Origin of the sequence: Devosia sp. (genome assembly GCF_025809055.1) — a bacterium.
Taxonomy (GTDB): domain Bacteria; phylum Pseudomonadota; class Alphaproteobacteria; order Rhizobiales; family Devosiaceae; genus Devosia.
On the sequence record NZ_CP075529.1, the window covers coordinates 735,784 to 964,815 of the forward strand.

The window sequence follows — 229,032 nt, forward strand, 5'->3', positions numbered from 1 at the left end:
CCACGGTCGGCTTCGTGCTCGGCCTGATCGTCGCCTCCAACGCCGAAGCAATCCGCGCCTTCATTTCCAATCTTCTGGGCGTGGCGCTGTTCCCGCCCGAGGTTTTCTTCCTCTCCTCGCTCCCCAGTCGCGTCGACCCGGTCGAGGTCACGGTTGTGGTCGGCATGGCGCTGCTCCTGAGCTTCCTTGCCACCATCTATCCCGCCTGGCGCGCGGCCCAATATGATCCGGTGGAGGCGCTCCGCTATGAGTAAGCCCCATCTCGTCCTCAGCGGTGTGCATCGGCATTATGGCGAAGGCGAGCGCACCGTTCGCGTCCTCGAATCGGCCGACCTCGTCGTCAACAGCGGCGAACTCGTGGCCCTGGTCGCCCCGTCCGGTGCCGGCAAATCGACCCTGCTGCATCTATGCGGCCTGCTCGAATCCCCGCAATCGGGCGAAATCGAAATCGTCGGCCACCTGACCAGCAAGTTGGGAGATCGCGCGCGCACCCAGCTCCGCCGGTCCACCGTCGGCTATGTCTATCAGTTCCACCACCTGCTGCCCGAGTTCACCGCTCTCGAAAACGTCGTCATGCCGCAACTCATCGCCGGCAAGGCGCAGGCTGACGCAGAGCAGCGCGCCATGGAGCTCCTTGACCTGCTCGGCGTCGCACCCCGCGCCACCCACCGGCCGGCCGAACTGTCGGGCGGCGAGCAGCAGCGCATTGCCATTGCCCGCGCAGCCGCCAATCATCCGCGCGTCATCCTGGCCGATGAGCCCACCGGCAATCTCGATCCGGAAACCAGCGATCTCGTGTTCGAGGCCCTCAAGAGCCTCATCCGCAACGAAGGCGCCGCCGCCCTGATCGCAACCCACAATTACGACCTGGCCCGCCGCGCCGACCGTATCGTGACCATCAAGGGCGGCCTGGTCGTTCCGCACACGCTTTAGCGCGCTGCATCTGTGAACTGACCTTTCGTCTCCATCGCCCCCTCGCCCCTCCGGGGAGAGGGCCGGGGTGAGGGGTTAACGGCGTCGACCTGACCGGCCCTTCGTTGATGTCTAGCCTACCGGCCTGCCACAGTGTCATCCCGGCGCAGGCCGGGATCCAAGTCCGGATCTCAGGACGAGCCCCGGCATCGCGCCAAATTGCCCACTCGCCCAACTATCGTATGGCACCCATCTGAACCCCTCACACGGCGCCCCAGGGGCCACATCGCGCCAGCAAATCAAAGCAGGCGTGGATCGATCTCCCGATCCACGTCCACAAACTTATCCCCACCCCCGAAATTGCCCTCATACTCGCCTCATCTCTCCCGCGATGGGCGGACTGCAGCGAACAGTTGCGGGAGGGACCGCCGGCACCAGGTCGCTCTGGGGCCGCGTTCGGGGTCGGCCCAATCCGCGACGAGCGTTCAACGAACGGGATTCCGATCTGTCCGAAAAATGCGGAATCCCGAGGCGGCGACGTCTCCGTTTCCCTCCCATGCCGAGACGCACGTACCTCGGGATACGTCCATCAGCCACAACCGGAAGCTCCGCTGTCCGGCGCTTCGTCGTGCTCGAATCTTAACGCCCGCAAACCTCTCCTAACGCTTTCCTAACCAGTTTTGCCCTGTCCCCGGTTTCACCGCTGTTCCCATCTGGACGAGAACAAAGCATGTACGTATAAGAACAATACAGAAACACAGGAGACAAAGATGCTGGATTTCATCAAGGACCTCGCCGCTTTCGTAACCCTGGGCGCCTTCACCATCGGCTCGCTGACCTGGATGGACATCGTCACCCATTTCGTCTGATCGCCTGTGGATAGGCGGTTGTGTGGTTTGACCCGCCGAACCGCCTGACACAAGGTTGGATCAGGAGAACACCATGCCCGGCCCCGGTTTCATTCATCTGCACGCCCACTCCGCCTTCTCGCTGCTGGAAGGCGCATTGCAACTTGAAACCATCCTGAAACTGGCCGCCGAAGACAGCCAGCCGGCCATCAACATCGCCGATACCAACAACCTGTTCGGCGCGCTGGAATTCTCGGAGAAAGCCACCAAGAAGGGCATTCAGCCCCTTATCGGCGTGGAACTGGCCGTCGACTTTGCCGCCGCCGAGGAGCGGGTCAGTGAACGCGGGCACACAAGCTGGAATGGCAAGTCCTCGATCGTCCTGATTGCCCAGTCCGAACTGGGCTTCTCAAATCTCTCGCGCCTCGTGTCACAATCCTATCTGGAAAGCGAAAATGGCTATGTCCGCGCCAGTCTCGATTGGATGACGCGCGACAGTCTCGAGGGCCTTGTTTGCCTCTCCGGCGGTCCGGAAGGCGCCATCGATGTGCCATTCGCTCACGGCCAGGATGCCAATGCGCTCCGCCGTCTCGATCGCTTGGCCGACCTGTTCGGTGACCGTTTCTATATCGAATTGCAGCGCCATGGCCGCCACAGCGAAATGACTGTGGAGCCGCGCCTGATCGACTACGCCTACCGCAAGGGCCTGCCGCTGGTTGCCACCAACGAACCCTTCTTCAAGACCGCCAGGGAATTTGAGGCGCATGACGCGCTTCTGGCCATTGCCGGCGGTTCGGTTCTGGCCCAGACCGAGCGGCGCAAGCTCAACGATCAGTACTATTTCAAGACCCGCGCGGAAATGGTCGAGCTCTTTGCCGACCTGCCCGAGGCGCTCGACTCGACCGTCGAGATCGCCCGGCGCGTGGCATTTCGCCCGCGGACCCGCGGTCCCATCCTGCCCAAATTCGCTGCCGGTTCGCACGCCACCGAAGATGAAGTCGTGGCCGCCGAGGCTGCCGAATTGCGCCGCATCGCGGTGGACGGTCTCGACAAGCGCCTCGCCACGGTCGGCATCGCACCCGGCAAGGCCGAGCAGGAATATCGCGAACGGCTCGAATTTGAGCTCTCGATCATCGAAAAGATGAAGTTTCCCGGCTATTTCCTGATCGTGGCCGACTTCATCCAATGGGCTAAGAGCCACGACATTCCGGTGGGCCCAGGGCGTGGTTCGGGCGCCGGCTCGTTGGTGGCCTATGCCACCACGATCACCGACCTCGATCCCCTGCGCTACAATCTGCTGTTCGAGCGCTTCCTCAATCCCGAGCGCGTGTCGATGCCGGACTTCGACATCGACTTCTGCCAGGACCGCCGCGAGGAGGTCATCGACTACGTGCAGGACAAGTACGGGTCGAGCCAGGTCGCGCAGATCATCACCTTTGGTACCCTGCAGGCCCGCGCCGTGCTGCGCGATGTCGGCCGCGTGCTGCAGATGCCCTATGGCCAGGTCGATCGCATCTGCAAGCTGGTGCCGGCCAATCCGGCGGACCCTTGGTCGATCGAGCGGACCATGAAGGAGGTGCCGCAGTTCAAGCAGATGACCGAGGACGACGAGACCGTCGCCCAACTGGTCGAGATTGCCCAGGCCCTTGAGGGCCTGTTCCGCCATGCCTCGACCCACGCCGCCGGCATCGTGATTGGCGACCGGCCGCTGCAGGAACTGTTGCCGCTCTATCGCGACCCGCGCTCCGACATGCCGGTCACCCAGTACAATCTGAAATGGGTGGAGCCGGCCGGCCTCGTAAAATTCGACTTCCTTGGTCTCAAGACGCTGACGACCATCCGCTACGCCGTGGACATGGTCAAAAAGCGCGGCGTCGAGATCGATATCGACGCCATCCCCATCGACGACGCTTCGACCTACAAGCTTTACGCCCGCGGCGACACCTACGGCATCTTCCAGTTTGAATCGGCGGGCATGCGCCGGGCCTTGATGGAGCTCAAGCCCGACCGCATTGAAGATCTGATCGCCATGAACGCGCTCTATCGGCCGGGCCCGATGGACAATATTCCCAGCTTCATCAACCGCAAGCACGGCACCGAAGACGTCAGCTATCCGCATCCGGCGCTCTCGACCGTGCTCGATGAAACCTATGGCATCATCGTCTATCAGGAACAGGTGATGCAGATCGCCCAGCTTCTGTCCGGCTATTCGCTGGGCGAGGCCGACATGCTGCGCCGCGCCATGGGCAAGAAGATCAAGGCGGAGATGGACAATCAGCGCATCCGCTTCCGCGAGGGTTCAGGCCCGAACGGGGTGGATGAGGGACTGGCGGACGAGATTTTCGACCTGCTCGCCAAGTTCGCCAATTACGGCTTCAACAAGAGCCACGCCGCCGCCTATGCCTGGGTCAGCTATCAGACCGCTTATCTCAAGGAACACTTCCCGCACGAGTTCTACGCCGCCTCGATGACGCTGGACATGGCCCAGACTGACAAGCTCTCGGACTTCCGGCGCGAAGCGGGCAAGAAGGGCATCGAAGTCGTCCCGCCCTGCGTCAACAAATCCGAGGTGGTTTTCTCGGTGAAGGACGATCGCGTCCATTACGGCCTCTCAGCCGTCAAGGGCGTCGGGCGGGCCATGGCCGAACATATCGTCGAGGTGCGCGGCAGCACCCCGTTCAAGGACCTGGGCGATTTTGCCCGCCGCGTCGATCCGCGCGTCCTCAACAAGCGCACGCTCGAAACCCTGGTCAATGCCGGTGCCTTCGATGATCTCGCACCGCGCCGGGAAGTGGCGTTTGCCGCCGTCGAGTCCGTGATCGCCACAGCCCAGTCGCTTACTGCGGACCGCAGTTCCGGACAGGTCTCGATGTTCGACAGTGTCGAGGAAGAGCCGTTCCGTTTGCCCACCGGGGTGGCGGTGTGGAACTCCAGCGAGCGCGCCGATCGCGAACTGGCCGCCATCGGCTTTCATTTGTCCGCGCATCCGCTCGATGCCTATTCCGATCTGTTCGAGAAACTGCGCGTACAGCGCTGGAGCGATTTTGAGCGTGCTGTAAAGGACGGGGCCGGGGCAGGGCGTCTTGCGGGCACCATCTCGTCCCGTAACGACAGGCGAACGCGTAAGGGCACGCCGATGATGATCCTGACGCTGTCGGATCAGAGCGGCACGTTCGAGGTCATCTCGTTTTCCGAGCAGATCAACGAGTTCGGTGCCATCCTGCAGCCCGGCAATTCCGTGATCCTGCAGGTGGGTGCCGACGAGCGCGCCGAGGGCATCAGCCTGCGTTTGATGTCGGCCGAGCCAATCGAGGGCCTTGCCGAGCGCGTCGACCGCCGGCTCACCGTGTTCACCGCCGATGCCAAGGCCCTGGGATCGATCAGCGCGCAATTGCGCAAAGGTGGCAATGGCACGGTGAATTTCGTGGTTATTCGTGATGGCGGTGCCCGCGAATACGAGATCGAATTGCCCGGCCGCTACAATCTGACAGCGGAAGTCGCCGGCGGGATCAAGGCGCTCGACGGGGTGACGGACGTTCGCTTTGCCTGAAACAACGCGGGAGAGGCGAGCGCCATGCCCGTCCTCTCCCACTGAGGGGTTTTCACCCTTGTCCCCGCGAGCCAGCGCGGGTCTATGATAGATCAACGCCCGGCCGCGATCTTGGTTGCCGTCCGGGTGTCCGCAGATGCCCTTGCCATCGGCGCGCACTTCCACTATAGCACCCACGCGTTCGGCTGCGGCCGGACGTGATCACACACACGAGGCAGGCATTCCCTTGGGAATTCCATCCGGTGGCGGGTTTCCGTCGCAAGGCTTCGTGGAGGCATCAACCGGTAAAGGAGCAGCCCATCATGGCACTGCCTGAATTCTCCATGCGTCAGCTTCTGGAAGCTGGCGTCCACTTCGGCCACCAGAAGCACCGCTGGAACCCGAAGATGGAACGCTTCATCTTTGGCGTTCGCAACGACATCCACATTCTCGATCTGTCGCAGACCGTTCCGGCCCTGCAGCGCGCCCTTCAGCTCGTCAGCGACACTGTCGCCGATGGCGGTCGCGTGCTGTTCGTCGGCACCAAGCGCCAGGCCGCACCGCTGGTGGCCGATGCCGCCAAGCAGTCCGCCCAGTACTTCGTCAACTCCCGCTGGCTCGGCGGCACGCTGACCAACTGGCAGACCATTTCCAACTCGATCGCCCGTCTGCGTGAGCTGGAATCGATGAGCGAAGCCGATCTGGCCCTTCGCACCAAGAAGGAACGCCTGATGATGTCCCGCGAACAGGAGCGTCTTGAGCGCGACCTGGGCGGCATCAAGGACATGGGCAACCTGCCCAACCTGCTGTTCGTGATCGACACCAACAAGGAAGAAAACGCCATCAAGGAAGCCCGTCGTCTGGGCATCCCGGTCGTTGCCATTGTTGATACCAATTGCGATCCCGACATCGTCGACTACGCGATCCCCGGCAATGACGACGCCAGCCGCGCTCTCGAGCTCTATGTCTCGCTGGTTTCGCGCGCCGCGATCGACGGCATCGGCCGCTCGTCCAGCGCTCTCGGCGCTGACCTGGGCGCCGCTTCGGAGTCCCCGGCTGAAGACCTGCCGGCCGCCGAAGGCGAAGAAGCCGTCAACTGATCGTCGCATCGGTGTGCCTTGTCCTTGCAAGGCACACCTGGTCCCCACGGACCCAACCCTGACACACAAGGCGGCCTCGACAGGGGCCGCAAAGAGGTGAACCCATGGAAATCACTGCTGCAATGGTCAAGCAGCTCCGCGACTCGACCGGCGTCGGGATGATGGACTGCAAGAAGGCCCTGGCCGAAACCAATGGCGACATGGAAGCCGCAGTCGACTGGCTGCGCACCCGTGGCCTTGCCAAGGCCGCTAAGAAGGCCGACCGCGTTGCTGCCGAAGGTCTGGTTGGCGTCGTCACCGCCGGCACCAAGGCCGCTGTCGTTGAAGTCAATTCGGAAACCGACTTCGTTGCCCGCAACGAGCAGTTTCAGAACATTGTCGGCAACATTGCCAAGCTGGCGCTCGACGCCGATGGCGACGCCGTCAAGCTTGGCGAGATGCCGTTCCCCGGCACCGGCCACTCGGTTTCCGCCGAACTGACCGAAGCCATCGCCAAGATCGGCGAAAACATGAACCTGCGCCGCACCCAGACCGTCGAAGTGACCGACGGCGTGGTGGAAAGCTACGTGCACAATGCCGTCAAGCCGGGTCTCGGCAAGATCGGCATCCTGGTCGCGCTGGAATCGACCGGTGACAAGGCCGCTCTGTCCACTCTCGGCAAGCAGCTGGCCATGCACATTGCAGCCGCCCAGCCACAGGCGATTTCGCCTGAAGAGCTCGATCAGGACGTGGTCGCCCGCGAACGTGCCATCATTCTCGAGCAGGTCAAGGAATCGGGCAAGCCCGCCGACATCGCCGAGAAGATGGTCGATGGCCGCATGCGCAAGTACTTCGAGGAAGTGACCCTGCTCAGCCAGGTCTTCGTGATCGACGGCGAAACCAAGGTCGCCGATGCCATCAAGAACGCCGAAAAGGATGCCGGCGCACCGGTGAAGCTCACCAAGTTCGTGCGCTACGCTCTCGGCGAAGGCATTGAAAAGGCCGAGACCGATTTCGCTGCCGAAGTCGCCGCGACTGCCGGCGTAAAGTAAGAGTTCAAGTCTTTGAGGCGGGCGGATCTTCGGGTCCGCCCGCTTCTTGTTGTCTGCCGGTCGCTGCCCGCGCCCCCGTCAATCCCGCAAAGTCTTTCGCAACTTCGCCTTCATTCGCGGGCGAAATTGTCCTAGGGTCCGGCCGGTCCGTTGGATTCGGCGGGCCGACGCCTGCACATGATCAAGAGGTTCGTCGATGTCACCTGCCTATAAACGCATCCTGCTCAAAGTGTCAGGCGAGGCGTTGGCAGGCGATCATTCGTTCGGTATCGAACCACCATTTCTGCAGGCAGTGGCCAGCCAGATCGCCGATGTGGCGCGCAGCGGCACGCAGGTCGCCATCGTGGTCGGCGGCGGCAACATCTTTCGCGGCATGGCTGGCGCCGCCGATGGCACCGATCGGGTCACCGCTGACCTCATGGGAATGCTGGGCACCATGATCAACGCTCTGGCGCTGTCAAACGCCATTTCCCGGCAGGGCGTAAAGTCCAAGCCGTTCAGCGCTGCAACCATGCCCTCGGTGGCTGATACCTTTACCGCGCGCGACGCCAAGCTGGCCCTCGAAGAGGGTTTTGTTGTCGTCCTTGGAGGTGGCACCGGAAATCCCTTCTTCACCACCGATACAGCGGCCACGCTGCGCGCTATCGAACTTGAATGCGACGTTGTCCTCAAGGGCACCAAGGTGGACGGTGTCTACTCCGCCGACCCCAAGAAGGACCCCACGGCCACCCGCTATACCCAGATCAGCTATGACGAGGTCATCAGCAAGAACCTCAAGGTCATGGATACTGCGGCTTTCGCACTTGCCCGCGACAATTCAATGCCCATAATTGTCTACGCCCTCGACGATGAGGCTAAACTGTCCGGCGTGCTCGATGGCAGGGGCCTGTCGACCAGGGTCGGTGAGGCTCGCTGAACCGGCGTGCCAAGCCTCGCTGCGCGAACTGCGCGAACTGCGCGAGTACCGCGTCTCGGTACCGAAATATCACGAACGGATCACCTAGGGTCCGCACGAAGACTGGAAGGAACCGGCCATGGCCACGAGCTATGATCTCAGTGATCTCAAGAACCGGATGCAAAAGTCCATTTCTGCGTTGAAGGACGAATTGGGCGGTCTGCGGACCGGACGCGCGAGCGCCAGCCTGCTCGAGCCAGTCAATGTCGAGGCCTATGGCTCCCGCATGCCCCTCAATCAGGTGGCAACGGTAACCGTTCCGGAGCCGCGGATGCTGTCCGTCCAGGTTTGGGATCGCGGCATGGCAAGCGCCGTCGAAAAGGCCATTCGGGACAGCGGCCTGGGGCTCAACCCGATGAGTGAAGGTCAGATCATTCGCGTGCCGCTTCCGGAGCTCAACGAGCAGCGCCGCAAGGAACTGGCCAAGGTCGCGCACAACTATGCCGAACAGGCCCGCGTCGCCGTTCGTCATATTCGTCGCGATGGCATGGACGCGCTCAAAAAAGCCGAAAAAGACAGCGACATGAGCCAGGATGACGCCAAGAAGCAGTCCGACCTGGTTCAAAAGGCCACGGATGCGGCTGTGGCCGAGATCGACGGTATCGTGGCTCAGAAGGAGCAGGAGATCATGCAGGTCTGACCTGCAGTCTCGCGTCAGGGGAACAACAATGTCAGGGGAGACGGCGGCCAGCCTGAAGCCAGTTACGGGAGCAGGACTTCATGTTCCCGTACACCTTGGCGTCATCATGGATGGCAATGGTCGCTGGGCCAAGGCACGTGGCAAGCGCCGCACGGAAGGTCATATCGAGGGCGTCAAGGCGCTGCGAAACTTGGTCGAACTATCGATCAACTACGGCATTTCCTATCTCACCGTGTTCAGCTTCTCGTCCGAAAACTGGTCGAGGCCGCCTGATGAAATCGCTTTTATCTTCAATCTTCTAAGGCGTTTTGTTGCATCTGACCTTCAGCGCCTGATCCGCAACAATGTCAAGGTGCGGATCATCGGGCAACGCCGCGGGCTCGAAGAGTCTCTGGTGCGGCTCATTGACGATGTCGAAGCCAAGACAGCCATGAATACCGGGCTCACCCTCGTGGTGGCGTTCAATTATGGCGGCAAGGCTGAAATCGTCGACGCGGCTCGCTCCCTTGCCGAAGAGGTTGCCGCCGGGCGCCTCAGGCCCGAGGACATCACCGAACAGCGGCTGGCAAACACCTTGTCGACCGTGGGTATCCCAGATCCCGATCTCATCATCCGCACCAGCGGTGAGCAGCGGCTGTCCAATTTCCTGCTTTGGCAGGCGGCCTATTCGGAATTTGTCTTTATCGACGAGTACTGGCCCGATTTCAACGAAGCGACGTTCCTGTCGGTCATCGAAGCCTATTCGGCCCGGGACCGGCGTTTTGGCGGGCTGGGAGCGGCGGTGAGTTGAGCGATCCCGGCGACCCCATTGCGAACAATTCTGCTGGGGCACGCCGGACCTGGGCCGATGTCGGGCCCCGATTTGCCTCGGCAATGGTCCTGATCGTCATAACGGCGTCTGCGCTCTACATTGGCAGCTACTTCTTTGCCGGCGTCGTTGGTGCGGTCTATGCCGGGGTCTATCGCGAGTGGGAGATCATGGTTTCCCGCGCACCCATGACCATGACCGGTTGGGCGCTTGCCGGTTCGGTCGCCTTGTCCGCACTGGCCTATCCGATTGCGGGCGCCATCGGCACCGCAGTGATGGTCATCATCGGATGCATTCTGGCCATCGCCCGCGGGCGGGATGGGCTTGAGTGGCGCATCGGCGGCATCGTCCTGTTCGGCCTCCTCGTTGTCGCCATTCTCTCCATGCGCGGCGACACACCGGCCGGCATCTGGGCCGGGGTTTATCTGGGCACGGTGATCTGGATGACGGACACCGCCGCCTTTTTCAGCGGCCGCCAGATCGGGGGCGAAAAGCTGGCGCCGGGCATATCACCCTCAAAGACCTGGTCTGGCGCCCTGGGCGGGCTGGCCCTCGGAACCGGGGCAGGGACCCTGGTCTGGACCCTCGCCACCGATTCCCCTCTGTGGATCGGCGTGCTGCTCTCGATCGTGCTCAGTATTCTCGGCCAAGCCGGCGACCTCTCTGAAAGTGCCATCAAGCGCTATTTCCGCATCAAGGACAGCGGCGACATCATTCCCGGTCACGGCGGGCTGATGGATCGCCTCGACAGCCTCACATTCGGCGTGATTCTGGTTTTGGTCGTCGGCGGCCTTCACGCTGGTTTCGGAGCCGTGGCAGAGGGCCTGCTTTACTGGTAGGTGTGGCCCAACGGCCCGGCTGCGGGTGAGTCTGGAGCATAAATGATCGAATTCGCCTTCTGGCTGCTGTCCTACGTCATTCCCTTTCTGGCCGTGCTCACCGTCATCGTCTTCGTCCACGAGATGGGGCACTATCTTGTGGCGCGCTGGAATGGCGTGGCCATCCAGACCTTTTCGGTGGGGTTCGGACGCGAACTGTTCGGCTGGAATGACCGCCACGGCACCCGCTGGCGGCTATCGGCCATTCCTCTGGGCGGCTATGTGCGTTTTGTCGGTGACATGAATGCGGCAAGCCTGCCTGATCCCGACGCGCCGGAAAATAGCGATCCAGCGCTGGCGCCGCGGCTGTTCGTCAACAAGAATGTCTGGCAGCGCATTGCCATCGTGGCTGCCGGCCCGATTGCCAATGTCCTGCTGACCTTCTTCATCCTCTATGCCCTGTTGCTGGGCTACGGCCGCTACACCATCACCCCGGTCATCGGCGAGGTCTTGCCTGGGTCGGTCGCAGAAGCGGCCGGGCTGATGCAGGGCGATGAAGTGCTGGCAGTCGACGGCTATGTCGTTCGTGGCTTTGAGGATTTTCAGCGCTACGTGGCAACCAGCCCCGAGCGTGAAGTCGTGGTCGAGATCGACCGCAACGGCACCCTCCGCAGCCTGACCATGGTGCCCGAGGCGGTCACCGTCGAAGACCGTTTCGGCAATAACCAGCGCATCGGCCGGATCGGTGTGACCCGGAATGTGGAAGACACCGACGTGACGCTCTACCGGCCCGGACCGGTCGAAGCCGTGGGCATGACGGTGGAGGAAATCCGCTTCATCATACAGCGCACCGGCGAATTCCTCGGTGACTTCTTTGTCGGGCGAGGGGATGTGGAACAGCTCGGCGGCCCGGTAAAGGTGGCCAAAGTCTCGGGCGAAGTTGCAACTCTCGGTGTCATCGCCCTCATCAACCTGATGGCGCTACTCTCGCTCAATATCGGCATTTTCAATCTATTGCCGGTGCCGATGCTGGATGGCGGCCATCTGCTCTACTACCTCTTCGAAGCAGTGCGCGGACGCCCGCTCAGCATGCGCACACAGGAAATGGGCTTCCGCTTCGGATTTGCTCTTGTGCTGGCGCTGATGGTGTTTACGTTGTTCAACGACACGATCTTCGCGCATTTCGGCATCCTGCGCTAACACCCTGTTAACCTTGGTTGGCAAGGTGTTGCACGAATACAAGGCTGCCAATGAATTGCTAACCGCGTGGGAACACGCGCCTTGTCCCTGGTTAAAAAAACAGTAAAACACTTCAATGGAGTTAGCTTGGGGGAGCGCTGTGCATGGCGATTCCCTGGGCCGGTCGCAGAAGGCAATAACAATATGATCAACCCCACCAAGCTAATGCGTGGCGCGGTCTCGGCCCTGGCAATCATGGGCGCTGCCCCGATGGTTTCCGGTCTGCCGATCGTCGGCGCAACCGTTGCGCTGGCGCAGGAGCAGCTGGTCGGCTCAGTTCTCTTCGAGGGCAACCGGCGTTTTTCCGACGCACAGCTACTAGCCATGGTGGACGTTTCCGCCTCTGGCATCTTCACCCAGCAGCGTCTTGCAGCCGATATCGAAAGCATTCGCCAGGCCTATGATCGCGATGGCTTCATGGGCGTGACGGTGACGGCGCGCACCGAGCCGACCGCGGACGGTCGTGTTCGTGTGGTCTTCCAGGTCAATGAAGGTGAGCGCGCTGGTATTGCCGCGATCAACTTCACCGGCAACAACGCCATCGGCGCTGGCAATCTCAAGGGCACGATGCTCACCAAGGAAACCGGCATTCTCAGCTGGCTTCTGCGTGATGACGGCTATGACGAGCAGAAGATGGCCGTCGACCGTGAGCGCATCCGTCTCTACTACGCCAATCGCGGCTACCCCGATGCGCAGGTCAATTCCGTCGCGGAATACGATGCTGCCCGCAATGCCTATTTCGTGAACGTCACGATCAATGAAGGCCAGCCCTACGAATTCAGCGCTGTCGGCATCGAGACCAGCATCAACGGGCTGAACACCGACGTGCTGCGCGGCACGGTGCGGACCCCGGAGGGCGGCCGCTACTCGGCCTCCGAGCTGCAGGAAACCATCGAAGACATGGCCTATGAGGCAACCGCCCAGGGCTATTCTTTCGCCGACGTGCGGGCTCGCCTCGATCGCGATGTCGCCACCGGCACCTTCAAGGTCACCTACCTCGTCGACGAGGGCGCCCGCATTTATGTCGAGCGCATCAACATCACCGGCAATACCAAGACGCGTGACTTCGTCATCCGTCGTGAGCTGGAATTTGGTGAAGGCGACCCGTTCAACCGCTCCATGGTCATTCGCGGCCGCAACAATATCCAGAATCTCGGGTTCTTTTCGGCCGTGAACATCACGACTGGCCCGGGTTCGGGTCCGGACAAGATCGTCCTCAATATCGATGTGACCGAGTCGTCCTCGGGTGAATACGGCGCAACCGCCGGCTATTCGACCGCCGACGGCATTCTGGGTGAAATCTCGCTGACCGAGCGCAATTTCCTCGGTCGCGGCCAGTACCTGCGCGCCGCCATCGGCGCCAGCCAGGCCGGCCGTACCTTCGACTTCTCGTTCACCGAGCCCCGTTTCATGGGCCTCAAGGTGTCCGCTGGCGTCGACGCCTATCACCGCATCTACGACGAAACCGCGACCTCCTTCTACGGTTCGCAGGTTACCGGCGGCCAGCTGCGTATCGGCGTGCCGCTGACCAGCACCCTGTCGGCGTCCTTCTTCGGTGGCGGCGAACGCAAGATCATCAAGGACGATGATCCGACCGATTCCTCGCTGGTCACCGATGGTCAGGAAATCCTCAAGGGCTTTGGCGGCTACAGCCTTACCTGGAACAGCCTGGACGACCAGAAGAAGCCCACCGAGGGTCTGATCGCCAGCATCAACCAGCAGTACACCTATCTCGACTATGGCACTGGCACGAGCCAGATCCTCAAGTCGGAGGCGCGCGCCCGCTTCTTCATGCCGCTCATCCCCGATAGCGGTATCGTCGGTAGCGTTCGTGGCCAGGCCGGTATCATCAACAGCCTGGACGGCAACCCCATCCATGCAACCGAAGCCTTCACCCCGGGCGCCCAGCTCATTCGCGGTTTCGAAGGTCGTGGCCTCGGCCCGCGCCTGACCACTGGCGAATATCTTGGTGCGACGCTCTATGCGGGCGTCTCGGCCGAGATCCAGTTCCCGATCCCGGTTCTCCCCGAGAGCTATGGCTTGAGCGGCGCGGTCTGGGCCGATGCTGCCTGGATTGACGACGGCACCCTGCCGGGCACCGGTACTGGTACCTACGCTGCGGCCAGCAACGACGAGCCCTGGCGTGCCTCGGTCGGTGCGTCCCTGATCTGGGATTCGCCGTTCGGTCCTCTGCGTGGCGACGTTTCGCATGTCCTCAACAAGTCGACCGACGACCGGACACAGATGTTCCAGTTCACGATCTCCACCTTGTTCTAGACAGAACTGTGTGAGAGTCTTTTGAGCCGCGGGGCGGATTGCGCCGCGGCTCATTTTTTTAAGTGGCAGTATGGTCGACACCCGTTTTCACCGCTTCGCCGGCCCCATGACTCTCGGTGCATTGCTTGCGGCCATTGGCCAGCAGCAATTGCTCGGCGATGCCGATCCGGAAATCCAGATTTCGGGCGCCACGGAGCTTGATCTGGCCGGGCCCGGCGACGTCGTCCTGGCGGCCCATACCAGCTATGTCGACGAGTTGCGCAGGAGCGGTGCCGGCATTGCTGTCGTCCTGCCGGGTTTGCAGGAAGCCGTTCCGGACGGCTGCGTCGCACTGGTGGCGGCCAAGCCGCACAATCTCTTCGCCGACATGCTCGACACGCTTTATCCCGCGGACACACGGACCATCATTTCGTCCGAGCGCGACGATCTCGGTGCGCCAGTCTTCGAACGCGATGTCGTAATCGGATCAAACGTTGTCGTCGGTGCCGGCGTGGAAATTGGACGCGGCACCATTATTGGCGCCAATACGGTGATCGGGGCAGGGGTCACGATCGGCAGAAACTGCGTGATCGCGGCGAACTGCACCATCGATTGCGCGCATCTGGGAAATGACGTGGTTCTCCATTCGGGCGTCCGACTGGGAACCGAGGGTTTCGGCTGGCTGGATTTCGGCCTCTCCAACCGCAAGGTGCCGCAATTGGGCCGCGTCATCATTCAGGATCGCGTGGAAATTGGCGCCAACAGCACCGTCGATCGCGGCGCCTTGGGCGACACGGTCATCGGTGATGGCACCAAGATCGATAACCTCGTTCAGATCGGCCACAATTGCCGCATCGGCCGCAATTGCCTGATTGCGGCGATGAGCGGGCTGTCCGGGTCGACCATCCTGGAAGACGGGGTTTTGTTGGGAGGCGGTGTCGGCACGTCCGGGCACCTGACCATCGGTGCCGGCTCAATGGTGCATGGCCGCGCCGCGGTGACCAAGAACTGGCCGGCCGGCTCCAAGCTTGCCGGAGCTCCGGCGCAGGATATAAGAGATTTCTGGCGCGAGATCGCCACCATGCGGAAACTGACCAAGGGGGACAAGCAGGGATGACCGAAACTTCTACGGACGTCACTGAACTGAGCGCGATGAGCATTGCCGAGATCCTCGAGGCGCTCCCGCATCGCTATCCCTTCCTGATGATCGACCGTATCGTCGAGATCAACGGCGACGAATCTGCAATCGGCGTGAAAAACGTCACCTACAACGAGCCGATTTTTCTCGGCCACTTTCCTGGCAATCCAATCTTTCCGGGTGTGCTGATCATCGAAGGCATGGCCCAGACGGCCGGTGCCATTGTCATCAAACATGACTCGACCGGCGGCCGGAAGAATATCGTCCTGATGCTCGGCGTCGACAATGCCCGGTTCCGCAAGCCGGCGGGTCCCGGCGACACCATCGAATTCCACATCCAGAAGATGCATCGCCGCCGCAATGTGGGGCGCTACGAGGCCAAGGCCAAGGTCAACGGCACCGTCATTGCCGAAGCGGAAATCACGGCCATGATTGTTGGTGCCGATCAGTGATCGCAGCTGTCGTTCACCCGACGGCCATTGTCGCCGAAGGGGCCACGCTCGGGTCCGGCGTGCGCATCGGTCCCTATTGCATTGTCGGTGCCAACGTTGTCCTGGCCGATGACGTCGAACTGGTCTCTCATGCCGTCATCGAGGGACACACGAGCATAGGCAAAGGCACGCGCGTCTTTCCGTTCGCGTCTATCGGGCATCAACCCCAGGACTTGAAATATCACGGCGAAGATTCGCGGGTTGAGATCGGCGAGCGCTGCACCATCCGGGAATCGGTGACGATCAATCCCGGAACGGAAGCGGGCGGCATGGTCACCCGCATCGGCAATGATTGCCTGATCATGGCCTGTGCCCACGTGGCCCATGATGCGGTCCTGGGCAATAATGTCATCATGGCCAATTATGTCGGCGTCGCAGGTCACGTCCATGTCGGTGACAATGTCATCTTCGGCGGGACCTGCGTCATCCACCAGCGGACCCGAATTGGTGCATATGCCTTTATCGGCGCGCAATCCATGGTTGATGGCGATGTCATTCCCTTCGGCATGGCCGTCGGAAACCGCGCCAACCTGACCGGGTTGAATCTGATCGGTCTCAAGCGCCATAATTTTGATCGGGCCGCCATTCACAAGCTCCGCGCTGCCTACAAGGCCATTTTCTTTGGCGACGGTACGCTGGCAGACCGCACTGAGCAGGTTTCACAGGACTATGCCGGAGAAGAGCTTGTTCAGGACGTCGTTCGGTTCATCTCCGAAAAGACCGACCGGCCGATCATGCTCCCGTTGACCGGCCAGGACGACGACTGACGTCTTGCGTCGGGAGGTGGTTGAGCCATGCGTCTCTTCATCCTTGCCGGTGAACCTTCGGGCGATCGCATTGCCGCAGATCTGGTCGCCCGGCTCAAGAGCAAGATCGCGCTGACCCTGGACGGGGTCGGCGGCGCCGAAACGGCCGGGCAGGGGCTTCGGTCCCTGTTCCCGATGTCAGATCTTGCCGTCATGGGCGTGACTGATGTCATCATGCGGCTCCCCAAGCTGCTGTGGCGGCTTGAGCAAACGGCCCGCCACATCCTGCGCACGGCACCCGACATGGTCGTTCTGGTGGACGCGCAGGATTTTTCCCGGCTTCTGGCGGCCCGCCTCAGGCGGTTGGGATATCGCGGGAAGATCGTCCTGTGCGTGGCGCCTTCCGTGTGGGCGCGCCATCCGGAGCGCGCGGCCCGCATCCGGCCGCTCTTCGACGCCGTTCTTGCAGTTCTGCCGTTCGAGCCGGCGGTGATGGCCAGGCTGGGCGGTCCACCAACCACCTATATCGGGCACCCGGCCCTGGGCGACGCCAATCCCGCACCACAAGTGCGCGATGCCGGACCGCTTGTGCTGTTACCCGGTAGCAGGGACGGCGAACTGAGGCGGCACATGACCCTATTAGGCCAGATCGCAGCGGCGGTTGTCGACAGACCCGAAGTTTCCGGCATAGTCCTGCCAACGCTGCCCCACCTGCGTGCGCGATTGGAACGAGCGGTGGCCGACTGGGATGCGCCGGTGACCATCCTGGATCGGCGGCAGGATCGCACCGAACTCTACCGTCAGGCCATCGGCGCCGTCTGCGTCTCAGGCACCGTCACGCTCGAACTGGCCCTGGCCGGTGTGCCCATGGTCGTTCTCTATGCGCTCGATGGCCCTCAGTCGCGCATCTATGAAAAGCTCGGCCGGCCGCAGGTTTCCCTGCCGAACATCATTCTCGACCGTCCGGTCGTCCCTGAGCTGGTCGAGGACGATCCGGCTTCTTCGCACCTGCTCCCGTTGGTTACCGAGCTCGTCGGCAACAAAAAAGCCCGCCAGGACCAGATCACGGCCTTTGGCGAGCTTCTTGAACGCATGCAGAGCGGCGAAGCGCCTTATCTGCGGGAGGACCCGGCGGACCGGATCCTCGCAGTCTTGCGCAATTAGCGCGCGTCGATCGGCGTGTAGTCACGCGCGTCGGCGCCGTTGTACAGCTGGCGCGGACGACCGATCTTCTTCTGCGGGTCGCCGATCATTTCCTTCCACTGGCTGATCCAGCCCACGGTCCGGGCCACGGCGAACAGCACCGTGAACATCGAGGTGGGGAAGCCCATGGCCTCGAGGATAATGCCCGAATAGAAGTCGACGTTCGGATAGAGCTTGCGGTCGATGAAGTACTGATCTTCGAGCGCGATCCGTTCCAGTTCCTGGGCTACCTGCAGGGTCGGGTTGTTCTCGACACCCAAAATGGCCAGGACTTCCTTGGCCGTGGCCTGCATGACCTTGGCGCGCGGATCAAAGTTCTTGTAGACGCGGTGACCGAAGCCCATCAGGCGGAACGGGTCGTTCTTGTCCTTGGCGCGCGCGATGAACTCGGGAATGCGGTCAACCGAACCGATTTCGCGCAACATGCTGAGGCACGCCTCGTTGGCCCCGCCATGGGCTGGGCCCCACAGGCAGGCCACACCAGCGGCGATACAGGCAAACGGGTTGGCGTCGGACGAGCCCGAGAGGCGAACGGTCGAGGTCGAAGCGTTCTGTTCGTGATCGGCATGCAGGGTGAAGATCAGGTCCATGGCGCGCGCCAGGCGCGGATCGACCTTGTATTCTTCGGCCGGGACCGAGAAGCACATGTAGAGGAAGTTGGCCGCGTAATCGAGATCGTTGCGCGGGTAAACGAAGGGCTGCCCGACCGAATACTTGTAGGCCATGGCGGCAATGGTCGGCATCTTGGCGATCATGCGGATCGAGGCAATTTCGCGCTGCTGCGGATCATTGATGTCGGTGGAGTCGTGGTAGAACGCAGCCATTGCGCCCACCACGCCGGTCATGATGGCCATCGGGTGCGCATCACGGCGGAAGCCCCGATAGAAATAGTGCATCTGCTCGTGCACCATCGTGTGGCGCGTCACCAGCTTCTCGAATTCCTTGTACTGGGTCTTGGTCGGCAATTCGCCGTAGAGCAGAAGGTAGCAGACTTCGAGATAGTTGGACTTGTCGGCCAATTGCTCGATCGGATAGCCCCGGTAGAGCAGTTCGCCCTTGTCGCCGTCGATATAGGTGATGGCGCTGTCACAGGCCGCGGTGGAGGTGAATCCCGGATCGTATGTGAACAGGCCGGTCTTTGCATAAAGCGAACGGATATCCATCACGTCCGGACCAACGCTTCCGCTCAGGATGGGGAATTCGTGGGTCTGGTCTCCGATGACGAGTTTGGCGACTTTATCGGTCATTGAGGTCTCCTCGCTATGCCTCGTGCACCCGCAGAATACATATGTTTTCCGGGGACGAGGCGGCGTCCTGAGGACGCGAAATAATCCCGAGCACAGGTATCAGGTCTTGTGCGGTGCAAGCAACCGATAGGTAAGTATGACTTATCTATCGGACAGCTTGGCGACAGTTTCGGATTTGCGCCGAAATCAGCCGATCTGGTCACCGAGTCGGGCCAGGCTTTCCTCGCGCCCGATCAGCACCATCACCTCGAAAATCCCCGGAGAAACAGTGCGTCCGGTCAGCGCGGCGCGTAGCGGCTGCGCCAGCTTTCCGAGCTTGAGACCCTTTTCCTCGGCCAGCTTGCGCATGGCAGCATCGATGGCGGGCACTGACCAATCGGCAAGACCCCCTAACGTATCGGCAATGCCTGTCAGCACCACCCTGGACTCGTCTGTCAAAAGGGCCGCAGCAGCGGCATCCGGCTGAATGGGGCGCAGGGCATAGATGAACTGCGCAAGGTCGATCAGTTCCAGCACGGTCTTGGCGCGTGGCTGCAACTCGGGCAGGGCGGCCAGCACCACATTGTGATTGGCCTTCAGCCCCTCGGCATCCGCATCGCGGCCGACTTCCCGCGCGGTATCGACCATCACCTGGTATAGGTAGGTCGGATCGGCCTCGCGGATATAGTGGCCGTTGATATTCTCGAGTTTGACAAAATCGAAGCGCGCGGCGCCCTTGTTGAGGGCCTCGAGCGAGAACCACTCGACCATCTGATCGGTCGAGAAGAACTCGTCATCGCCGTGGCTCCAGCCAAGCCGGGCGAGGTAGTTGCGGACGGCGGCCGGCAGATAGCCCATCTGGCGGTAGGCCTCCACGCCGAGGGCCCCATGGCGCTTGGACAGCTTGGCGCCGTCCGGCCCGTGGATCAGCGGGATATGGGCCATCTCCGGCACGGTCCAGCCCATGGCGTTGTAGATGACGATCTGGCGCGCCGCATTGGTCAGGTGGTCGTCGCCGCGAATGATGTGGGTCACGCCCATATCGTGATCGTCGACCACCACGGCGTGCATATAGGTCGGGGTGCCATCGGAGCGCAGGATGATGAAATCATCCAGGTTCTCGGTCTTGAACACCACATCGCCCTGCACGTGATCGCGAACGACGATTTCGCCACTCAACGGCGCCTTGATGCGAATGACCGGCTTGATGCCCTCGGGTGCTTCCGAGGCGTCGCGATCCCGCCAATAGCCGTTATAGCGCGGAGGCTTGCCGGCCGCACGGGCCTCCTCACGCATCTGGTCCAGTTCCTCGGGTGAACAATAGCAATAGTAAGCATGGCCCATCGCCACCAGTTCACGGGCGACATCGGCGTGGCGTGCCGCACGCCCGAACTGGCTGATCGGCTCGCCGTCCCAGTCGAGACCAAGCCACTTGAGACCATCGATGAGGGCCGTAACCGCTGCCTCGGTGGAGCGCTCACGGTCGGTATCCTCGATGCGCAGCAGCATCTTGCCACCCTGGTTTTTCGCAAACGCCCAGGAGAACAGAGCCGTGCGCGCTCCACCAATGTGGAGATAGCCGGTGGGCGAGGGGGCGAAGCGGGTAACAACCTGAGACATGGCAACCGAGGGATTTGAGGAATTGCGGGCCGTGTGTAGCATAGGCGGGCTTGAGCGCAAGGGCGGGGCGTCGTGGGGCTTGAAACGGCGGGCAGGGGAGCAGGAGCAAATGCCGGGCGCCAATGGCCGCCGGCGGCATCTTCCATTGCGCCCTATGCACGCTGGCTGGCGTCATTCTCCAATGCCCTCGACAGCGCAACGAGTAACCGGCGCCTCTTTGTCCTGTTGCCCTTCGGGCTGATCCTGGGCCTGTGTCTCTATGCCGTCCTGCTGGATGAGCCAGCCGGCCACATGCTGGTTGCCGGCTCACTTCTCGCCCTGGCCTGCACGCTGGCGGCCTGGTGGATGCGGTCGCTGTTCTGGGTGCGAACATGCGTACAGATTGCGGCGGTCTGGCTCGGCTTCTGCCTGCTACCCATTCACGCCGTCCTGTTCGGTACGCCCATGCTGGCATGGCCGGCCTATGGGACCTACTCGGCTGTCGTTGACGAGGTGATTTCCGCGGACGCGGAGGCCACAGGGACTGTCAGTAATTTCGTGTGTGGCGGGCGATTGCACTATTACGCCGCCATGGCGCGAATGAAGCGCTCGCCGAAGATGACGGCGAACTGCGCCTTGGCCATGGACCACTCACGTGGCGGCATTTTCCACTCTTTCTCTGACCGGTTCAAGATCAGATACAGCAGCTTGGTGGCGGCATCGTCGCTGGGGAAGTGGCCCCTGGCCCTGACCGCCCGCCGCAGCTTTGAGTTCAGCGCCTCGATGGCGTTTGTGGTGTAGACGATCCTGCGGACCTCATCAGGGAAGGCAAAGAACGGGATAACCTCGCTCCAGGCGCGCCGCCAGCTCTGGCCGATGGCGGGATAGCGCTGGCCCCAGAAGCCGGCGTCGAAGTCCGTCAGGGCCTTTTCGGCGGCGTCGGCATCGGTGGCGCGGTAAATCTGCTTGAGCGCACTCGCCAACCCCTTGCGGTCCTTCCAGGAGACGAAGTCCATCGAGTTGCGCAGCAGATGGACGATGCAGGTCTGAACCACCGTCTCGGGGAATACGGCAGTAATCGCTTCAGGGAAGCCTTTGAGGCCATCGACGACTGCCAGCAGGATATCCTCGGTGCCGCGGTTCTTGAGCTCGTTCATCACCCGCAGCCAGAACTTGGCGCCTTCATTCTGCTCGAGCCACAGGCCCAGCACTTCCTTGGCGCCATCGGCGCGCACCCCCAGGGCGATATGGATCGCCTTGTTGCGCACCATGCCCTCGTCGCGGATCTTGACCCGGATGGCATCGAAAAAGACCAGAGGGTAAATCGGATCGAGCGGCCGCTGCTGCCAGGTGGCAACCTCATCGAGGACAGCGTCGGTCACCGTACTGATCAGGGCCGGCGACACATCGATACCATACAGGTCGCGCAGGTGGCCCGCGATCTCCCTGGTGCTCATGCCGCGGGCATACATCGACACGATCTTGTCGTCGAAGCCTGGAAAGCGGCGTTGGTACTTGGCAATCAGCTGCGGATCAAAGCTGGACTGCCGATCACGCGGCACATCAATCTCAAGCTTGCCGGTCTCGGTCGTCACCGTCTTGCGGCCATAACCGTTGCGCGTGTTGCCGGCGCCATCTTCGCCGGACAGATGGTGGTCCATCTCTGCGTTCAAAGCGCGTTCGGTCAACGCCTTCTTCAGCGAATCCAGCAAACCGCCTTGCTCAAAGGCCGCACTGGCAGCGCCACCAGCCAGAAGCTGATCGAGAAGTTCATTTGGGATGGCAGGCTCTTTGCGTCGAGACATATGGGACTCCTTGTTTACCCATTATGCCCGACCACACACGAAAATCCTGACACTCCCGAGGCCACACGGCTGATCGTTTCGAGCCTGACACCGATCGATGGGGCACGGGCACTCGACATTAGCCGGGCGCGCCTCTTCCTGCCGCCTGAACCGAAACTCCTGCCGGGCGACAGCTTCATCGCCCCTCTCCGGCTTGCACCTGTACCCGGTCCCGTCCTGCCCGGCGCGCATGATGGTCAGTTTCACGCCTATTTCATCGGCGTCGGGGCCTATGGCTCTGCGACAGGTACGATCGAAAGGATTGGACAGGGCTCGAACATTGATCTCGCCCGGCAGGCGCAGGCGATCCGCAGCCATATCGCGGGTCGGATCGACCTGGCGCTTGACGGGCGCAGCGCGGCCATTGGCAAGGCCATGGTCGTCGGGGACCAGAGCGATATCACCGATGACACAAGGGACGTGATGGCCGCTTCCGGTCTTGCCCATATCTATTCGATCTCGGGCCTGCATCTGTCCATCGTGGCCGGCGGCATCTACTGGCTGGTGCGGCTGGCACTCGCCTCCATCCCGGCCCTTATGGCTCTGCCGATCAAGAAAATTGCCGCGGCCACCGGGATTGTTGCCGCCTTTCTCTACCTGCTGCTGGCCGGCGGCATGAGCAATGTTCCGGCTTTCCGCTCAACGCTGATGCTGGCCCTGATCTTCGGTGCCGTGCTCGCCGGACGGCGGGCGCTCACCATGCGCAATGTCGGACTGGCTGCGATCCTCATCATCCTGATTGATCCGGCCAGCGTCTTCCGCCCCAGCTTCCAGTTGTCGTTTGCTGCGGTGGTCGGCCTCATCGGCATCTACGAGCTGCCGCGCTCCCAGTTTGGCGCCAGCAACGCGGTCGAACGCCTTTGGTCCCTCGCGACTGCCACGGCCTGGACGAGCTTCATCGCGGGGGCCGCGACGCTGCTGTTTTCGGCATACCACTTCCAGCAGACCGCGCCACTCAGCGTACTCGGCAACGTCATGGCGCTGCCCTTTGTTGGTCTCATCATGTGGGCCGGCGTTGTCGCCATGCTCCTCATGCCCCTTGGACTGGATACGATTGGTTTCGTGGCCATGGGCTGGGGCATCGACGGCATGCTGCTCGTCGCCGAAACCGTCGCCGCCTGGAGCCAGGGCCTCACCGGCAATCCCTTGCTTTCGGGCTGGACCCTGATGGCGGCCCTGGCCGCGCTCGCCTGGTTCGCCTTCATCGAAGATCACTGGCGCCTCGCCGCACTTGCACTTCTCGTGCCCCTGGTGCTGGTGTTTGGCCTCGAACCGCGTCCCGATATTCTCATCGCCGATACGACACAGGCCGTTGCGGTGCGCGACGGAGATGGCATGGCCCTGGCCAGCGGTCGCGCCGGCAGCTTTGCCGTCGATGTCTGGAGCCGCCACTACCAGACCGAGATTGCCGCCGCGCATAGTGGCACCCGATGCGATGGATTGGCCTGCGTCGTGGAGGCAGGTGTCTTCTCGCTATCCATCGTTCGCAATCCGTCGGCCTTTGCCGAAGACTGCGGCATGCACGACCTGATCATCGCCCGGATCGCCATACCGGCGTGGTGCGCCAGTCAGCAGCCAGCGATCGGCCCCGACGATCTGGCGCGCGGCGGCGTTCAATGGCTGCGCTGGGACGCGGGAGATCAGGATTTCGAGATACGTCCTGCCATTCCGAACCCGAACCGGCCCTGGCGCATCCCCGCCCGTTGACCTGCAAGTTCAGAGAACGATACGCGCCTCAGGCAGGCCGGCAACGTCGAGATCAATGTAGAACACGCCGCCCGCCACCTTTTCGGCGGCCAAGGCCTCTGCCGACATCGTCTTGTTGGCAGTGGTAAGGAACAGCCTCTTGAGGTCCTTTCCGCCGAATGCGGGGCAGGTCACCTGGCTTACCGGGACATCGACCACGCGATCAATCGTGCCGTCTGGCGCGTAGCGAATGACGCAGTTTCCGCCCCACCGGGCGTTCCAGACATATCCCTCGCTATCGACAACCGCCCCATCGGGATGACCGGGGTGGTCAGCCACGTCCGCAAACAGCACCCACTCACCAGACGGCAGGCCTGTATCCGGGTCGGTCGCGCATTTCAGGATCTTCTGCGTCGGCGTATCCGTCCAATAGGCCGTGCGGCCATCGGGCGAAAAGCAGGTCGCATTGGGAATTGCCGCGTTCTCGATGATGCGGGTCAACGAGCCGGCGCGGTAGTGATAGACCGAACCATCCTTTGGTCCTTCGTCCTTGACCATGGTGCCGATCCAGAACGCGCCCGAGGGATGGACACGGCTGTCATTGGTGCGGTTGGCCGGAATATCGGCCTCAATAGCCGCAATCGACTCGATGGCGCCGCTGCTCAGATTGAACCGCTTGAGGCCAGTTTCCGTGGCCAGGGCAAGATTCTCGTCGTCGATGATGGCCGCCGCCGCGACGACTTCGCCAAAGTGCCACTCGCCGGACGGGGTGCCATCTTCGGTCACGGCAAACAGCACGCGATTGTTGATGTCGAACCAGAACAGTTTCTGCAGGCCATCGTGCCAGAACGGGCCTTCGCCCAGGGCACACTGACTATCGACGAGCAGCTTGGCTACTGGATTCAACGCGAAACTCCTGTGTCATAGGCGGCGACAGCAATCGCTGCGCGCTCGGCCACGTCCGCCACGGTCATGCCCGGCTTGAAGATATAGGTCCCGAGACCGAACCCGGTGCAACCGACCGCGAAGAACTCGTGGAAGTTGTCGGGATTGGCGCCGCCGACGGCATAGACCGGCAAGTCCGGCGGAAGAACCGCCTTCATGGCCTTGATGCCCTTGGCGCCAAGGACCTCGGCCGGAAAGAATTTCAGGCCGGTCGCGCCGGCACGGATCGCCGAGAAGGCATCGGTCGGCGAAAAGACGCCGGGATAGGATTTGAGGCCCAGTTCGATGGTTTCCACGATCACAGCGGGGTTGGTGTCCGGCGAGACGATGAACGAACCACCGGCGCCGGCCACGGCGCGCACATCTTCCGGCGTTAGCACCGTTCCGGCGCCGATCTCTGCCCGGTCGGAGAGGGCCGCTGCGGCGCGGCCGATGCTGTCCACGGCATTGGGCGAATTGAGCGGCACTTCGATCAGGGTAATTCCAGCCTCGACCAGGGCCGTGCAGACCGGCACGGCCTCGTCCGGCGTGATGCCGCGCAGGATGGCAATGATGTGACGATGCGCCATGGGATTATCCTTGTAACTGGGCCGCATGGGCCATTCTGAGGCCAGACAGCGTGACCTCGGTTGCGTCATGCGGTTGCCCCGACAGCCCGGCCATTTCGAGGACCTGCTGATAGAGGGCACACAGGGCCGGTGAGCCGATCAGAGGGACGGCGACCGGACCAATCATCGACCGCTTCGCGGCCACTTCGCTGCCAATCAACAGACCGGACAGGTAGCCGCTGCACCACCCTGACGATCGAGCGGATAGCAGAGCCCCGGCGCGAACCCGGAACAGCCGGCCGAGAAGTTGGTCGGGTGCATCGAGACCATCGGCAGCGCCTGCAGCAAACCCAGCCTGCCGGTCCGCCTCCTCGATGGACCCGCCCAGCGAATGCCGCAGGACGGAGTGGACACGCAGCAACTCATACATTTCACCGGTCATGACCGTCGAGAAGGACTCAAGTCGCGTTCCCGAAAGCATGGCCCATTTCGAATGTGTCCCGGGCATGCAGACAAGGCCTGAATATCCCGGCACCACGCCCGCGAGGCCCAGCAACTGCGTTTCCTCGCCGCGCATGACGTCATCGCCATTCTGGCGCTGGCAGACGCCGGGCAGGATCGAGACGTTCACATCCGTGCCGCTTGATTCCGGCCGAACCGCGTGAGCGGCCAGATCCCGCAAGTCGGCTGGCGCCTCGAGATAAGGCGCCTCCTTCCATCCCTGACGGGCACCGGCCATGCCGCAAATCAGCACGGGCAGGGCAGGGGTGGCAGGCGCCAGGTTGCCCACGATCTCGGCCAGGACACCCGGATAGTCGGGGGGCGACAGCTTGCCCATCCCCTTGTCCGAACTGGTCGAGGCCAGAACGTCACCATTGCCGGCAATGCCCCACGCCCTCAGGTTGGAGGTTCCCCAGTCGACAGCAATCCAGGCAACAGTCTCGGTCACGCGGCAATTCCCCTCAATTTGATGCGGACGACACTACAGGCCCGGCAGGTCCCCGTCAGTCGATTCCGCACTCACGCTGCCATACCCCAACTCGACGGCAACTGCGCACACAAAAGTAAGATTTTTTGACCAGACGAGCTTTTTTGCTTTGCCGACCCGGGCGTATGAATTGTATGATTTTTGCACCAAAGGCGATGGCATCGTGATAGACCATGCCTTGAACAAGCCCCCGAGTCCCGCGCGGGACACACAAGGAACTGACATCATGACGGCAGACATTGGCGGCAACGGCAGCCGCAAGCTTCGATCGCGCGCGTGGTTCGACAATCCCGACAATCCAGACATGACCGCGCTCTATCTCGAGCGCTACATGAATTACGGCGTGTCGCGTGAGGAACTCCAGTCCGGCAAGCCGATCATCGGCATTGCCCAGACCGGATCGGATCTCAGCCCTTGCAACCGCCACCATATGGTTCTGGCCGAACGGGTGCGTGAAGGCATTCGCGAAGCCGGGGGCATCGCCATCGAGTTTCCGGTGCATCCTATCCAGGAGACCGGCAAGCGCCCGACGGCCGGGCTTGACCGCAATCTGGCCTATCTCGGCCTGGTTGAAGTGCTTTACGGCTACCCGCTGGACGGCGTCGTGCTGACCATCGGCTGTGACAAGACCACGCCGGCCATGCTCATGGGTGCGGCTACGGTCAACATTCCCGCCATCGCGCTGTCCGTCGGCCCCATGCTGAACGGCTGGCACAAGGGCGAACGGACCGGCTCGGGCACCATCGTCTGGAAGGCGCGGCAAATGCTGGCCGCCGGCGAGATCGACTATCCGAAGTTCATTGAACTCGTCGCGTCCTCAGCCCCGTCCACCGGCTATTGCAACACCATGGGCACGGCCACCACGATGAACTCGCTGGCCGAGGCGCTCGGCATGCAACTGCCAGGATCGGCTGCTATTCCGGCGCCCTATCGCGACCGCCAGGAAATGGCCTGGCGCACCGGCAAGCGGATCGTCGATATGGTCAAGGAGGATCTCAAGCCCTCCGATATTCTGACCAAGGAGAACTTCCTCAACGCCATCGTGGTCAATTCGGCCATCGGCGGCTCGACCAATGCACCAATCCACATCAATGCCATTGCACGCCACATCGGCGTCGATCTCAGCATCGAGGAATGGCAGCAGCACGGCCACAAGGTTCCCCTCCTGGTGAACCTGCAGCCCGCCGGCGAATATCTGGGCGAAGACTACTACCATGCCGGCGGTGTCCCGGCGGTCGTCAACGAACTGATGAAGCAGGGGCTCATCCATGAGAACGCCCCGACGGTCAATGGCAAGACCATCGGCGAGAACTGCGCCAGCACGGTGATCGAGGACGACAAGGTCATCCGGCCATTCGACAATCCGATGAAGAAGGAAGCAGGCTTCCTTGTGCTGCGCGGCAACCTGTTCGACAGCGCCATCATGAAGACCAGCGTGATCAGCGAGGAATTCCGTACCCGCTATCTCAGCGATCCGGCCCATCCCGGCATGTTCGAAGGCAAGGCGGTGGTCTTCGATGGCCCCGAGGACTATCACCATCGCATCGACGATCCGACGCTCGACATCGACGAGCACACGCTGCTCTTCATGCGCGGCGCCGGTCCGGTCGGCTATCCCGGCGCGGCGGAAGTGGTCAACATGCGGCCGCCCGACTACCTCATCAAGAAGGGTGTCTCCTCGCTGGCCTGTATCGGTGATGGCCGCCAGTCCGGCACATCCGGTTCGCCCTCAATTCTCAACGCCTCGCCGGAGGCGGCGGCCGGGGGGAACCTGGCCATCCTGCGCACCGGCGACCGGGTCCGCATCGATCTCAACAAGGGCGAGGCCGATATCCTGATTTCGGACGACGAGATTGCGACGCGGCGTGCGGCGCTGGAGGCGGAGGGTGGCTACAAGTTCCCCAGGCACCAGACGCCCTGGCAGGAAATTCAGCGCGGCATTGTCGACCAGCTCGGCGACGGCGCGGTTCTGCGCCCGGCCGTCAAATATCAGCGCATCGCCCAGACCGAAGGCGTGCCGCGCGACAATCACTGATCACTTTCTTTCACCCCTCACCCCATCCCTCTCCCCTGAGGGGAGGGGCGATGACAGCGATGGTTCAGTTCACAAGTCAGACGCTCAAGGAAACCGGCCCGTTCTGCAGGGCCGGTTTGCCGTTGGGCGGACGTGCCGAAACGCCGGACGGCCAATGGCCTCCGGGTTCGTGATACCACCGCCTCTGCCATTCGAGATTAGCTCTCATGGCCTTCTCGACTAAAATCCTTCCACCGGAAGGATTTTGCGTGCCGCCGCCTCGAAGCTGCGGCATGGGGCGAGATTCGCCTCGGTGCCGGTCGTCCGGCAAAAGTATAGGTGAGGAAAACCTCGCCCCATGCACCGGAGACTCGTTCATCGCATTGGTTTCGGCGGCGTTGCGTCCGGTGCCGTCCATGAGGGACTGCTTCGTCTTCGCCCTGCTGGCGACGTGGCAGCTGCCAATCCGGTGCAGCCGGAAGGGCCCGACATGATCCCCGGGGAGGTTCCGGGGGTCCGTCCATATGCGCGAACGGAAGATGGGCGACCCCGTTTCTCCATCCGGTCCCCCGCACCGATTGTTCGTCGCGACCGCGCAGCCCGTGCAGGGGTGAGCACAATATGCCTGTGGTCTTGGGGGAGGGGGATAACTTCAGGCTACTCACACGCGGCGCGGTCAACACTTCGCCCGTGACCCGGCGCATGCAGGCCGGGTGCATGCAAGCTGGTCGCATCGAGATTTTCAGGGAAATCTCCCCGAACGCAGGGATTTCCGATCAACCAAAGGTTCCCGCTTTCGCGGGAATGACACCGGGAGTGAACGGGAACGCGGTGTGTCAATCCATCGATGAGCACCAGCTTAGCTCACCAAGCCTCTGGACCGAGCGGGGCCCTGAAACACCGATGCGTCAGGAGCTCGTGGGGGTCCTTGCTGAGATCTCATCCAAGGCCAAGACGAAAAATGGGTGCCATTCGGGTCCCGGCGACGCAGTCAAATTCCACCAGAAGAAATCAAAGCGGTGACCACCATCGTCCAGCGTGTGGAAAGAAAAGCGATCAGGCACATCACCCACGGTGACAGGTACGAAATGCCACACTTGCCCCGCGGCGATGTGCTCACTTGTCCAGACTGTACCCGCTCCGGCTTGCCCCACAATACCGGACTCTTCAGCCAGTTCGCGCAACGCGCCCTCGGCTATGGACTCCCCCGGCTCCCGCGTGCCTTTCACCAATTGCCAGCCGGCCAGGGGGTGGGCGAAGGCCAATATTTCCAGTCCCGCAGCATGGCCGCGCACTACGACAGGGCAGACCTTTTCGACCGGCATCACGTCGGCTCCGCACTCAAATGCTCGTGCACGATAAGCCAGCCCTCGGCACGGCGCCGCAAGACACTCGTGCCGCGCCCGCCGCCCTCGATGCGTGAGCCATCAACCTCCGCTCGCCAGCGGAACGAATAAGTGCAGGCAGCCGCCCCATCATCTGAGGCAATCCAGGCTAGCTCTTCGAGCCAATAGGTCTCGTTCTGAAGCCGGGTCCAGGTCGCCTCGAAGGCAGCTCGAATTGCGGGCAAGCCACGATAGGATCCGGAGCTGAACCAGAAGACCGCGTCGGCATCGATCAGGTCTTCGAGCAGGTCAAAGTCATGGGCATTTATGCCTTCGGCATAGGCGTCCATGACGGCCTTGGCTGTGGGATAACCCACCTTAATATTTCCGCAGCAGCCCCACGAGACGGCCCTGGACCTTTACCCGGTCGGGCGGGAAGATGCGGGTTTCATAGGCCGGATTGGCGGCTTCCAGCGCCACGGTATTGCCCTTGCGCCGCAGGCGCTTGAGCGTGGCTTCCTCATCATCGACCAAGGCCACGATGATCTCGCCGGTCGAGGCAATGTCCTGCTTCTTGATGAGAACCGTGTCGCCATCGAAAATCCCGGCCTCGATCATCGAGTCCCCGCGCACTTCGAGCGCATAATGCTCGCCAGGCCCGAGCATTTCAGGCGGTACGGCGATGGTGTGCGAGTGCGATTGAATGGCTTCGATCGGCGTACCGGCCGCAATGCGTCCCATGACCGGTATGGACACCGGCCGCGCATAATCGTCCGACCCCGACGATGCACGGGCAGGGGGTGCTGATACCTTTCCGAGACTGCCCTCGATTACGGCGGGCTCGAAGCGTGCCTTGCGACCGCCCAAGGATGGATTCATCGAGTCCGGAAGCTTGACCACTTCCAGCGCCCGCGCCCGGTTGGGCAGCCGCCGGATGAAACCACGCTCTTCCAGAGCCGTGATCAATCGGTGAATGCCCGACTTGGATGCGAGATCGAGCGCATCCTTCATCTCGTCGAACGAGGGCGGGATCCCGCTTTCCTTCATCCGTTCATGGATGAACATCAGCAGTTCGTGTTGTTTGCGTGTCAGCATCGGCCCCACAACCCTAGAATCGGAACATAGACGGAACGACTATACGTGTTCCAGTTATGTTCTGCAACTCCTCACGCGCCGGGAGGAGCAAAGGTTGCGCTGATGGCCCAATGTCGCGACGGCAATAAGGCCGGACGGCGCCAAGGGCTTGGTCAAAAAACCTCGAGATTGGACAGGCTCACCATGAAGTCTTCGAACTCTCGGTGACGCCCAGCAAGCCACCATGCGGACTAGCGGAACCATCACGGCTTATGACAGAATCGTCGTAGGCACGGACATGGTAGACGCGAGGTCCGGCAGGCTCTCCGGGAGGTTCAGCCAAGTACGCGCTTGGGGAACCGTAGCGACAGCTGGCCGGACTTGGGAAGGCTTGCACCTTTGGCCGGCACGAAATCGTCTTAGTTCATAACCCGGCCTTGCCGTATTCGTGAGCCTGGCTACGGTAAAACCGTCCGAAATCCAGGCCGCGGTCACATCAAATAGTTCCATAATATATATTATGCGAATTACGGAGATGCGTTGATGGCCGCTGACGGTGCCACTCCACTCCCGGGCTGATACGCTGGCGCCACCGATTCCTCAGGACCCGACCATGCAGCCCTCTCGCGATCTCAGCCGCCTTATCGAAATCATGGCCGCCCTGCGTGATCCCGATGGTGGATGTCCATGGGATCTCGAGCAGGATTTCAGGACGATCAGGCACTACACGATCGAAGAGGCCTATGAGGTTGCGGACGCAATCGAGCGCGAGGATTTTGCCGACTTGCGCGAGGAACTAGGCGATCTGCTGCTGCAGCCCATCTATCATGCGCAGATGGCCAAGGAAGCCGGTCACTTTGACATTGGCGATGTCATCCATGCGATCACGGAAAAGCTTATCCGCCGCCATCCGCATGTTTTTGGGGCGGTGTCCGCTTCCGGAGCCTCGGATGCGCAGGACCGCTGGGAGGCCATAAAGGTTGCCGAGCGCGCGGCAAAGGCGGGCAGCAAGGGGCAGGCTGAGCCGTCCGTACTCGACGATGTTCCACAGGTGCTGCCCGCCCTCGCCCGCGCCGCAAAGCTGACAAAGCGCGCGGCAAAGGTGGGTTTTGACTGGCCCGACCTTCAGCAGGTGCGCCACAAGGTCGAGGAGGAACTGGACGAGGTTTTTGGAGCCCATGCAGCTCATGATGCCGGGGCCGTCCACGAGGAAATCGGGGACCTGTTGTTTGCGGTCGCCAATCTCGCCCGCAAGGCCGGCATTGACCCGGAAGCGGCATTGCGGGATGCCAATTCAAAATTCACGCGGCGCTTTCACCATGTCGAGGCGCGATGCCGCGAAGATGGAATTGCGCCCGAGCAGGCCGGTCTGGACCGGTTGGACGGCTATTGGAACGAGGTTCGCGCCCGCGACAAACTCTAGCTGCCGTCGGCCTCGATCCGGCCATTGAACCGCTCGAGGAACATGGCCCGGTGGCGCGGATCGACACGCACGACAAAACTGGTGCCGCGCTCGTCGGGCTCACCGCGCAAGACGACCTCGGCATGGCTGTGTAGCCAGCCGATATCGGCCCCGGCGCTGTGCGGCACATGGACCTGATAGGTCCGGCTTTGCTCCCCCAGGGTTTTCTCGATGACCTCGAGCAGGTGATCCACCCCCTGCCCGGTCTGCGCCGACAGCGGCACGCTGGTGACGACGGCCCCTGCGGGCTTTGCTGAGGCCAGGGCCAGCACGGGGTCTTCCAGAAGGTCGACCTTGTTCCAGACTTCGACAATGGCAGTGTTTTCGGCGGACACGCCCAATTCATCGAGCACAGTCAGCACATCCTGCGCCTGCGCCGCGTGATCGGCATTGGCGATGTCGCGGACATGCAGGATGATATCGGCCTCGGTGACCTCTTCGAGGGTCGCGCGAAATGCCGCCACAAGATCGTGAGGCAGATCGGCGACGAAGCCCACGGTGTCGCTCAGCATGACTTCGCGGCCATGCGGCAGGGTGATCTTGCGCACGGTGGTGTCCAGGGTCGCAAAGAGCAGATCCTTGGCGAACACCCCTGCCCCGGTCAACCGATTGAACAGGCTCGATTTTCCGGCATTGGTATAGCCGACCAGCGCGACAATCGGGATCTGCGCCCTTGTGCGCTGGCGGCGCTGCTGTTCGCGGGTGCGCTTGACCTTTTCCAGGCGATCTTCGAGCAAAGCGATGCGCTCGCCGATCTGGCGGCGGTCGCTTTCGATCTGGGTTTCGCCCGGCCCGCCCATGAACCCCATGCCACCGCTGCCCCGCTGGCGTTCAAGGTGGGTCCAGGATCGCACCAGGCGGCCCTTCTGGTAGTTGAGATGCGCGAGTTCGACCTGCAGCACGCCTTCGCGCGTCGCCGCCCGCTCCCCGAAAATCTCGAGGATCAGCGCAGTCCGGTCCAAAACCTTGGTGCCGGTTTCGCGCTCGAGATTGCGTTGCTGAATGGGGCTCAGGGCCGCATCGACGAGGAGCAGTTCAATCTCCTCGGACTTGGCCTTGTCGGCAAGCGTGGCGACCTGACCGGCCCCCAGATAAGTGGCCGGCCTGATCTCGCGCAGTTTCAGCACATCCGAGAACACGACATTGAGCCCGATTGCGCCGGCAAGTCCGACGAATTCGGCCTCGCGCGCTTCTATGCCATGAAAGGAAGAGTTGCCCCGAAGATCGGGGCAGACAAGCGCGGCGCGCGTCGGCTGCGCCTGACGGTCAATAAAAGGCTTGGGGCCGCCCGAAGCGACGCCCCCATGCTCATCAAATTCGCCCATTTTTATCCGTTAGTCGTGGTCTTGGTTCTGCTCGGGATCGAACAGCTGGATCGGTGCGCCAGGCATGATCGTGGAGATCGCGTGCTTATAAACCAGCTGCGACTGGGCATCGCGACGAAGCAACAGACAGAAGTTGTCGAACCACGTGATGACGCCCTGCAATTTCACGCCGTTCACCAGAAATATGGTGACCGGCACCTTCTGCTTCCGGACGTGATTAAGGAAGGAGTCCTGCAAGTTCTGCTGTTTCTCGCTGGGCATTGTATTGGCCTCTTCTCCGCGGCATTGAATGTCGCTGTTTTTGCTGCAATTGCTTGCTTTCCCGACATTCAGAGACTGCCGCCCAGTCCCTGAAGCAGGTCTTAGTCCTAGTACTATGGCACAGATGCAAAGGGCTGCCTACCGCCCAAGTTGCATAGCCAGACGCCGCTCGCGCGACGTCCCCTTAGAGCCCAAGAGACTTTATCTTGCGGTGCAAGGCGCTGCGCTCCATGCCGACAAACTCGGCGGTCTTGGAAATATTGCCGCCAAACCGCTCGATCTGCGCCAAGAGATATTGCCGCTCGAACACCTCGCGGGCATCCCGCAGCGGCAGGCTCATCAGGTGCGCGGAGGCATCGGTATCGCCAACCGTCGGGAGGACCTCGCCGATATCGGACGGCAGCATGGCGGCGGTGATGACGCCACCCTCGGGCTGTTGGTCTTTCATGAGAATGAGCAGCCGCTCGATGGAATTGCGCAATTGCCGCGCGTTTCCGGGCCATTCCTGGGCCTGGAGCACGGCCATGGCGTCGTCGCCGATAATCAGCCGCTGGAGGTTATGCATCCGGCAGATCTGCTCAATGAAGACGGAAACCAGAGGCGGAACGTCCTCACGGCGCTCCCTGAGGGGGGTGAGCGGCAGCGGCACGATCGAGAGCCGGTGGAAAAGATCGGACCGAAACTCCCCGGCCTCGATCTGCGCGGCGACATTCTGCGAGCTGGACGAAATGATGCGCACGTCGATCGGCACGGCCTGCACACCGCCGACGCGGTTGAACCGGTTTTCGACCAATGTGCGCAACAGGGACGCCTGCACAGCCGCCGGCAGCGTCGTCACTTCCGAGAGATAAAGCGTGCCGCCATGCGCCCGCTCGAGCGCACCGACCTCGACCTTGAGCAGGCCATTCTTTTCACGCGCCTCGCGGCCAAACAGCACCACCTGCACCTCTTCGGGTGCATAGAGCGAGGCGTTGATCTCGACGAACGGCGCATTGGCCCTGGGGCTGCGCTGGTGCACGAGGCGCGCCACCAGTCCCTTGCCGCTGCCGGACGAGCCGGAAATGAAGATACGCGAATTCGTTGGCGCCGATTTGTCGATCGTGGACCGCACCTGCTGCAGCGACGGCGACAGGCCGACGAGTTCGGCGCTCTTGGAGACGGCGCGCTCCTTGAGCTCGGCCACCTCATTGCGCAGCCGTGTCGCCTCCATGGCGCGCTGGGTGATGTGCAGCAGCCGGTCGATCTTGAAGGGTTTCTCGATATAGTCGTAAGCACCGCGCCGGATCGCCGACACGGCCGTTTCCACATTGCCGTGGCCGGAAATCATGACCACCGGCATGTCGGGATGCTGGCTCTGGAATACGTCGAGCAATTGCAGCCCGTCGAGCCGCGACCCCTGCATCCAGATATCCAGGAAGACCAGGCTCGGCCGGCGACGGGCAATTTCATTGAGACCGCTGTCCGCGTCGTGCGCCTGGCGGGTCTCAAAGCCTTCATCCTCAAGGATGCCCGCGATCAGATCGCGGATATCGTCCTCGTCATCGATAATCAGAATGTCTAGTGCCATCTACTTGTGAACAACCGCGTTCAGCAGCGGCTCCTCCTTTTGGTCCCGGTTTTCAGCGTCCGGGGCTATTTCGTCTTCGGTGGTATTCTTGGCCGGCGGGCGCAGCAGCAGCGTGAAGGTCACGCATGCGCCCACCCTGCCCTGCGCATCGGGTTCGGCATCGATCAGTTCGACAATGCCGCCATGCTGCTCGATAATTCTGGCAACGATGGCGAGCCCAAGTCCGGTTCCCTTCTCGCGGGTGGTCATATAGGGCTCAAGCAGCCGCTGGCGATTGTCCTTCGGCCACCCCTTGCCATTGTCGGACACGGCGATGCGGGCGTGGGATCCCTCGACATGGGCCTCCACGGTTATGGTGGGCTGCCAATCGGATGAAAGCTGAATATCTTCAAATGCTTCCACGGCGTTTTTGATCAGGTTCGTAAGCGTCTGCGACACCAGACGCGTATCGAACCAGGCGGCGATCGGCTCTTCCGGCAACAGCGTAACAATGGTTACTTCCGGCAGCCGTACGCTCTCGAGGAACACCGCCTGTCGAACCGTGTCGCTGAGATCCGCCATTTCGGGCGCTGACTCGGGCATCCGCGCAAAGGCGGAGAACTCGTCGACCATTCGTCCGATATCGCCGACCTGGCGCACGATGGTGTTGATGCACTTCTCGAAAACCTCGCGATCGTCTTCGAGCTTGTTGCCGTACCGTCGCCGCAACCGCTCGGCCGACAGCTGGATGGGCGTGAGCGGGTTCTTGATCTCGTGGGCAATGCGCCGCGCCACGTCGGCCCAGGCGCTTGTCCGCTGTGCCGATTCGAGGTCGGTGATGTCGTCGAAGGTCAGGACATAGCCCTTCGACTCGGTGATCGAGCCTTCCCGGGTGAGCTGCGCCTGGTAGATCCTGCGGTTGGTCTCGTTGCCGAGCTGGATCTGGTCGCGCACCTGGCCACGGCGCGCCGACCGGGCTTTTTCCATGGTCGGGGCGATTTCGGGGAGCACCTCTTCCATGCGCTCGCCCATGAGCTCGATTTCGGTCTTGCCGAGCATTTCGCAGGCGCGCGCATTGACCAGGGTAATCGCCCCGAACGGATCGAGGCCGATGATCCCTGCCGACACGCCTTCCACCACGGCTTCGGTAAACTGCCGTCGCTTTTCGATCACTTCATTGGCCTGCAACAGCGCCTCGCGCTGGTGTCTGAGCTGTTCCGTCATCCTGTTGAAGCCGTTGGACAGGTCGCGCAGGTCGCCCCTGCCCTCCTGCACCGGTACCTGAACATCAAGGTCCCCGGCACTCACGCGGCGCGAGGCGACCATGAGATTTCGGATGGGGTCGACAAACCGGTTCGCCAAGGCAATGCCGATCCAGAGTGCGGCCAGCAGCAACACCACGGCCAACCCGACATACATGATGGTGAAGGTGATCTGGAAAACCAGCCGGTTGGAGGCGTATTCCCGGTATTCAGTGATGTTCTCGTCAGTGAGCCGCATATAAGCGAGCACTTCGGCATCAACGGGCCGCGCGACGAAGAGATAGACGTCGTCATATCCGCGCAGCTTCACAACCGAGCCGACGAGGTTGGTCGTGCCCGGCGCGATCGCCGTCGGAATGCCCTCCACCACGCCCTGCGTGATCCCGGTGGGCAATTTGGGATAAGCGCCGGCGACGTTGATCTGGGCCCGGATCAGCGTTTCGCCATTTTCGTCGATGAGCGAGGTGAAGGGCAGCGAGCGCGTCACCGCCAGGGCCGTCAGGATGCGCTCGAAGCGTTCCCCGCCTTCTTCGAAAATGGCGTGTGCCTGCTCCAATTCGGTTGCCACCCAGATGATGTCGTCACGCAGCACCTGGGCGTGCTCGAGCATGTAGGACCGCGCCACCAGCCGCGAGCTCTCCACCATCGCCCTTGTGCGCTCGGAGAACCACTGATCCAACCCCTGATTGAGGGCAATGGTGGCCACGACTGCAACGAGAGCTGCCGGCACACCGGCCACGAAGGCAAACATAGCAACCATGCGCACCTGCAGCCCCGCGCCGGGCTGGCGCCGCATACGCGCCTGAACCAGCAGCACGGCCTCAGTGACCACGAGGGCGATCACCAGCAGCACCAGCACGCCGGTGACGATCCAGATCACCGTCCAGACCGTTGCCGACGGCTCGATATTGGTTGTGCCGGACAGAATCAGGAACGACAGTGATGACATCAGCACCGAGGCAAAGACCACGATGAAGCCGAGAATGCGCAGCGGGCCATTCTGCATGGCGCCCAGCCGCACCCGTCCGGCCGGCTTGCTATTATCGGCCGGACGCGGGCTCTCAGGCTGCGTATCGTTGGCCGAAGCCGCTTCCGTCATTGGCCGAAATAACCCTCTGCCTCGTCTCTGCGTTGAGCGGCGACAGGCGAAAAGTCGACTGCGCACCGGTCATGCCGACAAAGCCTGACCCAATTCGCCCGACCCTTCAAGACAATTGTTGCTAAAATGTGACACTTGGCTGCGACGAGAAAACGCTCCAGTGGAGCGTTTTCCGCAGCCAAGGCCATGAGAGCTACGCTCGAATGGCACGAAAACTCCGGCCGGCTGTGCCGACGAAATTGCGCCAGCAGAGCGGATTTTGGGAGACGACGCCATGGGAGAACTACGCGCGCAGGGCCCAGACGCGGGCCTCATGCGATACCACCGGCATCGCGACAATATCCCGCTCAACCGCCCCGGCGGCTATGCTTCACGATCTCGATACTGTGTGTGCGGATCTTCTTGCGCAGGGTATTGCGATTGAGCCCGAGCAGGTCGGCTGCCTTGATCTGGTTGCCGCCGCAGGCATTGAGCGCCATGGCGATCAGAGGGGCCTCCACCTTGTCGATGACGCGCTGATAGAGCCCCGCAGGCGGCAGGTTGGGCTCGTATTCGCGCAGGAGCTGGCCAACATGCGTTTCCACCGCTGTGGACACGTCCACCGGCCCGCCCGCGGCAGAGCTGGCCGGGCGATCGGCAATGTTCAGCTCGTTCTGAACGATTTCGACCGAAATCTGCTCGTCGGCATAGAGCGCCGAAAGCCGCCGGACGAGGTTTTCCAACTCGCGAATATTGCCCGGCCAGGAATAGTTCTGCATCAGCCGGATCGCTTCCGGCGACACCGATTTCATCGGCTCGCCTTCACGCAAGGCATCGCGTAGGAAGTGCTGCACCAGGTCCGCGATATCATCGATGCGTTCGCGCAGGGGTGGCAGCCGGATGGGAACGACGTTGAGCCGATAGTAAAGATCCTCGCGGAACAGGCCCTGCCGGATCATCTGGCTGAGGTCGCGATGGGTCGCCGCCACGATACGCACATTGGTCTTGATGGCGCTGCGCCCGCCGACCATCGTGTATTCGCCTTCCTGCAGCACGCGCAGCAGGCGCGTCTGGGCATCCATCGGCATATCGCCGATTTCGTCCAGGAACAGTGTGCCACCCTCGGCCTGCTCGAAGCGGCCGGAGGATCGGGTATTGGCGCCGGTAAAGGCGCCCTTTTCGTGCCCGAAGAGCTCGGCCTCGATGAGATCGCGCGGGATGGCGGCCATGTTGATCGCCACGAACGGACCATTGCGCCGCTTGCCGAAGTCATGCAGCGCGCGGGCCACAAGTTCCTTGCCGGTGCCGCTCTCGCCAGTGATCATCACAGTGAGATCGGTCTGCATCAGCCGTGCAAGGGCCCGGTAGATATCCTGCATGGCGGTCGACCGGCCCACCAGGGGCATGGTCTCTCCCGCCTCCTCGCTCTTGCGGTCTGCGGTGGTCGGCTTCTTCGCATCGGCCAGCGCCCGAGCCACGACCGATAGCACCTCGGTGATGTCGAACGGCTTGGGCAGGTATTCATAGGCGCCGACCTCGGAGGCCCGGATCGCCGTCATGAAGGTGTTCTGCGCGCTCATCACGATCATGGGCAGATCGGGTCGCAGCTTCTTGATCTTGGGCATCACCTCGAACGCATTGCCGTCCGGCATGGCCACGTCGGTGATGAGAATGTCCCCCTCGCCGCGGCTTACCCAGTTCCACATGGTCGAGATATTGCCCGTTGGCCTGACTTCATATCCGGCGCGCGTCAGCGCCTGGTTGAGCACCATGCGGATCGCGGCATCATCATCGGCGAGCAAAACGACGTGGCTCATTCAGGCGAACCCTTTTCGGCTTCGGCGGGAGACTGGAGTGCGCCACTGGCGACCGGCAGCAGGATGCGGAACTTGGTTCGGCCCGGACGGCTGTCGCAATCGATGACGCCGCCGTGGTCGCCCACGATCTTGGCGACAAGGGCAAGGCCAAGGCCCGAGCCATTGGTTTTGGTGGTCACGAAGGGATCGAACAGAAACGGCAGGATGTCCGGTGGCACGCCGGGGCCGTTGTCCTCGATGACGATTTCGAGCGGCAGCGAAATACGCTCCGACACACCGGCAACGCTGATACGGATACCCGGCCGAAAGGCAGTGGTCAGCTTGATTTCAGGTTTCTGAGTGCGTTCAAGGGCTTCCGAGGCATTCTTTATCAGATTGAGAAAGACCTGGATCAGCTGGTCGCGATTGCCGAGCACCGGCGGCAGGGACGGATCATATTCCTCGGCAAAGGCGATTCCGCGGGCGACGCCGTTGCGGGCCAGGAGCTTCACCCGGTCCAGGACCACGTGAATATTGATCGGCTCGCGCTCGAGCGGCCGCTCGTCGCCGAACACCTCCACGCGGTCGAGGAGGCCCACGATGCGATCGGTTTCATCGCGTATGAGCCGGGCCAGCGGGATTTCGTCCGCCGGTACGGATTGTTCAAGCAGCTGCGCCGCGCCCCGGATGCCGGAAAGCGGATTCTTGATTTCGTGCGCCAGCATTGATGCAAGGCCGGTGACCGACCGCGCGGCGCCGCGCGACACCATCTGCCGGTCAATCTTGTCGGCCATGGTGCGTTCCTGGATCAGCACTGCGACGCGCCCGTCGGTTTCTGACAGGGGGCTGGCAAAGACATCCGCGATCCGCTCGTCGCCAAAACGGGACGAACCCACGCGCACCCGATATTCCGTCATCGGCGCGCGCCGCGACAATACGGTCTCGACCAGGGTGATGATCGGCGAGCCGAAGGCAATGAGGTCGTCCAGCGTCTGGCGCGTGAGCACGCTCAGCGAGGCGCCAAAGAAGGCTTCGGCCGCATAATTGGCAAAGGTCACGCGCCGCGTATCGTCCAGCACCATCACCGGCTGCGGCAAGGCCTGCAGCACCGCACGCGCCGGGAGGTCATCTCCGGCCTGAGACTTTGCCCCACTCATGCCGCTGCCCTCCATTCGCCGGAAAACAGCCGCCCGATCATGTCGATCACGTCGCTGGGCTGGTCATTGTCGAGAAATTGGCGCCGCGTGGCTTTGTCGAGATCGAGGCCGGCGGCCTCCGCATACCAATCGAGGTGCTTGCGGGCTGCGCGCAACCCGACTTCTGTGCCGTATTCGATCAACATCTCTTCGTAATGGGTGCGAATGAGGGTCACGAGAGCATTCCCTTGCGGCGTCTCCGGACCGGATGCGCCCTGGAGTCCCGCACCGATCTGCCCCACGCGCCAGGGCTGCCCCTGCGCACCACGCCCAAGCATGACGGCCGAGGCTCCCGACTGCTCCAGGGCCTCGCGTGCCGTGGCGAGATCGGTAATGTCCCCATTGACCACTACCGGCACAGGCACCGCCTCGACGACTTCCCGCACCAGGGTCCAGCGCGCCTGCCCCTTGTAAAACTGCTGCCGGGTGCGGCCATGGACCGTGATCATCTGCGCGCCGGCATCCACGGCCAGCCGCGCGATCAGTGGCGCATTGAGGCTTTCGTCGTCCCAACCCAGCCGCATCTTGACCGTCACCGGCCGCGACGTCGCGCCAACGACAGCTTCGACGATGGCCAGAGCCTGATCTGGAACGCGCATCAGCGCGGAGCCGGCATAGCCGGTGGTCACGCGCTTTGCCGGGCAGCCGAAATTGATGTCGATGATGTCGGCGCCGCTCGCTTCGGCAATGCGCGCGCCTTCGGCCATCCAGCGGGGCTCGCAACCAGCCAGTTGGACGACATGCGGCAATGACCCGGCGCGCCCAAGCTTGCGGACCATGTCGTGGTGACCGGTGCTGAGGGCGGCGCTGGCAACCATCTCGGAAACCACCAGACCAGCACCAAAGCGTTCGGCGATTTCCCGGAATGAGCGATCAGTAATCCCGGCCATGGGAGCCAGGAAGGCGCGATTGCGAACCGTATGACCACCAATGCTCAATGAGAAGGCATTCGCCGACAATCAATTGCCCCAGAAATGTTCACTTACAAATGGATGCCCGCACAATAGTCAATTGCGCGGGTCACGCAACCACTCCAGTGGTGTTCGGGCATGTAAATCAGCCCTGCTCTTGCCGCATGACGGCGGCTTGGCTAGACGATAGTCAGACTGCCACTTGTTCAGAGCGTTTCCAGACTATGCGTGCCAGATCCGTCGCCGTCATCCTCGTCGCAGCCGGCAAGGGTGTGCGCGCGGCCCAGGCAGCGCAGAGCCGCCCCAAACAATATCGTGACCTGGCGGGCCGGCCCGTCATCGCCCACACGCTGGACGCGATCCTGGCGATCGAGGCAATTGGCCAGGTTATCCCGGTCATACACCGTGATCATGCCGATCTCTGGAGCGGCCTGGGCATTGGCGGCCCACGGATATCAGAACCGGTACACGGCGGGGCAAGCCGGCAGGAATCCGTTCTTGAGGGACTGAAAGCACTGGCGCCACTGCGGCCGGACCGCGTTCTGATTCACGACGCCGCCCGCCCCTTCCCTCCGCCGGAGCTTTTCGCGGCTATTCTGGCCGGGCTGGATGCCCACGATGGCGCAATCCCCGCCCTGCCCGTCACGGACACCATAAAGCGGTCTCTGGATGGCGAAATGATCACATCCACCGAAGACCGGCGACAGCTCTTCGCTGCCCAAACCCCACAGGGCTTCCGCTTCGGCCAGATTTTCTCAGCCCATATGCGGGCGGCGACGGTCCGGCGGGAGTTCACCGATGATGCCGAGATCGCCGAATGGGCCGGCCTTGGCGTTGCCATCGTTCCGGGAAGCCGGGACAATATCAAGATCACCCACCCCGACGACTTTGCGCGGGCCGAGAACATTCTGGGGGCACGCAGCGCCATGGAAACGCGGATTGGTACCGGCTACGACGTGCACCCCTTCGACACGGGCGATGCCGTCTGGCTCTGCGGCGTGCGCATTCCCCATACAGCCCGCCTCAAGGGCCATTCGGATGCCGACGTGGCGCTCCACGCCCTCACCGACGCCATTCTCGGCGCCATCGGCGAAGGTGACATCGGTGTCCACTTTCCGCCCAGCGACCCCCAGTGGAAGGGGGCGGCCTCCACGATCTTCCTCAAGCATGCAGGCGAACTGGTGCGCCGGAGAAACGGCCGCATCGTCAATCTCGACGTGACAATCGTCGCGGAAGCTCCGAGGATTGCTACACACGCGCCAGCCATGTGCGCCGCGATTGCTGATACCCTCGGCATTGCGGCAAACCGGGTGGCGGTGAAAGCGACGACCAATGAAAAGCTCGGGTTCATCGGGCGGGAGGAAGGGATCGTGGCCATGGCCAGCGCAAGCATTGAACTACCGCGGGAGGACTGAATGGCAAGCAAGGTGAAATCCCAACCTGTCGGCAAGCAGATCATCGATATCCTGTCGGAGCGGAAACAGACCATCGTGACCGCCGAGAGTTGTACCGGTGGCCTGATCGCCGCGTCCTTGTCGGATGTTCCGGGGGCGTCCGCCGCCCTCTATGGCGGCTATGTGACCTATGCCAATGCGGCCAAGTCGAAGATGATCCGCGTGCAATCGCGCCTGATCCGCGACTATGGAGCCGTCAGCAACCAGGTGGCCCGCGCCATGGCCGATGGTGCCCGCAACACAGCCAATGTCGACATCGCGGTTTCAGCCACCGGCATTGCCGGCCCGGATGGCGGCAGTGACAAGAAACCGGTCGGACTGGTCTATGTTGCCGTGTCCTCGGACTTGGCAACCGTGGTCATCGAGCACCGCTTTGGCGACATCGGCCGCGACGCCATTCGCCAGGCCACGGTACAGGCGGCGCTCGACCTCGTCCTTCAGGTGCTTACGAGCGATCCACCGAACTGACCGCATAGTCCCGCCGGATGGCCTTTGTCTGCCGGGCCCATTCGGATGCACCGGTCCTCGCCTGGTGTGCCTCGAAGGCGGCCTGGTCGACGAAGACCTCCTCGACCCGCCAGATCAGGGGGTCATCGGTCGGGCTCACCTCGAAGGAAAGGCACCCGGTCTCGGCGCGCGTCAGCGCAATATGCTCGGGCAGATATCGCCTGACCAGTCCGGCCTCGGCTTCCGAAACACAGATCAACCGGCCAGAGAGGCGGACATTGCCGGCCATGGCTATTCTCCGTAGCGGCGATCCGCTTCCTCGCCAAAGGCGCGCATGATCTCTTCCTGCTTGGCGGCAAAGGCGGGTTCCGCCACGGCCGCGATCAGCGGGTTGGAAATCTTGAAATCGATCTCGAACCGCACCCGTGTACCCTCCCCTTCGCCGACGAAGCGCCAGACGCTGTCAAGATAGGCAAAGGGGCCGTCCACGGCCTTGGCGGTGATGGTCAGCGCCTGCCGGTCCAGCGTGACCCGGCTGGTATAGGCCTGCGTGACCGGTCCGAACGAAATGGTCATGCGCGCCAGACGGCTGTCGACACCGGCCTGCGCCTTTGGATCGGGCTTCACATCCATGCTTTTGCAATTGGGAATGAAGCGCGGATAGTCTTCGAGATCCGCGACGATATCGAACATGCGTTCGGGCAGGTGCGGAACGTGCCGGTCGAAAAAGCGCTTCATTCAGTGACCCAGCCTGGCCATCCGGTTGGCCCGGAGCCGTGCGAAATCCTCGCCCGCATGGTGCGACGAGCGGGTGAGTGGGCTGGACGAAACCAGCAGAAACCCCTTGGCGTTGGCCACCGTCGCAAAGGACTTGAACTCCTCCGGCGTCACGAACCGCTGCAGCGGATAATGCTTCTTGGTCGGCTGCAGATACTGGCCGATGGTCAGGAAATCCACATCGGCCGAGCGCAGGTCGTCCATCAGCTGCAGCACCTCGTTCCGCTCTTCGCCGAGCCCGACCATGATGCCGGATTTGGTGAAAATGGTCGGATCGATCTCCTTGACCCGCTGCAGCAGTCGGATCGAGTGGAAATAGCGCGCGCCCGGCCGGACCTTGAGATATTTGGACGGCACGGTTTCGAGATTATGGTTGAACACGTCCGGCTTGGCCGCCACGACAATTTCAAGAGCCCCATCCTTGCGCAGGAAGTCGGGCGTCAGGATTTCGATCGTCGTCCTGGGGTTGCGGGCGCGGATGGCCAGGATGACGTCGGCAAAGTGCTGGGCACCGCCATCGGCCAGGTCGTCGCGGTCGACCGAGGTGATCACCACATGCTCGAGGCCGAGCTTTTCGACCGCCTTGGCGACGTTTTCCGGTTCATGGGGATCGAGGGCGGTCGGCAGGCCGGTCCGCACGTTGCAGAAGGCGCAGGCGCGGGTGCAGATCTCGCCCATGATCATCATGGTGGCGTGCTTCTTGCTCCAGCATTCCCCAATGTTCGGGCAGCCGGCTTCCTCACAAACCGTGACGAGATTGTTCTCGCGCACGATCTGCTGGGTTTCCTTGTAGATCGGCGACCCTGGCGCCTTGACCCGAATCCAGTCCGGCTTGCGCAGCACGGTGCTTTCGGGCCGGTTGGCCTTTTCCGGATGGCGCGGACGCGCCGCATTGTCGATCAGCGTAACCATTGTGGTCCTGACTGGCTTGCGCCGCCTTTCGGCGGCCTTGCCGATTGAACTCGCCCGCTATATCGGCGCTCAGGGCGCCCGGATCAAGCGAGCCTTAGGTATTGGCCCCATGCGTGAGCGGCAGCGCTCGACACCCGGGTCTATTGCATGACCTCTTCGATCTCTACCCAGTCGCCATTGCGCGATGCGGAAAGTATGGTCGCCCGCACCAGGGCCAGCGACTTGAGATTGTCCTCGCCCGAGCTGAAGCGTGGCGGGATGACACCAGTGTCGACGGCCGCCGCGATGGTGGAAAGCGTGCCGGTGCGGTCCGGAAAGGCCACCGTAGCCAGTTGCACCGGCTGCAATTCGCCATCGAGGGGCCGCACCGCCAGCCGATCCGGCCCGGCCTTGTCGCGGAAATGGTCGCGTGAACTCCACACGATCTGGCCCTCGGCCGCATCCATGACCCACTCGCCCGCCCAGGGCGTTACCGGGCCCGTATTCATCCAGCTCGCCCGATAAGACAGCATGGTGCCACGCTCGAACTCGATGAGAGCCGCCCCGGACGGGTCGAAATGGAACGGACTGCCCATGGGATTCCAGGTGCGGCAGGTCAGGCGCTTGGGCTCGTCGCCCAGCACCATGCGCATCAGGTCGAAATGGTGGATCGACATATCGGCCAGAAGCGGGTCCGGCATATCCCAATAGCGATAGCCCTGGCTCGGCCCATGGCGCCGGAAGTCGAGCGACACCATATTGAGGGCGCCGAATTTTCCGGCCTCAATCAGGTCGGCCGCAGCGATGGGCGCCGGCTGATGACGATAGTTCTGGCTGACCATCAGCAGCTTGTTCTGCGCCTTGGCCAGCGCGACCAGTTCCTTGCCCTGGGCAATGGTGGTGGTGAAGGGTTTTTCCACGAGCACATTGAAGCCGAGTTCAAGGCAGCGCTTGACCACCGGATAGTGTGCCTCGGTCCGCAGGGTGCAGAGGGCCAGCGTCGCGTCGGTATGCTTTGCCGCGTCTTCAAGGCTGGTGAAGCAGAGCTTTGCGTCCACACCCAATTCGTCCTGGATGCGCGCAGTGGCCTCCGGATTGGTATCCACATAGCCCACCATTTCAACAGTGGGAACTTTGGGGATAACGTCCTTGGACCAGCTGAAACCCCAGTGTCCCAGACCGATCTGGATTGCCTTGACCATGTGGATAACTCCTCTGGTTTTTGGGTCCCGCCACCCAACACCGGGTCATTCCCGCGAAAGCGGGAACCTCCGTTAGTGCAAACAGGGGTTCCCGCTTTCGCGGGAATGACGCCGTGGGTGGGACATGACCCTATATATTCAATGCACGCCCATAGGCGTCGAGCACGCTTTCCTTCATCGTCTCCGACAGCGTCGGGTGTGGGAAGATGGTGTGGATGAGCTCTTCCTCGGTGGTTTCGAGGTTCATGGCCACCACAAAACCCTGGATCAGTTCGGTGACTTCGGAGCCCACCATGTGCGCGCCCAGCAGTTCGCCCGTCTTGGCGTCGAAAATGGTCTTCACCAGGCCATCCGGCTCGCCGAGAGCGATCGCCTTGCCGTTGCCGATGAACGGAAAGCGGCCGACCTTGATTTCACGCCCGGTTTCCTTGGCCTTGGCTTCGGTGAGGCCCACGGAGGCGACCTGCGGTTCGCAATAGGTGCAGCCCGGCACTTTCGACTTATCGAGCCCATGAACCTTGAGGCCGGCGATCTTTTCGACCGTGATGACGGCTTCGTGCTCGGCCTTGTGGGCCAGCATCGGGGGGCCGGCAACGTCGCCGATGGCCCAGATGCCATCGATATTGGTCTTGCCATAGCCATCGATGACAATAGCGCCGCGTTCGGTCTTCACACCGACGGTTTCGAGGCCGAGGCCTTCGATATTGCACTGCACGCCAACCGCCGAAATCAGCTTGTCGCCCGCGATCTGCTGGGTCTTGCCGTCCTTGGTCTCGACATGGGCGACGACGCCATCCTTGGTCTTCTCGACCTTGGCGACCTTGGCTTCGGTGAGGAACTTGATGCCGCGCTTTTCAAGCCGCTTGCGGGCGAGAGCGGAAATTTCGGCATCCTCCACCGGCAGGATCTGCGGCAGCAATTCGATGACGGTCACTTCGGCGCCGAGCGAGCGATAGAACGAGGCAAACTCGATGCCGATGGCGCCCGATCCCATGACCACGAGCGACTTCGGCATTTCGGCAGGCTTGAGCGCCTCGAAATAGGTCCAGATCTTGTCGCCGTCCGGCTCGATGCCCGGCAGAACGCGCGGGCGGGCGCCGGTGGCGATGATGATGTTCTTGGCTTTATAGGTGCCCTCGCCGAGTGCGTTCTTGGGAATGGGCCCCTGCGGCTCGACGATCTTCTTCTTGGTGGGGGCGACCTTGATCTCGCCCGGCTTGGTGATGACCGCCTCGCCCCAGATGATGTCGATCTTGTTCTTCTTCATCAGGAACTGCGCGCCATTGTTCATCTGCGCCGCAATGGCCCGCGACCGCTTGACGATGCCGTCGAGGTCGAAGCCGAATTTCTCGGCGGTGAGCCCGTAATCCTTGGCATGACCCATATGGCCGTAGATTTCAGCCGAGCGCAGCAGGGCCTTGGTCGGGATACAGCCCCAGTTGGAGCAGATGCCGGCCATGTGCTCGCGCTCGACAATGGCCACCTTCATGCCCAGTTGTGCACCACGGATGGCGGCGATGTACCCGCCGGGACCGGCGCCGATGACAAGAAGATCGTATTGGTCAGCCATGAGGGCCTCCAGAAATATTCGGGCTAAATGCCCAGAACCTGTTTGACGAGCGGCACCAGCCCTTCGCCTATGGCGCGGGTATTGGCCGGGTCGAGGTGAACGCCGTCGCGCGGATCGGCCTTGGCGACCGTGGCGGCGTCGAAAAAGGACACGCCGGTTTCCTCGGCGTGGCGGCGGTAGTGCCGGGCAAAGTCCTGCGACTCGCGCAGAAGGTGCGAAAGACCGCCGAAATTGCTCAGCATGGCCTCATTGGTGGTTTCGACCACCTGCGGCGGGGAAACCAGGATGATCTTCGGCGCCGCTTCGCCCGTCGCCGCGAAATGCCCACGGGTCATTTCGATCAGGCGCCGCGCGCCCCGGGCCGCATAGGCCGCCGTGCCGGCGACGAACGGCTTGAGGTCATTGGTGCCGAGCATGATGATGATCAGGTCAAGGGGCTTATGGCTGTCGAGTAGCGTCGGCAGGATGCGGGCGCCATTGCGATCAGCAGCGGCCGTCCAGTCATCATAGGCAGTTGCTCGGCCGCCCAGACCCTCGGCAATCACCCGCGCCTGCCCGCCAAGCCCTTTTTCGAGCGTGGTTGGCCAGCGGTCCTCAAAGGCGTGCCGCGGCCCACCACCGGGGTCCGCGCCATAAGTCAGGCTGTCGCCATAGGCGAGGATGGTTTTCATGCGCCGCCTTCTCCGTTGGAGAGGTGGCTGGCAGAAAGCAAACCACCCACCGGGTCATTCCCGCGAAAGCGGAAACCTCTGTTTTCGTTCTCCTGCATCGTCAAACGGCGGTTCCCGCTTTCGCGGGAATGACTCCGTGGAAAAACGAGCGAGGCCACGTCGAACATCCTCACGCCAGCATCATCACCGGGTTTTCGATCAGGCTCTTGAAGACGCCCAGCACTTCCGCACCCAGGGCGCCATCGACGGCGCGGTGGTCGCAGGAGAGCGTGGCGGTCATGAACTGGCCGATCTTGATCTGGCCGTTCTCCGGATAAACGCGTTCTTCGCCGGCGCCGACAGCCAGGATGGTGCCATGCGGCGGATTGATCACGGCGGCAAAGTGCTTGATGCCGAACATGCCCAGATTGGACACCGAGGACGAGCCACCCTGATATTCATGCGGAGCGAGCTTCTTGGACTTGGCACGGGTCGCCAGGTCCTTCACTTCGTCAGAGATTTCGCGCAGGGTCTTGGTATCACACGACTTTACCACCGGGGTGAACAGGCCGCCGGGCACGGACACGGCAACCGCGACGTCCGAGCGCTTGTGATAGAGGATGGAATCCCCGGCCCAGGTCGCATTGGCCGCCGGCACACGCTGCAGCGCGACCGCCCAGGCCTTCATCACGAAATCATTGACCGACAGCTTGAAGCCCGGCTTGCCGTCCTTGCCCTTGGGCGCGGTGGAATTGATCTGTTCGCGCGCCGCCATCAGGGCGTCGATCTTGCAGTCGAGCGTCAGGTAGAAATGCGGAACGGTCTGTTTGCTTTCGGTGAGACGTGCCGCCACGACCTTGCGCATGCCATCGTTCGGAACGGCCTCATAGGTGCCCTCCTCGAACATGGCCATGACCTGGTTCTTGCTGAGGCCCGCCGACAGGGTTGCACCAGCCGGTGCAGCGGCCGACGCAGCCGCCTTGAGCGGCGCCTTGCCGGATTTGGCAGCTTCCACGTCCGATTTCACCACGCGGCCCTTGGGCCCGGTGCCGGAAATGGCGGCCACGTCGATCCCGGCCTCCTTGGCGAGACGCTTGGCCAGCGGCGAAGCGAAAACGCGGCCACCCTCTGCCTTTGCAGGCGCAGCAGCCGCCTTGGCAGCGGGAGCGCTTGAACCAGAATTGGCATTGTTCGCTGCCGGAGCGGCCGCAGGCGCGGCCTCTTTCGACGCCTCGGCTTTCGGAGCCTCTGCCTTGGGCGCCTCGGCCTTCGGCGCATCGGCAGCCTTGCCGCCCCCTGCCCCGATGGCGCTGGCATCCTCGCCGTCCTGCAACAGCACGGCGATGACGGCATTGACCTTCACATTGTCTGTGCCTTCGGCAACGAGGATCTTGCCGATCTTGCCTTCGTCGACGGCCTCGACTTCCATCGTGGCCTTGTCGGTTTCGATTTCGGCTATCACGTCACCCGAGGAGACGCTGTCACCTTCCTTGACGTGCCACTTGGCGAGCTTGCCCTCTTCCATCGTCGGAGAGAGCGCCGGCATGGTGATATCGATTGGCATCCCTTGGTCTCCTTACGAGCGATAGGTCACGGCGTTGACGGCCGCGATCACTTCATCAACGTTGGGCAGCGCCAGCTTTTCGAGGTTGGCGGCGTAGGGCATGGGCACATCCTTGCCGGTGACGCGCATGACCGGCGCATCGAGATAATCGAAAGCCTGTTCCATGACGCGCGCCGACAGCTCCGAACCGATGCCGCCCTGCGGCCAGCCCTCTTCCACGGTGACCAGGCGACCGGTCTTCTTGACCGATTCGATGACCGTATCGCTGTCCATCGGCCGCAGGGTGCGCAGGTCGATGAGTTCGACATCGACACCGGCCGCGACCAGCTTTTCGGTGGCCTGGGTGGCGTAACGCATCCCCATCGAGAACGAGACGATGGTGACATCCGCGCCCTTGCGGGCAATGCGGGCCTTGCCGATGGGCAGCACGAAATCGTCGACCTTGGGCACAAGGCCGGTCGAGCCGTAGAGAATTTCGTTCTCGAGGAACACCACCGGGTTCGGCGAGCGAATGGCGGCCTTGAGCAGCCCCTTGGCGTCGGCAGCACTATAGGGCGCGATCACGGTGAGGCCGGGAACATGGCTGTACCAGGCCGAATAATCCTGGCTGTGCTGGGCGGCGACGCGGGCGGCCGCACCATTGGGACCACGGAACACCATGGGCGCGGTCACCTGTCCACCGGACATATAGAGCTGTTTGGCGGCGGAATTGATGATCTGGTCGATCGCCTGCATGGCGAAATTCCAGGTCATGAACTCGACGACCGGCTTGAGGCCGGCAAAGGCGGCGCCGACGGCGAGACCGGCAAAGCCATGTTCGGTGATGGGCGTGTCGATGACGCGCTCCTTGCCAAACTCCTGCAGCAAGCCCTGGGTGATCTTGTAGGCGCCCTGATATTCGGCGACCTCCTCACCCATGATGAAGACGTCCTTGTCGCGGCGCAGCTCCTCGGCCATGGCCTCGTTCAGCGCCTGGCGCACGGTCATCTCGACCATTTCGACATCGGCCGGCAGATCGGGATCGTTCTGGGCGACGAACTTGGGGGCTTCGGCGGCAGCAGGCACGCTGGCCGGGGCTTCTGCCGGAGCTTCGGCCTGGACCATGCTGGGCGCCGGCTCTTCGGCCGCAGCGGGCGCTGCCGGCGGCGCTTCACCGGCCTCTTCGCCATCGGCCAGCACCAGCGCGATCGGCGTATTCACCTTCACGCCCTCTGTGCCTTCCTCGACCAGGATTTCCTTGACCACGCCTTCATCGACCGACTCGACTTCCATCGTCGCCTTGTCGGTTTCGATCTCGGCCAGCACATCGCCGGATTTGACTGTATCACCGACCTTGACCAGCCACTTGGCGAGCTTTCCCTCTTCCATGGTCGGCGACAGGGCGGGCATGAGGATTTGGGGCATATCAGCTCTCCACGAAGGTCGCGCCGGGCGTCGGGGCCACAGGGCGGAAAATAGCGTTGTTGGTCACGGCGGCGATGTCATTCTGCCCGCCATCGAATGTGTACTGCCCGATATGGGCCGCGCCCTGGGGGCGCTGTTGCAGGGTCCAGCCGCTCAGAACCAGGCCGAACACGACGAAAATGACAGTGGCGATCACGGCCCGCTTGTAGATCGCGGCGTTTTCTTCGCCGCCGAGACCGGCGCGTTGCGCAATCTCGTCAAAGCGCCACCAGCCGAGTACCCAGCCACGCCACTCTCCTGCCGGCGCCAGTCGATTGATCGCAATGGCCTGCATCCCGGCCAGGGTGGCCGACAGGATCGCGAACAGGACGATGACACCGAGCAGGATGGACATGGCAGCGGGATCAGGCGTCGATGGTGATGTCGGTCCAGAGCTCGGAGGGATCCGGCTCGGCGCCATTGGTCGCGAAATCGGCGGCTTCCGTCACGATGGCGCGGATTTCCGTCTCGATCTTCTTGAGGTCTTCCTCGTCGACCTTGCCGCCTTCCAAAAGCCGCGCCCGCACCTGCTCGATGGCGTCGCGCTCCTGGCGGTACTTGGTGACCTCATCCTTGCTGCGATATTTGGCCGGGTCGGACATGGAGTGCCCGCGATAGCGATAGGTCAGCATTTCGAGGATGTAGGGGCCCTTGCCGGACCGGGCGTGCTCGATGGCGCGCTTGGCAGCGTCATAGACCATGCGCACATCCATGCCGTCGACCTGTTCGCCGGGAATGTTGAACGACAGGCCGCGCTGCGACATGTCGGTGGTCGCGGCCGCGCGCTCGATGGACGTGCCCATGGCGTATTTGTTGTTCTCGATGATGTAAACGACCGGCAGGTTCCAGAGCTTGGCCATGTTGAAGCTCTCATAGACCTGGCCCTGGTTGGCGGCACCATCACCGAAATAGGTGATCGATACCGAACCGTCTCCGGTATATTTGCTGGCAAAGGCCAGGCCCGTTCCGAGCGAAGCCTGCGCGCCCACGATGCCATTGCCGCCGTAGAAGCGGTGCTCGTTGGAGAACATATGCATGGAGCCGCCCTTGCCTTTCGACAGGCCACCCTGCCGTCCGGTCAATTCGGCCATGACACCCTTGGGATCGAGGCCCATGACCAGCATGTGGCCATGGTCGCGATAACCGGTGATCTGCGCGTCCTTGCCTTTTTCGGAGGCCATGGTGATCCCGGTCACCACTGCTTCCTGCCCGATATAGAGGTGGCAGAAACCGCCAATCAGGCCCATGCCATAGAGCTGGCCGGCCTTTTCCTCGAAACGCCGGATCAACAGCATTTCGCGGAAGGCCTCGAGGTCCTGTTCCTGCGTAAACTGGGGGACATTGGGCTGCGTCTTGGCCTTGGTGGCCGTCGCCTTGCGCGCCATGCTACTCTCCGCTTGGGTCGGGATTTGCCGCTTGGCCGATCAGGCCACGACGGGCACTATAGCGCAAGCGTTCGCGCAATAACATTGCCGGTCAGGAGAAAAGCGCGCGACTTAGAGCGTTGAATCTGCTTGAATAATCGAGATTAACTCATCATCGATTAATTCTTCAAATTTACCGGAAATTGGTTTACCGTTCTGCGGATTGACCATGACGAGAATGTCGTCTGCATGGGCCATGTTCAGCAGCGCCCGCGCCCGTTCGACCACGAGGTCAGGGTCGAGGTGCCGTGGATTCATCAGCGAAATCCGGTGCGTGAACGTGTCGATCTCAACCTGCAGCGCAGCGCTGCGATCTTCCAGCACCTTGATATCTGCGACGATGGTTTCGTGGCTTTCAATGCCGAACTGGCCCGATATCGCCGAATAGCCCAGATAGCCCTGAAAGGCGAGCAAGGTCACGGTCAGAGCCAGAGGACGCCAGAACGCAGGTCGCTTGAGTCGGGTGGGCATGGTCAATCCGGTTGTGGACGACCCACCCTACAGGACCAGGGATTAATGCCCCGTTTCCTATTCGGCGGCCAACGGTCCGACCTGCGCCCCTTCGGCAAACAAGGCGCTGACCGATTCTCCGGTATTGATGCGGCGCATGGCCTCGGCCAGTGCCGGCGCGACCGAGAGCACGGTCAACTTGTCATTGGGGTAGTTCTGGGCATTGGGAAGTGTGTTCGTACAGACAATTTCGACAACGCCCGCTTCATCCGCCAGGCGCTGGACGGCGTCTCCGGCCAGGATGCCGTGCGTGCAGGCGATGCGCACCGACCGCACACCCCCTGCCCGCAGATGCTTGAGCAATTCCAGTATCGAGCCGCCGCTGGCGATCTCGTCATCGAGGACAATCACGTCGCGGTCGCGGATTTCCCCGATGATCGCCGAAATATGGACCTGCGTGTCGGAAATGCGCTCCTTGGCGCCGGCCGCCACGGGCCTGCCAAGCTTGCGCGCAAAAGCGGCCGCGGTTTTCGCATAGCCGAGGTCCGGCGACACCACCACGGTATTGCTCAGGTCGCGGCTGTGGAAATGCTGCGCCAGCTCGTTCAGCGCATGAAGGTGATCGACCGGCACGCTGAAAAAGCCATGCACCTGCGGCGAATGCAGCGTCATGGTCAGCACCCTGTCGGCGCCGGCGGTCTTGAGGAGATCGGCAACCAGCCGCCCACCGATCGAAATGCGGGCCGCATCCTTCTTGTCGGAGCGGGCATAGGCATAGTGCGGAATGACCGCAGTGATGCGCGCCGCCGATGCACCCCGCGCCGCATCAAGCATCAGCAGCAATTCGGTCAGGTGATCCTGAACCGGAGCACTGAAGGTCTGGACGATGAAAACGTCCTGCTCGCGGCAATTGGCCTGCAATTGCACTTCGATACAGTCATTGGAAAACCGGCTCAGCCGCGTCGGATGCAGCGGAACGCCCAGGGCCGAGCATATTTCTTCCGCCAGACCGGGATGCGCACTCCCACTGAACACAGCGATCTGGTTCATCATGGTCCTCGGCTGGCTATGACTACGACCTGCGGGCACTTAGCACTGCTGGGCGTCAAAGTGCAACGTAGTCGATCTCCTGGAACCGCAGGACTTCGGGCACCCATCGGTCGCGCACAAAGGCCACATGATCAGGATGATCATTGTAGGACCGGTATGCCGCCTGATCGGCAAACTCCATGGAGAAACCGAAGTCGAAATCGGCCTTCGGGCTCACCTGCCGCAGCCGCTCGAACTTTTCGACGCCCGGAATGCGCTCGAGAATGAGCGCATCGCCGAGAAAAGCCTGCTCCTCGGGCGAGCCCGCAGCGTGCTTGAGCGTAAAGACCACCGTGTGCCGGATCATTCCCCGATCCCCACGGCCTCATTGGCCGCGATTGCGGCCATGTTGACGATGCCGCGGCTGGTGACCGATGGCGCTAGAATATGCGCTGGGGCATTGGTCCCCATCAGGATGGGTCCAACGGCCAGGGCGCTGGTCATTTCCTTGAGCAGGGTCATGGACAGGTTGGCGGCGTCGAGATCGGGGAAGACCAGCAGGTTGGCTTCGCCGCGCAGTACCGAGTCCGGCACGTAACGGTCGCGCAGACCGGCATTGAGCGCCAGGTCGCCCTGCATTTCGCCTTCGACGATGAGGTCGGGCGCCACGACTTTGAGCTTCTGATAGACCTCCCGCATCTTGAAGGCGCTGTCGCCGTCACGCGAACCAAAGTTCGAGTAGCTGAGCAGCGCGGCACGCGCCTCGATGTTGAAGCGCTTGAGGTGATCGCGCGCCTGCAGGGTGATGGCGACGATTTCGTCGACGCCGGGGTTCTGGTTCACATAGGTATCGGTGAGGAAGAATGCGCCTTTTGGCATGATCAGCATGGACAGGCCCGCAGCGTCGCTGACGCCCGGCTGCAGCCCGATGATCGAGCGGATGTCGCGGACATGCTTGATATAGCGCCCCTGCAACCCGCACAGCATGCCGTCCGCCTCGCCGCGTTTGACCGCCAGGGCCCCGATCACCGTTGTGTTGGTGCGCACGATGGTCCTGGCCGTGTCGGGCGTGACCCCGTTGCGGCCGACGAGGGAATGAAACAGGCCGACGTAATCGCGGTAGCGTGGATCGTCTTCAGGGTTGATCACCTCGAAATCGACGCCGGGCCGGATGGAAAGCCCGAACCGCTCGATACGGGCCTCGAGCACGGCCGGGCGCCCGATCAGGATCGGCCGGGCGATACGCTCTTCCAGCAGCACCTGCGCAGCGCGCAGCACGCGCTCGTCCTCGCCATCGGCGAAGGCCACGCGCTTGCCCTTGCCCTGGGCGCGGTCGATGATCGGCTTCATGACCAGGCCGGAGCGGAACACGAAGCGGTTCAGCCCATCCTGATAAGCGTCCCAATCCTCGATGGGCCGCTTGGCCACGCCCGATTCCATCGCGGCCCGCGCCACGGCCGGGGCGATGCGCAGGATGAGCCGCTGGTCGAAGGGATTGGGGATGATGTGCTCGGGTCCATAGACGGCCGGTGCCCCGGAAGGCGATACCTCGAGGCCCGGCTCATGCGCCAGCTTGGCAATGGCCCGCACGGCCGCAAGCTTCATCTCTTCGTTGATGGTCGTCGCGTGGACGTCGAGCGCGCCCCTGAAGATGAAGGGGAAGCAGAGAACGTTGTTGACCTGGTTCGGGTAATCCGAGCGCCCTGTGCACACCATGGCATCGGGCCGCGTCTCCTTGGCCAGTTCCGGCATGATTTCGGGGTTCGGGTTGGCGAGCGCCAGAATCAGCGGCTTTGGCGCCATCTTCGCCAGCATCTCGGGTTTTAGGGCGCCGGCGGCCGACAGGCCAAGGAATACGTCCGCGCCATCGATCACCTCCGCCAGGCTCGTGGCATCGCTGGTGCGGCGGAATTGCCCGCGCCACTTGTCGTTGACGTCGTTGCGCTTGTGCGTGACGAGACCGTCCTTGTCGGCCACCCAGATGTTCTCATGCCTGGCGCCGAGCGCCACCAGCACATTGAGGCAGGCAATGGCCGCTGCCCCTGCCCCGGAGGTGCAGATCTTCACCTCCTCGATTTTCTTGCCCGCCAGTTCGAGCCCGTTGAGCACCGCAGCACCAACGATGATCGCTGTGCCATGCTGGTCATCGTGGAAAACCGGGATAGGCATCCGCTCGCGCAGCGTTTCCTCGATCTCGAAACAATCCGGTGCGCGGATATCCTCGAGGTTGATGCCGCCAAAGGTCGGCCAGAGCGGCGCCACGGCGTCGATGAACTTTTGCGGCGCGATCTCATCGATTTCCAGATCGAACACGTCGATGCCGGCGAACTTCTTGAACAGGACCGCCTTGCCTTCCATGACGGGCTTGGAGGCCAGCGCACCGATATTGCCCAGGCCCAGCACCGCCGTGCCGTTGGAAATCACCGCGACCAGGTTTTGCCGCGAGGTATAGCGCGCCACGGATTCGGGCGTCTGGGCGATTTCCTCGCAGGGTGCCGCCACGCCGGGCGAATAGGCCAGAGCCAGGTCGCGCTGGTTTCCGAGCGCCTTCAGCGGCTGGATTTCAAGCTTGCCGGGCTTGGGAAACTCATGGAAATGCAGCGCTGCTTCCCGCAGCGCTTTGCGCTGTTCATTGTGGTCTGTGGACAAAAAATCCTCCCGCCTGGCTATTGCAGGCGTAGGTGCCACCAATCGCCGTCAATGAAAAGGGGCAACCGCCACGCGGACGCACCCTGCAATCGATGCCATGGATTTAGGCTGCGCTGGCCACCTTGGCCGAACTGCCGCCATCGGCCTGCGGATCGACGCCTTTAAGCGCCATTGCCAGTTCGCGGAAGGCGCCGACACGTAGGGCGGGGGCAAAAATATAACCCTGCGCCTGCACGACGCCGCGAGCCCGCAGGTAGTGCGCCTGGGCTTCGGTTTCGACGCCTTCGGCCACGATTTCGCAATCGAGGTCCTTGGCCATGGAAATGAGCCCGTCCAGAACTGGCACCTGGCTGGTCTCCGGCTTGATCATGTCGACGAAGATCCGGTCGATCTTGATGACATCGACCCCAAGGGTCGCCAGATAAGCCAGATTGGAGTGTCCCGTTCCCGCGTCGTCCATTGCCAGCCGTGCTCCAAGCGCGTGCAGGCCCGAAATCACGCTTGTGGTGACGACATTGTTGGCCAGCGGACGCCGCTCGGTAATCTCGAACACCAATTGGCGGTAACTGATATTGGAGCCGCCAAAGATGGCCTGCACGTCCTCGACCACGCCCCCATCGCGGAAATGGCCCTCGAAGAGATTGATCGAGACCTTGAGATCGGGCATCGCCAGGCACAGGTCGCCCAGATCGTGCCGCACCTGCTGCATCAGCGAGAGCGTCATCGGAATGGCGAGGCCCGTGGCTTCGGCATATTCGATGAAGGCCCCCGGAGGCACGACCTCACCATTGGGTTTTTCCCACCGGCACAAGACTTCACAGCCCATGAGCGCGCCGGTGCGCAGGTTGATGACTGGCTGGTAATAGGGCTTGATCTCGCTGCGGCCGATGGCGCGTTCCAGGTTGAAGGCCGGCACGCGCGTCTTGCGTACGAATTGCAGGATAACCAGCAACATCAGCGCACTGCCCAGGCACGCCAAGATTGTGAACGTGACGTCCAGGTCGGCATAGCCGCCCCGCAGCAAGGCGAAGGGCGCTGCATATTCCACCTTGATCGGGAATTGCCCCGCATAACCCTGCGCAGCCACCAGTTCTGCGGCGTCGCTGCGCTGATCCAGCCGCGACGTGTCCCCGATCGCCACGATCGGCACGCCACTGGTCAGTGACACGCGCAGCACGGCCGCTTCGGGCAAAACCGAAGCCATTGCGTCCTGGGATTGCCCCAGCACCGGCACAAACACCGATACCCTACGGGTTTGACCGAATGTCTGGGTGACCTTGAGGGCGGGGCCTTCCATCTCGCCAAGGCGAACGACCGAGATGGTTTCTGTCAGGCTCGGCACCGGGAGTGGATCGGACAGCGGCGAATAATCCACGTCGCGTCCATAGGCATCGCAATATTGAACCCCATCCAGGTTCTCCACCAGCACCTGCTTCAGATTGACCGAGCGCTCGATGGCGCCCTGCGCATTGGCCACGAAGGTGGGCGTGCACAGCGATGGACTAGCCGAAATGACGCCCCGAAGCGCCGTTACCGCATCACCCGTTCTTGCATTGATGTATGATGAAAGCTCGTCAACATATTGCTGGGAAACATTTTCTTCGCGATAGCGAACATAGGCGTCCAGCACAAAATCCACGGCGACAATCGGCGCGAATGCCAGGATCGCGCCGAGCAGCATCAGGATGTGGGACAGTCTGGATCTCACGCGCGAATCCAACCCCAGAAAGCGACCTCTAGGGCATAGCAATCAAGGCTTTACGCATCATTAACGCTGATTAACGAGCACTGAAGTGGGCCCTGCCCCGCGGCATGAAGAAGGGGCCGGCAATCAACTTGCCGGCCCCTTGCGCAGATACGTTTTTGGGCAATCAGCTCTGGATGTTGAGCCGCAGGCTGAGTTCGCGCAATTGCTTGGCATTGGCCTGGCTCGGCGCGCCCATGAGCAGGTCTTCGGCCTGCTGGTTCATCGGGAAAGCAGTGATCTCGCGCAGGTTCTGCACGCCGCACAGCAGCATCACGATGCGATCGATACCGAACGCCGCACCACCATGGGGCGGAGCCCCATACTGGAACGCGCGGTAAAGCCCACCGAACTGCTCTTCGACTTCCTGGCGCGACTTGCCGGTCAATTCGAACGCCTTGACCATGGTCTCAGGTTCCTGGTTACGGATCGACCCGGACGCGATTTCGTAGCCATTGCACACCGCATCGTACTGGTAGGCCTTGAGCGACAGCGGGTCGCGGTTTTCCAGGGCATCCAGGCCACCCTGTGGCATGGAGAACGGGTTATGCGCGAAGTCAACGCGCTTTTCTTCCTCGTCCCACTCGTAGAACGGGAAGTCCACGATCCAGCACAGGGCAAACCGCTCGGTGTCCACCAGGTTGAGATCGAAACCAGCCTTGTTCCGGGCCTCGCCGGCAAATTTGTAGAACTTTTCCGGGCGGCCGCAGACGAAGAACACCGCATCGCCATCGGCCAGGCCAAGCTGGGTCCGGACCGCCTCTGTCCGCTCCTCGCCGATATTCTTGGCGATCGGGCCAGACCCGGCGCCGTCCTTGAAGAAAATATAGCCGAGACCCGGCTGGCCCTCACCCTGGGCCCAGGCGTTCATGCGGTCGCAGAATGCGCGGCTGCCGCCGGTCGGGGCGGGAATGGCCCAGACTTCGACCTTGTCGTCGGCTTCGATCTGCCCGGCAAAAACCTTGAAGCCGGACCCGCGGAAATGTTCGGTCACTTCCTGCATCTCGATCGGATTGCGCAGGTCGGGCTTGTCCGAGCCGTATTTGCGCACCGCGGTCTCATAAGGAATGCGCGGCCATCCCTGGGTCACCGGCTTGCCGTCGGCGAATTTCTCGAACACGTCGGTGATCACAGGCTCGACCGTGTTCCACACGTCTTCCTGGGTCACGAAGCTCATTTCCAGGTCGAGCTGGTAGAACTCACCCGGCAGGCGGTCAGCGCGCGGGTCTTCGTCACGGAAGCACGGCGCCACCTGGAAATAGCGGTCGAACCCGGCCACCATCAGCAATTGCTTGTACTGCTGGGGCGCCTGGGGCAGCGCAAAGAACTTGCCGGCATGGATGCGGCTGGGCACGAGGAAATCGCGCGCGCCTTCCGGCGACGAGGCCGTCAGGATCGGCGTCGAAAACTCGGTAAAACCGGCCTCGCCCATACCATTGCGCATAGCCGAGATGATCTTGGTGCGCTTGAGGATGTTGGTATGCAGCTTCTCCCGGCGCAGATCGAGGAAGCGGTATTTGAGCCGGACATCCTCGGGATAGTCCTGGTCGCCAAAGACCGGCAGCGGCAGTTCCTTGGCGGCCGAAAGCACTTCGATCTCGCGAATGAAGACCTCGATGGCGCCGGTTGGAATGTTGGCATTGACCGCCGCCGCATCGCGCAGCTTCACCTCGCCATCGATGCGCAGCACCCATTCCGAACGCACCTTTTCGGCCATCGAGAACGCCGCGGAATCGGGATCGATCACGCATTGGGTGATGCCGTAGTTGTCGCGCAGGTCGATAAACAGGAGCCCACCATGGTCACGAACGCGATGCACCCATCCGCTCAGGCGGACGGAATTGCCGGCATCGCTCGCCGTCAGGGCGCCACAGGTATGCGTGCGGTAGCGATGTATCGTCATGGTCAGGCTCGGATTTGCTAAGGAAAGGCAGGATTCTCGGGCGGGAAAAGCGCATGGCGCATCCCCAATGTCAAGGAAAGGGGCATACCGGCTTCTTCGCGGAAACCCAAGGAAAATCGAAGGTGGAGCAACGCGCGCGCACCTGCTAGGAAGAATATTGACTTTTTTTGGACAGAAGACGGCATGGACCCGATTGTTTCCACAGATGCGCTTGCGGCATTTTGCGAGCGCGCTGCAAAATTTGAATATGTTACCGTCGATACCGAGTTTTTGCGCGAGACGACCTATTGGCCGCGCCTTTGCCTGATCCAGGTGGCGACCGATGAAGAAGCGGTGCTGATCGACCCATTGGCGCCCGATATCCGCCTCGCGCCCTTCTTTGCCCTTCTAGCCAATCCCGACGTCACCAAGGTTTTCCATGCCGCGCGGCAGGATATCGAGATCTTCGTCAAGCTGACGGGAGCGGTGCCTGCCAATATCTACGACACCCAGGTCGCAGCCAGCGTCTGCGGCTTTGGCGATAGCGCTTCCTATGACAGCCTGGTGCGGGCGATCTGCAATGTCGAGATCGACAAGTCGTCCCGCTTCACCGATTGGTCGGCACGTCCGCTGACCGAAAAGCAGAGCACCTATGCCCTGGCCGACGTCACCTGGCTCCGTGACATCTACCGCGAGCTGCGCCAGCAGGTCGAATCGACCAAGCGCGGCGATTGGGTCGAGGACGAGCTCACGGTTCTGCGCAGCATCGACACCTATGTCGTGCAGCCCGAGCAGGCCTGGCAACGGCTGAAGATGAAATTCAACCGTCCCCGCGATCTGGCCGCGCTGAAGGTGCTGGCACGCTGGCGCGAGCAGAAGGCGCAGGATACCGATCAACCGCGCAGCCGCGTCCTCAAGGACGATGTGTTGCAGGAGCTGGCCACCCAGCGTCCCCTCACCCCGGATGCCTTCGAGAAATTGCGGGCCGTGCCGCGCGGCTACGGCCGCAGCAGCGCCGCCGGCGAGATCATTGCGCTGCTCAAGGAGGTCGATGCCCTGCCCAAGTCGGCACTGCCGGCCATGCCGGAGCGCTATCGCGGGCCATCGCCCAAGGGCGCGGTCGGCGATCTCCTGCGCGTTCTGCTCAAGGCCGTGGCCGAACAGCATGGCGTGGCCGCGAGAATCATCGCCACGTCAGACGAAATCGACGCCCTGGTGCTCGACGACGAGGCCGATGTTCCCGCGCTCAAGGGCTGGCGGCGCAAGCTGTTCGGCGAAAAGGCGCTGTCCCTCAAGCATGGCAAGATCGGCCTGGTCGCCACCCGCAAGGGCATTCTCGAAATTGCGGTGAACCCGGCCCAGGCGGCCGAGTAGCAGGATCAGGCGATTTCGATCGCCGTGGCCTTGTAGCCCGCAAGATCGCCGAACTGCCTCAATCGATTACGCAGGTGGTCGCCATTGAGAAATGCCAGGTCAACCGGCACTCTCAGCACCAGCGTGTCCTCGCGCACCGAAAAAGCAATGCGCGGCAGAATGCCCGGCATGGCCGCCGTCATCGGATAGGCAACCCTGAACAATGCCCCGATCGTCTTGGCCCGGGTGATCATCTCCGGGTCCCCCAGCACTGCAAGGGGCGAGGCCCCCTTGGCCTTGAGCCCGTCATAGCGGACTGCCATGACCTGAGCCAGGAAGGCCCTGGCAGGATGGTCGACCCCTGTCAGCGAGCCATAGGCGATGGAGTCGATGCTCTGCGAACCCCGGTAATCGGGGTGCGACCGCCAGGCAATGTCGGCGAGCAGGCACGCAACCCGGCGGAGCCGGGTCTGCTCGGCAGTCTCCCTGCTTCCGGCGACGCTGAGATAGTTGCCAGTGAACTCGATCAGATCATCCGCATGAGCCGGTGACCGTGACCGCAGAATCGACAGCTCTTCGGCACCCTGGATGAGCGGATCGGTCGCGCGCTCGCGCTCGTCCAGCATCCCGAACAAATAGCCTTCGCGGACCCCCAGCGCCGAAAACACCACGCTTTCGAACGTGCCCGCCTTGAGCACCTCGGCCAGCACTGCCGCACCGAAGGGGACCAGCTCCCGCCGGGAATTGCTGACATCGGACGAGCCCGGATAGGACTTGAGCGAGTCGGCTTTGACGATATGCTCGCAGAACGCGATCATGTCGGTGGCCGGCACCACATAGTCCTGCACCATATAGAGCGGGTACTTGGTTTCGGCCTGATGCAGCTTGGCCAGTGAACGCCAGGTGCCACCAATGGCGGCAAACCGGCCGCCTTTCTCACACCCGGATAGAATGGACTTCGCCAGCCGCCCGCGAACAATCTCGGCGGCCTGCACGGGCGATCCCTGAGCATCGTCCTGGAGGCGAATAACGCCCAGTTCGAACGATTGCCCGTCCGTATCGGCACCATTGGAAATATGCGACAGCTCGAGGCTCCCGCCCCCAAGGTCGCCGACAATTCCCCGGAAACCGGGAATGCCCGCCACGACGCCCAGGGCAGCGTAATGGGCCTCTTCCTCGCCATCGAGAACGCGGACAGGCGTCTTGAGAATGGCTTCGACTGCCGCGACAAACTCCTGCCGGTTCGCCGCATCGCGAACGGCGGACGTCGCCAGCACATAGATCTTGCCGACCCGCATCATGCGCGACACCAGCTCGAACCGCTTCATGGCCTCGAGAGCCTTGGCCATGTTGTCGTCGGCCAGCCGTCCCGTCTTGGCAATGCCGCGGCCCAGCGCACATGAGGCCTTTTCATTGTACAGCGGCGTCAGCGCGCGGGCATGCCGCTCATAGACCACCAAGCGCACCGAATTCGACCCGATATCCAGCACCGCCACCGGCCGGGCACCCTTGAGGCGCCCCTGCGCGGTGGGGTCTGCGTCAACGCCCCAGAATTGCGTCAAGCTCAGCCCTCGTCGCGATCGACCATGCCGGCGCTGCCACGGCCGGACAGCGAGGGATTGGTCATGAAGTACTTGTGGGCGTTGAAGGGCTCTTCCCCTTCCGCCTGCCGGACCCGATGCGAACTTCCATCGGGCAGCACTTCCCAACTCTGCTGGTTGTCCTTGAGATAGGCAACCATGATCTGATCCAGAATCTGCTTGTGCACGGTCTTGTTGAGTATGGGCACCATGATCTCGACCCGCCCGTCGAGATTGCGGCCCATGATATCGGCCGAGGAAATATACACCTTGGCCCGCGTCGAGGGCATGGCCTCGCCATTGCCGAAACAATAGATGCGGCTGTGCTCGAGGAACCGGCCGACTACGGACTTGACCCGGATATTGTCCGAGAAGCCGGGAATACCGGGCCGGAGGCAACAGATGCCGCGCACGATCAGGTCGACCTTCACACCGGCCTGGCTGGCGTCGTAGAGGGCATCGATGACCAGCGGGTCCACCAGCGAGTTCATCTTGAGCAGGATCGAGGCCGGCTGTCCGCTGCGGGCCAGTTCGATTTCCCTTCCGATGCTGTCGATCAGGGTCTGCCTGAGATTGACCGGCGACACGGCAATGGTTTCGAGCTCGGTCGGTCGCGCATAGCCGGTGATGAAGTTGAAGACCCGCGCCACGTCGCGCGTCACCGCCGGGTCGATGGTGAAATAGCTCAGGTCCGTATAAATCTTGGCGGTGATCGGGTGGTAGTTGCCGGTGCCGATATGGCAATAGCTGACCAGCTTGCCCTTCTCGCGACGGATCACCTGGCTCATCTTGGCATGAGTCTTGAGCTCGATAAACCCGAACACCACCTGCGCCCCGGCGCGTTCCAGGTCGCGGGCCCAGCGGATATTGGCCTCCTCGTCGAACCGCGCCTTGAGTTCGACCAGGCACGTGACGGACTTGCCCGCCTCCGCAGCCATGATCAGCGCCTTGACGATCGGGCTGTCCGAGGACGTGCGATAGAGCGTCTGCTTGATCGCCACCACTTCCGGATCGCGCGCCGCCTGCATGAGAAACTGGGCCACCACGTCGAAGCTCTCGAACGGGTGATGAACCAGAATGTCCTTGGCCCGGATGGCCGCAAAGCTGTCGCCATTGTAATCGCGGATGCGTTCGGGAAAGCGCGCCAGGTAGGGCGGAAACTTGAGGTCGGCCCGCGGCACGTCGCAGATCTTGCGCGCATCGGCGAGGCCGAGAAACCCGTGCACCTCGAACACGTCCGCTTCCTTGACCCCCAGCTGCTCGCCGATCTGGCGCTTGAGGGCCCTGGGCATGGTGCGTTCGATTTCGAGCCGGATCACCTGCCCGCGCCGGCGCTGGCGCAGGGCAGACTCAAATTCCACCACGAGATCGGCCGCCTCGTCGTCGATTTCGATTTCGCTGTCGCGGATGATGCGGAACGCCCCCGAACCCACCACTTCATGGCCCGGAAACATCTTGTGGAAGAACAGCTTGACCAGCGTGTCGATGGTCACGACCTCGGTGCGCCCCTCGGACACCAGCCCGGTCGGCAGGTTGATGAAGCGATCGAGATTGCCGGGAATGCGGACGAGGGCGGTCAGCGGCTGGTCGCTGTCAGGCCGCTTGAGCTCGAAGGCCAGGGCCAGACCCAGATTGGGAATGAAGGGGAAAGGATGCGCCGGGTCAACCGCAATTGGGGTGAGCACCGGGAAGATTTCTTCGCGGAACAGTTTTTGGAGGTAGGAGACCTGCTCTTCGGTCAGGTCATTGGACTCGTGGATGACCACGTTCTGCTCGAACAGCGCTTCTCGCAGGCTCTGCCAATGATCCTGCTGCTCCAGCTGCAGATGCTGGGCCAGGGTCGCGATTTCCTCGAGCTGTTCGCCCGGCGTCAGCCCGTCCGCGCTCTGCTTGGCCAGCCCCGCCCGGATCTGGCCTTTGAGGCCGGCGACCCGCACCATGTAGAATTCGTCGAGATTGTTCGCCGAGATGGACACGAACCGCAGCCGTTCGAGCAGCGGATGGGCCTCATTTCCCGCCTCTTCGAGCACCCGCATGTTGAATTGCAGCCAGCTCACCTCGCGGTTGACGAAACGCGCCGGGCTGTTGCGCAGGGCATCAGCATCGGGCACCGCGCCCTCGGTCTCGGGAAACTCGCTCATTTCATTCATCGTCGTTCCAGTCTTCCTGCCGGTCTGCGTCCGCCGCATCGTGGCGGAGCGCAAGGGCCTCGGCTGCTATTGTCCGGGTGATGGCGGAACCCCGCGCCAGCGCGAGTCGGTCCATTGTGTCGACCAGGGCCGTGGCCGCCTCCTGGCTGCGCTCCATACGGGCCACGAGATAGCCGATCACCCTGGGTTCGACCTTGATTTGCCGATCACCGAACAGTTTCACCAACATATGTGACAACTCAATGTCGTCGCTGCTCTCCAGCCGGAACAGCGGTGCCCGGCGCAACCGCGATCTGGCGTCGTCGGTCTTGAGTGGCCATTGGGCGATGTCACCGCGCGCCGTCAGCAATAGCGATCGCTCGCCGCGCAGTGACTGATTGAGCAGGTGAAACAGCGCCACTTCGTCATATTGGCCACGATCCACATCCTCGATCACCAGGGCCCGCCGGTCCGGATCGGCGACAAGCTCCGCCAACTCGTCCGGCCCCGCCATATGGGCATGGCTGATATCGGCAAATATGCGCGCCAGGTGAGACTTGCCGGAGGCCGGCGGCCCCACCAGCACCGTCAGGTGTTCGGGCCAGTGCGGCCAGGCAGCGATTCGCGCATGGGCCACGCTATTGCCCGTGCCCACCAGAAAATCGTCGGCCGCCAGCGAGGGTTCGTGGCCGAGGTCGAGTGCGAGCTGGCGGGGTCCGCCTTCAGGCCATGCCATCGTTGCCGTCGCCACCGCCATTGGGTCCGAGATAGAGGTAGCTTTCCTTGTATTTGCGCACGCCGAACCGCACCAGCACCGAGGCAATCGCCGCCATCGGCACCGCCAGCAGCAGTCCCACGAAGCCGAAGACCGCGCCCAGGGCGAGCAGGGCAAACATCATCCAGACCGGGTTGATATTGATCGAGGACCCCACAAGCTTGGGGTAGAGCACATTGCCTTCGATGAACTGCCAGAACAGGAAAATCCCGGCGATGAGCCCCACCATCCACCAGTTCGGGGCGAACTGCACGAAGGCGATACCCACCGACAGGCCCAGGCCGATCGTGAACCCGGCATAGGGAATAAAGCTCATGAGCCCGGCAATAAGACCCACGGCCAGGCCATAGTTGAGCCCGGCCAGGCTGAGAGCCGTGGCATAGAATGCGGCATCGATCAGCAGCACACCGCCCTGCCCGCGAATAACGCCGGCCATGGACTTGTCGATCTCCTGCAGGATGCCCTTGATCTCGCTCTTGTGCTCCTTGGGCAGCAGGCCATCGATGCCGCGCACCATGCCTTCCCAGTCGAGCAGCAGGTAGAAGGCCACCACTGGCGTCAGCACCATCAGCCCGACCACGACCGCGCCGGTAATCCCGATATTGACCAGTTCCCCCGGAATCGTGGCGATGAACCCGAGCGCCTGGCGCGTCAGGTCATTGATGCTGGCCTGCACCTGCGCCGCCCGCTCTGCACCCAGCCATTCGTTGATGGTCGGCGAATAGTCGATGGCCAATTGCTGCAGATCGCTGACATAGGCCGGCAGGCGCTGAATCAGGCCCACGATCTGCTGGCCGATAAGCGGCACGAACATCACGAACAGCGCGATGATGATGGTCAGCATCAGGAGCAGCACCACCACGGTCGCCCAGGTGCGGCTGAACCGCCACTTCTGCAACTGGTTCACCAGCGGGTTCAGCAGGTAGGCCAGAGCCGCCCCGACCACGAAGGGCAGAAGGATGCCGCGGAACACCCAGATCGCCAGGATCAGGACCACGAGGAATCCGATCCAGATCATCACCTGATTTCTAAGTGCCATGGCGTCGTGCAGCCCTTGCCTACGGGTAATCTAGAAGTTATCAGGCCATGTAACGGCCACCATCGAAAACTTCAACCAACCCGGATCGCGCGCGCTCACTTGCGCCCGAAATCCCCAGCATTGGCAAAGGCTCATGTCCGACACGCAAAACCTGCCACCAAACGGACTGTCTTACAAGCAAGCCGGGGTCGACATCGACGCCGGAAATGCTCTGGTCGAGGCCATCAAGCCGGCCGTGCGGTCCACCCGCCGCCCTGGCGCCGATGGCGAGATCGGCGGCTTCGGCGGCCTGTTCGACCTGAAAGCCGCAGGTTTCAAGGACCCGGTGCTGGTGGCGGCCAATGATGGCGTCGGCACCAAGCTCAAGATCGCCATCGATACCGGCATTCACGGCACCATCGGTCAGGACCTCGTCGCCATGTGCGTCAATGACCTTGTCGTGCAAGGCGCCGAGCCGCTGTTCTTTCTCGACTATTTTGCCACCGGCAAGCTGGACGTTGCCCAGGGCACGGCCATTGTCGAGGGCATCGCCCATGGCTGCCGTCTGGCCGGCTGCGCGCTGATTGGCGGCGAAACCGCCGAAATGCCCGGCATGTATCACGGCAATGACTACGACCTCGCCGGTTTTGCAGTCGGCGCCGCCGAGCGCGATGCGCTGCTGCCCCGCAAGGATATCGCCGCGGGCGACACGCTGGTCGCCATTGCCTCGTCCGGCGTCCATTCCAACGGCTATTCGCTCGTGCGCAAGATCGTTGAGCTGTCGGGCTTGGCCTGGGACGCCCCGGCCCCCTTTGCTCCGGCCAAATCGCTGGCCGAAGCCCTGCTCGAACCCACCCGCATCTATGTGAAGCCGCTCCTCGCCGCGCTTGCGGATGGCATTGGCATCAAGGCCCTCGCCCACATCACCGGCGGTGGCTTCATCGACAATATTCCGCGTGTGCTGCCTGATCACCTGGCCGCCGGTATTGATCTTGGCGCGGTCTCCGTGCCGCCCGTCTTCGGCTGGCTGGCCAAGGTCGGCGGTATGAGCGAACGCGAAATGCTGCGCACCTTCAATTGCGGCGTCGGCATGCTGGTCGCGGTTTCACCCGAGGATGCGGAAAAGCTCGTCGTCCATCTCACCCAGGCCGGCGAAACCGCTGCTGTCGTCGGCAGTCTGACCGAGCGCACCGGCGAGCCCGTGACCTTCAGGGGATCACTCTCGCTGTGACCCGCAAGCGCGTCGCCGTTCTGATCTCCGGGCGCGGCTCCAACATGTCCGCATTGATCGACGCCGCCCGGGACCCAGCCTATCCGGCCGAGATCGTCGGCGTTTTGTCCAACAAGGCCGCCGCACCCGGCCTCGCGATCGCGGCAAATGACGGCATCGCCACGGCCTCGCTTGCCCAGAGCAAGTTTCCAAGCCGCGACATGTTCGAAGACACGATGACCCAGATCATGGAGAGCTGGGAAGTCGACTATGTCTGTCTTGCCGGTTTCATGCGCATCCTGGGCGAGGATTTCGTGATCCGCTGGCAGGGGCGGATGATCAACATCCACCCGTCCCTCCTTCCGCTTTACAAGGGGCTGCATACCCACGAGCGCGCCCTGGCCGACGGGGCGAGCGTGCATGGCTGCACCGTGCATTTCGTAACGCCCGGCCTCGATGAAGGCCCCGCAATTGTTCAGGCCAAAGTGCCGGTGCTTGCCGGGGACACGCCGCAATCTCTGGCCGACCGCGTGCTCATCGAAGAACACCGCATTTATCCCGAAGCCCTCAAAATGCTCGCCGAGGGCCGGGTCACGTTCTGATCTTGTCGAACGGCTGGGCAGATGCCCGTCGTGGACCAGAGGAGAATATCATGACCCATACCGACGACGATCTGACTCACCTTGCCGAACATGGAATGCCCGACCTCCCCAGCCCGGATCAGTCCGGCATGGTGGAGAACGAGGGCGCCAAAATCTGGTACTGGACCAGGGGGACCGGCAGCCCGGTCATCCTGCTCCACGGCGGCCTTGGCCATGCCGGAAACTGGGCCTACCAGGTCGAAGACCTGATCGGCGCCGGATACCAGGTTGTCGCCATAGACAGCCGCGGCCAGGGCCACTCGAGCCGGACGGATGACCCCTATACCTACGACCAGATGGGCCGGGACACGCTGGCTGTCATGGATAAATTGGGGATCGGGCAGGCTGCCATTGTCGGCTGGAGCGATGGCGCCGACACCGGGCTGGTGATGGCCCGGCAACACCCCGAGCGCATAAAAGGGCTCTACTTCTTCGCCTGCAATGTCGACGCCACCGGTGCCCTGCCCTTCCAGCCGACGCCAGTGATCGATCGCATCTACGCGCATCACGTCGGCGAATATGCCAAGCTCTCCCCGACACCCGAAGCATTCGAGCGGATGCGCGACGATCTTGGGGTGATGCAATCCAGCCAGCCCAATTACACCGCTGCCGATCTCGCGGACATCGGCGTCCCGGTATGGAGTGTGATCGGCACGGGTGACGAGTTCATCCGCCGCGATCATGCCGAATACATCGCAGCATCCCTGCCCAACGGGTCATTCCACCTGCTGCCCGATGTCAGCCATTTCGCGCCCCTGCAACGGCCCGGTGTGTTCAACGCGTCGGTCAGTGCTTTCCTTGCTGCCGTTTGGAATTGACCCATCACAGCAATTGATGACCCTCATCGTCAAAATCGGTTCGACCTTTGTTCCACCTCGGCGTAGCGTCGCGCCCTGTCTGAGAGGTGCCCCATGAGTCTGCGCGATTGGTCGCTAATTGTCCTGCTGGGCGCCATCTGGGGCTGCTCATTCGTCTTCAATGCCCTGCTGATCCGCGAGCTCGGGCCCCTCTGGGTCACCGCGCTCAGGGTCGGCATCGGCGCTCTGGGATGCTGGGCCGTGATGTTCGCCCTGCGAAAAAAGGTGCCGCGCGACCCGCGCCTGTGGCTGCAACTGGCGGCTTTGGGCGTTCTCGCCTATGCCATCCCCTTTGCGCTCTTTCCCCTCGCCCAGGCGCATCTTGCGAGCGGTATCGCCGCCATCATCAATGCCCTGACCCCCATGGTCACGGCCGTCATTTCCCATTTCTGGATCGGCGGCGAGAAGGCCACCCCGACCAAGTTCACCGGCGTAGCCATCGGCTTTGCCGGCGCCGCTATCCTGGTCTCGCCAGCCCTGACGTCAGGCGGGTCCTCCCAGCTCTGGGCTGTGGCCGCCTGCCTCTGTGCCACCCTTTGCTACGCGCTCACCCTCAACATCACCCGCAGCTTCAAACACGTCGAGCCAACGGCCTTTGCCGCGATCGCCCTGACAGGCGCTGCCGTGATCGCAACCCCCGTCGCCTTCTTCACCGAAGGCGCTCCGGTCATGACCCGGCCCGAAACCTGGGGCGCAGCACTGGCCATTGGTCTGCTATCGACCGCCTTCACCTTCCAGATCATGTACCGCATTCTCCCCCGCGTCGGCGCCACCAACTTCGCCACGACCACCTTCATTGCACCAATCTCGGCCCTGCTGATCGGCGTCACCGTGCTCGGCGAAACCATCCTGCCGGTCCAGATTCTGGGGATGTTCGTGATCTTCTTCGGCCTGCTCTTCATCGACGGCCGCATTCGCAACCTATTTCCCGGTCGAAGCGCGACCCAGTAGGATCGGTCCTCGCGTGGTCTCCGCAGGTGCGGGCAACACGGGCGGCTCTGCTGGCGGCGGCAACGGGACGAGCGAAGCGCGAATGGCGCTGTCGTCTTCCATCAGGTCGTCGATGAACAGCGACAGCAATTGGGTGCGGCCGGTCACGCCAGCCTTGCGATAAATCGCGTTGGTCTGAGCTTTTACAGTGCCTTCGGACGTACCGCGAAGGCCGGCGATCTCCGAGATCGAGAGCCCCTTGAGCGCGAAAAGCGCGACGTCGGCCTCGGCCGGAGTCAGCCGCCATTCCAGAAAGCGTTCGTTCAACAGCTCCATGAAGGCACCGGAAGCGCGCCGCAGTCGCTCTTCCGCGAGACGCCGGTTCCGGTCCGCTTGCCAAAGTGAGACGGCACCAAAACCAACCCCGACAACCAGCCCCAGCGCCGCTCCGATCTCCAGCAGTTCCCGGGCCTCCCAGGAGAGCGGACCAGCCCACAATCCAATATAGGACGACAAAATGTCAGACACGAAAAAGAACGCGCTGACGACCTGAACCAAGAGAATGACGACGATAGCCCAGACCCGGCTCATCTGATCGCGGGCTCAGTCGTCATCCCGGTCATCATCGTCGTCATCGCCGTCATCATCATCGCCGTCGTCATTGTCGCTGTCGTCATCACCATCGTCCTCATCGTCATCCGAATCCGACCTTTCGCCTTCCGTACCACTGGTCGTCGACGGGATCGTGGCGGAGGGAACGGTGCGACCGCCGGCGGTGGTCCAGACATCGCGAAGGAGTTCCCCGGTCCGCGGGTTTATCACCAACTCACGGACACCCTGCGCATGCGTCGCCAAGACCCGGACTCGGCCAAGCAATGTCCGGGTTATCTCGATATCCCGGTAGCCTTGCGCTTCGAGTTGGGCAACGACGCTATCGACATAGTCCGCATGAGCCATCTGCGGAAATGCAAATGTAAGGCCGGTCAGGGCGATCAAAAACTGTCGACGGCGCATGTCATCCTACTCCTGCCATCAGGCTACAGCGTTCGTGCGGGGACCGGCAAGGCCGGCCCCCATACGCAAAGTTGACGATTAGTCTTCATCGTCCTCGTCGTCATCGCGATCGTCCTGATCGTCGTCCTGATCGTCGTCCTGATCATCGTCCTGATCATCGTCCTGGTCGTCGTCCTGGTCGTCGTCCCGGTCGTCGTCACGGTCGTCGTCCCGATCGTTATCCCGATCGTCGTCACGGTCGTCATCCCGATCGCCATCCCGGTCATCGTCCCGGTCGTCGTCCCGATCATCATCACGATCGTCATCCCGGTCGTCATCCCGGTCATCATCCCCGTCGTCGTCCCGGTCATCGTCCCAATTTTCATCGTCGAAGGCGTCTTCGTCGGTGAACCCATCATCATCGAATTCGTCGAAATAGATGCCGGGAGTCGTGTCGTCGTCCGCGTCGATGGATTCGGTTTCCATCCTCAGCACGTCGCCAGTGTCGAGATCATAGATCACCTCGACCTTCATTTCCTGGTTGTAGGCTTCCACTTTGGCCTGCGTACGCGAAAGCTCGACCTCGACGCGGGTGAACCCTTTCTCCTGGTATTGCCGAGCTATCTCCTCGCCGGTCCAGGCTGCCTGGGTCATCGAGGTGGTCATCAGCAGAACGGCTGCCGCACCCAAGATTCGAAGTTTCATGGTTCAGTCTCCTCATGGTGTGTATCGAGCCGGTGGGAATCGCCCTGCCGGCAAGCACCATGAAGGCGGCGTGAACCCGATAGTCCCATTACCCCCGGGTTTAGGCGGCAGCCAATATGGCCAGGGTTTAGGGCCGTAAACTCGAGTTTATGAACGAAGAATTGAGGCGCGTGCAGCGTGCGCGCGACGAAAAAAGGGCCGGACACAAGGGTCCGGCCCGCCAAAATCGAAGCCTCTGGTCTCTACTCGATCCCGAGCTTTTTCTTCATCAATTCGTTCAGCGCCTGCGGATTGGCCTTACCACCGGAGGCCTTCATGGCCTGGCCGACGAACCAGCCGATCATGGTCGGCTTGGCCTTCACCTTTTCCACCTGGTCGGGATTGGCGGCGATGATGTCGTCGACGATCTTTTCAATGGCGCCAAGGTCCGTCACCTGCTTGAGCCCGCGACGCTCGACGATCTCGGCCGGTTCTCCCTCGGGTTCTTCGGCGATGAGGATCTGCAACACGTCCTTGCCGCCCTTTGACGAGATCGTGCCGCCGGCGATGAGGTCGACCAGCCCGGCAATCTGCGCCGGCTTGAGATGGGTTTCCCACACCGCCAGCCCCTGGCTGTTGGCGAAGGCCGCCACATCGCCATTGAGGATATTGGCGACCGCCTTGCCGTCCCGCTTGGTTGCGCCAAAGCTCACGCAGGCTTCGTAATAGTCGGCGGTCTCACGATCGAGCGTCAGCACCATGGCGTCATAAGGGGTGACGCCATAGTCCTTGATGAAGCGCCCCTGCTTTTCATCCGGCAGTTCCGGCAGGTTTTCGGCAAGGCCAGCGATGAAGGCATCGTCGAATTCGAGCGGCAGCAGGTCCGGATCGGGGAAGTAGCGATAGTCATGCGCTTCTTCCTTGGAGCGCATGGAGCGGGTTTCCCCGTTCTTGGGATCAAACAGGCGCGTTTCCTGGTCGATGCTGCCACCATCTTCCAGAATGTCGATCTGCCGGCGCGCCTCATATTCGATGGCCTGGCCGGCGAAACGGATCGAATTGACGTTCTTGATCTCACAGCGCGTCCCGAATTCCCCGCCCGGCTTGCGCACGGACACGTTGACGTCGGCACGCATGGAGCCCTGCTCCATATTGCCGTCGCATGTGCCAAGATAGCGCAGGATCGTGCGCAGCTTGGAGAGATACGCCTTGGCTTCCTCGGACGAGCGCAGGTCGGGCTTACTGACGATTTCCATCAGCGCCACCCCGGACCGGTTGAGGTCGACAAAGCTCATGTTCGGGTGCTGGTCATGGATCGATTTGCCGGCGTCCTGCTCCAGATGCAGCCGTTCGATCCCGATCTCGATCTGCTCGCCATCGACATCCAGCAACACCTTGCCTTCGCCGACGATCGGGTCCTTGAACTGGGAAATCTGGTAGCCCTGCGGCAGGTCCGGATAAAAATAGTTCTTGCGATCGAACACGCTGCGCTTGTTGATCTGGGCCTTGAGGCCCAGCCCGGTCCGCACGGCCTGGCGCACGCATTCCTCGTTGATGGTCGGCAACATGCCGGGCATGGCCGCGTCCACGAAGCTGACATTGGCATTGGGCGGATTGCCGAAGGCTGTCGAGGAACCGGAGAACAGCTTGCTCTCGCTGGTGACCTGGGCATGCACCTCCATGCCGATGATCACTTCCCAGTCGCCGGTCGAACCGGAGATCAGGCGTTTCTTGTCGGGGGTGCGGGTGTCGACGAGTGTCACTTTGCGGTCCTGAAACACGGTAATTCCGGTGTCGTGCTTACCGGGCTTGCCCGCTCTATGCAACCGCCGCGAACCGGCTAGTCGAGGTCCTCGATCTCCCCGTCATAGGGATGCAGCCATTTTTCCAGATGCACGCTGCCGAACGGGTCCTGGCTGCGCCGCCCATCTGTCTTGAGGGCCAGAATGCGATAGCCCTGCCGTTCGTAGAATTGCACGGCCCGCACATGGTCGGCGGGCGTTTCCAGCCGGATGCGCTGCGCACCCTCGAGTTCCAGCATGGCCTCCATGCGCGACAGCAACATCCGGCCCAGTCCGTTGCTCTGCAGGTCCGGCATCACGAAGAGGTAGGGAATGTAATTGCGGCCCTTGACCCGCGCGCACCAGCCGACAACGACGCCGTCCAGTTCCACGACGATGGTGTGGGGCCAGTATTGGCCAACGGCATGCGACAGCCGCCGGCGCTCTTCATCGCGGATACCCGGTCGCTCGCCCACCACAGGCAGGATGCCGTCTTCCCACGCGCGATAGGCGATGTCGGCCAGTCGTGGGGCATCCGAGATCTCCGCCTTGCGTATCCGAATGCCCGACATTCTGGCCTCCTATTTCGCGCGTCGCCTGGCTGCGATGATGCCCTTCTCGTAATTGATGTTCCAGTCGATCAGGGTCCGCCAGATAAGTTCGGCCTGATCCTCGTCGAGATCAAGGTCCAAACTGCGGCTTCTGACCTTTGATACGATCGTCTCGATACGGGCGGGATCATAAGCTTCGTGTGGATCGGTCTTGATCTCGGCCATGCGGGTGACATAGCCGTGGCGCTCCGCAAACAGGGCCAGCAGGGCCTGGTCGATCCGGTCGATTTCGAAACGGACATCGTCCTTGGTCTGGCATTCGGCAGGCTGTTTAGGATTGTTCAAGGTAGCTGGCACTTTTCGTCTAACGCCTTCCATCAGATGGTCAGGTGATACTCCGAATTTGGAAGCATATCGCTTTGCTGTTTCCCAAGTTAGGCCCCTAGTTCCATTCTCGTGATGTCGATACGTCTCAGGCAAAATCCCAAGAGCCTGGGCAGCACTTTCTTTTGTGGGGTAGCCCGCCTTCTCTCTGGCAAGCACGAGGTGGTCATTGGGCGTAGGCATGTATTCATCCAAAGTGGATTTGATCTGTTGCTGGTTTGCACCGGCTGCCGCACGATTTCAACCCGCCGGCCATGATCCCTATGGCCAATCCGGCCGGCACGACCTAATCATGAGCCATGTCTAGCCAGTCTGAGATTGTCTGATAGCCCGTCCACGACGCGACGGGCATGAATGAACCAAGCCGCTGCCGGGCGTGACGCGGGCGTGGCTCCGTTTGTTTGCGGCCACATGCCGCCATTCAGGCTTCAGACTTTTCCATGGATATTTCCCGAAACGAACAGCGGGTGCTGCACGCGCTCGCGCAGGGCGGACGCATCGCCGCCATCAAGGACGAGCGCGGCAAGATCGCTGCTTTCGAGTTTTTCAGCCGCGACGGCTGGCTGATCAACGGGCTCACCCCGCTCATCTTCAGCAAGCTCAAGGCAAAGAAAGCGATCAAATCCCAGGGTGGTGGACCCTATAGGATCACCAAGCGCGGGCTCGAACTGGTCCGCAGCCAGGTGGACAATCGCTAAAGGCGGCCTACAGCACCACAAAACACGGCGCTGCCCTCGGGCTCGACCCGAGGGCCATTCAGACCTCACACCGAGTTGAGACTGGCCTTCGGGTCAAGCCCGAAGGCGGCGCCCTGCGTAGGCTAATGCCGCGTCACGTCGCTGAGGGCCGCAGCGATGTGTTCCCATTCGGCCGAAACGCTGGCGGTGGCGCGGCGCTTGCCGGCGCGGCGATACCAGTAGTCGGCATTGCCCATATCGGCTTCGATCCAGTGCATCAGGGCATGAACCCAGTCGAAGGCCTGCACGCCTTCCATGGCCTGCACGATCGTGTGCGCCTTTTCCCATTCGGGCCCGACGCGCATCTCACCCTTTTTCAGCCACCACAGGGCCTGCAGCGGCTTGCTCATGTCCTTGGGAGGCTCGGACCAGTCGAGCGTCGTAAAGATATCAGTGGCCATCGGCGAAATTCCTGTTGGCCCGGACGCGACCAGCGGGTGCGTCACAACCAGTTTCAACTTGTGCATTGGCCGCAAATAGTGCGGTTTTGCGCCGCAATCAAGCGGCGCGACCTCCAGATGCTTACCACCAGGGTTTCGGGGAGAAGTCGCCGCCGGCACTCTTTTCGATCACGCGCGCGGCTGCGAACAGGGTTTCCTCGTCAAAAGGCTTGCCGATCAATTGCAGGCCGAGCGGCAGTCCCTGCCCGTCCTTTCCGGCCGGAACCGCGATGCCCGGCAGGCCCGCCATGTTGACGGTCACGGTGAAAACGTCCTGCATATACATCGCCACCGGATCGGCCGCGAGCGTCTCGTCGCCGATGCCGAAAGCCGCCGAAGGCGTCGCTGGCGTCAGGATGGCGTCGACCCCGCCGTGGAAGGCGTCCTCGAAATCCTTCTTGATCAGCGTCCGCACCTTCTGCGCCTTGACGTAATAGGCATCGAAATAGCCGGCGCTGAGCACATAGGTGCCGATCATGATGCGGCGCTTTACCTCCCGGCCGAAACCGGCGGCGCGAGTCAATTCATACATGTCGGTGATGTCCTTGCCGCTGACGCGCAGGCCATACTTGACGCCGTCATAGCGGGCGAGGTTGGACGAGGCTTCGGCCGGGGCCACGATATAATAGGCCGGCAGCGCATACTTTGTGTGCGGCAGAGAGATGTCCTTGACCGTAGCGCCCTCGGCCTTCAGCCATTCCAGTCCCTCGGTCCAGAGCTTTTCGATTTCTCCCGGCATCCCGTCCATCCGGTATTCCTTCGGAACACCGATGGTCAGGCCCTTCACGCCACGCTCGACGGCGGCGGCAAAATCTGGAACCGGAATATCGACACTGGTCGAATCCTTGGGATCGAACCCCGACATCGAGGTCATCAGGATTGCCGCATCCTCAACCGTGCGGGCAATCGGGCCGGCCTGATCGAGCGAGGATGCGAAAGCGACTGTGCCCCAGCGCGATGCACGCCCATAGGTCGGCTTGATCCCCACCGTGCCGGTAAGGGCCGCCGGCTGGCGGATCGAGCCGCCGGTATCGGTTGCCGTCGCGCCGGCGCAGAGCCAGGCCGCCACGGCCGCGGCCGACCCACCCGACGATCCGCCCGGCACCAGGCTGGCATTGCTGCCATCGGCCCGGAACGGGCTGGTCACCGGGCCGTAATAGGACGTCTCGTTGGACGAGCCCATGGCAAACTCATCCATGTTAAGCTTGCCCAGCATTACCGCGCCATCGCGCCAGAGATTGGCCGTCACGGTGGATTCGTATTCCGGCTTGAAGCCATCGAGAATATGGCTGGCGGCCTGGGTGTGCACGCCCTTGGTCGCGAACAGGTCCTTGACCCCCAGCGGGATGCCCTCGAGCGTACCGCCCTGCCCCTTGCCCAGTTTTTCGTCGCTGGCCCTGGCCATGTCCCGCGCCTGTTCGGGCGTCGTCGCCACATAGGCGTTGAGGCTCGGATTGGCCTTCTCGATGGCCCCGATATAGGCGTCGGTCAATTCGAGCGCTGTAAAGCTCTTGTCCTTGAGACCCTTGCGGGCATCGGCGAGGCTGAGTTTGGTCAGGTCAGTCACGGAAATATCTCTCATTCGTCACGGCGGGCGGCGATCAGGCCACCCCAGCCGGAGCCGATAGCGGCAGTTCAAAGAAGGCCGACCATTCGCTGTCGGGATAATCGAGGAAGGGGCCGCGCTGGACAAAGCCGTAGCGCGTATAGAGCCGGTGCGCCTCGGCCATGCCGTCGCCCGTGCCGGTCTCAAGCATCACCACCGGCAAGCCCTTTTGGCGCGCCAGCTCGATGATGCGCTCCAGCAGTTGCCGCCCGACGCGCTGGCCCCGCACTTCGGGCAGGGTGAACATGCGCTTGACCTCGCCCAGCTCCGGGCCGTGCAGTTTCAACGCACCCATGCCCACGGCCTTGCCGCTATCATCACGGGCCACGAACAGGGTCGTGGCGCTGTCGGCCATCTGCTCGACGGTCATCTTGAACTGGAATTCGAGCGGCGACAGCGGCAAGAGGTGCGCATTGAGCTGCTCGACCAGGGCGCGCACGTCGTCCTGCAGCGGCGTTTCGATGGCGATGCTGATCGCCATTTATTCCACCACCTTGGGGACCATGAAGAAGTTGTCTTCGGTCAGCGGTGCATTGCCCACGATCTTTTCGGGATAGCCGCCGTCACTGATCACGTCGTCGCGGCGGCGCAGTGTCATTGGCGTCACCGAGGTCATCGGCTCGACACCATCGACATTCACCTCACCAAGCTGCTCGACAAAGCCCAGGATGGCATTGAGCTCCTGCTGATAGCCGGCCACTTCCGTTTCCTCGATGCGGATACGGGCCAGGCGACCGATGCGCTTTACGGTGGCGGCGTCGACGGACATGAATTTCTCCAGCGGAATGCGTGTTCGCGGCGTTATTAGCAATCCGCCACGGCAAAAGACAATGAAAATGCCTTATCCGTCACATCAGACTTCCACGGCGAGGCCGGGCTCCAGGGCGATGAGCCCGGCGCCGTCGAGCAGCGGGGGCAGCATCGAAAAAGCCTGATCCCGCGCCGCGTCGCTGCCGCCAAACGCGATCAGGTGCGGCCTGCGGCTTTCGAGGAGTGCCGCACCCCGCCGCGCCAGGTCATCCCCCGCCATCACCACCACGGCCTTTTCCACCCAACGGCCGAGAGCCGGTGGTTCGCCGGCCAGCAACAGCAGCGGACGATCCTCATCCGCATCAACCAGCAGCGCCCCCTCTCCCAGCGTCCAGATCTGCGCGGGGCGCAGCGATTCGTCGGCGTCGAGCAGTCTCTGGATGGGCCGGGCAGTCCAATTGGTCCCATCAGCAGGCTTATGTGGCGCGTCCATGGCAGTGACGATATCCGCGCCGCTTACCAGTTCGCCGGAATCGACGCCGATCGCCTGCTCCGCATCGACCACGATGATCTGGCCGCCGATGTGAATGCGAAAGGCGGTTCCGCCAAACCAGGTGAGTTTCATCCATCGATTCCTGTCGCCAAGGTCGCCAACAGCCTATAGGAGGTCGATCAACTGGCAAGGACCAGTAGCCCTCATGGTGAGCCTGTCGAACCACGAGGTCGCGGCAGGCCAGCCTCCACTCGCTCGACCTCGTCCTTCGACAAGCTCAGGATGAGGTCTTTGGGAATCCTGACGTGACCGAAGACCTGACCAATCCCCTTGCCGCCATTCCGCCCTCAGGAAAAATCCTGGGGCTGGACCTGGGCACCAAGACCATCGGTGTCGCCGTTTCGGACGCCATGCGCTATTCGGCCACCCCGCTCGAAACCATCAAGCGCACGAAGTTTACCCAGGACGCCGAGCGGCTCATCGAACTCATCTCCGAAAATCAGGCGGTGGCGATCATTCTCGGCCTGCCTCTCAACATGGATGGCAGCGAGGGCCCGCGCGTCCAGTCGACCCGCGCCTTCGCCCGCAACCTGGCGCAAAAGATCACGCTGCCCATCGCCTTCTGGGACGAGCGCCTATCGACCTCGGCCGTCACCCGCATGATGATCGAGGCCGACCTGCGCCGCGACCGCCGCGCGGAAGTCGTCGACAAACTGGCCGCCAGCTACATCCTGCAGGGCGCCCTTGACCGGTTGCGCAACTGGTAATCCACTTTCGAGTCCGTAAGCGCTACAATATCAATGGCTTAAAGCCATTTTCTGATCCAATTCAGAAAATGATCTCGAGGTGCCGCGCCTGAGACTTCCCGGCGATTCACCGAAAACCTGCTTGAACGCCCGCCCGAAGGCCGCATCCGACTGATAGCCTGCATGGCGGGCAATGCGCGACAGTGTCTCCCGCCCTTCTACCACGGCCAGGCGCGCCCGCTGCAGGCGCCAATCGGTCAGGTAACGCATGGCCGGCACGCCCAGAGTTTCGGCAAACCGTGCCGCAAATCCCGAGCGGGACATGCCGGCAATCCGCGCCAGCTGTTCCAGCGTCCAGTTTTCACCCGGACGATTGTGCATGGCCGCCAGCGCCCGCCCCAATTGTGCATCACGCAGCCCGGCGAGCCAGCCCGTCTGGCTCTCCGGCGCGGTATCGAGCCAGGTGCGGATCGCCTGGATGATCAGGATATCGGCCAGCCGGGTGATGACCGCCTCGCCCCCCGGCCTCAAGTCCGCCGCCTCATGGGAGATAAGGTCGAGCGTACTGCGCACCCAGCCACCGGCCGCATCGTGCCAGCGATCGACGATCAATACGTCCGGCAGCAGCTCGACCAGCCGGCGGGCCGCGACATCGTCAAACGCCACCACCCCGGTCATGGCGCGCGTCACTGGCCCCGGCCCGGCAATGGACATGAGTTCATAGCGCTCACTGACACGGGTCGCCGGCAGGTCGAACAGGGGCGTGGTCTTCATATCCGGCGAGCTGGCCAGTTCAACCGGCGTGCCCAGTGGCAGCACCACCATGCTGCCCTCGCGCACGAGCACAGCATCACGATTGGGGAGGCGCATCCAGCCCTCGCCCGCCGTTATGATGACGAACAGCATCGCATTTTCCATCTGCGGCAGCGCCACGCCCCAGGGCGCACCCAATTCGGCCCGGCAATAGAGCGTGCCATTGAGCCGCAGCATGTGCAGGACATCGCCGAGCGGGTCCGAGGCGGCGGGGGGCTGGAAGTGCGAAACGGCCATGCGACACCAATCCTAACAAACTTGCTGGACGATCTGCATAGATAACTGGCCATTCGGCGATGGAAAGTCCAGCCCACGTCGCCAATCTCCCGGTCGTAAGCAAAACGGGAGATCCCTATGAGCCATTCACCCATCCTCGTCATTGGCGCCAGCGGCAAGGTAGGCCGCCGAGTCGTCGCCAAGCTGACCGACATGAACCGCCCCACCCGTCCGGCGGGCCGCCGCACCGCATTGCCGTTTGATTGGCAGGACCGCTCGAACTGGGCCGATCATTTCTCCGGCGTGGACACGGCCTATGTCGCCTACTATCCAGACCTGGCTTCACCCCAAAGCGCCGATGATATCGCGGCCCTTGTCGCCGCCGCCAGGTCTGCGGGTCTCAGGCGCATGGCCCTGCTTTCCGGTCGCGGCGAAAGCGGCGCGATCAGGGCCGAAAACGTGCTGCGCGACAGCGGCCTCGGCTACACCATCCTGCGCTCGGCCTTCTTCAACCAGAACTTTTCCGAGGGCCTTATGCACCAGGGCGTCATGGACGGCCTGCTCGCCTTGCCGGCTGGCACGCGCGCGGAACCCTTCGTCGACCTCGACGACATCGCTGAAGTGGCCGCAGCCGCCCTGGTCGACGACCGGCACCACAACAAGGTGTATGAAATGACCGGCCCGCGCCTGCTCACCTTTGCCGATGCCATGTTCGAGATCGATGCCGCCACGGGGCGCGAACTGGCCTACGCTCCCATATCCCTCGATCAATTCCAGGCGGCGATGGAAGCCGCGATCGGGCCCGATGACGCCCATCTCTACACAGAACTGTTCCGGGAACTGTTCGATGGCCGCAATGAGTCGATCACCAACGGCGTCCAGGAAGCCCTTGGCCGTCCGCCGCGAGACTTTGCTGACTATTGCGTCGGGGCCGCAAAAGCCGGCGCCTGGCGGCTGGCCGCCTAGCCGTGGCCATTTTCACGCGGCTGCTGCTGGCCATCGGCGCTTTGACGGCAGCTGCCCTGGCCCTGTCGATCCTGTTCCTGCCCGTTCCGTTCTATTCCGGTTACGGAATTGCGGTCGGCGCGGAGGTGAGCCTGCTCAATGAGCTCAAGGCCCCGGCCCTGCTCATCCTTGCCCTAGGCCTGATCCAGGCCGTTGGCCTCGTGCAGGCCAGGTACCAGCAGGTCGGTGTCGCGGCGGGCCTGCTGCTCTATCTGAGCTTTGGCCTGTCGCGGCTGGTCGCCATCCTCACCGACGGGCCGCCATCGCCAGCCTTGATCTGGGTTGCTGTTGTCGAACTGACTCTGGGCGGTGCTTTTGCCCTGGCGCTTTGGCGGTTGCGGCGGGGATAATTTCGCGAAACGGCCAGGGTGGGCTTGCCCCACCCTGCCCCCTCGGCTAGACCGCAGCAAATCGCAAGGGATGCGACATGCCGCAGCAGAGCTCACGCACCGGCCATTCCGGTGACTTCCCCCCGTTCCAGCAACGACACCTCATTTCCATCGCCGATCTCCAGCCGCACGAAATCATCGACCTGCTGGACCGCGCCGAGGGCATGATCGAAGTGTCCCGGCAGGAGCGCAAGTCTCTGCCGACGCTGTCCGGCAAGACCCAGATCAATCTCTTCTTCGAACCCTCGACCAGGACGCAGTCCTCCTTCGAGATCGCCGGCAAGCGCCTGGGTGCGCTGGTGGTGAACATGTCGGTCAAGACCAGTTCGGTGTCCAAGGGCGAAACCCTGGTCGATACCGCCGCGACCCTCAACGCCATGCGCCCGGACGTCCTGGTCGTCCGCCATTCCGCCGCTGGTGCGGTGGAACTGCTCTCCCAGAAGGTCGGCTGCGCCGTGATCAATGCCGGCGATGGCGCCCACGAACATCCGACCCAAGCGCTCCTCGATGCGCTGACCATCCGTAACCACAAGGGTACGCTTGCCGGGCTGACCGTTGCCATCTGTGGCGACATCGCCAATTCCCGGGTCGCCCGATCCAACCTTTTGCTCCTGGGCGCGCTCAACGTCCGCACCCGGGTCATCGCGCCCCGCACCCTGCTTCCCGCCGGCATCGAAAACCTGGCGACCGAAGTTTTCACCGACATGGAAGAAGGCCTCAAGGGTGCCGATGTGGTGATGATGCTGCGCCTGCAGCACGAACGCGCCAATGGCCGCATGATCCCTTCGGTGCGCGAATACTACCGCTTCTATGGTCTGGACGAGGCCAAGCTGGCCCATGCCAAGCCTGACGCCATCGTCATGCATCCGGGCCCCATGAACCGCGGCGTCGAAATCGACCCCGCCATTGCCGATGGTGATCGCAGCGTCATCACCGACCAGGTCGAAATGGGGGTCGCCGTGCGCATGGCCGTGCTCGATGCCCTGCTCCCGGCGAGGAACGAGCCATGATCCGCCCCCTCATCATCGACAATGCCCGCATCCTCGATCCGGCCTCCAATACCGATCAGACCGGAGCGGTTCTCATTGAAGACGGCCGCATTTCCGATCTGGCCATCGGCGGTCCGGCCGGGGTGCCGGACGGCGCCGAAGTCATCAACGCCCAGGGCATGGTGCTGGCGCCGGGCCTCATCGATATGCGGGTTTTTGTTGGCGAGCCCGGCAAGGAATATCGCGAGACGCTGGCCTCGGCCGGCGCGGCTGCCGTTGCAGGCGGCGTCACCAGTTTCGTGATGATGCCCGATACGACCCCGGCGGTGGACGATGGCGCGCTGGTGGATTTCCTGATCCGCCGGGCCGAGGCGCAGTCTCCGGCCCGCATCCTTCCCGCCGCTGCCATCACCAGGGGGCTGGCCGGCAAGGAAATCACCGAGTTCGGGCTGCTCAAGGAAGCGGGCGCCGCCTGCCTCTCCGACGGTTCCGCATCGATCCAGTCAAGTGCCCTGCTGCGCAGCGCCATGACCTATGCCGCCAATTTCGACATGCCTCTCGTCCACCAATTGACCGATGCCAGCCTGGCGGGCGACGGCGTCATGAACGAGGGCCTGTTCGCCACGGTTCTGGGCCTCAAGGGCATTCCGCGCGAGGCCGAGACCATCCCCCTCGCCCGTGACCTGCAACTGGCGGCCCTGACCCGGGTGAACTATCACGCCGCCCAGGTGTCGACCAAAGGCTCCGTGGACCTGCTCGCCACCGCCAAGAGCAACAATAGCCGCGTCTCGGCCGGCATCTCGATCAACAATCTCTGCCTCAACGAAAATGACATCGGGCGCTACCGCAGCTTCTTCAAGCTCAATCCGCCCCTGCGCAGCGAGGACGACCGGCGCGCGGTGATCGATGGCCTGCGCTCGGGCGCCATCGACACCATCCATTCCGATCACGATCCGCAGGACAGCGAGGTCAAGCGCCAGCCCTTCGCCGAAGCTTCCTATGGCGCCATCGGCCTCGAAACTCTGCTCGCGGCCGCCCTGCGGCTGGTGCATTCCGGCGATGTCGAGCTGATGACCATCCTGCGGGCCATGACCAGCCGCCCCGCCGAAATCCTCGGTCTTGAAACCGGACGTATTGCGCGCGGGGCACCGGCCGATCTCATCCTGTTCGATCTCGAATATCCCTGGCAGGTCACCGAAAAGACCTTCCGTTCGCGCTCGCGCAACACCAGCTTCGAGGGCGCCCGCATGCAGGGCAAGGTCATGCGGACCCTGGTCAATGGCCGCACGGTCTTCGTGCATGAGGAAGACGCGTGACCATTCCCTTCTTCGACGGCCACAACGACACCCTGCTTCGCCTCCTGGAAAAGCCGAAGGCCGAGCGCCTGTCCGGCTTCATCGACGGCAGCAAGGAGGGTCACATCGACCTGCCGCGGGCCCGCGCGGCAGGCATGGCGGGCGGGTTCTTCGCCATGTTCCCGCCCCCAGTCAAATCGAGCCTCGCCAGCGTCGCGGCCCCCGACTACGCCAAGGGCGACCTGCCGCCGCTGCTGGAACTGTCCGAAGCAGCCAAATCCACCAATGGCATGGCTTCGCTCCTGCTGCAGCTCGAACGCGCCGGAGCGCTGTCTATCTGCCGGACGGCGGGCGAGATCAGGTCGGCCATCGAGGCCGAAAAGCTGGCAGCGATTTTCCATATCGAGGGCGCCGAGGCGATCGATCCGGATTTCGACTCGTTTGAAGTTCTCTACGCCGCCGGCCTGCGCTCCATCGGTATCACCTGGAGTCGGGCCAATGCCTTCGGCACCGGCGTGCCGTTCCGCTTTCCGGCCGATCCGGATATCGGCCCGGGCTTGACTGATGCCGGCAAGGACCTGGTGCGGCTCTGCGACCAGCGCGGCGTGACGATCGATCTCAGCCACCTCAATGCCGCTGGTTTCCGCGATGTGGCGGCGATTTCGACCAGGCCACTGGTCGCAACCCATTCCAATGTCCACGCCATCTGCGCCTCGACCCGCAATCTGACCGACTGGCAGCTTGCGGCCATCCGCGAAAGCGGTGGCCTCGTCGGGCTCAACTTTGCGACCGGCTTCCTGCGCCAGGATGGACGCTTCGTCGCCGACACCCCGCTCACCACCATGCTCGAACACCTCGATGCCCTCATCGAGGCTCTGGGCGAAGACGGCGTGGCGCTGGGCAGCGACTTCGACGGCGCCATGATGCCCACCGAAATCGGCGACGTCACCGGCGTCCCCCACCTCTTCGACGCCATGCTGGCGCACGGCTATGGCGAAACCCTGGTCCGAAAAATCGCGCTGGACAACTGGCTCGGCCTGATCGAACGCACGATAGGGTAAGCTTGCCGTTACGGCCGTGTATTCGTCGCCACGATTAACCTGATTTTGTGACAAGCGCCCGTCCCTTCTCCCCTGAAGGGAGAAGGTGGCGCGAAGCGCCGGATGAGGGGTTCAGACACGCGTCACCCGAGGGGATTTCACCCCTCACCCCGGCCCTCTCCCCTGAGGGGCGAGGGGGCGATAGAGCCGATGGATCAGTTCATCGGAAAAGATATCCGGCATACCCTGAGCCCGCCGAAAGGCAAGGTCGCAGGCACCACACTGCTAAAACGGCACGTCCTCTGAATCCGCCGTCTTCTTTGCAGCAGCTTTTTTTGGCGCCGCTTTCTTGGCTGGTGCCTTCTTGGCAGCCGGTTTCTTGGCTGCGGCTTTCTTGGCCGGTGCCTTTTTCTTGCCGCCGCCCGCTCCGGCCTTGGCCGCCAACAGGGCAATGGCCTGATCCAGCGTCACCGTTTCGGGCTTCATGTCCTTGGGCAGCGTGGCGTTGATCTTGCCCTGGTTGACATAGGGTCCATAGCGTCCGGCCCGCACCGTGATCGGGCCATCGTCGCGCTCAAAAGTCTGGATCGCCGCCGGGGCAGCGCCGCGTCCGCCACGGCCACCGCCCGCCGCCTTCTGGGCGATCAGGTCGACGGCGCGATTGAGCCCGACGGTGAACACCTCTTCGACATCGGGCAGGTTGGCATATTTGCCATCATGCAGAACGAACGGCCCATATCGCCCCAGACCCGCGCTGATCGGCAGGCCGGTTTCGGGATGCAGGCCCACCTCGCGCGGCAGCGACAGCAATTGCAGCGCCTTTTCCAACGTCAGCGATCCCGGCTCCCAGCCCTTGGGCAGGGACGAGCGCTTCGGCTCCTTGCCATCTCCGAGCTGCACATAGGGCCCGAAACGGCCCGACTTGAGAAACACCTCTTCGCCGCTCGCCGGGTCTGCGCCCAGCACGCCATCGCCCGCCGCCGCCTCCGAGGACTGCCCCGAGGCCGCGTCCGACAGTTGCATCGTGTGCTTGCATTCGGGATAGTTCGAGCAGCCGATAAAGGCGCCGAACTTTCCGAGCTTTAGCGACAGGGTGCCGGTTCCGCAGGTGGGGCAACGGCGCGGGTCCGAGCCGTCCGCCTTGGCCGGGAAGATATGGTCGGCGAGCAGGTCATTGAGTGCGTCCAGCACCTCGGAAACCCGCAGATCCTTGATTTCCTCGGTAGCCGCGGTGAAATCGCGCCAGAAGTCGCGCAGCAGCACCTTGTAGTCGAGATCACCGGCCGACACCTGGTCGAGCCGTTCTTCGAGCCCCGCGGTGAAACCGTATTCGACATAGCGGGTAAAGAAGCTTTCGAGGAAGGCGGTGACGATCCGCCCGCGATCCTCGGGATGCAACGCCTTGCCGTCGAGCCGCACATAGTTGCGGTCTTTGAGGGTCGACAGCGTCGCCGCATAGGTCGAGGGGCGCCCGATGCCCAGCTCTTCCATCTTCTTGATCAGGCTCGCCTCGGAATAGCGCGCCGGCGGCTGGGTGAAATGCTGCTCGATCTCGACCTTGTTGAGGCTCGGCTTGTCACCCACGGCCAGCGGCGGCAATTCGCGGCCGTCATCGTCGTCTTCGTCGCCATCGGTCTTGGCCTCGACACCGTAAAGCGTCAGGAATCCGGGGAAGGTCACGACCGATCCGGTGGCCCTCAGCGTCACGGCCCGTCCGGGCACGTTGACCGCCACGTCCACCGTGGTCCGGTCGATGGCCGCCGACGCCATCTGGCTGGCCAGCGTCCGCTTCCAGATCAGGCCATAGAGCTTGGCCTGGTCGGCATCGAGGTTGAGGCTTTCCGGACGCTTGAACATGTCCGTGGGGCGAATGGCCTCGTGCGCTTCCTGCGCATTCTTGGCCTTGGTCTGGTAGATGCGGGCCTTTTCGGGAAGATACTCTTCGCCGAAATATTTCCCGATCACCGAGCGCGCCATGGCAATGCCTTCCGGCGCCATCTGCACGGCGTCGGTTCGCATATAGGTGATCAGCCCATCCTCATAGAGGCGCTGGGCAATCTGCATCGTCCGCGATGGCGAAAGGCCCAGCCGCGATGAGGCATCCTGCTGCAGGCTCGAGGTTGTGAACGGTGCGTAGGGATTGCGCTTGGTCGGCTTCTTCTCGACATTGGCGACATTGAACTGCCCGCCTTCGATGAGCTTCTTGAGCGCTGCTGCGTCCTCGCCGGTCTTGATATCGAGCTTGTCGGTCTTCTTGCCGTCGACGGCAAACAGCCGCGCCAGAAAATTCTTGCCGCCCTGCGCCAGTTGCGCCTCGACCGACCAGTACTCGTCGGCCCGGAAGCGCTCGATCTCGGACTCCCGGTCCGAAACCAGTCGCAGTGCCACCGACTGCACCCGGCCCGCCGATCGCGACCCCGGCAATTTGCGCCACAGGATGGGCGAGAGGGTAAAACCGACAAGATAGTCGAGCGCCCGGCGCGCCAGATAGGCGTCGACCAGCGGCATATCGATATCGCGCGGCTTGGCCATTGCCGCGGTCACGGCGTCCTTGGTGATCGCGTTGAACACCACGCGCTGAACCGGCACGTCCTTCTTCAGCGCCTTCTTGGCCCGCAGCACATCCAGGATATGCCAGGAGATCGCTTCGCCTTCGCGATCCGGGTCGGTGGCGAGGATCAGGCCGTCGGCGCCCTTGAGCGCACCGGCAATATCGGCAATGCGCTTCCGGGCGGCCGTATCGACCTCCCAGGACATGGCGAAATCCTCGTCCGGACGAACCGAACCATCCTTGGCCGGCAGATCGCGAACATGACCGAAGCTGGCGAGAACCTCGTAGTCCTTGCCCAGATATTTGTTGATTGTCTTGGCCTTGGCCGGACTTTCAACGACGACGACCTTCATGTTCCGCTTATCCGCAACTGCTCAATCAAAGAGCGCGCAACATGGTGAAGGCAAATGCCGGTGTCAACGGGGACACGGTTGCGTCAGACTATCGGCGCCTGCCGATGGAAGGCTTGCGGCGCGGCTTCCATACATGTCACACTAACCAACGCACATCCCCGTTTGCACATCCCTTTTGCCGTGTCTGACCTGCAGCGAGCCCATGGACTGGCCCGGTGCCGCACGGCCTTCATCGGTCTGAGGAGAACCCGAAATGGAATATCGCAAGCTCGGCAATTCCGGAGCCGTCGTCACCAATCTGTGCCTCGGCACCATGACATTCGGCGCCGAAAGTGACGAAGCCACCGCCTTTGCCATCATGGACGACTATGTCGAGGCCGGCGGCAATTTTCTCGACACGGCCGATGTCTATTCCGCCGGTATTTCCGAGGAAATCATCGGCCGCTGGCTCAGGGGCAAGAACCAGCGCGATCTGGTCATCGCCACAAAAGCGCGCTTTCCCATGGGCACTGGCGCCAACCATCACGGCACCTCGCGCAAACACCTTGCCGAGGCCTTGGAGGCTTCCCTCACGCGCCTCGGCGTCGAGCAGATCGACCTCTATCAGATGCACGCCTGGGACGCCCTGACCCCGCTTGAGGAAACCCTGCGCTTCCTCGACGACGCGGTCCGCGCCGGCAAGATCGCCTATTATGGCTTTTCCAACTATCTGGGCTGGCACATCACCAAGGCGGTCTGGCTGGCGAAAATGCAGGGCTTTGCAGCGCCCGTAACGCTGCAGCCGCAATACAACCTGCTGGTGCGCGACATCGAACATGAAGTGATTCCGGCCTGCCTTGATGCCGGCATGGGTCTGTTGCCGTGGTCGCCGCTGGGTGGCGGCTGGCTCTCCGGAAAATATCGGCGCGACCAGATGCCGAGCGGCGCCACACGTCTAGGCGAAAATCCCAAGCGCGGCATGGAAGCCTATGAAAAACGAAATGCGGAGGAGCGCACCTGGGCCGTCATCGGCGCGGTGGAAGACATTGCCAAGGCGCGCGGCGTTTCGATGGCGGAAGTCGCACTCGCCTGGCTTGCTGACCGCCCGGCCGTCACCTCGGTCATCCTCGGGGCCCGAACCCGCGATCAACTGAAGGCCAATCTCGGCGCCGGTGACCTGCATCTCACCGCCGAGGAGACCGAGGGGCTGGACACCGTCAGCAAGCCGCCCGTCGCCGACTACCCCTATGGCGCCGGCGGCATCCAGCAACGCAACCGCAAGATCGAAGGCGGCCGCTGACCGTCCCTTCGGGATAGGCCATGCCCGCCAGCGACCCCTTTCTTGGATTTTGACGGGCCAGAACAGGCCCCCGCCACGATGTCATCCCGGCGCAGGCCGGGATCCATCTCCGCATCTCTCCACAGACTAGGTGGACCCAACCAAACCGCGAGTGCGCCCCTCCTCACCCATGCCGTCGAGCGACCAATTGGCCGCTCGACCACTCAACCTGTCCCGCCAGATCCAGTTCGAGCAACACGATCTGCATGGCATGGGGCCCGATTCCCGTCTGCGCGATCAGTTCATCCACCTCCACCGGCGTCGTCGACAGGGCCTCCAACACCCGGTCGCGGTCAGATTCCGCCAGCTGCAGATCATCGGGCACCAAGGCGCCATCCGGCCGCCATTCCGGCTCGAACAGGCTTTTTCGCGACGGGTCGGCGCCACTCAGCGCCTCGATGATATCGCTCGCCGAGGTGACCAGCCGCGCCCCGTGCTGGATGAGATGATTGGCCCCTTCCGAGCGCGGGTCGAGCGGCGAACCGGGCACGGCAAACACCTCCCGGTCCTGTTCCAGCGCCAGCCGCGCCGTGATCAGCGAGCCCGACCGCTTGGCTGCCTCGACCACCACCACGCCCAGCGACAGACCCGAAACCAGCCGGTTACGCCTCGGAAAGTCGCGCGCCCTCGGCTCCCAACCCAGCGGCATTTCCGTGATCAGCGCCCCGCCATTGTCGAGAATGTCGTGCGCCAGGGGAATATTCTCGTCCGGATAGATGCGGTCGAAGCCACCAGCCAGCACGGCAACTGTGCCGGTCGCAAGGCTTGCCCGATGGGCCGCCGTATCGATACCGCGCGCCAGCCCGGAAACCACCACATACCCGGCAGCTCCAAGGTCCCCGGCCAGCATCCGCGTCATCTTCACCCCGGCGGAGGATGCGTTTCGCGCCCCCACGATCCCCACGCTGCGCCGCCAGTCGAGCCTTTCGCCCCCGGCCATGGTCACAAGTGGCGGCGCGCCGGAAATGTGATTGAGATGGGCCGGATAATCGGCCTCGCATTGCGCCACGAGCCGGGCGCCATACCGTTGGAGACCAGCAATCTCATCCTCGGCACGGGCCCTGGAGATGACGCTGAGCGGGCGACCCGCCCCCTTGCTCAGTCCCGGCAGCGCCTCGATTGCCGCATCTGCCGATCCAAAGCGATTGAGCAACTGCCGAAAGGTCACCGGCCCGATATTGTCGGTCCGCACCAGCCGTAGCCAGGAAATGCGTTGGTCCGGCGTCAGCGTGATCGACACCGGCCCCATGGGCTCAACTGGCCTTCTTGCCGTTGATTGTCGGTTCCGTGCCCTTGAGCAGGCGCGCAATGTTCTCGCGGTGCTGGAAGAACAGCAGCAGCGCCAGTCCCAGCACCACCAGGGCCAGCCGCTCGTTATTGAGCACATAGGCAAAGATGGGCGCCGTCGCCGCCGCTGTGAGCGCCGCCAGCGACGACATCTTGCGGGCAAAGGCAATCAACAGCCACACGGCGCAGAAGATGAGCCCCACCGGCCAGGCAAGCGCCAGCAACGACCCGATCATCACCGCCACGCCCTTGCCGCCCTTGAATCCGAGCCAGACGGGAAAGCAATGGCCGAGAAAGGCACCCAGTGCCGCCAGGCGCGCTGCATCCTCGCCCCAGAAATACCGGGCAAGAAGAATGGGCACCACGGCCTTGAGCGCGTCGAGCACCAGTGTCGCGGCGGCGATCTGGCGATTGCCGGTGCGCAGCACATTGGTCGCGCCGATATTGCCGGAGCCGATATTGCGGATATCGCCCAGTCCGGCCGCGCGCGTCAGCAGCAGGCCAAACGGGATGGAGCCGGACAGGTAGCCGAGCACGGCGGCCAGCACGAGCGAAAGAATGTCGGTGGGCATGATATCGCCTCCCCTTTTCACCCAGAGTTATCCCCTTGCCCGGCGGGCTCACAAGGAAAAAGCGGGGCAAGCCCACAATCAAAGTGGCCCGCCTGGCCGCCTGCACATTTGGCAAAGCCGGCCCGATCCCCTACATAGAGGCCAAATTCCAAGGCACGATCCGATGGCCAAATCCCCCAAAACCAAGAACACGTCCGGTCCCAAACGCCCGCGCAAGGTCGCCGCCTATGAGCTGCCCACCCGCGAGCAGCTTCTTGAGGCTCTGGCGCAGCAGGACGACATCAAGGGCAAGCGCGATCTGGCCAAGGTCTTCGGCATTCGCGGCGATCTGCGCAAGCCGTTCAAGGCCATGCTGAACGAGCTTGAGGGCGAGGGCGTCATCACCCGCACCCGCAAGACCCTGCGCCGCACCGCCGCCCTGCCCCACGTCACCGTGCTCGATATTCCCACCGATGCCGACCCGGACGATCTGCATGCCTTCCCGGCCCAGTGGAACGACGAGGAAGGTGAAAGGCCCCGCGTCCGCGTTCTGGTCGATGGCCGCTCCCGCGTGGTGCCCGCGCCCGGCGACCGCATCCTGGCGCGCATCGACGCCGGCGAAGACCTGGTCCCGGACTACACCGCCAAGCCGATGAAGGTCCTCGACAAGCCGCGCCGCGCCCATATCGGCATCGTGCGCATGGACAACGAGGGCGCCCGCCTCATTCCGATCGATCGCAAGCAGAAGGAAATGCGCATTCCCCTGGGCGATCTCGGCGAGGCCAGCGACGGTGACCTGGTCGAGGTCGACGTCAAGATGTCGGGGCGCCTGATGATTCCCCGCGCGCGGGTCTCCACTGTCATCGGCAATCCCCGCTCGGAAGGCGCAGTTTCCCTCATCGCCATCCACAATCTCGAAATTCCGCACGTCTTCCCGGCCAGTGTCGTGCGCGAGGCCGGGGAGGCCAGGGAAGCCACGCTCAAGGGCCGCGAGGATTGGCGCGACCTGCCCCTCATTACCATCGACCCCGCCGACGCCAAGGACCATGACGACGCCGTCCACGCCGCGGCCGACGAGGACGCGGCCAATCCCGGCGGCTTCGTCGTCACCGTCGCCATTGCCGACGTGGCCGCCTATGTGCGCCCCGGCACGCCGCTCGACCGGGAAGCCTATCTCCGCGGCAACTCGGTCTATTTCCCCGACCGCGTCGTGCCCATGCTGCCCGAGCGCATTTCAAACGAGTTGTGCTCGCTCAAGGAAGGCGTGCCGCGCGCCGCGCTTGCCGTCCGCATGGTCATGGGTGCCGACGGCCGCAAGAAGAGCCATTCCTTCCATCGCATCCTCATGCGTTCGGCCGCAAAACTCTCCTATCAGCAGGCCCAGGCCGCCATCGACGGCACGCCCGACGACCAGACCGGCCCCCTGCTCGAACCCATCCTGAAACCGCTCTGGGCCGCCTATGCCGCCATGGCCAGGGCCCGCGATCAGCGCGGCCCTCTCGATCTCGACCTGCCGGAGCGGAAGATCCTGCTCGACGACAAGGGTTTCGTCCGCGACATCCGTATTCCAGAGCGGCTCGATGCCCATCGGCTCATCGAGGAAATGATGATCGCCGCCAATGTGGCCGCGGCCGAAACGCTGGAGCAGAAGCGCAGCGAACTGCTCTATCGCGTCCATGACGAACCGAGCTCGGAAAAACTGCAGGCCCTGCGCGAGTTTCTGGGCAGCCTCGATATCTCGGTCAAGAAGTCGGACAGCGTCCGTGCCGCCGATTTCAACGGCATTCTCGGCCAGGCCCGCAAGGCCGGCAATATCGAGCAGGTCAGTGAAATGGTGCTGCGCAGCCAGGCCCAGGCCGAATATGCGGCCGAGAATTATGGCCATTTTGGCCTCAATCTCGACCGCTACGCCCACTTCACCTCCCCAATCCGCCGCTATGCCGACCTCATCGTCCACCGGGCGCTGATCCGAGCGTTGGGGCTGGGCGATGATGGCCTCACCGAGCAGGAAGCGACCAAGCTTGCCGGCATTGCCCAACACATCTCGGCCACCGAGCGCCGCGCCATGCTGGCTGAACGGGAAACTTCCGACCGCCTCCTGGCGCAATATCTCGCCGACCGCATCGGCGCCCAGTTCGACGGCCGCATTTCGGGCGTCACCCGTTCCGGGCTGTTCATCCGCCTCCTCGAAACCGGCGCCGACGGCTTTATCCCGGCCTCCACTCTCGGTCAGGATTTCTACCGCTATGTGGAAGAGCGCCAGGCCATGATCGGCGAACGGTCGGGCGAAACCTTCACCCTTGGCGACCGGGTGCTGGTCCGCCTCTTGGAAGCAGCGCCTGTCGCAGGCGCCCTCAGATTCGAGCTTTTGTCGGAAGGCAAGCGCGGCAATCCGCCATCTGGAAGGCGGCCACGAAAAGGTCCATCTAAGAGCTACGGCCCCAAGGGACGGAGAAAACGATGAACCCCGGACAGATCGAAACCCTCGAACAGCGCAGCGTTGCCCAGGCCATGTGGCGCGGCACCTTGTGCAAGTGCCCCCATTGCGGCCAGGGGCGGGTCTTCACCGGCTATCTCAAGGTCGCCAGCGCGTGCAACGCCTGCGGCGAGGAACTCCTCCATCATCGCGCCGACGACTTTCCGCCCTATATCGCCATCATGATCGTCGGCCACCTCTTGGTCGGCATCATGCTGCACATGGAAATGGTCTGGCACGTCAATCCGCTGACCTATCTCTACACCATGGTCCCGCTGGCCATCGTCCTCCCGCTCCTCATGCTGCCCTCCATCAAGGGCGCCATTGTCGGCCTCCAATGGGCAAACAGGATGTATGGCTTCGCCGGCGGTCTGCGCAGCAGATGAAAGGCTCCAGTGGAGCCTTTCAAGCCAAGAAGGCCAGGACAGCTACGCTGGACTGGCGGGGCGGCCCGTCGCGCAGCGCGAATTGATCCAGTGGATCAATTCGAGGTCCGAAGGCCAGGAGACTTCGATCCGTGCCAAAGGCAAAATCGTCCCGGTGGGACGATTTTAGGTGAGAAGGCCACGAGAGCTAAGCTCGAGTGGCGGGCTCGAGTGGCGGGCAAAATTGCCACCCCAACTCCACCCCCTCACGCAAACCGGCTCCCCTCCCTCGCCTTGACCATCTCGCGCGGCCGAAACCGCAGGGCGGACCATTCGTCATCGACGGCGATCTGGCGCACCGGCCGCCACCCGGCGGCTTCGAGCGGTTCCCAACCGGCATCGCGATTGAGCCCGGCGGCCTTGGCAGCGGGCCCCTTGCGATAGGCAACCCAGAGCAGTCCGTCCGCGGGCAGGTTTGACAACAGCCGGGGCACCAAGTCCTTCACTTCGCTGGCGCCGGTGAAGAAGCACAGGATCGCATCGGGAGCCTCCGGGTCATCGACAATTTCGAGACCGGCACTGGCCGAAAGTTGACCGGCAATGCCCGAGGGTGCATTGACCAGCCAGACCCGGCTGCCCGGCTTGATCTGCAGCTTGGCCGCCAATTCTGCTTGTGCGCTCATATGCTTCTCCTGCACACACGCTATTACCTTGACAACAGGCCGTAAATCCGTAGGTTGCGCGCAAATTCCGGCGCTGCCCCGTGTGCGGCGCCTTTCGCTTTGTGAAGGACCACGAAAATGGCCAAGGCCGCCACCATCAAGATCAAGCTCGTTTCGTCGGCCGACACCGGCTATTTCTACGTTGCCAAGAAGAACGCCCGTACCCAGACCGAGAAGCTCTCGTTCAAGAAGTACGACCCGGTCGTTCGCAAGCACGTCGAATTCAAGGAAGCCAAGATCAAGTAATCTGGTCCTTCCATACCGAATCAACAAAGCCCCGCAAGCAATTGCGGGGCTTTTGTTTTAGGTCGATTCCGGCGGTCACTCTACACCGCCGGGATGTCTCCTTACGCCACAGGGATCTCACCCACACCACCGAGTCACTCCCGCGAAAGCGGGAGCCTCTGGTTCCGGCCTAACCGTCTCGGGCAGCGCTGCTTTGGAAAAGAGTGGCTGGTCCGGAGCGGCATGTCGAAGAGGCCACTCTGTCCGCATCCGGACCAACCGCCCTACGGGACTCAGGAGTTGCGGCGGACCTGAGATGGGCCGTAGGGAATCTGCGGTAGGCGCGGCAATCGCCAAGTCCACCGTTAGAAAAACCCTATGCCCGATGCGGAAAAATACCAACTAAATCTGATGGTTAACGCAGATCAACTCCGCATTAATCATAATGCATAACCCTAATGCATCAACTTGCTGCTGTTTCATGCCGCATCGAAGATGACGCGGTTCCGCCCTTCATGCTTGGCGCGATAGAGTGCCACGTCGGCGCGCTTGATCAGCATTTCAGCCGTATCCGCGGGCGTCTCGATGCGGGAGGCGCCGATCGATACGGTCACCGATAGCGGCCGGCCGCCGCTCACCTCGAACGCGCGCTCGGCGATGGATTGACGGACGCGCTCGGCCACGGCCTCTGCCTGGGCACTGTCCGTATCGGGCATGAGCACCACGAATTCCTCGCCACCCATGCGGCACGCCAGGTCGACACCGCGGATATTGCGTTTGACGCGCGCCGCGAACTCTCTGAGCACGGCGTCGCCGGCATCATGGCCATGGCCGTCATTGACCGCCTTGAAGTGGTCGATATCGAGGATCATGACGGCCAGGTCGCGCCCCTGCTCATGGGCCTTGCCCAGCATGACATGCAGGTGCCGTTCGAAATAGCGGCGGTTGTAGAGCCCGGTCAGCTCGTCCGTCACCGCCAGGGCCATGGTGTTGTTGACGCTTTCGCGCAGTTCCAGCGCATAGCGGTGGCGCCGGATCTGCGTGCGCACCCGCGCCGCCAGCTCATTGCGCTCGACTGGCCGGCTGATGAAGTCGTTGACCCCGAGATCGAGTGCCCGCACCACGCGCGGCTTGTCGGCTTCCTCGGAGATCAGGATAATCGGCAGGTTGCGCGCATGTTCGACATTGCGGATCTGCGAGCAGACCCGCAGCGGGTCAAAACCCTCCAGCCCCATGCTGACCAGCGCCAGTTCATATCGCGCCCCAGACACCTGGAACACCGCATCCGCGGGCTCAGTAAGAAGGTCCACCTTGTGGTCGGGCTCCAGATAGGCCTTGATCCGCTCGCCCTGGCGCCTGTCGGTATCCACGATCAGCATTGAGCCGCCCGAGGCCGAAATGGTGTCCATGGCCCGCAGCGCGTCCTCGATGGCGATCTGCTGACCCGTGAGCGCACGGGCCCGCAGTTCATCGGTCAGCGATTTCAGGCGCACAAGGCTCTTCACCCGCGCCATGAGTTGCATGTCGTCGACCGGCTTGGTGAGAAAGTCGTCGGCGCCAACTTCCAGCCCCAGGACCCGGTCGGATGGCTGGTCGAGCGCCGTGACCATGAGCACGGGCACGTGATGCGTTCTGGTGCTCGCCTTCAAACGGCGGCATACCTCGAACCCATCCATGTCCGGCATCATCACGTCGAGCAGCACGATGTCGACATCCTGCGTCTGGCAGATTTCGAGTGCCTCCGGCCCCGAAGTCGCCGTCAGCACCTCGTAATATTCGGCCGTCAGCCGCGCTTCGAGCAGCCGCACATTGGTGGGAATATCGTCGACAATCAGAACGCGCGCAGTCACGCCACTACCCCGGAAACCATCAGCCCGCCACCCGCGTCCACGAGCAGCGTCGAGCCCCGCCAGAGATCGGACCGGATACGCGTGTCCGCTCAGGCCTGTCCAATGTAGTGGGCAATGGTTTCCAGAAAGTGAGACACCGAGATGGGCTTGGAAATATAGCCCTCACAACCGCCCTGCAAAATGCGCTCTTCATCGCCCTTCATGGCGAATGCGGTGACCGCGATCACCGGGATATGCGCCAGCTGGTCATCATCCTTGAGCCATTTGGTCACGACGAGGCCGGAGACTTCGGGCAGCTGGATGTCCATCAGAATCAGATCCGGCATATGCGCCCGCGCCAGATCGAGTGCTTCCATCCCGTTGCGGGTCTGGATGACACTATAGCCGCGCGACTCGAGCAGATCGTTGAAGAGCTTCATGTTGAGCTCGTTGTCTTCCACGATCATCACAGATTTGGGCATTTTCCCTCGCTTGGGCACCATCGGCACCCAGGGTATCCAGAATGGTCGGGTCTCATCGACCCAGTCGCGCAATGCTTCGATTTTCCCGCCATTTCGGCTAGCATCGAATCCGTTACAAAACACCAAATGAGGCGACGCAGTGCCCCGTTCCGACCATGCGGCCCCCGACCGCGCCGCTTTTGCCGACGCCTGCCTTGCCTATCTGGCCGAAAACCCCGACGAACTGCTCTCCTTCTTGCAGCAGGCCGGGCTGACCCCGCAGGCCCTGCGCGACGCCATGGGCACCGAGCGGCTTCAACAGGGTCTGCTGGACCATTTTGCCGCAAACGAAGCGATTCTGCTCGCCCTATGCGCGAATGCCGGCATTGCCCCCGAATCCTTCATGCGCGTGTGGCACAAGCACAATCAGGTCGAGTGACATGGCCCCGACCTGGCTTTGCCGCGATTGCCTCAGCACCGGCCCGGGAGACACCCATCAGCGCTGTCCGTGCTGCGGGTCGCCACGCCTGCGCAGCCATGTCGAATTGTCAGAACTCTCCATCGCCCATGTCGATTGCGACGCCTTCTATGCCTCGGTCGAAAAACGCGACGACCCATCGCTCAGGGACAAGCCGCTGATCATCGGCGGCGGCGTGCGCGGCGTCGTCTCCACCTGTTGTTACATTGCCCGCCAGTCCGGCGTGCGCTCGGCCATGCCCATGTTCAAGGCCCGCGAGCTCTGCCCCGACGCCGTCGTCATCAAGCCGGACATGAGCAAATATGTCGAGGTTTCCCGGCAGATCAGGCGTCACATGGAGGCACTGACACCGCTGGTCGAGCCCATCTCCATCGACGAGGCCTTTCTGGACCTCACCGGCACCGAGCGCACCCACAGGGCCCCGCCTGCTCTCAGCCTCGCCCGCTTTGCCAAGACTATCGAGGAGGACATCGGCGTCACCATTTCCGTCGGCCTTAGTCACAACAAATTCCTGGCCAAGATCGCCTCCGATCTCGACAAGCCGCGCGGCTTTGCCGTTATTGGCAAGGCCGAAACCATAGATTTTCTCGCCCCCAAGCCCATCAGCATCATCTTCGGTGTCGGCAAGGTGTTTTCCGAAACCCTAAAGCGCGATGGATACCACACCATCGGCCAGTTGCAGCAGGAAGACCCCCACCGGCTCATGCGCCTTTATGGAGAAACCGGCGCCCGCCTGGCGCGCCTCGCCCAGGGCCAGGACAGCCGCGTCGTCGCCACCGATGGCGAAATGAAATCGGTCTCCTCGGAAACCACGTTCAATACCGACATTGCGGGGCTCGAAGCGCTCTCCACCGAGCTGCTCAAATGCAGCGAACGCCTCTCCGAACGCCTCAAGACCAAGAACCTGGTCGGCGATACGGTGACGCTCAAGCTCAAGACCGCCGGATTTAAGTTGCGCACGCGCGCCCGACACCTGATGATGCCCACACAGCTTGCCAACGTTCTCTACGAAGCCGGCCTCGGCCTGTTGCAGCGTGAGGCGGATGGCACCGCGTTTCGACTGATCGGCATCGGCATTTCCGGATTGGAACAGGCCGATGGCACCGATCCGGCCGATCTTCTGGAGCCGCAAGTGGCCCGGAAAGCAGCGGCCGAACGCGCCATGGACCGTGTTCGCAGCCGATTCGGCCGCGAGGCGGTGGTGCGGGGCAAGTTGTACCAGACCCGGACCGATGCTGCCGCGCCGGTATCGGAAGAAGAAGCAGACGACCTCGAAGGCAGGACCAGATGACCGATCCGATCGAAAAGCTCCGTGAATATGGCTATGAGCTCCCCGCCCCCAAGGCGCCGGTGGCCAGCTATGTCCCCGTCACCCGCACCGGAAACCTCATTTACGTGTCCGGACAGATTTCCAGCAATGAAGCCGGCGTCGTCCAGGGCCGGCTGGGCGACAACATGAATGTCGTCCAGGGCGGCAATGCCGCCGAGCTCTGCGCCGTCAACATCATGGCGCAGGTGGTCCACATGGCCGGCGTGCCCCTCAATGAGATCAAGCAGATCGTCAAGCTCACCGTGCTCGTCGCCTCCGCGCCCGAATTTTTCGAGCAGCACCTGGTGGCCAATGGCGCCTCCAACCTCTTCGTCGGCGTCCTGGGCGACAAGGGCAAGCACGCCCGCGCCGCCTTCGGCGTCGCCTCCCTGCCCCTGGGCGCCGCCGTCGAAATCGACGCCGTCATCGAAGTCTGAGCCCGCTTCGAGGATTCAGCAGGCACCCGCCTCCTCCTTAGGTGGAGTGTACCAGGCGCGATTCCCTCGAATTCGCACGGTGTCATCCCCGCGAAAGCGGGGACCTCCGTTTCCCGCAACAGGGGTTCCCGCTTTCGCGGGAATGACCTTGTGGTTCAGACCTGCCCCCACCTCCTCTGATGGGAGAGGTAGCGCCGCTAGGCCCAAAGGGCCGTAGCAAAGCTGGGTGGGGGTGATCCTGAGGGGGTGACGACACAGTCGCAATCAGCAATGATCCAAATCGCAATAATGCTGTCACGCAGACATGCGATCTCGCCCGCCCGGACAACAGGCATATTTCAATGACCCAGCCCCTTTTCCCTCGCCCCATCGCCCATCGCGGCCTGCACGATCGTGCCGCCGGTGTCATCGAAAACACCAGGACCGCCTTCGATGCGGCAATCGAGGGCAATTTCGCCATCGAGTGCGATCTGCAACTGACCAGCGATGGCATTCCCATCGTTTTCCATGACCGCAAGCTCACCCGCCTGACGGGCGCCGAAGGCGTGGTCTATGAGCGCACCGCCGCCGAAATGCAGCGCCTGACGCTGCTCGACAGCGCAGCCGCCGACACGCCGCAGACATTCAAGGAATTTCTAGCCCAGGTCGATGGCCGCACCCAGCTTCAGATCGAGCTCAAGCCCCAGATCGATGACGCATCGCGCCAGCAACTGGCGAAGGCGGCAGCCGATGCCCTCAAGACCTATCAGGGCCCGGCCACCGTCGAATCCTTCGACCCGCGCCTCATCTCCCTGGTCCGCGACGCCGGTTTTTCCGGGCCGCGCGGCATCATCCTCCACAATTTCGAGCTTGAGGCGAACCATGGCGACCGCTCGCCGGAGGAGCGCTACATCCTCACGCACCTGCTGCATTGGCTGGAGACGCGCTTCGATTTCATCTCCTGCGACCATGAGGCCCTGGATCTGCCGGCCATCGCCTTCTGGCGCGCCCTTGGCAAGCCAGTAACCGCCTGGACACTCAAGTCCATGGTTGAATTCAAGGCGGTCCCTCCCCATTTCGACCAGATCGTCTTTGAAGGCTTCAATCCAGACAGTGCCAGCGCCTAGCTACACGGCCACGATCCATCCCAGCACGGCCTCCATAGGGGCCGCGGCCTGGAACAGCCTTGTCCCGCAGACCGATGGCGTCGTCGACAATCCCTTTCTCGACCACGCCTTTTTCCTCGCCCTCGAGGAATCGGGCTGCGCCACCGGCAAGACCGGCTGGCAGCCGCAACACATCCTGTTGAGCGACGAGGCCGGCACCCCAGTCGGCCTCATGCCGCTATTTCTCAAGTCCCACTCCATGGGCGAATATGTCTTCGACCATGGCTGGGCCAACGCTTTGGAGCGGGCCGGGGGGCGCTACTATCCGAAACTCCAGGGCTCGGTGCCGTTCACGCCCGCAACCGCGCCCAAATTGCTGATTCCCTCAGCCAGCCTCGATGCGCAATCGGCCCTGCTCTCGACCGCACAGCAATTGGCTGCCCGCACCGAGGCGTCCTCCGTGCATCTCACCTTCGTCCCCGAAGCCGAGGCCAGCCTGGCCGAAACCGTCGGCTGGCTGCATCGCACCGATACCCAGTTCCACTGGCACAATCGCGGCTACACTGATTTCGAGCAGTTCCTCGACACCCTCGCGTCCCGCAAGCGCAAAACCATCCGCCGCGAGCGCCGCGACGCCCTCGTGGATGGCATCACCGTCAAATGGCTGACCGGGGCCGAAATCACCGAGGCGCATTGGGATGCCTTCTTCGATTTCTACGAGGATACCGGCGCCCGCAAATGGGGCCGGCCCTATCTCAACCGGGCGTTCTTCTCCCTGCTCGGCCAGTACATGGCCGACGGCGTCGTGCTGATGCTGGCCTACGACGGCCCAAATCCCATTGCCGGGGCTATCAACTTTCGCGGCCGCGACCGCCTCTTTGGGCGCAATTGGGGCGCCATCCGCGACGTGCCGTTTCTCCATTTCGAGGTCTGCTACTATCAGGCCATCGATTACGCCATTGCCCACAAACTCGCTGTCGTCGAAGCCGGCGCCCAGGGCGAGCACAAGCTTGCCCGTGGCTATGAGCCCGTCCTCACCCATTCGGCCCATTGGATCGGCCATCCCGGCCTGCGCCGCGCCGTCGCCGACTACCTCGCCGAAGAACGCCCCGCCGTCGAGCACCAGCAGGAAGTCCTAGAAACCTTCACCCCCTTCCGCAAGGGCGACCGGCAATAGCGACGGGCCCAGTCGGATGAACACACACCGGCTCACTCCTCCCCCTACTTCAGGGGGAGGTCGGGTGGGGGTGGCCCGAAGCGCCTAACAGGTCGGGATGACAGGCCTCACGCGAACCAATAGAGATACGTCAGCACCAAAGGACGCACCGCCATGACCTATGACCCCGCCAATATCTTCGCAAAAATCCTTGCCGGTGATCTGCCCTGCCACAAGGTCCATGAAGACGAAACGGCCCTGGTGATGATGGACATCTTTCCCCAGTCAAAGGGCCACACCCTGGTCATCCCCAAGGCCGCTTCGCGCAACCTGCTCGATGCCGATCCAAAGGCCCTCGCTGCCGTGATGCCGCTGGTCCAACGCGTCGCCAGGGCGGTCAAGGCCGCCACCAATGCAGACGGCATCCGCCTCGCCCAATTCAACGAAGCCCCCGCCGGCCAGACGGTCTTTCACCTGCATTTCCATATCATTCCCGCCTATGAGGGCGTTGCCCTGGGAACCCATGGCGGCGGCAAGGCCGACGACGCCGAACTCGCGGCCCTGGCCCGCGACATCGCAGCCAAGCTCTAGACCACTTCACGACAGGACTGAATCGTCGGAGCCTTTCCCTTCTCCCCTGAGGGGAGAAGAGCCTGCCCCGGACTTGATCCGGGGTGGCGCGAAGCGCCGGATGAGGGGTTCACTCTCGCGTTCTTGTCGAGGGGCCTTCACCCCTCACCCCATCCCTCTCCCCTGAGGGGAGAGGGGGCGATGAAGGCGATGGTTCAGTTTAAGGGCGAAACGCTCTTGAAGGGAAAGCCCGGCATGGAGCCGGGCCTTTATCTTTCAGTGGCCGACCAGCAGGTCGCCATTGGCCTTCTGGTGTACGCCCAGATTGTCGACGATCGTCGCGCTCGCCTTGTTGAGGCCTGACAGGGTCACCTCGCGCCCCAGCTTGCGGAACTTGATCACCGCTTTGTCGATGCTGGCGACGCTGGAAATATCCCAGATATGGGCATGGGTGAGGTCGATGACCACGCGCTCCACCGGCTCCTCGAAGTCGAACGCCGCCGAAAACTGTTCGGCCGAGGCGAAAAACAGCTGCCCCTGCACGTGATAGATTCGCGTCTTGCCGTCGGTGCTCAATTCTTTGCGCACCTCAAAGATCTGCGAAATCTTCCAGGCGAAGAAGACGCCCGAGAGCAGCACGCCCACCAGAACCCCGATCGCCAGGTTGTGCGTATAGACCACGAAGGCGACCGTCGCCAGCATGACCACCGAGGATGATCGCGGGTGGTCCCGCAGATTGGCGATCGAGCGCCAGTCGAAGGTTCCGATGGACACCATGATCATGATGGCCACCAGGGCAGGCATGGGGATATTGCGCAGGAGGTCCCCCAGGATCACCAGCAGTACCAGCAGGTACGCTCCGGCCAGGAAGGTCGATAGGCGACCACGGCCGCCCGAGCGCACATTGATGCCCGATTGCCCGATCATCGCGCACCCCGCCATGCCGCCGAAGAAGCCTGAAGCGATGTTGGCGATGCCCTGCCCCACGCTTTCCATGCGCTTGTCGCTGGGCGTATCGGTGAAGTCGTCGATGATCTGCGCGGTCATCAGCGATTCCAGCAGGCCCACGGCCGCGACCCCGACCGAATAGGGCAGGATGATCCACACCATGTCGAGCGACAGCGGCACATTGGGGATCAGCAGGAATGGCAGGCTTGTGGGCAAAGCACCCATGTCACCGACCAGATGCACGTCGAGCCCGCCGAAAAACACGATCAACCCGACAACCACAATGGCCACCAGCGGCGACGGAATGGCCGTCGTCACCCGCGGAAACAGGTAGATGATGGCCAGCGACAAGGCGATCATCGGATAGGTCATCCACGGCACGCCGATCAATTCGGGCAGTTGCGCCATGAAGATCAGGATCGCCAGCGCATTGACGAAGCCGGTCATCACCGATTTCGACACGAAGCGCATCACCTGATGCAGCTTGAGATAGCCCGCACCGATCTGCAACAGGCCCGCCAGGATGGTGGCCGCCAGCAGATAATCGAGCCCGTGCTCGCGCACCAACGACCCCATCAGCACCGCCGTCGCGGCTGTTGCTGCCGAGATCATGGCCGGCCGGCCGCCGAAGATGGAAATGACAATGGCGATGACCACCGATGCATAGAGGCCCACTTTTGGGTCGACGCCGGCAATGATCGAAAAGGCAATGGCCTCGGGCACCAGCGCCAGAGCCACGACGAGGCCGGAGAGCAGGTCTCCCCGCACATTCCGCAGCCATTCGGCGCGGTAGTTTTCAGACATGAACATGAACAAGACCCAGAGCAACGGGCGGCAAGGCGCAGCGCGCGATCCGCGGCCCATTGCGTCAGAAGTTTGGCCCGCACCTGAAGGGTGGCGATCGAACCCAACTTTTCTTGTGACCGGGGGATAGGCGCCCGGAGAAGCCACCCGGGCAGGCGCCCGAGTCCGACGAACCCGCTGGTTCTGGCCCAAATGCGCCCCGATCGCAAGCCGTGGCCGCCAGATCCGCGACCATCCCGGCCCCGTTCACACCGGGATTGGGCTCAGTAATTCGCCCCGCCGGCGATTTCGCGCAGCTCCAGCACGATATTGGACAGGCCATTGTCGATGTGCATCTGCAGGAATTCCCGCGCCAAAGCCGTGGCCCCGTCGAGATCGGACGCCTCGAACACGGCATAGCCGCCGACCACTTCCTTGGCCTCGGCAAAGGGTCCGTCGGTCACCGCAACCGCCCCACCCTGCCCGCCAAGCCGCCGGCCCTCTTCGGCAGGCTTCAACCCGCCGGTCGACACCAGCGCCCCTGAAGCCAGGTTCTTTTCCATCCACGGCCCCATGGCATCCATGAGCCCCTGCGACACGTCTTCGGGCTTGAGATCGGCCGGCGGAATGATCGCCATGAAATAACGCATGAATTGTCTCCTGTTCACCCCGGATGTGGGCGCTATGTCGAAACGACGGATGGCGCGGGCAGATTTCGACAACTTGCCGCCGATAAGCTGATCGACAATCCCGGACATTAGAATTATCTATAATCTATGACGAAAGCAAAACCAGATACCATCGCCGCGCAGATCAGCCGCATCCTTGCCAACCGCATCATCGGGGGCGAGATCGAGGCCGGTGCCAAGCTGCGCCAGGACCATATTGCCGAGGAGTTTGGTGCCAGCCACGTGCCGGTGCGCGAGGCGTTCCGGCGGCTCGAGGCGCAGGGGCTGGTGGTGAGCGAGCCACGCCGTGGCGTGCGGGTTGCCAGCTTCAGTCTCGGAGACGTCCGCGAAGTCGCCGAAATGCGGGCCGCGCTGGAAGTCCTGGCGCTCCGTAACGCCGCGCCGCACCTGACAAAAGCCCGCCTCGACCAGGCCGAAGCGGTCAATCGCACCTGCGATCAGGCCCGGGACGTGCAGAGCTGGGAGGCAGCGAACCGCGCCTTTCACCGGCTCATCATGGAGCCCTGCGGCATGCCACGCCTGCTCAAGGCGATTGACGACCTGCACACGGCCAGCGCCCGCTTCCTGTTCTCCGGCTGGCGGGCGGAATGGGACACGCCTACCGATCGCGACCACAAGGCGATTCTCGCCGCCTTGCGCGTCGGCGACGTCGAAACAGCCGCAGCGGTGCTGGCGCGCCACGTCCAGTGGACCGGCCAGAAAGTCCCGAAATCAGGTTGATTCCAGCCCCGCCATGTCCTCCATTCAGGTTTGCGCTTGCCAGCGCCTGAATTCTGTGGAGTCCTTTAGCGATAGATATCTATTTTATCTATAATTCACAACACTGGAGAGACTATCCATGACCAAGCTGGCCACCCCGACCCTGAAACCGGCCCAAATGCCCTTTGATCTCGCCAGCCGGCCCCTGCTCTGGCAGGCCGGTGCAGTCGTGATCGGCTCGCTGTTCCTGGCCCTGTGCTCGTGGATCGAGGTGCCGATGGTCCCGGTGCCGGTCACCATGCAGACGTTTGGCGTCGCGATGGTCGGGGCGCTCTATGGCTGGCGCCTGGGCGCCATTACCATCGTCGCATGGCTCCTCGAAGCCGCCCTGGGCCTGCCGGTCCTGTCCGGCGGCAGCGCCGGTGCGCATCACTTCGTCGGCCCGACAGCGGGCTATCTCTTCGCCTTCCCCCTCGTTGGCGCCCTCGTCGGCTGGCTGGCCGAGCGTGGCTGGAACGGCGCCCGGCCCCTCCTCGCCTTTGTGAGCATGCTGCTGGGCAATGCACTCTGCCTCGTCATCGGCGCCGCCTGGCTCGCCACCCTGATCGGCCTCGATCAGGCGATCGTGCATGGCGTAACGCCCTTCCTCATCGGCGCAGTTCTCAAATCCGCCCTTGGCGCGGCCGTATTGGCCCTGCTGGTGCGCGGCAAGACGCGCCCGGCCGCATGACGATCAGGCTGCGTCCGCACCATCTGCTTTGCCTGCTCACCTATGCCGGCAAGGGCTACAGCCCCGCGTTCACCGCCAATTATGACGGGATCGCGGGGCGGATTGCCGATGGCGAGGACATCGTGATCGTGGAGGGGCCCGACGACATTTGCGCGCCCCTCCTGTCCGAGGCCGATCCGCATTGCAGGCGGGACAGTGTCAGGGAACGGGACCGGCTCGCCGCCTCCGCCCTGACCCCGCTCCTGCCCGGCCCCGTACAAAGCGGCGCCAGACTGGCGCTTGATCCCCCACGCCTCACCCAAATGCGCCAGGCCTTCGCCGCCAACACCATCCGCGCCGCCTGCTCAGGCTGCGAATGGCACACCCTTTGCAGCACCATCTCCGCCAATGGCTACGCGGGAACGCGGGTGTAGCGCGGAGAGAAGACCTGGTGCCGTGTTTTGATGAAGGGCCGGACTTCGTCACATCTGGAGCAATAAGCGGACCAACTGTCGACGCGCTTACTGCCGAAAAAGCAGGCGTTGCGAGTTTCCATCCAGCATGAGTCCTTGCGCCGTCACCTGCAGGAAGAGCCAAAAAGATGGGTTATCCGCTCTCCGGGCGCCGCCAGACCACGTGGCCTTGCTGTACAACCATAGGCAGTTGCAGGCTTCAGGTTCCGGACATCCCAAATAGCAGTCATTGACTTGGCGATGGCGGCAATGTTGTGCTCGCTTGGCCTGCCAGCGGGGACACCATGACATTTGAAGCTGCACTCGCCAGTCACGACCGCGAAGCTGTCGTTGCGTGTCCCAAGAGTGAGCTTCATACGCACGCAACCCTTGGCGGAAGCCGAAGCTTTGTCCGTGAGAAGACTGGTATCGACATTGCTCCGCTCGATCGCGTTTTGTCGTCCATGGACGAGATGCACGAATGGGTAGGTGCAAATCGGATTGGCGAGGCCTTCCCTGGCGCGAGCGGACGAATGCTGGCACTCGAGGCAACATTCGTTCAGGCCAAGGAAGACGGCGTTACGCGCCTTGAAGCCGGAGAAGATGTTTGGGCGCTAACCCTTTGGAATGGTGACGCCTTGGCGCTCACTCAGGCCATGCGGGAAATCCACGAACGAGTGGCACCTGAGATCGAATGGATCGCTCAATTGGGACTGTCGCGACACTGCCCGGTCGACGCCCTCATGAGTTGGACTATGCCGTTACTGGAGACAGGTTCCTACCGAAGTATCGACCTATACGCAGACGAACTTGCTCAGCCCATCGGCGTATTCAAGCCCATCTATAGAGCCGCCCAGGCAAAGGGCCTGCAACTCAAGGCTCATGTGGGAGAATGGGGAACAGCAGACGACGTCTGGCAGGCGGTCGAAGAACTCGGGCTCGATGAAGTCCAGCATGGAATTGCAGCAGCGAAATCGCCCGCCGTCATGCGCTTCCTTGCGGACCACAATATTCGGCTCAACATCTGTCCGACATCCAACGTCATGCTTGGCCGGGTCGATAGCATCGCGAACCATCCAATTAGAACACTTTACGACGCGGGCGTAATCGTCACGATCAGCACCGACGACGTCCTCGTGTTTGGCGCCAGCGTTTCCGAGGAATATTTCCGGCTTCATGACGCAGGCGTCTTCTCCGCCGCCGAGTTGAACCAGATCAGGTTGAACGGCTTAACGGATCCAGTCGTGGTGCGATGATCATGTTTGGAAAATGGAGGTGCCGCAGATATTCGCCTACCTTCCCCCACCCACCGGGCGTCACCCTCGGGCTTGACCCGAGGGCTCTGTACTTCAAATTTTGCCCTGCCCAGTAGGCTCAAAGGCCCGCGCTTGGGTAACCAGGCCAACCGCAACGCGCCCCCCTCCAGCCACCAGAATGCCAGCACCCCCGAAAAAAGGCCGGGATCACTCCCGGCCTCTACCATTTAAGTTCGTTGATGCAGCTCAGCTCTTGTCGGCCGTTGCCTTGGGCTTCTTGGGCTTGGGCAGGGCCTTGGGCTTGGCCGGACGGGGTGGCGTCGCCACCAGTTCCAGCTTGGCCTCAGCGCCCTCGCCCACAACGGCAACGGTGACATTGCCGCCATTGACCAGTTCGCCGAACAGCACCTGGTCGGCCAGCGGCTTCTTGACGTGTTCCTGGATCACGCGGCCCAGCGGCCGGGCGCCCATGCGTTCGTCATAGCCGTGCTCGGCCAGCCAGTCGGCGGCTTCGGGCGTGAGGTTGATCGTGACGCCGCGTTCGGCCAACTGGCCTTCGAGCTGCAGCACGAATTTCTCCACCACGCGGCGCACCACTTCGCGCGGCAGTGGCGCGAAGGAGATGATGGCGTCGAGCCGGTTGCGGAACTCGGGCGTGAAGGTGCGGTTGATCGCCTCTTCATCATCCCCCTGCTCGCGCTTGCGGCCGAAGCCGATGGGCGCGCGCGCCAGTTCCGAAGCCCCGACATTGGAGGTCATGATCAGGATCACGTTGCGGAAGTCGACCGACTTGCCGTTGTGGTCCGTCAGCTTGCCGTGGTCCATCACCTGCAACAGGATGTTGTAGAGATCGGGATGGGCCTTTTCGATTTCGTCCAGCAGCACCACGCAATGCGGATGCTGGTCGACGCCGTCCGTGAGAAGCCCGCCCTGATCGAAGCCGACATAGCCCGGAGGCGCGCCGATCAGGCGCGACACGGTGTGCCGCTCCATATATTCGGACATGTCGAAGCGCAGCAGTTCCACACCCAGCGTATCGGCCAGTTGCTTGGCCACTTCGGTTTTGCCGACGCCGGTCGGACCGGTAAACAGATACGAACCGATCGGCTTTTCCGGCTCGCGCAGCCCGGCCCGCGCCAGCTTGATGGCACTGGTCAGGGCGACGATGGCCTGATCCTGCCCGAACACCACCGTCTTGAGGCTCTGTTCCAGTCCCGACAGCAATTCGGCGTCGGACTTGGAGACCGATTTGGGCGGAATGCGCGCAATGGTGGCGATAGTCGCCTCGATGTCCTCGACATCGATGACCTTCTTGCGCTTGTCCTCGGTTACCAGCATCTGGCTGGCGCCGGTCTCGTCGAGCACGTCGATGGCCTTGTCCGGCAGCTTGCGGTCGGTGATGTAGCGCGCCGACAGTTCGACCGCCGCCTTGAGGGCGTCGTCGGTGAACTTGACCTTGTGGAACTCCTCGAAATAGGGCCGGAGGCCCTTCACGATCTCGATGGCGTCCGGCACGGTCGGCTCGTTGACGTCGATCTTCTGGAAGCGGCGGACCAGGGCCCGGTCCTTCTCGAAGAACTGGCGGTATTCCTTATAGGTCGTCGAGCCGATGCAGCGGATCGCGCCGCTCGCCAAAGCTGGCTTGAGCAGGTTCGAGGCATCGAGCGCCCCGCCCGAGGTGGCCCCGGCACCGATCATGGTGTGGATTTCGTCGATGAAGAGTACCGCATTGGGCATCTTCTCGAGTTCCTTCATCACCGCCTTGAGCCGTTCCTCGAAATCGCCGCGATAGCGCGTTCCGGCCAGGAGGGCGCCCATGTCGAGCGCATAGATCACCGCGTCCTTGAGCACTTCGGGCACGTCGCCTTCGGTGATCTTGCGGGCCAGGCCCTCGGCAATGGCCGTCTTGCCCACGCCGGCATCGCCGACATAGATCGGGTTGTTCTTGGAGCGCCGGCACAAAACCTGGATGGTGCGGCGCAGTTCGGCATCGCGGCCGATCAGCGGATCGATCTTGCCGGCCTTGGCCTTGTCATTGAGATTGACGCAGAAATCGGCCAGGGCTGAGCTCTTCTTGCCCTCCCCGCTGCCTTCGGCCCCAGCCTCGCCATCCTCGGCCCCGCGCACCTTGCGCTCTTCGGCCGGGCCGGATTTGGTGATGCCGTGGCTGATGAAGTTGACCGCGTCGAGCCGGGTCATGTCCTGTTGTTCAAGGAAATAGGCCGCGTGGCTTTCCCGTTCGGCAAAGATCGCCACCAGCACATTGGCGCCGGTCACTTCTTCCCGTCCGGAGGATTGCACATGGATCACCGCGCGCTGGATCACGCGCTGGAAGGCGGCGGTCGGCCGCGCATCCTGGCCGTTGGGCACGACCAGGCTGTCCAGTTCCTCGTTGATGAAGTCTTCCAAGTCGCTCTTGAGCGCGTCGATATCGACATCGCAGCCGTTGAGCACCGCAATGGTCTCGCGGTCATCCGTCAGGGCCAGGAGCAGGTGCTCGAGCGTGGCGAACTCGTGGTTGCGCTCACGCGCCAGGTTCATCGCCTGATGCAGGGCCTTTTCGAGTCCGCGCGAAAATGAGGGCATATGATGTTCCTACTGTTTTTCCATCACGCATTGCAGCGGATGCTGGTTCTTGCGTGCCGTATCCATGACGCGGGTGACCTTGGTCTCGGCCACCTCGTATGGATATACGCCGCACTCACCCACCCCCTTCTGGTGTACGTGCAGCATGATGCGCATGGCGTCTTCGCGTGACTTGTTGAAGACGTCCTGAAGCACCAGAACGACGAATTCCATCGGCGTGTAGTCGTCGTTGAGCAGCAGAACCCGATAGAGGTTCGGCCGCTTGGTTTTGGGACGCGTCTTGGTCACCGTCCCGGATTCGAATCCTGCATCGTCTCCGCCGCGGTTTCCGCCCTCACCGTCCTTGGCGGCGCGAAGCACGCCCGGGGGCGGCTCGGGCACGATCCGGAGCGGCAGATTTGGCAGGGGCAGAGTGGCAGTCTTTGTCATGGCGGTCGCGATATCGCGGAAAACGAAGCAGTGAGGTTGGACCCATTATGTAGGCAAAATCTGCGCGGTGTTAAGGCCCCCTCATTCGCGATGACGTGAGGCGCCCAAATGCGCCCCGGCGCGGCCGGAAACGGGCACAGTCTGCTGGCGATTGTGACCCATCGGCGACTCAAACGCGAAAAAGCATCGCATTTTACGGATTCGTAACGGCGGGCGGATAGCCTTCTTGAAGCTGGCCTTTCGGGCAAGGGGACAACCTGGGCGGACAGCGCGTCAAACGAGTTGCGTACGGGCTATTTGCCCGAGTAAGTAATTGGAGTACCGGGTGATTTTCCTGGCGAAGACCCCTTGGCACATCGCGTTTCTGCGTGCCGTTACCGCCCTGTTCGTCGTGCTCGGCCTCAGCCTTGCCGCCGCGGCGCCCACGCAGGCCATCGAAAACCTCCGCAGATATGCCGGCATCGTCGTCGACGCCAAATCCGGCAAGATCCTGTACGAAGAGCAAGCCGATTCAAAGCGTTACCCGGCCTCCGTGGCCAAGGTGATGACGCTCTACGTGCTCTTCCAGGAACTCCAGGCCGGCAATCTCAGCCTTTCCACCAAGATGACCGTCTCGCGTCACGCCGCATCGGCCGTCCCGACCAAGCTCGGCCTGCGCGCCGGCTCCACCATTTCGGTCGAAGATGCCATCAAGTCACTGGTCACCCTGTCGGCCAATGACATGGCCCGCGTGATCGCCGAGCACATTTCCGGCAGCGAAAGCAAGTTTGCCGAGCGCATGACCGCGACCGCCCGCGCCATGGGCATGACCAGCACCACATATCGCAACGCCTCCGGCCTGCCCGACGGCGGCCAGGTGACCACGGTGCGCGACCAGGCCATCCTGGGCATCGCCATCTACCAGCACTTCTCCCAGTACTACGACTATTTCCAGACCACGGCCTTCCGCTATGGCGGCAAGACCTATGGCAACCACAACCGGGTTCTGGGCTATATGGGCGCCGTCGACGGCATCAAGACCGGCTATATCAATGCCGCCGGCTCCAACCTTCTTACTGCCGCCCGCAAGGACAATCGCCACATCGTCATCGTCGCCTTCGGCTTCAACTCGGCCGCAGCACGCGACGAGAAAGTACGCCAGCTCGTTTCGACCTACCTGACCAAGGGCCGCCAGGGCAATTACCTGCAGACCGCCATGGTCCCGGTGCCCGGCCGCCAGGGCAGCACCCAGTTCGCGCTGGCTGCCCCCCGCAAGCCGACCCTTGCCATGCCCGTGCCGATGCCGGAATTCCGCCTCGCATCGCTGGTGGCAGGCAATGGCGCCCAGCCACAGGCTCAGGTTGCCGTCGCCTCCGCCGCCCCTGTGGCCGTGACCATGCCGGCGCCGCCCCCAACCGATCTGGGCCTCGCGCCGGCCGTGCAGGCCGCCACCGTGCTCGCCGCGCCCACCCAGGCTCAGCCGCAATATCCGACCCAGGACGTCATCGGCGCCTGGTTGAGCGAAACCTATAATCTCGGCGCACCCCCGGCCGCGCTTGGCCAGACCGCGCCCTCCACCCCCCTCCTGCCCCCGGGTCAGGTCGGCACCGAAGGTCAGGCCGTCGATCTCATGAATTCCGGTTCGGTGCAGGATGCCGTGGCGCCCGCAGGCAACTGGATCGTCCAGGTTGGCGCCGGCAATACCGAGGATAGCGCCCGCGCTCTCCTGTCCAGTGCGGCCAGCAAGGTCGGCGGACTGGGCGACTTCCGCTCCTATGTCGAGCGCTTCGAGAACAACGGCCAGATTTTCTACCGTGCCCGCTTCATCGGCTTTGGTGACCGCGACGGCGCGACCGCCATGTGCAACCGGCTCAAGGAGCAGGACATGGCCTGCCTTGCCATGCAGGGCTGACATCGACTTCCGGCGGCGCGTAATGCCGCCGGCCTGACAACCAGCCGGAACGAGCTGGATCGAACACACGGGGACGCGCCTTGGTGCTTGTGTATGGAGTAGCCCAATGAGTGAACGCAGTGCTCTGGTCGAACTGGCCAATTTCATCGGCCGGTCGCCGCTGGCCTCACCGGATATGACGGCCCGCAACAAGGCCCTGCGCGGCATGACCGAACGGATGCTGCCGCGGCAGCGCCGCTCCGTCGGTGATCTGCTCAGCGTCGTCATGACCCTGTCAGCCCGCACGCGGCGCATGGCCCAGGAGCCAGCCCATGTCGAAATCGACGTCTTCTCGCCGGGCGGCAAGCGCGCCATTCGCATGACTTTGGGCGAATGAGAGTGGCGCTCAGATGAGCGCCACGATTGCCTTTCGCTTCCAGACGAACTGATACCAGGCCGCCTGCAGCACCATCATCATGGTAAAGCTTGCCGCATAGGCCACCCAGATGCCCGCCAGGCCCAATTCGGTCTGGCTGAGCCAGATGGCCCCCGGCAGCTCGATCAGCAGGATACAGGCCAAAGACAGCATCATTGGCGCATAGACCGTTCCGCTCGCCCGCATGATGCCCGAAAACACCACGCTCCACCCGAAGCACAGGATGCTCCACAGCACCACGTGCAGCAGCGTCTCGGTCAGCTCCACCACAGCCGGATCGGTGATGAACAGCGCCACGACGTGCTGGCTGAAGAGATAGGCCAGCGCAATGAGGCTGCCGGTGATCACCAGGTTGAGACCGAGCGCCGTACGGGTGATGGCCCCGATCTGATCGACATTGCGGGCGCCGATGGCCTGTGCGGCAAAAATCGAGGCCGCGATGCCGATGGACATGGCCGGAAACTGCACATAGCTCATCACCTGCCCCAGCGCACCGTAGGCCGCCGTCGCATCCGAGCCGAACCGGTTCACCAGCCCGACGACCACGATTCCGGCGATGGAGGAAATCACCATCTGCAGGCCGGCCGGGATGCCGAGTTTCAGGATCAGTCCCAGGAGCTTGATATCGGGTCGCACAACCGCCGCCAGCAGCGTCGCATCCGGCGCCAAGGGCATCTTGCGGGCCCGCATATAGATGAAGAGGAAGATGAGGACCGTCAGGAAGCCCGCGATCATGGCGAACGCGGCGGAATCCACGCCCAGTTGCGGCAGGCCGAACCAGCCCTGGATGAGCGCCGGCGTCACGATCAGGCTGACCACCATGGACATGATCAGCGAAAACAGCGGCGTGATGGTGTCCCCGACCCCGCGCAGCACAGAGGTCACCACCAGGAACAGGAAAAAGCCGGGCATGCCGATCAAGACGATGCGGGCATAGCCGACGGCCAGGTCGCGGATATTGTCGGGGGCGCCCAGCACGCCGAGAATATTCTCCGCCCAGATGCCACCGATAACGGCCACCACTACGCCCAGAACCAGGGCTGCGAAAAGGGTCGTGCCGGCCACCTGCTTGACCTTGTCGACATTGCGTGCGCCCCAGGCCTGGCCGACAAGGACCGTCGACCCAGCCGAAAGGCCGATTATGAAACTCATCAGGAAAAACATGATTGGGAAAAACGTCGCGGTGGCCGCCAGGGCCTCCACGCCGATCATCTGCCCCACATAGATCGAATTGATCGTGCCAGACAGCGCCTGCAGGATATTGGATGCCATCAGCGGCACGAGGAAAATGGCAAACCGCTGCCAGAGGGGGCGGATCGGAACGGACGTCATGAAAGTGCTCCAGTAGAAATCGCGTGGTGCATCACCGCGCGGGCCCCATGGACGGCAGGGTCTTCTGATGAAGGTGCCGGAGGGACCTGTTCACACCGATAACGGTGCCGGCTGGACGGGCGCTGGAGGCTGAGCGTGATGCAAGCGCCTGCCTACGCCCGACGCCGAAAGTCGTCAATGGCCCCATGTTCCACCGGCGCAAACTTGTGCTGCCCATACCGGCCCGGTCCATGCTACAGCGCCTTGAACAAACGCACCCAGCCGGTTCGGCTTGAAATTGCGCCCCTTCTGATCAAGTCCGATGCACAAAGACGCCAGCCCTGCCCCATCGCTCACGACCCAGTTCCTTGCCGGGGCTCGCGCCTGCCTGCCCGTGGCCGTGTCGGTGGCCGCCTATGGCCTGGTCTGGGGCGTGCTGGCGCGCGGCGCCGGTCTGTCGCTGATCGAGGTCGCGATGATGAGCGGCCTGGTCTTTGCCGGATCAGCCCAGTTTGTCGCCCTCGACCTGTGGACGCAGACACCGGAGAGCCTGCCCATTGGCCCGCTGGTCCTTGCGGCCCTGATCGTCAACCTGCGCTATCTGCTGCTGACCGCCACCCTGCGCCCGCTCTATCCGCCCGGACGTCTCGGCGCGCGTGCCCTCGGCATGTATCTCGTGACCGACGAAAACTGGGCCATGACCGTGGCCGCCATGGCGCGCGGCGGTGGCAGCGTGGCCTTTCTCATGGGCGGCGGCGTGCTCGCCTGGATATCCTGGATGTCCACCAACCTGATCGGCTACGGGCTTGGCTCGGCCATTGACGACCCGGCCCGCTGGGGGCTGGACTTCGCCTTCACCGCGACCTTCCTGGCCCTGCTGCTCGGCATGTGGCGCGGCCGCGGCGACATCCTGCCCTGGCTTGTCGCCGCCGCGGTCGCAGTGGTGACCGCCCGGCATGTCGAAGGCAGCTGGCACATTCTGCTCGGCGGCCTTGCAGGCAGTTTCGCCGGCGCCCTGATGGAGGTCCGCCGCCGTGCACAGCTCACCTGAGGCCATCATTGCCATTCTGGGCATGGCCATTGCCACGATCGCCATCAAGGCCGGTGGCCTGCTTCTGGCCGACCGGCTCCCGCGCGAGGGTTTCGCCGCGGCTTGGCTCCGGCACATACCCGGTGCCGTGCTCGCTGCCTTGGTTGCCCCGGCGATTCTCACCGGTGGCCCCGCCGAGGCGCTCGCCGCTCTGGCGACCGCCGCCATGTTCCTCGTCACCCGCAATCTCTTTGCGGCCATGGCCAGCGGCGTGCTCGTGGTCTATCTGGTCCGCCAATGGCTTGGCGCCTGATCACTATCGCAATATGAGGAATATGGTGCCCCCCGCCGGACTCGAACCGGCACGCCTCGCGGCGGAGGATTTTGAGTCCTCTGCGTCTACCATTCCGCCAGAGGGGCACGGGCTCGGTTCCTATCGCACTCGCAATGGACGCGCAACTGGGCTTGGCCGCGATTTCGCAGTTCAGAACTGATTGAACGATGGGGTCAGGAAGGTGCCGTTTCCACTCGGCCGCGTATTGGTGAAACCGCCGCCATATTGCTGCTGCATCATCTGTTCGCGCTGGATGGCATCATAGGCATTGACGTCGATGCCGATGACCGAGGTCATCAGGTTCGGCCCCGTACCCGGCTTGAAGGCCTCGAGCACGGCAGCTTCCCCCTCATAGGCCTTGGCGCCGCTGCTGGCGCTGATCCAGGCGGTGGACATGCCCTGCGGCACGTTGAACGGCGTGGGCGGGCGGCCCTGCATGGCCTTGGCCATGAAATTGGTGAAAATGGGCACCGCCATGCCGCCGCCGGTCGAGGATGACCCCATCGAGCGCGGCTGGTCGTAGCCGATATAGACGCCAACGGCCAATTCCGGCGTGAAGCCAACGAACCAGGCATCCTTGTAGTCATTGGTGGTGCCGGTCTTGCCGGCCACCGGGCGGTTCAGGGCCCGTGCGGCAGTGCCGGTGCCGCGCTGCACGACGCCTTCCATCATCGAGGTGATCTGATAGGCCGTCATCGGATCGAGCACCTGTTGCCGGTTGTCGATGATGCGCGGCTCGCCCTGCCCATGCCAGTCGGCAGCAGCGCAGCCATCACAGGCCCGCTCGTCATGGCGATAGACGGTGGTGCCGTAGCGATCCTGAATACGGTCGATCATGGTCGGCACGATCTTGCGGCCGCCATTGGCGATGGTGGCATAAGCCGCCGTCATGCGCATGGCCGTGGTCTCGCCGGCGCCGAGGGCCATGGCCAGCACCGGCTGCATATTGTCGTAGATGCCGAACAGCTTGGCATAATCGGCGATCAGCGGCATGCCGATATCGCGTGCCAGCCGTACCGTCATGACGTTTCGGCTGCGCTCGATGCCGCGACGCAGCGTCTGCGGGCCATAAAATTCCTGCGAATAGTTTTCCGGCCGCCAGACTGAACCGTCGCTCATCCGCACCTCGACCGGCGCATCCAGCACGACCGAGGCCGGCGTATAGCCATTGTCGAGCGCGGCCGCATAGACGATCGGCTTGAACGATGAACCCGGCTGCCGCAGCGCCTGGGTGGCGCGGTTGAACTCGCTCTCGGCAAAGGAAAAGCCACCAACCATGGCCAGCACGCGCCCGGTGCGCGGGTCCATGGCCACCAGTGCACCCTCGATCTCGGGCACCTGCTCGAGGGTATAGATGCCGTCCTTGCCGGATACCGGCGAGACATAGACCACATCTCCCACATCCAGAATATCCTGCAAAGGCTTGGAAACCCATCGGATTTCTGGCCCCGACAGAGTGCCCTCGACACGCTCCGGGGACACCCCGCCACCCGCATCGGATTCAGGACGCAGGCCGATCCGCGCTTCGTTGGCGCCCATTTCCAGCACCACGGCAAGCTGCCACTCCGGCACGTCGCTGAGCGGGCGGACGCTGGCGACATCAACGCCCCAGTCCTCGCCAATGGCCACGGTCGCCACCGGCGCGCGGAAACCTTTGGTGTGATCGAATTCGATCAACCCATCCATCAGCGCGCGCCGCGCATATTCCTGCAGGCGAGGCTCAAGCGTGGTGCGCACGGAAAGGCCGCCGCCATAGAGCTGGTCCTCGCCATAGAGCTTGGCCAGCTCGCGCCGCACTTCCTCGGTGAAATACTCGGCCGAATAAACCTGGCTGCCGCCGGTCCGCGGCACGACGTTCAAAGGCTCCGCCTTGGCGATCTCGGCTTCCGCGCTGGTCACATAGCCATTCTCGACCATGAGATCGATGACCCAGTTGCGCCGCTCGATTGCCGCCTCGGGGAAGCGGAAGGGATGATAATTGTTCGCGCCCTTGGGCAGGGCCGCAAGGTACGCCGCCTCGCCCAGCGTCAGTTGATAGAGCGCCTTGTCGAAATAGTTGAGCGCTGCAGCCGCCACGCCATAGGTCTGGCCACCGACCGAACCCATGAAAATCTCGTTGAGATAGAGCTCGAGGATCTTGTCCTTGGTAAAGGTGCTCTCGATACGCAGCGCCAGTAGCGCTTCCTGGATTTTGCGATCCCAGGTCTGCTCGAAGCTGAGCAGGAAATTCTTGGCCACCTGCTGGGTGATCGAGGAACCGCCACCCTGGATGGATCGGTTGCCGTTGAGATAGGCCATGAGATTGTCGCGCACCGCGCGCATCACGCCATCAACAGCGATACCGTTGTGATTGTAGAAATCCTTGTCTTCGGCCGAAAGAAAGGCCTGAACCACCAGCGGCGGCACCGTTTCAATAGGCTGGAACAGCCGCCTCTGGCGGGCATATTCGGCCAGCAGCGTGCCATCGGCGGCATGGACGCGCGTCGTGACCGGCGGCTGATAGTCCTGCAGGACCGTATAGTCGGGCAGTTCGGCAATCACCGTATTGAGGTAAACGGCGGCCACGGCAACGCCGGCCAGGCCCGCAAACACCCCAAAACCGAAGAGCCAACCAAGTAGTCTGAGCATTTCCGCCTATCGCTCCCGGACGACGCATTGTGGCGTCCAGCACCCGATCATATCAGGTTTGGCGGCCGAAGTTGATCCCGCGGACGTGTCCAGGCACATCACTCTTCATCCTCGAGATCATCGAAATAAGTCGAAATCCCGCGCGCCAGCGCGTCGGCGGTGCGATCCCGCCAGTCCGACTGCATCAGGTTTGCCATGTCGCTGGCATTGGAGAGGAAGCCGAGTTCCACCAGCACCGAAGGAACATCGGGCGATTGCAGCACGAAAAAATCTGCCTGGCGCACCGGAAACCGGCGCAGGGCCACGCTGGGCTCGAGCTGATGCACGATGGCCTGAGCAGCACGGAAAGACTGCACCCGCATCTCGCGGCGCATCAGGTCGACAAGGATATCGACCACCTCCGGCGTCAGTTGCGGCATCGAGAAGCCGGCAATGACGTCGGACTTGTTTTCATTGTCGGCGAGAACCTTGTCCAGCACGTCCGTGGCGTTTTCATCGCGCGTATAGACGCTTGCGCCACGGATTTCGGGTTGCTGGAAACTGTCGGCATGGATGGAAATGAACAGGTCCGCCTTGTTCCCCCGCGCCAGCGCGACCCTCTCTTCAAGGCGCAGATAGGTGTCGTCTTCCCGCGTCAGCGCCACGTCGAACCGGCCCGATTCCATCAGCAATTCCTGCAGGCGCAGCGAAAAGGCGAGGACAATGTCCTTTTCCTTGATGCCGCCCGAGGCCTCCGCGCCGCTGTCGATACCCCCATGTCCGGGGTCGATGACCACCAGGGGCTTGGTGGCAATCGCCAGCTCCGATCCACCGGCCGGCGTGGATTGTGCTGGCTGGCTGAGGCTGGCCGAAGTGCTGAGGTCACGCTCGACATTGGCGGCAAATTCCTCGGCCGTAGCCGGGATCAGGTCAACGACCAGTCGCGCCGGCTGATCCTCGAACGGATCGAGCACATAGGCCTGTTGCACCTGGGCCGGCGCCGCAAGGGTCAGCGTCGTGCGGATGCGGTCCGGACCAGCCTGCTCGACCACATAGCCCGAGACCAGTCCCGCATCGCCCGCAGGTACCCCCTCAGGTTCCGGCACCGAAAACGTGCCTGCCCGCACATCGATGGCGAGCCGGTCGGGACCGGTCAGCGACACAAAGGCAAATTCGGTGCGCGCGGCGAGGTCGATGACCAGACGCGCCCGGTCCTCGGCTGATGTCACTCGGGCATCGATGACATTGGGCAGCGCCACTTCGGCTGGCGTTTCGGCGGCTGGATCGGCCGCGCTCTCCTCCTGCGCATGGCCCGGCACGGCCAGGCCGATGAACAGCACGAGAAGGGTCAGCAGGCGTATGAGATTTGTCGTGGTCAAACTCGACCGGGCTCCCGTCGGCGTGTCGCGTGCAATACCTGGTGCAATGCGGCGAATCTTCGGCAAACACGGCCTTATGCGATGATTTGCGCGGATGGCCAAGAAAGCCGTCATCACAAAGCACGCCGCAGCGGCAATTTTGACTTTCTTGTTGCCATTCAACCGCAACACCCCTACACGCTAAAGATGCAGGCGCGTGTGCTTCGCGACCCGCCAGGATGAACAAAACTTTTGTTCACGGCGCTGCGAAGCAGGCCAGATCCATCCCTTAGTTCGGATGCGAGTCTGGAGGAAAGCGGCAATTTCAGCGCCTCACAGAAGAATTTCGGCCGCAAGGCCGGACGGTGCTGATCCCCATCGGCGCCCAATAGGAAGAGGTCAGATGGCCCGCAGGCGGACAAAGCGTGACGCGATCGCAGCAGTCGATTGCCGTTTTGCTTCGCACCTTCTCGGGGCCACGACCGGAATTATCAAGGCGCAGAACGTGAGAGGTTCGCGCCATTCAACTCTCAACCCATTCGCCCCGCAATGCGCCAGAATGAGCAGTCCGGTCTTACCGCGCTCGCTTGTCGGCGCGCGGGTGCGCGGAGTGCATTATGGCGACCAAGAGAATGCTGGTGGATGCCATCCACCCGGAAGAAACACGGATTGTAGTTACAGCCGGTAACCGGCTTGAGGAATTCGACTTTGAATCGGCGACCCGCCGCCAGTTGCGGGGGAACATTTACCTCGCAAAGGTCACGCGCGTTGAGCCAAGCCTGCAGGCGGCTTTCGTCGAATATGGCGGCAATCGCCACGGTTTCCTCGCTTTCAGCGAAATCCATCCGGACTATTACCAGATCCCCGTAGCCGATCGCGAAGCCCTGCTGCGCGACGAACAGCACGAGGATGACCACCACGAAGAGACCGAAGACACCGTCTCGGTCCCCGAAGGCGTGGTTGAAGCCGAGGCCGAGGCCGATCCGCAGGAACACGGCGAAGACAGCCATATCGAGCAGGCTCCGGCCAGCAGCGAACCGGTCGAATCGATCGGTGGCGCCGATGCGCTCGAGGAAGTGCCGGAACGCCGCCGTTCAGGCCAGCAGCGCCGGCACCAGTACAAGATCCAGGAAGTCGTCAAGCGCCGGCAGGTCATGCTGGTGCAGGTCGTCAAGGAAGAGCGCGGCAACAAGGGCGCGGCCCTGACCACCTACCTTTCCCTTGCCGGTCGCTATTCGGTGCTGATGCCCAATACCGCTCGTGGCGGTGGCATTTCCCGCAAGATCACCAACGCCGCCGACCGCAAGCGCCTCAAGGAAATCACAGCAGATCTCGAAGTGCCGCAGGGCATGGGCGTGATCCTGCGCACGGCCGGTGCCTCGCGCACCAAGGCCGAGGTCAAGCGCGACTTCGAATATCTCATGCGCCTGTGGGAAAGCGTCCGCACGCTGACCCTGCAGAGCCAGGCCCCCTGCCTCGTCTATGAAGAGGGCAGCCTGATCAAGCGGACCATCCGCGACCTCTACAACAAGGACATCGATGAAGTTCTCGTGGCAGGCGATGGCGCCTATCGCGAGGCCAAGGACTTCATGAAGATGATCATGCCGTCCCACGCCAAGAACGTGAAACCCTATGGCGAAGAGCAGCCGCTCTTTTCCAAGTACGGCGTCGAGAACCAGCTCGATCAGATGTTCTCGCCCACGGTCACCCTGCCCTCGGGCGGCTATATCGTCATCAACCCGACCGAAGCCCTCGTCTCCATCGACGTGAACTCGGGCCGCTCCACCAAGGAGCACAATATCGAGGACACCGCCCTCCAGACCAATCTGGAAGCCGCCGAAGAAGTCTCCCGCCAATTGCGCCTGCGCGATCTGGCCGGCCTCATCGTCATCGACTTCATCGACATGATGGAGAACCGGTCCAACCGGGCCGTCGAGCGCAAGCTCAAGGATTGCCTCAAGGACGATCGAGCCCGCATCCAGGTGGGCCGCATCAGCCACTTTGGCCTCATGGAAATGAGCCGCCAGCGCATCCGCTTCGGCGTGGTGGAATCGTCGACCCACAAGTGCCCGATCTGCGATGGCACCGGCCTCGTGCGGTCCACCGAAAGCCTGGCGCTGATGATCATGCGCCACATCGAGGACCACGTCCTGCGCAAGCAGGGTCAGTCGATCAATGTCCGCGTGCCGGTAGAGGTCGCCCTCTACATCCTCAACTACAAGCGCGAGACCCTTTCGCAGCTTGAAATGCGCAACAACCTCTCCATCACCATCACCGCCGATGGCAAGATGACGGGTCACCAGTTCGCCATCGAAAAGGGCGAGGCCCGCGCCTCTGCCTATGCCGATCAGCGCGCCGCTGCCCATGTGCGCGTCGATAGCGCCGTCATCGAGGACGCCGAAGAGGAAGAGGTCGAAGAGGCCGAATCCGAAGCCGCCGAGGAACGCACCGAAGCCGGTGAAGGCGAAGGCTCCGGCCGCCGGCGCCGCCGCCGACGCCGCCGTGGTGGCCGCAATGGCGACCAGCCCCAGCAGCAGTCCGACGACGCGGCCGAAACGCCCGAATCCGGCGATGACGAGGGCGAGGACACCGAGACCGCTCGCGAAACCGCCGAGGGCGAGACCGATGCCGATGGCGAACCCCGCCGCCGCCGTCGCCGTGGCCGCCGTGGCGGACGCCGCAATCGTCGCGATGGTCAGGATCAACAGACCGAGGGCGCCGCAGCCGCTGTCGGGGCGCCGAGCGAAGCCATTGTCGATCACGTCGAGCTTGACGAGCCGGCCGAGACAGAGGCTTCCGAAGCTACCGCCGAGGAAAAGCCCGCCGAGAAGCCCAAGCGGTCGCGCCGCAAGAAGGTCGTCGAGACCGAGGACAGCGCTCCTGCCGAAACCACGCCGGTGGAGGCCGAGGCAGAGCCCGCTGCGGCCGAGAAGCCGAAGCGCAAGCCGCGCACCCGCAAGAAGGCCGAACCGGCCGAGGCTGCCCCCGCTGCCGCCGTCGCCGAGGCCGCCCCTGCCGCGGAACCCGTGGCCGAGGAAGCCGAGCCCGCCAAGAAGCCGGCCCGCAGCCGTCGCGTGAAGAAGGAACTCCCGCCCGAGGGTGTTGTCGTGACCTCCAGTGCCGCGCCGGAGGCACCGGCCCCGGTTGCCGAGGAGAGCGACACCGCCGAGCCTGAAAAGAAGAAAAAAGTCGGCTGGTGGCAGCGCCGCCTGGGTCTGGGCTAGAAAATGCAGAGGGCGGCCCCAGGGCCGCCCTTTTTCTTAGCGCCGGTCGTCGCCGCGATTGTATCGGAACACGACATCGCCCTCGTCCTGCGTGCGCGCCTCCGGGTCGCGCACCCCGCCAAGCCTGGCCGAAACCGCCATGGACCTGCTGTTGCTGGCGTCGAAATAGCTCACAAGCGTTTCAAGACCCAGCGTCGTGAATGCCCAGTCGCGCATGGCAGCGCCGGCTTCGGTCGCATAGCCCTTGCCCTCGTGACCGGCATAGAGCAACCAGCCGAGTTCCTTTTCCGGAAACATCGGCCCGTGATTGATGCCCACCTGCCCGACGCAGACCCCGGTGTCACGACGATCGATCATCAGCGCGCCATGCCCATAGAGCGACCACATGGCCACATCGCTGCTGAACATGCCCCATGCGGCCCACCCGGCGAAGGGACCACCCATGAACCGCGACCGCTCCGACGCCAGAAAGGCGGCATAGTCCGGCCAGTCGGTCATCTCGGGAGCCCGCAGCACCAGCCGCTCGGTGGTCAGCCTGGGTATGATCATGGTCTCACGATCCGGCCCGGACGAAAGCCCGAAGGCGCTCGAGCGCCATCTCTATGCTCGGCCGCGTCCCGGCAAAACTGAACCGCACAAAGCCATTGCCCTCCGAACGGTCGAAGTCGACACCCGGCGTCGCCGCCACGCCGGCCTGCTGCAGCATGTCGAGGCAAAAGCGCATGGAATCATTGGCAAAATCCCGAATGCCCGCATAGGCATAGAAGGCGCCATCGCCGGCGGACGCCAGGTCGAACCCGATTTCGCGCAGGCCATCGGCCAGCAATGTCCGGTTCTGCGCATAGGCGGCCTTCTGCTCTTCTGCATAGTCACGCTCACCCAGCGCGACACGGGCAGCGATCTGGCTCAGCGTCGGCGCCGATATGAAGAGGTTCTGCTGCAGGATCTCGCCCCGCCTGATCAGGTCTTCGGGCAGCACCATCCAGCCGATCCGCCAGCCGGTCATGCAGTAATATTTCGAGAAACTGTTGATGACGATGGCGTCGCGGGTCAATTCGAGCGCACTGACCGACGCCCCCCGATAGTCGAGACCATGATAGATTTCGTCCGAAATCAGCCGCACGCCCAGGCGCGCGCAGGTGTCTACAATGTCCGCCAGTTGCTTGCGGTCCACCGCCGCTCCGGTTGGATTGGCAGGGCTGGCAAACAGCAGGCCCTCGAAAGGCTGAAGCGCATGGGCAGCCGCAATGTCCGCGCCGGTCAGGTGCCAGCCATTGGCCGCCGAAACCGGGATTTCGGCCACGCCAAATCCCAGCCCCAGCAATGTGTTCACATAGGCCGGATAGCCCGGCCGCGTGATGGCAATGCGCGCCCCGGGCCGGAAGGCGGTGTGAAATGCCAGCACGAAGCCCGACGACGATCCCATCGTCGCCAGCATCAGTTCGGGATCGACGGCCACGCCATGCTGGCTGGAATAATACGCGGCCAACCCTTGCCGCAGCGCGAGCAGCCCCTTGGCATTGGTATAGCCCTGCGGGTCGGGCAGGGCCTTGGCTACGGCCTCCAGCACGCGCGGCGCTGGCGGCTGGCCCGGCTCGCCCAGCTCCAGGTGGCAGATGCTCCGCCCCTCGGCCTCGAGCGCGCGCGCCCGATTGAGGATTTCCATCGCATAAAAGGGCATCAGCCCGTCGGCACTTGTCGTCGTCATGCTGTCTCCGAAACCCGTGCCCCCGGACTAACCGCAGATGCTCCCGGCCTCAACAACAATTGATGCCGGGCGAAAGGATGCGTGCATCATCGGCTGCTAGTTTGGCCGTGTTCTGCTAGAACCGAGCCGACTCGCACGGAGCTTTCCGCAATGAACCGCCTTTCCCTCGTCCTCGTCGCCCTGGTGGGCATCCTTGCTGGCGCCCTGGGATATTCCCAGCTCAACCGGCCGGAGCCACAGACCGACGAGGCCGCCGTGCGGGCCATTGTCGAGGGCATCCTGACCGAGCGCGAAGCCGCCGAACCGGACGTCACCGAGACGGCCGAAATCGACCCCGCCGTGCTCAATCCGATGATCGAAACCTACCTGATGAGCGACCCCAAGCTCCTCCAGCGCATGTCGGTAGCCCTGGACGACACGCTCCGCACCGAGGAACAGGAGCGGGCCCAGTCGGCCATCGCCGAGTTCCGCTCCGCCATCTATGACGCCGATGACCACGTCATCCTCGGCAATCCGGAGGGTGATGTCACGCTGGTCGAGTTCTTCGACTACAATTGCGGTTACTGCCGCAGCGCCCTGCCCGATCTGGCAACCCTTCTGGCGGAAGACCCGAACCTCAAGGTCATCCTCAAGGAATTTCCCATTCTCTCCGCCGAGTCGGTGGATGCCGCCCGCGTTGCCGTCCTGGTGGGCGAAGAAGAAGGCATCGACTACTGGGCTTTCCACGAGGCCCTGTTCACCAGCCGCGCGCAGGTCGACAAGGAAGTTGCACTCGCCGCCGCCGCCGATCTCGGCCTCTCCCGCGTCAGTCTCGAATTGCGGATGCAGGAGCCCGAGGTCAGCGAAACCATCCAGAATTCCTACAAGATCGCCCAGGCGCTCGGCATCACCGGCACCCCGACCTACATCATCGGTAACGAGATCATTCCCGGCGCCATCGGCGCCGACGACCTGCGGGCACGGATCGCCAATATGCGCGAATGCGGAAAATCGGACTGCGGCTGAGCGCAGGCCTTTCAAACCCTAGCGTTTTCAGTGCATTTCGTGTAACCGCCCTTGCGCCGGTCGATAGCGCCGGTGCACAAGGCTTGGATCATGGCAAAACGCGTTCTCGTCCTCAACGGCCCGAACCTCAACCTGCTCGGCACACGCGAGCCAGGCACATATGGCTCGGAAACCCTCCGGGACGTGGAAGCGCTGTGCAAGGCCACCGGCGATGAACTCGGCCTGTCGGTCGATTTCCGTCAGTCCAACCACGAAGGCGAGCTGGTGACCTGGATACAGGACGCCCGCAAAACCGCCGATGCCATCCTCATCAATCCGGCCGCCTATTCCCACACCTCCGTCGCCATTCACGACGCGTTGCGGGCCGTGGCCTTGCCGGCTGCGGAAGTCCACCTGACCAACATCCACCAGCGGGAGCCATTCCGGCACCATTCTTATGTCTCAAGTGTCGCCTATGGCGTCATTTGCGGCTTTGGTTCGCTGGGGTATAAACTGGCCCTGCAAGCTTTGGCCGAAAAACTCAAATAACGACTCGACGCGAAGAGCCGGGAGAATGAAAAAATGACCAAGTCATCGCAGGTGGATCAGGATCTGATCCGCGCTATCGCCGAACTGCTGAACAAGGAAAATCTCGCCGAGATCGAGATTGAGCAGGAAGACCTGCGCGTCCGCGTGACCCGGTCCTATCCCAATGAGGCCCCTGCCTATGCCCCGGCCCCGGTGCAATACATGGCCGCCCCCCAGGGCGCCGCACCGGCCGCCGCACCGAGCGCACCCAGTGGCTCCGTGCCTGCCGCTGCTCCCGCCAAGGCCGAGGATCTGGCGTCCAATCCCGGCACCCTGACCTCGCCGATGGTCGGCACCGCCTATCGTTCGCCCGAGCCGGGCAAGCCGTCCTTCGTGGAAGTCGGTGGCAAGGTGAGCGAGGGCCAGACGGTTCTCATCATCGAAGCGATGAAGACCATGAACCAGATTCCGGCCCACCGTTCGGGCACCGTCACCCGCATTCTGGTGGATGACGCCCAGCCGGTTGAATATGGCGAGCCGCTCGTCGTCATCGAGTAAAGGGGGCTTTTCATGTTCCAGAAGGTCCTGATCGCCAATCGCGGCGAAATCGCCCTGCGCATTCTGCGCGCCTGCAAGGAAATGGGCATCCAGACCGTCGCCGTCCACTCGACTGCCGACGCCAATGCCATGCATGTGCGCCTGGCCGATGAGAGCGTCTGCATTGGCCCCAACTCGGCCAAGGACAGCTATCTCAACATCCCCTCACTGCTCGCCGCCTGCGAAATCACCGGCGCCGACGCCGTGCATCCCGGCTACGGCTTCCTGTCCGAAAACGCCCGCTTCGCCAAGATCCTCGAAGAGCACAAGGTGACCTTCATCGGTCCCTCCGCGCATCACATCGAGATCATGGGCGACAAGATCACCGCCAAGAAGACCGCCGTGGAACTGGGTATTCCAGTGGTCCCGGGTTCGGCCGGTGCCGTCGAAACCGAGCAGCAGGCCCTCAAGACCGCCAAGGACATCGGCTATCCGGTGCTGATCAAGGCGACAGCCGGTGGCGGCGGGCGCGGCATGAAGGTGGCCCAGTCCGAAAAGGAACTGCTGGTTGCCTGGTCGACCGCGCGTTCCGAAGCCAAGGCAGCCTTCGGCAACGACTCTGTCTATATGGAAAAATATCTCGGCAAGCCGCGCCACATCGAGGTCCAGGTGCTGGGCGATGGCCAGGGCAATGCCGTCCACCTCGGCGTCCGCGATTGCTCGCTGCAGCGCCGCCACCAGAAGGTCTGGGAGGAAGCGGGCGGCCCCACCATTTCGCCCAAGGAACGCGACGAAATCGGCGAAATCTGCGCTGCCGCCATGCGCAAGCTCAAATATTCCGGCGCCGGCACCATCGAGTTCCTCTACGAGAACGGCGAGTTCTATTTCATCGAAATGAACACGCGCCTGCAGGTGGAGCACCCGGTCACCGAGCGCATCACCGGCATCGACATCGTCTATGAGCAGATCAAGGTCGCATCGGGCGAAAAGCTGTCGATGACCCAGGACAAGGTGCAATTCTATGGCCATGCCATCGAAGTGCGCATCAATGCCGAGGACCCGCAGACCTTTGCGCCCTCGCCTGGCACGATCACCTTCTACCACCCCGCCGGTGGCGTCGGCGTCCGCGTCGATTCCGCCGTCTATCAGGGCTATAAAATTCCGCCCTATTACGACTCGCTGATCGGCAAGCTGATCGTCTATGGCCGCACGCGCGAAGAATGCCTCAAGCGCCTGAGCCGTGCCGTCGACGAATTCGTCGTCGATGGGGTCAAGACCACCCTGCCCCTGTTCCAGCGTCTCATCAAGGAACCCGACATCCTGGCCGGAAATTACGACATTCACTGGCTGGAAAAATTCCTGGCCGCAAACAAGGCCTGAGCCCTTTCATCCCTCTCCCCTTGTGGGAGAGGGACAGGTTTTCTGCGTCCAGCAGAAAACCAGGGTGAGGGGTTCTCGCCGTGCCGAAGGCAAATTCGCTCCAGTGGAGCGAATTTAGGCGGGGCCATGAGAGCCATGCTCGAATGGTACACTCGGTGGCCGTGGCTTATTGCGCTGCCTTAGCGTTTCGCAGCGGACGAAGAGGGACGCAAGCATGGCCCACCGCCCCGATCCGTTTCACATCGACATCACCCCCGAGCTGATCATCCGCGCCTATCGCGCCGGCATTTTTCCAATGGCGGAGGACGCGGCCGACCAGAACATATTCTGGGTGAGCCCGGAGCTGCGAGGGATCATCCCGCTCGACGGCTTTCACATGAGCCGCAGCCTGCGCAAGACCATGCGAAAGGCCGGCTGGCAGGTCCGCGTCGATTATGATTGGGACGGCGTCATCGAGGCCTGCGCCACCGTGGGCGCAGATCGCGACACCACCTGGATCAACGGCACCATCCGCCAGGTCTATGGCGAGCTTTTCCGCCGCGGAATTGCCCATACGGTCGAAGTCTGGGACGGCGAAGACCTCGTCGGCGGCCTCTATGGATTGGCGATCGGCTCAGCCTTTTTCGGCGAATCCATGTTTCACCGCCGCACCGACGCCTCCAAGCTGGCCATGGCGCATCTGGTCGACCGGCTCAATGCCGGCGGCTACAGGCTGCTCGACACACAATTTCTCACAGACCACCTCGCCTCGCTGGGCGGCGTGGAAATCACCCGCGCCGACTATGAGGACAGGCTTGCCGAAGCGCTGACCACCGAGGCGGACTGGTCGGCCATGGACGAACCCAGATGATCGACCCAACTGAACTCCCCGAAAGCCTGAGCCCGCTTGCGGCCCTGCCCTGGTCCGAAGTGACCATCGGCGAATCGTCCGCATCTGTCTGGCGCATAAGCCTTGGCGATGGCAGCGCCGTTTTCCTCAAGAGCGAGCCTCTGCACGCCCTTGCCGAACTGCCGGGTGAAATCGAGCGGCTGAACTGGCTGACCCGCATGGGTTTCAAGTCCCCGCGTGTGGTCGACACCGAGCAGTCCAGGGACCGGCTCTGGCTCCTGATGAGCGCCGTTCCGGGAGAAGACCTGACCCACCTGGCCGATCGCCCCGAGACATTCGTCCGCGTCTATGCCCAGGGCCTCAAGCGCATCCACGCGCTCGATCCCGCCCAATGCCCCTTTGATCACGGGATCGAAGCGCGCCTCGCCGAAGCGGAACAGCGGCTGGCGGCCGGCCTCGTCGACGCAACCGATTTCGATACCGACCGCGAGGGCTGGACCGGGCGTCAGGTTTTGGACTGGCTCCACGCCAATCGACCGGGCACGGAAACCCCCATCGTCACCCATGGCGATGCCTCCACCCCAAACATCCTGGCGCTGGACGAGCGCTTCTCCGGCCTCGTCGATTGCGGCCGCCTGGGCCGCGCCGACGCCTGGCAGGACCTAGCCCTGGCCTGCCGAAGCATTGCGTTCAATATCGGCCGGGAGCACGTCCCGGCCTTCCTTGCGGCCTATGGCGCCGAATGGGACGAAACCCGCTACCGCTACTACTGCGCCCTGGACGAGATGTTTTAGGCCTGCTGGCCCAAGGTTCTCCTCCACACGATGTCATCCCGGCGCAGGCCGGGATCCATGTCCGGCAGCCAGCCCGGGCTCAACTGGGTGTGCAGGCACACAGAAAAAGGCTTGGCCCGAATACGAAGGCCCTAATCCCTGAGTTTGAACGCCAGGGTCGTCACCCACTCATTCATGTCAGGCACCTCCGCGGGATCGGATTCATAAAGCTCGAGCCGGCAGGCAAAATGGTCGCCATCGGCTTTTTCGGCCACGTCGAGCGCCGTATCACTTTCCTTGAGCCAGCCGATCAGCATCCCCGTCACGGTCATCAGCTTGTCCGGGTGCCCGGTCCAGGTCAGCGACACGAACCGCCCTTCCGGCAGCGTCCCATTGCGGACATTGCCCTCCTCCGGACCGGCTGCCGCCACGGCAATACCGGCCTCGACATCGAGCGTGTCGGACATGTCGATGCGCCGGTAATTGTAGAAAGCCGGTCCCACCGGCGTCAGCCCATGCTTGGCGATATGCGCGAAAATCTGCGGAAAGCCCTCACCGGCCGGCTGCTGCATCTGGTTCATGCGCACCGTGAAGGGCACATAGACATAGGCCTGCGCGGCGCGCGTCGCGATTTCCGGTAGGGTCAGCATATCGATCTCCTCGTTGGTCTGGTTCTAGCCAAACAACGAGCGAACCCGCCCCGCCTCGACATACCGCCCGAATTTTTACCGGTCAGCCGGCGGCGGCACATTGGTCGAGGTCTTGCACTCGATCAGCCAGACGTCATAGACGGCATGGTCCACTGCATTGAGCGCCGGGCTGTCGGCAAACATCCAGCCGGTGAAAATCCGCTCGCTGGACCCATCAAGGCTCAGTTGGTCAACCTCGAGAAAGGCCGATGTGCGCTGCAAGGTATCGCTCGATGGCCGATTATAGCAGGCGCGCGGCGTGATCTCGAGCGCACCGAACAGCACCGTCTCATCGACATAGACATCAAATCGGGTAATGCGGCCGGTAATCTTGTCCAGCCCGGCAAAGGTCGCCACCGGATTGGCCAGCGGCTGGCCCAGCGCCGGCACGGCAAGCAGACCGCAAAAGGCGATCGCTGCCGCCAGCGGCCGATACAAAGCCAAAAGAAATTGCCGCAACGCGCCCGCGCCTTATTCGGGCGACCAGGCCTGATAGTCGCCGGTCACGCGTGGCCGCTCGCCCTTGTTGAGCAGGCTGCCATCCGGCCGGTAGGCCGCCGCGGTGCCGGTCATGTTCGGCAGGTGCGGCTTTTCCCAGGCGCGCGGCTCATATTTGGCATCGGCCGGCGGAACATCGGTCCGGTGATGCATCCACCCATGCCAGCCCGGCGGAATGGCCGACGCATCCGCAAAGCCACCGGCATAGGTCACGTAGCGCCGGTTGTGCTTCTTGTCGAAATAGTAGCGGTTGCCGAATTCATCCGAGCCGACATAGCTGCCGAACCGGCGAATCCACAGCCGCGTTCCCCAGCTATTGCCGCCCCACCAGGAGAAGATTTCGGTCAAAAACTGCTTGATACCGGACTGGGCCACGAAACGATTCCGAAATTGGCGTCGAGATGCCTGCGGTTTAGCATGGCCCGCCGCACGAGCCTAGACCTTCCCCGCCCCTTCCGGCAGGAAAGTGCGCACCTTGCGTCGCGGTGGCCACGGTCGGATTGCGCGGTTCGCCGATTAAATGGCACACCCACGCTCCAAACCTCTTCACCTCCCCCTGGAAGGGGCTTTGAAGCGGCCGAAGGCAAGATCGCTCCAGTGGAGCGATCTTAGCGGAAAAGGCCATGAGAGCTGCGCTCGAATGGCAGGTAGCGCCGCTCGGCCCGCAGGGCCGTAGCAGAGCTAGGTGGGGGTGGTTTCTGGCCCCGGCCCAGCGACAACGCCACCCCAAGATCAGTCATGCACCGGACTGGTCTAGCGCGCACCCTTGCCCAGCACCAGTGTCAGCAGCGTGCGGAAAATGATCTGCAGATCAAGGTCGAAGGACTGGTGCTTGATGTAATAGAGATCGAAGGACAGCTTGCGCATTTCCTCCTCGGTGGTTGTCGCATATCCCGAGTTGACCTGCGCCCACCCCGTAATGCCCGGCTGCACCAGATAGCGAAGCCCATATTTCGGTTCGGTCGCTTCGCATTGCGTGGCCACGAAATCCGATACCGGCCGCGGCCCGATCAGGCTCATTTCGCCGATCAGCACGTTATAGAGCTGTGGCAGCTCGTCCAGCCTCAGCCGCCTCAGGAAGCGCCCGCCCGCAAAGACCCGCTTGTCGCCGACGCCAGCCGAATGGCCCTCCGAGCCCTCATGCATGGTGCGGAATTTCATCATCGAGAAGTGCTGCCCGCCATAGCCGAAGCGCTTCTGGATGAAGAGCACGGGGCGACCGTGCCGCAACAGGATAAATCCGGCGACCAGCAGGGATAGCGGCACGGTGATCGGCAGCGTCACCAGCACGGCGAGGATGTCCAGCAGGCGCTTGGCGCGGGTATAGAGCAGCTGGGTGGGCGACAGCCGGATATGGGATATGTCGAAGCTGGCCACATCGACCCGGCCCTGCCGCGTTTCCAGAAACAGCATCCAGGGCACGATTTCGACGCCACGCATGTAGTAGCGGTTTAATTGCCCCGGCTCGGTCGGCTCGCCCGGATCGATCAGCAACTGGTCGATTTCGTCGCTTTCCTTGGCGATCGGCACCCCCAGCGACACGGCAAGCGCCTGCGCGCCGGGAAATTCCAGCAAGGCCACATTGTCCGAAATGGCCTTGTGAAACCGCATATTGGCATAGGCCAGGCAACCGATGGCAATCGGCGCCGCAAGCGTCAGGCCAAAATAACTCACGCGGATACGCAGGGCCGAAAGGACCGTCACTGCCACGCAATACATCGCGGCAGTGAGCAAGGCAGACGATGTCAGCGGGTATTGGTGCCGCCTGAACGCAGTCAGCATCAGCGCCGACAGGATCGTCGCGCCGGCAATCACCGCCACCGGAACTAGCCAGTCGCTCCGCCCCGCCTGCCGCAACAGCGTCGCATAGAGCGCCCCCTGCAGCACGATGGCAACCACCGTGGGCACGATGAACAAGCGCACATCCCGCATGAAACGGTGATCGCGCAACGTGCCGCCCTGGTTCAGGATATGTGAGGTATTCGGGGTCACGCTATATCCATGGCCTCCAGCAGCCCGGCATTGATCCTAGCCGCATCGAAGCGCTCGAGCACCATCCTGCGACTTTCCGCCCCCATTCGTTCGGCCAGGACCGGATCATCGATAAACCGACGCATTGCCGCCTCCAGTGCCCTATCATCCCGAACGGGAATGAGGAACCCGTTCCGTTCGTCCACGACTGTCTCCCGGCAACCCGGCCAGTCCGTCGTGACAACCGGTCGCCCAAGCGCCATGGCCTCTTGTGTGCTGCGGGGAACACCCTCGCGATAATAACTGGGCAGCACGAAAACGGTGCAACGGGCCAGCCATTCCCGCACATTGCTCACGTGCCCGGCCCATTCAATATGGCTCCAGCCCTCGATAGTCTCGCGTGCTAGCGCGTTGGGGTTGCTGTCCAGCCCGCCAAGCAGCACGAACCTGGCTTCCGGGTAATCCGCCTTGATCCGCCTTGCCGCCTCGGCAAACTCGACAATGCCCTTCTCGCGCACAAGCCTCGCCGCCAGCAGGAATACCGCTTCCCCCTCTGGGAATGGGGCTACCGGCCACTCGGCGAGATGGACACCCGTTGCGCCCACGACAAGGCCCTTCTCACGGCGGATCACGTTCCATCTCACGAGGTCGTCAAGGTCATCCCGGTTCTGAAAGAACACCCGCTGCGCGCCGTTCATGGCAATGCGCGCGAGCCCTGAGGTCAACCAGCGCACCGCCTTTTGCCTCGGCCCGCCTTTGTCGGAAAAGGCATATCCGAGACCGGCGACCAGCCCATAAGCGTGAACATTGCCGGCCAATCGCGCGGCCATCAGTCCGTAGATCACCGGCTTGATCGCGAACGAAAATACTCTATCCGCCTTCAGCCGCCGCAGAATTCGGGCAAGGGCAAGCACGGTACCGATATCGGCAATGGGGTTCATGCCGGTCCGATTGAGCGGATAGTCCTCCGCCGCGACATCCATATCCGTCAGGATCCGCCGCTGGTCGTCTGAAAAATTGGGGGCAAGGGCGGTCACACGCCAGCCGCGTGCGAGCACGGCCCTGATCAGGGGCGCGCGAAAGTTCAGAAGCGAAAACGCGTCATTGGCAATGATCACAAAATGCCGGACAGTCGAACTCACGATCCTGCGGCCTCCCGCAGCGCCCGGCCCTGATCTCGCGCATATCCGCCATCGTCCCGCCAGCTGACCCAGTTCGCGCGCGGCACCTGCCAGTCAGAGCCGTACCGATAGGCCAGATAGGCTTCCGGATCGGCAGGCATCGCGCAGTGGGAAAAACCCTCAAGCAGTGCCGCCTGATCGAAATAGGCAGCAGGCACGACCCAGGCATCTGTCCGTGACACCATATTCATGGGAAATCGTGCGGCGTCCCCGTGGCGGAGTGCGAGCCGCCAGAGCGGTCTCAACAGGCGCCGCGCTCCACCCCTGCCGCCTTCGGACGTCGTAGCAGCGCCAACCGCGGGACTGATCCAGCCTTGACCGCTTCGTCTGAACAGCTTCACATCGAGCGTGTGCCCCACGCCGGGCAGGGGCAGTTCGAGCTTGTATGGCTGCCCGGCAAACCGCCAGACCCTACCCGCATCGCTCTTGCGCACGAGGGCCTTGAAGGCTGCCACGTCCACGACCGACACGTCCACGTCGAGGTCACCGGCAATCAGCTGGCCGCCGCGCACAAGGCCAAGCAGGGTGCCGCTGTCGAGGATAAAAGTCAGGCCGTGTTCGCGTCCGAGTGCCTCGATGCCTGCAAGCACCTTCAATGCCGAGCCATCGAATGCACGCTCGTGGGTCACGCCGCACCATCCTGCCCGAGTTGCGCGATCGCGTCTTCGGGGATCATGGGGCGGATGCAGCCATCATCAACCCAGTAGCACCAGTCTTTCTGCGGCTTTCGCCAGTCGCCATATCTCAGTGCCAGATAGGTTTCCACATCAGAGGGAATCGGAACGTCGATCCCATCCACATGAATATGCTCCAGGCGCTCGAAGTGTCGGGCCGGGACCACCCAGGTGAACATCGAGTACAGCGCCGAGATCGGCGGCACGGTTGCCCAGTGCTGGCGCTCCAGCCGATCGCGCGCAACCACGAACGCGCCCCAGATAGGGAAGGCGACGAGATTTCGGAGGACCTTCTGCCACAGCGGGCCGGTGCGCCGGAGCCTCGCCTGCTTGCGAACATTGTGCAGGAAATCGCGTGTTCGAGGCAGGTCCGCGAAGCCAGCCAGCAGATTTTCCCGTTCAGCCGGATAATAGGTGACGGTTTGGGGAGACCACGCCATGCTGCCATGGCGAAAGAAGACATGGACGTGAACCTCGCGCACGCTCCGATCGCGGCGTCGCTTGATGGTCACCCCATAAATGCGGCCGCGGTAACTCCGGGTGTGAACGCGCCACCCCTGCTCCCGCAATGTCGGCACGGCTTTTACAATACCGGCAACATCTTCTTCCCAGATGCCCAGATCGATATCGCTGTCCCAGGACATGAGGGCGCCACTGCGCACGGCGCCAAGCAACCCGCCACTATCAAGCCAGTAGTTTCCCAGATAGGGCCGTAGCGGCACAAGCGCCGCCGCCAGGGAAGGAGTCTCTCGCTGAGTGGTCACGCAACCTCGGAGGGCAAAATATCAGGCGGCCTCGGTCCTACAGGAAACTGGCGCATGCTCGCAAGCCTGCGATAGGGGCCAGAGCGTTTTCAGGAAGGCGGGCCCACTTTCTTGCCCGGGCTCCGGCCTGAAGATCGAAAACGTGACAGGTCAAAGGCATAGGGCCCCGGCCCTGATCCAATCACAACGGGCAATACGCTAGGAGGAGTACGATTGCTCCAGGATCGCGCCAACCGCATTTGGCGCCAGCGGCACGATGTAGTTGTCGGCACGCCCGGGCGTAACCATTTCACCGGTGAGCGCCACAAGGCTTGCCGAATCCGGCACGGCGCGCCGCACTATTCCCGACACGTCGAACTGCTTGACGATGTCGGCAATGGCCGACAGAAGCGCTCCGCGACCGGAATATCCAGCGACACGGGCCAGATCGTCAAAGCGCGCGCTATCGTGCGCCATGGCTCGTTCCGCAACGGCGGACATGGTGAAGGCACAAGCATAGCCGTGCGAGACCCCAAAGTGAGCCGTAATCGGGTACGACATCGAATGGCAAAGCGCTGTCCGGGTTTGGCTGATACAAAGACCGGCCAAGAGGCTGGCTTCAGCCAATTCCGCCCGTGCAGCTTCGTTCCCCAGGTCCGATTGCAGAACCGACAGGGCTCTCAGCGCAAGACCGATCGCGCGGCCAGCCATCGCCAGCGTTACCGGCGAGGCATTCCTGTTCCACGCAGACTCGCAGGCCTGGTTGAGCGCATCAAGCCCGGTTGATGCCGTGGCATCCATCGGCAGGCCATGGGTCAATTCCGGGTCGACGATGGCCGTGTGCGGTGACACGGCAGGTCCGGCAAGTGAAAGTTTGCGCCGGTTCTCGTGATCCCATACCGTCGCAAAGGACGTCACCTCGCTCCCCGTGCCCGATGTCGTCGGTAGAGCGATAAGCGGAATCGCGTTGAGTTGAGACCAGTCCGACGGCCGCTCGATCAGCGTCTGCAGGGTCCGCGTTGGAGCTTCCCCCGCCAGCGCAACGCTATAGGCCTTGGCCGCGTCGAGCGCACTGCCCCCGCCAAATCCTACGACGCAATCAAGGCGCCGGTCGGACAGCGCGTCGATCCCAGCCTGCAGATCCGCCAGACCGGGATTGGGTAGCACCGTGTCCACAAAGACCACGCCGGTCGGCAGGGATGCCCCGAGCAGTCGGTCCTTGGTCAGCTGCGCCCTGCCCCGACGCGTCGTGACCACGAGAACTGACTTGCCCGCCAGCATCGGACCAAGTTTCTCACGCGCGCCGGCCCCGAAATGCACCCGCGTTGGATTGTGGAACGCCCAGCCGGAGCCGCTCATGCACTCGCCTTAAGCCGGCCCACGAACAAAGCCTTGTTTTCCGCAGGCGTTTCCTTGGGGCGCCCGAGGTCAGCGCGCGATCCGGGCCGGACGTGAATTTCGATCAGGGACGGGCCTTCGGCGGAAGAAAGGCGCGCGACCGCCTCGCTGATTGCCTCGGCACCGGTCAACGGTCCCTCGACATTCTTGTATCCGCAGGCCTTGGCAATTCCGCAGAGATTGATGTCGAAACCAACGGTCGGCTGCCCGCCCACGGAGTCGTGCACGCCGTTGTTGAGAACGATGTGCACAAAATTCTTCGGTGCACGCACCCCGATGGACGCCATGCCGCCAAGGTGCATCAACGCGGCACCATCCCCGTCGATGCATACCACCGGAACATCCGGACGGGTCAGCGCAATACCCAGCGCAATCTGCGAGGCATGTCCCATCGACCCGACGGTCAGAAAATCCGAAGCCCTGTCCTGGCCGAGGCGTACGCGCTGCTCATAGAGCTCCCGTGAAATCATGCCAGTGGTCGAAACGATCGTGGAGGCCTGCGGCAGGGACTGCGTGACGATACCGATCGCTTCCTCGCGGCCGGGCAGGTTTTCGCTCCGGGCAACAGGGTTGCGCTTCGCCTCCGCCTTGCCGAATGCCCCCTTGCGGACGAGCAGGGCAACCGGCCCGGACCGCTCGATGGCAGCCGCTGCGGCCCAGCGTCCGGCCTCGGCAGCCGCGTCGGGATCACCATCGAGAACCTTGTAGGGCACTTCCATGGCATCGAGCATGGCGACGGAAACCCGCCCCTGCTTGACGTGTTGCGGCTCGTCCTTGACGCCAGGCTCACCGCGCCAGCCGATAAGAACGATCATCGGAATGCCGTAAACCTCGGGGTCGGCCAGCGACAGCAGCGGATTGACGGTGTTTCCCAGGCCCGAATTCTGCAGATAGACCATTGGCAGGCCACCAGTGGCCAGGTGCACGCCGGCGGCGATTCCCATGGCCGTGCCTTCATTGGCCGCGATCAGGTGCCGCTCGGCCGGAAGAGCCGCATCGACATAGGCGCAGAATTCCTTGAGCAGCGAATCCGGGACGCCGACGAGAAAGTTCACGCCGGCGCCGGACAGCACCTCATAAAAGGCCTGGGGAGAGATCATTACTTGCCACCCGGAATGAGCTCGAGAATCTCACCGATCGGCATCATGTTCGCATCGGCCTCGGCCGAACGGTGATGCGTCAGGATCGACTTGGCCGTTGCCACCATGGCCGGGTACGCGCTGCGCAGCAGCTGGTTGGCATAGATCACGAGATTGACCCCGTTTTCGGCCAGTTCTTCCTCGGTCACCTTGTTGTAGCTCGACGGCACGGCGACCAGGGTCTTGCGGTTCGGCAATTCATTGTAGCGACGGCAGAACTCGAAGATTTCCGCCGGCTCCTTGCGACGGCTGTGGATCATGATGCCATCAGCGCCTGCATCGAGGAAGGCGGCAGCGCGTTCCATGGCGTGATCCACGCCCTTGTCGAGAATCAGGCTTTCGATGCGCGCGATGATCATGAAATCATCGGTCGCCTGGGCCTTCTTGCCCATGCGGATCTTTTCCGAGAAGGCCTCAATGCTGTCCTGGGTCTGGTCGACCTCGGTACCGAACAGCGAGTTTTTCTTGAGACCGGTCTTGTCCTCGATGATGATCGCGGAAACGCCCAGGCGCTCCAGCGTCCGCACGGTGAACACGAAGTGCTCGGCCTTGCCGCCGGTATCGCCGTCATAGACGATCGGCTTGGTGGTAACCTCGAGAACTTCGTTCAGGGTAATCATGCGGGCCGAGACGTCCACGGCCTCGATGTCGGGTTTGCCCTTCGAGGTCGAGTCGGTGAGCGAGGAGGCCCACATGCCGTCGAACTCGCGCCGGCCTTGTGGCGTATCGACACCGATATTTTCGATGATGAGCCCGCTCAGGCCATTGTGCAGGTCGGCAATGCGCACGATCGGCTTCACCTTGAGCATGCGGCGCAGCGACGCGCGGCGAACATCGGGCGTCGTGCCGATTTCCTTCATCGCCGCATGCAGTTTGGTCGAGGAGATGCCTTCGGTGTAAGGCACTTCGATCAGCTCGCCGCCCCACTTGGCCAGGGTGTCGATAACCCGCTGGCGTGTATGCTGCTGCACACCGGTCCGCCAGTCGTCGCCATGCACCACATAATCGGGCTTGAGCTCTTCCAGGTTCGGCACATAGTCGAGCGTCGTCTGCGGAACCACCCGCGCCACGCCCTTGAGCGCCTCGATCACCTGCCGCCGCTGCTCGAACGACATGAACGGCACGCGCTTGTAGCTGGCAATGGCCTCATCGGTCAGCAATCCGACAACCACATCGCCATATTTGGCCGCCTGCTGGATGATATTGAGGTGACCCGGATGAACGAGATCGGCGCTCATGCCGACATAGGCGGTTTTGGTCATAATCGCGCAAACTTTCGAGCTGTCAAAAAAACTGCGGCTGTTGATGGAGCATCAATGTGGCGAAATACGCCGCAAAGGCAGACAATACAAGGAGGAGGCTACCGGTGACCAAAAAAACAGCAGAAACGCCCACGAAAAAGGCATTCTAGCATTAGACCAAAATTCAGCTTGCACTGTCGGGCAGCACATTGGATTAAGTCTGCCACCCGAAGTGTTGCAGCGTGCAACCGCCAGAAAAACCAACGGTCGGAGATATCATGGACAAACTGGACATCCTTTTGCTCAGCGGTGGCATGGGAACAAGAGTTGGCGCGGCTGTTCCAAAACAACTCCTGAAACTCCATGGCGTACCGATCCTTGTCTATTCGCTACGCGAAATCGACAAACTTGAGCGGATAAACAATATCATCCTGAACTATCCGGGCGAATGGCTGGATGAATACCAAAGCATCATCACAAACTACGCAATAAAGAAGAACGTAATATTCGTGCCTGCAGGCGATAGTCGGCAATCTTCGGTAAGCTTGATGCTGGACAAGGTTACGACCAATAACATTCTCATTCATGAGGCAGCCCGGCCATTCGTTACGGCCAGAAACTACGAAGAAATTATTGAATCCACGCACCAGAATGTTACGTTCGGCCTGGCAATACCCTTCTCGGTGGCCAAGATAGACCACGCGACTCAGCGAATTTCGAGCAACGTTGACCGAAGCACGCTGCTCAATATACAGCTACCGCAGAAGTTTAACTTCGAGGACTTGAAGCGCGCCCATGAGTTTGCCACTCAGCAGGGCCGAGACCATACCGAGGACACGTCGATGCTTGTCGATATCGGTCTTGACGTCCACACGCTGCAGGGATCGTCACGCAATATCAAGGTGACGACCCCGGAAGATCTGGCGGTAGCCAACATCCTAGCTGAAAAACTGGACACTCTATAAGATGAGTCATAAGACCGCATTTGTAACCGGTGCGTCTCGCGGCATTGGTGCCGCGATTGCAAGGAAAATCCTGACCGAGGGATACGGGCGCCTCTACGTGGCCGCTCGTGACACCGACAGATTCGCAGAAACCATCCTGATGCTCAGGGCCGCCTGCAAGGACGGTCAGGAGGTCGTGCCCATCTATGGCGACTTCTCAAAATTGGACGATGTTCAGGAAGCGGTAAAACAGGTTCTCGCGCGAAAAGAGAACATAGACGTTCTCGTCAACAACGCAGGTTTCACCGCTCCGAATTCCATCTTCGAAGCGACTGTCGACGAGCTTGAGCAGACGTTCGCGGTGAACTTGCGGGCGCCTTTCTACATCGTCCAGCAGATGCTCCGGGAAGGCAACACGTTCACGCATATTGTGAACATTGCCTCGACCGCAGGGGTGAAGGGTCGGGCCGGTTGGGCCACGTACTCCGCATCCAAGGCCGCCATGATCTCCTTCTCGGAATCGATCCGCGAGGAGCTCGCGCCGCTGGGAACACGCGTGATCTGCCTCTCTCCTGGGCGTTGCGCGACCGACCTGCGCCGTACGCTTGCGCCGGAAGAGGATCCGACCACCATCATGCAACCCGAAAGCGTCGCCGACGTCGTGGCTTTGACGATCTCGGCAGAGGGTCGATTCATGGACACAGAGAATATCGTGGTGAGACTGTAGCATGCGCGGATTGAAGCGTTTCGTCAGGAATGGACTGATCGGCCTGCTCGCTCTCGCTTTGCTGTTCCCGTTCTTTCTGCTCGCCCTCATAACGTTGCCGCTGCTGCTCCTCCTGGCTGGAGTTGCGGTACTTACGCCTGCGGTTCGAAAGAAAATTTCCAAAGGAATTCCCAAGTGGAATTCCAAGAAATTCAATGGAACGGCCAAGAAACTGGCGAACAAGCACATTCTGCCAAAGCTGTATCCGGCTACAACGCGAGTTATGTCTCACTATGACTTCATAGTGTATTTCGACGGACCGTTGGGCGCCACCTATCAGGTAAAGATGTGGGACCCGTTTTTTTCGCGGCTTGGCGGCAGTTACGTGATTGCCACAAGAGAACTTCCGAACCATATCGACCTGGTGCGCTCTGGCTACAACTCGATGTTCGTGAAGACGCTCTCGGTGGTGGATCAGTTGTCCCGTTCCGGCGCGAAGACGGTATTCTACACCAACAACAGCGTGAAAAACTCACAGATGGTTCGCCATCGCCATCTCACCCATGTGCAGTTGCTGCATGGTGACAGCGACAAACCGTCGAGCTTTAATCCGGTTACCACGATGTTCGACATCGTCGGGGTCGCGGGCCAGTTGGGTATAGACCGCTACCTCAACAACGGCGTTCCCATCCTTCCGGAGAAATTTAGGATCATCAGCCGGCCACAATGCGGCGAGCTCGGCGTGGCCACGGAGCCCACCAAGGTCATCAAGACCGTGTTCTACGCGACCACCTGGAGGGATCACAACAACGGTGACGATGCAGGCTCGATCGAGAACGCGTACCACGCCGTTCAACAACTGGTTGAAAATGGCTACCGCGTAATTTTCCGCCCGCATCCCTACAGCATGAAGAGCAGCGTCGACAAAGCCACGATCGAGCGAATCTGTGAGTTCTTCGATAACAGCGAGGCCGACGTTGGATTTTACTGCGGTATAGCCGGGAAGAAAAATGGCCTGATGACCATCGCCGAGTGCATCAACGAATCGGACGCGATGTTGTCAGACGTCACCAGCGTGCTGTCCGACTGGCTGTACTCGAACAAGCCATACTTCATCATTGATCCGCTCAATGACCACGCAGCCCTGATTGCACAGAACCCGGTGGTACGGGCAGCCTACTATGTTGACCGGGAAATGAGCCAGTTGGCAAAGCCACTTGGAGAGATTTCCAAGGGAGATCATCTCTTCGATGAACGCGTCCGGCTCAGAAAGTATGTGCTGGGCGTCGATCTGGACGAGAGCCCGGTGGACCTGTTCGTTTCCACGATGAAAGACGTCATGCAGAATTACGACAAGGACGCTGTGGCTGCGGAACGCATCAAGAAAGAATACGGAAATCGCTCCATTGAAGCCAGCATCTGATTGAGTCATGCTGGCAGCCAGTTCTCTGGCACGACAATCACCCTAAATACGACTGACGAAATGTGGGGAGAGTACATAGACCATGAGTGAACGGGTAATTCTCACCTATGGAACTTTTGACCTGTTCCACATTGGCCATGTCCGGCTTTTGGAGCGAGCCAGGGCTCTAGGCGACAGGCTGGTAGTCGGCCTGTCCACCGACGAGTTCAACGAGGCCAAGGGCAAGAAGGCGACGTACAGCTATCAGGACCGCGAGGAAATCTTGAGGTCAGTCAGGTTCGTCAGCGACGTGTTTCCGGAACGGACCTGGGAGCAGAAAGTTCAGGATATTCAGCGCATTGCTGCAGATGTCTTTGTGATGGGTGACGACTGGGCCGGCAAGTTTGACGACCTGAGCCAGTATTGCGACGTGGTCTATCTCAGCCGTACTCCGGACATCTCGTCATCGATCGTCCGGAATTCCCTGCGTATTGCTGCGGCGTAAGCACCATCCATGAGATCCATTTTGCAAGCCGCCTATCGGCGGATGCCCCGGGGCGTGCGGTCCAGTTTGCGCGATTTGGGCGTGGCGCACTTTGCCAAGTCAGTTCTGTCCGGTGGCTCTATCCCGCTTTGGCGCGACGGCACGCGGCGCGAGGCCGAAACTCTGTTCAAGACGGCCAAGGAAGCCCTGCAGTCAGGCGACCTGTCCGCAGCCGGCGCCCAGGTTCGCGCAGCGCTTGACCAGTACCCGGACTATGGCCGCTTCCATCGCCTGGCGGCCGAAGTGGCGTTTCGGCAGGGCCGCAGCGATGAAGCATTGGCCAGTGCCAGAAACGCCCTGCTGCTTGGCACGGCCGACCGGGAAACCGCCCTGCTCACCATCCGCCTCGCCATTGAACGCGGTGTACCGACGCCAGAAATACTCGCGCTGCTCAAGGGCATGTCGTCGGCCGGTTTCTGGGAAGCCTGCAAGAGCTGTGACCGCCCGGACTTGTTTCAGGCCCTGCTCGACCAGTCGACTGCGTCTGATGGAGCTATCAGTTACAAGCTGGTGCGCCCGCTGACAGTTGCGGCCACCCGCGTCGAGAATTTTTCGGCCGCTCGTTCTATTGTTATCAAGGGGTTCGAGGCGTTTCTCAAAGCGGATCGGAAAGCAGACAGCGGCATGCGTGGTTCGCTGGGCCCTGCAGGCCTGACCGCTCTTGAGGATGCGGCCGAAACCCTCAACGCAGCCGGCATCCGCTTTTTTGCCGCTGCCGGCACCGCATTGGGAATAGTGCGGGAAGGCGCCCCCCTCAAGCACGATGTGGACATCGACATTGGCATTTTTGAAGAGGACTTCGATCGCCAGCGTCTCACCGACATTTTCCTGATCGACCCACGCTTCTGGCCCGACGCTCCGCATGACAAGAGCCCGAAGATCGGCCTAAAGCACAAGTCCGGTGCAAGCATCGATCTCTTCCTGTTCCGCAAGGAAGGCGATGCCTACTACCACGATGGCGTCTTTGTGCGCTGGCGCAACGATATTTTTGAGCTGGAACCCCGCAAGGTGGGGCGCGCGACAGTCAAAATTCCCGCCAATGCCGATCACTACCTCACCGAAAACTATGGTGACTGGCGCGTGCCGGACAAGACGTTCGATGCCTTTGTGTCGGGCCCGAACCGTGAGATTACCTGGCCCGACTACTATGGCGTCCATCTTCTGAGGGCGGCGTTCATCGCCTATACCAACGGCAATATGGAGAAATTCCACTATATGGCCGATCAGGTGCAGCAAGACACTTCGATACCCCCTGCTGAAAAAGCCTTCATCGGCCGGATCGTGGAGATGGCATCGTGACACCACGTGACCTTTTGCTGGCCCGCCTGGCGCAGGCCGTCCCGAGCGCTAAGGCCCTGACGCACGCCCAGTTCGCGCTTGAGCATGGTCTCGATGCCGAAGCCCGCCAAATCCTGGTCAGCGGCATCCGCAACAAGGGCTGGACCCGCAGCAGCCTCTGGAGCCTGCTGCCATCGACGATGAACGAGGCGTCGGACTATTGGGAAATTCGCGCTCTCTACATGGCGGCGCCGAAGAACGCCAAATCACTGCCGGCGGCTCTGCGCGCCGTGGCCCGCGCGGCCTGCATGGCCAATCTGCACGATGAGGCCCGCCTGCTGTTGCGCCGCATGTGCCTCAATGCGCGACCGCTACCGAAAATAGCCGAGGAAGGCGAAGGCGATTTTTCAAAGCGCGCGGCCGTAGCGCTCGCCGACCTTCGCCAGTCCTGTGTGGTTTTTGGCACCACGCCCTTCCTCATCAGCGGAACGCTGCTTGGCTATGTGCGGGAAGGCGCCATCATCGGTTGGGACAAGGATATCGATGTCGGCGTTTTCGGTACGGCGGAATCCCTGGGCGAGTTGGGCGAAAAGCTGGCCGCCAACAGCGCTTTCCACGTGCGCCGCATCGATTTCGTCGAAAAACGCCTTCGCGTGCGGCATTGGAACGGGGTCGATGTCGACATTTTCCTGCACTACCAGGAAGGCGACAAAGTCTGGCACGACGGCAGCGTGACGCGATGGTGGAATTCCCCCTTCGAGCTGAAAACCGTGGAGTTCATCGGCGTCGAGCAATCCGTGCCTGTCGACCCGGAGCGCTACCTTGAAGAAAACTACGGTAACTGGCGGGTTCCTGACCCCCATTTTGACGCGCGCTACGACACGCCAAACCTTGAAGTCACCGACACGGACTACCGGGACAGCCTGCTGTACTTTTCTCTGGCGGACGCGATCCGCAAGGGCAATGAAATCAAGAAACAGCGCTACAAGGATATGCTGCTCGAGATCGACAGCCACAAGGCCTGGCTCGCGCGGATCTGAACGGCGACGGCGCCGGTATGACCGCCTGAATATCCGCTTTGTGGTTGCGTTTTCTCCGAGGGCATGACCTAAGAGGTGCCGCTGCGATGACGGACCCGACTGTGAATTTCTTCAGATACCTCAATTTTCTGGCGCGAATGTCCCGCTGGGCAATGCTTGGCGGCACGGTGGGCTACTGGACTGCCGCAGCGGCACTGGCCTCGTCCCGCCTGTTGCAGACCGTGGCCCTGTTCCTGCCCATCAAGTTGCTGATGCTGCTCTCCGGCAGCAGCGCGCCGTCCATCCTGCAGCTCGTGCCGATTGATCCGAACGTACTGATCCTGATCATGATGGGTTGCGTTCCAGTGCTGTATATCGGCTCGATCCTTGCAACGGCCATCTTCCAGCGCATGATGGACAAGCCCCCGGCTGCGAAAATCCCGCCCGTCGATGGCGACCCGGTCAATCTCAAGCTGTTTCTGCGCCTCCGCGACACCCTGGTGCGCAATTCCGCTGATCTGCTCGTCCTGGTTGTCGGTACCATTGCAATAACGATAGCCCACTGGCCCTTTGCGCTCATCACGCTTGTGGTGCTCGCGGGCTACGCCTTCGTCCTTGAAATCTACGTCTTTGCGAACATGCGCCCGCGGCACACGTTCCTGAAGCTGAAGCCGACACAGGTTATTGAATACAGCCGGACATTCGTGTTCATCGCGCTCTTCGGCGTTCTCGCCTATCTGGTGTTCCAGTGGCATCTGAACGTCTATCTGGCCATCCTGTGCCTGCTCGTCTGCAGGCTCATGACCCAGGGCGTGCAGCGGTTCTTCAATTCGGCGCTAAAACTCCGGCAGACGCATTCCAAATGGATCCTGCCACCCGAAAAGCGCAAGCCCAAGGCCGTTGCCGACACACCTGCCGCCTGATCCGGTCAGGCTGGGGTCATCTCGGAAAGCACGCTCTCGAAGGCTCGGCGCGGCAGGGCGTTCAACTGCCCTCCCCGCCCGATATTGAACATGCGCGTGCCCGTGGGCGCGAGCACGTCCTGGAGATTGGCAAAGCCGATATTGACCCAGGTTGCGCCGTTTTCACCTTCCCTGAAACTGGCCAGGCGCCGCGATTCCTTGTCACCCCCACCGTAGAAGTGCGTCGTGGGGCCGTCATAGGTCAGATCCACCCCGAGCAGGTAGATCTCGCGATATCCCATGAAATGGGCAATCTGGCACACGGACAGCACGACACTGGACCCCAGATGCAGCAGGCCGGGTGTCGGAACCAGCCGGCCTGCCGACAGGTAGAGCTGGGTGCTGCCGAATGCGATCAGGTTGGGCGCAAAATTGCGCGGCCGCGCCACAAGGCAGCTGCCATTGACGAAGAGGCGCTCGACGTCCGCCCTGTCAATCTCGTTTCCATAGTCGCGATAGACGGCGGCGTCGGAAACCGCGACGAACCGGGGGCGCGGAAGCCCGAATTCCATCGCACGAATGCCGCGGTTGACGCAGAACACATCCTCGCCGTCCAGAAGGTGAAGCGGCATTTCGGCGGTGGATGGGCCGTTGGCCACGATAAAGCATCGTTTCGAATTGGCTACGGGTGCCGGCAGCGCCAGGTTTCTGGACCGCGTCCAGCGTCGGCAGAGGTCGGCGGCGTCACTCATGCCCGCGCGGCTCATCGCACGGCCGAAGCGATCAAAGGGCTCGACCTCGTTTGGAAACCGGCGCGCCATGCCGTGAAAGGCTTTGGTCGCCCGAAAGATGCTGCCTTGTTCGATGATCCGCCCAAAGCCGTTCAGCATCACGGATTTCGCGCCGGCCTCGTCGCCGATAGCCGCCAAGGCATCACAGCGCATGGCGAGCAGGCGTGCATATTCGGCAATGGCCAGGCGGGCACGCGTAACCTTTGGGGCGTCCTGAGCCAGGTCGGCTGCGTCACTCCATCGGCGGGATGCCAGCGCCTGTTCCATGGCGGCGGCATAGTTGCTCCAGCTCTGCGGCGGCTTGCCAGCCGGCGCGGGCAAAGGCTTCAGATGATTGACCAGCTGACGGTGGTCGCCAACGGACTGCACGCGCGCCGAAACATCCAGCACGGCCCGGGCTCGGCTTTCATCCAGCAGGAATGTGGGGTCAGGCGCGCGATCCACCAATCGCAGCAGCCAGCGCAGATATGGCCGCCTGATGGCGACCGATTGCCGTTTCATGCTGGAAATGGCGGCGTCAAAGCCTGCCATGTCGCCACGTCGCAGCATCACCTCGGCTTCCGTCCGCGCGCGCAACAAGCGGGTAATACCATCGCCTTCGACAAATGCCATTGCGCCGTCCAGATCGTTCTCCTTGAGCAGGATCTCGACGATCATGTCGTTGAGCAGCTGTTTCACCTGCTTGGATCGGACCGGGCGCCGCGCCCACCATTTTGCGGCGTCGTACTTCTGACCCTGATGCAGCACCACGACAATGTTGACGATGACAAGGTCGCGCATTCCGGCCCGCCCCTTCCAGGCAAACCGGATTTCCTGCTTGCGATCAAGGCCGCTTATCGAGCGCGCAAGCCCTCCAAAAGCAATCGATTTGAGACGATCAGTCGGCAACTGCCCTGCGACCTCTGCGGCGCGATCAAAGCCCACCCTATACACCGCGTCCAGCGGCATCTGGACCAGCGTCCGGGCCTGTATCGCGGCCCAGGCCCTAACGGCGTTTCTGAAGTCTTTCAGCATTGAGGCCACCTCAAAGGCTGGGCGTGCGATCGCCAGAACAACGGTTCGGCGCAACCGGCTTTCTCGTCTCGCCATCACAACATCCTGCTCGACCAGCGCTGCCGGGCAATTTCGATGGTGTCGCCCGGCTCCATGGCCATCACGCCCCGCGGGGGCTCGCGGCCATCCACGGGTAGCGCCAGCATGTTGATCGAAGGCATTTTGACGGTCTCGAAGATGTTGCGACGGACTGCGCGAAAGTTGTTTGGATTGAACCGGCCATCGAAGTGCCAGTGCAGGCTGTAGCCCCGCTCGACGAACCAGGACGTCAGGGCCAGGTCGTGTTCTTCGACATTGTTCTCAAACCAGATTGCCGGCTGCTTCTGGGCGATGAGGTCAGCCGCCCCCTGCAGCACTTCCCGTTCGAAGCCTTCGACATCGATCTTGATGAGATGGCAGTGCTTGAGGCCAAGCCTGTCGACTGTGCGCACCGCAACCTTTTCCTTGCCGGGTTCGGCCCCTTCCAGGCTGAACCGGCCATGGTTGCGCTTTTCGTCGAGCCCAAATCCGGCAATCGAGACCTTGCCTTGTTCGGCGCCAAGAGCGGCATCGACCACCCTGACATTCTGGAGGTCGTTGAGGGCCAGGTTGGCGCACAGAATGTTCCGCACCAACCTTTGCGGTTCCACCGCCACCACCCGCCCGCGATTGCCGACAGCCTTCGCAAAGAACACTGTGTGCGTACCGACATTGGCGCCGGCGTCGAGCACCCAGTCACCGGGCCGCAAGACCTGACCGAGCACGGCCATCTCGCTTTCGCACCACTCCCCGTAAAGGTCGAGCGATCGCCCGATCACGGTGTCGGCCTTGAGAAACATCATGGGGCCGTGCCGGCACTCGCGAAGACGGTGATGTTTAGTGTCTATGCGCAACGGTCGGCATCGAGGCGGTGTTGAGGAACGGCATGAGATTGGGTGCATAGCGGGCGACCAGCAGGTCGAGCAGATCCGCAGGCGTGGCGGCCTTCTTGCAATCCTGCGTCAGCGGGGCACCATAGCCCCAGTCGCAGTGGATATAGGCGGCACCGAAACCGGTCGCGGCCTCCTCGTCCACGCTCATGTCGCCGATATAGGTGATGTCGGCGGGCTCAACGCCCCACTCGTCGGCGGCTGCAACGAAAAGGTCGGGCTCCGGCTTGCCGCGCAGCGTATCTGTGGGGCTGTAGAGCATGCTGATCGGCAACTGGAACCGCCGCACGAACTGCCGCGTGCGCACCGGATCCTTACTGGTGAGAATGCCGATGGGCGTACGCAGTTCGGCCAGGACCGAGATGGTTTCCGCAATGCCGGGAAACAGCGACAGGGCGTCGATATGCCGGGAAGAAGCGGCAAAATAGGTGTGCTCGATCAACTCGCGGTTCTTGCTGATCCCCAACTCGCTGAGGATGACCTGAAATGGCTTGCCGATCAGCGCAAAGTAATTCTCGAAATCCACACCCACGTCACATTCGACCTGAACCTCAAGCCATGAGCGACGCATGTTTTCACGCGAGTTGAGAAGGACGCCATCAAAATCAAAAAGTATGCTCATCTGTACCCCGCATGAATGGGAAGCCCCTGCTCGGTGTTCCGGTCGTAGGGAAATGGAAGTTGTTCGACGTATTTTTCGGCCAGGCGAAAATCTTCCAGAGTATCGACGTCGATACACTCCGGATATCCGAGCTCGATGATTCCAGGATTGTCGCCAATTCGACGATGACCGTTGAGGATCAGATCGCGCGAATAGAGATAGATGCCGCTGCTCTCGATCAGGATTGGCTTGGTATCCTGGGTACGGGCCATGTCCGTCGGCGAATAGTTTATCGGCCGGCTGTCGTACCAGGCATAGGTCTGAACTTTTTGAGCCGTGAACGCACTGTCATGCCGCCCCTCGCGGACGGCAGCGATGACCTTTTCAACCGTCTCAACGGAGATGAAAGGCGCCGTGGCGTGACCCAATAGGTAGTAGTCGGCCTCGACCGCATTGGCGAACCCCTGGAAGAGTTGCAGCCCCTTCACCTCGTCACGGTCCAGCGCTGCGTCCCGCAGTTCCAGCCCAACACCGTCCGGCACGTATTTGAGGATGGCGGGCGAGGAGCAAAAGACTGAAACGCTGTCGATGCCGCGACTGGCCAGCAGGGTGTTGAGGATGTAGCTGCACATCGGATGCCCACCGAGGTCGAGGATATTCTTGCTCGGCAGGCGCTGGCTGTTGAGCTTGATGGGAACAAAGGCGGCGATCTTCAATCGGAGCGGTCCTGTTTCAGTTTCGGCCGGAGGCTACCGGGCCAGTGCAACAGGACGGCGACACATTCTTGACAGTTGCACGACGGTCTTGTGACTGTTCGTTGACGCGCAGGGACCGGCCGCTTCCGGCCACTGGCGTGGACACCGTGCCTTCCTTCACCCGCCCGAACGCCCCGCCGCATGGTCATGTCGAATCGCGGGTACGTCGCACGTCGTGGAGGCAGGATGTCTGGAGGACCCTGGTGAAATGGAACGTCATTATGGTTGGGTGATCGTCGCCGCCGGTGCGGTGATAACGTGTTTGGCGATGGGCGCGATGTTTGCCCTCCCCGTCTATCTGCAGCCGATTGCCGACGAGACCGGCTGGAGCCGCGCCGGTATTTCCGGCGCCATGACCGTCGGCTTCATCGTCATGGGCATAGCCGGCTTCATCTGGGGCACGCTGACCGATCGCATCGGGGCGCGCCCTGTTGTGCTGATCGCCGCCGTCCTGCTGGGGCTGGGGCTGTTCATCGCCAGCCGCGCCACCGACCTGCTGATGTTTCAGTTTGCCTATGGCGGCCTGGTTGGCGCTTCCGGCGGCGCCTTCTTCGCGCCCCTGATCGCCACGACCCTGGGCTGGTTCGACAAGCACCGCAGCCTTGCCGTTTCCCTCGTGTCCCTGGGCGGCGGCATTGCCCCGATGACCATCACGCCCCTGGCGACCGTACTCATCGCCAGCTATGGCTGGCGCGCCGCCATGATGATGACGGCCATCGCCGCCGCCGCACTGATCATCCCGGCCGCCTTCCTCATCCGGCGGGCGCCGCAGGTCCTGGCCGAAGCGCCCAGCCCTGCGACTGACGTCGCGCCGGCCGAGCCGCGCCCATCAGGCCTGATGGCGATCTTCCGCAAGCCGCAATTCTTCATCCTGGCCGGGGTGTTCTTCCTCTGCTGCGCGGCCCATTCCGGCCCCATCTTCCATACGGTCAGTTATGCCATGCTCTGTGGCGCCTCGGCCCTCGCCGCCGCCAGCATCTATTCGGTGGAAGGCTTTGCCGGGCTCTTCGGCCGCGTCATCTTCGGGGTCATGGCCGACCGCATCGGCGTCAAGCGCGTCATCGTCGTCGGGCTGCTGCTGCAGGCCGCCGGCATCTATAGCTACATCTATGTCAGCGACCTGGCCCAGTTCTATGCGCTGGCCGTTGTGCTGGGCCTCGTCTATGGCGGCGTCATGCCACTCTACTCGGTCCTGGCGCGGGACTATTTCGGCCCCGGCGTCATGGGCACGGTCCTTGGCGGCATCACCATGACCTCCTCGATCGGCATGGCCTTTGGCCCTGTCGGCGGCGGCTGGCTCTATGACACCTACAGCGACTACCACTGGCTCTATGTGGCCTCGGCCGCCGTCGGTCTGGGTGCTGCCGCCCTGGCTCTGGCTTTCCCGCCAAAAACGACCGACACCGCGCCCACAGGCGCCGTGCCGGCCTGACACCCTCAGGCAGGGGTGGCGACAGCCGCCCCGCCCTCCCCGTCATCATCATTCTTGCCGCTGGCATAGGCCGCCGACAGATCCCGGTAGTAGCGGGAATTGAAGGCGATGATGGTGACGATGAAGCCGATCATCCCGGCCACGGTAAAGACCAGCGCCATGCCGCGATCCGGCCCGGTCCCGAACCAGCCGCCAATGGCATCGGCCCCGGCGCCGTCGGTCATGAAGGGAATGACCACGAACTGTGTCAGCGGCCCGATCATGAACGCGGTGAGCGGCGAAGCTGACTGCTCGATCGATTGGGCAAAGCCGAATACCCGGCCCTGGCGCTCCAGCGGCACCACCTTTTGCAGCGTCGTGTGTTCGGCTGCCTCGGCAAACGGCCCGAGGAACATCCAGACGAAACACCCTGCCGCCAGCAGCCAGATCGACGATTGCAGCGTGAACACGCAGCAGACCGCCCAGGTGATCAGGTTCACCGTGAGCAGGGTCTTGAGCGGGTTCTTGCCCAGCCCGGTCTTTGAAATGATGATGCCGCTGACAATGAAGGCAATCGACAGCACGCCGAACAACAGGCCCCAGACCTCAACCGCCACCAGCGACAGGCCATAGGCGTCGAGCAGCGCCATGAAGATGCCGCCGAGGAAATTGTTGAAGCAGGCAAAGAAGATCAGCGCAAACAGGCCCGGCACGGCCGCAATCACCCGGATGGTTCCGGCAATGTCGACGCGCTTGGGCTCGGCCGGCTCCTCCGGGCTCGGCACCACCCGCCCTTCGTCGATCTGCACAATGGTGAGGTGAACCAGCACCAGCACGCTGGCAGACAGCGCCATCACCAGCACGCCCAGCATTCCGGTATAGGCCACGAGGAACCCCGAGATCACCGAAGTGGTCAGAAAACCGATGCCGCTGACCATGCCGACGAGCCCATTGGCCTTGTCCCGGCGGTCCTCGGGAATGAGGATCGTCACCAGGGTCGGCAGCGCGATCGAGCGGATATTGCCCGCGATCACGCCCAGCATGATCAAGAGGATAAAGACCCAGAGATAGGGCCCATAGGGATCGGCAAAGGCCCCTTCCGGCTCCAACAGCAGCAGCGCCAGTCCCGCAGCATAGAAAATCCCCGATACCAGGCTCGAACCGAGCATCGCGGTCTTTTTGGCATTGTGGTCGACGATCGAGCCAAACCAGAAGCCGAACCCGGCCGTGAAGACCAGGAAAATGCCGGCAATCATGCCCGTTGCGAACACCGACTGGGTTTCGAGAAACACCCAGAATGTCACCGCAAACCACACGGTGAAGTTCGTCACATTGGCCACCAGGTTATTGGCCAGGATTTGATGAAAGGGCGTCATCGCGGCAATCCGATCATGGAAAAGGACTGGGACACACGCCGTCCCGAACATTTCGCGCAAGATAGCGCAACGGCACTGACAGTAAATGTCAGCACTCCCGATCCTGTGATCAGCACCTGATTTTTCTCGTCATGCATGGCAGGTCCACTCCGTGTTTACCTGCCCTTCTGACGAGTCAGCACCCTCCACTTCGACACGAAAACGCCCTACGGGCAGTCGCTCACCATCTTGGCCAGCACGTCATACGAGCCGGCCGCGGGAAACGAAAAGCTGCGCTCATAATAGGAAATGTCGATCCGGTCCTTGGCGAACGCCATGGCTTTCACCACACGGTCCACTCCATCAACCTCGAGACTGGAGGTATAGACCAGCAGTTCCCCGTCATGGTTGTCGAAGAACCCCGTCACCTCAAGCCCGCTACCGCCATCGATGGTGACGCGCATCACCCCGTCCTCGGCATAGCTGGTGCTCTCCTCGAAGTCCTCGCCGGTATAGACGATCAGGTCGATCGCGTCCGGATAGAGACTGTCGCAATAATATTGCAGTTCCAGGTCACCACTGAAATCAGTGGTCCAGGCCTTGTAGGCCGTGACCTCCTCGTCGCTGACATCGGTGAACGTCCATTCGGCGTGGGCCGAACTGGCCACCAGTGAAAAAACAGCCGCCAATAGCGCACGGTTCATGGAAATCCTCCTCTTGCTTGCCCCATCATTCCCGGAATTACCCCTGCCGTCACCCCCGGTTCAGGGTCCCGCATGGCGGCCATGCAGGGGGCCGGGTGCACAATTCAGCTTTCGTTAACCCTGCCGGCGCAGGCTCGGATCATCCAGTTCACGGGAGAAAACCGATGCACGAACAGATCCAGCAGCGCGCCTATGCACTCTGGGAGGCCGAGGGCCGTCCTGATGGCATGGATCAGTCATTCTGGTTCCGCGCCGTGAGCGAAATCGCGGCCGAAGCCGCAGCCCTCATCAAGCCCGTGCGCAAGCGCGCGCCCCGCGTCAAGAAGGCCGCCTGACAGCGGCGCCGCCCTCTACCAGATCTGCGGCCAGTAAAGATCGTCGGCATAGTCTGCGGGGATCACCGACATGGTGGCCAGCGCCCGGGCGGCGAAGTCGATCTGTTCGCATAATTGCACGATGCGGTCGGGCACCGGGCGCCCCGTGACATAGGCCCGCAACTGCCACTCATCGACACGGAGCATGGTCTTGCGGCGGCGGGCTTCCGCCTCCACCTGTGCGGGGCCGATCATGGTGCGCTGCACCCCCGATCTGTCCCGCGCCTCGCTCCACTCTCTAGAAGACCCGATCTCCGCGAACCGCATTTGCCTTTGTCCAGGGGCCAGCCGCCAAAGGGCGCGGCCCATAGTTCAATTTGTCACACGGCGGTTACCGAACCGGTAACGATCAGGCCTGTCAGCGGGGTTGAGCCGTGGTAGAACCGGCGCCATGACCATTCTCTATCTCATGGCCGCCGACGCGGAATACGGCCCGCATTTACGCTCGCGTATCAGCCCCGAAATCATCGGCGTCGGCCCGGTCGAAGCAGCCATTGCCACCACCCGCCTCCTGGAGGCCCGCCGCGAGGCTCTGCCCCGGCTCGTCGTCTCGCTCGGCTCGGCCGGGTCGCGCCGGCTGGCCCAGTGCGAGGTCTATCAGGCAACATCCGTCAGCTATCGGGATATGGACGCCTCCGCCTTCGGCTTCGTCAAAGGCGAAACACCCTTCCTCAACCTGCCGGCAAAGCTTCCCCTCGCCCCGCTGGTGCCTGGCCTCAAGCCGGCCTCGCTGTCCACGGGTGCCAATGTCGTCTCGGGCCAGGCCTATGACGCCCTTGCCGAGGACATGGTCGATATGGAGACCTATGCGGTGCTGCGCGCCTCTATGGGTTTTGGGGTTCCCGTGCTCGCCCTACGCGGCATCTCGGATGGCAAGGAGGATGCCACCCAACTCGCCGACTGGACGCAATATCTGCATATCGTCGACGAAAAGCTGGCCCAGGCCATAGACCTGGTCCAGCTTCATTGGCGTTAAGGCCCGGTCAGCCGGGCAAATGCGCTTACTTGCGGTTCACGGCCCATGCGCCCGGACCGGAAAACACCAGGTACAGGAACACGAAGCAGAACAGGATAGCCGCGTCGCCACCATTATTGGTGGGATAGAGGCTGCCCGGCGCATGAACCATCCAATAGGCCACGGCCATGGTGCCCGAGGCGATGAAGGCGGCGATGCGGCTGTAGAAACCGACCAGGATCAGCAGGCCACCGATGAGTTCGATGACGCCTGCGGCACCGAAAAGGCTCATCAGGGGCGGCTGCATTTCGGTGGCGGGGAAGCCGAACAGCTTCTGCGTGCCATGAAGAATGAACAGCAATGCGGCGACGATGCGCAGAACGGCCAGAGCCTGCGGCGCGTAAGCGGAGAGACGATCGGTCATGTGAGTTCCTTGAGACTGCGCCGGAATCGGCGTCGGAGCCGATATGGCTACCGGCAATTGCCTGGACAGAAAAATCGGCGAAATTTCGGATGCTCTGTTCGGCAGGTGGAAACATTCAAGTTCGCGTGTTCACCGCTCAGCACAGGTCAGCCCCGCCTGTCCGGAAGGGCAGTCACATTGCGTAACCGCCCGACTTTCTGTATGACGCGCCATCCACTCCAATTCTGGACCTTGCACGCGCATGAATCAGGCGCCCAAAATCGGCCTCGTCAGCCTCGGCTGCCCCAAGGCACTCGTCGATAGCGAACGCATCATGACCACGCTGCGGGCGCAGGGCTATTCGTTCAGCCGCGACTATGCCGGCGCCGACATCGTTCTCGTCAACACCTGCGGCTTCCTCGACAGCGCCAAGCAGGAAAGCCTTGAAGCCATCGGCGAGGCGCTCAACGAAAACGGCAAGGTCATCGTCACCGGCTGCCTGGGCGTCGAGGAAAACCTCATCCGCGAGACCCACCCCTCGGTCCTCGCCATCACCGGCCCGCATCAGTACGAAAGCGTCGTCTCGGCGGTGCATGACCACCTGCCGCCCGTACCCAACCGCTTCGTCGACCTGGTCCCGGAAAGCGGGCTCAAGCTGACCCCGCGTCACTACGCCTATCTGAAAATTTCCGAGGGCTGCAACAACCGTTGCTCCTTCTGCATCATTCCCCAGATCAGGGGCGATCTCGCCTCGCGCCCGGCCGCCGGCATCCTGTCCGAGGCCGAGGGCCTTATCCGCTCCGGCGTCAAGGAATTGCTGGTCATTTCCCAGGACACCAGCGCCTACGGCCTCGATATCAAATATGCGACCAGCAAATATCGCGGCCGCGAGGTGAAGGCCAAGTTCTACGATCTCGCCAAGGAACTGGGTGAACTCGGCGCTTGGGTGCGCCTGCACTATGTCTATCCCTATCCCCATGTCGATCCGGTCATGGAACTGATGGCCGAAGGCCTCGTCCTGCCCTATCTCGACATTCCCTTCCAGCACGCGTCTCCCAAGGTGCTCAAGGCCATGCGCCGCCCCGCGCATCAGGAAAAGACCCTCAACCGCATCCTCGACTGGAAGCGCCAGGTTCCGGACCTGACCGTGCGGTCCAACTTTATCGTCGGCTTCCCCGGCGAGACGGAAGAAGATTTCGAAATGCTGCTCGATTTCATCGAGGAGGCCGAAATCGACCGCGCCGGCTGCTTCAAATATGAGCCCGTCACCGGCGCCACCGCCAACGAACTCGAAGGCGTCGTGCCCGACGAGGTCAAGGAAGAGCGCTTCGCCCAGCTCATGGAGGTGTCGCAGAACGTCTCCTTCCACCAGCTGCAGAAAAAGGTCGGCCGCACCATCGACGTCATCGTCGATGACGTCCGCCCCGAACAGAACCGCGCCATCGCCCGCTCCAAGTGGGACGCGCCGGAAATCGACGGTCAGGTCATCATCGACAAGGCGACCAATATCAAGATCGGCGACATCGTCTCGGTGACCGTCACCGACAACGACGAATACGACCTCTTCGCCGAACCCGCATCAGCCTGACCGGCCTGTCTCAGACACGTACATTCCGGCCTGCCCCGATGTCATCCCGGCGCAGGCCGGGATCCATCTCCGGATTTCAGGACGAGCCCCGGCATCGCGCCAAATTGCCCACGCCCATCCCTCACACCACGCTGCCCTCGGGCCTGACCCGAGGGCCACCCTCCACCGTCGTGATCATTGCAGCAGGCCCTCGGATCAAGTCCGAGGGCAGCAAAAATGTCGGGGCTAGATGGTACTCCATTCACAACGAGTCCCGACCTGCTGAACCCCGTGCCCCTGCGCCCCCTCGCCCCTCCGAGGAGAGGGTAGCGTCGCCGGAAGCGAAGCGACCTGGCAAAGCTGGGGTGAGGGGCTTCGAACCGTCCCTATGGGCCAGCTGCTCCAGTGGAGCAGTTAGAGGTGAGGACATGAAGGCTGTGCCCGAAAGGTCGGCAGCCCTTTCCTCACCAGGCCCTTGCCTCACTACGCCCCTCGCGCACCACGCCCATCCCCCACACCACGCTGCCCTCGGGCCTGACCCGAGGGCCACCCTCCACCATCGTGTTCATTGCAGCAGGCCCTCGGATCAAGTCCGAGGGCAGCAAAAATGTCGGGGCTAGATGGTACTCCATTCACAACGAGTCCCGACCTGCTGAACCCCGTGCCCCTGCGCCCCCTCGCCCCTCCGGGGAGAGGGTAGCGTCGCCGGAAGCGAAGCGACCTGGCAAAGCTGGGGTGAGGGGCTTCGAACCGTCCCTATGGGCCAACTGCTCCAGTGGAACAGTTAGAGGTGAGGACAGGAAGGCTGTGCCCGAAAGGTCGGCAGCCCTTTCCTCACCAGGCCCTTTCCTCACTACGCCCCTCGCGCACCACGCCCATCCCCCACACCACGCTGCCCTCGGGCCTGACCCGAGGGCCAGCCTCCACCATCGTGTTCATTGCAGCAGGCCCTCGGATCAAGTCCGAGGGCAGCGCAAATGTCGGGGCAAGATGGTACTCCATTCACAAGGAGTCCTGACCTGCTGAACCCCGTGCCCCTGCGCCCCCTCGCCCCTCCGGGGAGAGGGTAGCGACGCCGGAAGCGAAGCGACCTGGCAGAGCTGGGGTGAGGGGCTTCGAACCGTCCCTATGGGCCAGCTGCTCCAGTGGAGCAGTTAGAGGTGAGGCGGCCATGAAGGCTGCGCCTGAATCGCTGGCAACACTCTTCTCAACGCGCGCTCACCGCGCCCATCCCCACACCACGCTGCCCTCGGGCCTGACCCGAGAGCCACCCTCCACCATCGTGTTCATTGCAGCAGGCCCTCGGATCAAGTCCGAGGGCAGCAAAAATGTCGGGGCTAGATGGTACTCCATTCACAAGGAGTCCTGACCTGTTGAACCCGTGCCCCTGCGCCCCCTCGCCCCTCCGGGGAGAGGGTAGCGTCGCCGGAAGCGCAGCGACCTGGCAAAGCTGGGGTGAGGGGCTTCGAACCGTCCCTATGGGCCAGATGCTCCAGTGGAGCAGTTGGAGGTGAGGCGGCCATGAAGGCTGCGCCTGAATGGCTGGCAACACTCTTCTCAACGCGCGCGCACCACGCCCATCCCCCACACCACGCTGCCCTCGGGCCCGACCCGAGGGCCACCCTCCACCATCGTGATTGTTGCAACAGGCCCTCGGATCAAGTCCGAGGGCAGCACAAATGCGGGAACCACAGACCCCTACCGCGCGAACGCCGCGAACGGGTTGTCATGAGTCAGCCGCGTAATGGTCGCCTCATCCACACCCGCCCGCCGCAGCGCCGGGAGGAAGCTGTCGACCAGATGAGTATAGGGCATGGGCGTCCCGCCGCCCGGTTTGGCCGGGTCGTACCAGCCCCGGTCGTGGCTGAGCAGCAGCCGCTCGCCCTGCCCTGCCTCCAGCGCCCGCGTCACCAGCGCCAGAACCTCTGCATCGGGTGCCCGCCCGACATGGTCGAATTCGATCCACGCGCCCCGGTCATACACGGCCCTGTGCAGCCCGAAATCCTGCTCTTGCTGCGTATGAATTGACAGGAACCGGCTTGCCGATCCCCCTTCGTCCGCGATGATATCGAGCTGGTCGAGCACCACGCGCCCCTTGATCGTATGCGATCCGATCAACGCCCCAGTCGCGGCCGAGGCGCGTGCCGCCGCCCGCAATATCCGCGCTTCGAGCGGCGTGATCCCGTCATCTCCGGCGCTGATCTTGATCCAGGCGGCCACGACACCCGTCGTCCCCACGCCCTTTGTCAGTTCCTTCACCATCCAACGCTCGAGTTCGTCGGCGCTGGCCTCACGCACCCAGTCCGGTATCCACGGCTCCCGGTAATTCCCCGTCGGCACCACGATCGGCAGGCCCGTCGCCCGCGACACGGCCAGGTCGATATCCACGCGCAGCCCGACCCCGCCCGTCGAACATTCAACCAGTGCCGTCACGCCCTGCGCCTTGATCGCCTCGATCTGCGGCGCCATTAGCCGCACCACGTCGGCGGCATCCGCCTGTGCATAGCCCGGCTGGTCCGGGGTCCTGAGGTCGACGAACACATGTTCATGGGGCAGGATCAGTCCGAGCTGCCCCCGCTCATAGGGGCCAAGTGTGGTATGCAGGGTTTTCATGCGCGTTCTCCCATGGCCACCATGCGCCCAACCGAGACCTCGGTGCAAATCCGGCGTCAGAAATAAATCCTTGCCCGACGCCACCATCTTCCCGACAAGCGCGTTGTGATGGTTCACCCTCGGAGTCCCCGATGACACTTCAGCAGATCCTCGCCTTTCTTGTCATCGCCGGCATGATGGTTGCCTTTATCTCCGGTCGCTGGCGTTATGATCTGGTGGCCGTCTGCGCCCTTCTCACCGGCCTGCTTCTGGGCATCGTCCCCACGGAGAACGCCTTTTCGGGCTTTTCCAACGATATCGTCATCATTGTCGGCAGCGCGCTGGTGGTCAGCGCCGCCGTCGCGCGCTCCGGCATCATGGAACTGGCCATCCGGCGCTATGCCCCCAATCTGACCAGCCCGCGCCTGCAGTTGATCGTGCTCGTCACCATCGTCACCGTCCTGTCGGCCTTCGTGAAAAACATCGGCGCCCTCGCCATCATGATGCCCATCGCCTTCCAGATGGCGCGTAAATCAGGCGTCTCGCCCTCGATGTTCCTCATGCCCATGGCCTTCGGCTCCCTGCTTGGCGGGCTGATGACCCAGATCGGCACCTCGCCCAATATCATCGTTTCCGGCGTGCGCCAGGAGCTGACCGGCACCGCCTTCACCATGTTCGACTTCACCCCCGTCGGCGCCATCCTCGCCGCTGTCGGCATCGTCTTCCTGGCCCTGTTCTATTGGCTGCTGCCGGAGCGCGAGCGCACCAGTGTCGGCATGGATAAAGCCATTGAAATCAAGAATTACACGACAGAAGCTCATGTCGGACACGAAAGTTCGGCTATCGGCATGACCGTGGGCGAACTGCAGGCCATCACCGATGGCGCCGCGATGATCACCGGTATTGTCAGCGCCGCCGGCGGTCGCCGCACGCCATTCCCCGACGCAACCCTGCGATCCGGCGATATCCTCCTGATCGAAGGCGAACCCGAGGCCCTCGACAAAATGGTCAGCCAGTCCGGCCTGTCCTTCGCGTCGCGGCGCGGCGGCGCGGCCAAGGACAGCGGCAATGTCGGGGTCATCGAAGCCATTGTCGGCGAGAGTTCGGCCCTCATCGGCGCCAGCGCCCAGGAATTGACCCTGTTCGATCGCACGGGCCTCAATATTCTCGCCATTTCCCGCCGCGACCAGCGCTTCACCGAGCGCTTGGGACAAATCCGCTTCCAGAACGGCGACGTCATCCTGCTGCAGGGCCATCTGCAGCGCATTCCGGAACTACTGCGCGAATGGGATTGCCTGCCGCTGGTCGAGCGCGGGCTAAAGCTGGGCAGCGTCCGCAACGGCCTGCTTCCGCTGTCCATCCTGCTCATCGCCATGGCGGCAACTGCGTTCGGCATCATTCCCGTAGCCCCCGCCTTTTTCGCCGCGGCCGGGCTGATGATCGTCACCCGCGCCCTGCCCCTGCGCGATGTCTATACCCAGATCGATGGGCCCATCCTGGTCATGCTCGCCTGCCTGATCCCGGTCAGCGAAAGCCTGCAGCAGACCGGCGCCACCGATCTCGTCGCCAACTGGCTGACCGTCACCGCCTCCACCCTGCCCGGCTGGGGCGCGCTCGCCCTCATCATGCTGGCGGCAATGGCGGTCACGCCTTTCCTCAACAATGCCGCGACCGTTCTGGTCATGGCCCCCATCGCTGCCGCCTTCGCAACGGGTCTCGGCTATAGCCCCGAAGCCTTCCTGATGGCCGTGGCCATCGGCGCCGGCTGCGATTTCCTCACGCCCATCGGCCACCAGAGCAATACCCTGGTCATGGCGCCGGGCGGCTACCGCTTCGGCGATTATTGGCGCCTCGGCCTGCCCCTGTCGATCCTGGTGGTGCTGGTCGGCGTACCCGCCCTCATGATCGTCTGGCCCTTCTGATCGCTGCCCTCTTCAGCAGCCCGAACCGTTCTTGCGTTTTCCGTCCACTGTGAGACGCTGGTCCTGTCGATAGACTCAGTTTGCGAGGAGGAAGCATTATGGGTTTTGACGGAGTAGGCTGGCTTGCGGCCATTCTGATTGGTGGACTTGCGGGCTGGCTCGCCAGCCGGTTCATGAATTCGGGTGGCGGCGTGCTGATGAATGTCCTTCTGGGCATTGTCGGCGCTATTGTCGCCAGCCTGATTTTCGGCCTGCTGGGCATTTCGTTCGGCGGCTGGCTCGGCTACCTGATCGCAGGCTTCCTCGGCGCCTGCATCATCATCGCGATCGCCCGCGCTGTAAGGCGCTAAATCCTGCCGGCTGCCCCCGGGCAGCCGGTGACCCGCCGGAAGGAATTGGCGTCAGACCGGCAGACCGCGCAACGTCTTTTCAGGCGCCCCAAGCCTCGTAAATTACTCATCCGAAGCAAGCATTTAGCGCTTTACGCGGCGCTCACGGCCATCGCATCACGTCTCAACTCGACTGAACCGATGGAATTGCGTCGTCATGAATAAACTCTTCGTTTCCGCAGTGGCCGGCCTCGCCCTCCTGTCCACCCCGGCCCTGGCCCAGCCCACCGACATCCTCAACGCCTCCTACGACATCGCCCGTGAATTGTTCGAGGCCGAGAACGGCGCTTTCATCCCCGCCTATGAGGCCGCCAATGGCGTGGCTGTCACCGTCAACCAGTCCCATGCCGGCTCCTCGACGCAGGCCAGGGCCATCCTCGAAGGCCTGCAGGCCGACGTCGTCACCTTCAATCAGGTGACCGATATCGAAAAGCTGGTCGAGGGCGGCTTTGTGTCCGACGACTGGCAGGGCGAATTCCCCAACAATGCCTCGCCCTTCTATTCGCTGCCGGCCTTCCTCGTGCGCGCCGGCAACCCCAAGAACATCGCCGGCTGGGCCGATCTGGCCCGCGACGACGTTGCGGTGATCTTCCCCAATCCTAAGACCTCGGGCAATGCGCGCTACACCTATCTGGCTGCCCGCGCCTGGGCCAATGAAGAGTTCGGTGGCGATCAGGACAAGGTGGCCGAATACCTCACCCAGGTCTTCCTCAACGTGCCTGTCTTCGAGACCGGCGGCCGCGGCGCCACCACTGCCTTTACCGAGCGCCAGCTTGGCGACGTCCTCATCACCTTCGAGGCCGAAGTGCTCAGCGCCGTCGACCTGCTGGGCGCCGACCAGTATCAGGCGGTAGTCCCCTCGGTGAGCCTTCTGGCCGAGTTCCCCGTCGCCATCGTCGACAAGGTCGTCGACAATCGCGGCAGCCGCGATCTGGCCAAGGCCTATCTCGATTTCATCTACTCGACCGATGGCCAGCGCATTGCCGCCGAGCGCAATCACCGGGTGAACGACGAGACAGTGGCCACCGAGTTCACCGATCGCTTCCCTGAAGTGCGCCTCGTCACCGTCGAAGACGCCTTTGGCGGCTGGGCAAAGGTCTCCGAAGAGCATTTCGCCGAAGGCGGCCTGCTCGATCAGGTTTTTGTCAACCAGTAGCCCAAGGCATCTGGAGCCGAGGCTCCTGCACTCCCTCCCCTTGATGGGGAGGGTAGCGCAGCTAGGCCGCAGGCCATAGCGAAGCTGGGGTGGGGTGACTGGGACGCGCGGACCGTGCCCCTACCCACCCCTCTCTCGTTCCCTCCCCATCAAGGGGAGGGATGCGCAAAAATCGAGACGTCAGCCGCCAAGACGCCGGAGCCAGCCATGCCCAGAGCGCGCAGCAAGCATCTGCTTCCAGGTTTCGGCCTGACCATGGGGGTGTCCCTGTTCTACATCACCCTCATCATCCTGCTGCCGATTGCCGCCATGCTGCTCAAACTGGCCGGCATGGGTCTGCCGGAGTTCTGGCGCATCATTTCCTCGCGCCGCGCCCTCGCCGCCTATCAGATCACCTTCACCTCGGCCCTTTATGCCACGCTGATCAATGGCGTGGTCGGCCTGCTCTTCGCCTGGGTGCTCACCCGCTACCGTTTTCCCGGCCGGCGCATTCTCGACGCGCTGGTCGACCTGCCCTTCGCCCTGCCCACGGCCGTTGCCGGCCTGGTGCTCGTCACCCTGTTCGCCAATACCGGCTGGTATGGCCAGTTTCTCGAGCCCAATGGTCTCAAGGTGAACTACACCCAGCTCGGCATTGTTGCCGCCATGGCCTTCACTTCCATTCCCTTCGTCGTCCGCTCCGTGCAGCCCGTGCTCGAAGATCTCGACGAAAGCCTCGAAGCTGCCGCCCGCACCCTGGGCGCGAGCTCATGGCAAACCTTCACCCGCGTCATCTGGCCGGCCATCCTTCCCGCCTTCATCGGCGGCTGCGTGCTGTCCTTCGCGCGCTCGCTGGGAGAGTTTGGTGCCGTGGTCTTCATCGCCGGCAACCTGCCGGGCGTCACCGAAATCGTGCCGCTGCTGATCTATATCCGGCTCGACGAATACAATTACGAGGCCGCGGCTGCCCTCGCCTTCGTGCTGCTGCTCGTCGCCTTCCTCACACTGGTCGCCACCAATGCCCTGGCAGCGTGGCAGACGCGCTATGCGGACAGGAGCGCCTGATGGCCCGCCCTGCCCGCTCCATCGGTGAACTTGCGCTGATCGCCCTGGCACTCGTCCTGGCCATCGTCATCCTTGTCGTGCCCCTGGCGCTTATCTTCTCCTTCGCCCTGCGCGAAGGCTTCGGCACTTACCTCGCCAACATCATCGAGCCCAACACCCTGCACGCCGTCTGGCTGACTGTAATGACGGCGCTCATCGTCGTTCCCATCAACCTGACGGTCGGCGCCGCCCTTGCCTGGCTGGTGACCCGGTTCCGCTTTCGCGGCCGGCAATTGCTGATCAGCTTCATCGAACTGCCCGCCTCCATGAGCCCCATCGTCGCCGGGGTGGTCTATCTGTTCCTCTATGGCGGCCAGGGCCTGCTCGGCCCCACGCTGCAGGCCAACAACCTCCAGGTCATGTTCACGCCATTGGCCATCGTCCTCGTGAGCCTCTTTGTCACTGCGCCCTTTGCCGCCCGCGAACTCATTCCCCTGATGAGCCAGCAGGGCACCGAAGACGAGGAAGCCGCCCTCTCGCTGGGCGCCAATGGCTGGCAGATGTTCTGGCACGTGACCCTACCCAATATCTCCTGGGCCCTGCTCTACGGCGCCATCCTGACCAATGCCCGCGTCATGGGCGAGTTTGGCGCCGTCTCGGTTGTCTCCGGCGCCATTCGCGGCCAGACCAATACCCTGCCCCTCCAGATCAACCTGCTCTTCAACGACTTCAACACCACCGGCGCTTTCGCCGCCGCCTCGACCCTAACCCTGATCGCCATTGTCACCCTGGTGCTGAAATCGCTCCTCGAGGCCCGCCGCCACGGCTAGCGTCGACGCTTGTTGGGTGGGGCACCACCTCCCCCTCCCAAGGGGGAGGTAGCAGAGCTTGGTTGCGGAGCAACCTGGCGTCGCTAGGAGGGGGTGAGGATCAAGCAGCCCCATTGGCGAGCGCGCCAACTTCACCCTCCCCCTTGTGGGGAGGGTAGCGAAGCTAGGCCGCCAGGCCATAGCGTAGCTAGGGAGGGGGTAAACTCACCACCCACCCTTCGTCACGCCGGGCTTGACCAGAGGGCTCTTTACTTCCTAATGGCAACCCAAGCGCCCCCCTCGAGTAAAGCCGGAGGATGCCCACCGTGGCAGTTCGGGGCCCAAGCTGCCGGACCCATCGGAGCCGCCATGCACACCAGCCACACCATTCGCCTGCGCAACCGCCCCCCGCTTGTGCTCGGCCGCCGGGCCCTGGTCATGGGCATCCTCAATGTCACCCCAGACAGTTTTTCCGATGGCGGCACCCACAATCGCGTCGACGCTGCCCTCGCCCAGGCCCGCAGAATGCTCGACGAGGGGGCGGACATCATCGATATCGGCGGCGAGAGCACCAGGCCGGGTGCTGAGCCGGTCCCCGTCCAGGAGGAACTGGACCGCGTCCTGCCGGTTATCGACGCCATCCGTGCCGCCGGGATTTCGGCTCCCATCTCCATCGACACCATGAAGCCCCTTGTGGCGCATCAGGCGATCGAGGCCGGCGCGGATATCATCAACGACGTCAATGGGCTGCAGGGCGCCCCCGAAATGGCCGAGATTGCGGCGATCATGGATGTGCCTGTCATCGCCATGCACTGGGACCGCGACTGGAGCGCAGAAACCGATCCCATGCCGTCCATGATCACCTGGTTCAAGCACACGCTGTCTATCGCCTCCAATGCCGGCATCGACCCGCGCCGCGTCATCCTCGACCCCGGTTTCGGCTTCACCAAAACCCTGAATCAAAACTACAGCATTCTCCGGCAACTCCCTGACCTCGCAGGCACTTTCCCGAACAATGCAATTCTGGTGGGCACCTCGCGAAAATCCATGATCGGAAAGATACTGGACAATCAGCCGGCCGAGCGCCTGGCTGGCACCATTGCGACCACCGTGCAGGGCTACGAGCATGGCGGCCACATATTTCGCGTTCACGACGTTGCGCCCAACCGCGACGCCCTTCGCGTCGCCGAAGCAACCATGTATGGTCCGACCGAACAATGATGGCGCGAGACCTTTGCGCGACGGAGCGGCCTCTTCACTGACAGTCACCCCGGCGAAGGCCGCCCCAACCCCGGGTCATTCCCGCGAAAGCGGGAACCCCCGTTTCCTCCTCAATGAAGCCAGGAGCGTCTCATGACCGCACCCTTCACCGGCGACCGTATCATCCTCAACGATCTTGGGTTTTACGGCTATCACGGCCTGTTCAGCGAGGAAGCCAAGCTGGGGCAGCGCTTCCTGATCGACCTGCAATGCGGGGTGGACCTCTCCGCCCCCGCCAGGACCGACGAGATCGGCAAGACGGTCTCCTATGCCGACATCTACGATGTGGTGAAAGCCACCTTCGAAGGCCAGCGGACCAAGCTCATCGAGGCCCTGGCCCAGAACATCGCGACGGCCCTGTTCGCCGCCTTCGCTGATATCGACTGGATCATCGTCCGTGTCCGCAAGCCCGAAGCGCCGATTGCCATGGTGCGGGGCGAAGCCGCCGTCGAACTCCACCGCGTGAGGCCGCAGTGATGGCCACGGCCTGGCTCAGCCTCGGCGCCAATATCGGCGATCCGGCCGCGCAGCTCGCAGACGCCATCGACCGCCTCGACACTCACGCGCAGATAGCCGTCACCGCGCAATCGGCAGTCATCCGCACCCCCGCCTGGGGCAAGACCGATCAGCCCGATTTCGCCAATATGGCCGCGACGGTCGAAACCAGCCTGGCGCCGGTTGACCTGCTGCACGTCTGCCTCGACATCGAACGGGAAATGGGCCGAGTGCGCCACGAAGTCTGGGGCCCGCGCCTCATAGATATCGACATCATCGCCTATGAGCGGCTGGAAGTGGAATCCGCCAAGCTGGTGTTACCACACCGGTTTGCGCATGAACGTGACTTCGTTCTCTTGCCATTGCGGGAAATTTCGCCTGAAACCGCCGACTGGATCATTCACAGGGCACAGTCGCAAACGCTAGCAATGCGCTAACCAAATCACCCCTGGCGCAGGGCTTCCATCAGGCGCACGGCCGTGTCGAACTCGACCCGGCGCTTCGCCCGCCGCTCGCTGGCCTCTTCGTCCTCACCCCACTGCCGGATCTGGAAATCTTCGTCCAGATGCGCCGCCGTCCACACGTCATCGGCGGTCAGCAGCTTGTTGTAGAGCGCAATGGTCAGCAGTCCAGATCCGGTCAACCCGGTCAAGGAAACAAGCGCCGTCAGCAGATGCAGCCCTAGACCGTCGAGCGATTTATCGAGTTTTTGCAAGGTGTTATCGGGCTGCGCCTGATGCAGGATGCCAATGGTCGGCTGGAAGGCCACCTCGAAATGGCGTGCCAGCTTGACCAGCGCCCCGTCCCAGATCCGGTCCTGTTCGGCGACCAGTTCCTGGGGAGAATCGGCCCGGTAGAGCAGGAGGTCATTGCCGGCGAATTTGATGATCTCGGCCCGGAAAGCCGGGATCAGTTCATCGCCGCTCTCCACCGCCGAATTGACCAGACGCACCATGGGCATGGTGCCAGGATCGATGAACTCACCCTGCCCGGCCCACTCGGCAGCCATCGCCTGGGCGGTATCAAGTGCTTCTACCAAAACGGGAATTTTCTTCCCCGGGGTCCGGACCTGCCGCCCATCCAGCGTCACCGCAAACCCGTTTTCGAGGCGTGCCACGTCCACCTGCTTGTAAAACCGCTTGGGCAATTCCACCCGGTTCAGATGCTGTGCCCGACCATAGCCATCGTCCCGATGCCGGTGTGCTTCTTCAAGCTGATCACGCATGTCAGGTCTCCAGAACCGTGTCGATCGCCGCAGGCAGGTCGGCATAGGCGCTGACAAGAATGTCTGCACCCGCCCCGGTCAACTCATTCGCGTGGTGATAACCCCATGTAACGCCAATGGTTTTCGTGCCCGCGGCTTTGCCCATTTCCATGTCGAAAGTCGTATCGCCAATGATAACCGTCCGCTCCCTCCGGGCGCCGGTCTCGGCCATCGCCCGCTCCATCATGGCCGGATGCGGCTTGGATGGATTGTGGTCCGGCGTCTGCAGCGTCGAGAAAAACTGCGCAATATCATGCAGTTGCGTCAGGCGATGCACGCCGGCAAGCCCCTTGCCGGTGGCGATGCCAAGGACGATATCGTCCCTCGCAGCCAGTTCGACAATCGCCTCCCGCGCCCCGGGAAACAGGCCTTCCCGGCCCTCTGCAGCCACCAGCGAAGCGCGGTAGTGGGCCCGATAGGCCGTGGCCAGTTTCTCAGCCAGAGCCACGTCATCCGTGCCCAAAAGGCGCAGCATGGCCTGCGGCAGGCTAAGGCCGATGATCCGCCGCACCCGCTCCGGCGAAGGCGCACTCAGCCCGGCTTCCGAAAAGGTCGTCGCCATATGCTCGGCGATCAGTGACGCCGTGTCGATCAGCGTCCCGTCCATGTCGAACATGATCAGCTTCATGCGCCGTCCTCGGGATCGGTATTTTGCGCATCATAGCGGTCCGCATCAAAGCCCAATGCATCCCAGCTTTCGCGCATATGCGGCGGTAAAGGCGCTGAAATATCGAGCCTTTTTCCATTGCGCAGGGGCAGCGCAATGCGGCGGGCATGCAGATGCAGCCCCTCGCCCAGGCCTGGCGCCGGCTGCCAGTTCTCGATGTTGAAATAGCGCGGATCGCCGATGATCGGCGTCCCCAACTGCGCCATGTGCACGCGCAACTGGTGCGTGCGGCCGGTTACCGGCTTCAGCGTCACCCATGCGAAACGCCGGCTGGCCGTATCGGTGGTTGAGTAATAGCTGGAGGAGTGAACGGCCCCATGCGCCCCATTGCGCACCACGACCATCTGTTCGCCATCGGTCGTCTGCTGCTTGGCGAGGAAACAGGAAATCTCACCCTGACGCGGCGTCGGATTACCCGCCACCAGGGCCCAATAGATCTTGCGGGCAGAACGCGAACGGAACACCGAACCAAAATGCTTGGCGGCGGCGGCTGTCTTGGCGACAACCAGGCAGCCCGAGGTGTCGCGATCAAGCCGGTGCACCAGGCGCGGCGCCTCGCCCTGCTTGTTCGGCAGGTTCTTCAACAGCCCGTCCATGTGCCGCACCGTGCCGCTACCACCCTGCACGGCCAGGCCATGCGGCTTGTTGAAGACATAGAGATCGTCGTCCTCGTAGAGGATGATGTCCTTGAGAAAGCGGACGTCCTGCTCATTGACCTTGAACGGGCGAACGGTGTCGGCGTCATCGATCGGCGGAATGCGGACAATCTGCCCTTCGTTGAGGCGCGTACTGGTCTGCACCTTGGCCTTGTCGACCCGCACCTCGCCGTTTCGAATGAGCTTTTGCAGGCGACCGAAGCCCAGTTGCGGGTAATGCCGGGCGAACCAGCGGTCGAGGCGCACGCCATCATCATCCGCCGCCACTTCACGATGTTGAACGCCACTCATGCCGCACCTCTGGTTATCAGCAGACCGAGATATAGGCCGGCAAGGCAAATCACAACGGACATGCCGATATAGAATAGCGCTTGCGCCAGTTCGCCGCGCTCAATCAGAACAATCGTGTCGAGCGAAAAGGACGAGAAGGTTGTGAACCCACCCAAAAGCCCCACGGCAACGAAGAGCCTGATTTCGTAGGCCATTTGGGGCATCGTCCGCGCCAGAAGGCCGATCAGGACGCCCATGAAAAAGGAACCTGCGATATTGACCACCAGTGTTGCCAGTGGAAAGCCGGTCGACCATGCGCGGCCGATCAGGCTGGAAATGCCGTAGCGGGCAGCAGCACCGAGGGCGCCACCCAAGCCCACCAACAGATATGCCTGCATGTTCTAGTCCCCTGACCCATCACCATTTTTGGCCGCCCGCAGCCGCGCGAAATAGTCCATTCGCTTGCGCAGATCCCGCTCAAAACCCCGCTCAACCGGGTGGTAGAAGTCCTGCCGGCCGATTTTCTCGGGGAAGTATTCCTGGCCCGAAAAGGCCTCGGGCGTGTCGTGGTCGTAGATATAGCCCTCGCCATAGCCCTGCCCCTTCATCATCTTCGTCGGCGCATTGAGGATGACCATGGGAGGGGTGGGCGAGCCCGTGGATTTGGCGACCGACACCGCCGCCTTGTAGGCGGTATAGACCGCGTTCGATTTGGGCGCGAGCGCCAGATACACCACGACCTGCGCCAGCGACAACTCGCCCTCGGGCGACCCCAGCATCTGATAGGCGTCGCGCCCGGCAATAGCGAGTTGCAGCGCCTGCGGATCGGCCAGGCCGACATCCTCGGACGCCATGCGAATGAGGCGCCGGGCAAGGAACAGCGGATCCTCGCCCGCATCAAGCATACGCGCGAAATAGTAGAGCGCCGCATCCGGGTCCGAACCCCGAATGGTCTTGTGCAGCGCCGAGATCAGATTGTAGTGCCCATCCTGTGCCTTGTCGTAGATCGGCGCCCGGCGCTGAACGACAGTTAGGAGGCTCGTGGCATCCAGCGTTTCGTCAGGCTGTGCCGAAGCCAGGATTTCCTCGACCAGCCCCAACAGAGCCCGCCCGTCGCCATCTGCGAGCCCAAGCAGCGTTTCGCGCGCGCCCTCTTCTAGCGGCAGCGAGGCGCCCAACAGCTCTTCCGCCCGCCCCAGGAGATTTTCGAGATCGTCCCGCCCCAGCGACTCGAACCGCAACACCTGGCTGCGCGACAGCAGGGCCGCATTGAGCTCGAATGACGGGTTCTCGGTGGTGGCGCCAACCAGAACAACAGTTCCGTCCTCCATGACCGGCAGGAAACTGTCCTGCTGCGCCCGGTTGAACCGATGGATTTCGTCGACAAACAGAAGCGTCCGGTGGCCGGACAACCGCTCGAACCGCGCCTTCTCGAACACCTTTTTGAGGTCAGCAACACCGGAAAAGATCGCCGATATCTGCTCGAACCGGTAGCCGATCTGGTCCGCCAAAAGCCTCGCCACCGTGGTCTTGCCCGTCCCCGGCGGACCCCACAGGATAAGGGAGCCCAGCCGGCCGGAAGCCAGCATCCGGCGCAAGGTACCGCCCTCGCCGAGCAGATGGGTCTGCCCAATAACCTCGTCGAGCCCACGGGGCCGCAACTGGTCGGCTAGCGGACGGGCCTTGTCGGTTTCCGTGGGATCGGCGGCGAAGAGGTCGGACATGGCAGGGTTTTAGCCCATTGCAATCGAGTTTCGTAGCGTTTCCGACAGATCACACTGGGAAATCCCCCGGGACCGGCAGCGCTGGGCAAACTATCCGCTGACAATGGCCCGGCTGACCCGGCCTCCGCGTTGCAGGATGATCTGCCAGGTCTGGACGCGTTGACTGGCGAGGTCCGAAAACGAGGAGGCGTCCCGCGTCTCTGTCCCGTTCAACGACAGGATGACATCGTCAACGCGCAGCCCCATGGCCTGGGCCGGGGAATTCGGCTCGATCGCGGTGACGATCACGCCTGCGGCGTCATAAGGCAGGCCTTTGGCCTCGCTGAGGGCCGCATCGAGCTGGCGAACGGTAACGCCGGCAAAACGGGTGTCGCCGCTGATCGACGCAATGGCGCCATCTATCGGGCGGGGCGCCGCTTCTACGGCAAAGGAGACGGTATCCTGGCTGTTGCCGCGCTGCCGAACCAGTTCTGCCTGCGACCCGAGGGGCCTCGTTGCCAGGCGGAAATTGAAGGCGCTGGGATCATCCACCGGCATGCCGTCAACCGAGAGGATAACATCTCCCGATTGAAATCCGGCGCGTTCGGCCGGCCCGGCCGGCGCGACTTCGGTGATCATGGCGCCATGCGGGGCCGCCATGCCAAGGCTCGAAGCGATATCGGGAGTTACGGCCTGCAGTTTGGCCCCGAACCACGGCCGCACGATCTCCCCACCTGTCACCCCGGCATCCGCCACCAGCCGCGCCATATTGGCCGGAATGGCGAAGCCGATGCCGACCGACCCGCCCGACTGAGAATAGATGGCCGTATTGATGCCGACGAGGTGGCCGGACAGGTCGACAAGGGCCCCGCCGGAATTGCCCGGGTTGATGGCCGCGTCGGTCTGGATGAAGAATTCGTAGTCCGAGGCTTCCACACCCGTCCGCGCCAGCGCGGAGACGATGCCGCTGGTGACGGTCTGTCCCACGCCAAAGGGGTTGCCGATCGCCAGGACCAGGTCGCCGACCTCGAGTTGGTCGCTATCGGCAAAGGTGATCGCCGGAAACGTCACCGATCCGGGTTCGCGGACCCGCAAGACGGCAAGATCGGTCTGCTGATCCTCGACCACCAGATCAACGGCAAATTCGCGACCATCATTGAGCGCGATCCGGATATCGGTGGCACCATTGATGACATGACTGTTGGTCAGGATCACGCCGCTTCCCTCAACGATGACCCCCGACCCGAGCGACTGCGATTCACGCGGCCGGGTCTGAAAATAGCGATCACCGAAAAACCGGGAGAAAAACGGGTCATTGGCAAAGGGCGAGGCGGCCTGCTGCTCGATACGCGTGGCATAGACATTGACCACTGAAGGCGACACGGCCCTGACGACCGGTGCAAAACTGAGCTGCACCTGTGCATCGGATTGCGGCACCACGCGTTCCGTCTCAATAGGCGGGTCCAGATCGGCCTGTGCAACCGGCGGCGCGGTGCCGCTCCAGGAGGAGACGGCGAGGCTGCCGCCCAATGCCAGAATGACGAGAGCAGCCGCAGAAAACATCAGCTTGCGCAAGGACATGACCATCTCTTTGGATTCAATTTATGAACAGGAACCTGCCCTATGGACGCGGCGAGCAAAACGCCCGGAATCTGTCATGAAAATGACGCGTGGTTATAGTTGCTGCTACGATGAAATAAACGTTTGCGTGAGGGGGCCGACGGCCCTATATGCAGCGCTCACTTTTGACATTTCCGGATAGCGGCGGGGGAGCCAAAGCCCAAGGAAATGCAAGACCCTCAACGTCCCTCCAGCCCCGAAAGGCCTGTTGTCCAATGACCGACGAGCCGAAGACAGTCTATGCCAATACGTCTGCGCTGATTGCCGCGGAGACGCCGGACTTTCCGAGCTTCCTGTTCTCCGAAAAGGAGTTCCACAGGGCCATCCGGGTGTTCAAGAAGGGCTTCGACGGGCTGCTGACCTATGCGGTCAAGTGTAATCCCTCTCCCCATATCATTGCCCAGCTGCACGCCGAGGGCCTCAAGGCCTTTGACGTCGCTTCCAATATGGAAATGGAACTCGTGCGCGACTACGCGCCCGGCGCGGTGATGCACTACAACAATCCGATCAAGAACAAGCGCGAGATCGAGCGCGCTTATGAAGAGTTCGGCGTCCGCAGCTTCACCATCGACCATCCCCAGCAGCTCGACCAGCTTGCCGCAGTTGTGTCGCCCAGCCGCGATGTCGAGGTGACCACCCGTTTCAAGGCCGGCAAGGCGCTGAAGTCCTACGATTTCGGCATCAAGTTCGGCGTCATGGAACAGGGCGCCGCGGAGATCGTCACTGCCGTCGAAAAGATGGGCTACACGCCAAGCCTGTGCTTCCACGTCGGCAGCCAGTGCGAGGACGCCTATGCCTATGAACGGCACATCGCGGCGGCAGCCCGCATCGTCGAGGAAGCCGGGATCGAGCTCAAGCGGCTCAATATCGGCGGCGGCTACCCTGCGCCCTACCCGACCAGCGAAGCCCCGCCGATGGACTACTATTTCGAAACCATCAGCGCCGCAGTCGAAGAGCATTTCGGCAAGAAGAAGCCCGAGCTGATCATCGAGCCTGGCCGGGCGCTGGTGACGTCTTCCACCTCCCTGCTATTGCGCGTCAAGCATCAGCGCGGCGGCCAGGCCGTTTACGTCAATGACGGGGCCTATGGCGCACTGATGGAAGTGAAGTTCATGCACTTCACCCCCCCGGTCCGGGTCTGGCGCGGCCCGCGCCTGCATGACAATGACGGCGAGTTCAGCGAATTCACGCTCTGGGGCCCCACCTGCGATAGCTATGACGTGCTGCCCCAGGTCTTCACCCTGCCCTCGGACATTGATGAGGACGACTGGATCGAGTTCGGCCTGATGGGCGCCTATACCCAGGCCTCGCTGACCCCGTTCAACGGCTTCATCCGCCGCGACCAGTACTGGGTCGAGGACGTTTATACCGGCAAGGATCTCGCGCCGGAATAAGGCTGAACACCTGCCAGCCCCCCTCCTGACCTCCCCCTGATAGGGGGAGGAACTCAGCCCGTGGTCGGGCAATATTTGCGTCACCAGCTTGATCTGCTCCTCCTCCATCGGGGGAGACCAGAAGGGGGTATCCATGCCCGACCGCATTCCGCAACTCTCCGTCCTGGGTCAACGGATCATCATTCTGGGCCCGACCAATGCCGGAAAATCCACCCTTGCAGCCTCGATCGGCAAGAAGCTCGGGATGCCGGCAATCCATCTCGACCAGTTCCGCCACCTGCCGGACACCGATTGGCAGCAGCGTCCCGACGAAGATTTCGCAGCGCTGCACGACCAGGCCATTCTCGAACCGGAATGGGTCATGGAGGGAAATTACTCAAGACTCATGCCAAAGCGCCTCGACAGGGCCACAGGCATTATTGTGGTCGATGAAAGCCTGTTGCGTCGCACCTGGCGGTATCTTCGCCGAAGTTTGACCCAAAACGAACGGCACGGAGCCCTCGCCGGCAACAAGGACTCAATCAAGTTCGCAATGCTTCAATGGCTCTGGAAGACGCGAAACTCCAGTGTCGCCAGCCGCGAACGCGCCCGCAAGTCCGGCCTGCCGCATGTCTTTGCCAACAACGAAGCCGAGCTCAACGCGCTCTACGCCGCGTGGAACCTCACCTTGCCGCCTGTTTGACCAACCCGGTGTCCATGGCGCTTTGTGCCGCGCTCAACACCGCCTCCTCGGCGCTGCGGTAGGGGCGGCCGAGCAGACGCTCCCCCTTGCTCGCGTCGTAGTGCTTCTCGTTGCCGACATCGTTGATGATCTGGCGCACTGAACCGCCGAACGTCGCCAGGACTTGAAGCAGCCAATCCGGCACCACCCGGCTGGTCACGGGCGCGTCCGGGTAATGCATGCGCAACAGGTCTGCCACGTGCTCAAACCGCATGTAGTCGGTGGTACAGAGATAGCGTTGGCCGATGCTCTCTGCTCGTTGCAGCGCCGCGACATGCATTTCGGCAACGTCCCGGACGTCGCTCACGACAAATCCGATGCGCGGCATGGCCGGGGTCGAACCATCGAGCAATCCCGTGACCATGCCCAGGGAAATGCTGGCATCGGCGTCGAGCGCCGGGCCCAGGATTGCACCGGGGTGAATCGTGGTCAGTTCGAGCTCTTCGGCGCGGGCATAGGCCCAGGCCGACCGCTCGGCCAGGGTCTTGCCGATACAATAGGCCCATGATCGCCGCATGCCGTCTAGATTGGTGAAATCGGCCTCAGAATAGGTTCGCACGCCGCTGGTCTGTCCATGGCCATAGCCGATCGTGGCGATGGAGGACGTCATGACGATCCGCTTGACCCCCGCAGCAGCCGCAAATCGAAGGACCCGCTCCGTACCGTCGACTGCGGGTTTGATGACCACCTGGGGGTCTTTGGGCTCTTCGGCCAGAATTTGTGCCGCGACATGCATGACGGCCGAAACCCCACGCATCGCCGGCGCCCAACCTGAATCACTCAGGAGATCGAGCCGGACGAATTCAAGCCGACCGAGCGCTTCGGCCCCCAATTGCGCCTCGACGGCCCTGCGCACCGCCTCGGCCTTGGTCTCGGACCGTACGGAGCCGCGAACGGAATAGCCCGCCCGCAGCAGTTCGATGGTGGTCCATTTCCCCACAAAGCCGCTGGCTCCGGTGACCACCACCAATCCCTCGATCATCTCTCGCCCCCAAAATGCAAAAGGCGGCCCCGGGAAATCCCGCGGCCGCCTCAAATCACGCCGATTGCAGCAATTTACGCTGCTTCGGCTTCGTCGTCCTGCGTGAAGGTCGGACCGGAGTCCAGGCCCTTGGCATCGACATCGCGATCGACAAACTCGATCACGGCCAGCGGTGCGTTGTCACCGTAGCGGAAGCCGGCCTTCAAGATGCGGATGTAACCGCCCTGGCGTTCGGCATAGCGCGGGCCGAGAACGGCAAACAGCTTGGCAACCTGGGCCTCGTCGCGAATCTGCGCGATGGCCTGGCGGCGGGCATGCAGGTCGCCGCGCTTGCCCAGGGTGATGAGCTTCTCGACGATCGGACGCAGGTCCTTGGCCTTGGGAAGCGTGGTGACGATCTGTTCGTGCTTGATCAGCGCTGCGGACATGTTGGCAAACATCGCCTTGCGGTGCGATGCGGTCCGGCTGAACTTGCGGCCTCGATTAGCGTGGCGCATGGGTTTCTCCTAAAATCTTGGCAGCGCCGGATCAGTAATGATCTTCGTAGCGCTTGGCGAGGTCATCGATATTCTCGGGCGGCCAGTTGTTGACGTCCATTCCGAGATGAAGCCCCATCTGTGCCAGGACTTCCTTGATTTCATTGAGCGACTTGCGGCCAAAGTTCGGCGTCCGCAGCATCTCGGCTTCCGTCTTCTGGATGAGGTCGCCGATATAGACGATGTTGTCGTTCTTGAGGCAGTTGGCCGAACGCACGGAGAGCTCGAGCTCGTCGACCTTCTTGAGCAGCGCCGGGTTGAAGGCCAGTTCGGGAACCGAATCCTGTGCCTTTTCCTTGGTGGGCTCTTCGAAGTTGACGAAGACCGACAGCTGATCCTGGAGGATGCGGGCGGCAAAGGCCACGGCATCTTCAGGCGACAGCGCGCCATTGGTCTCGACGCTGAGGGTCAGCTTGTCCTTGTCGAGGCTTTCGCCCGCACGGGTCGCATCGACCTTGTAGCTCACGCGGCGAACCGGCGAGAACAGCGCATCGACCGGGATATAGCCGATCGGGGCGTCTTCAGGACGGTTCTTGTCGGCCGGGACATAACCCTTGCCGGTATTGACGGTGAACTCGATATTGATTTCCGCACCATCGTCGAGATGGCAGATAACCAGGTCGGGGTTCAGCACTTCGATATCGCCGGAAACCTTGATGTCGCCAGCAGTGACGGCACCCGGACCCTGCTTGGAGAGGGTCAGGCGCTTCGGGCCTTCGCCACCCATCTTCAGGGCGATTTCCTTGACGTTCAGCACCAGGTCGGTGATGTCTTCGCGCACGCCGGGCAGCGAAGAGAATTCATGCAGGATGCCGTCGATCTGAATCGCGGTCACGGCTGCGCCCTGCAGAGACGACAGCAGCACGCGGCGCAGGGCATTACCAAGGGTAAGGCCATAGCCGCGTTCGAGCGGCTCGGCGATTACCGAAGCCACCCGCGCATTGTCGCTGTCCGAAACAATGTCCAGCTTGGTCGGCTTGATCAGTTCCTGCCAGTTCCTCTGGATCGTCACGGTATTGTCCTTTCAAATTAGCGACCGTCCCGGTCGCTCCGCCGCAAACACAATAGAACTCCCGACCCATCCAATCGGCCGGGAGGCCTTCTAGGCGCCTGTTTAGACGCGGCGCCGCTTGCGCGGACGGCAACCATTGTGCGGGATCGACGTGACGTCGCGGATCGAGGTGACGTTGAAGCCGGCAGCCTGCAGAGCACGCAGCGCCGATTCACGGCCCGAACCCGGACCACGCACTTCGACTTCCAGAGTCTTCATGCCGTGTTCCTGCGCCTTCTTGGCAGCATCTTCAGCGGCAACCTGGGCAGCGTAAGGGGTCGACTTGCGCGAGCCCTTGAAACCCATCACGCCCGAGGAGGACCACGAAATCGTGTTGCCCTGCATATCGGCGATGGTGATCATCGTGTTGTTGAAGGAGGCGTTCACATGTGCGACGCCGGAAGTGATATTCTTGCGCTCCTTACGGCGGACGCGCGCGACTTCAGTCTTAGCCATTACTATCCTCTAGGGGTATCGGCGCTGCCGTAGTTCCAGCAGCTCCACCACGGATTTAGCGGTTCAAGCCCTTTTGGTATCTCTGTCGAGGTACCAAAAGGCCCTGCCCCGCCATATCCAGTTCAATATCCTGCCCGCGCATGCGGGCACGAAATTACTTCTTCTTGCCGGCGATCGGCTTGGCCGGACCCTTGCGGGTACGGGCATTGGTGTGGGTACGCTGACCGCGGACCGGCAGGCCACGACGGTGGCGCAGGCCACGATAGTTACCGAGGTCCATCAGGCGCTTGATGTTCATTGCAACATTGCGGCGCAGATCACCTTCCACGACGTAGTCGCGGTCGATGGCTTCACGGATCTGGATGACTTCGGCGTCGGTCAGTTCGTTGACGCGGCGCTCGGCCGGAATACCGACCTTGGTAGTGATATCATTGGCGAACTTTTCGCCGATCCCGTGAATATACTGCAGCGCGATAACCACGCGCTTATTCGTCGGGATATTGACGCCAGCAATACGAGCCACGTCTGCTCTCCTTCATTCAACACGCGCCATCACGGCGGGTGCCTTTAAACAACAAGGGACCGGATTTCGACCCCCAACCAAGGGAAAACCGAATCCAGCCCAATAATCCATGAGACTGGTGCGGTTCTTTAAGGATAAGGCCGGGCAGAGTCAACAGGCCCTGCCCCGCCTAAACTCACTTGCCGAGCGCCGAATTGATCGCTGCGGTTACTTCATTGACAGGCGCCATCCCGTCCACGGTCTTGAGCAGACCCTTGTCGGAATAGTAAGCGACCAGCGGGGCCGTCTGTTCGGAATAGACACCGAGGCGCTTGCGCAGCACTTCCTCATTGTCGTCGGCGCGTGCGCCGCCCGATTCCTTGGCCCGGTTGATCACGCGCTTGACCAGTTCATCAGCCTCGGCCTTGATCTCGATGACGGCATCAAGGGCAATGCCCTTTTCCGCGAGCATTTCATCGAGAGCCTCTGCCTGGGCGATGGTCCGCGGAAAGCCGTCGAGAATGAAACCGGGCTTGCAATCCTCGGCATCGAGGCGCTGGGACACGATCCCGTTGACGATGGCATCCGACACGAGGTCGCCGCGGTCGACAATCGCCTTGGCTTCCAGACCAAGCGGCGTTTTCGCCGCAATGGCCGAGCGCAGGATATCGCCGGTCGACAGCTGGGGGATGCCATAGGCTTCCACCAGGATCTTTGCCTGCGTGCCCTTGCCCGCTCCTGGCGGTCCCAACAGGATCAACCTCATCGACGCTTGCCTCCTCCAAGACGGGATTTCTTCAGCAGCCCTTCATATTGCTGGGCCACCAGATGGCTCTGGATCTGCGTGATCGTATCGAGTGTCACGGTCACCATGATCAGCAGCGACGTACCGCCGATGAACTGGCTGACCGCCAGCTGGCTGAACATCACTTCCGGGATCAGTGCCACGACCGTCAGGTAGATCGCGCCCACCACCGTGATGCGGGTCAGCACATAGTCGATGTGCTGTGCAGTCCGCTCACCCGGGCGAATGCCGGGAATGAACCCGCCCGAACGCTTGAGATTGTCAGCGGTCTCGGTCGGATTGAACACGATGGCGGTGTAGAAGAAGGCGAAGAAGATGATGAAGAAGGCAAACAGGGCCAGGTAAAGCGGTTGCCCGCGGCCCAGCAGTGCCGTCACCGTCGTCAGCCAGGCCGGTGCATTGCCCTGCGCCGCGAATGACGCGATGGTTGCCGGAAGCAGCAGCAGCGAAGACCCGAAAATCACCGGGATAACGCCAGACGTGTTGAGCTTGAGCGGCAGGTGCGAGGTATCGCCCTGGAACATCTTGTTGCCCACCTGGCGCTTCGGATACTGGATCAGCAACCGCCGCTGGGCGCGCTCGAAGAACACGATGACGCCGATCACCAGCAAGGCGAGGACGATCATGCCAAGGCCGGCAAAAGCCGGCAGGGCGCCGGTACGGCTGAGCTCGAGAGTCTGAGCAATGGTCGAAGGCAGGTTCGCCACGATACCGGCGAAGATGATCAGCGAAATGCCGTTACCGACACCGCGCGCAGTGATCTGCTCGCCCAGCCACATCAGGAACATCGTGCCGCCAACCAGGGTGATGACGGTCGAAATGCGGAAGAACCAGCCCGGATTGAGCACCACGCCCTGGCTGCCTTCAAGGCCAACGGCAATGCCATAGGCCTGGATGGCGCAGAACACCACGGCCAGGTAGCGGGTATATTGGTTGATCTTGCGCCGTCCGGCCTCGCCACCCTCTTTCTTGAGGGCCTCAAGACGCGGCGATGCGGTCGAGACGACCTGCACCACGATCGACGCGGTAATGTAGGGGATCAGGTTCAGCGCAAAGATCGCCATACGTTCCACGGCACCACCGGAGAACATGTTGAACATGCCGATGATACCCTGCTGCGACTGTTCGAACGTCGCGCGGAAGGCGTCGGGATCAATGCCCGGAACGGGAATGAAAGTGCCCAAGCGATAGACAAGCAGCGCGCCCAGTGTGAACCAGATGCGCTGCTGCAGGGCTTTCGCCTTCGAGAAGGTCGAAAAAGACAGATTACGTGCGAGCTGTTCGGCTGCGGACGCCATATAAATCGCTCCTATGGCCTGGAACAGCGTGCGTTCGGACGAACGTCGGATGCCGCCCCAGTCATTTGTTATCGCAAGGCGGCACCGCAAACCGGTTTTCGCTGCGCCGCACTATGCTCCATATGCCAGGTGCGCTCGGAGCGCCGGAGCAGCATATATGGGATATGTGCCTGCCGGACGCAACAAACCAAAAGAGCGCACCCGGCCTTTATGACCGCGTGCGCCCTGCCAAGTGGATTACTTGGCGCGTGGGGCTTTCTTCCAGGTCTCCTTGACCGGGATCAGCTCGATCTTGCCGCCGGCTGCATCAATGGCAGCAGCAGCACCCTTGGTTGCGTAGTCAACCTTGAAGGACATCTTCTTGGCCGAAAAGCCTTCGGCGCCGATCAGGCGGACACCGTCCTTGGGGCGACGGATGACGCCGGCAGCGATCAGGGCAGCCGAGTCGATCACGCCCTTGGCGTCCAGCTTGCCGCTGTCGATATAGGCCTGGATGCGGTCGATGCGGACTTCGTTGAAATCCTTCGGATTCCAGGCATTGAAGCCGCGCTTCGGCATACGCATGTGAAGGGGCATCTGGCCGCCTTCGAAGCCGTTGATGGCGACACCGGCACGGGCCGTCTGGCCCTTGCCACCGCGACCACCGGTCTTGCCGACACCCGAACCAATGCCGCGGCCGATGCGGACGCGCACCTTGTTGGCGCCGGGATTGTCACGGAGTTCGTTCAAACGGGTCATTGTATCGACCTTTCCCTTACTCGCCGACGACGCGGACGAGGTGCGGGACCTTGTTGATCATGCCGCGAACTTCGGGCGTATCAACCAGCTCACGCTGCTTGTTCATCTTGTTGAGCCCGAGACCGATCAGGGTCGCGCGCTGGCTCTTCTCACGGCGGATCGGCGAACCGATCTGCTGCACGACGATGGTTTTAGCTTTTGCCATTTTTCTCTCCGGAGCCCGCTATCAGGCTTCGACTGCAGTCTCGCCGCGGCGAGCCTGGAGTTCGGAAACCTTGAGGCCGCGACGGGAGGCCACCGAACGGGGGCTGTCAACGCGCTTGAGCGCATCGAACGTGGCGCGAACCATGTTGTAGGGATTGGCGGTGCCCTGCGACTTGGCAACGATATCGTTGATACCAAGCGTTTCGAACACGGCGCGCATCGGACCACCGGCAATGATACCGGTACCCGGAACGGCGGCCCGCAAGATGACCTTGCCGGCGCCGTGGCGGCCGGTAACGTCGTGGTGCAGCGTACGGGCATCCCGCAGCGGCACGCGGATCATCTGGCGCTTGGCCTGCTCGGTGGCCTTGCGGATTGCCTCGGGAACTTCACGGGCCTTGCCGTGACCGAAACCGACGCGACCCTTCTGGTCACCAACGACGACGAGTGCCGCAAAACCGAAGCGACGGCCGCCCTTCACAACCTTGGCCACACGGTTGATGTGGACCAGGCGATCGACGAACTCGCTTTCGCGCTCTTGAACGTCTCTGCTCATTTTATCTCTTCCTCGCCGTGGTTAGAACTGCAGACCGCCCTCACGGGCAGCGTCTGCAAGGGCCTTAACACGGCCGTGATAGATGTAGGCGCCACGATCAAAGATGACCTCGCCAACCCCGGCCTTCACGCCGCGCTCGGCGATCAGCTTGCCAATGGTGGCAGCGGCCTCGGAGGTCGCGCCATTCTTGACGGAGGACTTGATGTCCTTCTCGAGGGTCGAAGCGGCAGCCAGCGTACGGCCGGTCGCGTCGTCGATGATCTGGGCGTAGATATTCTTGTCCGAACGGAAAACCGACAGACGCGGACGACCAAAGGCACGAGCCTTGAGCGCCTTGCGGACACGGGCCTTGCGGCGATCCGCACCTTTTGCAGAAATTGCCATTTCCGGCGCTCCTTACTTCTTCTTGCCTTCTTTGCGGAAGACCTGCTCGTTGGCGTAACGCACGCCCTTGCCCTTGTAGGGCTCGGGGGGACGCCAGCCGCGGATCTCGGCCGCAACCTGGCCAACCTGCTGCTTGTCGATGCCGGTCACCACGATTTCGGTCGGGGCCGGAACGGCAAGGGTAATACCCTGGGGAGCCGCATAGACCACTTCATGGCTGAAACCAAGCGAGAGCTTGACATCCTTGCCCTGCATGGCGGCGCGGTAACCCACGCCCTGGATGGCGAGCTTCTTCTCGAAGCCGGCGCTCACACCAGTGACCATGTTCTGGATCAGCGCGCGGGTGGTACCCCAGGCAGCGCGAGCCTCGCGGGTGTCGTTCGCAGGCCCGACGACGACGCCGTCATCACCCTGCTCGACATTGACGATGTCCATGAGCTGAAGGCTCAGCTCGCCCTTCGGGCCCTTGGCGGAGACGGTGCGACCATTGATGGTGACCGTAACGCCGTTAACCGGGGCCACCGGTTTCTTGCCAGTACGTGACATAATGCTTCCTTGAGTAATCGTCTTGCCGATCCTCTAAGCCCCAGGGCTTAGAAGACGCGGCAGAGTACCTCGCCACCCACATTGGCGGCCTTGGCTTCGTGGTCGGCCATCACACCCTTGGGGGTGGAGAGGATCGAGACACCCAGGCCATTGGCAACCTGCGGGATATTCTTGACGGATGCGTAAACCCGACGGCCCGGGCGCGAAACGCGCTCGATCGTCCGGATGACGCCTTCATTTTCCGAGTACTTGAGTTCAATCTCGTACTCGGCTGCGCCGTTCTCGAACTTCGTCTCCGAGTAGCCGCGGATGAAACCCTCGGACTGGAGAACGTCCAGCACGCGACCGCGCAGGGTCGAAGCCGGAGTCGAAACGGTATTCTTGCGACGCTCCTGGGCGTTGCGGATGCGGGTCAGCATATCGCCGATTGGATCGGAAAAGCTCATCTGATGTTTCTCCTTACCAGCTCGACTTCACCAGACCCGGGATCATGCCCAGGTTGCCCAGCTGACGCAGGGCGATACGGCTCATCTTGAGCTTGCGATAGTAACCACGCGGGCGGCCCGACACTTCGCAACGGTTGCGAATGCGCACCTTGGCCGAATTGCGCGGCAGTTCAGCCAGCTTCAGGCTGGCCTTGAAACGCTCCTCGATGGGAGTGTCCTGGTTCTTGACGGTAGCCTTCAGCGCAGCGCGCTTGTCGGCATACTGCTTGGCCAGAGCGGCGCGCTTCTTGTTCTTTTCGATGGAGCTGGTCTTTGCCATGTCCTGATCCTTTATCCCTTCCCTATGCCGCTTACTGGCGGAACGGGAAGTTGAAAGCCTTGAGAAGCGCGCGGGCCTCATCATCGTTCTTGGCGGTCGTGGCGATCACGATGTCCATGCCCCAGACCTGATCGATCTGATCGTAGTTGATCTCGGGGAAAACGATGTGTTCCTTGATACCGAAGGCATAGTTGCCACGGCCGTCAAAGGCGTTCGGGTTGAGGCCGCGGAAGTCGCGGACGCGCGGCAGGGCGATGTTCACCAGGCGGTCCAGGAATTCATACATGCGCACCTTGCGAAGGGTAACCTTCACGCCGAGCGGCATGTTTTCACGGACCTTGAAGCCGGCGATCGACTTGCGGGCGTGGGTGATGACCGGCTTCTGACCAGCGATCAGTTCCAGCTGGTCGGCAGCGGACTTGACCTTCTTGGAGTCATTGACGGCTTCGCCAACACCCATGTTCAGCACGATCTTGTCGAGCCGCGGTAGTTCCATGACGTTCTTGTAGTTGAACTGCTTGCTCAGTTCAGCCTTGACGGACTCGTCATAGTGGGTGCGCAGGCGCGGTACGTAAGCGGTCTCAGCCATCGATCGCATCTCCGGTAGTCTTGGCGACGCGAGACTTGGCGCCGTCCTTGATCTGGAAACCGACGCGGGTCGGCTTGCCATTGGCATCAGCGACAGCCAGGTTGCTCAGATGGATCGGCGCTTCCTTGGTGAAGATGCCGGCATCCTGCGAGGCAGTCTGCTTCTGGTGACGACGGACCAGGTTGATCCCCTGGACAATCGCGCGAGTTTCGGACGGAATGACAGACAGGACCTGACCGGTCTTGCCCTTGTCCTTGCCGGCCAGGACGACCACCTTGTCGCCCTTCTTGATCTTGGCGGCCATTACAGCACCTCTGGAGCGAGCGAGATGATCTTCATCTGGTTCTTGGCGCGCAGCTCGCGCGGAACCGGTCCGAAGATACGGGTGCCGATCGGTTCCTTCTGATTGTTCAGAAGAACTGCGGCGTTCTTGTCGAAACGGATGACGGTGCCATCGGGACGGCGGATGTCGGTTGCGGTGCGAACCACCACGGCCTTCATCACCTGGCCCTTTTTAACGCGGCCGCGCGGAATAGCGTCCTTGACCGAAACGACAATAATGTCGCCGACCGAGGCGTACTTGCGATGCGAACCGCCCAGCACCTTGATGCACATGACACGACGGGCGCCGGAATTGTCCGCGACGTCGAGATTGGACTGCATCTGGATCATAACTGGATGCCTTCTAATTTACCGGCAGCACCGTCACCCGGCGCGCCGACCTGAATTGTTTCTCTTACGCAGACGGAACAAGCGTCCAACGCTTGTTCTTACTGATCGGCGCGGTTTCCTCGATCCACACGATCTGACCGATCTTGGCCACGTTGTTCTCGTCGTGGGCGTGGTACTTCTTGGAACGACGCACGGTCTTCTTGAGAAGCGGATGGGTGAAACGGCGCTCGACACGAACCACGATGGTCTTGTCATTGGCGTCGGAGACGACAGTCCCCTGCAAAACGCGCTTTGGCATGGGTTTTATTCCTTACTTAGCTGCGTTCTTTTGGGTCAGGATCGTCTTAATCCGCGCGATGTCGCGGCGGACTTCCTTGACCCGGGCCGGCTTTTCCAGCTGCTGGGTAGCACGCTGGAAACGCAGGTTGAACTGTTCTTTCTTCAGGTCGACGAGCTGATCTTTCAGTTCGTCTGCGGTCTTGGCCCGCACATCACTGGCTTTCATGCTCGTGTTCCTTAGTCGGCAATACGCGTAACGATACGCGTGGTGATCGGCAGTTTCATTGCACCGAGGCGAAGCGCCTCCTTTGCAACGTCTTCGGGTACACCGTCAATCTCAAAAACGATGCGGCCTGGCTTAACGCGCGCGGCCCAGTACTCAACAGAACCCTTACCCTTACCCATACGGACTTCGGTAGGCTTCTTGGAGACCGGCACGTCCGGGAAAATCCGGATCCAGACACGGCCCTGACGCTTCATCTCACGCGTGATTGCGCGACGAGCGGCTTCGATCTGGCGGGCAGTGACGCGTTCCGGCTCAGTGGCCTTCAGAGCGTACTGGCCGAATGCCAGGTCGGTACCACCCTTGGCCAGGCCATGGATGCGGCCCTTGTGGGCCTTGCGGAACTTAGTGCGCTTTGGTTGCAGCATAATGAACTAACCTTCTTATGCGCGTTCGCGGTCGCGATCGCCACGCTCACGGCGCGGTTCGCGCTCGCTACGCTGGCCACCTTCACCACCTTCGGTGGCGCGACGTTCGTGAGCCGAAGGATCGTGCTCAAGGACTTCGCCCTTGAAGATCCAGACCTTGATACCGATGATGCCGTAAGTGGTTTCGGCTTCGGCGGTACCGTAGTCGATGTCGGCACGCAGGGTGTGCAGCGGCACGCGGCCTTCGCGGTACCATTCGGTACGAGCGATGTCGGCACCACCCAGACGCCCACCAACATTGACGCGGATACCACCGGCGCCCATGCGGATTGCGGTCTGAACGGCACGCTTCATGGCACGGCGGAAGGCCACACGGCGTTCCAGCTGCTGGGCAATGCCCTGGGCAACCAGCGTCGCGTCGGTTTCCGGCTTGCGCACTTCAACGATATTGATGTGCACTTCGCTGTCGGTGAACTTCTTCACCTTGGCGCGGATCTTGTCGATGTCTGCACCCTTCTTGCCGATCACGATGCCCGGGCGGGCAGTGTGGATCGACACGCGGCACTTGCGGTGCGGGCGCTCGATGACGATCTTGGAAACAGCGGCGGCCTTCAGGTCTTCCATCAGAGCCGTACGGATCTTCAGGTCTTCCTGCAGCAGCGTGCCATATTCGCCCTTGTTGGCGAACCAGCGGCTGTCCCAGGTACGGTTGATGCCGAGGCGGAAGCCGATCGGATTGATTTTCTGGCCCATTATGCGGCCTCCTCAACTTGCCGGACAACAATCGTCAGGTGCGAGAAGGGCTTCTCGATCCGCGACGAACGGCCACGGCCGCGAGCGGTGAAGCGCTTCATGACAAGCGAATTGCCCACATAGGCTTCGGCAACGACGAGGGCGTCGGTGTCCAGGCCATGGTTGTTTTCGGCATTGGCGATGGCGCTTTCCAGCACCTTCTTCACCTGGCCGGAGATGCGCTTGTGGCTGAATTCGAGATCGGCGAGAGCCCGCTCGACCTTCTTGCCACGGATCAACTGCGCGACGAGGTTCAGCTTCTGAGGGCTGATGCGCAGCATGCGCAGAACAGCCTTTGCCTCGTTATCCTTGAGAGCGCGCTCAGTCTTTGGCTTGCTCATCTCTTACTTCCTCTTGGCCTTCTTGTCGGCCGCGTGCCCGTAATAGGTACGGGTCGGAGCGAACTCACCGAACTTGTGACCGATCATTTCCTCGGTCACGGAGACCGGGATATGCTTCTGGCCGTTGTGAACGCCGAACGTGACGCCAACGAACTGCGGCAGGATGGTCGAGCGACGGGACCAGATCTTGACCACGTCGTTGCGGCCAGAGGACTGGGCCTTCTCGGCCTTCTTGAGCAGATAGCCGTCGACGAACGGCCCCTTCCAGATTGAACGGGTCATGTCTTACCTGCCCTTCTTCACGTGACGGCTGCGAACGATGAACTGGTCCGTCGCCTTATTGGAACGCGTACGCTTGCCCTTGGTCGGCTTGCCCCACGGAGAAACCGGATGACGGCCACCAGAGGTACGGCCTTCACCACCACCATGCGGGTGGTCGACCGGGTTCATGGTCACGCCGCGGTTGACCGGCTTCTTGCCGAGCCAGCGGTTGCGACCGGCCTTGCCGAGCGAGGTGTTGGCGTGGTCCTGGTTGCTGACGGCACCGACGGTAGCCAGGCAGGAACCATGGACACGGCGCTGCTCACCCGAGTTGAGGCGCAGAATGGCCCAACCCTGGTCGCGGCCCACATACTGGGCATAGGCACCGGCGGAACGGGCGACCTGACCACCCTTGCGGGGCTTCAGCTCGATATTGTGCACGATCGTACCGACCGGCATGCGTTCCAGCGGCATGGCATTGCCCGGCTTCACGTCGGCACCGTTCAGCGACGAGATGACCTTGTCGCCGGCAGCCAGACGCTGGGGAGCCACGATATAGGCGAGTTCGCCGTCTTCGTACTTCACCAAGGCGATCCAGGCCGTGCGGTTCGGATCGTATTCGAGACGTTCAACGGTCCCGACGACATCGAACTTCACGCGCTTGAAATCGATCATGCGATAGCTGCGCTTGTGACCACCACCGCGATGGAAGGCGGTGATGCGGCCACGATTGTTGCGGCCACCGGATTTGCTGAGGCCTTCGGTCAAAGCCTTGACCGGAGCGCCCTTCCACAGTTCCGAACGATCGGTCGTGACCAGGGTACGACGGCCTTCGGAGGTGGGATTGTAAGTCTTTAGAGCCATTTGTCTGTCTCTCGTCCCTTAGAGGCCGGTCGAAATATCAATCGACTGACCATCAACCAGGGTCACAACGGCCTTCTTGACGTCGTTGCGGTTACCCAGGCGGCCGCGGAAGCGCTTCACCTTGCCCTTGCGGACCAGGGTGTTCACTGCCTTGACCTTGACCGAAAACAGCTGCTCGACGGCGGCCTTGATCTCGGTCTTGTTGGCGTCGATGGCGACGTCGAAGACGACCTGGTTGGCTTCAGAAGCCATGGTCGACTTTTCCGTCACAACGGGGTTACGGATGATGTCGTATGCGGCAAGCTTGTTCATGCGAACCTCGCTTCGAGCGCCTCAAGCGCTGCCTTGGTGAGGACGAGCTTGTCACGCTTCAGGATCGACACAACGTTGATCCCCTGCACCGGCAGCACGTCGATATTCGGGATGTTGCGCGCGGCCAGAGCAAAGTTCTGGTCGACATTGGCACCATCGATGATCAGGGCGTTCGCCCATTCCAGCTTACCGAAGGTCGTACGCAGGGCTGCAGTCTTGGCTTCCTTCTGGACAACGCTGTCGATGACGATCAGCGAGCCAGCCTTGGCCTTGGACGACAGGGCATGCTTCAGCGCCAGGGCGCGGACCTTCTTGGGCAGGTCGATGGCATGGCTGCGCGGGGTCGGACCGAATGCACGGCCACCACCACGGAACTGGGGAGCCTTCCGGTCGCCGTGACGAGCGCCGCCCGAACCCTTCTGCTTCACGAACTTCTTGCCCGTGCGCGCGCCTTCCGACCGGTTCTTCACGTCATGCGTGCCGGCCATGGCCTTGAGCTGCTGGTAGCGAACCATGCGGTGAAGGATGTCGGGGCGGACTTCCAGGCCGAACACGTCGTCCTTGAGGTCGACAGTACCGGCAGCCTTACCCTCGAGAGTGGTTACCTTGAGTTCCATTTACTTCGCTTCTCCCGCAGCTGCGGCCTCGAACGAACCCGGCAGGGTCACGTTCGCGGGAGCCGGCTTCTTGACGGCGTCTTTGATCATGATCCAAGCGCCCTTGGCGCCCGGGACCGAACCCTGGATCATGATCAGGCCACGCTCCACGTCGGTCCGGACGACCTTGACGTTCTGCGTGGTGATGCGACGATCGCCCATATGGCCCGGCATCTTCTTGTTCTTGAAGGTCTTGCCCGGATCCTGGCGGCCACCGGTCGAACCGATGGAGCGGTGGGAAACGGACACACCGTGCGAAGCACGCAGACCGCCAAAGTTCCAACGCTTCATACCACCGGCAAAACCCTTACCAATCGAGGTACCGGTCACATCGACCAGCTGGCCCTCGGAGAAGTGGTCGGCCTTAAGCGTGGCACCAACTTCGATCAGGTTGTCGGCATCGACGCGGAACTCAGCCACGTGACGCTTGGGTTCGACCTTGGCGACGGCGTACTGGCCGCGCTCAGCCTTGGAAATGTTCTTGGCCTTGGCCTGGCCGGCACCGAGCTGGAGGGCCACATAGCCGTCCTTCTCAAGCGTACGCTGGCCCACCACCTGGCAGTTCTGCAGTCCCAGCACCGTCACGGGGACGTGCGAGCCGTCCTCGACGAAGATGCGGGTCATCCCCAGCTTCTGTGCGATCAATCCAGAACGCATCGGTTTTTACCTTCTCATTTGGCGCTCTGCCGGGTCATGGCTTCAGAGGACCCTTTTGGCGGCAGGCGCGGAAACTCGTTTCTTAGAGCTTGATTTCGACGTCGACGCCGGCGGCGAGATCGAGCTTCATCAGTGCATCGACCGTCTGGGGAGTCGGGTCCACAATGTCCAGGAGACGCTTGTGGGTCCGGATCTCAAACTGCTCGCGCGCCTTCTTGTCGATGTGCGGCGAACGGTTGACGGTGAACTTGTCGATGCGGGTCGGCAGCGGGATCGGGCCCCGTACCTGCGCACCCGTACGCTTGGCAGTGTTGACGATCTCGCGGGTCGAGGTGTCGAGCACGCGATGGTCAAACGCCTTGAGGCGGATGCGAATATTCTGACCGTTCATCTTCTCAAATCCTGACAAAATGGATCGCGGCGCGCTGACACGCGCGCCGCGAAAGTCTTTGGGACGATTACTTCAGGATCTTCGCGACGACGCCGGCGCCGACGGTGCGGCCACCTTCACGGATAGCGAAGCGGAGCTTCTCTTCCATTGCGATCGGAACGATGAGCTGAACGTTCATGTTGATGTTGTCGCCCGGCATGACCATCTCGGTGCCTTCCGGCAGCGTCACGATGCCGGTCACGTCGGTGGTGCGGAAGTAGAACTGCGGACGGTAGTTGCCGAAGAACGGAGTGTGACGGCCGCCTTCTTCCTTGGTGAGGATATAGGCCTCAGCAACGAAGTCGGTGTGCGGGGTCACGGAACCGGGCTTGCAGAGCACCTGGCCGCGTTCCACCTGGGTGCGGTCGATACCACGGATCAGGGCACCGATGTTGTCGCCAGCTTCACCCGAGTCGAGCAGCTTGCGGAACATTTCGACACCGGTAACGGTGGTCTTCTGGGTGGCCTTGATGCCGACGATCTCGACTTCTTCACCAACCTTGACGATACCGCGCTCAACGCGACCGGTCACCACGGTACCACGACCCGAGATCGAGAACACGTCTTCGATCGGCATCAGGAAGGGCTGGTCAACCGGACGTTCCGGCTGCGGGATGTACTCGTCGACATTGCGCATCAGTTCGAGAACGGCGTCGTGGCCGAGCTTCGGATCGCCGTTTTCCAGAGCAACCAGGGCCGAGCCCTTGATGATCGGGATATCGTCGCCGGGGAACTCGTACGAGGACAGCAGTTCGCGCACTTCCAGCTCAACGAGCTCGAGCAGTTCCGGATCGTCGACCATGTCGCACTTGTTCAGGAACACAACGAGGGCCGGCACACCAACCTGACGGGCGAGCAGGATGTGCTCGCGGGTCTGCGGCATCGGGCCGTCGGCAGCCGACACAACCAGGATCGCGCCGTCCATCTGGGCAGCGCCGGTGATCATGTTCTTCACATAGTCGGCGTGGCCGGGGCAGTCGACGTGAGCATAGTGACGGTTTTCAGTCTCATACTCGACGTGAGCGGTGTTGATGGTGATACCGCGGGCCTTCTCTTCCGGAGCGGCGTCGATCTGGTCATACGCCTTGAAGGTGGCGCCGCCGGTCTCAGCCAGAACCTTGGTGATTGCCGCTGTCAGCGAGGTCTTGCCATGGTCAACGTGACCGATGGTGCCGATGTTGCAGTGCGGCTTGTTACGGGCAAATTTTTCCTTCGCCATCACTTTTCTCCAAATTCGTCAGCGCAATCGCCGACTTTCAGTTGAGTTTGTAGCTTGCGCTGTTGTTAGGCGTATTTGGCCTGGACTTCGTCGGCGACTGCCTGCGGAACCTGCTCGTAGTGATCGAACACCATCGAGTACTGAGCTCGACCCTGGCTCATGGAGCGGAGCGAGTTCACGTAGCCGAACATATTCGCGAGCGGCACATAGGCATTCACGACCTGGACCACACCACGGCCTTCAGTGCCCTGGATCTGGCCACGACGCGAATTCAGATCGCCGATGACGTCGCCCATGTACTCATCCGGCGTCGTAACTTCAACCTTCATGATCGGTTCGAGGATCTTCGGGCCGGCTTCACGCAGGGCTTCACGGAAACCCGCGCGGCCTGCGATTTCGAATGCCAGCACCGAGGAGTCGACGTCATGGTAGGCGCCGTCAGTCAGGGTGACCTTCACGTCCACGACCGGGAAACCGATCAGCGGGCCTGCGCCCATGACCGATTCGATACCCTTGCTGACGCCAGGGATGTATTCCTTGGGCACCGCACCGCCAACGATGGCGTTGACGAATTCCAGACCCTTGCCGACTTCACCCGGCTCCACAGTGATCTTGATGCGGGCAAACTGGCCCGAACCACCCGACTGCTTCTTGTGGGTGTAGTCCTTTTCGGTCTTGCGGGTGATCGTCTCGCGATAGGCCACCTGCGGCTGACCGATATTGGCTTCCACCTTGAACTCGCGCTTCATGCGGTCGACGAGAATGTCGAGGTGCAATTCGCCCATGCCCGAGATGATGGTCTGGCCGGATTCCTCGTCGGTCTTGACGCGGAAGGACGGATCTTCGGCGGCCAGGCGGTTGAGGGCAAGGCCCATCTTTTCCTGGTCGGCCTTGGACTTCGGCTCGACGGAAATGTCGATAACCGGATCCGGGAAAACCATGCGCTCGAGGATAACCTGCGAGTTGGTCGGGGCCAGGGTATCACCGGTGGTGGTATCCTTGAGGCCCACGATGGCCACGATGTCACCAGCAAAGGCTTCCGTGATCTGCTCGCGGCTATTGGCGTGCATCTGGAACATGCGGCCAACGCGTTCGCGCTTGCCCTTCACGGTGTTTTCCAGGCTGACGCCGGCTTCGAGGTGACCCGAATAGATGCGGCAGAAGGTCAGCGAGCCCATGTGCGGGTCGTTGGCGATCTTGAAAGCCAGCATCGAGAGCGGCTCGCTGTCGTCGGCATGACGTTCGATCGGCTCTTCGGTCTTGGCGTCGATACCCTGGATGGCGGGCACGTCGGTCGGAGCCGGCAGGAAGTCGATAACGCCGTCGAGCAGGGGCTGAACGCCCTTGTTCTTGAAGGCGGAGCCGGCAAACACCAGGAAGAACTTGGTATCGCAGACGCCCTTGCGGAGCAGACGACGGATGGTGTCGTTGTTCGGCATTTCGCCTTCGAGGTAAGCTTCCATCGCAGCGTCGTCCATTTCGACGGCGGCTTCGATCATCTGCTCACGGAACTTCTCGGCCTTTTCCTTGAGGTCAGCCGGGATTTCCACGACGTCCCACTGGGCGCCGAGTTCTTCGTTGCGCCAGACCAGAGCGTTCATCTCGATCAGGTCGACAACGCCCTTGAACTCGTTTTCCGCGCCGATCGGCAGCTGGACCGGGACGCCCTTGGCACCCAGACGCGTGCCGATCATCTCGACGCAGCGGTAGAAGTCGGCACCGATCTTGTCCATCTTGTTGACGAAGATCAGGCGCGGCACGTGGTACTTGTCGGCCTGGCGCCAGACGGTTTCGGTCTGGGGCTCAACACCGGCATTGGCGTCGAGTAGAGCGACGGCACCGTCGAGCACGCGCAGCGAACGCTCGACTTCAATGGTGAAGTCCACGTGGCCGGGGGTGTCGATGATGTTGAAGCGGTGCATCACGCCTTCGCGCGACTTCCAGAAGGTGGTGGTCGCAGCCGAGGTGATGGTGATGCCGCGTTCCTGCTCCTGCTCCATCCAGTCCATGGTGGCGGCGCCGTCGTGGACTTCGCCGATCTTATGGGACTTGCCGGTGTAGTAGAGGATACGCTCTGTCGTGGTCGTCTTGCCAGCATCGATGTGCGCCATGATGCCGAAGTTACGGTACAGATTAATCGGATATTCGCGTGCCATAGGGACCTCCTACTACCAGCGGTAGTGCGAGAAGGCACGGTTGGCATCAGCCATACGGTGCGTATCTTCGCGCTTCTTGACGGCCTGGCCACGGCCATTCATGGCATCCATGAGCTCGCCGGAAAGACGCTCGCGCATGGTGTTCTCACCACGCTTGCGGGCGCTGTCGATGAGCCAGCGGATGGCCAGGGCCTGCTGACGGTCGGCACGGACTTCAACCGGAACCTGGTAGGTGGCACCGCCAACGCGGCGCGAACGCACTTCAACGGCAGGACGGATATTGTCCAGGGCGCCGTGGAAGACCGCGATCGGGTCCTGCTTGGTCTTGGCTTCGACAATGTCGAAAGCACCATAGACGATGGATTCGGCAGCAGACTTCTTGCCGTCCTTCATCAGGGAGTTCATGAACTTGGAGACGACGAGATCACCGAACTTGGGATCGGGAATAACGTCTCGTTTTTCGGCGCGATGGCGACGGGACATGACTCAAATTCTCCTTACTTCGGACGCTTCGCGCCGTACTTCGAACGGCGTTGCTTGCGGTCCTTGACGCTCTGCGTATCGAGAACGCCGCGGAGCACGTGATAGCGGACACCCGGCAGGTCGCGAACGCGGCCGCCGCGGATGAGCACGACGGAGTGCTCCTGAAGGTTGTGACCTTCGCCCGGGATGTACGAAATCACTTCGCGCTGGTTGGTCAGGCGAACCTTGGCCACCTTGCGCAGAGCCGAGTTCGGCTTCTTCGGGGTCGTCGTGTACACACGGGAGCATACGCCGCGCTTCTGCGGGTTGGCTTCCATGGCCGGAACCTTGTTCCGCTTTGGCTTGCTGGCGCGTGGTTTGCGGATCAGCTGATTAATGGTGGGCATTGCGCTCTTTCCATTGGTCCAAAAGTTTACGGTCAGCACAAGCAAACCAAAGCGGCGCTCGCCCGGATCCGGAAGGGATTCGGCGGCGCCTCAGTTGCAGCGGACCACCCGCCTTTCGGCAGCAGTCATGCGCACAAGGATTTGCTTCGTCTAACTACCCGACAGTGTGTTTGATTGCCCTGGATTCCCGCACAAGTTGGCAGGGACCCGGCGTGACAATCACGACCGACCGCTAAGGTAGGCGCTGTTTAGAGCCGATGACTCGCCTCGTCAAGGATTCTTTCGTGAAAAAACCGAGGGAGAGCCATGCGTTTGCGGCACCTGCACGCGCCCTGATCTGAATCGGGCGACTGGACGGACTGCCGCAAAACCGTTCGGCAGGGACTCGATCGAGGATTCGCGATGCTTGTTTACGGCCGCACCCAACGCTCGTCCCGATGGCTTCGAGCCATGGCATGGACGATCCGTTCAATGCCCAGACCAGCCGAAAAATCAATGACCCTGGCCGGCTCGCCCCTGATCGCACGCAGAAGTTCGTGGCATTCAATGATCTTGAGATCGTTGAACCCGAGCCCGTGCCCGGGAGCCGGAATGAACCGATCGTATGGCTTGTGCAACGGGCCGGCCAGAACAGTGGTAAATCCCTGCCCTGCTGCCGCCCCCGAGGCCCTGTAGATTTGCAGCTCGTTCATCCGCTCCTGGTCGTAGAGGATACTCCCGGCCGAGCCGAATATCTGCAGGGCAATACGACCCTTGCGCCCCCATGCCGAGCGATTGACCGCCAGGATGCCGCTGACGTCCCCTACTTCAAAGAGCACATTGGCGATGTCAAAGGTCTCGACCGCGCGTCTCCCGCCACCCTGGGTCGGGCGGCTGTCATAAGGCTTGGCCTGCTGCGCAAAAACGCGCGTCAGCTCTCCGATCAGGACACGAATGAGGCTGAGCGGATGGACCGCGAAGTCATCCAGGGCCCCATAACCCGAGCTGGCTTCGCTCTTCCAGTAGAATTGCGCCTCCGGATCCGCCATGAAGTCTTCGTCCATCTCGATGCGGACGTGATTGACCGTGCCAATGGCACCCTGCCCGATTAGTTCCTCGATCTGCCGGACCATCGGGCTCTGAATATAGTTGTAACCGAGGATGGCCACGCGCCCGCTTCGTCGGGCGGCCGCCTCCATGCGCTCCGCATCGGCAAGGTGCACGGCCATAGGCTTTTCGCACCAAACGTGTTTTCCCGCTTCGAGCGCCGCGACGGCCATCTCGGCATGGAAGGCATTTGGGGTTGTGATCGAGACGACATCGACCTGCGGATCGTCGATCAACTGCCGCCAATCACCGGAGGCGCGCTCGAATCCGAACTCCCCTGCCCGCCGTTCCGCCAAGTCGGTACTTGCTTCGGCCAGGTGTCGAAGACGCGGCCGCGGGCCATCACCAAATACCGCCTTCACCGAAGTCCAGGCCAGCGCATGGCACTTGCCCATATATCCCGTGCCGATAAGTCCGACGCCAATTGTATCCGACATGGCCTGCTCCTAGACGGTTCCACCAAGCGATGAGCTCAGTTCCGCCAATTCGGCCCCGCCCGCCATCATGTCCTGCAGTTCTTCCGGGCTGAGTTCGCCCTTGCACGCGGTGCCCAAAGTTTTGCCGCGATTGAGCACCGTGAAGCGGTCGCCCACCGCGAGAGCATGGCGCACATTGTGAGTGATGAACACAATGCCAATGCCGGTCTTGCGGACTCGGTCTATGGTTGCCAGAACATTGGCGGTCTGCCGCACACCCAAAGCCGAGGTCGGCTCGTCAAGGATCAGAATCTTGGCGCCGAAATAAACGGCGCGCGCGATCGCCACGGTTTGTCGCTCGCCGCCCGAAAGCGTCCCCACGGCCTGCTCGGGCTCGCGCAGATTGATGCCCATGCGGCGCATTTCCTCCATGGTGACCTGATTGGCCTTGTCCATATCAAGGAACTGGAAGGGGCCGAACCTGCGGCGCGGCTCGCGCCCCATCCAGAAATTGCGGGTCACCGACATTAGCGGAATCATCGCGAGATCCTGGTAGACGGTCGCTACGCCAGCCTCCATGGCGTCTCGCGGCGTGTCGAAATTCACCGCCTTGCCATTCATGCGGATTTCGCCCGAGGTTGGCTTGTGGACCCCGGCCATGGTCTTGATGAAAGTAGACTTGCCGGCACCGTTGTCGCCGAGCAGGCAATGGCATTCGCCGGGCATGATGGAGACCGAAACGCCATTGAGGGCAATGACAGGCCCAAACTGCTTCTTGATCTCGACCAGTTCAATGAGGGGTTGATCGGCCATAGTCAGCGCTCCCCGGTGATCAGGCGGCGGATATAGGTGTTGAGGATAACGGCGAGCAGCAGGATCACGCCCAGGAACACCCGGAAAAGCGAACTTTCCACACCGGCGAAGAACAGGCCTTGCTGCACGACACCGAAGATCAGCGCGCCGAGCGCCGCCCCGATGACCGAACCATACCCCCCGGTGAGCAGCGCACCGCCGATCACCACCGCAATGATGGCCTCGAACTCCTTGAGCAGGCCTCGATCGGCGGCGGCGGAGCCGAACTCCATGACCTGGCACGTGGCGAAGACGGTGGCGCAAAAGGCCGAAAAGACGAACATGGCGATTTTCACTCGATCGACCGGAACGCCCACATAGCGGGCGGCCTTTGCGTCGCCGCCAGCGGCATAGATCCAGTTGCCGAACCGGGTACGGGTCAGCAGCACGTGGGCAAAGATGACCAGCACCAGCGCCCAGACCATGAGCATGGGAATACCATCGACCACGGGCTGTCCGGCCCGATTGCCGGCTGTAAACTTGGCGACTACACCGATATCGGCCAGCCAGGTGAAAACAAAGCCCAGTATCTTGCCGCCGAAGATCGGCGCCAGCCAGTCCCCTTCCGCCGCATCCTTGACGCCACCGATAATGGTCTGTCGGGTGGTCGCGATGGAAAAGTAGATCGTTAGCCCACGCAGGATATAAAGCGAGGCCAAGGTCACGATGAATGACGGCAGCCCAGTTTTGATAACCAGGTAGCCGTTGGCCCATCCGACCAGCATCGCCACGCCGAATGCCGCGATGATCGACAGCCACATCGGCAGGCCAAGATGTACGCTCAACAGCGCAATGACAATGCCCGAAAAGCCGATCATGGAGCCGACCGACAGATCGAATTCACCCGCGATCATTAGTAGGCACGCCCCAACCGCGATAATGGCGAACTGCGCGGAGACAACGCCCCAGTTCAGGATGCCATCGGGGGCGAACATGCCCGAGCCGCCCGCGACTACGGCAAAGTAGATAAAAACGACGACAGTGCCTGCCATGGCGCCCAGTTCGGGGCGGACGAAGGCGCGGCGCAGGTGCGACTGCTGCTGCATGCGCTCGTCGGACGGCACTGCAGAGGGCTGATCGGTCATTTCGACTTATCCCCACTGCCATCGACACATGGGATCGATGGCGCATTGAAGGAGCCGCGCGCGTCGCGCGGCCCCGGACTGATGATTAGCGATAGGTACCGGCGTACTGCTCGACCAGAGCGATATTGTCCTTGGTGACAAAGCCGGGACCGGAATTGACCGAGTTGCCGGGGATGACGCCAAAGCGCGCAAGGTTGGTCAGGAACACCACCGGCAGGTAGCCCTGCAGATAAGGCTGCTGGTCAATCGCGAAGGCAATTACGTCGGCCTTGATTGCGTTGGCGATCTGTTCGGACAGGTCGAACGTGCCGAAGAAGATGGCGCCGGACTTTCCGGTAGCATCTAGGGCGACGATGGTCGGCTCGGCCGACGTCGGACCCAGTGCCAGAATGCCATTCGTGTCGGGATTGGCCTGCAGATAGGCCTGCACCTTGGACATGATTTCGGCAGGATCCTGCCCGGAATCGATCATCTGGCTCCCCAGGTCGGTGCCGATGGCATCGGCAAACCCCTGGCAGCGTTCAACAGAGGCCGGGTTAGTGATGTAGTGGTTGACGCAAAGGAAGCTGGTCACCCCAGCGGCCTTGGCGCGTTCGCCAGCACCAAAGCCTGCGTCGTATTCCGGCTGCCCAACGTGGAGCAGAGCGCCGATTTCCTTGGACTGCTCCTCAGTACCGGAATTGATCGTGATTACCGGAATGCCACGCGCAACGGCGTCAGAAAGCGGGCCGGACAGCACATCGAAATCGGCAATGGTAGCGATGATGCCATCGGGGTTGGACGCCGTTGCCTGCTCAATGATCCGGGCCATGTCGGCGAGGTCGCCTGTTGGCGGATTGCGATATTCCACCGTAACGCCCATCTGGTCGCCGGCCAGGGTGATAGCGTTCTTAATCGTGTTCCACCAACTGTCGGAATCAGGTGCGTGCGATACTAGTACGAAGCGCTCACCATCGGCAGCGGCCGGCAGAACAGTAGCCGGCATCACGGCAGCGGCCAGAGCGAAAGCCGCAAGGCCCTTGGTCATAATGTTCATCGATTTCCTCCCTCGTGAAAAGGTTTTCGAAATAGCCTATTCATTCTATTTCTAACTCACCACGAAACAAACATTCCATTCTTGGCATAATCCGTCAAGCTCCCCGCTGACCGTACGCAAAAGAAAAGGGGCCCGAAGGCCCCTTCCCCAAATTCGCGATGTCCGACGCTTACTCGGCGGCCGGCGCGGCGATCTTCACCGTCTCGGCCTGCCGGCGACGCTCGTCCAGGATAAGGTCGTCGCGCTTGGACGCAATCTGCTTGGCCTTGGACTGGCCCGCACCGGTACCGGCCGGAATGAGGCGGCCGACGATGACGTTTTCCTTGAGGCCTTCGAGAAGGTCGGCCTTGCCGGAAACGGCAGCTTCGGTCAGCACGCGCGTGGTTTCCTGGAACGACGCCGCCGAGATGAACGACCGGGTCTGCAGCGAAGCCTTGGTGATACCGAGCAGGACCGGATTGGCAGTCGCCGGCTTCTTGCCTTCGGCCGCAAGCTGGTCGTTGAGCTCGTCGAAGTCCAGCTTGTCGAGCTGCTCGTCCTTAAGCAGGCCGGAGTCACCGGGTTCCACGATTTCGACCTTCTGCAGCATCTGGCGAACGATCACCTCGATGTGCTTGTCGTTAATCAGCACGCCCTGCAGACGGTACACTTCCTGGATTTCGTTCACCAGGTAGCGCGCCAGTTCCTCGACGCCCTTGATCGCAAGGATGTCGTGCGGAGCCGGATTGCCGTCGAGGATGTACTCACCCTTCTCGATGGCGTCGCCTTCCTGCAGATGGAACGGCTTGCCCTTCGGGATCAGGTATTCCACCGGATCGGCACCGTCTTCAGTCGGCTCGATGATCACGCGACGCTTGTTCTTGTAGTCGCGGCCGAAGCGGATGGTGCCATCGATCTCGGCGATGATGGCGTGATCCTTCGGACGACGCGCTTCGAAGAGCTCGGCAACACGCGGCAGACCGCCGGTGATGTCCTTGGTCTTGGCGCTTTCCAGCGGGATACGCGCCAGCACGTCACCCGGCGAAACCTTCTCGCCCGGCTCGACCGCGATGATCGCGTCGACCGAGAGAAGGTAACGGGCGTCACCACCACGATCCACCTTGGCAATGGCACCGCCACGGCCGATGGCAAGCGCGGGCTTGAGGCCCTCGCCACGCTGGTTGCCGCGCCAGTCGATGACCACGCGCTTGGTGAAGCCGGTGGCCTCGTCGGTGTTTTCTGCGACAGATGCACCATCGACCAGGTCTTCGAACACCACCTCGCCCTCGACTTCGGCGAGGATCGGACGGGTGTACGGGTCCCATTCGGCCAGGCGCTGGCCACGGCGGACGGTATCGCCCTCCTTCACCAGCAGCTTGGAACCATAGGTCACCTTGTGCACGCTGCGTTCCTTGCCATCGGCATCCAGAACCGCCAGCGAAACGTTACGGGCCATGACGACAAGCTTGCCGTCCTCGACCTTGACCACGTTCGGGTTGCGGATCTCGATCTTGCCTTCGGCGCCGGATTCGAGGAACGAGCTGTCCACCACCTGCGCGGTACCACCAATGTGGAACGTACGCATGGTGAGCTGGGTGCCGGGTTCACCGATCGACTGTGCGGCAATGACGCCGACTGCTTCACCCATGTTGACGGGCGTACCGCGAGCCAGGTCACGGCCATAGCAGGCCGCGCAGCAGCCCTGGCGCATGTCGCAGGTCAGCGGCGAGCGGATACGGATCGACTGGATCCGGGCTTCCTCGATGACGTCGACATGCTTTTCCTCGAGCAGAACGCCCTTGGCGGCAATGAGGTCACCGGTCAGCGGGTGGAACACATCGTCAGCCGTCGTACGGCCCAGAACGCGCTGGCCGATGGAGGCCACGATCTGGCCGGCGTCGACGATCGGCTCCATGGTCAGACCACGATCGGTTCCGCAATCCTCGGCCACGATGATGGCGTCCTGCGCCACGTCGACGAGACGACGGGTCAGGTAACCGGAGTTCGCGGTCTTGAGTGCGGTATCGGCCAGACCCTTACGGGCACCGTGGGTGGAGTTGAAGTACTCCAGCACGTTCAGGCCTTCCTTGAAGTTCGCGGTGATCGGCGTCTCGATGATCGAGCCGTCCGGCTTGGCCATCAGGCCGCGCATACCGGCAAGCTGCTTCATCTGGGCCGGTGAACCACGGGCACCCGAGTGAGACATCATATAGACCGAGTTGATCGGCTTCTGACGACCGGTTTCCTTGTCGATCTGGACGGTACGGATGGCGTCCATCATCTTCTCGGCAACGGCGTCACCGCACTTGGCCCAGGCGTCGACGACCTTGTTGTACTTTTCGCCCTGGGTGATCAGGCCGTCATTGTACTGCTGCTCGAATTCCTCGACCAGCTTCCTTGTGTCTTCCACGATCGTGTACTTGGACGCCGGGATAACCATGTCGTCCTTGCCGAAGGAAATGCCGGCATCGCAGGCGTTCTTGAAGCCGAGCTGCATGACGCGGTCACAGAAAATGACCGTCTCCTTCTGACCGCAACCGCGATAGACGGTGTCGATCATCTTGGAGATCATCTTCTTGGTCATGAGCTGGTTCGCGGTCGCGAACGGCACGGCCGGGTTCTTCGGCAGGATCTGGCCGATAAGCATGCGGCCCGGGGTCGTCTCCACGATCTCGGTGGTGAGGTTGCCCTCCGCATCCCAGGCCGGGACGCGCGCCTTGATCTTGGTGTGCAGGGTCACGACGTTGTTGTCGAGAGCATGCTCGAGCTCGGCATAAGACCCGAAGGCCATGCCTTCGCCCGGCTCGTTCTCGTTCATCAGCGACAGATAATAGAGACCAAGCACGATGTCCTGGCTCGGCACGATGATCGGCTGACCATTGGCCGGGTGCAGGATGTTGTTGGTCGACATCATCAGCACGCGTGCTTCCAGCTGGGCTTCGAGCGACAGCGGCACGTGAACGGCCATCTGGTCGCCGTCGAAGTCGGCGTTGAAAGCGGTACAGACCAGCGGGTGCAGGCGGATGGCCTTGCCTTCGATCAGCACGGGCTCGAAAGCCTGGATGCCGAGGCGGTGCAGGGTCGGTGCGCGGTTCAGCAGAACCGGGTGCTCGCGGATCACCTCGTCCAGGATGTCCCAGACTTCCGGCTTTTCCTTTTCCACCAGCTTCTTGGCCTGCTTCACCGTCGAGCTGAAGCCCTTGGCTTCGAGGCGCGAGTAGATGAACGGCTTGAACAGCTCGAGCGCCATCTTCTTGGGCAGACCGCACTGGTGCAGCTTGAGGCTCGGGCCAACGGTGATGACCGAACGGCCGGAATAGTCCACGCGCTTGCCGAGCAGGTTCTGGCGGAACCGGCCCTGCTTGCCCTTGAGCATGTCGCTCAGCGACTTCAGCGGACGCTTGTTTGCACCGGTGATGGTGCGGCCACGGCGGCCGTTGTCGAACAGCGCGTCAACGGCTTCCTGCAGCATGCGCTTTTCGTTGCGGATGATGATATCCGGCGCACGCAGCTCGATCAGGCGCTTGAGGCGGTTGTTGCGGTTGATCACGCGACGGTAGAGATCGTTGAGATCGGAGGTCGCGAAGCGGCCACCATCCAACGGCACCAGCGGGCGCAGCTCGGGCGGGATGACCGGCACGACGGTCATGATCATCCATTCCGGCTTGTTGCCGGAGATGATGAACTGCTCGACGATCTTGAGGCGCTTGGCCAGCTTCTTGGGCTTGAGCTCGGTGGTGGCTTCGGCGATCTCGACGCGCAGGTCGGCGGCGATCTTTTCCAGATCGAGCGCAATCAGCATGTCGCGGATGGCTTCGGCGCCAATCTTGGCGGTGAAGCTGTCGGCGCCGTACTCGTCCTGGGCGTCGATATACTGCTCTTCAGTCAGCAGTTCGCCCGTGGTGAACGGGGTCAGGCCGGCATCGATGACGACATAGTTCTCGAAATAGAGAATGCGTTCGATATCCTTCAGCGTCATGTCGAGCAGCAGCGCGATGCGGCTCGGCAGCGACTTCAGGAACCAGATGTGGGCGACCGGAGCGGCCAGCTCGATATGGCCCATGCGCTCGCGGCGCACGCGGCTGAGCGTGACTTCAACGCCGCACTTCTCGCAGATGACGCCCTTGAACTTCATGCGCTTGTACTTGCCGCACAGGCACTCATAGTCCTTCACCGGCCCGAAAATGCGGGCGCAGAACAGGCCGTCACGTTCGGGCTTGAACGTCCGGTAGTTGATGGTCTCGGGCTTCTTGATCTCGCCGTACGACCAGGACAGGATTTTTTCCGGCGACGCGATCGAGATCTTCATCTGATCGAAAGTCTGCACGGGGATGGCCGGGTTGAACGGGTCCATGACGTGGGAATGCTGGTTCATCTATTTTCTCCTCTGTCCGGCCGGGTCGCGGTGCTCCGCAGGACCCGTCCGGTGGGTGAATGGGGGTGGAAGTGCCGGATTATTCCGCCGCTTCCTGAGGAGGTGCGAGCTCGCCCTCGGCTTCGTTGGCCGGAGCCTCCAGTTCGCGGTTCTCAAGTTCGACATTGAGACCGAGCGACCGGATTTCCTTGACCAGCACGTTGAAGCTTTCTGGGATGCCCGCTTCGAAGGTGTCGTCGCCACGCACGATGGCCTCGTAGACCTTGGTACGGCCCGCCACGTCATCCGACTTGATGGTGAGCATTTCCTGCAGCGTATAGGCGGCGCCATACGCTTCGAGGGCCCACACTTCCATCTCGCCGAAGCGCTGACCGCCGAACTGGGCCTTGCCGCCCAGCGGCTGCTGGGTAACCAGCGAGTACGGACCGATCGAGCGCGCGTGGATCTTGTTGTCCACGAGGTGGTCGAGCTTGAGCATGTAGATGTAGCCCACGGTCACCTGGCGGTCGAACTGCTCGCCCGTACGGCCGTCGAACACGGTCGACTGACCCGAGGACTTCAGCCCTGCCCGCTCCAGAAGCTCGACGATGTCGGCTTCCTTGGCGCCATCGAACACCGGCGTCGCGATCGGAACACCCTTCGACAGGTGCTCGCCGAGGCGCAGCAGGCTGTCGTCGTCCAAGTCATTGACGCTGTTGTCATTGGCGAACAGCGTACCGATCTCGGCGCGGAGCGGCTTGAGATCGCCCTTGGCCTGATAGGCGCGGACCATGTCGTCGATCTTCTTGCCCATGCCGGCACAGGCCCAACCCAGGTGGGTTTCAAGGATCTGACCGACATTCATGCGCGAAGGCACGCCCAGCGGGTTTAGCACGATGTCAACCGAAGTGCCGTCTTCGAGATACGGCATGTCTTCGACAGGTACGATGCGGGACACAACGCCCTTGTTGCCGTGACGGCCGGCCATTTTGTCGCCTGGCTGGATCTTGCGCTTGGTGGCGATGAAGACCTTGACCATCTTCATCACGCCCGGCGGAAGTTCGTCACCGCGCTGCAGCTTGTCGACCTTGTCGATGAAGCGCTGCTCGAGCAGACGCCGGCTTTCTTCATACTGGGCATGAAGCGCTTCCATCTCGGTCATGACCTTGTCGTCATCGACCGCGAACTGCCACCACTTCGAACGCGGCTGCGCTTCGAAGATGGAGTCGTTTAGCTTGGTGCCGGTGACATAGCCCTTCGGGCCAGCCGTGGCCGCCTTGCCGAACAGCATTTCCTTGAGACGGGCATAGACGTTGCGGTCCAGGATCGACTGTTCGTCGTCACGGTCCTTGGCCAGGCGCTCGATTTCCTCGCGCTCGATGGCCATGGCACGCTCGTCCTTGTCGATGCCGTGGCGATTGAACACGCGCACTTCAACGACAGTACCAGCATCGCCCGGCGGCACGCGCAGGGAGGTGTCACGGACGTCCGAGGCCTTTTCACCGAAAATGGCGCGGAGGAGCTTTTCTTCCGGCGTCATCGGCGATTCACCCTTGGGGGTGATCTTGCCCACCAGGATATCGCCCGGCTGAACTTCGGCGCCGATGTGAACGATACCGGCTTCGTCGAGGTTCTTGAGGGCTTCTTCCGAAACGTTCGGAATATCGCGGGTGATTTCTTCCGGACCAAGCTTGGTGTCGCGGGCCATCACTTCGTATTCCTCGATATGGATCGAGGTGAAGACGTCCTGCATGGCGATCTTTTCGCTGAGCAGGATGGAGTCTTCGAAGTTGTAGCCATTCCAGGGCATGAACGCGACGAGCACGTTGCGGCCCAGGGCCAGGTCGCCCAGTTCGGTCGACGGACCATCCGCGATGATGTCGCCGGCATTGATGTGGTCGCCCACAACCACCAGCGGACGCTGGTTGATGCAGGTCGACTGGTTCGAACGCTGGAACTTCATCAGGTTGTAGATGTCGACGCCCGACTTCGAGGCATCGGTTTCTTCCGTTGCGCGAATAACGATACGGGTCGCATCCACCTGGTCCACCACGCCGGAACGCTTGGCGGCAATGGCGGCGCCGGAGTCACGGGCCACGATCGGCTCCATGCCGGTGCCCACGAACGGAGCCTCGGCACGCAGCAGCGGCACCGCCTGGCGCTGCATGTTCGAACCCATCAGCGCGCGGTTGGCGTCGTCGTTCTCAAGGAACGGGATCAGCGAAGCGGCGACGGACACCATCTGCTTGGGGGAAACGTCCATCAGGTCGACGTTTTCCTTCGGCGTCAGGCCGTTGTCGCCAGCATGGCGGGCCACAACCAGGTCATCGGCCAGTTCGCCACCCTTGGTGAACTGCACGTTGGCCTGGGCAACGTAGTGCTTGGCCTCTTCCATGGCGGAGAGATAGACGACTTCGTCGGTCAGCTTGCCGTCGACGATCTTGCGGTACGGGGTCTCGATGAAACCGTACTTGTTGACGCGGGCAAAGGTCGACAGCGAGTTGATCAGACCGATATTGGGGCCTTCCGGCGTCTCGATCGGGCAGATACGGCCATAATGGGTCGGGTGCACGTCGCGGACTTCGAAGCCGGCGCGCTCGCGGGTCAGACCACCCGGTCCAAGAGCCGACAGGCGGCGCTTGTGGGTGATTTCCGAGAGCGGATTGGTCTGGTCCATGAATTGGGACAGCTGCGACGACCCGAAGAATTCGCGCACGGCGGCAGCAGCCGGCTTGGCGTTGATCAGGTCCTGCGGCATCACCGTGTCGATTTCGACCGAACTCATGCGCTCCTTGATGGCGCGCTCCATGCGGAGCAGACCAAGGCGGTAGGAGTTTTCCATGAGTTCGCCGACCGAACGCACGCGGCGGTTGCCGAGATTGTCGATGTCGTCGATTTCGCCACGACCGTCGCGCAGGTCGACCAGCGTGCGGACGACTTCCACGATGTCTTCCTTGCGCAGGGTGCGCATGGTGTCGGGCGCGTCGAGCTCGAGGCGCATGTTCATCTTGACGCGGCCAACGGCCGACAGGTCATAGCGCTCGCTGTCGAAGAACAGCGACTGGAACATGGCTTCCGCCGTTTCCACGGTCGGCGGCTCACCCGGACGCATGACGCGGTAGATGTCGAACAGGGCGTCTTCGCGCGTCTCGTTCTTGTCCACGGCCAGCGTGTTGCGCAGATAGGCGCCGATGGTGACGTGATCGATATCCAGGATCGGCAGTTCGTCAAAGCCCAGGCCGACCAGCTTGGTCAGCAGCTTTTCGTCGATCTCGTCGCCGGCTTCGGCATAGATCTCGCCGGTCTTGAGATTGACCAGGTCTTCGGCCAGGTACATGCCGAACAGGTCTTCATCGACCGCCAGCAGGTGCGTCAGGCCGTTTTCGGCCAGCTTCTTGGCCTGGCGGGCGGAAAGCTTCTTGCCGCCCTCATGAACCACGTCGCCGGTCTTGGCGTCGATCAGGTCATGGGTCGGCTTGGCACCCTTCCACTTTTCGGCATCGTAAGGAACGCGCCAGCCCTTGTCGGTCTTTTCGTAGTTCAGCGTGTTGTAATAGGTGCTGAGGATTTCCTCGGCATCCATGCCCAGCGCCTTGAGCAGCGAGGTGACCGGAATCTTGCGGCGACGGTCGATACGCGCATAGACGATGTCCTTGGCGTCGAACTCGATATCGAGCCACGAACCGCGATAGGGAATGATGCGGCCGGCAAACAGCAGCTTGCCTGAGGAATGGGTCTTGCCCTTGTCGTGGTCGAAGAACACGCCGGGCGAACGGTGCATCTGGCTGACGATGACGCGCTCGGTGCCGTTGACAATGAAGGTGCCGTTCGACGTCATGAACGGCATGTCGCCCATATAGACGTCCTGCTCCTTGATGTCCTTGACCGAGCGGGCGCCGGTTTCCTCGTCCACTTCGAACACGATCAGCCGCAGGGTCACCTTGAGCGGGGCAGCGAAGGTAATGTCGCGCGCACGGCACTCGTCGATGTCATACTTGGGCTGCTCGAACTCGTAGCGCACGAATTCCAGCGAGGCAGTGTTGGAAAAGTCGGTGATCGGGAAAACCGACCGGAACACGGACTGCAGACCCTCATCGGACCGGCCGCCCTTGGGTTCGTCGACCATGAGGAACTGGTCGTACGAAGCCTTCTGGACTTCGATCAGGTTGGGCATCTCCGTGACTTCGCGGATGGACCCGAAGGACTTGCGAACCTTGCGGCGGCCGTTGAACGTGGTAGCCATGAAAGCTCCTACTTTCAGTTTTGCCGCGCCTCTGCCGAACGGCCCTGGGGCCATCCGCGACGCGGCGTTATTGCCTGTCTCGGAGGCACATATCCAAAGACCCGACAATCAGCCGTCGGCGCTCGGGATATATGCCCATTCAATTTCTGCGGGCCTGACAGATGTCGACGTCTCTCGCTCCAGGCCCGGCAGCGAGATCACAGACTCGTGATGAACGGCTAAAACCCCACTCGCAGGCAAACCTGCGGCGAGGTCATCAAAGGCTCCAACGTGCCCGCGACATCAAAAATCGTCATATATTTCCGCAAATTGGCGCTTGGACCCATCCAATCGGCCCAGCGAATCGTTCCGTCAGAAACGGAAAAGCGAAATGGCACATAAAGCGCCATTTCGCAAATTTCAAGGCAGGAACTGAAATTACTTCAGTTCGACCTTTGCACCAGCGGCTTCAAGCTTCTTCTGGATGTCTTCGGCTTCAGCCTTCGACACGCCTTCCTTGACGGCCTTCGGAGCGCCTTCAACCAGGGCCTTGGCTTCGCCGAGGCCGAGGCCGGTGATGCCACGGACTTCCTTGATGACGTTGATCTTGTTGTCGCCGAACGAGGCGAGGATCACGTCGAATTCAGTCTTTTCTTCAGCGGCCGGGGCAGCGGCACCGCCGCCAGCGGCAGCAGCAACAGCAACCGGAGCAGCGGCGGAAACGCCCCACTTTTCTTCCAGCAGCTTGGACAGTTCAGAAGCCTCGAGGACGGTCAGAGCCGAGAGGTCATCAACGAGCTTGGCGAGATCAGCAGCCATTTTATACTCTTTTCAGTTTGGGTTTGGGTTCGAATGTATAGGGTGTTCGGAACGGCCTTACGCCGCTTCGCTCTTTTCCGCGTGGGCGGCCAGAACGCGAGCAATGCCCGCACCCGGCTGCACGAGGATGGAAGCGATGTTCTGTGCCGGCTGCTTGACGAGGCCTGCGAGCTTTGCGCGCAGTTCGTCGAGCGACGGCATGGTTGCCAGTGCCTTGACGCCATCGGCGTCGAGAGCGGTCTGACCCATTGCACCACCGAGAATGACGAACTTCTGGTTCTTCTCGGCGAAGGCTGCTGCGATTTTCGGCGCAGCAACGGGGTCTTCCGCATAGGCGATGACGGTCGGGCCGGTGAACAGGCCCGAAATGTCCGCGACATCGGTTTCCTTAAGAGCAAGCTTGGCAAGGCGGTTCTTGGCGACCTTGACCTTGCCGCCAGCCTTCTTGACCTGCACGCGCAGGTCAGTGAACGCAGCGACGGTCAGGCCGGTATTGTGCGCAACCACGATCGATCCAGCGCCCTTGAGGGCGTCCTGGAGCGAGGCAATGACTGCACTCTTTTCCGCTCTTTCCACACTAGTCTCCACTAGTCTGGTTCCTCGGGAGAACCCTTGGAACCATTGCCAATTGCTGCCCCCTGCCCTTGCGGACCGGGGAACAACGGTTAGTGCCTGCCAACCGGGAGCCCCGAGGGGCAACTGGCCTAGGTTCGAACCTCAACCCGGGGCCAATGGCCCGGAATTGGGTTTTCACCCCGTCTATTGCTGGCCCCGCATTCGGGATTAACGGCTAAGCCGGCCGGCAGTCTCGGACAGGACTTTTTCAACCGCAGGCCGAAGCCTTTAGGTTGAAACACCGGGCGGCCTGAGCCGTCCGGAATTCTGTGCGGGCTGGTGTGGATCACGAACCACCCCAACCCATCGGGCTATCCTCGGACCGGGTCCGGGGGCCACTCTCAGCGCGGCACTTAATTGCGAAACGCCCTCGGGTCAAGCCCGAGGGCAGCGCGCTGCGCCGGTGAGAGCCTGCGCCCTGTTCTTAGAGAGCCGTACCCGGCTCGACATGGACACCAGGGCCCATGGTGGAGCTCACGGACACCTTCTTGACGTAGGTACCCTTGGCGCCGGCCGGCTTGGACTTCACGACGGCATCGGTGAAAGCCTTGATGTTCTCGAGCAGCGCGTCCTCGGTGAACGACACCTTGCCGATACCGGCATGGATGATACCAGCCTTCTCGACGCGGTATTCGACGGCGCCGCCCTTGGCAGCGCCAACGGCGCCCTTGACGTCCATGGTCACGGTGCCAACCTTGGGGTTCGGCATCAGGTTGCGCGGGCCCAGGATCTTACCGAGGCGACCGACCAGCGGCATCATGTCCGGGGTGGCAATGCAGCGATCGAAATCGATCTTGCCGCCCTGGATGGTTTCCAGTAGGTCTTCGGCACCCACGATGTCAGCACCGGCGGCGGTGGCTTCGTCGGCCTTGGCACCACGGGCGAACACGGCGACGCGAACGGTCTTGCCGGTGCCGTTGGGCAGGTTGACGACGCCGCGGACCATCTGGTCGGCGTGGCGCGGGTCAACACCCAGGTTCATGGCGATTTCAACGGTTTCGTCGAACTTGGCGGAAGCCTTCGACTTGACCATCTTCACCGCGTCTGCAAGCGGATACAGCTTGTTGCGATCGAGCCCTTCACGAGCCGCGGCAGCCTTCTTTGCGATCTTTGCCATTCTCTTAGCCCTCGACCTGGATGCCCATCGACCGGGCGGAACCGGCGATCATGGACATTGCGGATTCAACGTCATCGGCGTTGAGATCCTTCATCTTCTTTTCGGCGATATCGCGCAGCTGAGCCTGCGTGATGGTGCCGGCGCTTTCCTTGCCCGGAAGCTTGGAGCCGGACTTGAGGTTCATCGCCTTCTTGATGAAGTAGGTCACCGGCGGCTGCTTCATCTCGAAGGTGAAGCTCTTGTCGGCATAGGCAGTGATCACGGTCGGAATGGGCGAACCCTTTTCCAGCTCCTGCGTGGCCGCATTGAAGGCCTTGCAGAATTCCATGATGTTCAGGCCGCGCTGACCCAGCGCGGGACCGATCGGGGGCGACGGCGTGGCAGAGCCGGCCGGCACCTGGAGCTTGATATAGCCCGTAATTTTCTTAGCCATGTTTCATCCTTTGCAAGTGCCCCGAGGGGCCGTTGATGCCGTGGTTCGGTTTCCTGACGCTGGCTAAGCGCCATCCCCTTCCACGGGTTTCCGACCGACCGAAGCCGATCAGTTTGGTCAGACCTTTTCGACCTGACCGTATTCGAGCTCCACCGGAGTGGGGCGACCGAAGATCGAGACCTCGACCTTGAGGCGGGAGCGTTCTTCGTCCACCTCTTCGACGACGCCGTTGAAGCTGGCGAAGGGACCGTCCGACACGCGAACGTTCTCGCCCACTTCAAAGCTGACGGAGGGCTTGGGATGATCCACGCCTTCCTGCACCTGCTGCAGGATGGACATGGCCTCGCTCTCCGAAATCGGCATCGGCTTGTTGTCCGCGCCGAGGAAGCCGGTGACCTTGGGCGTATTCTTGATCAGGTGGAAAGCCTCGTCGGTCATGTCCATCTTGACCAGGACATAACCCGGAAAAAACTTGCGCTCGGTGTCAACCTTGCGGCCACGACGGATCTCGACCACCTTCTCGGTGGGTACGATCACGTCCTCAAACAGGTGCTCGAGCTTCTTCTGAGCCGCCTTGAGGCGAATGTCTTCCGCCACCTTGCGCTCGAAATTCGAATACGCCTGAACGATGTACCAGCGCTTGGCCATAAAGGGTCGCCGCTCCCACTAAACTATAAAATGATCCGGATCAGCGGATCGACAGCATCAAGGTCACGAGCCAGGAAATGACCTGGTCAGCCAGCAGGAAGAACAGGCTGGCCAGGATGACCAGCACGACGACCATGATCGAGGAGATCAGGACTTCGCTGCGGCCGGGCCAGGTGACCTTGCTGACTTCCGAGCGAACCTGCTGGAAAAACTGGACTGGGTTCGTGCGGGCCATGGGCAAACAACTCGTATCTTGGTGCAAAACCAAACGCCGCGCAGGAATCCCGCACGGCTAGAGACGCGGTATCTAGAGAACTTGGCCGCATATTGCAACAGCCTTGCCGCACTTAGCGCGCCATCCGCCGCAATCACCCGCATCGCCTTGTAAACGATAAGTGCACAACTGGCAGAATCACCCTTGAATCTGCGCCAAATTGCCGCTTTTATCAATTGTGCCCTAAATGTGGCAAAGCGCGCGGGGGAAGGCGATGTCTTTCGAGGTTATCGGCTGCCAGATCATGCATTTCGGCCCCCACCGGGCCATTCCCGGCCGCGTCACCGGCGCCGTCCGCGTGCGCATCCGTGAAGGCTTCATGGGCACCACGACGGAGTATTCGCTGGACCTCAAGGTCAAGGCCGACTGCAATTACGCGACCTCGGACAAGGTCCGCCAATCCCTCCTCGCCCACGCCGCCCACCAGCTCAACAAGCTCAAGACCCGCCACAGCGAAAAACTCCCAGCCGCGGCTGAGTAGCCCCCCGCACATCCGCATGTTCAGATTTGACCGGGAAACATCCCGCGCCAATTGACCCCTGCTGCCCGGTCCTGCAACAAGACAGCCAAGCAGTTGAGGATCGGACGTGCGAGATTCATCACGACACCAATACATCGCCTTGGATGGCTTGCGCGGTCTGGCAGCGATAATCGTTGTCAGCTATCACGCCCGAACCTGGTTCACCTACTACCTCCCCGGCAGCCATCTTGCGGTCGACTTCTTCTTCCTTCTCAGCGGCTTCGTGCTCGCACACGCCTATGACCCGAAACTATCCTCCGGCCAGTTGAGTTTTTGGCGATTTGCCCTGCTGAGACTAATTCGCCTGTATCCGCTCTACCTGCTGGCATTGGTCATAACGATAGGCTCCCGATGGGGCTATATGGCGACCGAGGACCTGCGGGGCCGCAGCTTTTTCGCCCTCTTTCTTGTCCCCAACCTCTCGCATGAAGCCCCGCGATGGCTGGTCGTTGCCTCCTGGTCGCTGTTCTTCGAATTGCTGGTGAACCTGCTTTTTGCGGCCTTTCACAAGCGGTTGACGACCAGAGTACTGATCGGGGCATCAGCGGTCGGCTTCGTCCTCTGCGTGATCTATGGCCAGCGCTACGGCTCATTGAACGTCGGTTACACCTGGAAGGGCATCCCAGGCGGGCTTGGCCGAGTGCTGTTCTCGTTTCCTCTGGGGGTTCTCATCTACAGGCATCGCGATGCGCTTGTGCGGAACTGGTCCTGGACGGCATGGCCGTCATTTGTGTTGTTGACGGTCGTGTTGGCCTGGCCGACGAACGAGGCCCTCAGACCCTATTTCGATCTGCTCGCCATCCTGTTGCTTCTGCCTGCGATTCTGATCTTTGCGGCTGGGTCGCGGCCTTCACCGTCCAGTATCCCGCTCCTGACGGCTCTCGGCGCGCTCAGCTACGGGATATATGTCCTGCATGGTGTGTTTCTGCGAATCGTGAACACCAATTTTGGTCTGAGGGATCCCGTCACGGCCATGCAGCCCTGGTCTGGGTTGCTGATTATTGCGGCCATGGTGCCGATATGCCTGTTTCTGGACCGGCACTACGACCAGCCGATCAGACGCTGGCTGCTGAGCGTTACAGGCTCAAGGAGTTCTTCGGCTGCAAGGCAACCGCAAACGGCGCCCTAACCCGCTGAAATTTCGGTCAACAATGTCGTTGGAAAGACGGTGCCGCATTGTGCGGCCTAGGCCTGGCAGGGGCTGGGGGACTCGAACCCACGACCCTCGGTTTTGGAGACCGATGCTCTACCAACTGAGCTAAACCCCTTCAGGCGAGGCCGTGTCTAATGGCAAAGGCACCGCGATGCAAGTGGGGTTTTGCCGCGACCATATCAAACGGTGGAATAGTGGATCGCGGCGGCCATCAGCTGCAAGAAACCCAAAATCCAAGGGTGTTCTGGAGCGGGTAGCGGGAATCGAACCCGCGTATTCAGCTTGGAAGGCTGCTGCTCTACCATTGAGCTATACCCGCCCGGAGGCGACGCCACGCGCCTCGCTTAGCAAGATCGCCCCGGCTGTGGCAAGGGTCTCAGGGCCGCCGGCCGGCAAATTTCGGTTGCACCGGCAAAAACTTGCGGACCGGACGCGCAAGGGTGTTGACACCTTTGCGACAGCCAACCATAAACCGCCCCGACGAAAGCGCGAGCCTTCGTCTCCTGCCCGGAAATGTGGAGGGGTGGGAGAGTGGTTAAATCCATCAGACTGTAAATCTGACGCCTCAGGCTACACTGGTTCGAATCCAGTCCCCTCCACCACCCCCCGACCGATAGAGAATGCACCCGGATACCCGGAACCGCGCCGCGCTGGCGTCGTATAGTCTCTTGCGCGGTTTTGGCCGATCGGCAGGGGCGTCGAGGACGGATGCCCCTGCGATAAAGCTATGATTCGCAATCGTTTGGCGACGCGGGCCCGGAGAAAGGCCTTCCGAAACCGCTTGTGAGGCAATTCGCCGGCAACCTGCCCTCGGCGATGCGGATCGGCGTGGGCCTGGAGCCTGGTCCGTGCGGACACCTAATCGTTGCGCACCTCCCCTGCCGCGGAATGGCGTCTGGAGCAACGGCGCGCTCGGCCTTAATCGAGACCATTTTTCACGGCGAACTGGGTGTTCCGCCTTGAGCCGAACAGAAAATCCAGCGCCTGAACGCCTATGGCGGCCCCGCAGGTCAAGTTCACTCGGAGGCCGACCGCAGGATCGCCTTGGCGCGTTCGCGCAGGGGCTTGTCTATCATCTTGCCGTCAAGGCCCACGGTACCGGACGTCGCCAGCACCGCGCGAGCCCAACGCAACTCCTCGGGACTGGGGGCAAAAGCCGCGTTGAGAAAGGGGACGGCAGATGGATGCACGCAGGTCGAGCCATCAAACCCGTGCCGCCGGGCCTCTGCAGCCGCCGCCTTGATGGCGTCCAGATCGGCGTAGTCGGCGATCGATCGCAAGAGGCCCAGGGACAGCTTTCCGGCCGCCTTGGCCGCGTAGTGCACCATCAGCTTGGGTTGGCGCAGCACGTCCGGGTCAGGCACTGCACCCATGGCAAGCGAAAAGTCCTCACTGCCGAGATTGAGGGCAGACACGTTGGGATGGCGGGCGATCGCCGCGACTTCGAGCAGGGCGGCCGGTCCCTCTATAGTCGCCAACACCGGCTGGTCCGGAACTCCGGCGGCAGCCAGCACGCCCGCCAAAGTGTCGAGCGCCACGCCATCGGCCTTTGGCAGGACAATCAGATCGGCCCCTGCCGCCACGGCCGCGCGCACGTCTTCGACGTCACCGGGATTGATCCGCACCGCCGCCAGTCCGTTCCCTTGCCGCAGGCTGGCAATTGCCGTGCCCAGATTGGCCCGCGCCACGGCCTTCCGATCTTCGGGCACCGCATCCTCGAGGTCGAGAATGACACCGTCCGCCCCCCGCAGGTGGGCCTTGGCAATGAACCGATCCTGGTCGGCCGGAACATAGAGCAGCGATCGCATCACCGGCCTCGCTCGAAGCCTGCGGACAGACCGAGTTCCGCAAGGAGTTCGGCGCCATGCTCGTCCAGGTCCGGCGCCGGCCGTCGAAAAACACCTGGCGTTGCAGAGAGGCGCGGCACCACATTGTGCATCGGCATATCCTCCTGGCCATCCCCGTCGAGGGCCACGACGATTTCCCTCTCCTGGAAATGGGCATCGGCCATGGCATCGGCGATGTTGAAGACCGGGCCGACCGTGGCGCCTGCCGCACGCATTTCCGCCAGCGCCACGGCGCGGTCGCGTTGTGCAAACCAGTCCGATATCGCGCCATCCACCAGATCGCGGTGCTTCACCCGTTCCGAATTGGTCGCAAAGCGCGCGTCCGCATTCATGTCCGGGCGACCGATAATTTCGAAAATGCGCTTGGCCACGGCCTGGGTCGATCCAGATAGCGCGACATAGCCGCCATCGGCGCAGCGATAGACATTGCGTGGCGACGCGGTATTGGACGCACTGCCGACGCGCTGCTTGATCCGCCCCGTCTTGCCGAAAATACCCGCCTCCGGCCCCAGCACCGAAAATATGGATTCGAGCAGCGAGAGGTCGATGACCTGGCCTGCCCCGCCCCTGGCATCCCGGGCGTAGAGCGCGGTCATAGTCGCCGATGCCCCATAGATGCCCGCAATCATGTCGGCCAGCGCCAGCGGCGGCAGGACCGGTTCTCGATCCGGAAAACCGGTCCTGTCCGCAAAGCCGCTCATGGCCTCAACGATCGTTCCGAAGCCCGGCAGATGCGCATAGGGACCGGTCTGACCGAATCCAGAGATCCGCACCACCACGAGCCTCGGATTGCGCTTGAGCAACAGCTCGGGCGCCAATCCCATTTTCTCGAGCGTGCCCGGCCGGAAATTCTCGATGAACACATCAGCCGTCTCGACGAGCGCCCACAACACATCCAACTGCGCCGTGTCGCGCAAATTGAGGCAGATCGAGCGCTTGTTGCGCCCATAGGATTCCCAGAAGAAGGACTGGCCATCTTCCTTCCAGTCGCGCAGAGGGTCGCCCTCGGGCGGCTCCACCTTGATAACATCGGCCCCGAAATCGGCCAGTTGCAGACTGAGCATATTACCGGCCATCAGCCGCGACAGGTCGATGACCCGCAGACCCGCCAGGGGTCCCTTTGCCTCAGGATCGAAACGGAGCCGTTTCAGCGTCACGGGCGCAGCCTCTCGCCGCTGGCCTTGTCAAACAGCAGGACCTGCGCCACGTCGATGGCCAGGCCGATGGATTGGCCGGGCGCCAGCAATTCGGCATCGCGAATGACGACGCTGAGTTCAACATCGCCCACCTGCGCCCGCACTTCCTGGGCTTCCCCGGTCGGCTCGACCACGAGCGTGGCCGCAGGCACGCCAGCCGGGTCCAGCACCATGTGCTGTGGCCTGATACCGTAGACGAGCGGCGTTCCCGCGGGGAGGTCCAGCGCCTTGGCGATGGGCAGGTTCACCCCACCCGCCAGGGCCACCGTCAAAGCCTCCGGGCCCATCGTCGTCACCTCGACAAGGTTCATCTCCGGGGATCCGATGAAGCCTGCGACAAACAGGTTGGCCGGATTATTGTAGAGCTCGAGCGGCGCGCCCGCCTGTTCGATGCGGCCGCCATTGAGCACGACAATGGTGTCGGCCATGGTCATGGCCTCGGTCTGGTCATGGGTCACATAGACCGTGGTCTTGCCCAGCCGCTGGTGCAGCGCCTTGATCTCCCCGCGCATGCGCACGCGCAATTTAGCGTCGAGATTGCTCAAAGGCTCGTCGAACAGAAAGGCGCGCGGATTGCGCACGATGGCGCGCCCCATGGCCACGCGCTGGCGCTGTCCGCCCGAGAGTTCGCGCGGCAGCCGGTCGAGCAGGTTTTCCAGTCCGAGAATACGGGCCGCCTCGGCCACCCGCCTGTCGCGCTCGTCCTTGGGCACGCCGGCGAGTTTGAGCGCAAAGCTCATATTGTCGGCCACCTTCATGTGCGGATAAAGGGCGTAGGACTGGAACACCATGGCCAGGTCGCGTTCCTTGGCGGGCATGGTATTAACGACCTTGCCGCCGATCACGATTTCGCCGCCGGAAATATCCTCGAGCCCGGCGATCATGCGCAGCAAGGTGGATTTGCCGCAGCCCGATGGGCCGACTAGCACCACGAACTCGCCAGCTTCCATGCTGAGCGAGATTTCGCGGATCACCGTCACGCCGCCAAAACTCTTGCTGACATTGCGCAGTTCGATTTCCGGCATGGTCTCCTCCTATTTTTCGGTCACGGCGAAGCGGTCGACGGCCATGCGCCCCGTGGCGCCCAGGCGCAGGCCGCTCATGCCGTAGTGAAACCGGCCATCCCGAGCCGTGACGATCACGGCACCGTCGATGGACAGCGCGAGTTGGTCACCCTCGGCAGAGAGCTCCAGCCGATAGACACGCCCTGCCTTGGGCACGAAGGGCTGGCGGGCAAGAATCTCCTGCCCGAAATCATGGCGGACAATGACAGCCTCTCCGTTCTGGAAACCGGCGGCATAGAACCTGTCCGTTCCCTGAACGCGCGCCGTCACCAGATGCGACTGCCCGGCCAGTGCCTCGATATCGGCGCTGACCACCACGTCCCGGGCATAATAGTGCCCGGTCCACATATCCGCATCGCGTGCCGCATGCGCATGGATCCGGTCACCGCTCCTCGTCCAGTGCCCCCGGTTCCAGGTAAAGCGGGATATCGCCCCCCATTCCTGCACCTCTTTTTTGGCCTCGATGCTGAGATGGCCCGGTCCCGATACCGAGAAATCGGCCAGGAACAGCCGCCCGAGAAACTTCAGTCGCCCGAAATATTCGACGCAGAGACCGATCTCGTCGATCGCCTCATCGCCGTCAGGCACGACGAATTCGAACGCCTGCCAACCCTCGCTCGAGGGTACGATCCAGGCTCCGGTTTCCTCGATAGCGCCGCTCATGGTGCGCCGCACATAGGGCGCGACGCGCAGATGGCCATCGCCATTCCAGGGATCGAGCCAGAGTTTGAAGCGCACCACCTGCCCGGCATCGACGACCGGCGAGAACATCGGACGATAACGCTCGTCGTCAAAGTCGGTGCGACGGTAGAACGGCTTCCAGAAGATGCGGCCACCCTGCCCGCGCTCCAGCCGGTCCAGCAGGATTTCCAGCGACCCGCGCGAACCCTCCACCTGCCGCTCATCGGAATGCTTGAGTGCGATCTGGTTGAAGCCCTCGGTGCGGAACCCATGGGTCGATCCGGGCAGGTCGAAGTCGAAGCGCAGCCCCCGCCGGGTAAAATCCTCGCGCCATAGCGCCGGCACCTCGCGCCCCGCCAGTTGCAGTGCCAGTACGGTCAGTTCCCGCGCGAAGCTGGGTATGTCGACAATGTTGATCGAGCCGACAATGCCCGAGGCCACGAGAAAATCGTTGATCGGCTTGCGGTACTTGTCCCAACTCGGATCAAGCCCCTGAAAGGTGCCGACAATTGCCGCGGCGTTGCCGGCATTACAGTCCGTATCCCAACTCGCCATGGTCGCGATTTCGGCCGTGCGCGGCACCGAGCCCTTGCCGTAAAGGATGGACATGATCGTCACCCCGGCATTGGGAATGATGTGGCAAACGCCGGGATAGCGATCATAGCCCCACTCGGCTTCGAGCATGTCGCGGCAGGCTCGCCAGTCGTCGGGATTGGCCGCGTGGAAATCGATCACCGCCCGGCACACCCTGGCATAGGTCGAATTGGCGTCGATCTCGGCCAATGCCGTCTTGATGATCTCGTCGATCGATTTGGCTTCAAACGCCGCCGCAATCGCCGCGGCACAGAACCGCGCCCCGTTCAGCCCGTCACCGTCATGGGCCACCGATGCCGCCATGGCCGACATTTCGGCTGCACGCCTGGGATTGCCGGGGTTCACCCAGCCCCAGCTGTCGATGAAAATCTGTCCGCCGATCTGCTCGGCCACCGTCGTGCCGTTCGTGGCAATCGAGCCCGAATGCGGCGCTGGAATGCCTGCCTGCAGGTTCTTGTAAGCCGTGTGCTCGGTGGACACACCAAACCCGCCCCACCAGTACATGCCATGCTCCTCGGCGGCATAGTTCAGCCATGTCCTGCCGACATCCTCAGCCGAGCAATCGAGCCCGTAGTCGCGCAGCGCGCGGATGAAATAGACCGGACCATTGGTGTCGTCATCGGCCGCGAAATTCTTGAAGTCGCGGAGATATTCGGTCACCTCGCCATAGGTGTCGCGCACCCGCTGGTAACTCCAGATCGTCGGCTCCACCGGCGCACCCAGACGCACGCCGATCGCCTTGGCAATGAACCCGGCATAGATCTTTTCGAGGATTTGCGTTTCGGTCAGCATCAATTGGGTCCGTCTGAGTTCAGGTCGAGAAGGGTAAGAGCGGCGTCGCGCTCCCGGGCGGAAACGCGGTCACGGCCGATGATCCCGGCCGCGGTCTTGGCGAAAGCGTCTGCCGCGGCCATCAGATCGAGCCGGTTGGCGCCATTGAGACGATCGAGATCGTCCGGCTCGATCACGTCTTCCCCATGCAGGGCACCCAGGATGGCCCCGGCCATGACGCCAATGGAATCCGTGTCGCGGCCCGAATTGATGCCGTCGACAATGGCGGGGCGGAACTGCCCGTCATTGACGAGGCAAAAGCCGAGCGCCAGTGGCAGTTCTTCGATCGCGCGCAGGCGCGAGGGCTGGTAGGCGTCGGTCAACCGTCCCGCCTTGGCGGCGCTGTGGTTGACGTCGTCCCCCATGGGCGAATAGGGCGCGATGGCCGCGTGAAACCGCTCGACAACGGCTCTGTGATCAGGCGCTGTGCCGCGCATGGCGCGCGCGATGTCGCAAATGTCGGCTATGGCGTTTCTGGTGCCGTCCTTGGCCAGCGCCAGCGCTGTCTCGATGATTGTCTCGATCGTGGCATCCGGAACGAAGGCTGCCGCCACTGCGGCGGCCAGCACCCCTGCCGCCTCCAGCCCGTAGCTTTCCTGATGTCCGGAGGCGAAGGCGATGGCCTCGTCATAGGCGGCCTTGGGATTGGCTGCGTTCACCACGCCGATGGGCGTGATGTACATGGCCGCGCCGCAATTGACCATGTTGCCGATCCCGCCCTGTCGCGGATCGCAGGCACTCAGCTGATGCCGCTGGAAAATCCACTTTTCGGGGTAGAACAGGCGATCGATCAACAGCGCCTCGCGCTGCAGTTCGGGCACCCAGCGCGGTTCCCAGGCAATCTGGCGCACCATGCCGTCTGCCATGTCCCAGGCATCCAGATGCCGCCCGGTCTGGGCATAAACACTGCATAGCGCCAGCGTCATCAGCGTGTCGTCGGTAATGATGCCGTCGCCCCGCACGCGGCCATTGCGCTGTTCGGGCGGCAAATCCATCTTGTGCCAGCGCGCCGTCAGATTGTCGACGCGCCCATAGCGCTCCCGGATTTCTGCCGCCGACAGTTTCTCCACCGGCGCGCCTAGCGCATCGCCCAGGGCGACACCGTACAACATGGCCCGCACGCGGGAATGGAAGGATGGGGGCATATCTGCTCCGCTTTCTGTCGTTCTAGGTGTCGCCAAACCTTCCGGTCCGGCGCGTGCTGCCCCAATCACCCACTGTGTCATCCCCACGAAAGCGGGGACCTTCGTTTACTGAACAGGGGTTCCCGCTTTCGCGGGAATGACGCCATGGTTGAAGAGGCGGAGTGCGCTCCCTCCCCGGCGGGGAGGGAGCCTCTTGTCGCCTACTCGCCCAGCACCGTACGGGCGTGTTCGGCCATACGTTCGCCGCCGGCCGCATTGTACTCGGCGACAAAATCGCCCCACTGATCCATGCTGGCTTCGCCGGTGATGAACCGGGCGACCCAGGCGCGATAGACCTGCTCGGTGGCATCGACATCGGCTGCAAATTCAGCCGGCCAGACAAACGCATTGTCGGCAGTGAAATCGGCCTTGATGGTATCGAGCGCTGCCTGCGCCGTCGGGCTCAGCAGCGGGGTCGGCGGCGTCCAGTTGGCGGCATTGAAGAAGCGGGCATACCAGGTCGAGATCTGGTCGGTGAAAGTCACCGCGCCGTTGGCATCCTTGGTGTATTGGGTGCCTTCAAAGCCCATGCGGTCGATGTCCTGGCCCTCCTTGGACGCCATGAAATCGAGCACGGCCATCGCCGCTTCCTTGTTTTCCGACAGCGAGGAGATCGCAAAGCCACGCGACTCCTTGGACACATCGACCGCTGCCAGCCCCTTGCCGCCCGGGCCTGAGGGGACCGGCAGCAAGGCCAGGGTAATGTCCTCGCCCGGATGGGCCTGGCGCATCTTACCCGCATAAATGTCGATCACTTCGGGAGACGAGCCGAAGATCACGCCGGCCTTTCCGGTGTAGAATTTGTCCTCCTTCACGTCGAACGTGTTGGTGACATATTCCTTGTCGAAGAGACCCTTGGCCGCCAGGTCGGCATAGAAGGCGATCTTGTCCTTCTCGGCGTCAGTCACGCGGGCATTGACCCACTGGCCCTCGGCATTCTTCATCCATGTCCCGGTGACACCGAACGCCTGGTTGAAAATGGAGTCCAGTTCGGCGGTCGAGCCGAACCCGGTCAGCCCCAGCGTATTGCCCGCGACGCCATCCCCATCCAGATCGCCATCGTGGATGGCCTGGAAAAGCGCTTCATAGCCTTCCACAGTGGTCGGTGGTTCCATGCCCAGCTGGTCCAGCCAGTCCTGCCGAATAACCGGCTGGGGCGCCCGTGGCGGGTAGATATAGAGAAGGTAGGGATAATTCGACAGTCGGTCGACATTGTGTGGCCAGAGCGCCGCCTTGATGTTCTCGGACTGCTCGATCCAGGGATTGAGGTCCTCAAGGATGCCCTGGTCGGCCATCTTCTGATCGCCGCCCTGGAAGTAGATGATGTCCGGAATGTCGCCCGAGAGCAGCATGATCCCAAGAGCCTCGCCATAGGCAGCTGTGCCGCCGGGCAGGTCGACCGTCTGGATATCGATATCCTGGCCCTGCGCCTTGAGCGCGGCTTCTATCGCCTCGATTTCCTTCATGTCATCGGAGTTGGTCGAGAGCAGGTCCTTGCTGACCAGGCGCACGGTCGTCTGGGCGAATGCCGGCGCCGCCGTGGCGCCGAGCATGGCCACCGCCGTGGTCGCCAAGAGTAGTTTCTTCAAAGTCATAATCGTCTCCTCCGTTAGACTTTTGTTATTCTGTTCGCCCGGTCGCGCTGGGCTTCCCCCGCCAACTGGGCCTGTCTCCCTCTCCCCTGAGGGGAGAGGGTTGGGGTGAGGGGTTCAGTGCAAGAGAGGAACACGGTGCCTGTTCCCACATTGAACCCCTCACCCGACCCTTCGGGTCGACCTCTCCCCTCAGGGGAGAGGTGGCCTTGCCCCGCGCCGCCCACTTGCCGGCTGGAATAGCGGGCGGTGCAAACCGCATGGAACCGGATCTTCCTCATCCCTTCACCGCCCCGGACATGGTGCCCTTGGTGAAAAACTTGAGGATGAGCGGATAGATCGCCAGCACCGGCAGGATCGTGATCAGGATCATGCCGGCCTTCAGCGCTCGGATATTGATCTGGGCAATGCCGATATTGTTGTTGGCATTGTTCGCACCGACGATGGCGACCTTGTCGCCTTCGATGACGAACTGGCGCAGCACCACCTGCAGCGGCCACTTGCTTTGGTCGTTGAGGTAGATCATCGCCCGGAAGAACTCGTTCCAGTGCAGCACGAAATAGAACAGGGCGATGGTGGCAAGAGCCGGCTTTGCGAGGGGCAGCACCACCATGAAAAAGGTCTGGAACGGATTGGCGCCATCCAGTTCGGCCGCCTCCAGCAGCTCCTTGGGAATTTCCTCGAAGAAGCGGATCAGAATGATCAGGTACCAGGCGCTGATGGCCTTGTAGAGGATCACCGACCAGGGCGTATTGAGCAGCCCCAGCCGCTTCATCAGAAAGTAGTCCGGGATGATGCCGGGCTCGAAGACGATGGTGATCAGCACCATCATGAAGATCAGCCGGCGCCCGGGCAGTCGCGGCCGGGACATGCCCCAGGCCATCAGGGCGGTGAACAGCACCCCGATCATCACGCTCGTGGCCGTCATCCAGACCGAGTTGAAAATCCCCCGCTGCACGTTGGGGTGCTGCAGCAGCAATATCCAGACATCGGCCGAGAACCCGTCGGGAAAGATCGACAGTCCGGAAAAGCCCGCCACGTTTTCCGGTGCGGTAAATGAGAGCGCCAGCAGGTTGAGCAGCGGCTGCAAGGTAAAGACGGTGAGCAGCAGCAGCGTTGAAACGATGATGACATATTCGATGCGCTCGAGCGGCGTGCGACGGGTCTTGATGGCCATCACCACACTCCCTTGCCGGTCAGGCGCTTGCTGACGGTGTGGGACACCAGGATCAGCACCATGCCGATCACGGCCTTGAACAGGCCTGCGGCTGTGGCCAAAGCATATTCGCCCGTGGAAAGGCCGAGCCGGTACACATAGGTGTCCAGAATATCGATCGTGGAGGCGTTCACAGCGTTCTGCATGTTGATGACCTGGTTGAGGTCGGCGCTGAGGAACATGCCCATGTTGAGGATGAAGAGCGTGGCAATGGTCGGCACGATCCCCGGAATGGTCACGTACCAGATCTTCTGCCAGCGGTTGGCCCCATCCATTTCAGCCGCGTCATAGAGCTGCGGGTCGATGGCGAATATGGCCGCCAGATACAGAAGACTGTCCCATCCGGCCGACCGCCAGATTTCCGAGACCACCAGGACCCAGCGGATGGTGCCGGTATTGGTCATGTAGTTGACCGGCTCGAACCCCATCGCCTGCGCGATCTGGTTGACGGCGCCATCGGTGGGCGAAAGCAGCGCGATGAACACCGCCGCGATCACCACCCAGCTCAGAAAATGCGGCAGGTAGATTGCCGACTGGATCGCGCCCCGCAGCTTGCCGCTCCGAATCTCGTTGAGCAGCAGCGCCACCATGATCGGCACTGGAAAGACGAACACGATCTTCATCGCCGAAATGATCAGCGTATTGGCCAGCACCTGATAGAAAATGGGCGAGGCGAAGAGCGTCTGGAAGTTCTTCAGACCCACCCAGATATTGGGCGGAATGATCCGCACCTGCTCGAAGGCCATCTTGGCCTCCCAGATCGGAACATAGTGCCAGACCACGAAGAAGATCAGACCCGGCGCCATCATGGCGTAATAGGGCCACCATTGGCGCCATTGCACACGAAATGCGCTGGCAAAGGTTAGCAGTCCGCTACCCGATTGCGGCCAGGCGTCAATCGGAACGCCATCCGATTTGGGAACGTTCCCATTTCGTGATGCATCGATCCTGCCTTCGCCTTGCTCGGTCATCGCAGACTCCTCCCTACCCCGCCTTCCGGCTGGGTTCGCGTGCCAGATCGGCCAGGGATCCCCGGGCGATCAGACGACACGGCATATAGACGCGGCCGTGTTCCGGCCGTCCTTCGATCTCGTCAAACAGGCTTTCGACCGCGCGCGCACCGATGCTGCGACCCGGCTTGGCAATTGTGGTCAGGCCCGGAAAGGTAAACTCCCCGGCCGGAATGCCATCGAAGCCAAGGATCGACACATCGTCGGGACAGCGCAGGCCGCGCTCCCGTACGGCCAGCATGGCACCGATGGCCATCATGTCATTGGCCGCGAACACACAGACATGGCCCAGATGCGGCCGATCCAGCACGTCAAGCATCGCTTGGCGTCCGCCCTCAAGCGTGTACTCGCCATCGACCACCAGCAACTGTGCTGGGTCGACATCGCGCGCAATGCAATGGCGGTTGACCGCGTTCAGGAACCGCGTCCGCGCCAGGCGCGACTTCGGCCCCACGATCAGCACCGGCGCATGGTGACCCTTTGAAACCAGGTGATCGAGACCGAGCGTGACCGCCTGTGTGATGTCGGAGCCAACACTGGAGACATCAGCAAATCGTTCGGCGCTTGAGCCGATCAGAACGAACGGCAGGCCGAACCGATCGAGGTCGTCCAGCGTATCAGATACCGGATTGACGATCGCGCCATCGACACGAGCGCGACGCAAGGCCCGCAGGTGATTTTCTTCCTTGTGCGGATCCCAGTCCGAGGAAAAGACCAGGAGCGAAACCTCGGCCGCAGCGGCTCGATCCTGCGCCCCGCGCGCCACGTCGGCCCAGAATGGATTGGTGATATCGGGAATGACCAGGCCCAGCATGCCCGAACGGCCCGAACGCATCCCGACGGCCAGGTGATTGCGCTCATAGCCAACCGCACGTGCCGCCTCCAGCACCCGCTCCCGCGTTTCCTGCAGAATGTTTTCCGCACCGGCGATGGCACGCGCCGCCGTGCTCTTGGACACCCCGGCGCGTTCGGCAACATCGATGATCGTCGGACGACGATTTCGCAAATGCCTTCTCCCTGCCGTTCTGACGACGGCCATGGGAACGTTACCACGACAACTCGCGATGTCAACCTCCACCCTCCTCGGTACAAATTGGGCGGGATACACCGGCAACAAGTTCCCTTGCTATAAGCCCCCCACGGAAGCCGCAGCGCAGGTTCAAATTCGCTCGCACAGCACTGGCAGACCAGCATATTTCGATGACAAATGGGCCCCCAGCATCCCTAGTTGGCCGGGGTATAGAAGCCGACTACACCCGACTATCCCACCTTCCTTGAGGGTGGGAATAAGTTCAAATCGCCCAAGCGCGATCGACCTGCCGTCGCTTGTGTCAGCCCCCTACCCGCTGCTGTCGAAAATCCCATGACCGCCGGGCTCAAATCCATACGGTTCGTCCGGTACCCCAGCAACCTGCGGCCTCCAGGATCGATTGCGGAACATCAAGGACTGAAACTCCGAATTCCTCGAGCAGAATGGAAGTAGTTTGCGGCTCCTGGTAGGTGAGCCTTACCCCCAGCGGGTCATTTGTACGTAGTCCGCGCAATGCCCTGAGGCACCCACTGTGGGTAACCGCAACGTGCAGAGGACCAGGTTGGAGGCTGTCCATCCAGTTCGCAAGGCGAGCGTCCAGCTCCGCTCGGCTCTCGCCGCCCTTCATCGCAAAGCCCCAGGGGTTTCGACTGCTTTCGTCCAACTCTGTACCGTATTCCTGACGTATGTCCTGCCTTGAAAGACCTTCCCACTGACCGTATGAGCGCTCGGCCAAGTCTGGTACGATCTGGAAGTCATCGTAGGGCACCTGCCAAACATCGGACAACACCGAGGCGGTCTGCTTTGCGCGCCCAAGTGGACTGACCCAGAAAACCACATGGGGAGCCTCGGTTATCCGGGCGCGATGAAATGCGCCCACCGCTTGGGCCTGCTGAAACCCCGTTGTCGTAAGGGGCGTATCGAGGCGCCCCTGCAGGCGCTCCTGGCGATTCCACTGCGTTTCACCATGTCGAATAACCAGCACGGTTGGCTTTTGGGTCGGCAATCCACAAACTCACTGTCTCTTGCGGGGTTTAGTCAAGGGCGGCGCCCAATTCTGCGATGCGCAGCATGTTTGTAGCGCCCGGGGTTCCGAGGGGGACGCCGGCGGTGATGGCGATGCGGTCGCCGGGGCGGGCAATGCCCTCCTGGTAGGCGATGACGCAGGCGCGATCGACCATGTCTTCCAGGCTCACCGCATCCTCGGTCTGCACGCAGTGAATGCCCCAGACCACCGACAGGCGGCGGATGGTCCGCAGATTGGGCGAGAGCGCGATGATGGGCTTGCTCGGCCGCTCGCGAGCGGCGCGGATGCCGGTCGAGCCGGAGGCGGTATAGGTGACGATGGCCGCCAGATCGAGGGTTTCGGCAACCTGGCGCGTCGCCGCCGAGATGGCATCGGCGGCGGTGGCCTCGGGCTCGGTCTGGGCGGCGCGGATGATGTTGCGATAGTTGGAATCGCCCTCCACGGCACTGGCGACCTTGGCCATGGTCGTGACCGCTTCGACCGGATACTGGCCCGAGGCGCTCTCGGCCGAGAGCATGACCGCGTCGGCGCCCTCGAACACGGCGATGGACACGTCCGAGACCTCGGCGCGGGTGGGAACCGGCGCGGTGATCATCGATTCCAGCATCTGGGTGGCAACCACCACCGGCTTGCCGTAGCGGCGGCACATGCGGATCATGCGTTTCTGCAGGCCCGGAACCGTCTCGAGCGGCAGTTCCACGCCCAGGTCGCCACGGGCCACCATGATGGCGTCGGAGAGCTTTACGATCTCCTCCAGCCGCTCGATGGCCTGGGGCTTTTCGATCTTGGCCATGACGCCGGCGCGGCCTTGGACGATCTTGCGGACATCGATGATATCCTCGGGGCGCTGCACGAAGCTGAGGGCGACCCAGTCGACCTCGGCCTTGAGGGCTTCGAGCAGGTCGGCGTGATCCTTTTCGGTCAGGGCCCCGGTGGGCAGAAGCGTATCGGGCAGGGAAACGCCCTTCTTGTCGGAGAGCTTGCCGCCATAGACCACTTCGGTCTCGATGACACCGCCGCCGACCTTGGTGGCCTTGAGCTGCAGCTTGCCATCGTCGAGCAGCAGCCGATCGCCGACCGAGACATTTTCGATGATTTCGGGATGCGGCAGGTAAACCCGTTCGGCCGTGCCCTGGTCGTTGTTGTCGCTGTCGAGCACGAATTTCTGGCCGGCCACCAGATTGACCGCGCCACCGGCGAACTTCCAGACACGTAGTTTCGGACCCTGCAGGTCGGCCAGGATGCCGATCGGATGCTTGAGGCGCGCCTCCACATTGCGGATGCGCTTGACGGTCTGGTGCAGAACCTCGTGGCTCGCATGACTCATATTGATGCGGAAGACATCGGCGCCGGCCTTGGCCAGCTCCTCGATCATGGTCTCCTCATGGCTCGCTGGCCCGAGGATGGCTAGGATCTTCG

Annotated in this window: 222 protein-coding genes, 4 tRNA genes, 1 pseudogene and 1 other annotated feature (2 of these 228 cut by a window edge); of the genes and pseudogenes, 81 read left to right on the plus strand and 146 right to left on the minus strand. The window is 62.3% G+C overall.

The window, feature by feature from the left end; all coding sequences use genetic code 11:
• The 15 genes from KIT02_RS03600 to KIT02_RS03670 all read left to right on the plus strand — a co-directional run.
• A protein-coding gene (locus KIT02_RS03600) for an ABC transporter permease (protein ID WP_297582329.1) crosses the window boundary here: on the plus strand, positions 1–254 show its final stretch. 1,123 nt of this gene lie to the left of the window's left edge; only the last 254 of its 1,377 coding nucleotides appear in the window; its start codon lies beyond the left edge, outside the window; the stop codon is at positions 252–254.
• Positions 247–933 carry an ABC transporter ATP-binding protein gene (locus tag KIT02_RS03605; protein ID WP_297582331.1) on the plus strand — a complete coding sequence of 229 codons (687 nt, stop codon included), beginning with the start codon at positions 247–249 and terminating at the stop codon, positions 931–933. The genes KIT02_RS03600 and KIT02_RS03605 overlap by 8 nt, the downstream gene beginning before the upstream one ends.
• A gap of 921 nt (positions 934–1,854) precedes the next feature.
• Complete coding sequence (gene dnaE / locus KIT02_RS03610; protein ID WP_297582333.1) at positions 1,855–5,310, plus strand: DNA polymerase III subunit alpha; 3,456 nt, start codon at positions 1,855–1,857, stop codon at positions 5,308–5,310.
• Positions 5,311–5,612: 302 nt separating this feature from the next.
• Complete coding sequence (rpsB, locus tag KIT02_RS03615) at positions 5,613–6,389, plus strand: 30S ribosomal protein S2 (RefSeq protein ID WP_297582336.1); 777 nt, start codon at positions 5,613–5,615, stop codon at positions 6,387–6,389.
• Between the two features lie 104 nt (positions 6,390–6,493).
• Positions 6,494–7,420 carry a translation elongation factor Ts gene (gene tsf / locus KIT02_RS03620; protein WP_297582338.1) on the plus strand — a complete coding sequence of 309 codons (927 nt, stop codon included), beginning with the start codon at positions 6,494–6,496 and terminating at the stop codon, positions 7,418–7,420.
• Positions 7,421–7,616: 196 nt separating this feature from the next.
• A complete protein-coding gene (gene pyrH / locus KIT02_RS03625) occupies positions 7,617–8,336 on the plus strand; it encodes a UMP kinase (protein ID WP_297582341.1) in 720 nt (239 codons plus the stop codon).
• Between the two features lie 118 nt (positions 8,337–8,454).
• A complete protein-coding gene (gene frr / locus KIT02_RS03630; protein WP_297582343.1) occupies positions 8,455–9,015 on the plus strand; it encodes a ribosome recycling factor in 561 nt (186 codons plus the stop codon).
• 28 nt (positions 9,016–9,043) lie between these two features.
• The gene (locus KIT02_RS03635) at positions 9,044–9,805 is read left to right on the plus strand and encodes an isoprenyl transferase (protein WP_297582346.1); all 762 of its coding nucleotides are present in this window, start codon (positions 9,044–9,046) and stop codon (positions 9,803–9,805) included.
• Positions 9,802–10,662, plus strand: a complete 861-nt coding sequence (locus tag KIT02_RS03640) for a phosphatidate cytidylyltransferase (RefSeq protein ID WP_297582349.1) — start codon at positions 9,802–9,804, stop codon at positions 10,660–10,662. The genes KIT02_RS03635 and KIT02_RS03640 overlap by 4 nt, the downstream gene beginning before the upstream one ends.
• A gap of 42 nt (positions 10,663–10,704) precedes the next feature.
• Positions 10,705–11,841, plus strand: coding sequence for an RIP metalloprotease RseP (gene rseP / locus KIT02_RS03645; protein WP_297582351.1), 1,137 nt, complete (start codon positions 10,705–10,707; stop codon positions 11,839–11,841).
• A gap of 183 nt (positions 11,842–12,024) precedes the next feature.
• Complete coding sequence (gene bamA / locus KIT02_RS03650; protein WP_297582353.1) at positions 12,025–14,157, plus strand: outer membrane protein assembly factor BamA; 2,133 nt, start codon at positions 12,025–12,027, stop codon at positions 14,155–14,157.
• Between the two features lie 70 nt (positions 14,158–14,227).
• Positions 14,228–15,253 (plus strand): UDP-3-O-(3-hydroxymyristoyl)glucosamine N-acyltransferase, encoded by a 1,026-nt coding sequence (lpxD, locus tag KIT02_RS03655; RefSeq protein ID WP_297582355.1) that lies wholly within the window; start codon positions 14,228–14,230, stop codon positions 15,251–15,253.
• Positions 15,250–15,726, plus strand: a complete 477-nt coding sequence (fabZ, locus tag KIT02_RS03660) for a 3-hydroxyacyl-ACP dehydratase FabZ (protein WP_297582358.1) — start codon at positions 15,250–15,252, stop codon at positions 15,724–15,726. Before lpxD ends, fabZ begins: the two co-directional genes overlap by 4 nt.
• Positions 15,723–16,532, plus strand: coding sequence for an acyl-ACP--UDP-N-acetylglucosamine O-acyltransferase (gene lpxA / locus KIT02_RS03665; protein ID WP_366520580.1), 810 nt, complete (start codon positions 15,723–15,725; stop codon positions 16,530–16,532). Before fabZ ends, lpxA begins: the two co-directional genes overlap by 4 nt.
• A 27-nt stretch (positions 16,533–16,559) precedes the next feature.
• Positions 16,560–17,675 (plus strand): lipid-A-disaccharide synthase, encoded by a 1,116-nt coding sequence (locus tag KIT02_RS03670; protein ID WP_297582360.1) that lies wholly within the window; start codon positions 16,560–16,562, stop codon positions 17,673–17,675.
• Here the strand turns inward: KIT02_RS03670 and gltA are convergent.
• The 3 genes from gltA to KIT02_RS03685 form a co-directional block, all read right to left on the minus strand.
• Positions 17,672–18,961 carry a citrate synthase gene (gltA, locus tag KIT02_RS03675; RefSeq protein ID WP_297582362.1) on the minus strand — a complete coding sequence of 430 codons (1,290 nt, stop codon included), beginning with the start codon at positions 18,959–18,961 and terminating at the stop codon, positions 17,672–17,674. The two genes, KIT02_RS03670 and gltA, sit on opposite strands and share 4 nt — an antisense overlap.
• Positions 18,962–19,147: 186 nt before the next feature.
• Entirely contained in the window at positions 19,148–20,560 is a 1,413-nt protein-coding gene (gltX, locus tag KIT02_RS03680; RefSeq protein WP_297582364.1) for a glutamate--tRNA ligase, read from the minus strand.
• Positions 20,561–21,120: 560 nt separating this feature from the next.
• Positions 21,121–22,344, minus strand: a complete 1,224-nt coding sequence (locus KIT02_RS03685; protein WP_297582023.1) for an IS256 family transposase — start codon at positions 22,342–22,344, stop codon at positions 21,121–21,123.
• Between KIT02_RS03685 and KIT02_RS03690 the strand changes: the two genes are divergently transcribed.
• Positions 22,345–24,090, plus strand: a complete 1,746-nt coding sequence (locus KIT02_RS03690; RefSeq protein WP_297582367.1) for a ComEC/Rec2 family competence protein — start codon at positions 22,345–22,347, stop codon at positions 24,088–24,090.
• 9 nt (positions 24,091–24,099) lie between these two features.
• On the opposite strand, the gene KIT02_RS03695 is transcribed toward KIT02_RS03690, so the two are convergent.
• The 3 genes from KIT02_RS03695 to KIT02_RS03705 are packed head-to-tail and all read right to left on the minus strand — an operon-like array spanning position 24,100 to position 26,511.
• Positions 24,100–24,975, minus strand: a complete 876-nt coding sequence (locus tag KIT02_RS03695; RefSeq protein ID WP_297582369.1) for an SMP-30/gluconolactonase/LRE family protein — start codon at positions 24,973–24,975, stop codon at positions 24,100–24,102.
• Positions 24,972–25,583 (minus strand): 2-dehydro-3-deoxy-6-phosphogalactonate aldolase, encoded by a 612-nt coding sequence (locus KIT02_RS03700; protein ID WP_297582371.1) that lies wholly within the window; start codon positions 25,581–25,583, stop codon positions 24,972–24,974. Before KIT02_RS03700 ends, KIT02_RS03695 begins: the two co-directional genes overlap by 4 nt.
• A 4-nt stretch (positions 25,584–25,587) precedes the next feature.
• A complete protein-coding gene (locus tag KIT02_RS03705) occupies positions 25,588–26,511 on the minus strand; it encodes a 2-dehydro-3-deoxygalactonokinase (RefSeq protein ID WP_297582375.1) in 924 nt (307 codons plus the stop codon).
• Between the two features lie 265 nt (positions 26,512–26,776).
• Between KIT02_RS03705 and KIT02_RS03710 the strand changes: the two genes are divergently transcribed.
• A complete protein-coding gene (locus tag KIT02_RS03710) occupies positions 26,777–28,585 on the plus strand; it encodes an IlvD/Edd family dehydratase (RefSeq protein WP_297582377.1) in 1,809 nt (602 codons plus the stop codon).
• Between the two features lie 887 nt (positions 28,586–29,472).
• Here KIT02_RS03710 and KIT02_RS03715 read toward each other — a convergent pair.
• From KIT02_RS03715 to lexA, 3 genes are read right to left on the minus strand one after another with little or no spacing between them, the layout of a single operon-like run.
• Positions 29,473–29,889: an NUDIX domain-containing protein gene (locus KIT02_RS03715; protein WP_297582379.1), complete on the minus strand. Its 417-nt coding sequence runs from the start codon at positions 29,887–29,889 to the stop codon at positions 29,473–29,475.
• The gene (locus KIT02_RS03720) at positions 29,889–30,266 is read right to left on the minus strand and encodes a nuclear transport factor 2 family protein (protein ID WP_297582382.1); all 378 of its coding nucleotides are present in this window, start codon (positions 30,264–30,266) and stop codon (positions 29,889–29,891) included. The genes KIT02_RS03715 and KIT02_RS03720 overlap by 1 nt, the downstream gene beginning before the upstream one ends.
• A gap of 1 nt (position 30,267) precedes the next feature.
• Entirely contained in the window at positions 30,268–30,984 is a 717-nt protein-coding gene (gene lexA, locus KIT02_RS03725; RefSeq protein ID WP_297582385.1) for a transcriptional repressor LexA, read from the minus strand.
• A 592-nt stretch (positions 30,985–31,576) separates the two neighbouring features.
• Here lexA and mazG point away from each other — a divergent pair.
• Complete coding sequence (gene mazG, locus KIT02_RS03730) at positions 31,577–32,386, plus strand: nucleoside triphosphate pyrophosphohydrolase (protein WP_297582387.1); 810 nt, start codon at positions 31,577–31,579, stop codon at positions 32,384–32,386.
• Here mazG and hflX read toward each other — a convergent pair.
• From hflX to dusB, 7 genes are all read right to left on the minus strand, one after another.
• Positions 32,383–33,750 (minus strand): GTPase HflX, encoded by a 1,368-nt coding sequence (gene hflX, locus KIT02_RS03735; protein WP_297582390.1) that lies wholly within the window; start codon positions 33,748–33,750, stop codon positions 32,383–32,385. The two genes, mazG and hflX, sit on opposite strands and share 4 nt — an antisense overlap.
• A 9-nt stretch (positions 33,751–33,759) precedes the next feature.
• Positions 33,760–34,011 (minus strand): RNA chaperone Hfq, encoded by a 252-nt coding sequence (gene hfq / locus KIT02_RS03740; protein ID WP_297582392.1) that lies wholly within the window; start codon positions 34,009–34,011, stop codon positions 33,760–33,762.
• A gap of 184 nt (positions 34,012–34,195) precedes the next feature.
• Positions 34,196–35,578 (minus strand): sigma-54 dependent transcriptional regulator, encoded by a 1,383-nt coding sequence (locus KIT02_RS03745; protein ID WP_297582394.1) that lies wholly within the window; start codon positions 35,576–35,578, stop codon positions 34,196–34,198.
• Positions 35,579–37,918 carry a PAS domain-containing sensor histidine kinase gene (locus KIT02_RS03750; protein WP_297582397.1) on the minus strand — a complete coding sequence of 780 codons (2,340 nt, stop codon included), beginning with the start codon at positions 37,916–37,918 and terminating at the stop codon, positions 35,579–35,581.
• Positions 37,919–38,265: 347 nt separating this feature from the next.
• The gene (gene ntrC, locus KIT02_RS03755; RefSeq protein WP_297582400.1) at positions 38,266–39,714 is read right to left on the minus strand and encodes a nitrogen regulation protein NR(I); all 1,449 of its coding nucleotides are present in this window, start codon (positions 39,712–39,714) and stop codon (positions 38,266–38,268) included.
• On the minus strand, positions 39,711–40,850 hold the full coding sequence (locus tag KIT02_RS03760; protein ID WP_297582402.1) for an ATP-binding protein: 1,140 nt from the start codon (positions 40,848–40,850) through the stop codon (positions 39,711–39,713). The genes ntrC and KIT02_RS03760 overlap by 4 nt, the downstream gene beginning before the upstream one ends.
• Positions 40,847–41,848, minus strand: a complete 1,002-nt coding sequence (dusB, locus tag KIT02_RS03765) for a tRNA dihydrouridine synthase DusB (RefSeq protein WP_297582404.1) — start codon at positions 41,846–41,848, stop codon at positions 40,847–40,849. The genes KIT02_RS03760 and dusB overlap by 4 nt, the downstream gene beginning before the upstream one ends.
• Positions 41,849–42,024: 176 nt before the next feature.
• On the opposite strand from dusB, the gene KIT02_RS03770 reads away from it, so the two are divergent.
• Positions 42,025–43,215: a bifunctional 2-C-methyl-D-erythritol 4-phosphate cytidylyltransferase/2-C-methyl-D-erythritol 2,4-cyclodiphosphate synthase gene (locus KIT02_RS03770; protein ID WP_297582406.1), complete on the plus strand. Its 1,191-nt coding sequence runs from the start codon at positions 42,025–42,027 to the stop codon at positions 43,213–43,215.
• On the plus strand, positions 43,216–43,722 hold the full coding sequence (locus KIT02_RS03775; RefSeq protein WP_297582409.1) for a CinA family protein: 507 nt from the start codon (positions 43,216–43,218) through the stop codon (positions 43,720–43,722). It begins immediately after the preceding gene.
• Here KIT02_RS03775 and KIT02_RS03780 read toward each other — a convergent pair.
• The 16 genes from KIT02_RS03780 to aspS form a co-directional block, all read right to left on the minus strand.
• Positions 43,700–43,990, minus strand: coding sequence for a putative quinol monooxygenase (locus KIT02_RS03780; RefSeq protein ID WP_297582413.1), 291 nt, complete (start codon positions 43,988–43,990; stop codon positions 43,700–43,702). The two genes, KIT02_RS03775 and KIT02_RS03780, sit on opposite strands and share 23 nt — an antisense overlap.
• Before the next feature lie 2 nt (positions 43,991–43,992).
• Positions 43,993–44,439: a type II toxin-antitoxin system RatA family toxin gene (locus tag KIT02_RS03785; protein WP_297582415.1), complete on the minus strand. Its 447-nt coding sequence runs from the start codon at positions 44,437–44,439 to the stop codon at positions 43,993–43,995.
• Positions 44,440–45,390, minus strand: a complete 951-nt coding sequence (gene lipA, locus KIT02_RS03790; protein ID WP_297582417.1) for a lipoyl synthase — start codon at positions 45,388–45,390, stop codon at positions 44,440–44,442. It lies immediately after the preceding gene.
• 140 nt (positions 45,391–45,530) lie between these two features.
• Positions 45,531–46,571, minus strand: coding sequence for a Gfo/Idh/MocA family oxidoreductase (locus KIT02_RS03795; protein WP_297582420.1), 1,041 nt, complete (start codon positions 46,569–46,571; stop codon positions 45,531–45,533).
• 130 nt (positions 46,572–46,701) lie between these two features.
• Complete coding sequence (lpdA, locus tag KIT02_RS03800) at positions 46,702–48,141, minus strand: dihydrolipoyl dehydrogenase (RefSeq protein ID WP_297582424.1); 1,440 nt, start codon at positions 48,139–48,141, stop codon at positions 46,702–46,704.
• Between the two features lie 23 nt (positions 48,142–48,164).
• Positions 48,165–48,812, minus strand: coding sequence for an SGNH/GDSL hydrolase family protein (locus tag KIT02_RS03805; RefSeq protein ID WP_297582426.1), 648 nt, complete (start codon positions 48,810–48,812; stop codon positions 48,165–48,167).
• Between the two features lie 169 nt (positions 48,813–48,981).
• On the minus strand, positions 48,982–50,355 hold the full coding sequence (locus KIT02_RS03810) for a pyruvate dehydrogenase complex dihydrolipoamide acetyltransferase (protein WP_297582428.1): 1,374 nt from the start codon (positions 50,353–50,355) through the stop codon (positions 48,982–48,984).
• Positions 50,356–50,367: 12 nt separating this feature from the next.
• Positions 50,368–51,759 (minus strand): pyruvate dehydrogenase complex E1 component subunit beta, encoded by a 1,392-nt coding sequence (locus KIT02_RS03815; RefSeq protein ID WP_297582430.1) that lies wholly within the window; start codon positions 51,757–51,759, stop codon positions 50,368–50,370.
• Position 51,760: 1 nt separating this feature from the next.
• Positions 51,761–52,153, minus strand: coding sequence for a hypothetical protein (locus KIT02_RS03820; RefSeq protein WP_297582432.1), 393 nt, complete (start codon positions 52,151–52,153; stop codon positions 51,761–51,763).
• A gap of 10 nt (positions 52,154–52,163) precedes the next feature.
• A complete protein-coding gene (gene pdhA, locus KIT02_RS03825; protein ID WP_297582434.1) occupies positions 52,164–53,183 on the minus strand; it encodes a pyruvate dehydrogenase (acetyl-transferring) E1 component subunit alpha in 1,020 nt (339 codons plus the stop codon).
• Positions 53,184–53,294: 111 nt separating this feature from the next.
• Complete coding sequence (locus tag KIT02_RS03830; protein ID WP_297582436.1) at positions 53,295–53,693, minus strand: septum formation initiator family protein; 399 nt, start codon at positions 53,691–53,693, stop codon at positions 53,295–53,297.
• A 57-nt stretch (positions 53,694–53,750) separates the two neighbouring features.
• A complete protein-coding gene (locus tag KIT02_RS03835) occupies positions 53,751–54,722 on the minus strand; it encodes a ribose-phosphate pyrophosphokinase (protein WP_297582439.1) in 972 nt (323 codons plus the stop codon).
• A 55-nt stretch (positions 54,723–54,777) separates the two neighbouring features.
• Positions 54,778–55,068, minus strand: a complete 291-nt coding sequence (locus tag KIT02_RS03840) for a Dabb family protein (protein WP_297582441.1) — start codon at positions 55,066–55,068, stop codon at positions 54,778–54,780.
• A complete protein-coding gene (locus tag KIT02_RS03845) occupies positions 55,065–57,350 on the minus strand; it encodes an NADP-dependent malic enzyme (RefSeq protein ID WP_297582443.1) in 2,286 nt (761 codons plus the stop codon). The genes KIT02_RS03840 and KIT02_RS03845 overlap by 4 nt, the downstream gene beginning before the upstream one ends.
• Before the next feature lie 103 nt (positions 57,351–57,453).
• On the minus strand, positions 57,454–59,058 hold the full coding sequence (locus tag KIT02_RS03850; RefSeq protein WP_297582445.1) for an EAL domain-containing protein: 1,605 nt from the start codon (positions 59,056–59,058) through the stop codon (positions 57,454–57,456).
• 163 nt (positions 59,059–59,221) lie between these two features.
• A complete protein-coding gene (gene aspS, locus KIT02_RS03855) occupies positions 59,222–60,991 on the minus strand; it encodes an aspartate--tRNA ligase (RefSeq protein WP_297585101.1) in 1,770 nt (589 codons plus the stop codon).
• 189 nt (positions 60,992–61,180) lie between these two features.
• Here aspS and rnd point away from each other — a divergent pair, with 189 nt between their 5' ends.
• The gene (gene rnd, locus KIT02_RS03860) at positions 61,181–62,350 is read left to right on the plus strand and encodes a ribonuclease D (RefSeq protein ID WP_297582447.1); all 1,170 of its coding nucleotides are present in this window, start codon (positions 61,181–61,183) and stop codon (positions 62,348–62,350) included.
• Positions 62,351–62,355: 5 nt separating this feature from the next.
• On the opposite strand, the gene KIT02_RS03865 is transcribed toward rnd, so the two are convergent.
• The 4 genes from KIT02_RS03865 to KIT02_RS03880 are packed head-to-tail and all read right to left on the minus strand — an operon-like array spanning position 62,356 to position 67,852.
• Positions 62,356–63,891 carry a Ppx/GppA phosphatase family protein gene (locus KIT02_RS03865; protein WP_297582449.1) on the minus strand — a complete coding sequence of 512 codons (1,536 nt, stop codon included), beginning with the start codon at positions 63,889–63,891 and terminating at the stop codon, positions 62,356–62,358.
• Between the two features lie 2 nt (positions 63,892–63,893).
• Positions 63,894–66,050, minus strand: coding sequence for an RNA degradosome polyphosphate kinase (locus tag KIT02_RS03870; RefSeq protein WP_297582451.1), 2,157 nt, complete (start codon positions 66,048–66,050; stop codon positions 63,894–63,896).
• 1 nt (position 66,051) lies between these two features.
• On the minus strand, positions 66,052–66,774 hold the full coding sequence (locus tag KIT02_RS03875) for a hypothetical protein (protein WP_297582453.1): 723 nt from the start codon (positions 66,772–66,774) through the stop codon (positions 66,052–66,054).
• Positions 66,761–67,852 (minus strand): AI-2E family transporter, encoded by a 1,092-nt coding sequence (locus tag KIT02_RS03880; protein WP_297582455.1) that lies wholly within the window; start codon positions 67,850–67,852, stop codon positions 66,761–66,763. Before KIT02_RS03880 ends, KIT02_RS03875 begins: the two co-directional genes overlap by 14 nt.
• A 133-nt stretch (positions 67,853–67,985) precedes the next feature.
• Here KIT02_RS03880 and purM point away from each other — a divergent pair, with 133 nt between their 5' ends.
• The 4 genes from purM (at position 67,986) to KIT02_RS03900 (ending at position 71,490) form a co-directional block, all read left to right on the plus strand.
• Positions 67,986–69,062: a phosphoribosylformylglycinamidine cyclo-ligase gene (gene purM / locus KIT02_RS03885; RefSeq protein ID WP_297582459.1), complete on the plus strand. Its 1,077-nt coding sequence runs from the start codon at positions 67,986–67,988 to the stop codon at positions 69,060–69,062.
• A complete protein-coding gene (purN, locus tag KIT02_RS03890) occupies positions 69,059–69,643 on the plus strand; it encodes a phosphoribosylglycinamide formyltransferase (RefSeq protein WP_297582461.1) in 585 nt (194 codons plus the stop codon). The genes purM and purN overlap by 4 nt, the downstream gene beginning before the upstream one ends.
• Positions 69,644–69,693: 50 nt before the next feature.
• A complete protein-coding gene (locus KIT02_RS03895) occupies positions 69,694–70,500 on the plus strand; it encodes an alpha/beta hydrolase (protein WP_297582464.1) in 807 nt (268 codons plus the stop codon).
• Between the two features lie 93 nt (positions 70,501–70,593).
• Positions 70,594–71,490 carry a DMT family transporter gene (locus KIT02_RS03900; protein WP_297582467.1) on the plus strand — a complete coding sequence of 299 codons (897 nt, stop codon included), beginning with the start codon at positions 70,594–70,596 and terminating at the stop codon, positions 71,488–71,490.
• Here KIT02_RS03900 and KIT02_RS03905 read toward each other — a convergent pair.
• The 6 genes from KIT02_RS03905 to KIT02_RS03930 form a co-directional block, all read right to left on the minus strand.
• A complete protein-coding gene (locus tag KIT02_RS03905) occupies positions 71,461–72,060 on the minus strand; it encodes a helix-turn-helix transcriptional regulator (protein WP_297582468.1) in 600 nt (199 codons plus the stop codon). The genes KIT02_RS03900 and KIT02_RS03905 overlap by 30 nt on opposite strands.
• 12 nt (positions 72,061–72,072) lie before the next feature.
• On the minus strand, positions 72,073–72,483 hold the full coding sequence (locus KIT02_RS03910) for a hypothetical protein (RefSeq protein WP_297582470.1): 411 nt from the start codon (positions 72,481–72,483) through the stop codon (positions 72,073–72,075).
• Between the two features lie 78 nt (positions 72,484–72,561).
• On the minus strand, positions 72,562–73,167 hold the full coding sequence (locus tag KIT02_RS03915; protein WP_297582472.1) for a hypothetical protein: 606 nt from the start codon (positions 73,165–73,167) through the stop codon (positions 72,562–72,564).
• Positions 73,168–73,409: 242 nt separating this feature from the next.
• Entirely contained in the window at positions 73,410–74,909 is a 1,500-nt protein-coding gene (gene gatB, locus KIT02_RS03920) for an Asp-tRNA(Asn)/Glu-tRNA(Gln) amidotransferase subunit GatB (RefSeq protein WP_297582475.1), read from the minus strand.
• A 77-nt stretch (positions 74,910–74,986) separates the two neighbouring features.
• Positions 74,987–75,499: a GNAT family N-acetyltransferase gene (locus KIT02_RS03925; RefSeq protein ID WP_297582478.1), complete on the minus strand. Its 513-nt coding sequence runs from the start codon at positions 75,497–75,499 to the stop codon at positions 74,987–74,989.
• Between the two features lie 9 nt (positions 75,500–75,508).
• Positions 75,509–75,823 carry a chorismate mutase gene (locus KIT02_RS03930; protein WP_297582481.1) on the minus strand — a complete coding sequence of 105 codons (315 nt, stop codon included), beginning with the start codon at positions 75,821–75,823 and terminating at the stop codon, positions 75,509–75,511.
• 479 nt (positions 75,824–76,302) lie between these two features.
• Between KIT02_RS03930 and KIT02_RS03935 the strand changes: the two genes are divergently transcribed.
• Positions 76,303–76,560, plus strand: a complete 258-nt coding sequence (locus KIT02_RS03935) for a YjhX family toxin (RefSeq protein WP_297582483.1) — start codon at positions 76,303–76,305, stop codon at positions 76,558–76,560.
• 122 nt (positions 76,561–76,682) lie between these two features.
• Here KIT02_RS03935 and KIT02_RS03940 read toward each other — a convergent pair whose 3' ends face one another.
• The 5 genes from KIT02_RS03940 to KIT02_RS03960 form a co-directional block, all read right to left on the minus strand.
• Positions 76,683–77,000: a hypothetical protein gene (locus KIT02_RS03940; RefSeq protein ID WP_297582485.1), complete on the minus strand. Its 318-nt coding sequence runs from the start codon at positions 76,998–77,000 to the stop codon at positions 76,683–76,685.
• A gap of 121 nt (positions 77,001–77,121) precedes the next feature.
• Positions 77,122–78,606 (minus strand): Asp-tRNA(Asn)/Glu-tRNA(Gln) amidotransferase subunit GatA, encoded by a 1,485-nt coding sequence (gatA, locus tag KIT02_RS03945; protein ID WP_297582487.1) that lies wholly within the window; start codon positions 78,604–78,606, stop codon positions 77,122–77,124.
• A 34-nt stretch (positions 78,607–78,640) separates the two neighbouring features.
• Entirely contained in the window at positions 78,641–79,126 is a 486-nt protein-coding gene (locus KIT02_RS03950) for a GNAT family N-acetyltransferase (protein WP_297582489.1), read from the minus strand.
• Positions 79,127–79,414, minus strand: a complete 288-nt coding sequence (gene gatC / locus KIT02_RS03955; protein WP_297582491.1) for an Asp-tRNA(Asn)/Glu-tRNA(Gln) amidotransferase subunit GatC — start codon at positions 79,412–79,414, stop codon at positions 79,127–79,129.
• A gap of 84 nt (positions 79,415–79,498) precedes the next feature.
• On the minus strand, positions 79,499–80,020 hold the full coding sequence (locus KIT02_RS03960) for a hypothetical protein (RefSeq protein WP_297582493.1): 522 nt from the start codon (positions 80,018–80,020) through the stop codon (positions 79,499–79,501).
• A 173-nt stretch (positions 80,021–80,193) separates the two neighbouring features.
• Here KIT02_RS03960 and ruvX point away from each other — a divergent pair, with 173 nt between their 5' ends.
• Positions 80,194–80,655, plus strand: a complete 462-nt coding sequence (ruvX, locus tag KIT02_RS03965) for a Holliday junction resolvase RuvX (protein ID WP_297582496.1) — start codon at positions 80,194–80,196, stop codon at positions 80,653–80,655.
• 30 nt (positions 80,656–80,685) lie between these two features.
• On the opposite strand, the gene KIT02_RS03970 is transcribed toward ruvX, so the two are convergent.
• Positions 80,686–81,684 carry an AraC family transcriptional regulator gene (locus tag KIT02_RS03970; RefSeq protein ID WP_297582499.1) on the minus strand — a complete coding sequence of 333 codons (999 nt, stop codon included), beginning with the start codon at positions 81,682–81,684 and terminating at the stop codon, positions 80,686–80,688.
• 117 nt (positions 81,685–81,801) lie between these two features.
• On the opposite strand from KIT02_RS03970, the gene KIT02_RS03975 reads away from it, so the two are divergent.
• The 5 genes from KIT02_RS03975 (at position 81,802) to KIT02_RS03995 (ending at position 86,402) form a co-directional block, all read left to right on the plus strand.
• The gene (locus KIT02_RS03975; protein ID WP_297582502.1) at positions 81,802–82,629 is read left to right on the plus strand and encodes an NmrA family NAD(P)-binding protein; all 828 of its coding nucleotides are present in this window, start codon (positions 81,802–81,804) and stop codon (positions 82,627–82,629) included.
• A 2-nt stretch (positions 82,630–82,631) separates the two neighbouring features.
• Complete coding sequence (locus KIT02_RS03980; protein ID WP_297582504.1) at positions 82,632–83,018, plus strand: DUF4345 family protein; 387 nt, start codon at positions 82,632–82,634, stop codon at positions 83,016–83,018.
• Positions 83,019–83,095: 77 nt separating this feature from the next.
• Positions 83,096–84,067: an aspartate carbamoyltransferase catalytic subunit gene (locus KIT02_RS03985; RefSeq protein WP_297582506.1), complete on the plus strand. Its 972-nt coding sequence runs from the start codon at positions 83,096–83,098 to the stop codon at positions 84,065–84,067.
• Positions 84,064–85,362 (plus strand): dihydroorotase, encoded by a 1,299-nt coding sequence (gene pyrC, locus KIT02_RS03990; protein WP_297582509.1) that lies wholly within the window; start codon positions 84,064–84,066, stop codon positions 85,360–85,362. The genes KIT02_RS03985 and pyrC overlap by 4 nt, the downstream gene beginning before the upstream one ends.
• Positions 85,359–86,402, plus strand: coding sequence for a dipeptidase (locus tag KIT02_RS03995; protein ID WP_297582511.1), 1,044 nt, complete (start codon positions 85,359–85,361; stop codon positions 86,400–86,402). Before pyrC ends, KIT02_RS03995 begins: the two co-directional genes overlap by 4 nt.
• Before the next feature lie 264 nt (positions 86,403–86,666).
• On the opposite strand, the gene topA is transcribed toward KIT02_RS03995, so the two are convergent.
• A complete protein-coding gene (gene topA / locus KIT02_RS04000) occupies positions 86,667–89,285 on the minus strand; it encodes a type I DNA topoisomerase (RefSeq protein WP_297582513.1) in 2,619 nt (872 codons plus the stop codon).
• 253 nt (positions 89,286–89,538) lie between these two features.
• Here topA and KIT02_RS04005 point away from each other — a divergent pair, with 253 nt between their 5' ends.
• Positions 89,539–90,564: an aldo/keto reductase gene (locus KIT02_RS04005; protein WP_297582515.1), complete on the plus strand. Its 1,026-nt coding sequence runs from the start codon at positions 89,539–89,541 to the stop codon at positions 90,562–90,564.
• 163 nt (positions 90,565–90,727) lie between these two features.
• On the opposite strand, the gene dprA is transcribed toward KIT02_RS04005, so the two are convergent.
• Both dprA and plsY read right to left on the minus strand, forming a co-directional pair.
• Positions 90,728–91,852: a DNA-processing protein DprA gene (gene dprA / locus KIT02_RS04010; RefSeq protein WP_297582517.1), complete on the minus strand. Its 1,125-nt coding sequence runs from the start codon at positions 91,850–91,852 to the stop codon at positions 90,728–90,730.
• A 4-nt stretch (positions 91,853–91,856) separates the two neighbouring features.
• On the minus strand, positions 91,857–92,462 hold the full coding sequence (plsY, locus tag KIT02_RS04015; RefSeq protein ID WP_297582520.1) for a glycerol-3-phosphate 1-O-acyltransferase PlsY: 606 nt from the start codon (positions 92,460–92,462) through the stop codon (positions 91,857–91,859).
• 163 nt (positions 92,463–92,625) lie between these two features.
• On the opposite strand from plsY, the gene rnr reads away from it, so the two are divergent.
• Both rnr and KIT02_RS04025 read left to right on the plus strand, forming a co-directional pair.
• Positions 92,626–94,905, plus strand: a complete 2,280-nt coding sequence (gene rnr / locus KIT02_RS04020) for a ribonuclease R (RefSeq protein ID WP_297582523.1) — start codon at positions 92,626–92,628, stop codon at positions 94,903–94,905.
• On the plus strand, positions 94,902–95,303 hold the full coding sequence (locus KIT02_RS04025; protein WP_297582526.1) for a DUF983 domain-containing protein: 402 nt from the start codon (positions 94,902–94,904) through the stop codon (positions 95,301–95,303). Before rnr ends, KIT02_RS04025 begins: the two co-directional genes overlap by 4 nt.
• A gap of 245 nt (positions 95,304–95,548) precedes the next feature.
• Here the strand turns inward: KIT02_RS04025 and KIT02_RS04030 are convergent, their stop codons facing one another.
• Positions 95,549–95,965 (minus strand): hypothetical protein, encoded by a 417-nt coding sequence (locus KIT02_RS04030; RefSeq protein ID WP_297582528.1) that lies wholly within the window; start codon positions 95,963–95,965, stop codon positions 95,549–95,551.
• A 117-nt stretch (positions 95,966–96,082) separates the two neighbouring features.
• On the opposite strand from KIT02_RS04030, the gene rpmG reads away from it, so the two are divergent.
• Positions 96,083–96,250, plus strand: a complete 168-nt coding sequence (rpmG, locus tag KIT02_RS04035) for a 50S ribosomal protein L33 (RefSeq protein WP_297582533.1) — start codon at positions 96,083–96,085, stop codon at positions 96,248–96,250.
• A gap of 458 nt (positions 96,251–96,708) precedes the next feature.
• Here rpmG and KIT02_RS04040 read toward each other — a convergent pair whose 3' ends face one another.
• Positions 96,709–98,079: a PleD family two-component system response regulator gene (locus tag KIT02_RS04040; RefSeq protein WP_297582542.1), complete on the minus strand. Its 1,371-nt coding sequence runs from the start codon at positions 98,077–98,079 to the stop codon at positions 96,709–96,711.
• Between the two features lie 89 nt (positions 98,080–98,168).
• On the minus strand, positions 98,169–98,540 hold the full coding sequence (locus tag KIT02_RS04045) for a response regulator (protein WP_297585104.1): 372 nt from the start codon (positions 98,538–98,540) through the stop codon (positions 98,169–98,171).
• A gap of 139 nt (positions 98,541–98,679) precedes the next feature.
• Between KIT02_RS04045 and KIT02_RS04050 the strand changes: the two genes are divergently transcribed.
• The 6 genes from KIT02_RS04050 to KIT02_RS04075 all read left to right on the plus strand — a co-directional run bounded on the left by KIT02_RS04050 (position 98,680) and on the right by KIT02_RS04075 (position 103,575).
• Positions 98,680–98,958 (plus strand): DUF3572 family protein, encoded by a 279-nt coding sequence (locus KIT02_RS04050; RefSeq protein ID WP_297582545.1) that lies wholly within the window; start codon positions 98,680–98,682, stop codon positions 98,956–98,958.
• A gap of 1 nt (position 98,959) precedes the next feature.
• Complete coding sequence (locus tag KIT02_RS04055) at positions 98,960–100,288, plus strand: DNA polymerase IV (RefSeq protein WP_297582547.1); 1,329 nt, start codon at positions 98,960–98,962, stop codon at positions 100,286–100,288.
• Positions 100,285–100,743, plus strand: a complete 459-nt coding sequence (locus KIT02_RS04060) for a RidA family protein (RefSeq protein WP_297582550.1) — start codon at positions 100,285–100,287, stop codon at positions 100,741–100,743. The genes KIT02_RS04055 and KIT02_RS04060 overlap by 4 nt, the downstream gene beginning before the upstream one ends.
• A gap of 341 nt (positions 100,744–101,084) precedes the next feature.
• Complete coding sequence (locus KIT02_RS04065) at positions 101,085–101,849, plus strand: glycerophosphodiester phosphodiesterase family protein (RefSeq protein WP_297582553.1); 765 nt, start codon at positions 101,085–101,087, stop codon at positions 101,847–101,849.
• Positions 101,836–103,005: a GNAT family N-acetyltransferase gene (locus KIT02_RS04070; protein ID WP_297582556.1), complete on the plus strand. Its 1,170-nt coding sequence runs from the start codon at positions 101,836–101,838 to the stop codon at positions 103,003–103,005. The genes KIT02_RS04065 and KIT02_RS04070 overlap by 14 nt, the downstream gene beginning before the upstream one ends.
• Positions 103,006–103,158: 153 nt before the next feature.
• Positions 103,159–103,575 (plus strand): HIT family protein, encoded by a 417-nt coding sequence (locus KIT02_RS04075; RefSeq protein WP_297582558.1) that lies wholly within the window; start codon positions 103,159–103,161, stop codon positions 103,573–103,575.
• 255 nt (positions 103,576–103,830) lie between these two features.
• Here KIT02_RS04075 and KIT02_RS04080 read toward each other — a convergent pair whose 3' ends face one another.
• Positions 103,831–105,312, minus strand: coding sequence for a SulP family inorganic anion transporter (locus KIT02_RS04080; RefSeq protein ID WP_297582560.1), 1,482 nt, complete (start codon positions 105,310–105,312; stop codon positions 103,831–103,833).
• 107 nt (positions 105,313–105,419) lie between these two features.
• Positions 105,420–105,476, minus strand: a sequence feature (sul1 is cis-regulatory element that is thought to sense ions involved in sulfur or methionine metabolism; They are found in Alphaproteobacteria).
• Between the two features lie 93 nt (positions 105,477–105,569).
• The gene (locus KIT02_RS04085; protein ID WP_297582563.1) at positions 105,570–105,935 is read right to left on the minus strand and encodes a YciI family protein; all 366 of its coding nucleotides are present in this window, start codon (positions 105,933–105,935) and stop codon (positions 105,570–105,572) included.
• 126 nt (positions 105,936–106,061) lie between these two features.
• Here KIT02_RS04085 and KIT02_RS04090 point away from each other — a divergent pair, with 126 nt between their 5' ends.
• From KIT02_RS04090 to KIT02_RS04105, 4 genes are all read left to right on the plus strand, one after another.
• Positions 106,062–106,694 (plus strand): GntR family transcriptional regulator, encoded by a 633-nt coding sequence (locus KIT02_RS04090; protein ID WP_297582565.1) that lies wholly within the window; start codon positions 106,062–106,064, stop codon positions 106,692–106,694.
• Between the two features lie 118 nt (positions 106,695–106,812).
• A complete protein-coding gene (locus tag KIT02_RS04095) occupies positions 106,813–107,403 on the plus strand; it encodes a biotin transporter BioY (protein WP_297582572.1) in 591 nt (196 codons plus the stop codon).
• Positions 107,400–107,816: a DUF1284 domain-containing protein gene (locus KIT02_RS04100; protein WP_297582574.1), complete on the plus strand. Its 417-nt coding sequence runs from the start codon at positions 107,400–107,402 to the stop codon at positions 107,814–107,816. Before KIT02_RS04095 ends, KIT02_RS04100 begins: the two co-directional genes overlap by 4 nt.
• A 323-nt stretch (positions 107,817–108,139) precedes the next feature.
• Positions 108,140–109,090, plus strand: coding sequence for a hypothetical protein (locus KIT02_RS04105; RefSeq protein ID WP_297582577.1), 951 nt, complete (start codon positions 108,140–108,142; stop codon positions 109,088–109,090).
• Between the two features lie 246 nt (positions 109,091–109,336).
• Here KIT02_RS04105 and clpA read toward each other — a convergent pair whose 3' ends face one another.
• Both clpA and clpS read right to left on the minus strand, forming a co-directional pair.
• Positions 109,337–111,676, minus strand: a complete 2,340-nt coding sequence (gene clpA, locus KIT02_RS04110; RefSeq protein ID WP_297582579.1) for an ATP-dependent Clp protease ATP-binding subunit ClpA — start codon at positions 111,674–111,676, stop codon at positions 109,337–109,339.
• A gap of 9 nt (positions 111,677–111,685) precedes the next feature.
• A complete protein-coding gene (clpS, locus tag KIT02_RS04115; RefSeq protein ID WP_297582582.1) occupies positions 111,686–112,105 on the minus strand; it encodes an ATP-dependent Clp protease adapter ClpS in 420 nt (139 codons plus the stop codon).
• A 325-nt stretch (positions 112,106–112,430) separates the two neighbouring features.
• Between clpS and KIT02_RS04120 the strand changes: the two genes are divergently transcribed.
• Complete coding sequence (locus KIT02_RS04120; RefSeq protein WP_297582585.1) at positions 112,431–113,996, plus strand: D-alanyl-D-alanine carboxypeptidase; 1,566 nt, start codon at positions 112,431–112,433, stop codon at positions 113,994–113,996.
• A 106-nt stretch (positions 113,997–114,102) separates the two neighbouring features.
• Positions 114,103–114,372, plus strand: a complete 270-nt coding sequence (locus KIT02_RS04125) for a hypothetical protein (RefSeq protein ID WP_297582588.1) — start codon at positions 114,103–114,105, stop codon at positions 114,370–114,372.
• Between the two features lie 9 nt (positions 114,373–114,381).
• On the opposite strand, the gene KIT02_RS04130 is transcribed toward KIT02_RS04125, so the two are convergent.
• A complete protein-coding gene (locus KIT02_RS04130; protein WP_297582591.1) occupies positions 114,382–115,743 on the minus strand; it encodes an MATE family efflux transporter in 1,362 nt (453 codons plus the stop codon).
• Between the two features lie 301 nt (positions 115,744–116,044).
• On the opposite strand from KIT02_RS04130, the gene KIT02_RS04135 reads away from it, so the two are divergent.
• Together KIT02_RS04135 and KIT02_RS04140 are read left to right on the plus strand one after the other, a co-directional pair.
• The gene (locus tag KIT02_RS04135; RefSeq protein ID WP_297582593.1) at positions 116,045–116,773 is read left to right on the plus strand and encodes an AzlC family ABC transporter permease; all 729 of its coding nucleotides are present in this window, start codon (positions 116,045–116,047) and stop codon (positions 116,771–116,773) included.
• Complete coding sequence (locus KIT02_RS04140; RefSeq protein ID WP_297582595.1) at positions 116,757–117,065, plus strand: AzlD domain-containing protein; 309 nt, start codon at positions 116,757–116,759, stop codon at positions 117,063–117,065. The genes KIT02_RS04135 and KIT02_RS04140 overlap by 17 nt, the downstream gene beginning before the upstream one ends.
• A gap of 23 nt (positions 117,066–117,088) precedes the next feature.
• Here the strand turns inward: KIT02_RS04140 and KIT02_RS04145 are convergent.
• The 3 genes from KIT02_RS04145 to KIT02_RS04155 all read right to left on the minus strand — a co-directional run bounded on the left by KIT02_RS04145 (position 117,089) and on the right by KIT02_RS04155 (position 121,072).
• A tRNA-Leu gene (locus tag KIT02_RS04145) sits at positions 117,089–117,172 on the minus strand.
• Positions 117,173–117,236: 64 nt separating this feature from the next.
• A complete protein-coding gene (locus KIT02_RS04150; RefSeq protein ID WP_297582598.1) occupies positions 117,237–119,714 on the minus strand; it encodes a penicillin-binding protein 1A in 2,478 nt (825 codons plus the stop codon).
• Between the two features lie 98 nt (positions 119,715–119,812).
• Positions 119,813–121,072 carry an N-acetylmuramoyl-L-alanine amidase gene (locus KIT02_RS04155; protein ID WP_297582601.1) on the minus strand — a complete coding sequence of 420 codons (1,260 nt, stop codon included), beginning with the start codon at positions 121,070–121,072 and terminating at the stop codon, positions 119,813–119,815.
• 596 nt (positions 121,073–121,668) lie between these two features.
• Between KIT02_RS04155 and KIT02_RS04160 the strand changes: the two genes are divergently transcribed.
• Positions 121,669–124,275 (plus strand): ribonuclease E/G, encoded by a 2,607-nt coding sequence (locus KIT02_RS04160; protein ID WP_297582604.1) that lies wholly within the window; start codon positions 121,669–121,671, stop codon positions 124,273–124,275.
• Positions 124,276–124,311: 36 nt separating this feature from the next.
• Here KIT02_RS04160 and KIT02_RS04165 read toward each other — a convergent pair whose 3' ends face one another.
• On the minus strand, positions 124,312–124,824 hold the full coding sequence (locus KIT02_RS04165; protein ID WP_297582607.1) for a GNAT family N-acetyltransferase: 513 nt from the start codon (positions 124,822–124,824) through the stop codon (positions 124,312–124,314).
• 4 nt (positions 124,825–124,828) lie between these two features.
• Complete coding sequence (locus tag KIT02_RS04170) at positions 124,829–125,983, minus strand: aminotransferase class I/II-fold pyridoxal phosphate-dependent enzyme (RefSeq protein ID WP_297582609.1); 1,155 nt, start codon at positions 125,981–125,983, stop codon at positions 124,829–124,831.
• Between the two features lie 150 nt (positions 125,984–126,133).
• Between KIT02_RS04170 and KIT02_RS04175 the strand changes: the two genes are divergently transcribed.
• From KIT02_RS04175 to KIT02_RS04200, 6 genes are all read left to right on the plus strand, one after another.
• A complete protein-coding gene (locus KIT02_RS04175; RefSeq protein ID WP_297582611.1) occupies positions 126,134–126,988 on the plus strand; it encodes a DsbA family protein in 855 nt (284 codons plus the stop codon).
• 90 nt (positions 126,989–127,078) lie between these two features.
• Positions 127,079–127,516, plus strand: a complete 438-nt coding sequence (gene aroQ, locus KIT02_RS04180) for a type II 3-dehydroquinate dehydratase (RefSeq protein ID WP_297582613.1) — start codon at positions 127,079–127,081, stop codon at positions 127,514–127,516.
• A gap of 33 nt (positions 127,517–127,549) precedes the next feature.
• Positions 127,550–128,053, plus strand: a complete 504-nt coding sequence (accB, locus tag KIT02_RS04185; RefSeq protein WP_297582614.1) for an acetyl-CoA carboxylase biotin carboxyl carrier protein — start codon at positions 127,550–127,552, stop codon at positions 128,051–128,053.
• A 12-nt stretch (positions 128,054–128,065) separates the two neighbouring features.
• Positions 128,066–129,412 (plus strand): acetyl-CoA carboxylase biotin carboxylase subunit, encoded by a 1,347-nt coding sequence (accC, locus tag KIT02_RS04190; RefSeq protein ID WP_297582616.1) that lies wholly within the window; start codon positions 128,066–128,068, stop codon positions 129,410–129,412.
• Positions 129,413–129,626: 214 nt separating this feature from the next.
• Positions 129,627–130,262: a leucyl/phenylalanyl-tRNA--protein transferase gene (gene aat / locus KIT02_RS04195; RefSeq protein WP_297582618.1), complete on the plus strand. Its 636-nt coding sequence runs from the start codon at positions 129,627–129,629 to the stop codon at positions 130,260–130,262.
• Positions 130,259–131,035 carry an APH(3') family aminoglycoside O-phosphotransferase gene (locus KIT02_RS04200; protein WP_297582620.1) on the plus strand — a complete coding sequence of 259 codons (777 nt, stop codon included), beginning with the start codon at positions 130,259–130,261 and terminating at the stop codon, positions 131,033–131,035. The genes aat and KIT02_RS04200 overlap by 4 nt, the downstream gene beginning before the upstream one ends.
• Positions 131,036–131,166: 131 nt before the next feature.
• Here the strand turns inward: KIT02_RS04200 and KIT02_RS04205 are convergent, their stop codons facing one another.
• From KIT02_RS04205 to aepX, 10 genes are all read right to left on the minus strand, one after another.
• Positions 131,167–131,664: a GyrI-like domain-containing protein gene (locus tag KIT02_RS04205; protein ID WP_297582623.1), complete on the minus strand. Its 498-nt coding sequence runs from the start codon at positions 131,662–131,664 to the stop codon at positions 131,167–131,169.
• 75 nt (positions 131,665–131,739) lie between these two features.
• Positions 131,740–132,147, minus strand: coding sequence for a DUF2155 domain-containing protein (locus KIT02_RS04210; RefSeq protein ID WP_297582626.1), 408 nt, complete (start codon positions 132,145–132,147; stop codon positions 131,740–131,742).
• A 27-nt stretch (positions 132,148–132,174) separates the two neighbouring features.
• A complete protein-coding gene (locus KIT02_RS04215; RefSeq protein WP_297585107.1) occupies positions 132,175–132,561 on the minus strand; it encodes an NADH:ubiquinone oxidoreductase subunit NDUFA12 in 387 nt (128 codons plus the stop codon).
• Between the two features lie 393 nt (positions 132,562–132,954).
• The gene (locus KIT02_RS04220; protein WP_297582629.1) at positions 132,955–134,193 is read right to left on the minus strand and encodes a sugar transferase; all 1,239 of its coding nucleotides are present in this window, start codon (positions 134,191–134,193) and stop codon (positions 132,955–132,957) included.
• On the minus strand, positions 134,190–135,290 hold the full coding sequence (locus KIT02_RS04225; protein WP_297582632.1) for a glycosyltransferase family 4 protein: 1,101 nt from the start codon (positions 135,288–135,290) through the stop codon (positions 134,190–134,192). The genes KIT02_RS04220 and KIT02_RS04225 overlap by 4 nt, the downstream gene beginning before the upstream one ends.
• 20 nt (positions 135,291–135,310) lie before the next feature.
• Complete coding sequence (locus KIT02_RS04230) at positions 135,311–135,982, minus strand: hypothetical protein (RefSeq protein WP_297582635.1); 672 nt, start codon at positions 135,980–135,982, stop codon at positions 135,311–135,313.
• Entirely contained in the window at positions 135,979–136,791 is an 813-nt protein-coding gene (locus KIT02_RS04235; protein WP_297582638.1) for a LicD family protein, read from the minus strand. Before KIT02_RS04235 ends, KIT02_RS04230 begins: the two co-directional genes overlap by 4 nt.
• Before the next feature lie 198 nt (positions 136,792–136,989).
• The gene (locus KIT02_RS04240; RefSeq protein WP_297582641.1) at positions 136,990–138,129 is read right to left on the minus strand and encodes a phosphonoacetaldehyde reductase; all 1,140 of its coding nucleotides are present in this window, start codon (positions 138,127–138,129) and stop codon (positions 136,990–136,992) included.
• Positions 138,126–139,268 (minus strand): phosphonopyruvate decarboxylase, encoded by a 1,143-nt coding sequence (gene aepY, locus KIT02_RS04245; RefSeq protein WP_297582644.1) that lies wholly within the window; start codon positions 139,266–139,268, stop codon positions 138,126–138,128. Before aepY ends, KIT02_RS04240 begins: the two co-directional genes overlap by 4 nt.
• Positions 139,268–140,569, minus strand: a complete 1,302-nt coding sequence (aepX, locus tag KIT02_RS04250) for a phosphoenolpyruvate mutase (protein WP_297582652.1) — start codon at positions 140,567–140,569, stop codon at positions 139,268–139,270. The genes aepY and aepX overlap by 1 nt, the downstream gene beginning before the upstream one ends.
• 257 nt (positions 140,570–140,826) lie before the next feature.
• On the opposite strand from aepX, the gene KIT02_RS04255 reads away from it, so the two are divergent.
• The 7 genes from KIT02_RS04255 to KIT02_RS04285 all read left to right on the plus strand — a co-directional run bounded on the left by KIT02_RS04255 (position 140,827) and on the right by KIT02_RS04285 (position 147,364).
• Positions 140,827–141,513, plus strand: coding sequence for an IspD/TarI family cytidylyltransferase (locus KIT02_RS04255; RefSeq protein WP_297582654.1), 687 nt, complete (start codon positions 140,827–140,829; stop codon positions 141,511–141,513).
• A gap of 1 nt (position 141,514) precedes the next feature.
• Positions 141,515–142,219 (plus strand): SDR family oxidoreductase, encoded by a 705-nt coding sequence (locus KIT02_RS04260; protein WP_297582657.1) that lies wholly within the window; start codon positions 141,515–141,517, stop codon positions 142,217–142,219.
• 1 nt (position 142,220) lies between these two features.
• A complete protein-coding gene (locus KIT02_RS04265) occupies positions 142,221–143,621 on the plus strand; it encodes a CDP-glycerol glycerophosphotransferase family protein (RefSeq protein ID WP_297582661.1) in 1,401 nt (466 codons plus the stop codon).
• A gap of 82 nt (positions 143,622–143,703) precedes the next feature.
• Complete coding sequence (locus KIT02_RS04270; RefSeq protein WP_297582663.1) at positions 143,704–144,105, plus strand: adenylyltransferase/cytidyltransferase family protein; 402 nt, start codon at positions 143,704–143,706, stop codon at positions 144,103–144,105.
• Positions 144,106–144,387: 282 nt separating this feature from the next.
• Entirely contained in the window at positions 144,388–145,443 is a 1,056-nt protein-coding gene (locus KIT02_RS04275; protein ID WP_297582665.1) for a hypothetical protein, read from the plus strand.
• Complete coding sequence (locus tag KIT02_RS04280) at positions 145,440–146,462, plus strand: LicD family protein (protein WP_297582667.1); 1,023 nt, start codon at positions 145,440–145,442, stop codon at positions 146,460–146,462. Before KIT02_RS04275 ends, KIT02_RS04280 begins: the two co-directional genes overlap by 4 nt.
• A 137-nt stretch (positions 146,463–146,599) precedes the next feature.
• On the plus strand, positions 146,600–147,364 hold the full coding sequence (locus tag KIT02_RS04285) for a hypothetical protein (protein ID WP_297582669.1): 765 nt from the start codon (positions 146,600–146,602) through the stop codon (positions 147,362–147,364).
• A gap of 5 nt (positions 147,365–147,369) precedes the next feature.
• Here the strand turns inward: KIT02_RS04285 and KIT02_RS04290 are convergent, their stop codons facing one another.
• From KIT02_RS04290 to KIT02_RS04305, 4 genes are all read right to left on the minus strand, one after another.
• Entirely contained in the window at positions 147,370–148,914 is a 1,545-nt protein-coding gene (locus KIT02_RS04290; RefSeq protein ID WP_297582671.1) for a hypothetical protein, read from the minus strand.
• Positions 148,915–149,222: 308 nt separating this feature from the next.
• Complete coding sequence (locus KIT02_RS04295) at positions 149,223–150,008, minus strand: FkbM family methyltransferase (RefSeq protein WP_297582673.1); 786 nt, start codon at positions 150,006–150,008, stop codon at positions 149,223–149,225.
• A gap of 34 nt (positions 150,009–150,042) precedes the next feature.
• Entirely contained in the window at positions 150,043–150,717 is a 675-nt protein-coding gene (locus tag KIT02_RS04300; RefSeq protein ID WP_297582675.1) for an HAD-IA family hydrolase, read from the minus strand.
• Positions 150,714–151,412 carry an acylneuraminate cytidylyltransferase family protein gene (locus KIT02_RS04305; RefSeq protein WP_297582678.1) on the minus strand — a complete coding sequence of 233 codons (699 nt, stop codon included), beginning with the start codon at positions 151,410–151,412 and terminating at the stop codon, positions 150,714–150,716. The genes KIT02_RS04300 and KIT02_RS04305 overlap by 4 nt, the downstream gene beginning before the upstream one ends.
• A gap of 247 nt (positions 151,413–151,659) precedes the next feature.
• Here KIT02_RS04305 and KIT02_RS04310 point away from each other — a divergent pair, with 247 nt between their 5' ends.
• Positions 151,660–152,883: an MFS transporter gene (locus KIT02_RS04310; RefSeq protein ID WP_297582681.1), complete on the plus strand. Its 1,224-nt coding sequence runs from the start codon at positions 151,660–151,662 to the stop codon at positions 152,881–152,883.
• Positions 152,884–152,888: 5 nt separating this feature from the next.
• Here the strand turns inward: KIT02_RS04310 and KIT02_RS04315 are convergent, their stop codons facing one another.
• Both KIT02_RS04315 and KIT02_RS04320 read right to left on the minus strand, forming a co-directional pair.
• A complete protein-coding gene (locus KIT02_RS04315) occupies positions 152,889–154,238 on the minus strand; it encodes an MFS transporter (RefSeq protein ID WP_297582684.1) in 1,350 nt (449 codons plus the stop codon).
• 206 nt (positions 154,239–154,444) lie between these two features.
• A complete protein-coding gene (locus tag KIT02_RS04320) occupies positions 154,445–154,921 on the minus strand; it encodes a hypothetical protein (protein ID WP_297582686.1) in 477 nt (158 codons plus the stop codon).
• A gap of 164 nt (positions 154,922–155,085) precedes the next feature.
• Between KIT02_RS04320 and KIT02_RS04325 the strand changes: the two are divergent.
• Positions 155,086–155,196, plus strand: a pseudogene (locus tag KIT02_RS04325) (DUF2934 domain-containing protein); the annotation flags it as partial.
• Between the two features lie 75 nt (positions 155,197–155,271).
• On the opposite strand, the gene KIT02_RS04330 reads toward KIT02_RS04325, so the two are convergent.
• The gene (locus KIT02_RS04330) at positions 155,272–155,490 is read right to left on the minus strand and encodes a hypothetical protein (RefSeq protein WP_297582689.1); all 219 of its coding nucleotides are present in this window, start codon (positions 155,488–155,490) and stop codon (positions 155,272–155,274) included.
• 196 nt (positions 155,491–155,686) lie between these two features.
• Here KIT02_RS04330 and KIT02_RS04335 point away from each other — a divergent pair, with 196 nt between their 5' ends.
• Positions 155,687–156,271, plus strand: coding sequence for a 5'-methylthioadenosine/S-adenosylhomocysteine nucleosidase (locus tag KIT02_RS04335; RefSeq protein ID WP_297582692.1), 585 nt, complete (start codon positions 155,687–155,689; stop codon positions 156,269–156,271).
• 25 nt (positions 156,272–156,296) lie between these two features.
• On the opposite strand, the gene KIT02_RS04340 is transcribed toward KIT02_RS04335, so the two are convergent.
• Positions 156,297–156,674 (minus strand): DoxX family protein, encoded by a 378-nt coding sequence (locus KIT02_RS04340; RefSeq protein WP_297582695.1) that lies wholly within the window; start codon positions 156,672–156,674, stop codon positions 156,297–156,299.
• A 241-nt stretch (positions 156,675–156,915) separates the two neighbouring features.
• On the opposite strand from KIT02_RS04340, the gene rimO reads away from it, so the two are divergent.
• On the plus strand, positions 156,916–158,241 hold the full coding sequence (gene rimO / locus KIT02_RS04345; protein ID WP_297582698.1) for a 30S ribosomal protein S12 methylthiotransferase RimO: 1,326 nt from the start codon (positions 156,916–156,918) through the stop codon (positions 158,239–158,241).
• 1,677 nt (positions 158,242–159,918) lie between these two features.
• On the opposite strand, the gene KIT02_RS04350 is transcribed toward rimO, so the two are convergent.
• Positions 159,919–160,833 (minus strand): esterase, encoded by a 915-nt coding sequence (locus tag KIT02_RS04350; protein ID WP_297582700.1) that lies wholly within the window; start codon positions 160,831–160,833, stop codon positions 159,919–159,921.
• Positions 160,834–160,964: 131 nt separating this feature from the next.
• Between KIT02_RS04350 and KIT02_RS04355 the strand changes: the two genes are divergently transcribed.
• The 8 genes from KIT02_RS04355 to folK all read left to right on the plus strand — a co-directional run bounded on the left by KIT02_RS04355 (position 160,965) and on the right by folK (position 168,303).
• A complete protein-coding gene (locus tag KIT02_RS04355) occupies positions 160,965–162,734 on the plus strand; it encodes an SLC13 family permease (RefSeq protein ID WP_297582703.1) in 1,770 nt (589 codons plus the stop codon).
• A 98-nt stretch (positions 162,735–162,832) separates the two neighbouring features.
• Complete coding sequence (locus KIT02_RS04360; protein WP_297582705.1) at positions 162,833–163,084, plus strand: GlsB/YeaQ/YmgE family stress response membrane protein; 252 nt, start codon at positions 162,833–162,835, stop codon at positions 163,082–163,084.
• Positions 163,085–163,280: 196 nt separating this feature from the next.
• Positions 163,281–164,279, plus strand: a complete 999-nt coding sequence (gene cysP, locus KIT02_RS04365) for a thiosulfate ABC transporter substrate-binding protein CysP (protein ID WP_297582707.1) — start codon at positions 163,281–163,283, stop codon at positions 164,277–164,279.
• A gap of 207 nt (positions 164,280–164,486) precedes the next feature.
• Positions 164,487–165,323: a sulfate ABC transporter permease subunit CysT gene (gene cysT / locus KIT02_RS04370; RefSeq protein WP_297582709.1), complete on the plus strand. Its 837-nt coding sequence runs from the start codon at positions 164,487–164,489 to the stop codon at positions 165,321–165,323.
• Positions 165,323–166,132: a sulfate ABC transporter permease subunit CysW gene (gene cysW / locus KIT02_RS04375; RefSeq protein ID WP_297582711.1), complete on the plus strand. Its 810-nt coding sequence runs from the start codon at positions 165,323–165,325 to the stop codon at positions 166,130–166,132. Before cysT ends, cysW begins: the two co-directional genes overlap by 1 nt.
• Positions 166,133–166,480: 348 nt before the next feature.
• Positions 166,481–167,332: a dihydropteroate synthase gene (gene folP / locus KIT02_RS04380; protein ID WP_297582713.1), complete on the plus strand. Its 852-nt coding sequence runs from the start codon at positions 166,481–166,483 to the stop codon at positions 167,330–167,332.
• Between the two features lie 132 nt (positions 167,333–167,464).
• Positions 167,465–167,848 carry a dihydroneopterin aldolase gene (folB, locus tag KIT02_RS04385; RefSeq protein ID WP_297582716.1) on the plus strand — a complete coding sequence of 128 codons (384 nt, stop codon included), beginning with the start codon at positions 167,465–167,467 and terminating at the stop codon, positions 167,846–167,848.
• On the plus strand, positions 167,848–168,303 hold the full coding sequence (gene folK, locus KIT02_RS04390; protein WP_297582719.1) for a 2-amino-4-hydroxy-6-hydroxymethyldihydropteridine diphosphokinase: 456 nt from the start codon (positions 167,848–167,850) through the stop codon (positions 168,301–168,303). The genes folB and folK overlap by 1 nt, the downstream gene beginning before the upstream one ends.
• 5 nt (positions 168,304–168,308) lie before the next feature.
• Here folK and KIT02_RS04395 read toward each other — a convergent pair whose 3' ends face one another.
• The 6 genes from KIT02_RS04395 to KIT02_RS04420 all read right to left on the minus strand — a co-directional run bounded on the left by KIT02_RS04395 (position 168,309) and on the right by KIT02_RS04420 (position 174,007).
• On the minus strand, positions 168,309–169,091 hold the full coding sequence (locus tag KIT02_RS04395) for an ATP12 family protein (RefSeq protein ID WP_297582722.1): 783 nt from the start codon (positions 169,089–169,091) through the stop codon (positions 168,309–168,311).
• A 1-nt stretch (position 169,092) separates the two neighbouring features.
• Entirely contained in the window at positions 169,093–169,758 is a 666-nt protein-coding gene (locus tag KIT02_RS04400; protein ID WP_297582724.1) for an HAD-IA family hydrolase, read from the minus strand.
• On the minus strand, positions 169,755–170,744 hold the full coding sequence (locus KIT02_RS04405) for an RluA family pseudouridine synthase (protein ID WP_297582727.1): 990 nt from the start codon (positions 170,742–170,744) through the stop codon (positions 169,755–169,757). Before KIT02_RS04405 ends, KIT02_RS04400 begins: the two co-directional genes overlap by 4 nt.
• Entirely contained in the window at positions 170,741–171,121 is a 381-nt protein-coding gene (crcB, locus tag KIT02_RS04410) for a fluoride efflux transporter CrcB (RefSeq protein WP_297582730.1), read from the minus strand. Before crcB ends, KIT02_RS04405 begins: the two co-directional genes overlap by 4 nt.
• Positions 171,122–171,124: 3 nt before the next feature.
• Positions 171,125–172,447: a replication-associated recombination protein A gene (locus tag KIT02_RS04415; protein WP_297582734.1), complete on the minus strand. Its 1,323-nt coding sequence runs from the start codon at positions 172,445–172,447 to the stop codon at positions 171,125–171,127.
• 90 nt (positions 172,448–172,537) lie between these two features.
• The gene (locus KIT02_RS04420; RefSeq protein ID WP_297582736.1) at positions 172,538–174,007 is read right to left on the minus strand and encodes a Do family serine endopeptidase; all 1,470 of its coding nucleotides are present in this window, start codon (positions 174,005–174,007) and stop codon (positions 172,538–172,540) included.
• A 254-nt stretch (positions 174,008–174,261) separates the two neighbouring features.
• Here KIT02_RS04420 and KIT02_RS04425 point away from each other — a divergent pair, with 254 nt between their 5' ends.
• On the plus strand, positions 174,262–175,440 hold the full coding sequence (locus KIT02_RS04425; protein WP_297582739.1) for a hypothetical protein: 1,179 nt from the start codon (positions 174,262–174,264) through the stop codon (positions 175,438–175,440).
• A gap of 133 nt (positions 175,441–175,573) precedes the next feature.
• The gene (locus KIT02_RS04430; protein WP_297582741.1) at positions 175,574–176,122 is read left to right on the plus strand and encodes an AAA family ATPase; all 549 of its coding nucleotides are present in this window, start codon (positions 175,574–175,576) and stop codon (positions 176,120–176,122) included.
• Here KIT02_RS04430 and KIT02_RS04435 read toward each other — a convergent pair.
• From KIT02_RS04435 to secE, 44 genes are all read right to left on the minus strand, one after another.
• The gene (locus tag KIT02_RS04435; RefSeq protein ID WP_297582743.1) at positions 176,103–177,143 is read right to left on the minus strand and encodes an NAD-dependent epimerase/dehydratase family protein; all 1,041 of its coding nucleotides are present in this window, start codon (positions 177,141–177,143) and stop codon (positions 176,103–176,105) included. The two genes, KIT02_RS04430 and KIT02_RS04435, sit on opposite strands and share 20 nt — an antisense overlap.
• A gap of 74 nt (positions 177,144–177,217) precedes the next feature.
• The gene (gene rplQ / locus KIT02_RS04440) at positions 177,218–177,640 is read right to left on the minus strand and encodes a 50S ribosomal protein L17 (RefSeq protein WP_297582745.1); all 423 of its coding nucleotides are present in this window, start codon (positions 177,638–177,640) and stop codon (positions 177,218–177,220) included.
• A 31-nt stretch (positions 177,641–177,671) separates the two neighbouring features.
• Positions 177,672–178,691, minus strand: a complete 1,020-nt coding sequence (locus tag KIT02_RS04445; protein WP_297582747.1) for a DNA-directed RNA polymerase subunit alpha — start codon at positions 178,689–178,691, stop codon at positions 177,672–177,674.
• 102 nt (positions 178,692–178,793) lie between these two features.
• Positions 178,794–179,186 (minus strand): 30S ribosomal protein S11, encoded by a 393-nt coding sequence (rpsK, locus tag KIT02_RS04450; protein WP_046104437.1) that lies wholly within the window; start codon positions 179,184–179,186, stop codon positions 178,794–178,796.
• Positions 179,187–179,340: 154 nt separating this feature from the next.
• Positions 179,341–179,709 (minus strand): 30S ribosomal protein S13, encoded by a 369-nt coding sequence (rpsM, locus tag KIT02_RS04455; protein ID WP_061906820.1) that lies wholly within the window; start codon positions 179,707–179,709, stop codon positions 179,341–179,343.
• 175 nt (positions 179,710–179,884) lie between these two features.
• Positions 179,885–180,454: an adenylate kinase gene (locus KIT02_RS04460; protein WP_297582761.1), complete on the minus strand. Its 570-nt coding sequence runs from the start codon at positions 180,452–180,454 to the stop codon at positions 179,885–179,887.
• Complete coding sequence (secY, locus tag KIT02_RS04465) at positions 180,451–181,791, minus strand: preprotein translocase subunit SecY (RefSeq protein ID WP_297582765.1); 1,341 nt, start codon at positions 181,789–181,791, stop codon at positions 180,451–180,453. The genes KIT02_RS04460 and secY overlap by 4 nt, the downstream gene beginning before the upstream one ends.
• A 237-nt stretch (positions 181,792–182,028) precedes the next feature.
• Complete coding sequence (gene rplO / locus KIT02_RS04470) at positions 182,029–182,529, minus strand: 50S ribosomal protein L15 (protein ID WP_297582768.1); 501 nt, start codon at positions 182,527–182,529, stop codon at positions 182,029–182,031.
• 16 nt (positions 182,530–182,545) lie between these two features.
• Positions 182,546–182,734, minus strand: coding sequence for a 50S ribosomal protein L30 (gene rpmD / locus KIT02_RS04475; protein WP_297582771.1), 189 nt, complete (start codon positions 182,732–182,734; stop codon positions 182,546–182,548).
• 21 nt (positions 182,735–182,755) lie between these two features.
• The gene (gene rpsE, locus KIT02_RS04480) at positions 182,756–183,289 is read right to left on the minus strand and encodes a 30S ribosomal protein S5 (protein ID WP_086469603.1); all 534 of its coding nucleotides are present in this window, start codon (positions 183,287–183,289) and stop codon (positions 182,756–182,758) included.
• A gap of 21 nt (positions 183,290–183,310) precedes the next feature.
• The gene (rplR, locus tag KIT02_RS04485) at positions 183,311–183,673 is read right to left on the minus strand and encodes a 50S ribosomal protein L18 (RefSeq protein WP_297582779.1); all 363 of its coding nucleotides are present in this window, start codon (positions 183,671–183,673) and stop codon (positions 183,311–183,313) included.
• Between the two features lie 12 nt (positions 183,674–183,685).
• A complete protein-coding gene (gene rplF / locus KIT02_RS04490) occupies positions 183,686–184,219 on the minus strand; it encodes a 50S ribosomal protein L6 (protein WP_297582782.1) in 534 nt (177 codons plus the stop codon).
• 47 nt (positions 184,220–184,266) lie between these two features.
• Positions 184,267–184,665 carry a 30S ribosomal protein S8 gene (gene rpsH, locus KIT02_RS04495; RefSeq protein ID WP_297582785.1) on the minus strand — a complete coding sequence of 133 codons (399 nt, stop codon included), beginning with the start codon at positions 184,663–184,665 and terminating at the stop codon, positions 184,267–184,269.
• 13 nt (positions 184,666–184,678) lie between these two features.
• Positions 184,679–184,984 carry a 30S ribosomal protein S14 gene (gene rpsN, locus KIT02_RS04500; protein ID WP_297582788.1) on the minus strand — a complete coding sequence of 102 codons (306 nt, stop codon included), beginning with the start codon at positions 184,982–184,984 and terminating at the stop codon, positions 184,679–184,681.
• Between the two features lie 31 nt (positions 184,985–185,015).
• Positions 185,016–185,573: a 50S ribosomal protein L5 gene (gene rplE / locus KIT02_RS04505; protein WP_297582790.1), complete on the minus strand. Its 558-nt coding sequence runs from the start codon at positions 185,571–185,573 to the stop codon at positions 185,016–185,018.
• Entirely contained in the window at positions 185,566–185,877 is a 312-nt protein-coding gene (rplX, locus tag KIT02_RS04510; protein WP_297582792.1) for a 50S ribosomal protein L24, read from the minus strand. The genes rplE and rplX overlap by 8 nt, the downstream gene beginning before the upstream one ends.
• Positions 185,877–186,245, minus strand: coding sequence for a 50S ribosomal protein L14 (rplN, locus tag KIT02_RS04515; protein WP_104894182.1), 369 nt, complete (start codon positions 186,243–186,245; stop codon positions 185,877–185,879). The genes rplX and rplN overlap by 1 nt, the downstream gene beginning before the upstream one ends.
• A gap of 64 nt (positions 186,246–186,309) precedes the next feature.
• On the minus strand, positions 186,310–186,543 hold the full coding sequence (rpsQ, locus tag KIT02_RS04520; RefSeq protein WP_297582796.1) for a 30S ribosomal protein S17: 234 nt from the start codon (positions 186,541–186,543) through the stop codon (positions 186,310–186,312).
• 12 nt (positions 186,544–186,555) lie between these two features.
• Entirely contained in the window at positions 186,556–186,750 is a 195-nt protein-coding gene (rpmC, locus tag KIT02_RS04525) for a 50S ribosomal protein L29 (RefSeq protein ID WP_046104452.1), read from the minus strand.
• A gap of 11 nt (positions 186,751–186,761) precedes the next feature.
• Positions 186,762–187,175 (minus strand): 50S ribosomal protein L16, encoded by a 414-nt coding sequence (rplP, locus tag KIT02_RS04530; protein ID WP_254672687.1) that lies wholly within the window; start codon positions 187,173–187,175, stop codon positions 186,762–186,764.
• A gap of 15 nt (positions 187,176–187,190) precedes the next feature.
• On the minus strand, positions 187,191–187,928 hold the full coding sequence (rpsC, locus tag KIT02_RS04535) for a 30S ribosomal protein S3 (RefSeq protein ID WP_297582807.1): 738 nt from the start codon (positions 187,926–187,928) through the stop codon (positions 187,191–187,193).
• Positions 187,928–188,308 carry a 50S ribosomal protein L22 gene (gene rplV / locus KIT02_RS04540; RefSeq protein WP_067453330.1) on the minus strand — a complete coding sequence of 127 codons (381 nt, stop codon included), beginning with the start codon at positions 188,306–188,308 and terminating at the stop codon, positions 187,928–187,930. Before rplV ends, rpsC begins: the two co-directional genes overlap by 1 nt.
• A gap of 3 nt (positions 188,309–188,311) precedes the next feature.
• The gene (gene rpsS / locus KIT02_RS04545; RefSeq protein ID WP_297582811.1) at positions 188,312–188,590 is read right to left on the minus strand and encodes a 30S ribosomal protein S19; all 279 of its coding nucleotides are present in this window, start codon (positions 188,588–188,590) and stop codon (positions 188,312–188,314) included.
• 3 nt (positions 188,591–188,593) lie between these two features.
• Positions 188,594–189,433: a 50S ribosomal protein L2 gene (rplB, locus tag KIT02_RS04550; protein WP_297582813.1), complete on the minus strand. Its 840-nt coding sequence runs from the start codon at positions 189,431–189,433 to the stop codon at positions 188,594–188,596.
• Positions 189,434–189,451: 18 nt separating this feature from the next.
• Positions 189,452–189,745, minus strand: coding sequence for a 50S ribosomal protein L23 (locus KIT02_RS04555; RefSeq protein ID WP_297582815.1), 294 nt, complete (start codon positions 189,743–189,745; stop codon positions 189,452–189,454).
• Positions 189,742–190,362, minus strand: coding sequence for a 50S ribosomal protein L4 (gene rplD, locus KIT02_RS04560; RefSeq protein ID WP_297582817.1), 621 nt, complete (start codon positions 190,360–190,362; stop codon positions 189,742–189,744). Before rplD ends, KIT02_RS04555 begins: the two co-directional genes overlap by 4 nt.
• Complete coding sequence (rplC, locus tag KIT02_RS04565) at positions 190,363–191,058, minus strand: 50S ribosomal protein L3 (RefSeq protein WP_297582819.1); 696 nt, start codon at positions 191,056–191,058, stop codon at positions 190,363–190,365.
• Between the two features lie 82 nt (positions 191,059–191,140).
• A complete protein-coding gene (gene rpsJ / locus KIT02_RS04570) occupies positions 191,141–191,449 on the minus strand; it encodes a 30S ribosomal protein S10 (RefSeq protein ID WP_035080820.1) in 309 nt (102 codons plus the stop codon).
• Between the two features lie 67 nt (positions 191,450–191,516).
• Complete coding sequence (gene tuf, locus KIT02_RS04575; RefSeq protein ID WP_297582822.1) at positions 191,517–192,707, minus strand: elongation factor Tu; 1,191 nt, start codon at positions 192,705–192,707, stop codon at positions 191,517–191,519.
• A gap of 65 nt (positions 192,708–192,772) precedes the next feature.
• Positions 192,773–194,863 (minus strand): elongation factor G, encoded by a 2,091-nt coding sequence (gene fusA, locus KIT02_RS04580; protein WP_297582824.1) that lies wholly within the window; start codon positions 194,861–194,863, stop codon positions 192,773–192,775.
• Positions 194,864–194,875: 12 nt separating this feature from the next.
• A complete protein-coding gene (gene rpsG, locus KIT02_RS04585) occupies positions 194,876–195,346 on the minus strand; it encodes a 30S ribosomal protein S7 (protein WP_297582827.1) in 471 nt (156 codons plus the stop codon).
• A gap of 14 nt (positions 195,347–195,360) precedes the next feature.
• Positions 195,361–195,732, minus strand: coding sequence for a 30S ribosomal protein S12 (rpsL, locus tag KIT02_RS04590; RefSeq protein WP_035080811.1), 372 nt, complete (start codon positions 195,730–195,732; stop codon positions 195,361–195,363).
• 410 nt (positions 195,733–196,142) lie between these two features.
• Positions 196,143–197,255, minus strand: coding sequence for a Gfo/Idh/MocA family oxidoreductase (locus tag KIT02_RS04595; RefSeq protein WP_297582832.1), 1,113 nt, complete (start codon positions 197,253–197,255; stop codon positions 196,143–196,145).
• 9 nt (positions 197,256–197,264) lie between these two features.
• Positions 197,265–198,047 carry an ATP-binding cassette domain-containing protein gene (locus tag KIT02_RS04600; RefSeq protein ID WP_297582834.1) on the minus strand — a complete coding sequence of 261 codons (783 nt, stop codon included), beginning with the start codon at positions 198,045–198,047 and terminating at the stop codon, positions 197,265–197,267.
• A 2-nt stretch (positions 198,048–198,049) separates the two neighbouring features.
• Positions 198,050–199,171, minus strand: a complete 1,122-nt coding sequence (locus KIT02_RS04605) for an ABC transporter permease (protein ID WP_297582837.1) — start codon at positions 199,169–199,171, stop codon at positions 198,050–198,052.
• 85 nt (positions 199,172–199,256) lie between these two features.
• Positions 199,257–200,198: a sugar ABC transporter substrate-binding protein gene (locus tag KIT02_RS04610; protein WP_297585110.1), complete on the minus strand. Its 942-nt coding sequence runs from the start codon at positions 200,196–200,198 to the stop codon at positions 199,257–199,259.
• A 178-nt stretch (positions 200,199–200,376) separates the two neighbouring features.
• Entirely contained in the window at positions 200,377–204,561 is a 4,185-nt protein-coding gene (gene rpoC, locus KIT02_RS04615) for a DNA-directed RNA polymerase subunit beta' (protein ID WP_297582839.1), read from the minus strand.
• Between the two features lie 79 nt (positions 204,562–204,640).
• The gene (rpoB, locus tag KIT02_RS04620; RefSeq protein ID WP_297582842.1) at positions 204,641–208,783 is read right to left on the minus strand and encodes a DNA-directed RNA polymerase subunit beta; all 4,143 of its coding nucleotides are present in this window, start codon (positions 208,781–208,783) and stop codon (positions 204,641–204,643) included.
• A 417-nt stretch (positions 208,784–209,200) separates the two neighbouring features.
• Positions 209,201–209,581: a 50S ribosomal protein L7/L12 gene (gene rplL / locus KIT02_RS04625; protein WP_297582844.1), complete on the minus strand. Its 381-nt coding sequence runs from the start codon at positions 209,579–209,581 to the stop codon at positions 209,201–209,203.
• 57 nt (positions 209,582–209,638) lie between these two features.
• Positions 209,639–210,157 carry a 50S ribosomal protein L10 gene (rplJ, locus tag KIT02_RS04630; protein ID WP_297582846.1) on the minus strand — a complete coding sequence of 173 codons (519 nt, stop codon included), beginning with the start codon at positions 210,155–210,157 and terminating at the stop codon, positions 209,639–209,641.
• 463 nt (positions 210,158–210,620) lie between these two features.
• Complete coding sequence (gene rplA / locus KIT02_RS04635) at positions 210,621–211,313, minus strand: 50S ribosomal protein L1 (protein ID WP_297582848.1); 693 nt, start codon at positions 211,311–211,313, stop codon at positions 210,621–210,623.
• Positions 211,314–211,317: 4 nt separating this feature from the next.
• A complete protein-coding gene (gene rplK / locus KIT02_RS04640; protein ID WP_297113152.1) occupies positions 211,318–211,746 on the minus strand; it encodes a 50S ribosomal protein L11 in 429 nt (142 codons plus the stop codon).
• 117 nt (positions 211,747–211,863) lie between these two features.
• The gene (gene nusG / locus KIT02_RS04645; RefSeq protein WP_297582851.1) at positions 211,864–212,394 is read right to left on the minus strand and encodes a transcription termination/antitermination protein NusG; all 531 of its coding nucleotides are present in this window, start codon (positions 212,392–212,394) and stop codon (positions 211,864–211,866) included.
• A gap of 40 nt (positions 212,395–212,434) precedes the next feature.
• A complete protein-coding gene (gene secE / locus KIT02_RS04650) occupies positions 212,435–212,629 on the minus strand; it encodes a preprotein translocase subunit SecE (RefSeq protein WP_297582856.1) in 195 nt (64 codons plus the stop codon).
• Positions 212,630–212,882: 253 nt separating this feature from the next.
• Between secE and KIT02_RS04655 the strand changes: the two genes are divergently transcribed.
• Both KIT02_RS04655 and KIT02_RS04660 read left to right on the plus strand, forming a co-directional pair.
• Positions 212,883–213,149, plus strand: a complete 267-nt coding sequence (locus KIT02_RS04655; RefSeq protein WP_297582858.1) for a hypothetical protein — start codon at positions 212,883–212,885, stop codon at positions 213,147–213,149.
• Between the two features lie 106 nt (positions 213,150–213,255).
• Positions 213,256–214,317 (plus strand): acyltransferase, encoded by a 1,062-nt coding sequence (locus KIT02_RS04660; RefSeq protein ID WP_297582860.1) that lies wholly within the window; start codon positions 213,256–213,258, stop codon positions 214,315–214,317.
• A gap of 63 nt (positions 214,318–214,380) precedes the next feature.
• Here KIT02_RS04660 and KIT02_RS04665 read toward each other — a convergent pair.
• Together KIT02_RS04665 and KIT02_RS04670 are read right to left on the minus strand one after the other, a co-directional pair.
• A tRNA-Trp gene (locus KIT02_RS04665) sits at positions 214,381–214,456 on the minus strand.
• A 130-nt stretch (positions 214,457–214,586) separates the two neighbouring features.
• Positions 214,587–214,660: transfer RNA gene (locus KIT02_RS04670), tRNA-Gly, on the minus strand.
• A gap of 198 nt (positions 214,661–214,858) precedes the next feature.
• Between KIT02_RS04670 and KIT02_RS04675 the strand changes: the two genes are divergently transcribed.
• A tRNA-Tyr gene (locus tag KIT02_RS04675) sits at positions 214,859–214,943 on the plus strand.
• Positions 214,944–215,357: 414 nt separating this feature from the next.
• On the opposite strand, the gene KIT02_RS04680 is transcribed toward KIT02_RS04675, so the two are convergent.
• The 11 genes from KIT02_RS04680 to pyk form a co-directional block, all read right to left on the minus strand.
• On the minus strand, positions 215,358–216,149 hold the full coding sequence (locus tag KIT02_RS04680) for a CoA ester lyase (RefSeq protein WP_297582862.1): 792 nt from the start codon (positions 216,147–216,149) through the stop codon (positions 215,358–215,360).
• Positions 216,149–217,345 carry a CoA transferase gene (locus tag KIT02_RS04685; protein WP_297582864.1) on the minus strand — a complete coding sequence of 399 codons (1,197 nt, stop codon included), beginning with the start codon at positions 217,343–217,345 and terminating at the stop codon, positions 216,149–216,151. The genes KIT02_RS04680 and KIT02_RS04685 overlap by 1 nt, the downstream gene beginning before the upstream one ends.
• Positions 217,342–218,409, minus strand: a complete 1,068-nt coding sequence (gene ugpC / locus KIT02_RS04690) for a sn-glycerol-3-phosphate ABC transporter ATP-binding protein UgpC (RefSeq protein ID WP_297582866.1) — start codon at positions 218,407–218,409, stop codon at positions 217,342–217,344. The genes KIT02_RS04685 and ugpC overlap by 4 nt, the downstream gene beginning before the upstream one ends.
• A 9-nt stretch (positions 218,410–218,418) precedes the next feature.
• Positions 218,419–220,515 carry an ADP-ribosylglycohydrolase family protein gene (locus tag KIT02_RS04695; RefSeq protein WP_297582868.1) on the minus strand — a complete coding sequence of 699 codons (2,097 nt, stop codon included), beginning with the start codon at positions 220,513–220,515 and terminating at the stop codon, positions 218,419–218,421.
• Complete coding sequence (locus tag KIT02_RS04700; protein WP_297582870.1) at positions 220,515–221,699, minus strand: ADP-ribosylglycohydrolase family protein; 1,185 nt, start codon at positions 221,697–221,699, stop codon at positions 220,515–220,517. Before KIT02_RS04700 ends, KIT02_RS04695 begins: the two co-directional genes overlap by 1 nt.
• A gap of 200 nt (positions 221,700–221,899) precedes the next feature.
• A complete protein-coding gene (locus tag KIT02_RS04705) occupies positions 221,900–223,333 on the minus strand; it encodes an extracellular solute-binding protein (RefSeq protein ID WP_297582872.1) in 1,434 nt (477 codons plus the stop codon).
• A 274-nt stretch (positions 223,334–223,607) separates the two neighbouring features.
• Positions 223,608–224,507 carry a carbohydrate ABC transporter permease gene (locus tag KIT02_RS04710; RefSeq protein WP_297582874.1) on the minus strand — a complete coding sequence of 300 codons (900 nt, stop codon included), beginning with the start codon at positions 224,505–224,507 and terminating at the stop codon, positions 223,608–223,610.
• Positions 224,507–225,517, minus strand: a complete 1,011-nt coding sequence (locus tag KIT02_RS04715) for an ABC transporter permease subunit (RefSeq protein WP_297582876.1) — start codon at positions 225,515–225,517, stop codon at positions 224,507–224,509. Before KIT02_RS04715 ends, KIT02_RS04710 begins: the two co-directional genes overlap by 1 nt.
• Before the next feature lie 13 nt (positions 225,518–225,530).
• Positions 225,531–226,562: a LacI family DNA-binding transcriptional regulator gene (locus KIT02_RS04720; RefSeq protein ID WP_297582878.1), complete on the minus strand. Its 1,032-nt coding sequence runs from the start codon at positions 226,560–226,562 to the stop codon at positions 225,531–225,533.
• Between the two features lie 370 nt (positions 226,563–226,932).
• On the minus strand, positions 226,933–227,592 hold the full coding sequence (locus tag KIT02_RS04725; protein WP_297582880.1) for a histidine phosphatase family protein: 660 nt from the start codon (positions 227,590–227,592) through the stop codon (positions 226,933–226,935).
• A 28-nt stretch (positions 227,593–227,620) separates the two neighbouring features.
• A protein-coding gene (pyk, locus tag KIT02_RS04730; protein ID WP_297582882.1) for a pyruvate kinase crosses the window boundary here: on the minus strand, positions 227,621–229,032 show its 3' portion. The gene runs 19 nt beyond the window's last position; the window shows 1,412 of its 1,431 coding nt (coding positions 20–1,431); its start codon lies beyond the right edge, outside the window; it ends in the stop codon at positions 227,621–227,623.

Bases quoted from the DNA above. Each gene is read 5' to 3' on its own strand.
- KIT02_RS04430 (WP_297582741.1), top strand. From the start codon at position 175,574: ATGCCCGACCGCATTCCGCAACTCTCCGTCCTGGGTCAACGGATCATC.
- KIT02_RS04680 (WP_297582862.1), bottom strand. From the start codon at position 216,149: ATGCGATCGCTGCTCTATGTTCCGGCCGACCAGGATCGGTTCATTGCC.
- mazG (WP_297582387.1), top strand. From the start codon at position 31,577: ATGCAGCCCTCTCGCGATCTCAGCCGCCTTATCGAAATCATGGCCGCC.
- accC (WP_297582616.1), top strand. From the start codon at position 128,066: ATGTTCCAGAAGGTCCTGATCGCCAATCGCGGCGAAATCGCCCTGCGC.
- gltX (WP_297582364.1), bottom strand. From the start codon at position 20,560: ATGTCTCAGGTTGTTACCCGCTTCGCCCCCTCGCCCACCGGCTATCTC.
- tsf (WP_297582338.1), top strand. From the start codon at position 6,494: ATGGAAATCACTGCTGCAATGGTCAAGCAGCTCCGCGACTCGACCGGC.
- KIT02_RS04005 (WP_297582515.1), top strand. From the start codon at position 89,539: ATGGAATATCGCAAGCTCGGCAATTCCGGAGCCGTCGTCACCAATCTG.
- KIT02_RS03840 (WP_297582441.1), bottom strand. From the start codon at position 55,068: ATGATCCGGCACACGGTGGTCTTTACGCTCAAGCACGCTGCGGGCTCG.
- KIT02_RS04715 (WP_297582876.1), bottom strand. From the start codon at position 225,517: ATGACCGAGCAAGGCGAAGGCAGGATCGATGCATCACGAAATGGGAAC.
- hfq (WP_297582392.1), bottom strand. From the start codon at position 34,011: ATGCCCAGCGAGAAACAGCAGAACTTGCAGGACTCCTTCCTTAATCAC.
- KIT02_RS04355 (WP_297582703.1), top strand. From the start codon at position 160,965: ATGACACTTCAGCAGATCCTCGCCTTTCTTGTCATCGCCGGCATGATG.
- KIT02_RS04340 (WP_297582695.1), bottom strand. From the start codon at position 156,674: ATGACCGATCGTCTCTCCGCTTACGCGCCGCAGGCTCTGGCCGTTCTG.
- gltA (WP_297582362.1), bottom strand. From the start codon at position 18,961: ATGACCGATAAAGTCGCCAAACTCGTCATCGGAGACCAGACCCACGAA.
- KIT02_RS03950 (WP_297582489.1), bottom strand. From the start codon at position 79,126: ATGGCGATCAGCATCGCCATCGAAACGCCGCTGCAGGACGACGTGCGC.
- KIT02_RS03875 (WP_297582453.1), bottom strand. From the start codon at position 66,774: ATGGCATGGCCTGAAGGCGGACCCCGCCAGCTCGCACTCGACCTCGGC.
- KIT02_RS04320 (WP_297582686.1), bottom strand. From the start codon at position 154,921: ATGAACCGTGCGCTATTGGCGGCTGTTTTTTCACTGGTGGCCAGTTCG.
- folK (WP_297582719.1), top strand. From the start codon at position 167,848: ATGGCCACGGCCTGGCTCAGCCTCGGCGCCAATATCGGCGATCCGGCC.
- KIT02_RS04130 (WP_297582591.1), bottom strand. From the start codon at position 115,743: ATGACGTCCGTTCCGATCCGCCCCCTCTGGCAGCGGTTTGCCATTTTC.
- KIT02_RS03820 (WP_297582432.1), bottom strand. From the start codon at position 52,153: ATGTCCATCCTGCTCGGTGTCATCGTCCTGTTCGCGATCCTGTCGGCC.
- fabZ (WP_297582358.1), top strand. From the start codon at position 15,250: ATGACCGAAACTTCTACGGACGTCACTGAACTGAGCGCGATGAGCATT.
- rplO (WP_297582768.1), bottom strand. From the start codon at position 182,529: ATGACCCGTTTGAACGAACTCCGTGACAATCCCGGCGCCAACAAGGTG.
- KIT02_RS03925 (WP_297582478.1), bottom strand. From the start codon at position 75,499: ATGTCGGGCATTCGGATACGCAAGGCGGAGATCTCGGATGCCCCACGA.
- KIT02_RS04105 (WP_297582577.1), top strand. From the start codon at position 108,140: ATGACATTTGAAGCTGCACTCGCCAGTCACGACCGCGAAGCTGTCGTT.
- dprA (WP_297582517.1), bottom strand. From the start codon at position 91,852: ATGGGGCCGGTGTCGATCACGCTGACGCCGGACCAACGCATTTCCTGG.
- rpsN (WP_297582788.1), bottom strand. From the start codon at position 184,984: ATGGCAAAGACCAGCTCCATCGAAAAGAACAAGAAGCGCGCCGCTCTG.
- KIT02_RS03870 (WP_297582451.1), bottom strand. From the start codon at position 66,050: ATGAGCGAGTTTCCCGAGACCGAGGGCGCGGTGCCCGATGCTGATGCC.
- KIT02_RS04160 (WP_297582604.1), top strand. From the start codon at position 121,669: ATGGCGACCAAGAGAATGCTGGTGGATGCCATCCACCCGGAAGAAACA.
- KIT02_RS04295 (WP_297582673.1), bottom strand. From the start codon at position 150,008: ATGATGTTTCTCAAGGCCGACACCGTGATCGGGCGATCGCTCGACCTT.
- rplX (WP_297582792.1), bottom strand. From the start codon at position 185,877: ATGGCCGCCAAGATCAAGAAGGGCGACAAGGTGGTCGTCCTGGCCGGC.
- KIT02_RS03970 (WP_297582499.1), bottom strand. From the start codon at position 81,684: ATGGCCGTTTCGCACTTCCAGCCCCCCGCCGCCTCGGACCCGCTCGGC.
- KIT02_RS04270 (WP_297582663.1), top strand. From the start codon at position 143,704: ATGAGTGAACGGGTAATTCTCACCTATGGAACTTTTGACCTGTTCCAC.
- lipA (WP_297582417.1), bottom strand. From the start codon at position 45,390: ATGGTTACGCTGATCGACAATGCGGCGCGTCCGCGCCATCCGGAAAAG.
- KIT02_RS04285 (WP_297582669.1), top strand. From the start codon at position 146,600: ATGTCCCGCTGGGCAATGCTTGGCGGCACGGTGGGCTACTGGACTGCC.
- KIT02_RS04065 (WP_297582553.1), top strand. From the start codon at position 101,085: ATGACCCAGCCCCTTTTCCCTCGCCCCATCGCCCATCGCGGCCTGCAC.
- KIT02_RS04610 (WP_297585110.1), bottom strand. From the start codon at position 200,198: ATGACCAAGGGCCTTGCGGCTTTCGCTCTGGCCGCTGCCGTGATGCCG.
- frr (WP_297582343.1), top strand. From the start codon at position 8,455: ATGGCCACGAGCTATGATCTCAGTGATCTCAAGAACCGGATGCAAAAG.
- folP (WP_297582713.1), top strand. From the start codon at position 166,481: ATGCACACCAGCCACACCATTCGCCTGCGCAACCGCCCCCCGCTTGTG.
- rseP (WP_297582351.1), top strand. From the start codon at position 10,705: ATGATCGAATTCGCCTTCTGGCTGCTGTCCTACGTCATTCCCTTTCTG.
- KIT02_RS04080 (WP_297582560.1), bottom strand. From the start codon at position 105,312: ATGTTCATGTCTGAAAACTACCGCGCCGAATGGCTGCGGAATGTGCGG.
- cysT (WP_297582709.1), top strand. From the start codon at position 164,487: ATGCCCAGAGCGCGCAGCAAGCATCTGCTTCCAGGTTTCGGCCTGACC.
- KIT02_RS03880 (WP_297582455.1), bottom strand. From the start codon at position 67,852: ATGGCACTTAGAAATCAGGTGATGATCTGGATCGGATTCCTCGTGGTC.
- purM (WP_297582459.1), top strand. From the start codon at position 67,986: ATGTCCGACACGCAAAACCTGCCACCAAACGGACTGTCTTACAAGCAA.
- KIT02_RS03910 (WP_297582470.1), bottom strand. From the start codon at position 72,483: ATGCGCCGTCGACAGTTTTTGATCGCCCTGACCGGCCTTACATTTGCA.
- accB (WP_297582614.1), top strand. From the start codon at position 127,550: ATGACCAAGTCATCGCAGGTGGATCAGGATCTGATCCGCGCTATCGCC.
- KIT02_RS04330 (WP_297582689.1), bottom strand. From the start codon at position 155,490: ATGATCGGCCCCGCACAGGTGGAGGCGGAAGCCCGCCGCCGCAAGACC.
- KIT02_RS04090 (WP_297582565.1), top strand. From the start codon at position 106,062: ATGACGAAAGCAAAACCAGATACCATCGCCGCGCAGATCAGCCGCATC.
- KIT02_RS03940 (WP_297582485.1), bottom strand. From the start codon at position 77,000: ATGGCCACTGATATCTTTACGACGCTCGACTGGTCCGAGCCTCCCAAG.
- bamA (WP_297582353.1), top strand. From the start codon at position 12,025: ATGATCAACCCCACCAAGCTAATGCGTGGCGCGGTCTCGGCCCTGGCA.
- rplV (WP_067453330.1), bottom strand. From the start codon at position 188,308: ATGAGCAAGCCAAAGACTGAGCGCGCTCTCAAGGATAACGAGGCAAAG.
- rplC (WP_297582819.1), bottom strand. From the start codon at position 191,058: ATGCGTTCTGGATTGATCGCACAGAAGCTGGGGATGACCCGCATCTTC.
- KIT02_RS04085 (WP_297582563.1), bottom strand. From the start codon at position 105,935: ATGCGTTATTTCATGGCGATCATTCCGCCGGCCGATCTCAAGCCCGAA.
- fusA (WP_297582824.1), bottom strand. From the start codon at position 194,863: ATGGCACGCGAATATCCGATTAATCTGTACCGTAACTTCGGCATCATG.
- gatC (WP_297582491.1), bottom strand. From the start codon at position 79,414: ATGTCCGTCGACGCCGCCACCGTAAAGCGCATCGGTCGCCTGGCCCGT.
- cysP (WP_297582707.1), top strand. From the start codon at position 163,281: ATGAATAAACTCTTCGTTTCCGCAGTGGCCGGCCTCGCCCTCCTGTCC.
- rnd (WP_297582447.1), top strand. From the start codon at position 61,181: ATGGACCCGATTGTTTCCACAGATGCGCTTGCGGCATTTTGCGAGCGC.
- KIT02_RS04165 (WP_297582607.1), bottom strand. From the start codon at position 124,824: ATGATCATACCCAGGCTGACCACCGAGCGGCTGGTGCTGCGGGCTCCC.
- KIT02_RS03770 (WP_297582406.1), top strand. From the start codon at position 42,025: ATGCGTGCCAGATCCGTCGCCGTCATCCTCGTCGCAGCCGGCAAGGGT.
- KIT02_RS04555 (WP_297582815.1), bottom strand. From the start codon at position 189,745: ATGAACAAGCTTGCCGCATACGACATCATCCGTAACCCCGTTGTGACG.
- KIT02_RS04240 (WP_297582641.1), bottom strand. From the start codon at position 138,129: ATGAGCGGCTCCGGCTGGGCGTTCCACAATCCAACGCGGGTGCATTTC.
- lpxD (WP_297582355.1), top strand. From the start codon at position 14,228: ATGGTCGACACCCGTTTTCACCGCTTCGCCGGCCCCATGACTCTCGGT.
- rplK (WP_297113152.1), bottom strand. From the start codon at position 211,746: ATGGCTAAGAAAATTACGGGCTATATCAAGCTCCAGGTGCCGGCCGGC.
- KIT02_RS04125 (WP_297582588.1), top strand. From the start codon at position 114,103: ATGAGTGAACGCAGTGCTCTGGTCGAACTGGCCAATTTCATCGGCCGG.
- crcB (WP_297582730.1), bottom strand. From the start codon at position 171,121: ATGCAGGCATATCTGTTGGTGGGCTTGGGTGGCGCCCTCGGTGCTGCT.
- pyrH (WP_297582341.1), top strand. From the start codon at position 7,617: ATGTCACCTGCCTATAAACGCATCCTGCTCAAAGTGTCAGGCGAGGCG.
- KIT02_RS03905 (WP_297582468.1), bottom strand. From the start codon at position 72,060: ATGAGCCGGGTCTGGGCTATCGTCGTCATTCTCTTGGTTCAGGTCGTC.
- secY (WP_297582765.1), bottom strand. From the start codon at position 181,791: ATGGCGTCCGCAGCCGAACAGCTCGCACGTAATCTGTCTTTTTCGACC.
- rpsQ (WP_297582796.1), bottom strand. From the start codon at position 186,543: ATGCCAAAGCGCGTTTTGCAGGGGACTGTCGTCTCCGACGCCAATGAC.
- KIT02_RS04200 (WP_297582620.1), top strand. From the start codon at position 130,259: ATGATCGACCCAACTGAACTCCCCGAAAGCCTGAGCCCGCTTGCGGCC.
- rpsS (WP_297582811.1), bottom strand. From the start codon at position 188,590: ATGACCCGTTCAATCTGGAAGGGGCCGTTCGTCGACGGCTATCTGCTC.
- rplR (WP_297582779.1), bottom strand. From the start codon at position 183,673: ATGGCAATTTCTGCAAAAGGTGCGGATCGCCGCAAGGCCCGTGTCCGC.
- KIT02_RS03785 (WP_297582415.1), bottom strand. From the start codon at position 44,439: ATGAAGCGCTTTTTCGACCGGCACGTTCCGCACCTGCCCGAACGCATG.
- KIT02_RS04030 (WP_297582528.1), bottom strand. From the start codon at position 95,965: ATGAGCGCACAAGCAGAATTGGCGGCCAAGCTGCAGATCAAGCCGGGC.
- ntrC (WP_297582400.1), bottom strand. From the start codon at position 39,714: ATGAGCCACGTCGTTTTGCTCGCCGATGATGATGCCGCGATCCGCATG.
- KIT02_RS04255 (WP_297582654.1), top strand. From the start codon at position 140,827: ATGGACAAACTGGACATCCTTTTGCTCAGCGGTGGCATGGGAACAAGA.
- KIT02_RS04310 (WP_297582681.1), top strand. From the start codon at position 151,660: ATGGAACGTCATTATGGTTGGGTGATCGTCGCCGCCGGTGCGGTGATA.
- KIT02_RS04600 (WP_297582834.1), bottom strand. From the start codon at position 198,047: ATGGCCGATCAACCCCTCATTGAACTGGTCGAGATCAAGAAGCAGTTT.
- KIT02_RS04425 (WP_297582739.1), top strand. From the start codon at position 174,262: ATGACCGACGAGCCGAAGACAGTCTATGCCAATACGTCTGCGCTGATT.
- KIT02_RS03805 (WP_297582426.1), bottom strand. From the start codon at position 48,812: ATGAAAACCATCCTCGCCTATGGCGACAGCCTGACTTATGGCGCGGAC.
- KIT02_RS03745 (WP_297582394.1), bottom strand. From the start codon at position 35,578: ATGGCACTAGACATTCTGATTATCGATGACGAGGACGATATCCGCGAT.
- aepY (WP_297582644.1), bottom strand. From the start codon at position 139,268: ATGATCTCTCCCCAGGCCTTTTATGAGGTGCTGTCCGGCGCCGGCGTG.
- KIT02_RS04315 (WP_297582684.1), bottom strand. From the start codon at position 154,238: ATGACGCCCTTTCATCAAATCCTGGCCAATAACCTGGTGGCCAATGTG.
- KIT02_RS04420 (WP_297582736.1), bottom strand. From the start codon at position 174,007: ATGTCCTTGCGCAAGCTGATGTTTTCTGCGGCTGCTCTCGTCATTCTG.
- ugpC (WP_297582866.1), bottom strand. From the start codon at position 218,409: ATGCCGGAAATCGAACTGCGCAATGTCAGCAAGAGTTTTGGCGGCGTG.
- rplN (WP_104894182.1), bottom strand. From the start codon at position 186,245: ATGATCCAGATGCAGTCCAATCTCGACGTCGCGGACAATTCCGGCGCC.
- clpS (WP_297582582.1), bottom strand. From the start codon at position 112,105: ATGACAAAGACTGCCACTCTGCCCCTGCCAAATCTGCCGCTCCGGATC.
- KIT02_RS04405 (WP_297582727.1), bottom strand. From the start codon at position 170,744: ATGAGTGGCGTTCAACATCGTGAAGTGGCGGCGGATGATGATGGCGTG.
- KIT02_RS03690 (WP_297582367.1), top strand. From the start codon at position 22,345: ATGGGACTCCTTGTTTACCCATTATGCCCGACCACACACGAAAATCCT.
- KIT02_RS04290 (WP_297582671.1), bottom strand. From the start codon at position 148,914: ATGCGCGACCTTGTCATCGTCAACATTGTCGTGGTGCTGCATCAGGGT.
- KIT02_RS03915 (WP_297582472.1), bottom strand. From the start codon at position 73,167: ATGAAACTTCGAATCTTGGGTGCGGCAGCCGTTCTGCTGATGACCACC.
- KIT02_RS03710 (WP_297582377.1), top strand. From the start codon at position 26,777: ATGACGGCAGACATTGGCGGCAACGGCAGCCGCAAGCTTCGATCGCGC.
- KIT02_RS04175 (WP_297582611.1), top strand. From the start codon at position 126,134: ATGAACCGCCTTTCCCTCGTCCTCGTCGCCCTGGTGGGCATCCTTGCT.
- rpoC (WP_297582839.1), bottom strand. From the start codon at position 204,561: ATGAACCAGCATTCCCACGTCATGGACCCGTTCAACCCGGCCATCCCC.
- KIT02_RS04260 (WP_297582657.1), top strand. From the start codon at position 141,515: ATGAGTCATAAGACCGCATTTGTAACCGGTGCGTCTCGCGGCATTGGT.
- KIT02_RS04605 (WP_297582837.1), bottom strand. From the start codon at position 199,171: ATGACCGATCAGCCCTCTGCAGTGCCGTCCGACGAGCGCATGCAGCAG.
- rplB (WP_297582813.1), bottom strand. From the start codon at position 189,433: ATGGCTCTAAAGACTTACAATCCCACCTCCGAAGGCCGTCGTACCCTG.
- pdhA (WP_297582434.1), bottom strand. From the start codon at position 53,183: ATGGCGCGCAAGGCGACGGCCACCAAGGCCAAGACGCAGCCCAATGTC.
- rpsE (WP_086469603.1), bottom strand. From the start codon at position 183,289: ATGAGCAGAGACGTTCAAGAGCGCGAAAGCGAGTTCGTCGATCGCCTG.
- hflX (WP_297582390.1), bottom strand. From the start codon at position 33,750: ATGGGCGAATTTGATGAGCATGGGGGCGTCGCTTCGGGCGGCCCCAAG.
- KIT02_RS04400 (WP_297582724.1), bottom strand. From the start codon at position 169,758: ATGAAGCTGATCATGTTCGACATGGACGGGACGCTGATCGACACGGCG.
- KIT02_RS03635 (WP_297582346.1), top strand. From the start codon at position 9,044: ATGTCAGGGGAGACGGCGGCCAGCCTGAAGCCAGTTACGGGAGCAGGA.
- KIT02_RS04300 (WP_297582675.1), bottom strand. From the start codon at position 150,717: ATGAGCATACTTTTTGATTTTGATGGCGTCCTTCTCAACTCGCGTGAA.
- KIT02_RS04055 (WP_297582547.1), top strand. From the start codon at position 98,960: ATGGCCCCGACCTGGCTTTGCCGCGATTGCCTCAGCACCGGCCCGGGA.
- rplF (WP_297582782.1), bottom strand. From the start codon at position 184,219: ATGTCACGTACTGGCAAGAAACCGGTGGCCCCGGTTAACGGCGTTACG.
- rpmG (WP_297582533.1), top strand. From the start codon at position 96,083: ATGGCCAAGGCCGCCACCATCAAGATCAAGCTCGTTTCGTCGGCCGAC.
- rpoB (WP_297582842.1), bottom strand. From the start codon at position 208,783: ATGGCTACCACGTTCAACGGCCGCCGCAAGGTTCGCAAGTCCTTCGGG.
- KIT02_RS04415 (WP_297582734.1), bottom strand. From the start codon at position 172,447: ATGTCCGACCTCTTCGCCGCCGATCCCACGGAAACCGACAAGGCCCGT.
- KIT02_RS04135 (WP_297582593.1), top strand. From the start codon at position 116,045: ATGCACAAAGACGCCAGCCCTGCCCCATCGCTCACGACCCAGTTCCTT.
- plsY (WP_297582520.1), bottom strand. From the start codon at position 92,462: ATGCCCACCGACATTCTTTCGCTCGTGCTGGCCGCCGTGCTCGGCTAC.
- dnaE (WP_297582333.1), top strand. From the start codon at position 1,855: ATGCCCGGCCCCGGTTTCATTCATCTGCACGCCCACTCCGCCTTCTCG.
- rplD (WP_297582817.1), bottom strand. From the start codon at position 190,362: ATGGAACTCAAGGTAACCACTCTCGAGGGTAAGGCTGCCGGTACTGTC.
- KIT02_RS03815 (WP_297582430.1), bottom strand. From the start codon at position 51,759: ATGCCCCAAATCCTCATGCCCGCCCTGTCGCCGACCATGGAAGAGGGA.
- KIT02_RS04150 (WP_297582598.1), bottom strand. From the start codon at position 119,714: ATGCTCAGACTACTTGGTTGGCTCTTCGGTTTTGGGGTGTTTGCGGGC.
- KIT02_RS04350 (WP_297582700.1), bottom strand. From the start codon at position 160,833: ATGAAAACCCTGCATACCACACTTGGCCCCTATGAGCGGGGGCAGCTC.
- tuf (WP_297582822.1), bottom strand. From the start codon at position 192,707: ATGGCGAAGGAAAAATTTGCCCGTAACAAGCCGCACTGCAACATCGGC.
- KIT02_RS04075 (WP_297582558.1), top strand. From the start codon at position 103,159: ATGACCTATGACCCCGCCAATATCTTCGCAAAAATCCTTGCCGGTGAT.
- KIT02_RS04060 (WP_297582550.1), top strand. From the start codon at position 100,285: ATGACCGATCCGATCGAAAAGCTCCGTGAATATGGCTATGAGCTCCCC.
- rpsK (WP_046104437.1), bottom strand. From the start codon at position 179,186: ATGGCTAAGACTGAAGTCGCGCGCGTCCGCCGTAAGGAGCGCAAGAAT.
- topA (WP_297582513.1), bottom strand. From the start codon at position 89,285: ATGAAGGTCGTCGTCGTTGAAAGTCCGGCCAAGGCCAAGACAATCAAC.
- nusG (WP_297582851.1), bottom strand. From the start codon at position 212,394: ATGGCCAAGCGCTGGTACATCGTTCAGGCGTATTCGAATTTCGAGCGC.
- KIT02_RS03715 (WP_297582379.1), bottom strand. From the start codon at position 29,889: ATGCCGGTCGAAAAGGTCTGCCCTGTCGTAGTGCGCGGCCATGCTGCG.
- KIT02_RS04265 (WP_297582661.1), top strand. From the start codon at position 142,221: ATGCGCGGATTGAAGCGTTTCGTCAGGAATGGACTGATCGGCCTGCTC.
- KIT02_RS03760 (WP_297582402.1), bottom strand. From the start codon at position 40,850: ATGAGTGGGGCAAAGTCTCAGGCCGGAGATGACCTCCCGGCGCGTGCG.
- KIT02_RS04595 (WP_297582832.1), bottom strand. From the start codon at position 197,255: ATGTCGGATACAATTGGCGTCGGACTTATCGGCACGGGATATATGGGC.
- KIT02_RS04095 (WP_297582572.1), top strand. From the start codon at position 106,813: ATGACCAAGCTGGCCACCCCGACCCTGAAACCGGCCCAAATGCCCTTT.
- KIT02_RS03975 (WP_297582502.1), top strand. From the start codon at position 81,802: ATGAGCCATTCACCCATCCTCGTCATTGGCGCCAGCGGCAAGGTAGGC.
- lexA (WP_297582385.1), bottom strand. From the start codon at position 30,984: ATGCTGACACGCAAACAACACGAACTGCTGATGTTCATCCATGAACGG.
- KIT02_RS04705 (WP_297582872.1), bottom strand. From the start codon at position 223,333: ATGACTTTGAAGAAACTACTCTTGGCGACCACGGCGGTGGCCATGCTC.
- rpsJ (WP_035080820.1), bottom strand. From the start codon at position 191,449: ATGAACGGTCAGAATATTCGCATCCGCCTCAAGGCGTTTGACCATCGC.
- KIT02_RS03835 (WP_297582439.1), bottom strand. From the start codon at position 54,722: ATGAACCAGATCGCTGTGTTCAGTGGGAGTGCGCATCCCGGTCTGGCG.
- rpsG (WP_297582827.1), bottom strand. From the start codon at position 195,346: ATGTCCCGTCGCCATCGCGCCGAAAAACGAGACGTTATTCCCGATCCC.
- KIT02_RS04395 (WP_297582722.1), bottom strand. From the start codon at position 169,091: ATGCGTGATCAGCTTGAAGAAGCACACCGGCATCGGGACGATGGCTAT.
- KIT02_RS04710 (WP_297582874.1), bottom strand. From the start codon at position 224,507: ATGGCCATCAAGACCCGTCGCACGCCGCTCGAGCGCATCGAATATGTC.
- KIT02_RS04025 (WP_297582526.1), top strand. From the start codon at position 94,902: ATGAACCCCGGACAGATCGAAACCCTCGAACAGCGCAGCGTTGCCCAG.
- cysW (WP_297582711.1), top strand. From the start codon at position 165,323: ATGGCCCGCCCTGCCCGCTCCATCGGTGAACTTGCGCTGATCGCCCTG.
- rpsH (WP_297582785.1), bottom strand. From the start codon at position 184,665: ATGAGCTTTTCCGATCCAATCGGCGATATGCTGACCCGCATCCGCAAC.
- secE (WP_297582856.1), bottom strand. From the start codon at position 212,629: ATGGCCCGCACGAACCCAGTCCAGTTTTTCCAGCAGGTTCGCTCGGAA.
- KIT02_RS04360 (WP_297582705.1), top strand. From the start codon at position 162,833: ATGGGTTTTGACGGAGTAGGCTGGCTTGCGGCCATTCTGATTGGTGGA.
- rnr (WP_297582523.1), top strand. From the start codon at position 92,626: ATGGCCAAATCCCCCAAAACCAAGAACACGTCCGGTCCCAAACGCCCG.
- KIT02_RS04045 (WP_297585104.1), bottom strand. From the start codon at position 98,540: ATGCCCAAATCTGTGATGATCGTGGAAGACAACGAGCTCAACATGAAG.
- KIT02_RS04170 (WP_297582609.1), bottom strand. From the start codon at position 125,983: ATGACGACGACAAGTGCCGACGGGCTGATGCCCTTTTATGCGATGGAA.
- KIT02_RS04700 (WP_297582870.1), bottom strand. From the start codon at position 221,699: ATGCCCCCATCCTTCCATTCCCGCGTGCGGGCCATGTTGTACGGTGTC.
- rplA (WP_297582848.1), bottom strand. From the start codon at position 211,313: ATGGCAAAGATCGCAAAGAAGGCTGCCGCGGCTCGTGAAGGGCTCGAT.
- KIT02_RS03670 (WP_297582360.1), top strand. From the start codon at position 16,560: ATGCGTCTCTTCATCCTTGCCGGTGAACCTTCGGGCGATCGCATTGCC.
- rplE (WP_297582790.1), bottom strand. From the start codon at position 185,573: ATGGCTGAGACCGCTTACGTACCGCGCCTGCGCACCCACTATGACGAG.
- rpsL (WP_035080811.1), bottom strand. From the start codon at position 195,732: ATGCCCACCATTAATCAGCTGATCCGCAAACCACGCGCCAGCAAGCCA.
- KIT02_RS03780 (WP_297582413.1), bottom strand. From the start codon at position 43,990: ATGGCCGGCAATGTCCGCCTCTCTGGCCGGTTGATCTGTGTTTCGGAA.
- folB (WP_297582716.1), top strand. From the start codon at position 167,465: ATGACCGCACCCTTCACCGGCGACCGTATCATCCTCAACGATCTTGGG.
- KIT02_RS04460 (WP_297582761.1), bottom strand. From the start codon at position 180,454: ATGAGGTTGATCCTGTTGGGACCGCCAGGAGCGGGCAAGGGCACGCAG.
- KIT02_RS03605 (WP_297582331.1), top strand. From the start codon at position 247: ATGAGTAAGCCCCATCTCGTCCTCAGCGGTGTGCATCGGCATTATGGC.
- KIT02_RS03935 (WP_297582483.1), top strand. From the start codon at position 76,303: ATGGATATTTCCCGAAACGAACAGCGGGTGCTGCACGCGCTCGCGCAG.
- rpsC (WP_297582807.1), bottom strand. From the start codon at position 187,928: ATGGGCCAGAAAATCAATCCGATCGGCTTCCGCCTCGGCATCAACCGT.
- KIT02_RS03685 (WP_297582023.1), bottom strand. From the start codon at position 22,344: ATGTCTCGACGCAAAGAGCCTGCCATCCCAAATGAACTTCTCGATCAG.
- rplP (WP_254672687.1), bottom strand. From the start codon at position 187,175: ATGCTGCAACCAAAGCGCACTAAGTTCCGCAAGGCCCACAAGGGCCGC.
- KIT02_RS03775 (WP_297582409.1), top strand. From the start codon at position 43,216: ATGGCAAGCAAGGTGAAATCCCAACCTGTCGGCAAGCAGATCATCGAT.
- KIT02_RS03750 (WP_297582397.1), bottom strand. From the start codon at position 37,918: ATGACGGAAGCGGCTTCGGCCAACGATACGCAGCCTGAGAGCCCGCGT.
- KIT02_RS03900 (WP_297582467.1), top strand. From the start codon at position 70,594: ATGAGTCTGCGCGATTGGTCGCTAATTGTCCTGCTGGGCGCCATCTGG.
- KIT02_RS03700 (WP_297582371.1), bottom strand. From the start codon at position 25,583: ATGGCGCATCGTCACATCATTGCCATCCTGCGCGGCATCACGCCGGAC.
- KIT02_RS04435 (WP_297582743.1), bottom strand. From the start codon at position 177,143: ATGATCGAGGGATTGGTGGTGGTCACCGGAGCCAGCGGCTTTGTGGGG.
- KIT02_RS03810 (WP_297582428.1), bottom strand. From the start codon at position 50,355: ATGCCAATCGATATCACCATGCCGGCGCTCTCTCCGACGATGGAAGAG.
- KIT02_RS03960 (WP_297582493.1), bottom strand. From the start codon at position 80,020: ATGAAACTCACCTGGTTTGGCGGAACCGCCTTTCGCATTCACATCGGC.
- lpdA (WP_297582424.1), bottom strand. From the start codon at position 48,141: ATGGCTGACCAATACGATCTTCTTGTCATCGGCGCCGGTCCCGGCGGG.
- KIT02_RS03895 (WP_297582464.1), top strand. From the start codon at position 69,694: ATGACCCATACCGACGACGATCTGACTCACCTTGCCGAACATGGAATG.
- pyrC (WP_297582509.1), top strand. From the start codon at position 84,064: ATGATCCGCCCCCTCATCATCGACAATGCCCGCATCCTCGATCCGGCC.
- KIT02_RS04655 (WP_297582858.1), top strand. From the start codon at position 212,883: ATGTCTTTCGAGGTTATCGGCTGCCAGATCATGCATTTCGGCCCCCAC.
- aroQ (WP_297582613.1), top strand. From the start codon at position 127,079: ATGGCAAAACGCGTTCTCGTCCTCAACGGCCCGAACCTCAACCTGCTC.
- rpsB (WP_297582336.1), top strand. From the start codon at position 5,613: ATGGCACTGCCTGAATTCTCCATGCGTCAGCTTCTGGAAGCTGGCGTC.
- aat (WP_297582618.1), top strand. From the start codon at position 129,627: ATGGCCCACCGCCCCGATCCGTTTCACATCGACATCACCCCCGAGCTG.
- KIT02_RS04100 (WP_297582574.1), top strand. From the start codon at position 107,400: ATGACGATCAGGCTGCGTCCGCACCATCTGCTTTGCCTGCTCACCTAT.
- rplL (WP_297582844.1), bottom strand. From the start codon at position 209,581: ATGGCTGCTGATCTCGCCAAGCTCGTTGATGACCTCTCGGCTCTGACC.
- rpmC (WP_046104452.1), bottom strand. From the start codon at position 186,750: ATGAAAGCCAGTGATGTGCGGGCCAAGACCGCAGACGAACTGAAAGAT.
- rimO (WP_297582698.1), top strand. From the start codon at position 156,916: ATGAATCAGGCGCCCAAAATCGGCCTCGTCAGCCTCGGCTGCCCCAAG.
- KIT02_RS03795 (WP_297582420.1), bottom strand. From the start codon at position 46,571: ATGGTCAAGGCAATCCAGATCGGTCTGGGACACTGGGGTTTCAGCTGG.
- KIT02_RS04335 (WP_297582692.1), top strand. From the start codon at position 155,687: ATGACCATTCTCTATCTCATGGCCGCCGACGCGGAATACGGCCCGCAT.
- clpA (WP_297582579.1), bottom strand. From the start codon at position 111,676: ATGCCCTCATTTTCGCGCGGACTCGAAAAGGCCCTGCATCAGGCGATG.
- KIT02_RS04205 (WP_297582623.1), bottom strand. From the start codon at position 131,664: ATGCTGACCCTACCGGAAATCGCGACGCGCGCCGCGCAGGCCTATGTC.
- rplQ (WP_297582745.1), bottom strand. From the start codon at position 177,640: ATGCGCCACGCTAATCGAGGCCGCAAGTTCAGCCGGACCGCATCGCAC.
- KIT02_RS03830 (WP_297582436.1), bottom strand. From the start codon at position 53,693: ATGCCCACCCGACTCAAGCGACCTGCGTTCTGGCGTCCTCTGGCTCTG.
- KIT02_RS03985 (WP_297582506.1), top strand. From the start codon at position 83,096: ATGCCGCAGCAGAGCTCACGCACCGGCCATTCCGGTGACTTCCCCCCG.
- KIT02_RS04695 (WP_297582868.1), bottom strand. From the start codon at position 220,515: ATGCTGACCGAAACGCAAATCCTCGAAAAGATCTATGCCGGGTTCATT.
- aepX (WP_297582652.1), bottom strand. From the start codon at position 140,569: ATGACCAAAACCGCCTATGTCGGCATGAGCGCCGATCTCGTTCATCCG.
- rpmD (WP_297582771.1), bottom strand. From the start codon at position 182,734: ATGGCAAAAGCTAAAACCATCGTCGTGCAGCAGATCGGTTCGCCGATC.